Here is a 230686-nt window from a genome sequence, read left to right on the forward strand (position 1 = left end):
GTTGTGTCCGAGGACCTTGCCTCAGGACTGGACGGCGTCAGGGCTTGACGAGGATACGGATCGGGTTGCCCTGATGGGACTCCAGCTCCTCAATGCCGCTCTTGACCTCCGACAGCGGAATGACCTTGGAGATCGACTCCGAGAGGTCGAGGCGGTGGTACGACAGCATCTCGGCCAGCATGGCGATGTCCTGGGACTTGTAACCAAGGTGGCCGAGAACCTGTTTGCGGTGCAGGTTGAAGTCCAGGAACGGGCCGGCGTCGATGTCCTGGGAGGAGAGACCGACGGAGACCGCCTTGCCGTCGACGTCGAGGGAGTCGACGCAAGCGCGCAGGGTGGGCTTGATGCCGACGGCGTCGAAGGCGACGTCGATCATGCGGCCGTTGGTGATGTCCTCGATCTTCTGCATGAGCTCAGGGTCGTCGCTGCGCAGGGTGTGATCGGCACCGAGTCGCTTGGCGCGCTCGAGGACTGCGTCGTTGAGGTCAATGGCGATGACGGGACGCCACCGGCCAGCTTGGCGAGCTGGACGAGGTGGGTCCCGACACCACCGACTCCCCAGACGGCGACGGCGTTGCCCATGTGCACCTTGCCAGTACGGACGACAGCGGCGTAGGGGGTGGAGACGGCATCAGCGAGAAGGGCGGCCTGGTCCATCGGGACGTTGTCCGGGATCTTCGTCATTCCGGAGGCCTGGGCGACGTGGTACTCGGCCCATGCGCCATCGTAGGCGAAGGCCATCAGGTTCAGGCTCAGGCAGTCTGTGAAGGCACCACGACGACACTTGCGGCACTTGAGGCAGGGACGACCAGCGGACGGGATGACGCGGTCACCCTCCTTCCACCCGGTGACGCCGGCGCCGAGCTCGACGATGGTGCCGGAGGCCTCATGGCCCTGGGTCACAACGGGACGACTGGCCGGGAAGGCGCCGCTGATGAGGCTCAGGTCGGAGTGGCAAATACCGCAGTATGCGACCTTGATGAGCACCTCACCGGGCCCCCGGGTGCGGGATCGGGATGTCCTCGAGGGTGATGGACCGATCCGCAGCGTGGAAACGTTCGGCAAGCATGGTTTCTGTCATCTTTGATCCCTTGTCAGCGCGTCGACCTCGGTGCCGACGCTACTTGTTATTCAGGGTAATACGAATAGGACGATCCAGCACCCAAAGATCGGGGTGAGATGTGGGTTGTCTCACACTGACAGGCGACGACGGCAGAGGGGAAGCTGTCACGTGCCCGCCGCATGCTCGGTCTTGGTGATCTGGGCGGCAAAACCCTCCAGCACCACCTCGGCATGGACGAACCCGGTACTGATCGGCAACCTCGGCCGCAGGTTCGTCCCGACGCACACCACGACGACACCGGAACACCGCCGTCAGGGCAGCTCAGCCTCCACGGCCTTGGCCAACACGGCGTGGCCCGTCTGTGACGGATGGTCACCGTCCTCGGCAAGAAGTTCGGTGTCGTCCCGCTTGTCGTCGGCGCCCTTGAACGGAGTACGCACATCGACATAGACGACCCCGATCTCGTCGGCGATGTCCTCGACCTGGGAGTTGAACACCTTGGTGATCGTGTTGGTGACATGGGAGTAGTCCTTGCCCTGCTCACGCCCGACCTTGCCGTCCATCCCGACATTCCAGTACCCGGTGACGACGACGGTGGCATCGGGCGTCGTCATCGCGGCCTTGATGCGTTCCAGGATGGTGCGCACCCGTCCGATCACCGCATCGACGTCACCTTCGACGCATGACGCATCGGCGTGGGCACACCTGGCGACGATCTTGTCGACGTCGAAATCGTTGGCCCCAATCGTCACGATGGCAAGATCAGCGGTCTTGAGCAAGGTCCTCGTGCCAGGTGACTCGAGCTGGGTGAGGACGTCAGTGGTCTTGTATCCCGACACCGACTCGTTACCCACGGAGGCTCGCACGCTCGCACGGTGGGCCATGTCTGTGCCGACCCGCTCGATGAAGGTGACGCACTGGCGGCATGCACTTCCCTGCGGAACGGAGTCGCCAAGGCCGACAGTGCCGAGGGTTCCGCCATGCCCCGTCAGTCCGGGAGCGGACCGCACCGCAACAACGGACGCCGGAGCCGAGGAGGTGGCCACGCTCGGCTTGCGATGCCGGTCGAAGGACCACCCGTTTGCGTGGTTGACAGGCCGCAATCCGAGGGTGATCCCGACCACGACGGCCGCGACGATTACTACACTGAGAATCCTGAGAATTCCCTTCACGATCTCATCATGCCTTGACGAGGACCGGTTGTCCGCCCCTCACAGCGGTATTCCGGTCTGATGTCAGCGGATTCACGGCGGCCAGAACGGACTTCCCGCGCGAGATCGCAACCACCCCAAGGGCTCTCAGCCTCGGTGCGCGGGCAATGCCAATTGGGCGTGGACGACCGTCCTACCCATGTGGACCCGACCGGTGGACTCGGCCGTGAACACCCGCGCATCCTCACTACCCTGGAACCTGGCAGCCTGCATTCCACGCACGGTGTCGGTGAGCTGATCGACCTGGTCGGACAACTGCTCGATACGACGCTCCATCTCGAGGATGCGCCTGATCCCGTTGAGGTTGATCCCCTCTTCCTGGGACAGGTGCTGAACCATCCGCAGGGCGGCGACGTCACGCATGGAGTACCGACGACCCCGTCCACGGGTTCGCTCCGGGATGACCAGCCCGAGCCGGTCGTAGGTGCGCAGGGTCTGCGGGTGCATCCCGGCCAGCTCGGCAGCCACCGAGATGGGGAAGATGGCGGCGTCCTTGTCGATCACCGCCAGATCGACAGCGTCGGACAGCTTCCTGCTGCGCCGTGCCATCTCACCTCACCTCCCACGGCCTCGGGTTGGGTTGCCGGACGACGTCACGGAACCCCTCCAAGGCATGTCGCGCGTCATCGTCAAGTTTCTCGGGGACGACGATCTCGACGGTAGCGAGCAGGTCTCCCTTGCTGCCGTCGGCGCGCGGCACGCCACGACCACGCACCCGGAAGGTCCGGCCGCTGGGCGTCCCTGCGGGGACCCGCAGACGAACGGTACTTCCGGCCAGGGTCGGCACCTCGACCTCGGCGCCGAGAGCAGCCTCCGGGAAGGTCACCGGCACGTCGACGGTGAGGTTGTTGCCGTCACGTCCGAAGACCTTGTGCGGACGCACCGTCACCTTGACGTACAGGTCGCCGGCCCTGCCGCCGTTCTCGCCCGGGGAACCCTTGCCCTTGATGCGGATGCGCTGGCCGTCCTCCACGCCGGCAGGAATCCGGATCTGCATGGACTTGGTGGACTTGGCGCGACCCGATCCGTGGCACACCTGGCAAGGATCCTCGACAACCATTCCTCGCCCTTGGCAATCCGGGCAGGGCTCAGTCATCTCGAAGACGCCACCCGCCGAGGTCGCATGCATACCCGATCCCTGACAGGTCGAGCACACCCTCGGCACGGTTCCGGCCCTGGCACCAGTTCCCCGGCACGCCTGGCAGGGAGCCTGGGAGACCATGTCCATGGTGACGGTCGTCCCGGACACGGCGTCGTCGAAGGAAATCGTCGTCTCTCCCTCGACGTCGGCACCACGACGAGCAGCCCTGGTCGTGGTGCGGCGTCCACCGGTGGCCCCGAAGAGATTTCCGAAGAGGTCTCCAAATCCGTCGCCGTTGGAGGCGGTACGAATGAAGTCCTCGACGTTGACGTTCGGTTGAGCGCCACCACGCGGGAACCCGAATCGGCTGGCCGTTCCGAAGAGGCTGCGAGCCTGGTCGTACTCCTTGCGCTTCTTGACATTGGACAGCACGTCGTTGGCCTCGGAGGCCTCCTTGAAACGAGCCTCGGCAGCCTTGTCACCGGGGTGGGAGTCGGGATGGTTGTCCCGGGCGATCTTGCGGAACGCCTTCTTGATCTCCTCGGGCTTCGCGTCCTTGGAGACACCGAGGACCTTGTAGTAGTCCTTCTCGGCCCAGTCCTTGGTACTCATCTGGTTCCTCCCTCCCTGATCATCGCGGGTTCTTCCGGTCTGCGGTCATGGCCGCCTTCTTCGATGCGTGTCGTCTCAGTCGCTGTCAGCCTCGGGGGCCTGCTCCCCCGACCCCTCAGCCTTCGACTCCCCGGGCTTGGTATTCGGGTCCGGATCGGAGACCGCCACGCGCGCCGGACGCAGGACACGATCACCGAGCTTGTAGCCAGGCTGCATCACCTGGCTGACGGAGGTGACGGTGGCCCCCTCCATCGGCATCTGCATGAGAGCCTCGTGGAGATTCGGGTCGAAGGCGTCACCCACCTCACCGAAGCTGCTCAAACCATGGGTGTTGGCCACCTTCTCGAGCTCATCGACGACGAGCTTGAAGCCGCCCTCGACCTCACCGTGCTGGCGAGCCATGGCGATCGAGTCCAGGACCGGCATGAGGTCGGTGATGACCTTGTCGACGCCGGACTGTCGCGACAGTGCACGGTCACGGTCGACGCGCCTCTTGTAGTTCACGTACTCGGCCTGCAGACGCTGCAGATCCTCGGTGCGCTCGGCCAGCAGGGCCTCCAGCTGGGCCTCCCGAGACATCTCCTCAGGGGCCTGCGAGTCGGCGGTCGGTTGGTCATCGTCGATGTCGACGCCATCGACGATGTCGGCGAAACGCTCCTCGACGTTCTCGCCAGCCTGGTTGTCGTCGGCCTGGTTGTCATCGGGATTGACGTTCTTGTCAGTCATCTGTCTTCCTCCACGTGGGTGCCGACCGCCGGGCCGTCATGATTGGCGACCCGGCGGTCGATGCGGGGTTTGGGGTCAGGCCGTGGCCCCGGTCACTTCTTGTCGTCCTCGTCGTCCACGATCTCCGCATCCACGACGGTGTCGTCGCCGGACTCAGAGGTGGCCGACTCGGCGCCCTCTCCCTGCGGGTTCTGGGCCTGGGCCTGCTGGGCAGCGGCGTAGATCGCCTGGCCCATGGCCGACGCCTTCTGGTTCAGGTCGTCCATGGCGGCCTTGACCTCGTCGTCGTTGTCGGTGCCCTTGAGGGTCTCCTTCAACTTGGCGATGGCCTCGGTCACCGGAGTCTTGGTGTCCTCAGGGATCTTGTCACCGTTCTCGTCGAGCAACTTCTCAGTGCGGAAGGCCAGGGCGTCGGCCTCGTTGCGCATCTCGACAGCCTCGCGACGCTTCTTGTCGGCGTCGGCGTTGGCCTCGGCCTCCTTGACCATCCGATCGATCTCGTCCTTGCCCAGGGCGGAGCCGCCGGTGACAGTCATGGACTGCTCCTTGCCGGTGGCCATGTCCTTGGCGTGAACGTGGACGATGCCGTTGGCGTCGATGTCGAAGGACACCTCGATCTGCGGGATGCCGCGCGGCGCGGGCATCAGACCGGTCAGCTCGAAGTTACCCAGCGGCTTGTTGTCGCGAACGAACTCGCGCTCGCCCTGGAAGACCTGGATCATCACCGACGGCTGGTTGTCCTCAGCAGTGGTGAACACCTCGGAACGCTTGGTCGGGATGGTGGTGTTGCGCTCGATGATCTTCGTCATGACACCACCCTTGGTCTCGATACCGAGGCTCAGTGGGGTGACGTCGAGAAGCAGTACGTCCTTGACCTCGCCCTTCAGCACACCAGCCTGCAGGGAAGCACCGAGAGCCACGACCTCATCAGGATTGACGCCCTTGTGCGGCTCCTTGCCGGCGAGCTCCTTGACGAGCTCGGAGACGGCGGGCATACGAGTCGAACCACCAACGAGGATGACCTCGTCAATCTGCGAGACGTTGAGGCCGGCATCCTTCATGACGGCGTTGAACGGGGTGCGGCAACGCTCGAGGAGGTCGGAGGTCAGGCGCTGGAACTCGGCTCGGGTCAGCTTCTCGTCGAGGTGGAGTGGGCCAGCGGCACCAGCGGTGATGTACGGCAGGTTGATGTGGGTCTCGGAGGCCTGCGACAGCTCGATCTTGGCGCGCTCGGCAGCCTCCTGCAGACGCTGCTTGGCCATCTTGTCGGCACCCAGGTCGATGCCGTTGGCGTTCTTGAACTGGGTGACCAGCCAGTCAACGATGCGCTGGTCCCAGTCGTCACCACCGAGATGGTTGTCACCGTTGGTGGCCTTCACCTCGAAGACACCGTCAGAGATGTCGAGCAGGGAGACGTCGAAGGTGCCGCCGCCGAGGTCGAAGACCAGGACGGTCTGCTCCTTGTCAGCCTTGTCGAGGCCGTAGGCCAGGGCAGCAGCGGTGGGCTCGTTGACGATGCGGTCAACGGTCAGACCTGCGATCTCGCCGGCCTCCTTGGTGGCCTGCCGCTGGGCGTCGGAGAAGTAGGCCGGGACGGTGATGACAGCGTTGGTGACCGGCTCACCGAGGTAGGCCTCGGCATCCCTCTTCAACTTCTGCAGGATGAAGGCGCTGATCTGCTGCGGCTTGTAGGTCTTGTCGTCGACGCCCATCGTCCAGGACTCGCCCATGTGGCGCTTGACGGATCGGACGGTGCGATCAACGTTGGTGACGGCCTGACGCTTGGCGACCTCGCCCACGAGGGTCTCACCCGAATTGGTGAAGGCGACCACCGACGGGGTGGTACGAGCACCCTCGGCGTTCGGGATGACGGCGGGCTCGCCGCCCTCGAGGACGGCGACGCACGAGTTGGTGGTTCCGAGGTCGATACCGACTGAACGAGCCATGATTGGTTTCCTCCTGATGGACGAATGTTCCGGGAAAGTATCCCCTTGAGCGACTTCGACTCAACCGTAGACCCTGAGTCGCTGTCACTCAAGTTGACGTCAGCTCATTTTTGAATGAAATTGAGTTCACCAGACTCAACCCATGAGAGAGCAGATCTATTCCCTCCCCGTGGACGATGCGCCGACCACCCCGAGGCCCCCACAACGAACCCGAGCCGCTCCCGGCGACAACGCTCCAGAGATGAAAAACACCGGACGGCGAACCGTCCGGCATCCTTCTCCGCACTCGTCAGCGCAGACCAGTGATCAGTGGAAGTACGGAATGAGCAGATAGAGGCCATACAGAACGACGAGCCCTGCGATGGCGATGGCCGTCCACCCGAGAGCAACGAGCCCAGCAGCCCCGTCACCTCCAGCCTCGGTGCGCGCATGAGCACGATCAAGCATCAGTGCGCCGCCCGAGACGACGGAGACGATGAGGACGGTGGTCGCAACCGTGACGATGGACACCAGTCCGAGTGAGGCCCAGTCAATGTTCATGCTGCAGTCCCTCCGGCGATGGCCGAGCCCTTGCGGACGCCGACCTGAGTGGAGTCGTTGACGTTGTTGTGGTCAACCTTGTGGTGGTTGGCCTGGCGGACGATGCCGGCGGCCATCACGGCCAGCAGGACGAGGTCGATGACGACACCCCAGGCGCCGGCACCGGCGATAGCCGAGGTGATGGCACCGACGAGAGCGGCAGCCGGCAGGGTGACCAACCAGGCGATGACCATCTTCCCGGCGGTGGCCCAGCGCACCTCGGTGCGGCGTCCGATTCCCGAGCCGAGAATCGAGCCGGAGCAGACGTGGGTGGTCGACAGGGCGAAGCCCAAATGCGAGGAGGCCAGGATGGCGGCCGTGGACGCCGTCTCGGCTGCGAACCCCTGCGGGGACTCGATGTCACACAGCCCCTTGCCCATGGTGCGCATGATGCGCCAGCCACCGGAGTAGGTACCAAGACCAATGGCACAGCCGGCGGCCAGGATGACCCACCATGCCGGGCCGGTACCCGAGGCCTGGTAGCCAGCGGCGATGAGGACCAAGGTGATGACGCCCATCGTCTTCTGGCCATCGGAGGTGCCATGAGCCAGGGCGACCATCGACGCCGAGACCCTCTGACCATTGAGGAACATCCGCGAGGAGTGATGGGCGGTGTGATCCGTGATGCGATACGCCAACCAGGTCGCCAGCAGAGCTGCAATTCCGGCAACGAACGGTGCCACCAGGGCCGGCAGGATGATCTTGCTCATGATCTTGCCGGCGTGGATGCCGCTCATGCCAGCCTCGACGAGGACGGCACCGATGAGGCCACCGAAGAGAGCGTGGGAGGAGCTGGACGGCAGACCGAACAGCCAGGTCGCGAGGTTCCAGATGATCGCGCCTATCAGACCGGCGAAAACCATCGGAGCAGTGACGAGTTGGTCATTGACGATGCCACCGGAGATCGTCTTGGCGACCTCGGTCGACAGGCAGGCACCAATGACGTTGAGGACGGCCGCAATGATGACGGCCACCTTGGGCTTGAGTGCTCCGGTTGCCACCGACGTCGCCATCGCGTTGGCTGAGTCGTGGAAGCCGTTGGTGAAGTCGAATGCCAGCGCCGTCACGACGACGATAACCACGATTAACAGAGTCGAACTCATGCAAGATCCTTCGTGCGGGCCGTAGCGCCCCCGGACGGCGAGCTGGGATCCCCCACTCCTCACCAGAGCGGGGCGGACGGCCGACCAGAACCCGGGAGCAGTTCCGGCCATCTGACACGTTACGCCCAGTGAGCCTACGTTCGCGCGGCAGGCTCCCCACAAGCAACGACAAGGTGAACAATTTCACCGTCACTGCACAACCACGACAAAGTGTGCTTTCCGTGTACATGCATCCCACTAGGAACCGCGAAACCGCACCAAGACGTCAACGCGCACTCATGTTAACGAAGAATTCACCCCACCCTCCATCACAAACACATGCTCGCACCTCAGGCTGCGCACATCCACCTCCGATATGACTCACAGGACCAGCACAGCTACAACACACCCGATACGAGCTTCCGTCGTGGAACCCTTAATTCATGGCAATCCCACCGCAACCTCCCAGACTTACTCGAGCTGACGGGTCTCCCATCCGTGTTCTGGCTGTCGACGACGAGCCCAGCCTCACCGAGCTGCTCTCCATGGCCATGCGTTACGAGGGATGGGACGTCACCACCGCTGATTCCGGCGTTCACGCCGTCCGCGAGGCAAAGGCCACGCGCCCCGACGTCATCGTCCTCGACATGATGCTCCCCGACTTCGACGGCCTCGAGGTCATGCGCCGTATTCGCATGGATCAGCCCAACGTCCCGGTCATCTTCCTCACCGCCAAGGACGCCGTCGGCGACCGCATCGCCGGACTCACCGCTGGCGGCGACGACTACGTCACCAAGCCCTTCTCCCTGGAAGAGGTCATCGCTCGGTTACGCGCTCTGCTGCGCCGCTCGGGTGCAACCGAGCCCAAGTCCGACTCCACCCTGACCGTCGGCGACCTCACCCTCGACGAGGACTCCCACGAGGTGCGCCGCGCCGGCGAGGAGATCCACCTAACAGCAACTGAGTTCGAGCTGCTGCGTTACCTCATGCGTAATCCCAAACGAGTGCTCTCCAAAGCCCAGATCCTCGACCGGGTGTGGAACTACGACTTCGGTGGACAGGCCAACGTCGTCGAGCTATACATCTCCTACCTGCGCAAGAAGATCGACAAGGGACGCGATCCCATGATCCACACCATGCGTGGTGCGGGTTACGTTCTCCGACCTGCTGCGTGACAATGGCCAGGTGACCTCTCCCAACTCACCCGCAGACAGCCATGCGCCGGATCCATGCTGCGACGAAACACCGGAGGTCAGGTCGACAATCCACGACACCTGGCTGGATCATCCCATGGGTCGGCACACACTAGGGCGTCAGCTCGTCGTCCGAGTGCTCGCCATCATCAGTGTGCTGGCCGTCGTGCTGGGAGGGGTGACGATCTGGGGAACGCATCAGATCCTCACGGATGGCCTTGACGAGCAGGTGATGGCGGCGGCCCACCGCCAGGAGGCGAACCCCATCGGATTGCCTGGGCCGACAGCCGGTGACGTGCTGGGAATCCAGGCGGGCACCATCTTCGCTGTCAAGGCCGATGGCGTCTGCCTCATGACGACCGTGACAGAAGGTGCCGTCCTCACCAAGTACTGCAACGCCGATGCCGGTGAACTGCTCGCCGTGCGTCAGGACAGCCGTCCCCACGACCTCAGCGGGAACAATGGCACCGAGTACCGCGCATTGGCGGAGACACGTGACAATGTCACCTACGTCGTCGCCCTGCCGCGGACACGACTTCTCAACGCCATCGAGAGGCTGTTGGCCCTCGAGGTCACCATCACTCTCCTGGCATTGGCCGTGGGATTCTTCGCGACGCGCGCCGTCGTCACCAAGTCCCTGCGTCCCCTCAACCAATTGGCCTCGACGGCGACGGTGGTCTCCGAGATGGACCTCGGCAGCGGCGAGGTCAACCTGCCGATCCGAGTCGATCCGGCACTGACTGATCCTCGCAGCGAGGTGGGGCAGGTGGGTCATGCCCTCAACCACATGCTCAACAATGTCGAGGGCGCGTTGGAGTCTCGTCAACAGTCCGAGGTCAAGGTGCGTCAATTCGTCGCAGACGCCTCGCACGAGTTGCGCAATCCGTTGGCATCCATCCGTGGCTACGCCGAACTGACGAGACGACGGCGCGGCGAACTGTGCCCCGAAAGCCAGTTCGCGATGGATCGCATCGAATCTGAGGCGACGAGGATGAGCGCCCTCGTCGAGGACATGCTGCTGCTGGCTCGTCTGGACAATGACCAGAAACTTGAGCTGGCCCCCATCGACCTGGTCGAGGTCGTTCTCAACGCGGTCTCCGATGCCCAGGCAGCCGGGTCGGACCACATCTGGACCCTCGACGTACCCAACGAGGAAATCACGGTGATGGCTGATGCTGACCGGATCATGCAGGTTGTCGTCAATGTGCTGTCGAACGCCCGAAAGCACACACCTGCAGGAGTGACGGTGCACACCACCGTCACTGTCCACGACGGGCGGGCCGTCGTCACCATCGCCGACAACGGACCGGGCATTCCGGAGTCGGTGCGTCCCCTGATCTTTGAGCGATTCTCCCGGGCAGATGCGTCCCGCACTGCGTCGAAGGAAGGATCAACGGGATTGGGCATGTCCATCGTCGCAGCCGTCATGGTTGCTCATCAGGGCACTGCCAAGGTGGATTCGACGAACAAGGGGACGACGGTCACCCTGACCCTGCCATTGGTCGCCTGAGGACGAGGCGTCCGGATAGGGTGGATGCACTTGTTCCAGAGAAGGAGTTGGCATGTCCCCTGCCCCGCTGTCTGCCACCAAGCTGGCCGGCATGATCGATCACACCCTGCTGACCCCGGAGGCCACTCACGACGACGTCGCCAAGCTGGTCGGCGAGGCCAAAGAGTACGGCACCTGGTCGGTGTGTGTGTCGCCGTCGATGCTGCCGCTGAACCTCGACATGGCTGACGTGAAGCTGGCTGCGGTGTGCGGGTTTCCGTCGGGCAAACACACCAGCGCGGTGAAGGTGGCCGAGGCCCATGACGTCATTGCCGCCGGCGCCGACGAGGTCGACATGGTCATCAACCTCGGCATGGTGAAGGAGGGACGTTGGGAGGACGTCACCGCTGACATCGCTGCCGTCAAGCAGGCTGTTCCGGATCCGAAGATCCTCAAGGTCATCATCGAGTCGGCCGTGCTGACCGATGACGAGATCGTTCGCGCGTGCAAGGCCGCCGAGGGGGCTGGAGCCGACTTCGTCAAGACCTCGACGGGATTCCACCCGAAGGGCGGTGCAAGTGTCGAGGCTGTCAGGCTCATGGCCGCCACCGTGGGTGGTCGCCTGGGGGTCAAGGCTTCGGGTGGCATCCGCGATTACGAGACGGCCTGCGCGATGGTCGAGGCCGGTGCAACCCGTCTCGGCGTCTCGTCGACCGCCAAGATCCTCGCCGGAGCCCCCAAGGAGTGACGACGCTCGCGGCGTGTTCTCGCTGATGACCGGGACGGGTCGGTGAGATCCGGCCCCTGTCATGCCCGGGACCGTGGGGACGCGGTGTGTCGGCTACGGAAACTGCCAGCTGCACTTGTTCCGCCACCTGACCACTCACGCGCTCCACCTGGGTTTCGAGGAGGGATGACGTTGGGGAGGAGCGAACGGTGGGAATAACCGCCGGCTTCCTTCTCGTCCGGACTCAGACCATCTGGGGCTCCGGGCTCACCTGCGCAGCGGCCTGTGCAGCAGCCTCGCGACGCTTCCAGTTCAGCAACCAGGACACCTCGTTGCACAACAACTGACGTCGTGACGCCGAGTAGTACGACCTCGACGAGTGACCCAGCCCGTCGTAGACGACGTTGTTGCCCATCACCCAACACATCGCTTGGAATTCCTCGCCCGTCTCGTGGAAGAGCAGCGGGGTCGCAAGCGGGTTGATGTCCAGGTCGGAGAAACGCTCGTCATAGACGACCACCTGCTCGACGCCGCGCAGAATGGGATGGTCCGCAGCCTCGGGTACAGGCTCGAAAACGGCGTAGGAACGCTCCGGGTGCCCGCTGACCCCCAGCACCCACTTGCCCCCGAGAACGGACGGCCACAGGTCCCAGTCACAGAAGGTGTTGCAGGCGGTGTGCAGACCGAGGATCGGCTTGCCAGCTTCGTGGTGCTCCAGAATCTTGTTGTGGGCACGGGACCATTCGGGAATGTAATCCCATTCCTCCTCCGGATCGCCGCCACCGGTGTTGACGATGAGCAGATCCGCGTCAGCGAGGTGGTCCAGGGCCTCTGGCTCAGAGCGCCTCACCTCCACCTGGTGACCACGCTCGGTCAAGATCTGGGAGACGGCCTCGGAGGTCGCGTCGAAGTCATGGATGTCGTCGGCGTAACGCCCAGCCCCCGACAAAACGAGAATGTGTCCCATCGGATTTCCTTCCTGATCCTGGGTAGACCCAAAGGATCACACTAGGAGACTAATCCGCCGAGGACGAACTCAGTGACGTCACAGCTTGTTTTCGAAATTGCCTCCAGACGCCAGCACGGTCACGTTCTTGACGATGAGTTCGTCGGCACCCAGGGGACGTCCGCCGGCAGAGTGAGGCGTGATGATGACGCTCCGAACCCCCAGAGGAGCACATTGGCGTCCAACAAGGTCGTCATCGAGCCGCCCCGATGGGGCCGGGACCGCCCAGGTAACGAGCACCTCAGCATCCAGCTGCTCATCCGGAATCGCTGAGCTGGCGTCGTACACCACCGCCTCGACCCCGCCAGGAAGGTGAGGATCCAAGATCATCAAATCGGGGAGAAGGGCCTTCATGGCGCCATCGCACCTTCCACGCTCAGCTCCCGCTCCGAAACCCTGCAGGATGCGCAGGATGAGCGGCATGATCGGTGCCCAGATACCAATGGTGTAGCAACTGGAGATGAGACCGATTCAGAAGGTCACAGTTTCCATCAGGAACAGCGTGACGATCATGACCCCATTACGGCCCGTCTGGTCGCCAAAACCGGGCCAAGAAGAGACTTCCAAGCGGACAGGCCGCGAAACTGACGGCGCATGACCCCGTCGCGTCTGACTGAGATTTATGACGCGATGACCCGAGTGCTTCCTCCCCTGCTCCCTGCCGGAATGACGGTGTCACGCATAGAATCCTCGGATTGACCGGGCGTACGCCTTCTTACGGTGCTGACCATGACAAAGGGCCCCCGCGGATTCCTCTCGGGGGCCCTGATGGCTGGTGGACTCGTTTGTCAGCCTTGGTAGGTCTCAATGGTGATGACGACGCCGTCACCCAGATCGACGGCATCACCGATGGCCAGGTCGATCGTCTCACCACTTTCCAATCGCAACGGGTCCTGGCCGATGCGGCGAACGACGGTGCCGTTCGTGGAATGCATGTCAGTGACCTCGATCCCCCACTGCCCCAAAGCGAACTTCACGTGGGTACGGCTGATGTCCTGGCCAGGAGACGGAACGCGCATGATCTCCTCGCCATTCTCGGCCCGCGGGGCACGCCCGACGAGAACCGCACCCTTGAGATGGGTGGCCTCTCCGGTCGTCGAAACCAGGGTGGCAGCCGCGGGATCTGACGGCGGGGACAGTCGACGGATCGCCGAGGCCGACGCGCCGCGCCAGTCCCCGTCGTACCGCGAGTCGCTCTGAGACTGCTCGGGAGGCACGGGCTGTTCCGACTGCTCTGTCTGCTGAGGCTGCTGGGGTACTGCCCCCGGAGCAAGTGCGGAGACGACGCCCTCGGGCTCGGGCTGCACTCCCACCGGCTGAGTACCGGTGTGCACCTCGTCATCGCCTCCCAGGCCGTCGTCCTGAGCGCGGACTGGCGCAATGTCCTCACGAGCGACCGCGGTCTCAACGGACTCCGGCTCGGCGGCTCGGGCCGGGACGGGGCTCACGGGTTCGTCGATGTCCGGGGCCACCTCGTCACCATCACTCACCACGTCCTCGTCAGGCACGACAGGCTCAGCCGGAATCGGAACTCCGGTCAGCGCGGACTCAGCAACCGGCTCCGGCACGACAACCGGGTCGGGAGCCTCACCTGGTGCCGGAACCTCGACGAATCCGGGCGCATCTTCGTCGTCTGGCTGCCACTCCTGATCGGTGAGCTCGCGAGCTTCCTCGGTGGCCTCCGAATCGTCGGCCCCCCGCTCCTCAGGCTCCGGAGTCCACGGTTTGAGGGCGTCGTCGGAACTCGCCAACACCCGCGGACGGTGAACCTCGCCGCCCTCCCGAACGACGAAAGGCTCAACCTTGCCGGTCGCGTCGATGATGATCTTGCTCGCCTGGGCAACCCCCAGCAGCAACGGCATGGACAGCCGCTGCTCGGCCTCTTCCATCTCGACGACGACGGTCGATGGGTCGAGCTTCTTCTCGCTCCACGTCAACAGACCGTCGCCATGGTTGACGACCTCACCGGTGGAGGCATCCTTGACAACGACCTGACCGCGGGCCATGGAGAACATCTCGCCGTCGACCCAGAAGAACAAGCCCAGGCTCGGCATCTTCGCCAGCCCGATGAGCGACAACGTCTCCACGAGCGACTGGGGATCATCGGCCTCGGCCACCTGCCGCCAGATGGACGACACCAATCCGGAATGGCGCGGCGCAGCCGGCTGCATGATGACGAGGCTGCTCGGCCCGGCCAGCACCACCCAGGAACCAGGGGTGTAGGTGGCACGCCAGGCACCGAAAGTCTGGGACATTGATCCTCCAGAGGTCGAGGCACGATTGTGGCCATTATTCCGCGGACATGGAGTTGAAGTCGACAAAACTCCCCGATCGCACACGTATTGAGGAGTATGCAATGACATATTGCGGCCCCTCCACCGCGGTGGAGGGGCCGCAATTTCACATCAGTGACGTGATGGAGCCCTCAGACTCACTTCTCCTTTTGGGAGATGACGGCCTGGGCCGCGGCGAACCGAGCGATCGGCACACGGAACGGCGAGCAGGACACGTAGTCGAGCCCGGTCTTGTTGAAGAAGTGGATCGAGTCAGGATCACCACCGTGCTCACCACAGACGCCCACGTTCAACTGCGGGTTGGTCTTGCGACCCTTCTCGACGGCCCCGGCGACGAGCTGGCCGACACCCTCCTGGTCGATCGAGGCGAACGGGTTGTCCTTGAGGACCTTGGTACGCAGGTACTCGGTGAGGAAGCCGTTCTCGGCATCGTCACGGGAGATGCCCAGGGTGGTCTGGGTCAGGTCGTTGGTGCCGAAGCTGAAGAAGTCGGCAACCTCGGCGATCTTGTCGGCGACCAGGGCGGCACGCGGCAGCTCGATCATGGTGCCGATCTTGACGTCGACCTTGGTGCCGGCGGCCTCGAACTCCTCGTCAATGGCCTGCTGGACGATGCGACGATGGGTCTCGAGCTCGATCGGGGTGAAGACCAGCGGGATCATGATGTTGATCTGGACGGTTTCCCCCTCCTTCTTGAGCACCGCCAGGACAGCGCGGATGATGGCGCGAGCCTGCATGTCGGGAATCTCCGGGTACAGCATGCCGAGGCGGCAGCCACGGGTACCGAGCATCGGGTTCTGCTCGTGCAACTTCTTGACCTGGGCGAGCAGACGACGCTCCTTGTCGAGCTCGTTCGGATCAGCGCCCTGATCCTCCAACTTCTGGACCTTGAGGGACTGCTCGACGAGGTTCGGCAGGAATTCGTGGAGCGGCGGGTCGAGAAGACGGACGGTGACGGGCAGGCCCTTCATCGCCGTGAAGATGCCCTCGAAGTCGCCCTGCTGCATCGGCAGGATCTTGTCGACGGCAGCCTGGCGCTCCTCCGGGGTGTCCGCGGTGATCATCTCGTGCATGGCAGGCAGACGATCGGCACCGAAGAACATGTGCTCAGTACGACACAGGCCGATGCCCTCAGCACCCAGCTCACGAGCCTTCGCTGCGTCGGTGGCGTTGTCGGCGTTGGCCTCGACGCCGAGATGACGGATCTCGTCGGCCCAGGAGAGGACCTCCTCGAAGTCGGCGTTGATCTGCGGCGGGATGAGCGGCAGGCCCGCAGCGAAGACCTCACCGGTCGAACCGTCGAGGGTGATCATGTCGCCCTCGTGGATGACGGTGTCACCGATCGTCAGGGTGGCGGCCTTGGCATCGATCTTGATGCCACGAGCACCAGCGACACAGGGCTTGCCCATGCCACGGGCGACCACGGCTGCGTGGGAGGTCATGCCACCGTGGGCAGTCAGGACGCCCTGGCTCACGATGACGCCGTGGATGTCATCAGGGGTGGTCTCGAAGCGGATGAGGACGACCTTCTCGCCCTTGGCGCCACGCTCAGCAGCGACGTTGGCGTCGAAGACGGCCTCACCAACGGCGGCACCCGGGGAGGCAGGGAGGCCCTCGGCGACCGGCTGCTCGGTGTGGTTCGGGTCGATGGCCTCGTGCAGCAACTGATCGAGCTGTGCGGGCTCGATCCGCATGAGGGCCTCTTCCTTGGTGATGACGCCCTCGGCGACGAGGTCACGGGCCACCTTGAGAGCAGCAGCGGCGGTGCGCTTGCCGTTACGGGTCTGCAGCAGGTACAGCTTGCCGTTCTCGACGGTGAACTCCATGTCCTGCATGTCGCGGTAGTGCGACTCCATCTTCTTCATGGTGTCGATGAGGTCGCGGTATGCCTCCGGCAGCACTTCCTCCATCTCGGCGAGGGAGCGCGGGGTGCGAATGCCGGCGACGACGTCCTCGCCCTGGGCGTTGACGAGGAACTCACCGTAGAGCTCCTTGGCGCCGGTGGCGGGGTTACGGGTGAAACAGACACCGGTGGCGGAGGTGTCACCACGGTTACCGAACACCATCTGCATAACGTTGACGGCGGTACCGAGGTCGTCCGGAATCTTGTTGGCCTTGCGGTAGACGAAGGCGCGCGGGTTGAGCCAGGAACGGAAGACGGCATCGACGGCGCGCATCAGCTGCTCGCGCGGATCCGTCGTCCAGTTGCCTCCGAGCTGTTCGTTGGACAGCTTCTTGAAGGTGTCGACCAGGCCCTTGAGATCATCAGCAGTCAGATCCGTGTCGGACTCGACGCCCTTCTCCTCCTTGAGAGCGGTCAGGGCATCCTCGTAGACGTGGGCGTCAATGCCCTCGACGACCTCGCCGTACATCTGGATGAAGCGGCGGTAGCAGTCCCAGGCGAAGCGCTCATTGCCGGCCTCCTTGGCGACGGCCTCGACGGTGTCGTCGGAAATACCGAGGTTGAGGATGGTGTCCATCATGCCGGGCATCGAAATGACGGCGCCGGAGCGAACCGAGACCAGGAGGGGCTTGTCGACGTCGCCCAGGCCACGACCGGTGCGCTCCTCCAGACGCTTGAGTCCGTCCCACACCTGAGAGTCGAGGCCCTCCGGCCACTCTCCCTTCCTCGTCATGGTGTCCACGCAGGCTTCAGTGGTGACGGTGAATCCGTCAGGCACCGGGACGCCGAGACGCGTCATCTCGGCAACTCCTGCGCCCTTGCCGCCGAGCAGCGGCTTCATCTCCGCGCTGCCCTCGGACAAGTCATACACGTAACGGTCAGTCATGACTGATCTCCTTCGATCTGTGTCAGCCAGTTCATCGATTCACGGCGTTCGGACCCGTGCGACTGCGCAATGAGCCCGAGGCCCAGCCCACCATAGGGCCGGATATCGTCATTCTCTCACGCTCGCGTCCCATTTTCACGAGTAGGAGCAACCAAGGATGACGAAGTAACTCATGTCTCGTCCGGGCTCGCCGGAGCGGGGCGCGACATATCTCCCACCTTTGTCGCAGATGCTTCCCGACTATTTTCCTCGAGCCGCGGATTCTGATACCCGGCCAGCGACACGATGCCTCCCACAACCAACAAGACCAGCATCTAAGACGGGCAAGGGACAACGACGTGACCTGGGGCAAGCCAAAACCGCTGGCCGTCCCCGATCATCCTCGGGTGATCAAGGTCTAGTGCGATAGGACCCTGCCGGCTTGCGCAACCTCGTCCCGGCCGTCTTGGCTCTCTGGTCGACGATGTCGATGACCTTCGTCGCGGACTCCTCCAGGGCCAGACCCGTGGTGTCGATGATGGGGCAACCCAGTCGTCGCTGGATCCTGCCAACCTCGTCCAGCTCGTCGTAGATCGCGGCGAGGTCGGCGTAACCGTCCTCATTGCCGAAACCTCCCAGCCCGCGGACCCGACGTCCACGGATCTCCAGCAGCCGCTGGGCGTCGATCGTCAAGCCGACGATGCGCCAACGATCGACCGCCGCCAACTCGACTGGCGGGGCGATCCCGGGTACGAGCGGGACATTGACGGTCTTGTAGCCGAGGTAACCCAGGTAGATCGACAGCGGTGTCTTGCCCGAGCGGCTCACACCCACCAGGCAGATGTCCGCCTCGGTCAGGCGATCGGGGATGGCGCCGTCATCATTACGAACCGCGAACTCCATGGCGGAGATACGGGTGAAGTAGTCGGCCTCAACGCCCACGGGACGACGTGGGACGGCGTCGGCGTCAAGGCCAGAAGCCTCCTCCATCGCGTCGAGCATGGGGCCCATGAGGTTGACCTCGCGGATACCCATTTCCTCGCAGGCATCGGTGACCATGTGGCGCATGTCGGGCAGCACGAGGGTGTGCACCACGCACACCCACTGCCCCGCGTCATGGGACTCCTTGACGGCCTCCAGGGCCGCAACCATTTCCGGAACGGTACCGATCATGGGATGGCGCACGATGTGCCAGTGGACCCCTTCGAACTGGCTGCGGGCGGCGCGGGCTAACCGAACGGCGGTCTCACCCGTCGAATCGGCGATGACGTGAATTTCCAGGGGCGACTCTGCCATGTCGCCATCCTAGAGCGGGGCCGGTATCGATTGAGTACTCGGGTTTGATACACGGAGCTGCCAAAAAATGCCCATGTCAACGTCACCATCGCCTGTTTGGACCGTTTTCTGGCAGCTCCGTGTAGTCATCGCAGGTATGACCATCCTCCGGCACACCTGTTGCGTCCATCTCTCGGCTGTGTCCGGCACCTGTGGTCTGGGAGACTGCCACCATGGACGCCGCCACCCTGGACCCCGTTGACGAACTCATCGTCGCCGAATCACCGCTGGCCAAGGCTGTGTGGGTGCTGGGTCGCCCTTCCTTGGTGCCAGTATCCGGCAAAGGCGCCACGGCGTGGTCTGACGACTGCCGCGACCTCACCGCGATCCCTGAGGGTATTCGCCTCAACCCTCTGACGACAGAGGAATGCAGCACCCCGGTGGTGTGGATGGGCCTGCCCTCCAGTCTTGACGAACTCGACGAACTGCTCGGTATTCTCTGGCGACTTCTCGGACCCGATGCCCACATCGTCGCAGGCGGACGCATCAAGCACATGGCCCGGTCCATGAACGACGTCGCTGCCCGCTGGTTCGACGACGTCCACGCCAGCCTCGGAGTACGCAAGGCCCGAGTGCTGCACTTCTCGTCTCCTCGGGAGCACCCGGCCGTCACTGGGGAATGGCCGCGCACCAACACCGTCAACGGCCTGACGGTCCGAGCCCACGGCGGCGTCTTCCACACCACAGGCCTCGACGCCGGAACGTCTCTGCTCCTCAATCACCTCGACGCCATCGCGGTCGACGTCAACACCGACGTCGTCGATCTGGGGTGCGGCAACGGCATCATCTCCGCACACCTGGCACGCAGACTCCCAGACGCTACCGTCCACGCCACCGATGTCTCCTGGCAGGCCGTCGACTCGACTCGTCTCACCGCCAGGGCGAACGGACTCGACATCGTCACCCATTGGTGTGACGGATTGTCCGTCCTGTCCGACCAGAGCGTCGACGTCGTCGTCACCAATCCGCCCTTCCATCGCGGAACCGCCCAGGACCACGCCCCGACCCTGGCCATGCTGGCCGACGCCGCTCGCGTGTTGCGACCCGGCGGCAGCCTGTGGTGTGTCTACAACAATCACCTGCCGTGGGCGTCCCATCTACGGCGCACGGTCGGGCCGACTCGCCAGGTCGCGCGGAACCGTCAGTACACCGTCACGCGGACAGTCCGCGGGTAGGCGATCATGCCGAGGAGCGGAACCCTCACCCGACGGGCCGAAACCCACCTACCGTGGTGCCATGATGAGTTCTCGCGTCATCCTCGTCAGTGACGATCGCTCCAGCCTCCGCTCCCCCGGCACCCTGCTTTGGCCCGACTCCGCCTGCATGCGCGGCATCCACACCAGTGACTGGGCCGCTCACATCTTCGAATACGCCATGTCCTTCGAGGGCAACATGACACAGGTACGCGAACTCGCCGCCCAGACCGGCGCCGGCGTCCTGCATCCCCACGGCGCCCTGGCTGTCGAGCCGCCCGGTCTCATCGTCTGTGACGTCGACTCGACGGTCACGCGCACCGAGGCCATCGACCTGCTCGCCGAGTGTGCAGGGAAGGCCGAGGAGGTCAGTGGGGTAACGGCCCGGGCGATGGCCGGAACGCTCGACTTTGCCGAGTCCCTTCACGAGCGCGTCAAGTGTCTGGAAGGTCTGCACGTCGGGGCCCTCGAGGAGGCTCGCAAGGCGACCGTCGTCACCCCGGGTGCGACGGAACTGGTGGCCGCGGCGCACGAGGTCGGCGCAGCCGTCGGGTTGGTGTCAGGAGGGTTCACGGCCCTGGTCGATCCGCTTGCTGCGGAGATCGGCGCCGATTTCTCAGCCTCCAACGAGCTCGAGATCGTCGACGACCACCTCACTGGCCGGGTTCTCGGGAACATCGTCGATCGGGCCGCCAAGGCCACCTGGCTGCGTCGTTGGGCTGAGGAGCGTGAGGTAGATCTTGAGCGAACGATCGCGGTGGGTGACGGCGCCAACGACCTCGACATGTTTGCCGCCGCCGGGCTGGCCATCGCCTTCTGCGCCAAACCTGTCGCCGTCGAGGCTGCACGAAACACCATCCGTTGTGAGCGGATCGACGCGCTTCGCGCAGTGTGGGAACGATGACCACGATCATGGGGGGCATGACCAACCTCCCCGGAATCCTTCACACCGCTCATGACGGCGCATGGCAGGTCGCAGAACACGGCTGCCAGGTGCTCGCGTGGCAGGCCGACGACAAACCCGTCATCTGGTTCGACGCCGAGCACGCCGACGAGTCCGACGCAGTCATCCGGGGAGGTGTCCCGTTGTGCACCCCATGGTTTGGCCACGGACCGAACAATGACCAGGATCCCCAGCACGGCCTGGCCCGCCGCACCGACTTCCAAGTGACGGTCGCGGAACCCCTCCACGTCGTCGGAACCGCTGAGACCGCCTCCATCGGCATTCGCCACGAGGTGGTCATGACCGACACCGCACTGCAGATGACGCTCACTCTCACCAACCACGACGAGAAGCCCCGAGTCGTCGAGGGGATGTGGCACACCTACCTGCGTGTCGGGGACGCCGACCAGGCGCGTGTCCGGGGCGTCCGCGGTGCCGACTGGCACAACTTCGCGACCGGTGACGAGGGGTCCTTCGACGCCGACGAACTCCTCATGGCCCCGGACACCGACACCGTCATCCAGGGAGTCGGGCCGGCCCCGACCCTCGTCGATCCGGTCTGGGGACGCGAAATTCACCTGACGACGACGAATTGCCCCAGCGCGGTGATCTGGAACCCACGCTCCTCGTCGGGAATCGGCGACAGCCCGACGGCTCAGGCCTGGCGCGACTTCGTGTGCGTCGAGACCGGCGTCTGCAAGGACAGTGCCGTCCCCCTCGACCCCGGCACCGACCTCGTACTGACGACGACAATCACCGTCACGAGAATGTGAGCATGGTTGCGGTCGGAGGGGCTCGATGCACGTCCACCCGAGCTGCCTCAGGCGTGTCATGCACAGTCGTGCGAGCGTGCCAGTCATCATGGACCGACAGTGCCGTTCCGAGCCCAAAAAGCAGGGGTGCCCCATCCCGCGCCAAGCACCCCCATATAAAGTGTTGTCAACGTTTCGGACCGCATTCAACGGGAACGAAAACAGTGTTTCTTCGACGGCTCACGGGTAGCGCCGTGCACCGTCACCGACAACCAGCCGCACGGCGGCAGGAGGACAGATGTCAGAGCGGATTGCGAACGCAGCCCTGCGTCAGAAGGTGATGAGCGCGGACGACGCGGCTGCGCTCATCAATGACGGTGACCAAATCGGATTCGGTGGATTCACTGGGTCGGGCTACCCCAAGGCACTTCCGGGTGCCCTGGCCAAGCGCATCAAGGAATCCCACGATCGCGGCGAGAAGTTCACCGTCAACGTCTTCACCGGAGCCTCGACCGCTCCCGAACTCGACGGCGCCCTCGCCTCCGTCGATGGCATCGGCTGGCGCATGCCATACCAGTCCGATCCCCAGATGCGAGGCAAGATCAACGACGGCACATCCTTCTACACCGACATTCACCTGTCGGAGTCGGGCATGATGGTGCGTCAGGGCTTTTTCGGAAAGGTCGACTACGCCGTCATTGAGGCCACCCGAATCACTGAGGATGGGGACGTCGTCCTCACCTCCTCGGTCGGTAACAACGTCGTGTACTGTGACGTCGCCGACAAGATCATCATCGAGGTGAACTCGTGGCAGTCCGAGGACCTCGAGGGAATGCACGACATCTACGGTGGGTTCGCGCTTCCTCCGAACCGAGTGCCCATCCCGATCACCCACCCCGGTGACCGGATCGGTGACAAGTTCCTCCACGTCCCCCAGAACAAGGTCGCGGCGATCATCGAGACCGATGGCCCCGATCGCAACACCCCGTTCAAGCCGATCGATGACGACTCCCGCAAGATCGCCGGGTTCCTCCTCGACTTCTACGACCACGAGGTCAAGCAGGGACGCATCCCCAAGAACCTGCTTCCGCTGCAGTCGGGCGTGGGCAACATCCCGAACGCTGTTCTTGACGGCCTGCTCCACTCCGACCTCGAGCATTTGACCTCCTACACCGAGGTCATCCAGGACGGCATGATCGACCTCATCGATGCCGGGAAGCTCGACGTCGCCTCGGCCACCGCTTTCTCGCTGTCCCCCGAGTACGCGCACAAGATGAACGAGAACGCGGCCTTCTACCGCGATCACATCATCTTGCGCCCCCAGGAGATCTCGAACCACCCAGAGGTCATTCGCCGCCTCGGTGTCGTCGGCGCCAACGGCATGATCGAGGCCGATATTTATGGCAACGTGAACTCGACCCACGTCATGGGCTCGCGCATGATGAACGGCATCGGCGGATCCGGCGACTTCACCCGCAACGCCTACATTTCGGCGTTCGTGTCTCCGTCGACGGCCAAGGGCGGCGCCATCTCGGCGATCGTCCCGATGGTCTCTCACGTCGACCACACTGAGCACGACGGCATGGTCATCATCACCGAGCAGGGCATCGCCGATCTGCGTGGTCTGGCACCGCGTCAGCGCGCCCCGAAGATCATCGAGAACTGCGCCCACCCGGACTACCGTCCGATGCTGATGGACTACTACGAGCGTGCACTGCGTGACTGCAAGTTCAAGCACACCCCGCACCTCCTCGGCGAGGCGTACTCGTGGCACACCCGGTTCCTCGAGACCGGCACTATGAAGGAGAGCTGAGCTCGCTGACCCTACGATCGCCCCGGGACCATCGTGGTTCTGGGGCGATCTTTGTGCGCGGTGCGTGTAGCAGGTGACGATTTTGTCACGCCGGACAAGGTGTGGGCCAGGCGCCACCACGTAGGCCGCTGTACGGCAGCAAGCGTCTCAAACTCGGTGACAAAACTCCCGCTTCACCCGGTGGGCAGGCACCGTGGTGCTGACAGCATGGGTGAAGCGGGAGTTTTGTTCACCCGGAGAGTCTGCTCACCGAGGATTGTCGTCGCGCGCAGCTTCCAGGGCGCATCCGAGCGCCAGCAGAGTGGCTTCGTCGTACATCTGACCGCCGATCATGATGCCGACCGGCAGCTCGACACCGCCGACGTGTGTGGTGTGCAGTGGCAAGCTCATCGCCGGACGACCAGTGATATTCCACAGGCTCGTCCATGGGGTGAAGCGGCATTGCGCGTCGAAATCTGCCGATGGATCGTTGTCATTGCGCAAAGCTCCGACCGGCAGGGGTGGCTGAGCAAGCGTGGGGCTGACGATGACGTCAAACCTCTGCCACTGCTGCCCGACGTGACGCGCCACCATCTGGATACCGGCCAAGGCCTCAGCCAGCTCGACTCCGGTGCGCCTTCGCCCCTGCGCACGTAACCACCTGGACATCGGGGTGCACAATTCCTCACGTTCCGGAGGCACCGGGATCGCAGCTGCGCCCACCTCCCACACACACTGGAAGGATCCCCACTCCTCGGGGCCGAAAGGGGCACCTGTCTGTTCGACGATGTGACCCATCGACTCCAGGGTGGCGGCCGTCCGGTCCAGCGCCGCCAGGATGTCCGGGGCAACCTCGGTATCAGCAATGACGGGTTCGCGCAGGATCCCGACGTGTAGCCGTCTCAGGCCCCGGTCGCAGGCCGACAGATAGGACTCAGTCGGAGCGGGGGCATGGTAGGGATCTCCGGGCCACGGTCCGGACAGTGCGTCGAGGGCAGCAGCGGTGTCACGGACCGTGCGGGTCAGTACCCCGCCGCTCACCAGCCCAGGACCGTCAATCCCGTAAGGCCCGGCCGAGACCCGGCCTCGGCTGGGCTTGAGACCAACGACCCCGCAGCAAGAAGCCGGAATACGAATCGAGCCGCCACCATCGGATCCTTGGGCGATGGGTACCTCACCAGCCCCAACCGCAGCCGCGGCGCCGCCAGAGGACCCTCCCGCCATTCGGGTGTGGTCCCATGGGGTGACGGTGGGTTCGCGTCCGTCCGGTTCGGTGTAGCAAGGAAGTCCGAACTCGGGAGCGGCGGTCGTCCCGATCGGGATGGCTCCGGCAGCCCTGAGCCGCGTGACAATGCCGTCTTCGTGGTCTGGCAGAGCCCCACCCACGGCCCGACTACCGATGGCTCGGGGCGCGCCAGCTAACGCGTTGAGGTCCTTGATCGGACAGGGGACGCCGAACAGCGGACCAGGACGGATGTGTCCAGCATCACGTTGACGCTGGAGCTCACGCGCGGCGAGTCGGGCGCCATCATCGTCGATCCAGGTCCAGGCATGGCACTCATCGGCGTGTGCCGCTTCCAGGGCAGCGTCGACGACCTCAACGATCTCGACGTCACCAGCGGCGATGCGGGTGGAGGTTTCCAGGGCGGTCAATGGGTTCATGGTCATGGTCCTACCACCTTCGGGGTCTCGCCATGCCGGTCCTGCATTCATGCGCACATGTCCCGGCGGTGGCACAACAACCTGCCCACCTAGGGCCCCTGGTCAGCAGTTACGTCTAGGCTGGAACAACACGTCGTCAGGAGGATCGTGATCGAACAGCCCGCAGCCCCGCAGCCCCGCCATGCAGAGCCGGGAGACGCGTCGGCGCGCACAGAGGAAGCTCAGCCGGTGCGTACCAGTGCCGAGACGATCGGCACCCTTCCTCCCCCGGAAGACCTGGAGACCCAGGCGAAAGCCTCGGCCACGTTGGGGCACATCGCAGCTGGTCTGTACTACGTCGCAGCCGTGGCTGCTGCGGTTGCCCTCCTGGTGGCGTGGTGGCAGTCGATCCACATGCGCACCTTCATCCAGGCGACCCACCTCATGACGTGGACCCATCCGAGACCGGGATCGTTGGCGTCAGTACTGCTGGCGACCGCGATGATGTGCATCGCCGGTGCCATGGTGGCCATGCCGGGAATCCTCGCGGTCAACACCTGGCTGGGACGTCCCTGGGTGCGCTGGGGCGCCATCGGTGGCGTCGTGGTCGGATGTGCCGCCGTGACCCTGAACTGGGTGGCGTGGATCGGAATGCCGTTCCTCGTCGCCGCCGGGGTCATCGTCTGGTTGCCGTCGGTGCGCCGGTGGATGGATTCGCAGCGTCCGAAGCCGCCCGAGACTCGCCGCCTCGATGCCCCAGTCATCTACGGCCGCGTTCCGCAGCATTACTGACTGGCCCGGCGGGGTGAGTCGCACTGATCTGACGAGGTGCGCTAAGCTGTGACGAGTCTCCCCGGGAGACATGCGGGCGTAGCTCAATGGTAGAGCGCCAGCTTCCCAAGCTGGACACGCGGGTTCGATTCCCGTCGCCCGCTCTCTTCATGCCCTTTTCCGGGTCCTCTATGATCGCTACTCGTCGGTCGAGGGTTTCCTCAACGTTGCGACGGCCGCCAGGAGGAAGAGAATTCCGGCCACGAATCCGGCCCACACGGCCACCGACGGGCGGTCTGATGGATGCGAGATGAACCGTTCGCCGGACCATGAGCTACCGGTCGGTGAGCCAATCGGGATGATCACGACGTACATCAGCCAGGATCTGTGAGTACTCCCCGCCGTACTCATCCAGACTGATTGACAGGGCGACCGGCATCGGCACGAATCCGAGGGCGTGGCCGGAGTCGTCGGCGAACGCAGACTCCGCCATGGTCACCGGCGACGTCTTTCGGTACATGACGACGTTGTCGGGGAACGTCCTCATGACGTAGTAGGTCTCGCCGTCCTTGGTAAACGACCCGCCTCCGTCACCTTCGAAGGCGCTCCACAGCAGGGCCAGGAACCCTATGACCCCGCTCACCACCACCGCCGCGATGATCGCGATGGCCCGCCCGATGCGCCACCCCTTCGTGCGTCCGGGCATGCGTGCACACTCGGCGATGACCTCGACGGCCAGAGCGACCAGACACAGATCGACGATGGCGATCGTGGTGTTGTTGACAGCCGGGATGAACCGGTTGAAGGACCTCGCGACCGCGACGGCGATGAGCAGGACCGCTGAGATCACGGCCACGGATCGGAGGTACTTCATGAGTGGAATCCTATGTTGCGGCCTCGCTCCCCGGACTGACCCGCCTTGCCGCCATGCGCGAGTGACTGTGCAACCCCGTCCAGCGCGACCTTGACGGTTCCGATCAGCACTCCACCTATGACGACCGGCGCGAGTACCGCTCCGGTCACTGCGAGGGGCTGACGACTCCCGGGACGACGAATTTCCTTGCGGGCAGCACGATTTGCCATACCGATGACGGTCAGGATGCCCAGGGCCTGGGCCGTCGCGGCGATGTCAGCTCCATCCTCCTTCCCGACCCAGCGCGGGTAGAGGGCTGCCGCCGTGGTAATTCCGGTAGTCGTCAGGGCTGCTGCCACACCGCTCATGTAGTGGTTGGGTTTGCCGCCGAGCGACCACGACGTCGCCACCCGGTCAGCCTTGACGAAACCGAGTGCCATGCCGCTGGCGACGCCGGCCCCGATCCACGGCGCTGCAACCAGGCCGCGACGCAGCGTCTCGGGAACGTATTCGTTGAGGTCGGGCAGGGAGTCGTCGGGGCGGATGAGCCCCAGGCGCACGGCGACGGCGCCCAGATTGAGATCCCATCCGATGCCCACAGCGCGAGGCACTAGCAGGTGCGGGTTCTCAGGTTCGAAACCGCGCAGCGCAATGCGGGAGCCGCTCCCCCACGGCGCACCGACGGGGATGCCGAACAGGCGACGCACGCCATCATCGTCTCGAGTCCAGAGGTTCATGATCTCTCCTTGCCAGAAGTGTTGTGGTTATCGTTGGTGGCACGGTCGACGGCGGCTGCGATGCGCGACCACTCATCGATGAGCTCTGTCAGGTAGGCTCGACCGGTGGCAGTCAGGCGATAGATCTTGCGCGGAGGCCCTGACGGCGACTCCTGCCACTCGGTCGAAACCAGATCACCGCGACGCAGTCGGTTGAGCAACGGGTACAGCGTCCCCTGAGACACGCCCAGATCCGTCTCCTTCTCGAGCCTGTCCACGAGTTCCCCTCCGTAGGACGGTTTGCTCGCCAGCAACCCGAGGACGACGAGTTCGAGCGCACCCTTGCGCAGTTGTCGTTCCGCCACGGTTTTCCTCCTCAACCAAGTAGCTTGACTAACAATGTACCTTGCATTGCATAGTAGTTCAATGAGGCATCCCCTGCTCTTACCAGAGGCTCGTCGACCGCTCGTTCCAAACGCCGCCTGATCTCAGCGCCCGGCGCCTAGCCCCTCCCGCAACGTCGAGATGAGGTGCTCAATAAACCGTTCGGCGTCGACGTCACACAGCAGGTCGACGTTGGGCTCCTTGCCCCACCGCCCCATCTCGTCACCGACGGTCTGGCCACGGGTGAGCGTCCCGGTCAGCTCGACGTCGACGGCCAGTGGCCGCGTCGTCGCAAATCTCCCGGTCACCGCGTTGGCGACGACGAGCGGGTCGTGCAAGTACGCACACCATCCCAACCCGTCAGCCTCGTGGAACTCGAAGTAGAACCTCAGCGCGTCGGCCAAGACTTTCACAACCGGATGTTCCCCTAGCTCCTTCACAGCCCGACGATCCCTCTCGTCCAGCCTGATGACCTCAGTGGCCTGCAACGCCCCAAGCACGACCCGTTTGGACGCCTTCCCCCATGCCTCGAACACCTCATGGCCGGCCTCCGGGTCCACCGCGATGTTCCACTCGCTCGTCGGGCCGGTGTTGCCACGGTGGTTGATCGCTCCACCCATGACGTGCAGCCCCCGCAACAACTGCGGCAAGTCCGGTTCTTCCCGCAGCGCCAGCGCGAGGTTCGTCAGCGGCCCGGTGACGATGCCGACCAGCTCGCCGGGGTATTTCCGGGCAAGATCCACCCACAGTTGCGCACCGCTGCGCCCATCGGGGTGACGTCCGCAGTCCCCCAGCTGGGCATGCCCCAAACCGTGGGGTCCATGGGTCTCCTCGGCGGTCATCACCGGCTCGAGGAGGGGCGCGTCCGCCCCACGCGCCACCGGGGCATCCATCCCGAGCAGCTCGGTCAGCCCCAGGGCATTGCGCAGCACGTCGTCCTGACCGACATTGCCAGCTGTCGTCACCACCCCGACGGTCTCGACATCGTCGCGGCACGCCAGGTAGGCCAGCGCGAACGCGTCGTCAATCCCAGGGTCGCAATCGAGCAGAACCGGCAAGAAACGTGTGGGCATGGCGTCAGAATAGAGGCCCTCCACCGCACCACTGATCGTTGAGTCGTCCCACCTCACCTTCTGCTGAGGCTGTTCGGGCTGGTCAGAGCGCCTTTGCTCCAGGACTCGCACATCCGCGTGTCCTGCCCCCCTCATTGTCCAACGGGTATGTGCCACACATTTCACTGTCCCCTGGTGCCGCCCTGCCCGAATCTTGGAAGGAATCATGCTCGACTGGGTGGACCTCATCATTCGTATCGGAGTCGGCGTCGGCCCCGGAACCCTCATCGAGATAGGAGCCGACGGATTCGGTGCAACTGATCCCCATACCCTCCATACGGACACGTCTCGTAGCATCCCCAGTCCGGCCTGGAGCCCCTCGGTTTGGTCGTGAGCCTTCCTGGAGGACACTTGGCCTTGTCAGAGCAGGTCGTCAGCCACGTGCGTGACGACGCTGGCGAGCGAGTGTGAGGAAGTCATGACCATCGAGGAGAAGGAACCGTCCCGCGCTGAGAGGATCCTTGCGGGCACCGTCGCGTTTACGATCTGCATGGCCGTGGTGTTCGCGATCGTGGCGATCTTCATCGGTTGGTACTGGTCGCTGAGGATGTTCGTCGGAGTCCTGCTCATCGGAATCCCCGGCGAGATCCTGCTGGAACTGGTTGGCGAGAACCGAATGTTCCCCCGCGGCGGAGGCAAACCGGGCCAGACACGAGCTGCACGTTTGCTCATCCTGACGCTCATCCTCGCCGCGTGGGCTCTCATCGTCCTCGCCCTCACCGCCCTCATCCAACCGTGGTACGGCGCCGTCGGGGAAATGGCGTGGGTCATGGTGATCGGGATCCTCGCGATCCTCATCCAGGGGATCCGGGACACCCGGAAGAAGAAGTCCTAGCCCCTCGCCATGATCACAGCGCCGAGACTCCTCCCTGGCGGCCTTTTGTACCTCTCACGCCAGGTGCTCAGGACGTCGGAGACCGTCGGCTGCTTGTCCGCGGGAACGCCGGACTGGAACTCGTCGTCGTGGATCTCCATGTCGAAGTGGGCCGACACAGCACGTACTCTCCTCTAGAGAGGCCTAGACCCCTTGGAATTGTCGAACATGTCGTCAAGGTGGGTGGGCAGGATAGTCTGGCCACACTGGCCACATAGGCTGGATCCATCGAGATTGTGGGGCAATGGCTGCCTTGCAGATACCAATCCGATCGGCGCGACCGGTCACTGGCCCACACCCGCGGCACGAATCTCACCAGGAAAGGAAGCGTTGACCATGAAGATCAACGACAACGGACCCAAACCGAACGCCTTCGACATCGAGACCGCAACGAAGGAGAACACGAACTACCGCACCACCGCCTGGACCGGCAAATACCTGCAGGTGACGCTCATGTCCATCCCGGTGGGAGAGTCCATCGGTCTGGAGGCTCACCCCGACACCGACCAGTTCCTGCGTCTGGATTCCGGCAAGGGTCGCTGCGTCATGGGACCGGCTGAGGATCAGCTCGACTTCCAGCAGGACGTCAGCGACGGCTGGTCCATCCAGGTCCCGGCCGGCACCTGGCACGACGTCATCAACACCGGTGACGAGCCGATGCAGGTCTACGCCATCTACGCCCCGGTCCACCACACCCCGGGCATCGTCCAGGAGACCGCTGCCAAGGCCGAGGAGGACGAAAAGTCCGGAGCCGACGTCCCACCAGAGTGGAGCGTCCAACCCGACAAGACCGCCGACGATCTGCACGCCTGAGAAACACCATCCGTCCAGGGCAGGCGGCGATCACCGCCTGCCCACCCGACTGTGTAGACGGCGGGCCTGTCCGCTGACGACTACTACTGAAAGACCTGAGGGCCGTGAAGAACTAGTGGCCGGGGACGAGTAGCTGCTGCGGCATTTCTCCGTAGCGGGCTGGGGTTGCGATACCTGCTGCGAGAAGCGCGTTCCTGGCAAGGATTGGCTCGACGCGGTTGGCAAGCCAGTCCTGTTGAAGGCCAGTCTTGGTAGCGACTTGGTCAAGCGCTACGAAGATCTTGTAGATCGAGTGATCGCTGAACTGGCGATGGTCTCGCTTGGCTCGCCGGCCAATGTTAGAAAGGATCCCTGGGCGGTCGAGAACAGAGTGGTTCCACAGCTTCGCGCAGTGAGCGTTGCGGTTGCGCAGGTAGACAAATGATCGGACTTGACTTGGCAGCGTCTTTGGAGAGACGTTCATCGAAGTCGCCACGTCTTGCAGCACTCCGGACTTGCTTGAAGCCTCGATGAGCCTGGACAGACTTCCAAACGAGAAGGCCTCCACAGCTACCCAGATGGGCATGCGTGCGTACGCTTCCGTGCTGTAAGCATTACCCGTCTTGATCTCGTCACGGTAGTGAGACACAAAGGTCTCCTTGCTCCGGTCCAGATTCGACAACGCATGTTCTTCTACACGTTCGCCATCACGACCAGGCGATTGCGTGAATCCCTCACCCCGAGCGAATGCTCCAATCGACCCGACTTTCTGTGCGTAGTAGTAGGCGAACCGGGTTCTCAGGAGAACCTCGATCGGGTGGAGGACTTCGTCGCAAACCGCAACTAGGTCTTGCTCCGCTTCGTAGAGACGCTGAATTACTTCGAAGGATGAACCATCGAGGAAACGATCGTCGCCCGCCGTAGGGTCCACTTGCCAGTACCGGAAATATCCCGAGAGCCGGTAGTAGTTCACGCGAGATAGGAAATCAGCTGCTGTTGCGGTATCAGTTACGGTCAAACCGCGTTCTTGAAGCAGTTCAACTTGTTCGTCGTAACTGAGCCAGCGCTTAACCATGAGCTTTCTAAACACTGAAAGGCCCCGGTCATTTGTGCATTGTCCCTCGCGGGACTAGAGGCCTGACCGGGGATCTATCACATCTCATAGTACGTCAACGTAGCCGTCTCGTCAACGCCACGACGAGACTCACGCATGGTCCCCGCATAAACAGGGCCCGTGCCTCACACACTTTTCCGCGTGAAAGCGTCAGGCAACAGCGACGACCAAGGGTATGGATGGTGAGGGGGTGTCAATGCAGGCTTGCTATGAGGTGACCAAGAATTACGCGGCCGCCTATGCGTCGACGTCGACAAAGGACAAAGGGCATCGTGGATCAGGTGGTCGAGGTGACCGGCTGGAACCGCGACCACACCCGCCAGCAACTGTGAGCCAGGATGGGCCAGCCCAAGAGCCGCGCGAGCGCCACCGTCAGGGTCATGGACACACGCCGTACCAAGGGCTGCAAGTACTCCTCCGACGCCCACACAATCCTGCCCACCGTGTGGGCGACCAGTGGCGGGTTGTGCGGCAAGTACTTGGCGGTATCGATGAACGACTTGCTCGACGCGATGGAGGCCGAAGGCTGCCCAACGCGATCACCATCGGCACAGCCGGTGCCCAGGTCGAATCCGAACCCGGGTTCTTCGAGGTCGACATGGTTACTCACTGCGGGTTCACGGTGAAAGGCGAGTTCTGTCAGACGGTGAACGTCACCGGCATCCGCCGCGCCAGTTAACCCCAGATTTCACAGGAAAACTACATGAGGCGAGGGCCCCCATTTCGCGGGGACGTGACAGTGAGGCACCGCAAATCGATCCCAGCCTTAGCCCTGATACCGGGCGATCCTCTCCTCCAACCCGGCTTCAACACCGGGCCACTCAGCGCGGATTACCGAGAAGTAATCAATATCGGCGATGGTTCCGTCAGCCGCCGGACGGAAAGATCGCAGCGTGCCTTCAAGCTGTGCCCCAAGCCGGGCAATCGCCGAACGAGAGCGGGTATTGCGATGATCACAGCGCAAGGCGACCCGGTGCATACCAAAGTCCTCAAAGGCACGCCGGAACAACATCAGCTTCGCAGACGGGTTCACCACCGTGCCCCACACGTTACGACCATAAATGGTGTACCCGATCTGGCAACGAATCCCCGGAACAATGTCATACAGACCGGTCCGGCCAACGAACCGTCCGTCAAGTTCGACGGCATACATCTCGAAATTGTCCGCCTCGATCAGTGACCGGAGATGGTCGCGCATCTGATCGTCAGACGTTGGAAACGGGGTGGAATTGCCCTGCCAACTCTCCTCGTCGACGATGGCGCGCAGCTTAGGCGCGTCGGTCAGTTTGAGAGGACGCAAAGCGACCGGACCCACAGCAAGAGCAGTCATGTCGGCAATCCTAACTCGACACATCTGAGGAGCACCCGATCTCGTCATGCGAGTCAATCAGGAAGCTGCGCATGGCTAGCCTGCGTACATGTTCCCCGGGAAGCATCTCCAGGGACAAAGGATGTTGGACTTCCCACCCACACCGCCTGATATGTGAACAGGCTAGGCCCCTTTCAGATTATTTTTCACGGCACAAGGGCGTCATTTCCTGGTGCGTTGTTCGTCTCTACCACAACGGTTCATCGCCACGGTTCCCGTGTTCGCCTTTTCGTATTTTACCCACCACATAGAATGAATTGGTCGAGATCGTGGGGCAACGACAGCCTCACCGAGGCCGATCCAGCCATCGAGACTGCTGCCAAGGACGAGAAGTCCGGGGTCGACGTCCCGCCGCAATGGAGCGTCCAGCCTGCCAAGAGAGCAAACGATCTGCATACTTGAGTAACCCAGCGTCGACCCAGACCAGGAGCCCCCCGATGACACCCCAGACTCGCCCATGACGATGAAGAAGAACTCCCTCGTCCTGGCGATCTGCATCATCGTCTTGGAACTCATCGGCGGGATGCAGACCTACCTCACCCAGCTCATCCTGCCGATCATGGCAGCCGACCTTGACGCCCAAGACATGTACGGCGTCATCACTGGGGTCGGATCCATCTCAACCATGGTCGGCTTGCCCATCGGTGCCGCCCTTCTCCAGCGCTGTCGACTTCCCCGCCTTCTCCTGACGGCCACCTTTGTCCTCATCATCGGCGCCATCATCAGCGCCACCGCCGTCAACATCTGGATCTTCCTCATTGGCCGCGCGATCAGCGGGCTCGCCGGAGCCTGCCTGGCCATGGCGTCGATCGGCGCTGTTGCCGTCGGACTGACCGGACGAGCCCGCCAGCTCACCCTGGCCTTCAACTCCGCGAGCTGGGTCGTCGCGTCCATCGTCGGCCCGAGCTATGCCGCATGGGTCACCAATCTGCTCTCCTGGCGCTGGGCGATGCTGTGCTACCTGCCCTTCCTGCTCGCCGCGCGGATCATCATCGCCGAGAACCTCGACTCCAACCAGCACCCCGACGACTCCCCTATGCCCCTCAAGGCCACCGGGCTCATCGCCATCGGCATCATCCTCATGATCGTCCCGGTGCCCTCACCGTGGAAATACGTCCTCATGGTCTCCGGATTTCTCATCCTGGGCTGGGTGGCCATCATCTCCATGCCGCCGCATACCTTCACCACGGGTGGCATCCGTCTGCACGCCCTGGCCGGCCTGTTCTTCCTCACCGGCGCCTACTACTCGGCCAATGAGTTAGTCACGCTGAGCTACCACGACCTCTTCAGCGGCAGCGCCAAAGACCTCGGCTACATCATTCTCGGAGGTGGACTCGGATGGTCCGTCACCGGAGTCCTTGCCGGCCTCAAACCTGCCAAGAATCCACGTCATTACCTCATCCGAATCGGGACAGGCGTCGGACTCATCATCACCGCCTCGACCCTCATCACCGTCGCCCTGGCCACCCGGATGGCCGGCCTCCCACCCCACCCGACGATGGTCGTGCTGTGGATCAGCGCCGGTATCGGCATGGGAATCGTCTACCTCGACGTCCTCAGCACCCTCTTCGAGGACCCCATCGTCCCCGACGGCATCCCCATCGAGACCATCGCGGGATCATCCGTCATCGTCGAGAATCTTGCCAGCGCCATGTTCATCCCACTGCTCAGCTCACTTGTCGCCGTGGCATTCCCGCAACATGGCACCTCGACGACGATCACCCCGCCGACCTGGCCTTACGTTCTGTCCTGGGGTCTGGTTGCCGTGCTCGCCGTCATCGCACTGAGCTATCTCATCCGCTCCGGGCACAGCGAAAAGGCAGCGTGGCTGGCCAAGCCTGCCGAGGCAGACCAGTCAGATCGCGCGGCCCAGGCTCAGCCCTCAGTCAGGTGAGAACTCCGAACAAACCTGCTCAGCTCCCACTCCGACGAGCTTTCCCAGGAGGACGAGGAGAGCACCAGAACCGCCCTCGCCAAGGACGGGCAGGACGTTCGGGGCCATCTTGACGCAGATACCGGGGGCCAGCACCGCGCACCCGAGAACCAGGGGTGGCCAACTGCACCAGAAGCATGGCACCATGCACGCTCGGCAAGGGTCTGGCCGATGCGACGCGCTGTACCCCCGCCAGCAGCAAAGTGTGGAGTTGCTTGAAGATGTCGCCTCCTGGCCAGGGCCATCAGTGAGCTGGAGACCCCACTGTTTGACATGCACCCCGATGGACGGTGATGAGTCACAACGCGGGATGGGGGAACAGCAGGAGGATTCCCCGTCTGGGAATGCGATCATTTCCGCGTGACCGCGCCAGGGAACAGCCCGTGCTCCATGCCGGCGATGATGAATTCAACCTTGAGATCAAGATTGCCGCGCTCCCCCAGATCCTGCATCCCGAAGATGTCGGGAAGGCCCTCGGTCATGACCCCGATTCTCTCGACGCCGGTGCGTCCGTCCTCGTCAGCCACCAGATAGGGCTGCATCGAGATGAAGGTCTCGAAGGTGGTGTCCCCGACGAAATCGAAGGCGAAAGCGGCCCCCTCGACTCCTCCGGGAATACCAAGTTCTGCCAATCCCTGCGCAATCGCCGCGCAGCGAGGCATGACTGCCCCAAAAGCCTCTGGCTGAGTCATGAGCACCAGCGGGGCCTCTGGATATCGCTCACACAACGCCCACTGACGGTCGACAATCTGACGAAGGGCGTCCTGCCAACTCGCGACGTTGGGATCGGGTTCAATGTCCACCATGATCTCCGCGATTGCAGCCACTTGCAGTTCCTGACGAGAACTGAACTCCCGGTACAAGGCGGTGGCCTTCACCCCGAGACGATCAGCGACCGCCCTCAGGGTGAAGGTCTCAATGCCCTCGGCCAGGACTGCATCAATCGCCTGACGTCGCGTGAACGCAGGCTTGCGCCCTGGCCGTTTGCTGATCATTCACGGCCCACGAGCGACCACCCCTCGGCCCGCTCCCGGGCATGCCACAGATCGGCGTAAGCACCGCCGCTGGCAATAAGGTCGTCATGGGTTCCCACTTGGCAGACTCTACCGGTGTGGTCGACGACGACGATACGATCCGCCGAACGGATGGTGTCGAGCTTGTGAGCGATGACGAGGATCGTCGAGAACTCACGCAGCTGGGCCAGGGCGGCCTCGATGTGGGCCTCGTTCTCCGGGTCGAGAGCAGAGGTGGCCTCGTCGAAGAGCAGGATCGGGGCGCGTTTCAGCAAGGCTCGTGCCACCGACACCCGTTGCCGTTCACCACCCGAGAGACGACGGCCACCTTCACCAACGCCGGCGTCCCATCCACCGGGCAGACGAGCTGCGATCTCATCGACCCCGGCCAGAGACCCCGCCTTCCGGACCTGCTCGTCAGTGGCATCCGGGTCACCGATGCGGATGTTCTCCGCCAAAGTGGAGTCGTAGAGATAAACGTCCTGGAAAACCATGGCGAGCTGACTCATGAGCTGCTCGGTGGTTTGGTCGCGCACGTCCAGTCCGCCGACACGCACCGTCCCGGAGTCGACGTCCCAGAACCTCGCCATGAGCCGGAACAGAGTCGTCTTGCCAGCCCCCGAGGGGCCGACAATGGCCGTCAAACCCCCCGCTGGAGCAGTGAACGTGACGTCATGGACGACCGGGTGCTCCTTGTCATAACCGAAGGAGACATCTTCGAAGGACACCTCACCGGGAGCTGTCATGTCGCCCGGGGCCTCGGGCTCGGGAAGCACCTCAGCCGAGAGGATCTCGTCGACCTCACTGACCGGCTTGCGCGCGGTCTCGACGGACAGAGCAGCCGAGACGACGTCCTCCAACACCTTGGCGTAGCGCAGCGAGACGCCGACGAAAGCAACCGTCGCGACCGGGGCGAGGGTGCCGTTGCTGCCCATGCGCGCGGCCAGCACGATGAGGACGACCGCGACCGCCTGGGCACCCAGACCCGAGAGGAAGTTCGCCGTCACGCCCAGCCCCAGACACTTACGAGCGGCGCGTTCATTGGCCCGGCGTGCATTCCGAAGCGGCTCGTAGCCCTCGGCTCGGCCGGCGGCCCTCAGCACTGGTTGGGTCTCACAGAACTCGACGATGCGGGCAGCCAGTTCCTGCTCGGTCGGCTGGACCACCGACTCACCGCGAAGCCACAAGGCCCGCGAGGCGATCATGATCAGACACATCGCAGGCATCGAGATGAGCAGGGACAACCCCAACTGCCACGACCAGAACCACGAGAGCACCATCATGACGACGGTGGTCGCGGCACCGCGCACGAGTGGGGCGGTGAAATGTGCCAACCCCTCGCCCAGGTGCATGAGTCCCTGAGTGAGAAGGCGGGACAGGCGGCCGGGGAAACTCGAGCGGAACCATCCCAGTGGCAGGCTCGCCACCTGGTCGCCGATGCGCACGCTGAGTTTTCCCATGACATCCATCGCGGCGAGATAGCCGATCGTCGACTGGAAGTACGTCACGACGGCCCCGGCAACGGCCACGGCGACGAGCACCCACACCCAGCCCTGCCAGGTCAGTCCCATCGAGGGTCCACCCTCGACGAATGCCGTGATCGTCGGAATGATGGCGAACAGGCCAACTCCCTCGAGGACTCCCTGGACACCTGCCAGCCACAGGGAGCGACGGAACTTGGCAGCCCCTTCCTCGGTGAGAAGGGGCCTGAAGGTGTTCAGGAGCAGGATGTCGCCCGCCCAGGAAAGGCGGGAGTTCATGGTCGTGGTCATTGAGTGACTCCTTCCATCGCTCGCCCTGCCGACAGACGCGCCCAGTAGGGCTGGTCGGCCAATTCCTCGGACGAACCGCAAGCTACGATGCAACCGCCCTCCATGACGCAGATGACGTCAGCTCCGGCCACCGACTCGGCGTGGTGACCGATGGCGAGCACAGTTCGGCCCCGGGCCAGTGCAGCCAGGGCCTGCTGGATCTCCGCCTCGCAGTCGGGATCGGTGGCGGCCGTCGCCTCGTCGAGCACGAGGATCGGGGCGTCGGCGAGCACAGCGCGGGCGATCGACAGCCGCTGCTTCTGACCACCCGAGAAATCGGTGTCCTCACCCAGGACGGTGTCGAAACCCTTCGGCAGTGCGTCGATGTCGTCAAGAATGTGGGCGGCACGAGCAGCCTCGCACACCTGGTCGTCGGTGGCGTCGGGACGGGCCAGGGTGATGACGTCACGGATGGACCGACGCTGCATGTACGGATCCTGGAGGACGAAGGACACCAACCGGTAGAGGTCGTCCTGGGCGAGGTCCTTGAGGTCGACCCCACCAATGCGTACCACCCCGGAATCAGGGTCGCGGAAGCGGGCGAGCATCGTCGCCAGGGTCGACTTGCCCGACCCAGACGGCCCGACGAGAGCCGTCACCGTCCCCGGACGCAGCGTCAGGTTGACGTGGCTGAGCGCCGGGATGACGCCGTCAGGGGTGAGGTAGGAGGCGCTGACGTCGTCAAAGGTGACCGTCATGTCGTCAGGAATCCGCGCGCTCGCGTCAGGATGACTGATCTGCTCGATGGACAGCACGTCCTGCAGTCGCAGAGCCGCATTGCCGGCCTGTTGGTAACCCCATGCCATGGTGCCCAGCACCTCGATGGTGCGCGGCAGGACCAGGGCGATGAGTGAGCAGGTGAGGACGTCGGTGACGCCCACCCAGCCGGCCTTGGCCATGAGCAGGCCGAATCCCAGGTTGATCGCCATGAGGGAGGCCACCGAGATCACCGACAGCGACAGCGCCGACGCCTTGATGAGCGGGCCACACCAGTTCCAGTAGAACTGGGCGAACTCCTCGCACGCACGGGTGAAGCGACGATGGGCCTTACCGGTCTGTCCGAAGTTCTTGACGACATGGATACCCTCCGTCAGCTCGATCGCCGAGGATGAGATGTCGGCCAGTTTGTCGTCCATCTCGGCGGTCTTGGTCGCCATGTCCCGCATCGTCACCCACTGCAACAGCGCGTAGATCGGGAAGGTGGCGATGGAGAGGAGCCCCAGCCGCCAGTCCACCACGAAGGCGTAGACGAGCAGGACGAGCGGAACTCCCACGGCTGCGGTCTGCTCGACCGGCGCATGGGCGACGAGCATGTGGATCTGGACGGTGTCGTCCTGGATGGCCTTGCGCACTCGACCGGTTGACGACGAGCTGAACCAGGCCAGCGGCGCCTTCGAGATGTGGTCGATAATGCGATCCTGCAAGATGTTGCGCACCTTGATGTCGGCGATGTGAGTGATGAGGAGGGCCACCACGTAGAGCATGGCCTGGATGCAGAAAGCCATCCACAGCACATTGGCGGTATGGGTGAGCGCCTCACGGTCGACGTGATCACCCAGCAGGATCGCGCCGAGTCTCGTCAGGGCCACATACGGGGCCAGTGCGACGATGCATGACACCACGACAAGGATCCGCGCAACGATGACGTACCCACGAATGGGCCTCATGATCATCGACAGGGCCTTGCCGCCGGCACGGTGCTTGGCCTGATAGTCCTGAGTTCCTCCCGGCGCGACAGCGTCGGGGCACACCTGCGAGGACGTGGAGATCTCGGTCACTTCGTCAGTCCTGCCCGCTGGAAGTGCCTGCGACCCACCTTGATGCCCAACCAGCCACCGGCCAGCCCCAGCAGGAAGACGATGACGGCCCATCCCGCCACCAGGCCAGGTGTGAAGAGTTCCCGCATCTTGTTGGAGTAGTCGGCACCCATCTGCTCGGTGATCATGGCGTAGTACTCGTCGGTATTCACGAGCATCGGGATGAGCGGCACGATCATCCACAGCACGAACACGGCATACCCGAGCATCGCGCGGCTCGTCGTGAGACGGGTGCTGCGGCCGGCATTGGTGATGATGATGTCGGAGAGGAATCCGAGCACTATTCCAGCCGGGATCATCCAGATGGTGTGCCCCGGGCTCATACCGAGCCCGACGAGCAGACCAGTGATCGTCATGGTGCCAATTTTCGGCACCCGTGCAACTGACAACATGAGGACGATGCCGCCCAGCAGGATGCCCAGGATCCAACCGACGAACATGAAGGCCGGACCGGCGAGACCGATCATGCCGCAGGCGTAGAAGACGACGAAGAAGATCACCGCGAAGATGGCGATACTCACCAGGTCACGCGTTGTCAGACGGGGTTTCATGATTGTCCTTTCAGAGTGGTGATGTTGATGAGGTAATCCCCACATCGGGCCATGAGCTCCGGGTCGTGGGTGATGACGATGACGACCTTCCCAGCGGTCGCGAGATCACCGACGAGGTCAGCGATCGAGGTGAGGTGACGAAAATCGACACCCGATGTGGGCTCGTCGAAGATGACGACCTCCTTGTCCTGAGCGATGGTGGCCGCCACAACGAGGCGCTGGGCCTGCCCACCGGACAGTGACAAGGGGTGACGGTCACGTTGGCCGACCAGGTCGAGACGTTCCAGGAGCGCCGGGACGTTGGCGGCATCGCGTTGGCGCGGGTCCAGACCGAGGGTGACTTCCCGCTCCACCGACTCGCTGAACAGCTGACGGCGGACGTCCTGCATGACCATCCCGCACGATTTCTGCCTCCTGCCGGTGCTCCACCACGGCTCTCCCATGCCGATACGGGCGCTGGGCGGGGACTTTTCGAGCCCGCAGATCAGTCGGGCCAAGGTCGATTTGCCCGCGCCATTGGGGCCGGTGAGGATCGTCACCGCTCCGGCCGGCAGGAAGAGGGAGTCGACGTCGAGAATCGTCGGGCCATGCCCGTAGGAGAAGGACAGGTGCTCGACCATCAGCCCAGTCGGGAGTTTTGGGCCATCGGTGTTGGAGGAGGCTGCGGCGGTCGGCGGCTCGGGTATGTCCACCGGGACGACATCGACGGCGCGGAGGCCACGTTCGGTCCGTTCCATGTCCGTCAGGCTGAAAAGATCATCGCCGGTCATGGTTTCGGCGACCCTGCCGTCAGAAATGCGATGAACGACGTCGACCATCCCACGGAAGAGATGCAGCCGATGCTCGGCAATGACCAGCGTCTTCCCGGAGGCCTTCAGCTGGGCGACGAGGTGGCGAAAATCGTCGATTCCCTCGGCAGAGAGATTCGAGGTCGGCTCGTCGAAGAGGAGCAGATCGACGTCAGTGACCAGGGCACAGGCACACGCGACGCGCTGCAACTCCCCTCCCGAGAGGGTGTCGAGCCGCCTGTCGAGCAGGTGTGCGATGCCGGTCTGGCCGACTGCCCGAGTCATAGCGTCGCGGATCTCAGACGGGTCGACCCCGTAATTCTCCAGCCCGAAAGCCAGCTCGGTTCGCACGCTGGAGGTGAAGAACTGGGTGCGAGGATTCTGGAAGATCATCGCCGAGGTGCGCCCGACGTCGTGGAGTTCGACCCCGGCCAGATCAGTGCCGTCCACCTCCGCCTTGCCACGCATGGTGCCCTCGAAAAACTTCGGGACAAGGCCATTCATCGTCCGCAGCAGGGTGGACTTCCCCGATCCTGATCCCCCAATGAGCAGGGTCAGGGTCCCGGGCCGGATCGTCATGGTGATGTCCCGGAGCTGGTCCACGACCTCTCGGTCGGGCGTGGGGCCGTCGTCGAACGGGGACCCGTCGAGGTCAGGGACCGGGTAGGAGTAGGAGACGTCGGTCAGGCTGACGCTCATGCGATCACCTCGGTCACGCGCCAGGCAATCAACGCGACCAAAACCGTCAGCACGACGACGTCACCGAGACGGAAACGACTCGGGTCCAGGGTGGACCGGGATTTTTGTGCACCCAGCCCCTTGATGATGGCTGCGGCGGAGAGCTCGTCGGCGATCCGGGCAGCCGAGGCCAGGAAGGGGATGACGACGTATTCCCCCGTACGCAGCGGGTGGCGCATGGTTGAGCGGGCGCTGGGTCTCAGGCCTCGCAGGGTCATGGCCTGGACGATCGCCCGCAGCTCGCGCACTGCCATCGGGAAGAACCTCACCACGACCATCACCGGGACCTGCACGACCTGCGGCGCACGCATCTGGGTGAGGACTGAACCAACCCGGGTGACGTCGAGAACCATGATCGCAGCCACTGCCGAGCCGAAGACTCCTGCGAAGCGGAACATCCAGAAGGCGATGAAGACCAGAAATGCGGAAACAGCCGAGTGCCATAGGGCTGGAAGCGCGAAACAGCAGAAGACCCACACCAGAACAAAGGCCAGCCACCCGATCCACGTCGTGGGGCGGGTCGTGAGCACGAGTGACACCGCGACGACACCGAGGCAGGCCAGCACCAGAGGCGTCGACCCCGCTCCCATGAGAAGGACGTTGAGGACGATGACATAGAGGAACAGGGTGCGTGGGTCCACAGCACCGTGGAACCCCCGAGTGCGGGGCCGATGGGTGGTGGTCAGCGCGCTTCCGGCCATGGCGCGGGCCATCGGGAGCGGGTGGATGTCACCTTGTCGGGCCACGGTCACCTCGTCACAATTCATAAGGCAACCCTAACTCATTAGTTATCCTCGTTAACAAATAGGGGCGTCCATGCCCTGACCAGGAGAGACGCTCACGGGTCAGACAAGTGGTCCTACTGCTGACACCGGTGGGCATGCCACGTTCGGAGGAATCGCGGCCTCACGCAGGCGCGATCACCACGGGCATTGCCCGGCACCACCTCAACGCGAACACCAGAGGATTCGTCCGGCCCCACGGCTACCCTTGAAGTGAGTTGATCGAGAGGAGACCCTCGTGGGAATCGGAAGCAACATCGGCAAAGCACTGCTGTCCCAAGCCCCTGACATGGCACCCGGCGCGGCCGTCTCGATGCTGCGCAGCATCCTGGGATTCGCCATCGACGGTGCCTCATCGCTGCCGGGAGCGCGTCAGGCCGCTGGCAAGACCCTCACCAAGCACGACGGTGACGTCGAACAGGCCATCAACTCCCTCGTCAACCAGCACATCGCCATGGCCGGTGCACAGGGATTCGTCTCCAACCTCGGTGGCGTCGTCACCTTGGCCGTGACCATCCCCGCCAACATCTCGGGCGTCGCGATCGTCCAGGCCCGCATGGTGGCTGCCATCGCCCACCTGCGCGGCTACGACCTTGACGACCAGCGCGTCCGGACCGCCATCCTCGCCACCCTCATGGGTCAGCGTGAGGTCGACAGCCTCATTCACGAGGAGAAGCTTCCGACGACCCCGATGGGCATCGCCACCGCCCCGGTGGGGGACGCCGATCTGGAGAAGGTCGTCGCCCGTAACCTCGTCAACGTCCTCATGGGCCAAGTTGCGGGCAAGAAACTGCCGGTCTTCGTCTCCAAGCGCGTGCCCGTGTTAGGTGGTGGAGTCGGAGCCACCACCGACGGGTTCACCACCTGGAGCGTCGCTCGTTACGCCCGCAAGCAGTTCCCGACCCGCCGCCCGCGCGGCTGAGGCCAGGATCTGTGTTCGGTCCGGGACGCGTCAGAAGGTTTGCCGACGATGTGCCCCGGGCCGACGTGTGCGGCTGCGACGAAGCAGCCCGACAGCCCGCGCCGCCGTCGTGCCGACGAGCAGACCCAGCGCGATCGAGCCAATGATTCCCGTGGACTCCAACGCCGTCGCGCCAGCCGCCGGGGTGCCCGCGCCCAGTTGGGTCAGGGACACCAAGCCCAGGGATCCCGGCACCAACAACCAGAAGCTCGGCAGGAAGAGCACCAGACGCGGTAGTCGCGGGCGATGCATCTCGATCACCGATGATCCGAAACTCGCCACGGTCGCTCCCAGCAGGCCGCCGCCCCAGGTGGCCCCGGCAACCGTCTGGCCGATGATCTGGAAGGTCAGGGTGGTGGCCAACATGAGAGCCACCCACGGGACGAGGTATCTGGGTATCGACTCCATGAGACTCATCCCGGCGGTCAGGAGCAGGACGCCGAGGAATGGCACCCACAACCCTCGCCAGGGAATGATCTGGTTGTTGAGCCGGTCGACGGGGACCTTTGTCAGCCACGCCGCACCGAGAACACCCGCTGTGAACATGGCCAACTGGGCGGTCCCGAACCCCAGACGCGACGCGCCCGCCATCATCGCTCCTGCCGCCAGTTCAGCCACCCCGGTAACGATGAGGGCACCGGGAAGCAGCACCGCGATCGGCGGCAGCAGGCTTCGCAGCGGCCCCTCGATGAGTCCGAGTCGCGCGGCCCAGAAGGCACACAGAGCGACGACAAACGCGGCCAAGAACGGGGTAAGGACGGCCAGGGCCTTCCTCTTGCCGGACAACCATATGAATCCGGCAGTGACCTGACCGGCCAGCACGGAGAACAGCACGCTGGGCCACAACGGCTGCAGTACCAGGGCGATGCCCGAGGCGACGCACACCATGCCACCATGCAGACCCAGGCGCGGGTAACGTGGCGGGATGGAACGCAAGTCCCGCAGTTGCTCGAGGGCCTCGACCGGGCCGATGGTGCCGTCGAGGAGCTGCTGACGGATACGAGCTGTGGTGGCGCTCTGGTCCAAACGGATGGTTCCTTCCACCGATTCGAAGGTTGCGGGGGTGCCACCTCCCAGGCTCACCACGACTCCGGTGGGCCAACCCTGTACCTGGACGTCGGGGCATCCCAGGTATCGACCGACGCTGCGGGTGTCGGCCTCCACCTCGTGCACCGGCTGACCACCGGCGATACCGGCTGCGGCAACGTAAGCCAGCAGTCGGCGGACGCCATTTTCGTCGAGCTCGTCCACTCCAGGTCCCATCGTCGATACCGTCGCCAGGATCAATCGTCGCGCACCTTGGGCCCTTCGGCACGCCAGTGGCCGAAATCAATCTACGGGTCAGGGACGTAGGGATTTCACTCCGCCCAGCCCTCGTGCATACCCGACAACCCCGAGGAGGGCACAGACGGCAGCACACACCACAGCCACAACAGACACCCCCCGCACACTTCCCTCGACGGCAGCTGTTTGTCCTAGATAGCCGCCGGGGAGACATCGCAGGAAGGTGTTTGACTGCGCGACGACCATGATCAGGTAGGCAAGAGGGCCGCACAATGGCCCACTCTTGCGCGACAGCACCCCCGTGGCAAACAATGCGACACCGGTGCACAGCAGGCAGGTGACCGAGAACCCGATGAATGGAGACCATGGCAGCTGAAACCGCGCGGGCATCTCCGGCACTAACACGGAATCACCATTGGGTATTAATTCGACGGGAAGCGACCGCAGTATCCATCCTGTAAGCAGTGGAAGGCCGGCGGCGCACAGGCATATCCACAGCCCCATTGACCCATACCCAATTGCCAGGGAGCGAATCGAAGCTCTCTCGACCCACCCCATGCCCGACGAGACGCACCACATGATGATGGCGCAGCCGACCAGACTGGTCAGCTCGAGACCTGTCACAGGGCGATCCCACACGTCCCCCGATGCCACCGACAGACGCGTCTTCCACAGGAAAAGGCCACGACAACGGCCGCAACCGGCACGGCAACAAGGGCTACGGCATGGCGCCCTTTCAAGAAAGTCACGATGCTCATCATCGGTGCAGATCGCTGGAGGTCAACGAGCACCCCTCGATCGCCTGACGATGGTGCGTGTACCACTGGCGAAATGCGGTGACATCCATGCCGTCAAGGTCATTTCGTTCCGAACTTGGCGCAACATCATACTGGAATCCAGCCAGCCGAAGAATGGTGCGTTCCACGGAATTAACGCCGTCGAAGGCCTCGATCTGCTGGGGTGTCATCTCTGTAGAGAAAGTACATGCGTCTTGACCGGAAAAAGACTGAGCCAGACCCTGAGCCGTCATATCCGATAATTGTTGCGCAGAATCATATACGGTCGCATGTCCGAGATCCATGACGAACTGCTTGCTGCGTGCGTGGTATCCAGGCTCAGCAAGTAGGACGTCGTGAGGTACCGCCGTAGGCGGCATGACGGACACGACGCGCTGAACGGGTTGCGCGTAGGACAAGGCGAGACTGCGATGTGCCGGCATGACGCACACCCGCACGTCTTCGTGTGACGAACACTCGAAGGCCAGTGGCGCATCGCGGAACAACGGCACTGGCATGACGACCCCCAGGGCAGCGATGATGAGCGGTGGGGCGACCAGGGCCACACATGGCACCACCCGACGCCACGTAAAACCGCCGGAGCGAACCGTGGACCAACGGCTGGCAGCCAGGATGCACGAGACGGTGACGATGCAAAAGAAGATGGTGCGCATGGTCACGGCCGAGGCCGTGGCGGTGTGGTTGCCACTCGGCTCTGCCATGTCCATGGACCACGCGAAGGCCACCGAGCCATACCCGGTGTTGGCAAAGAGATTCTCGTTGACAAGGACCGGTATTCCGACCACAGCGATGCACACAACCGGTGCCACGGCGCGAGACGATCACGCCCGAAAAACAACCTCGTCCGCGGTGAAAACACCGCACTGGCATCCTCGACCAGCGGCCAAGGTCGATCAGTACAGCATTGCCGAGGCCGGGTCCGAGAGAATCTCCGCAACGTCATGGAGGAAGGTCGAGCCCTCCTCGCCGTCAATGAGGCGATGGTCGAAGCCGAGGCTCATCGTCGTCACCCACCTGGGCACGACCTCCTCGTCATCACCGGTCCCGACGACCCACGGACGTCGAGCGATCGTCCCGAGAACGAGGATCGCCGATTCGGTGCGGTTGACGACCGGAGTCCCTGCGTCAAGGCCAAACACCCCAACATTGGTGATCGAGAAGGTGCCGTCGGTGTAGTCGGTGGGCTGGAGCTTGCCCTCCTTGGCGATGGCGACGATGCGGGTGATCTCCTCGGCCAGCTCGAGCATCGTCATGTCCTGGGCGTTGCGCACCACGGGCACCATGAGGCCGCGCGGGGTGGCCGCGGCGATGCCGAGGTCGATCTGGTCGCGGAAGACGATCTGGTCGGCGGCGTCGTCCCAGCGGGCGTTGACGACCGGGGTGCGTCCCATCGCCAGGCACACCGCCTTGCACCAGATGGTCAGCGGGGAGACGCGCAGTCCCTTGAACCTGCGGTCGGCACGCAGCCGGGCGACGAGGTCCATCGTCGGGGTGACGTCGCAGGTGAGGAAGGCCGTCACGAGGGCCTTGGTGTCCAGGGAATCCTTCATCGCCTTGGCAGTCACTTTGCGGACGCCGCGCACCGGGACCCTGCGAGTGTGGCCGTCAGGCTCGGTCGGGGCACCGCCGAGGAGACGACGAGACATCACCGACAGGGTCGCGAACTCAGCGTCGCCAGCAGAGGCACCGACGACAGGTGGTTCAGGCGCGGCTTGACGACCGGCCTCCGCTGCCGCCTTGACGTCGCTCCTCGTCACCGCCCCCTGCGGGCCGGTGCCCGTCACCGTCGAGAGGTCGATGCCGAGGTCGGCAGCCAGACGTCGGGCCGGGGGCTTGGCGAGGACATGCCCGGCGCGGTCCATGCGCGGCGGATCCTGGCGCCTGGGCTGTGTCGGCTGCACAGGTTCGGGAACGGGCTCGACATCAGTCTCTGGACCGGTCTTGAGGGTCGGCGTCTGGGGGGCCTTCTCGGGTGCCCTTTCAGCCGACACCGCGGCTCTCCTGCGACGACGGCGTCGACGTCCGGACTCCGCGGTCAGGTGACCGACGAGGAACTCCGGCTCCTCCTCGGGTTGGTCGTCGGAACCGTCGTCAATGGTCACCAGTGGCTCTCCCACAGCCACCGTCTCGCCGGGCTCGGCACACAGCTTCGCCACGGTCCCGGCGAAAGGGCTGGGGAGTTCGACGATCGACTTGGCCGTCTCGACCTCGCACAGCACGTCGTTGATCTTGACGGTGTCACCGGGAGACACCCGCCAGGAGACGACCTCTCCCTCGGTGAGCCCTTCGCCTGGGTCGGGCATGCAGTAGTTCTTCACGTGAATACCTCGTGATCGATGTCGGACGGTGGTCAGTAGGCCAGGGAGCGGTCGACGGCGTCGAGGATTCGGTCGACGTCGGGGATGTGCTCACCCTCGGCCTTGGCTGGCGGGTACGGGGTCGACCACCCGGTCACACGCAGAACCGGGGCCTCCATGACGTAGTAGAGCTCCTCGCCCAGGCGTGCCGCCATCTCCGCGCCAATGCCCTGGGTGCGCGGTGCCTCCTGGACGACAATCGCCCTCGTCGTGCGCCGCACCGACTCATAGACGGTCTGCATGTCAAGCGGGGAGAGGCTGCGCAGATCGACAACCTCGAGCTGGCGTCCCTCCTGGGCAGCTTCCTCGGTAGCGTCCAGGCAGGTTTCTACGAGGGGCCCGAAGCACAGCAGGGTGGCATCGGCACCGGTACGGACGATACGCGCCTCGTGAAGGCCGAGTTCAGGGGTCTCGGAGACCTCGCCGCGGGTGTAATAGCGACGCTTCGGCTCGAAGAAGATCACCGGGTCGGGGCTCTCGATGGACTGACGCAGCATCCAGTAGGCGTCGTCAGGGTTCGAGCAGCTAACCACCTTGAGGCCTGGGGTATTCGCGTAGAACCCCTCCGGGGACTCCGAATGGTGTTCCGGAGAGCCGACACCACCGCCGAACGGGATGCGGATCGTCACCGGCAGGGACCACCGTCCGCCCACGCGGGCGCGATACCTGGCCAACTGGGAGACGATCTGGTCGAAGGCAGGGGCGTTGAAGCCGTCGAACTGCAGCTCGACGCAGGGACGGTAACCACGCATGGCCATGCCGATGGCGGTTCCGACGATGCCCGACTCCGCCAGCGGGGAGTCGATGACCCGACGGCCGCCGAACTGGGTCTTGAGGTCGTCGGTGATGCGGAAGACGCCGCCCAGGGTTCCGACGTCCTCCCCCATGATCACCACGTGATCATCGGCGGCGAGGGCGTCAGCCAGGCCCGCGTTGAGGGCCTTGGCCAGGGTGGTCTCCCCCTGTGGACGTGCACCGTTGTCGCTCATCAGTTGTCCTCCTCCCACGAGGCGATCTCCTCGGCGTCGGCCAGGACGTCGGGGGTCGGCTCGGTGTAGACGTCCGACATGAGCTCGGCCATGACGGGCGTGGGGTTCTCGTGGACAGCGGCGCGAACCTCGGCCCCGAAGGCCTCCTCGCGCTCAGCCAGACCGTCAAGCCATTCCTGGTCGATGACCCCACGATCCTGCAGGTAGGTCTGCAGCCTGACGATGGGGTCGGCCTTACCCCACGTCGACTCCTCTTCCGCGGTGCGATAGCGGGTGGGGTCGTCGGTCGTGGTGTGAGCACCCATGCGGTAGGTCCACGCTTCGACGAAAACTGGCCCCTTTCCACTGCGGGCATGGTCGAGGGCCGATCGCAGCACGGCCGTCATGGCGACGACGTCGTTCCCGTCCACCTGCACCGCCGGAATGCCAAAGCCGATCGCGCGGCGGAACAGGGACGTCGGGGACTGCACCTTGGTGGGCTCTGAAATGGCCCATTGGTTGTTGACGCAGATGAACACCACAGGAGCGTTCATCGAGGCCGCGAACACGTAAGCCTCGTTGGTGTCCCCTTCGCTCATCGCCCCGTCACCGTGGAAGTCCAGCACGGCAGCCCGAGCGCCTCCGGACTCGACGTCGCGCTGAATACCCATGGCGTAGCCGACGGCATGCAGGGTGCCCGACCCGATCATCACCGGGTAGGCGCTGAAGTGGGTGGCGACGGTGTCCCAGGCGCAGTGCGCCTTGCCACTCCACGAGTCGAGGATGTCAGCGACGCTGACCCCCATCGCGTGGGCAAGACCCTGCTCGCGGTAGGTCGGGAAGACCTGGTCCCCGTCACCCAGCGCCAGCCACGCACCGGCCTGAGTGGCCTCCTGGCCCATGTGTGGAGGCCAGAGGCCGAGCTCTCCGTGACGCTGCAAAGCGGTACCCTCGGCGTCGAGACGCCGAGCCATGACCATCGTCTCAAGGGCCTTGACGAGGTCCTCGTCGCTCAACTCGACAGGGAAGCCAGGATGGGGGGTGAGGCGTCCCTGGTCGTCGAGGATCCGCACCATTGCAGGATCCGGACGACTGACGGGATGGTGTGTTGCCGGCGGGACGAATGGGTCCGCATCGCCTTCGTCGGCACTGATGTTCTCGGTCACATCTTCCTCCTGGTCGAGTGTTCCGTGCTTCATTCTGGACGCCGACTAGCCCAGTTCCAAACAGAACTTACCGTTCCGTAGGGAGCCAACAAGTCTGAGGTTACCGTTCCGTAGGTTGTGTCCACGGTTTCGACCCCGGTCGTCGACTCTCACAAGCTCTTGCGTACTCTCAACTGGTGAGCAAAACAGTGGCGATCATCGGTGCCGGGATGACAGGTCTGGCGGCCGCACACCAGCTGCGGAGCCACGGTTGCCGAGTCGTCGTCCTGGAAGCAGGGCCGAGTGTCGGCGGACAGGTCAGTTCCCGTCGACTTGGGGCCGACATGGTCGAGATGGGAGCCGAGGCCGTACCGCTACGCGCCCCAGGCGTCTCCGACCTGGTGTCCGAGCTGGGGCTGACGGACTCGATGCGTCATCCCGCCCCCGGACGCACCTTGTTGTCGAGCCGACGCGGGGTCGTGGAGATGCCGGCCGGAGTGACGCCGGTCGGGCCCACGAAACTCCTACCGACGATCACCTCGCGGATCCTCTCTCCCATCGGCCTGCTGCGAGCCGGCCTGGAGCCCTTCACCTCCCGCCCACACCCTGACGACGTCAGCGTCGGCCAGTTCATCTCGGAACGATTTGGTGACGAGGTCGGCCGAGCCGTCGTCGATCCCCTGCTGGGTGGCATTCACGCCGCCGACGTCGACAACTTCTCCCTCGCGGTCGCGGCTCCGGCCTTGGGGCAGACCGTCAGGAGGGGTGAGTCCATCGTCACGGGGACCCTCAAACGCAATGCGGTCGCAACATGGTCGCGCATTCGTCATCGTCCTCGGCCCTCCGGACCCCGCACCCCTGCCACCGCGACATGGGAACGCGGTTTGGTGACGCTGCCGGAGGCGCTGGCTGGGGACCTCACCGTGCACACGAACACCCGTGCCACGGGAACCCGGCAGGTTGGCCATGAATGGGTCGTCACCGTCACAGGACCGCGAGGAATCGGATCGGTTGCCGCCGACGACGTCATCATCGCCACGCCCGCCAGGGTCGCTGCAGCTCTGCTGTCCACCGCACACCCCGATGCCTCGGAGTTGCTGTCCCGGTGTGAGAGCACCACGGTTGCCACGCTCGTGGTGCGGACTGACCAGGTGGATCACCCGATCGCCACGGCTCAGACGTGGTTCATCGGCTCGGAATGGTCCCCGTTGGTACGCCAGGTGACGAATCTCTCGACGAAGTGGCATCTCTCCGAGCCCACTCTCCGGATCGCCATGGGGCGTCACGGTGGAACCCCCATCGACGACCTCTCCGACGACGACCTCGTCACCATGACCATGGCTGAACTGGAGCGTCTAGGATTGAGTGCTCACCCTCACGACCACGTCATCGAGCGTCACCGTGGCGCCATGCCGCAGCCAGTCCCCGGCCACCGGGAGCGCATGGCCACACTCGCCACCATCCTTGACGACACCGGACTCCACGTCGGCGGGGCCGGGATCGACGGTGCCGGAGTCGGCACCGCCATCGTCGCCGGCCGACGTCTTGCCCGTCAGATCACCTCGAAGGAGGAGGAGAAGTGACCACTACCACTGATCAACCCGAGCGGCCAGTGCAGCCCGGACATCCGGGTGCGTCCGCGGGTCATCCTGCCGGGCATCCCGGTGGCCACCCAGGTGGACATCCCGGCCACGGCCCGCTCGTCCGCGAGATCAAGCACGACCTCAACGACAAGCCCTTCATCGTCATCTGGGAGGTCACCCGCGCCTGCGCCCTGGTCTGCCAGCACTGCCGCGCCGAGGCCCAGCACCACGCCGCCCCCGGCCAGTTGACGAACGCCCAGGGCCACGAACTCATCGACCAGCTGACGAGCTACGAGCGTCCCTACCCGATGCTCATCCTCACCGGTGGTGACTGCTTCGAGCGTCCCGACCTCGTCGACCTCATCGAGTACGGCGTCAGCAAGGGCCTGCACGTGTCAATCTCACCCTCGGTGACCCCACTGTTCACGCGTGACCGGGTCAAGACCGTGCAGGATGCCGGCGTCTCGATGATGTCGATGTCCCTCGACGGCGGCTCCCCTGCCACCCACGACGCCTTCCGCGGTTTCCCGGGAACCTTCGAGCGCACCGTCGAGGCCTGCCACATGCTCAACGACCTCGACATGCGCTTCCAGCTCAACACGGTGTTCACCGCCAAGAACATCCACGAGGCACCGCAGATGCTCAAGAACGCCATCGACCTCGGTGCGTTCATGTTCTACACGTTCATGCTTGTTCCGACCGGACGCGGCGCCCAGCTCGACATGCTGTCACCGCTGGAGCGTGAGGACGTCCTGTACTGGCTGCACGACAACTCCACGCGCATCGCCATCAAGACGACCGAGGCGCCTCAGTATCGGCGCATCGCCTTCCAGCGCGAGGCTGTCCGTCAGGGCAAGGAGCGACCGGTTCGCCATGGCGAGCTCTACGAGTGGCTGACCCGCGAGACCAACGAGCTGCTCGGCGACGTCATCGAGGACCCACGCCCCCCGCGTACTCCACTGGCCATCAACTCCGGGTCCGGATTCGCGTTCATCGACCACACCGGCGACGTCTACCCGTCGGGATTCCTGCCGATCCACTGCGGGTCGATCAAGGAGAAGCCCTTCCCCGAGATCTACCGGACCTCCCCGGTGTTCCAGGGACTTCGCAACCCGAACGGGTTCTCCGGCAAGTGCGGAGCCTGCAACTTCAACCACTTCTGTGGTGGGTCTCGTTCGACGGCCTACGCCATGACCGGGGACTATCTGGCCTCCGACCCGTCCTGCGCCTACGTGCCGCCGGGCTACCACGGAGAGCTGCCGGAGAGAGTTCCCGCTGACGGACTACCGAGGGTGTGACAAGGATGTTCCATGGACCGGACGCCGTGACGACACCGTCACGGCGTCCGGTCCATTGTCGGTAATTTCCGACACCGCCAATCAGTACCTCCATTCTTGAAATCAATAACACAAGGTTCGCCTATCCTCAGTACTCCTCGCGCCGAAGTGACGGAGACATGAATTCCTCATGGCGAAGTTCCTCCGACCCCTTGCGAGCTCGGCCAGAAATGGGCGACGCTAGCTGTGTATGCCTTTTGGGCACAACATGAGTATTCGGACGAACCCCAGGGAGAACCCATGAATCACCGATGCAGGGCCCGAATTGCCGGCCTATCGGTGCTGTGCGTGGCCGGGATGGGCGGCAGCTTCATTGCCAACCCGGCCTCTGCCGCACCAGACGGAAGCGGCGCCCCGTCCGCGCCGGCCACATCATGCAACGGCGACAAGAACGTCGAGATCTTCAACGTCAACGACTTCCACGGTCGCATCGCCACGGGTGCCAACCTCTTCACCCCGGTCGTCGAGGCCCGCAACGCGAATGGAGCCGACAAGGTTCTGCTGCTGAGTGACGGCGACAACGTCGGTGGCTCGACCTTCGAGTCCGGCTCCCTCAATGACGAACCGACCATCGCCATGCTGAACGCCGCGGGCGTCGAGGCCAATGCCGTCGGCAACCACGAGTTCGACAAGGGCTGGAAGGATCTCGCCGAGCGCATCATGCCGCACACCGAGAGCCCCTACCTGGGTGCCAACGTCTACGAGAAGGGCACCAAGAAGGTTGCCGCTCCCCTCAAGGCGTCGACCGTCATCGTCAAGGATGGTGTCCGTATCGGCATCGTCGGAGCCGTCACTCATGACCTCCCCTCCTTGGTCTCCCCCGCCGGCATCTCCAACCTCACCATCGGTGACCCGGTCAAGGCCGTCAACGCCGAGGCCAAGCGTCTCAAGAGCGAGGGCCTGGCTGACGTCGTCGTCGCCGAGTACCATGAGGGCGCTGCTGACGGTTCCGCCGATCCGGCCAGCCAGGGCGGTAACTTCGCCCCGATCTACGCCGACACCTCCTCCGACGTCGACCTGGTCTTCAACGGCCACACCCACCAGGTGTACTCGTGGAAGGACAAGGCCGGCGCCCCACTGCTGCAGGCCGGTTCCTACGGCGCTCACCTGGCCAAGGTGAAGGTGGCCTGGGACTCCGAGCAGAAGAAGCTCTGCTCGACGGACGCCTCAATCACCGATCCGGCCAGCACCCCGGCCGACGACCCGACGATCGCCAAGATCACCTCGATCTACGAGGATGCCAAGGCCAAGTCGGATGAGGTCGGCGCCACCGTCATCGGGCACGAGACCGCTCCGATCACCACCCCGTCGAACGAGACCGACCAGAAATTCGCCGCCAACGTCCGTGACCGCGAGTCGACGATGACCAACATGGTCGCCGACATGTTCAAGGACACCCTCGGCAAGGACGATCCCAACTTCATTGGTCTGCAGAACCCCGGTGGAACCCGCGCCTCCCTGCTCGAGAAGGACATCACCTACAAGCAGGCCGCCCAGGTGCTCCCCTTCGCGAACACGCTGATGACCACCAGGATCACCGGCGCTCAGTTCAAGAAGACGCTGGAGCAGCAGTGGCAGCGTGATGACAAGGGCGAGGTCCCGTCACGTCCGTATCTGCAGCTCGGCGTCTCCAAGAACGTCACCTACACCTACGACGAGTCCCGCAAGGAAGGTGACCGCATCACCTCCATCCAGATCAACGGCAAGCCGATCGATCCCAGGGGCACCTACACCGTCGGTTCCGGTTCCTTCCTCATCGCCGGTGGTGACAACTTCACCGAACTCGCCAAGGGATCCAAGCCGGTCGACACCGGAAAGATCGACCTGTCCGCCTGGGTTGACTGGATCAAGGCTCAGAAGACCCTCAAACCTGACTTCGCCAAGCGTGCCGTCTCCCTGACGACCTCCCTCAAGGAGGGCATGTCCAAGGATGCCACCTTCACCATTGGCAAGCCGGCTGACAAGGCAGTTGCCCCCGACACCGTCGACTTCACCTCGAAGGACTCCGTCGTCAACAAGACGATGAAGGCCCAGATCGTTCAGGGTGATAAGACCGTCGACGTCGCCATCACCCCGGTCAAGGACGGTTCGTCCTCCGTGACCGTCAAGGTGCCGACCGCCAAGGGTCTGGTCAGCGGTGAGGCCACCATCGTCTTCACCTTCCCGGATTCCGGCACCACGGTGCGCTTCGCCGCCAACCTGTCGGTACCGTCCGGCGATCATCCTGGTGACGCTGTGATCCCCGCCCCGAAGCCGGGCCAGTCTGGCACCCCGGGCCACGACGTAAACCTGGGAACCCCCGGATCTGACAACGGCTCCAGCAACGGCAAACCCGGCCTGCCGAGAACTGGTGTCTGATCCAAGGATTGACACAACCTCATACTGAAGAAACCCTGGCCTGTGGAGGAATCCCGGGCCAGGGTTCTTGTGTGTCTGAGTTGGGGGCAGCAACGGGGTGAGGCCTGCCGACGTAGTGGAAATGCCGGTCATGATGGTGGGGGGCTGCTACTTGTCGTAGCAGCAACCACCGTCAGAATCGCGATTGCCCAACATCCCCGGTCAATTCACTTAGAGGTGAACGTGCAGGTAGTCACCCACACAGACGAAGCGCCCACCACGACCTAACCCTGATGGACGACATGGCAGCGCCACCCGACACAGGACGGGGACAGCGCTGCTGTTCGTTGTCACCATAGTCGTGGTTGGTGGCCACGCCGCACGGCGCTGGAGAGCCCTGACCTGCCATGGCTCATGCAGCACCCGTGGTGGATACGGGCAGGACCCGGGGCCTCCACGTGCAGGAAATCTCTCGTGGATGGTTCGGATCGAGGGCGTTGAGCACCATCTGGTAGGCGACGGGATCATAGGGTAGGCGACCGTGGCCATAGGCATCCAGAGGGCAGGCGTCCTGCACGGTCATGTTCTTGGCACCCTTGAGGAATGCTTGCGTGTAGGGCGTGATCGTCATGTCGAGCCGGGTGGAGATGACGGTGTAGGCGATGCCCGGGACGGTGTCGCCGTCACGGTAGACCTGTTGCATCAACGCTGATCCCCTGAGTTGCTGGCCGTAGGCCTCCATGTTGTGGTCGTAGCTCCACGTGCTGAGGGAATCCTTCACGGCCTCGGGCAGGCCGTGGACGAGCTTGTCGAGACCGCCGGCAGTGGTGCCGTGGTTGGCGGCCACCAGTCCGATCAGCTTGTCGACCTTGGACGCTCCGCCGTACATCTTGATGTAGGTGTTCGGCAGGATGCCGCCACCCTGCGAATGCCCGACGAGGTCGACCTTCTCGGAGCCCGTCGCCTTCCGGACCCGATCCACAAAGACACCCAGCGCCTGCGCGGAGGCGCGCACATCACCAGTGAAGCCCCAACCCTCGTCGAGGATCCCCACGGGGATATTGGTGGTGAAGGTGTAGACGCAATACCCCTCATGGGCCAGATGGGGCCCGTAGAAGGACCACGTGGCGAACGCGTTGCCGCCAGTACCGGGAATCAGGATGACCGGTCGGTCGCCGGGCTTGACCTTGCAGGAGAAGTCGTTCACACCCCGCGGCGCCACGCCCAGGTGCTTCTCGCTGTAGGAACGCGCCATCGACGACGCGTGGAATTCCGGCCCGACGCCGTTACCGGGAATACCGTCGGGGCTGTGGACTGCCGGGATCAGGGGATGGATATCCCCCGGCGAAGGAACGGCCTGCGCAATCGGCGCGGCAGCCATCAGGACGGCCACGCTCGCGGCCATGACGGCGAATCGTGCTTTGATCTTCATCAGTGACTCCTCAGTGGAACACGGGGAAAATTCCATGAATTAATTTATTCATTTCAAAAAGGGTGGACTATAAAAGTTTCATCGCAAGTGGCGACCTGAACGATGCATCACATTGAGAATTCTCCTCGCTCGGTCAGTGAGGTCATTCACCCTCCTAAGGTAATTTCCGAGAGTTTCCATACGACTTGGTGGCGGAGGATCAGCGGGGGCGCAGCTCTCCGCCAAGTAGACGTTCCTCGGGGTGTCCTGCAGCAGACTTTTGGCGTTCCACATCTGGCCTGCTGCAGACCTTTGGCCTTCTAGCCAGACAGGCGCCACGCCCAAGACCGACTGAAGCCATCCGCATGATCCGACCCCAGCGAGGCTCCCTGCAACAAATAACCGCCAACTGTGAACGAAAGTTACCTAATATGTCCGAAAGCTATCTTTCGTGAGCTCGCCGGTCATGATAATTTCGCGAATACTTGGCCCGCTATAGCTCCGTGTATCACGCTCGTCATCCCATTGAAGAACCCTCTTCGTATATGCTGGCACCTTGCCAGTCATCTCCAGCCCGATTCATCCTGACGGCTGTTGGTAGTTGACATTAGAAGAAGGAATTTCCATGCGCCGAAAATCAGCCCTCGGATTTGTAGCTTTATCCTTGTTTGTCACGGGGATGGGCATTGCCGCAGCAACACCGGCAACTGCCTCACCGGCGGATACGGCAGCGCCGGTTCACGTCGACGCTTCACGGTGGACCACCCAGGGGCGTTGGGTGATCGACGCCCAGCACCGCGTGGTCATCACGCAGGGGATCAACGAGGTCGCCAAGAGCGCCCCCTATGCCCCCGATGCCGTCGGTTTCGGTGAGGACGACGCCGCCTTCCTCGAGGCGCAGGGGTTCACCAGCGTCCGACTGGGGGTGCTGTGGGCCGGGGTCGAGCCTCGACCGGGCGTCTACGACGACGCTTACCTGGCCCGGGTCGAACGCACCGTGCGGATCCTCAACGCCCACGGCATCGCCAGTGTCCTCGACTTCCACCAAGACATGGTCAACGAGAAGTACCAGGGAGAGGGGTGGCCCGCCTGGGCCGCGCTCGACCACAACATGCCCAACATCGTCAAGGCGGGCTTCCCCGGCAACTACTTCCTCAACGAGGCCGTCAAATACTCCTTCGACTCCTTCTACGACAATGCCAAGGCCTCCGACGGCGTCGGCGTCGGCGACCACTACGCCAGCGCCTGGCGACATGTGGCCAAGCATTTCCGAACCGTACCCGGCGTGCAGGGCTATGACCTGATCAACGAGCCGTTCCCGGGCCACCACTACACGCGGTGCCTCACGCAACTCGGTTGCCGCACTGCCGACGCGCGACTGTCGGCCATCCAGCAGAAGGCTGTCGACGCGATCCGCTCGGTAGACAAGGCCACCACCATTTGGTACGAGCCGATGCAGTTCTTCAACATCGGTGTCGGGACCAACGTCCGGCTCACGGGATCCAACCTGGGGTTGAGCTTCCACGACTACTGCACCAGCCAGGCCACCCTCCACTCCTATGCCGGGTGCACTGCGCCCGACAACCGGGTCTTCAACAACGCAGAGAAGCATTCACGTCAGACCGGGTCGGGGCTGATGCTCACCGAGTTCGGCGCCATCACGACCCCTGCGGTGATCACGTCCCAGATGGACCTGGCAGCTCGCAACCGGGTCGGCGTCCAGTGGTGGGCCTACACTGCCGGTGATCCCACCACAGCCGGCCCTGGCACCGAGCAAGCCATCGTCGACGACCCAGCTCAGCCACCCCAGGGGACCAACGTCGAAAGCGACAAGCTGGCGCTGATCGCCGTTCCCCACCCGGACCGTGTCGCGGGCACCCCATCCGCATACCACCACGACCGGTCCCGAGGCGTGTTCACCATGACCTGGACCGCCCAGCGGCCCGACGGGTCGCGCGCGGGAGAATCGGACGAGACGACCGTGGTGGTCCCCGCCATCTCGGCCCCCCACGGGTACGACGTGCAGGCGTCCGGCGCTCACGTCACCTCGCACCCGGGCGACCGGGTGGTGCGATTGCACCTCAACCAAGGCAGTGCCACGGCGAAGGTCACGATCACCCTGCGCTAACCCTTCAAGTGTCTTCAACACCGACCTACAAGTCTCCCAGACACTTTTACGACCGGCCCTCCTCCTTGAGGTGGGCCGGTCCTTTTCGTGTCACGGGGTGCACCTGGCAACACCACCTCCGGCCCCATGGAGAACAGTTGGTGTCCACGCAGGGTATTACGGCCAAAGCATATTTGACGTTCCACGCTTGCCACTGCCGTCTTAGGGCCATGCTGCCGCCAAGCGGCTGAGACGGTGACCAATCAGGGTGACTGGTTGCCGTAGCCCATGTGAGGCCGGTGGTAGTTGTAGTGGTGTGCTCAGCCCCCGAACCCACCCCGCCATTCAGTCGCAGAGGTGTGGCAAGCGGACGTAAGCTCAGCTAATCAGTCAAAGCGTGGTGGAATCTCTCGGTCTTCCCATTGACACACACGCGATATATCCAAGCCCACTGGCGTGTGATACGCAGTATCAGCGCCACGAGGACGGTCAGCCACCCCAGCGTCACCTGCGGCGCGTGGGCACGGGGTGGGCAGGGGGGTTGAAACGCACGACCACCACAGCGAGGGAAATTGTTAGAACGAGGAATAGGCACGATGCCGCTACCCCGCCGACAGAGTCAGCACGTTTGAGGCAGTGGGCAGCTATAGCCTCATGGCAGATACACAATCAGCAGAACTCCCGCAGTCGTCAGGTTCGCGGCCGTGGGAGGTTTCGTGGACGGGGTGCCCGCGACACGGTCCGGGTGGGGAACGGTGATCAGCGCCAGCTTGACGCCTTCGACGTTGATCCCCTGCGTGATGGCCACGCGGCGCTGTGCATCGGTCACCCAACGTCACTGAGTGGTCCACCGTGAAGCGTCGACGTGAACCGGCGCTGCCGTATCCGCCGGTGAGGCAGTTGCCGGTATTGCGGCGGCAACGTCCATCCCCGTGGCGAACAACAAAATCCGAGGACGGAGTAGAACTTTCGGTCAGTTTGAATAACTTTCGTTCACAATCGTGGCGGGGAGGTCAGTAAGGGGTTCTGATGAGAGAGGAGCTTTGATAGCTTCAGGCCAGCCGCAATGACTATTCCACACCCCTCGAGGAGGATTCCCCATGAAGCGTTCGGCTCTTATCATACCGATTTTGGCCGGGGCAGTGCTTGCGCCGGTGACGCCCGCGGTCGCCGTGGCGGCGCCGGCTCCTGTGAGCCAGTCTGCTGCGCGCCAGCATGCCCAGGTCGACGCCGAGCAGGCGCTCACGCAGGTCAATGCCCGCATCGCCGAGCTGCAGAAGATGCATCAGGCGCAGGTTCCCGCGAGCGAGGCTCCGAAGGTCAACTACGGCGAGGAGATCCGCAAGCTCCTGGACACGGCCTTCGAGCTGCGCACCGCGATCGAGTCGATCATTGCCGGCAAGGTGCCGCCGGTGGACCTGTCCACCATCCCGGCTCGTGTCGACCTGCTGACCACCAGCGTGAAGACCATCCAGCAGGCCAACCATGACTTGGTCAACAAGGTGGAGGCCGCTCACGTCGAGCTGGGCTTCTCGATCACCCGTGCTCTGATCCGCACGATCAACCCAACCAGCACCGCGGCGCAGTTGGCCGAGAGCAAGGCCGACGTGCTGGCCACGTACGCGAAGGTCGCAGCCTACCCCGACCTCAAGCCCACCGACGCAGCGACCGTGTACGTCAAGGACCGCCTCAACAAGAAGATCTGGCAGACACGGATCAACCGTGACAAGTACCTCCTCGGCAAGAACGCGGAGGGGTACAAGGCGATCAACAAGGCGCTCACCCACGCGACCGGTGTGTGGTTCAATCCCGCCACCACCGTCCAGCAGGTTGACGACGAGGTGAAGGCTCTGGACCTCGCCTTCCAGGCCGCTCTGGACCGGGGGCCGGCTGACGGGAAGTTGCGCGCCAACTGATCCCAGCCCTCCCCAATCCTCCCGGGGTTTACGTGGAAGGAGACCGGACTCACTTTGCCAGTGAGTCCGGTCTTCTTCCCCTGTCGATGTGTCGTCCAGGGCCTGGTCCGCGACGGATTCGCCCCACGGGCCGTCCACTTGGTGGATCATTTGTGGCACACGAGAGTTCACAGCCGTGATCGTTCAGGAACGGTCACGGCTGTGAACGCGTCCAGTCGGTGCAGCGTCAAGAGGTGTTCGGCGTCGTTGCCCAGAAGGGTTCGGGCGGTATTGGTTGTAGCGGTGGAGCCAGAGTCCAGCACGCTGCGTCGTTCGGTTTCCGAGGTGTAGCAGCGGGCGTTGATGAAGTGGCCACTGGCAGTGGCTTGGCGGGTGACGTCGAGTGCTCCGGTGCGCCAGGGTGCCGCGGTGTCTAAGCCAAGTTGCGTGGCCCAGTCCTGGGAGGTGACCCCAACGGGCATGGCCAGCTGAACCCCTCGTTCGCGGTCGGTCGTGACTCAGGATCTCGTGGTTTGAGGATATTGCAGGTAGGAGTATTCGGTCTGGGATTCAAGTCTCCATCATCCAAAGCTGCCCAAAAATCTCGCTGTTGACGTTCGCATCGCCGAATCGGGGCATCTCCTGGCAGCTCCGTGTAGTTCGCCGCGAGTTTGAACACCGGCAAAACCCTTCCCGCACCGGGCAGACTGGACCCATCGACCACGGAAGGAACCCCTGTGAGCAACGAGAACACCCCGTCCGTCATCTTCGTGTGCTGGGGAAACATCTGTCGTTCCCCGATGGCTGAATTCGTCGCCAAGAAGATCTTTGCCGACGAAGGCCTGGATGCCCGCGTCACCAGCGCCGGAGTCAGCGACGAGGAGCACGGCGGCCCGATGGACTCGCGAGCCAAATCCGTCCTGACCTCCCACGGATACCCCTGCTCGGGCCACAACGCCCACCAGATCGACGAGTCCGAGATCATGTCCGCAGACCTTGTCATCGCCGCGGAACCGCGCCACCTCCAGATGATGAAGCAGATGGCCCCCGACGCCGACAACCTCCGCCTCATCCGCGACTACGACCCCAACTGCGACCCTGGCACCTCCCTGCCGGACCCTTGGTTCGGCTCGACCGACGGGTTCCAGGACACCCTCGACGCCATCGAGTCCGCAATGCCTGGAATCGTTGACGAGGTGCGCTCACTGGCCTGATCGGTTCCCCGCCATCGCGCTGGTCCCCCGAGACCAATCGTTGCGGCACTATAGGCTGTTCCCATGAGTTTGTTCTTGGTCGGCGGAGGGTACGACGACTCACTGGTGGAGGTCTACGACGAGTTCGTTTCCCAGGCCCGCCATCACAATGTTGACGCTCCCATTGCGGTAGTGGTGGCAGGTCCGGCCTCCGAATCCGCTGACCAGGCCGCTGAACTGACGCGCATCGTCACCTCCCGGTGGGCCGACGCGAACATCCTCACCATCCACCTCGACGGCCCGGGAACCGCCCCGACGATGGGCGACCCGGCCACCCCGCTGTGGACCGAGAACGAGTCCTTCCAGCTCCCCGACAACCTCGACTCCCTCGCCGGCATCATCGTCGGCGGCGGTGCCGTCCCCAGTTACATCAACGGCCTTGCACCGGCCGCCGAGCAGCTCTCAATGCTGGTGCGCGGCGGTGCTCCCTGGCTCGGCTTCTCGGCCGGTGCGATGGCCCCGTGCGTCACCGCTCTGGCAGGGGGCTGGAAATTGCAGGGACGCCAGGTCGGCCAGCAGACAGGTGCTGAGGGCTTCGACGAGGTCACCTTCGTCGAAGGCCTTGGCCTGGTCAGCCTAACCATCTCCACCCACAACGACACCCTTTCCGGCGACGGCCTCATCATCTCGGCCGTCGAGTCCGGCCTACTTCCCAACGCCGTTGCCGTCGACGAGGCCACCTGCCTGCGCATCGACGCCTCAACCGGCCACACCGAGGTGATGGGACGTGGCCTGGTTCGCTGGTTCACCCGCGAGGTCAACGGAGTTCTCGTCCGCTCCCAGCGCCCCGTCACCCCGGAACCGGCTCCAGCCCCGCACAAGCCCCGCTTCGACGGTCTGGCAAAGGTAGCGGCGGCGACCCGTGCCGCCCACGACAAGGAGGAACGCGAGAAGGCAGCCCGGGAGCGCGCCGAGGAGAGACGTCGCGCGCGGGAGTCCAAGTCTGCTGACGACCAGACCAAGACCACCGAGGGCTCCGCCACCCCCGAGGACGCACCTGCCGCGGCAGCCGACCCCCAGGCTGCCGCGGACCCGACCCCGACGGCAGGCCCGGTACCCGATCCCCGCTCGGATGCCGATCCCACTGCACAGCCCCCGACGGAGGACGTCAAGCCATGAGCATGCACATTCTCGTCGTTGACGACGACCGCGCGGTGCGAGAATCCCTCGCCCGATCCCTGCAGTACAGCGGCTACGAGGTCGACAGTGCTGCTGACGGCGTCGAGGCCCTCGCACACCTGTCCGGCAGCCATCCTGACGCCGTCATCATGGACGTCATGATGCCTCGCCTCGACGGTCTCGAGGCCACCCGGATGCTGCGCAGCAACGGCAACGACGTCCCGATCCTCGTCCTCACCGCCCGCGATGCCGTTGACGACCGCGTGGATGGCCTGGATGCCGGGGCCGACGACTACATGGTCAAGCCCTTCGCCCTGGACGAGCTGCTGGCCCGCCTGCGCGCCCTGACTCGTCGTTCCCGTCCCGAGCCGGAACCCGCTGAGGCCCCCGAACAGCTGTCCTTCGCCGATCTCACCCTGGACCCAGGCACCCGCGAGGTCGCCCGCGGCAGCCGTCGCATCAGCCTGACGCGCACCGAGTTCGCCCTGCTCACCGTCTTCCTCCAGAACCCGGAGAAGGTGCTCGAACGCTCGTGGCTGCTGCACGAGGTGTGGGGATTCGACTTCCCGACGACCGCCAACTCCCTCGAGGTGTACATCGGCTATCTGCGCCGCAAGACCGAGCATGATGGTGAGCCGCGTCTCATCCACACCGTCCGCGGCGTCGGGTACGTGCTGCGGGAAGCGAATTCGTGATCCGTCGGTGGTGGCGGAGGCTGCTGGATTGGCGTCCACGTCCGCTTCGCATGACGATGGGGCGCCGAGTCAGCCTCCTGGTGTCGATCTCAGTCGTCGTCGCGGTGGCATTGACCTCCCTGTCCGCCTGGCTCATGACGCGCATCTCGCTGTACGACGAGCTGGACGAACAGCTGACACGGATGGCCACCACCATCTCCCCGAGCGTAGCCGCTGACCCTCAAAACCTCGGCGGGCTGGAAGCCAGCTCTCTGGCGGCCACGAACACCACACTCATCCTGGTGCGCGCCGATGGCCAGGTTGCCACCGCTCCGGGAGCCGAGGTCACCGTCACCACCGGGGTCCAGGAGCTTGCCGTCGCCCGTACCGGAACCGGTGTCAAGGCCCGCACTGTCATGGACTCCCGTGGAGTTCCGGTACGCATCGTCGCGATCCCGTTCACCTCGGACGGGGTGCACTACGCCCTCGTCGCAGGGCAGAACCTCACCGGCACCAAGGCCACCCTGGGATCACTGTGGATCGTCCTGGTCGGCACCAGCCTGGTCGGCATCGTGCTGACGGCCATTGCCGGATACGTGGCCGGCAACTCTGCCACACGACCGCTGCGTGACCTCTCCCGGGCCGTCCACCGAGTGACGGCGACCGACGAGCTCAGCCCCATCCCGGCCCGCTCCCACGACGAACTGGGAGACCTCACCGTCTCCTTCAATGCCATGCTGTCGTCCCTGTCGAACTCACGGGAACGCCAGAAGCAGCTCATCGCCGACGCCTCCCACGAGTTGCGTACCCCGCTGACGTCCATGCGTACCAACGTCGAGCTGCTCATCGCCGACCAGAACAGCCACATGCTCCCAGACCCGGCGCGCAGCGAGATCCTCGACGACGTCGCCGCTCAACTCGGCGAGTTCTCCAGCCTCATCGGCGACCTCGTCCAGCTGTCGCGCGAGGACGCCCCTCCCCCTCGACCGCAGTATTTCGACTTGTCAGATGTTATTTCGAAGGCCGTCGAGAGAGGACGGCGACGCGGCCCGAACCTGGAGTTCGACGTTCACCTGGACTCCCATCCGGTGCTTGGTGACGAGGCAACTCTTGAGAGAGCCGTGACGAACCTGCTCGACAACGCCGTGAAGTTCTCCCCCACCGGGGGTACGGTGACGGTCACGATGGACGGTGACACCGTCGTCGTCAGCGATGAGGGGCCGGGCATCGACGAGGCGGATCTGCCACACATCTTCGACCGGTTCTACCGCTCCGACCAGGCCCGCAACACTCCCGGCACCGGCCTGGGCCTGTCAATCGTGGCGCACACCGTCACCAGTCACCAAGGCTGGATCAAGGCGTCGCGAGCTCCTGGCGGTGGCGCCATGTTCACCATGTACCTGCCGCGGCAGAAACCCCCCTCCGAGGAGTCAACGACATCCTGACGACCGGGCTCCTCTCGGCCGGCAGATCCCGCACTGCCCAGGCCAGCAGCCAGGAAGCTCAGTGACCTGGATCGCTGCTCGTCGAGGTGACGGGCAAGGACTTCTGTGACGAGGTCGGCTGCCCTGGTGCCGGCTCCGTCGTGGGTCCGGGCCGTGAAGGGCTGGTTGACGGCGCCTTCCCAGGGGTCGTCGTCGAGACAGAAGACGGTGTGGGAGCACTCGGCTTTCGGCTGGGCCTGACCGGCGTGGAGCTGGGCTTGGAAGGACTGTTCGACGTGGTCGGACGGCTCGGGGTACCCGACGGATGCGGGGTGGGCGGCACCGGATCAGGATGGTGCAACTCACCGGCAGGAACGGTCGCTCCCCTGACAGGCTTGAGTTTGTCGAGATTCACGACAGCAGGCTTGCCATTGAGCCACGGCAGCGGGTCGGTGAACTGTCCGTTGACGACGACCTCATAGTGCAGGTGGCATCCCGTTGAGTACCCGGTCGTCCCGGACAAGGCAACGGCCTGGTGGACGTCAACCCTTTGCCCCACCCTTACTCCGATCACCGACAGGTGGTTGTAGGTCGTCGAGACGTGCTTACCGGCGATCATGCCGTGATCGACCTCGACCCGATTCCCATACCCACCCGCAGGGCCCGCGAAGGCGACCTTTCCTGGTGCTGACGCACCTACCGGGGTGCCACACGAAGCTCCGAAATCGACGCCAGTGTGCAGCTTCCAGACGTGGAGGATGGGGTGGAACCTCATGCCAAATGGTGACGTGACCGGGCCGTTGAGCGGTTTCGACAGCAGAACCCCGGTCGGCATGGCAACCCTGGACACTGCCGGACTCGGGGTCGGGGTTGCAGCCTTTGCCGGGGCGAGGACTCCAGGGTCTACGGGGGCCGGGGACTGAGTGATGTTCGGGGTTGGCTGGGTCGTGTCAGACCAGGACGCCGACCATGCGGTGGACATCGGCCTGGAGACGAGCTGTTGGTGATCAGGGACGGCTCGCAATCCCGGGTCTGACGGCCATGCGGCAGTCACCGACAACCCGACTGCAGCGACTCCGACACCACCGGCGATGACGGTCTTGATGGCCTTGCCCCGCGACACCATGGACAACCCTCCTCCACGCCGTGAACATTATTGTCACCCTCGTTGGCTCCCTTTTCCACCCGGCTGGAGCCTTCGTCGCGGCATGTTCATCCACATGTCACCTGCCACGACGAGGGGTTATCCACAGGAATCCTATGGATAACCCTCATGGCTGGGGAAAACACATCGATGTCGTTCCACAGCAGGTTCCGAGACCGGTGGACAGACCCTCAACCATCCCGTGAAAGCCACCTCGACGTCTACGCTCTGTGCATGACTAGTCACGTCGTCGATCAGCTCGGCCCCACTCTCGTCATCCACGGTGGCGCAGGCAACGTTCCGCCCCGAACCGGCGAGGATGCCAAGAGGTTCCGGCTGTCCTTACGGCACGCTTTCGACGCCGGCCAGGCAGTTCTTGACGCTGGTGGGCCAGCCCTTGACGCCGTCACAGCCTCGGTCGTGGCGATGGAGGACGATCCGCTCTTCAATGCTGGACGGGGTGGGGTCCTCACCGCGAAGGGGACGGTTGAGACTGACGCCGCCGTCATGACCGGCCACGGGCGTGCTGGGGCGGTGTGCTGTTCACGTCATGCCCGCAACCCGATTCGTCTGGCCCGGGCCATCCTCGCCATGTCGCCCCATGTCCTGCTGTGCGACCCCCCTGAGCAGGTCTGCCGAGGCTGGGGTCTGGAGGTCGAGCCCCCGGAATACTTCGTGACTGACGCTCGCCGGGAACAGCTGGAACGGGTACTTGCCGGACGCCACCAGGCCCCGAGGCATGGCACAGTCGGGGCGGTCGCCCGGGACTATCACGGTCATCTTGCTGCTGCGACGTCTACGGGCGGGATCGTCGCGTCGTCAGTAGGTCGCATCGGTGATTCCCCGATCGTCGGGGCCGGTACCTTCGCCCGGGATGGGGTCGTGGCCGTCTCCTGCACCGGTGACGGCGAGGCCTTCTTGCAGGGAGTGGTGGCCCACGAGGTGGATGCTCGTATGAGACTGGCAGGTGAACCCGTCAACCACGCGGCCATGGGAGCCCTCACCGACGAGGTCTCGTCACGAGTCACCGACGGCGCACCAGCCACGGGAGGCCTCATCGCCGTCGACGCGCCCGGACGTCTCGTCGTCTGCCATGTGTCGGCGTCCATGCTGGCCGCCTGGCCTGATCACGGCGAGGTGCTGACCTCGGTGTGAGGCTCAGCGCACGACGGGCAGTTCCGGACCGAACTCGAGCATCTGCTCGACCGCCCAGGGGCTCAGCAGGGCCGGCATCGATCGCGCCAGGCCGTACATGTCCTGCCAGCCCACCCAGGTGACCTCTTCGACCTCGTCCGGGTCAGGATTCAGCTCGACGAGTTCCTCGGGAAGGGACAACCGGGCAACGACGACCGGGCACAGCTCGTCCTCGACAATGCCGCCAGCGTCGGTGGCACGATAGGAAAAACCAGGAAGGACGACGCGCATCCGACGCGGATCGAGGTCGAGACCGAGCTCCTGGTGAGTGCGACGCACCGCCGCGTCGATGATCGTTTCGCCGATCCGCGGATGCCCACAACAGGTGTTCGTCCACACCCCCGGCCAGGCCACCTTCGTCAGGGTTCGTCGGGTCAGCAGAACTCGCCCGCCGACGTCAAGGACATGGCAGGAAAAGGCCAGATGTCGTGGGGTGTGCTGGCTGTGAACGGTCGCTCGGGGAGCGGTCCCAACCTGGTTGCCGTCGTCGTCGAGCAGGATGACGAGATCGTCGTGGACAGAATCCGCGTCATGGGCAGGCGTGCCCCCGTCCTCGCCATCGTGATGACTCATGACGTCAAGCTACCAATAACCACGAATTCCGCGAAGTCGAATGCGTTCGGGTCCCCTACGTTGGCTCATCGCCACCTCAAAAGGCACCATTGAGATGCTGTATCCGTCACTTCGTCCACCCACCTCCGACGGGAGAGCCATGCCGCACATCCTCGACGTCATCCTCGTGGTGTACCTCGCCATGCGTGCCATCGCCGGGTGGATGCGCGGGGCCGTCGTCGGAGTGGCCAGCCTCATCGGGTTAGTCCTCGGGGTGTGGGCCGGTCTGTGGACCTCCGGCATCGTCGCTGACCAGTTCTTCGACGAGAATTGGACCTGGCTGGCCGCAGGTGCGGTGCGGGTATGCATCACCCTCGTCATTGCCGAGATCATTCAGGGCATCTGCGTCCACATCGCCCAACACATCCACCGCGCATTCAACTCGGTGGGGTTGGGCAACGTGGACCGTTTCGGCGGCTCAGTGCTCAACGTCATCGCAACCGCACTTGTCGTCACGGTGGCGGCGACAGCCCTCTCCCCCATCCTGCCGCCGTCATGGACCGAGGCCATCGACGAGTCATCCGTCATCACCCAGACCAATCGCGTCATCCCGGATGAGGTCAACGAGGCCGCTGCCCGACTGGTCGGCCGAGCTGCTGACACCTTCCCGAAGGTCTTCGCCGACGAAGCTCCCAGCCTGCCCGCACCGGCTCCCGACGACGAGACCGTCACTACTCCTGGAGTGCGGCGCGCAGCTCAATCCATCGTCAAGGTGCGGTCGCGGGCACCACGGTGTGATCGGGCCTCCGAGGGCACCGGATGGGTGAGTTCTCGCCACCGGGTGGCGACGAACGCCCATGTCGTCGCCGGGTCCAACCAGGTCACCGTGCAGGTGGGCGGATCTGGGGCTCGACTGCAAGCCCGCGTCGTCTCCTACGACCCGGACATGGACCTGGCGGTGTTGGCGGTTCCCGACCTTCATGCCCCAGCCTTGACAATGGCGTCGGCTGTCAAGGATGGTGATCCGACGGTCGTCGCCGGATTCCCACTTGATGGTCCGTACACCCTCGAGGCCGCCACCGTGCGTGGGTCGATCATGGCTCGGGGTGAGAACATTTACGGCACCGACACCGTCGTCCGCGAGATCCTCTCGCTGCGCGGCACGGTACGTCCGGGCAACTCGGGTGGGCCACTGCTGACGACGGACGGCAAGGTCGCCGGCACGATCTTCGCCCGGTCCACCGCCCAGCCGCAGACCGGGTACGCGCTGTCGAACAACCAGACTCGCAAGTTCATCCGTGCTGGGGCCAACGACACCACCGCGGCTGCGACCGGCTGGTGCACCGTTGGCTGAGCTGGTGTCAAAATCTTGAGCGCCCAATGTTCCCGTCGTGGGACGGTTCCGCGCACGTTTGCCACCCTGATTTCCCGAAACGTCATCTGACAAGCACCGACACTGTGGCGGCATCCCAGGGCATCCCATGCCACACGATGACGCGTCAACGTCCGACGCCTTCTCAACGCTTCAGTTCCGGTCCATGTCCCAATAGCATTGGGTCATGGCAGTTTTCATCGTCGAAACCCATTATGATCCCGCCCATTCCGAGGAGCGCATGGCCGCGCGCCCGGCCCATCTGGAGAACCTTGATGTCATGCGCGAACGTGGCCAGCTCGTCAATGCCGGCCCGTTGGCTGACGGCAGCGGAGCGGTGCTTATCTACACCGTGCCTGACCGCGATGCTCTCGATCATTTGCTGGAGGCTGACCCCTACCCCAAGACGGCTGTCCAGGTGACCTCAGTGCGCGAGTGGAAGCCGAATTACCACCACCACGTCTGACACGGCTGCCAACCTGGCTGGCGGTCGAGATTGACGGGATGAAGGTTGAAACGCGTGGTGTCATGGAGTCATGACGTCACCTCTGCTGTTCCAGCCCCTCACTCTCCGTGGCCTGACAGTTCGCAACCGCGCCTGGCTACCACCGATGTGCCAGTACGCGGTGGATTCTCACGACGGGATCCCGGGCACCTGGCATCTCATCCATTACGGGTCCTTTGCCGCTGGTGGCTTCGGCCTCATCGTCGCCGAGGCCACCGCGGTCAGCCCCGAAGGCCGCATCAGCCCTGCTGACACCGGGTTGTGGAATGACGACCAAGTGGCTGCCTGGCGCACCGTCACTGATGCCGTCCACGAGCTTGGTGGCAAGATCGCCGTGCAGCTCGGTCACGCCGGCCGGAAGGCCTCCACCGAGAAGTGGTGGCCGGGATTCCATGGCAGCGTGGTACCCCCTGAGCAGGGCGGCTGGATTCCCGTCGGTCCGACCACCGCCCCTGCTGACGGCAAGCAGTACGTCGGCCTGCCCGTCAACGCCCTTGACGAGAACGGCATCGAGAAGGTCGTCGACCACTTCCGCGCCGCCGCCGCGCGTGCTGTGGACGCTGGATTCGACGCCGTCGAACTTCACAGCGCCCACGGTTACCTGCTGCACCAGTTTTACTCGCCGCTGTCCAACACCCGCACCGACGGTTGGGGCGGTGACTTCGACGGACGTGTTCGCCTGCCGTTGGAGGTCGCGAAGGCTGTGCGTGGGGCCATTCCTGAAGACATGCCCTTGCTGGCGCGCCTGTCGGTCACTGACTGGCGGGACGACGGCTGGCAGGTGAAGGACTCCGTCGAACTGTCGCGGCGCTTCGCGAAAGCCGGGGTCGATCTGCTCGACGCCTCCTCAGGAGGCAATTCGTCGGCCCCCATCCCCGTCGCCCCGGCCTACCAGGCTGACCTGGCGGCTCGGGTGCGCGCCGAGGCGGATATTCCCACAGCCACCGTCGGCATGATCTGGACCCCACAGCTGGCCGAGGAGCTGCTGGAGAAGGGCAGCGCCGACGCCATCATGGTGGGACGGGCGGCTCTACGCGACACCAACTGGCCGTTGCGTGCCGCCCATGAGCTGGGTGTTCCCAACGAGGACGCCCCATGGCATCCGGCCAGGTTCCGTGGGGCGTGGCGCTGACACGACTGACGATCCCGTCGCCGGTCGACCGTCAGCGATTCCACTTCTTCCTGAGCCTTGCGTACTTCTTGGATCCAGGGCCGTGGATGTCAACATCGCTGAGGATGCTCGTCCCGCGCAAGGTGAGGACAGGGCCATCCAGCCCCGGCTGGGAGAGTCCGCGAACCGTGAGGTCTCCGAGCACTCGCGACATCGAGTCCTCGATGCGCACCCCGTCGGGCACCAGGAAAGTCGCGTCACACATAACGATCGTCAGGTCAATGGTGATGTGACGACTTGCCCACGGCATGGAGGTCAGGTCGAAGCACGGATCCCCCATGAACCCGGTGACGGTGGTGAGTTTGGCCATCGTCCGCCCCGAGGCCCAGACCGTGTCGCTCATGATGCAGGTCATGTGGTCAGCCTCCGGACCGGGGACGATCCGCACCACCTCGCCGTGGCCAGGACGAGCGGGGACGGCCACACTCCCGACCGTCGCGCCAAGGTCAGAGAGCAACCCGCCCAGATCGCCATAGGTACGGGCCTGCAGAGCAGCCTCCACCCTCTCCGCATGCTCGTCGCGAGTCAGCTTTCCCAACGTCCATGCCTCGTCGAGGATGTCCGATGCCCGGGCGCGCTCGGCGTCACCAATCCGCCAGTCATCGGGAATCGTCACGTCGCAAGTCTAGGACAGCCACACACACCCAAGGCTCTCCAGGCCTCGCGTTGACTCGCCTTGATCAGCGTTCATATAGTGGCGAGTGCACATGGTTCCCGTGTTCGCACGGGCCAAGAGGGAATCCGGTGAGAATCCGGAGCTGCCCCGCAGCGGTGTACGAGAACGACCGCCGTCATCATGCACTGTGCTTCGGCATGGGAAGCGACGGCCAGTAGGCAACAAGTGCTCGTGAGTCCGAAGACCTGCCAGGTGTGGTCCCGCAACCGCGGGGCCCGGTTCGCGATCTCGCGGGAAGTGTCGCAGCGTTCATGGGGACCAGTGTCCCCGCCGCATTCCGCCCGGTCGCGTGCCTACGGCATCGCACGGAGGAATTGCAATGAGCGCCGACCCCATCTCGACCATCCGCGTCCGCAAGCGCGACGGATCCCTGGCCCCCTACGACGGCAACGAAGTCGCTGCATCCATCATTGACTCAGCCCGTGGGCTCGACGACGCCGTTGCCCGGGCAACCCTGCTGCAGGCCGAGGTGGAGATCACCCTGTTCGACGGGATCACCACCGACGCCCTGGACGAGGCCGTCATCCAGGTGGCTCTGGGCAATGCCAAGGACGACCCCGCCTTCGACACCATTGCTAGCCGAATCGCCGTCAAGAAGCTGTACAAGGAGGTGTTCGGCGACACCCACGACGGTCTCGGTGACGCCGGCCCCGAGCGGGTGCGAGACCTCCATCATGCCTGCTTCCCGCGCACGATCGACAAACTCGTCGCCGACGGCCACCTCGACGAGCGACTGGGGCGGCTCTTCGACCTCGACGCCCTCGCCACGGCCCTTGATCCCATCCGTGACGACCTCATCGGCTTCACCGGCGTGCGCACCATGGTCAACCGTTACCTGTTGCGTACCCCCGACCAGCGAGCGTTGGAAGTACCGCAGTACTTCTGGATGCGCGTGGCGATGGGGCTCAGCCTCACCGAGGACGATCCCACCTCCTCTGCCCTCGCCCTCTACGACTCGATGAGTAACCTGCGTCATCTCGCGGCTGGATCCACCCTTGTCAACGCGGGCACCCCGGCTGGTCAGCTGTCCAACTGCTTCGTCATGCGCACCGAGGACGATTTGGAGCACATCGCCCGGACGATCCGTGACGTCATGTGGATCACCAAGGGCACCGGCGGCATCGGGCTGTCGATGTCCGACCTGCGCTGCGAGGGGTCACCTATTCGCTCCGACAACACTGCGTCGACCGGTCCGATCCCCTTCATGCACACCATCGACTCGACGCTGCGGGCCGTCTCCCGCGGAGGCAAAAAGCTCGGCGCACTGTGCTTCTACATGGAGAACTGGCACATGGACTTCCCGCAGTTCCTCGATCTGCGGCAGAACTCCGGTGACCCGTACCGGCGGACCCGCACCGCCGACACCGCGGTGTGGATCTCCGACGAGTTCATGAAACGCGTCGCCAAGGACGAGGACTGGTACCTCTTCGACCCCGCCGAGACCCCCGATCTCACCGAGCTCACCGGGTCGGCCTTCTCGAAGCGTTACGCCCACTACATCGCCGAGGCCGAGGCCGGCCACATCAAGCGTTTCCACCGCACCACGGCCCGCGAACAGTTCCGAGCCATCCTGGTGAGTCTGCAGACGACATCCCACCCGTGGTTGACGTGGAAGGACAGCGTCAATACCCGCGCGTTGAACAGCACCACCGGGACGATCCACTCCTCGAATCTGTGCACCGAGATCTGCCTGCCCCAGGACCGCGACCACACCTCGGTGTGCAACCTGGCTTCGGTCAACCTCGCCGGACACCTCGTCGGGCCGCGCGGGAAACGTCGCATCGACTGGAACCAACTGGCCGCCACCACTCGGCTGGCGGTGCGCCACCTCGACAACCTCGTCGACATCACCGCTTCGGCGGTGCCTCAGGCCGAGCGATCCAACGTGGAGAACCGGGCCATCGGCCTGGGCGTCATGGGGCTGACGGACATGCTCGAGCAGGTGCGGATTCCTTACGACTCCCCCGAGGCCTGCGAGATCGTCGACCGGGTCATTGAATTCATCAGCTGGCACGCCATCGACACCTCCGCTGATCTGGCCACCGAGCGTGGCTCGTACCCGATGTTCGCAGGATCCGGCTGGTCGGAGGGGATGGTCCCGGTCGACACCCTGGCTCTCCTGGAGCGCGACCGTGGCATTCCCGTTGACGTCGACCGAGTGACGAGGATGGACTGGGACGGGCTGCGTACCAAGGTGAGTCACGGGATGCGCAACGCCACTCTGATGGCCATCGCCCCGACCGCGTCGATCGGCCTGCTCGCTGGCACGACGCCGGGTCTGGACCCGCAGTTCTCCCAGATGTTCTCCCGAGCCACCTCGGCCGGGAAGTTCCTCGAGGTCAACCGCAACCTGGTGGCCGACCTCAAGGACCTCGGGCTGTGGGAGAAGGTGCGCGAGGAATTGCTGCGCCGTCAGGGGGATCCCAGCGAGATCAAGGCCATCCCGGCATCTCTGCGACGTCTGTACCGCACCTCCTTCACCCTGGATCCAATGGCCTACCTCAACGTGGCCGCCAGGGCGCAGAAGTGGGTGGACCAGGCCATCAGCCGCAACATCTACCTGGCCTCCCGGTCGGTCGGTGACATGGAGGACCTCTACACCGCAGCATGGCGGATGGGCGTCAAGACGACCTACTACCTCCACATGCTGCCCCGTCACACCGCCGAGCAGTCAACGGTGGCGGTCAACAAGGCTGCCGGACATCGCAACGGTCCTCGTCGTGGGTTCGCCACCGCAGCACGACGTGACACCAGCACCACGACCATCGAAAAGCCCCTGACCGAGGCACTCGACGCCGAACCCGTCATGGCCCTCGATCTCGTCGACGGCACCTCCTGCCCGGTGGACCCCCAGGAACGCCTGCAGTGCGAGTCCTGCCAGTGACCGACGACCGTTCCCCCCACTGAATGCGAGAACACCATGATCCTTGGATCCGGAATCCACGAAGGGCTGCTGCTCAAGCCCGTCATCTACCCGTGGGCCTACGACCTCTACAACCAGGCCGTGGCGAACACGTGGTTCCCCAACGAGATCCAGCTCGATGAGGACCTCGCCGACTTCAGCCGGATGACTCCTGATGAGCACCATGCCTTAACCCACCTCATGAGCTACTTCAACCCCAACGAGCTGCTGGTCAACAAGGCGTTGGCCTTCGGGGTCTACCCCTACGTCAATGCGGCCGAGTGCCACTTGTACCTGGCCAAGCAGATGTGGGAGGAGGCCAACCACTGCATGGCATTCGAGTATGTCCTTGAGACCTTCCCGATCGACCGTGAGGAGGCCTACCGCTCCCACGTCCACGTCCCGTCGATGGCCCGCAAGGAGTCCTTCGAGGTGGCCTTCATCAAGCGGATGACCGAGCAGACCCTCGACATCACCACCATCGAGGGAAAGCAGGACTTCGTGCGCAACCTGGTGGCTTACAACATCATCCTTGAGGGCATCTGGTTCTACTCGGGATTCATGGTCGCGCTGTCCTTCCGGCAGCGAAACCTGCTGCGCAATTTCGGCTCCCTCATCGACTGGGTGGTCCGCGACGAGTCCCTCCACCTGAAATTCGGCATGAATCTCATCCTGACGGTGTTGGAGGAGAACCCGGAGGTCGCCACCGAGGAGTTCGCGACCGAGATCCACGACATGATCGTCGAGGGGGTGTCCATGGAGGAGCAGTACAACCGCGACATGCTCCCCCGCGGCATCCTCGGAATGAATGCTGATTACGTCAATGACTACGTCAAGTACCTGGCAGATCGTCGTCTGGAGGAGCTCGGGTTCGAGCCGGAGTACCGCGTCGCCAACCCGGCGAAATGGATGGCCACGGCCAATGACACCCTCCAGCTGGTCAATTTCTTCGAGGCCACCAACACCTCCTACGAGGTCAATGCCCACGCCAACGGTGGTCGGTGAGATCGGGAGCGGACCCCGATCTTCGACGAGTCCTCGTTCGTGGGGTATTCGTCACCCCGATGGTGAGCGTGCATGAAGTCGCCATGGCATGCACGCGGACGATGTCAGCCCCAAAATATGCTTTGGGGCTGACATCATCCCTTGTTAGGGTCCTATGACGTGGACGAACTCTTCAGCCCTCCCGGAGGCGAATGGCATCCGGTCTCCCCGAAATTCGTGACCGTCAAGAGGCTCATGGTCTGTCTGACCTGGGGCATCCTGACGGTCGCCCTCGCCGTCGTGCTGGGGATCTTCGTCACCTGGTGGGCCGGTGTCATCGCGGCGGTCGTCGGCCTGGCCTTCACCGGATGGCGATTCTCGCGGATGCCAGCCGTCGTCGCAGCCATGGGCTGGTGCGAACGCGGAAGCGACCTGTGCATCCGTTCCGGGCCGTGGTTCCGTCACATGGTCATCGTTCCCTACGGCAGAATGCAGGCCGTTGAAATCAAGGCTGGCCCCGTCGACCGCCACTGGGGCGTGGCCTCGGTGGAACTGGTCACCGCTGCCATGGCGACCAACGCCTCCATTGACGGCCTGCCTGCCGAGGAGGCCAAAGCCCTGCGTGAACGGATCACGGAAATGGCTGAGGAGAAGGACGCGGCCCTGTGACCCCGGAGGAGCAGCCCCGCGAGGAGGGCCGAACCGACATCGTCATTCCCTCCGCCCCGGTGGCCGGGCAACCTGCCTCCGCGGAGGCCGTGGAGAGGCGCCCCCACTGGGCGACCCCGCTGGTGCGCGGCTGGATGGTCATTGCTGCCGCGGCCTTCATCCTGCTCAAGCAGTTGCTGGACTTGATGTCATTGTCCCTCCGCGACCTCGGAATCGGCGGCAGCATCGTCGTCATCGTGGCCATCCTGCAGATCGTTGTCGGCGCCTTCGTGTGGGCGACCACGAGATTCCATATCGACGAGGACGAGGTGCGCATCGAGCACCGCTTCATCACCCACGAATCCGACCGGCTGGCCTTGTCCAAGATTCAGGGAATCGACGTCGTCCAGCCCTTCGCCGCCCGGATTGTCGGTCTGGCAAGCCTCAACATTGACGTCGGGGCGTCCAGCTCCAAGAAGATCGAGTTTCTGAAGCGTCACGAGGCCTACGAACTGCGCGACCTGCTCATTTCTCGGGCCCATCATGACGCTGCCCAGTCCCATGCTGGCAGAGCGGGCGACGGCGTCGGCTCTCAGTGGTGGGATCGACGCCGCGATGAGCACGAGATCGTCAGTGTCACGGCCAAGCGAGCCCTCGTCGCCGGGTTCCTGTCGATGACCTTCCTCATCCAGCTGCTGGCCCTGATCGTGTCGATCGTCATCAGCGTCGCCAACGACCAGCCGCTTGGTGTTGCCGCCATCCTCGCCCTCTTGCTGACGATGATCGGTGTGGTGTGGAAACAGCTCGACGCCGCGTGGAAATTCTCCCTGCTGAGGTCAGGAGGTGCCCTCAAGGCGGTTCACGGTCTCACCAGCCTGACGACGCGCACCGTCCCCGTCCGTAGGGTGCAGGCGGTGGAGGTGTCTACTCCGCTGCTGTGGCGTCCACTCGGAGTCTCTCGTATCACAATGACGGTGCTCGGCGGTGCCGGGCTGTCGGATGTCGAACAGTCAACAGTTCTGCTGCCCATTGGTGACGACGAGCAGGTCCGCGCCGCCCTCGACGCGTTATGGCCCGGATTCCGACTGGACTCGGTGCATCTCAACGGAATCCCGAAACGTGCCCGGTGGTTCCGCTGGTTCGACCAGACGGTCATCGCATGGGGGTTTGACGACGAGGTCGTCGTGACCCGAAAGGGGCTGTTCAACCGCACCCTGAGCATCGTCCCGCATGCCCGATCGCAGTCAGTACGGCTGGCACAGGGGCCGCTGCAGCGTCGACTGGGCCTCGCTGACGTCTACGTGCACACCTCGTCGGGTCCGGTGACGGTGTCGTGTTCCCACCTCGACGCCTCTGATGCCCGGACCTTCGTCATGGGGCAGATGGACCGCACCCGTGCCGCACGCGCTCGAGAGCTGTCCCCGACGGAGCACCCGGCGACCGCACCCGCTGTCTCCTCCGACGAACCCATCGGTGCAAGGTCGCCCGACATCCCGGCTCGACCCCACGGCGTCAGAACGGACTCCACCGCCAATACCGCTCACGGTCAATAGCCATCTGCCCTCTGCGCCACCACTCCTCCCACTGGCAACCACTACGCTTGTCAACCATGAGCAACGTGCTGGGAATTGACGTCGGCGGCTCCGGGATCAAGGGAGCCCCGGTTGACCTCGACATCGGAGACTTTGCCGAACCGCGACTTCGCATCCCCACCCCTGGGAAGTCGTCCCCGAAGAACGTCGTCGCCGTGCTGCGCGAGATCGTCGACAACTTCGCCCCCACCATTGGCGACGGACCGGTTGGCATCTCCTTCCCCGCCCCGGCACGCCACGGCGTCATCCCCTTCATCGCCAACCTCGACCAGGGGTGGGCCGGCCTGCATGCCGAGGACTACATCAGTGATGCCCTCGGCCGCCCCGTGACCGTCCTCAACGACGCAGACGCCGCTGGCCTGGGTGAGGTCCACTACGGTGCAGCCAAGGGTGTCCCGGGCGTCGTCATCCTCACCACCCTGGGCACTGGCATCGGGTCTGCTGTCATCAACAATGGCATCCTGCTGCCGAACACCGAGCTCGGCCATCTTGAGATCGACGGCCATGACGCCGAGAAGCGCGCCGCCTCCTCGGTCAAGGACCGCAAGAAGATATCCTACAAGGATTGGGCGACCAAGCGCCTGCAGCGTTACTACGAGGTCGTCGAGATGTTGTTTTCTCCCGACCTCTTCGTCGTCGGCGGCGGTGTCTCCAAGGACCACGAAAAGTTCTTCAAGTACCTCAACCTAGAGACCCCGATCGTCCCGGCCCAGCTGTTCAACCGAGCCGGTATCATCGGCGCGGCCTGGCAGGCTCAGTGGCGCTTGGAGCACCCCGACGTCACCGAAGAGGCTGTCGTCGAGGCCACCAAGAAGGCTGGAGACGACGACTGACGTCTCAGTAATCCTGAAACACAGCCACGATCGCCCCTCCGGAAAGGACGGGCGATCGTACTGTCTCCTGCTACCGTTACGGTCAAACCCGTGTACCACTCGCTTTTGGTACCACAGCACGATGCCTGATGACCCGCTCCACTGGCACGGTGGATTCCATCCCGATCATCGCCCCATGACGAGGAAGGACATCTCATGGCCAGCCAACAGCTCATCCTTGGCCTCATTGCCATCGCCATTCTCGTAATCCTCCTCATCCCCACCCTCGTCATCAAAACTCGCAAGGAGCGCAAGCTTCCGGGTGAGCCCAAGCCGACAACAAGAGGGCGGCGATTCTGCGCCCTGCTCATCGATGTCATTTGCGTGAGCGCCCTCAACGGGATCGGATGGGGCCTCTTCGTGGCCGGCACCGCGCTGTACGAGCTCAGCGATATCGCTCACAAGCCGGCCATCGAGTCGGCCACCAAACCGATCGGCACCGCACTCCTCCTGGCCATCAGTATCGGTTACGTCATCATCTCAGTGGCAGGACGCCTCGGTTCCTCCCCAGGAACCAACGCCATGCGTCTCGCGTGGGTTGACGCGGATGGGCACCCGTCTGGACGAGTTCACACCTCCGTCATCGGTGCGGCCTTCATCCTCTCGGTTCTCGGCAAGACATGGGTTGGCATGTTCGCGTCGATCGGCATCATCATCCTGTTCCTTGAGGCCGTCTCGGTGCTGTGGGACGAGCGGGGCATCATAGCCAAGGTCATGCATCTTCATCTCGTCGACACGAAGGCCACCACGACACGCGCGCAATAATGTCGTGACACAGTGATCACCCGCCTCAGATTGAGACGGGCGATCACTCATTTCCGGCCGTCGCCCGAGGCAGCTGGCACCGTTTCAGCCCTGACGAGCCTTCATCCGCGGGTTCTTCTTGTTGATGACATAAACGCGGCCACGGCGGCGCACCACCTGGGAGCCGGGCTGATTCTTGAGGGCTCGCAAGGAGTTCCTGACCTTCATAATCTTCCTGTTCGTCATACTCGAGTATTTCTGATACTGGTTCCCATTATCATATCAGCCTCGTCAACTCGGGCCCTAGGCCATAACCCATGTCGAACTCGGTTTTCGTCCCGCAGGAGGATGCGCGACGACACCTCGACCTGCAATGTTGACCATCGCTCATCATCGGAAGGCCCCATGCTCGAAAAATCACTCATCTCGGTGCTCATTGGCGTAGGCATCAGCGTCGTCGCGTTCGTCCCCGTGCTCATCCACCAGTTCAGGCGATTCGGCGCACCCTCTCTCGGACGGATGGTGCTGATCTTCACCAACTTCGTGTATGTCAGCGCGCTCATCGCCTTCGCGATCTTCCCAGTGCCGCCACTGTCCGACGAATACTGCGCATCCCATCCGCGTCACTTCATCCTCGATCCCACCGAGTACTTCCGTGACATGGCCCACCACTTCGCCGGTGCACCCGTCATGGAGGTGCTCACCAGCTCCTCGATGATGCAAATGGTGCTCAACGTCGCCCTCTTCCTTCCACTGGGCTTCTACGCAGTCCGACTGCTCCGGATGCGCCCCTGGAGCGCGGTGCTGTTCGGCTTCGGAACCTCCCTAGCCATCGAGCTCACCCAGTACACCGGAAACTGGTTCCTATCCAACTGCCAATACCGCGTCGCTGACATCAACGACCTCATCACCAACACCCTTGGCGGCATCTTCGGCGTCCTCACCACGACTTTTGCCCCACACTTCTCGCAAACCCCCGAGAAGATGGAGAAGCAAGCCGACAAGTCGCGCGCAGTCACCAAAGGACGGCGGTTCCTCGCCCTCCTCATTGACGTCTGGTGGGTCGTCCTCATCGACATCGCAGCGATGGGCATCACAGCCGCGATCGGCATGGTCCTGCTCTACAACAACCCCGAGAACAAGACTGCCGCCGAAGACGCCATGGAAACCTACGGGACACCGCTTCTCGTGGCTCTCAACCTCGTCTACGTCATCATTGCCATGGCTGGACGCCTCGGCGTCTCTCCCGGGATGGGGACGGCCCACCTGGCCTGGACCACACCCCGTGGACTACCCGCAGGCCGACGTCACAGCCTCGTCATCGGTGTGGCCTTCATGTGCTCCCAGCTCGCCAACACCAGATTCAGCATCCTGGCGACTATCGGAACAACCGTCCTGGTCGTCGAGGCCATCTCGGTGTTGTTTACTGCGCGTGGCCTGATCGGAAAGATCATGAGACTCAACCTCGTCGACGCCCGAACCATCGAGGAACGTCCATAATTGTCACGAGTGCCGCAGACATCCACGTCTGCGGCACTCGTGCGTGAACTGATCAGTGAAGCTCGACGTCTCCGGGTGAGTCAGAGACGATCGCCGTCCCACAGGTGCCGTCAACAAGCCCGCGAATGTCCTCAAGGGAGCCAATGACGGCACGCTTTCCGGTAGCCAGGGCGAAATTGCAGGCTGCCCGTACCTTCGGCCCCATCGACCCCGCCGCAAACCTCGCATTCAGGGCTTCCTCAGCGCGCATCTCCTTGATGAACGCCTGATCGGGGGTGCCCCAGTTCTCGTAGACGCCGTCAACGTCGGTGGCAATGACGAGCAGATCAGCCTCAGCTCGTACCGCCAACTCAGCCGAAGCCAAGTCTTTGTCGATGACAGCCTCAACGCCGTGAAGGTTGCCCTGTTCATCGAACACGCAGGGAATGCCACCGCCACCAGCACACACGACAAGGACACCGGAGTCGACCAGTTGACGGATGGCTTTCTGCTCGACGATGTTGCGCGGCTGCGGGGATGCCACCACTCGGCGGTAGTACTCACCGTCGGCAGCGATGGACCACCCCTTCTCGGCTGCCAACTTTTCGGCAGTCTCCTTGTCGTAGACCGGACCGATCGGTTTGGTGGGGTTGTCGAAGGCTGGATCATCGGCGTCGACGACCGTCATCGTGATCATGGTGACGATCTGTTGCTCCTTGGGCATGACATTGCCGAGCTCCTGCTCGATCATGTAACCGATCATGGCCTGGGACTCTGCGCCCAGCACGTCCAACGGATAGATGCCGACTTCCTGGTAGGCCGTCGACTGCAAGGCCAGCAGCCCCACCTGGGGGCCGTTGCCGTGAGCCACGACGACCTCATGGTCGACGGCGACCTCCTTGATCCGCTCAGCCGCAATCCTCACATTGGCGCGCTGATTCTCTGCCGTCATGGGTTGACCACGTCGCAGCAGAGCATTGCCGCCCAATGCAACCAAGATTCTCATGGGTTCTTCCTCCCGTCCCACCGTCAAGCCAGGGAGGCGACCATGACCGCTTTGATGGTGTGCATGCGGTTCTCCGCCTGGTCAAAGGCGATGCACGCCGGGGACTCGAAGACCGACTCGGTGACCTCGATGCCATTGGCCAGCTGCGGGTAGGTCTCAGCGATCTCGGCACCCACCGTCGTCTCACTGTTGTGGAATGCCGGCAGACAGTGCATGACCTTGACGCGTGGGTTGTTGGCAGCCGCGACGAGGTCATCGTTGATCTGGAACGGCATGAGGGTGTCAACCCTCTCCCCCCAACTCTCCACCGGCTCGCCCATCGACACCCACACATCGGTGTGAATAAAGTCCACGTCACGGACGGCTTCCTCAGCAGATGCCGTGACGAGCACCTTGCCACCGGACTCCTCAGCCCACTCCTGGCACTGCTCGACGAGTTCCGAGTCAGGCTGCAGACCCTCCGGGGCTCCGATCCTGACGTCCATGCCGAGCTTGGCGCCCAGCAACAAAAGGGAACGGCCCATGTTGTTGCGGCCGTCACCGACGTAGGCGAACTTGATCTGATGGAAGGGCTTGTGAGCGTGCTCCAGCATGGTCAGGGCGTCGGCGAGCATCTGAGTGGGGTGGAACTCGTCGGTCAGGCCGTTGAAGACGGGGACGCCAGCGTACTCGGCCAACTCCTCCACGACGGATTGGTGGAATCCGCGGTACTCGATGCCGTCATACATGCGTCCCAGCACTCGGGCAGTGTCCTTCATGGACTCCTTGTGACCGATGTGGGATCCGCTCGGGCCGAGGTACGTCACATGCGCACCCTGATCATGGGCCGCCACCTCGAACGCACACCGAGTCCGCGTCGACGCCTTCTCGAAGATCAAAGCGATGTTCTTCCCCTCGAGCATGGGCTGCTCGGTCCCGGAGTATTTGGCCTCTTTGAGCTGCGCAGCGAGTCGGACAAGGAATTCGATCTCTTCGGTGCTGTGATGTGCTAGCGACAACAAATGACGACTCTTCAAATTGAATGCCACGACAATCCATCCTTTCCCAAACTTGTCTGAGCGGTAATTCGTCCAGACGCTGACATTGTGTTGATGCTCAGTCTAAGCCTCAATCCGATCGCGCCACGGGCAGGAGTACAAAACTCCCCAACAGTCATTATTGAGTCCGTTCCTGGGTGGGATCGAACGGCGGGACGAATGAACCACCTCCACACGCATTGGACTGCCCCGGGTTTTGATCAACTCGGTCCCGGCCAGCCAACCCACAACCGGTCCGGCGCCACCGAGACACACGGGCGGCCAATCTCTGTCATAGTTCGGGCAGGTCTCGTAATATAATCCGCACCGCCCGGGCCCTCAGCTCAGCGGGATAGCGCTCGTTCGTATTGCCTGCCATGACTCCAACCTTCCGAAAGCTCAGAATCTCCGGACATCCCGGGGCGATTCATAGACCGTTAGTCATTGTCGGGACGAGCGAAGAACACTCCCTCCGCTGTGGTACGTATGACCCGCGCCGCCCGCACAAAATCCGGATACGAATCATATGCGCCCCGCCGCGCATAGTTCACCGCCGATAAAAGAGAGCCGTCGTCAAGCATCGGCCCCAATTCCGCCCTCCCGCAGTTGACATACTCAGGCGAAAAAATACGACAGGCCATCTCCGCCATCGCCATGGCCACACCCTCATCATCCTCATCCACATTGGCCGGTGATCTCCTCCCCCCTGCCGCGAAGCGAAACAAATTCTCCTGCTTGTCATAATCACTCGCGCTGACGTCTACGCTGAGAGGACCCTGCGGGGCCCAGATAGAGGCCAAGCCCCCGTCGACCACGAGATTTCGGACCAACTCGTGATCGGTCACCACTGGGGTGGCCAACGCCGCCCGTTTCGAGTCTGCGGTAAATCGCCATTCACTCAACTCAGGATAAAGACCACCCACCTGGCTACACCAGGCAACCACACGCGCAGCAACCTCCTCCATCTCCCACGAAGACGGCCGCCAACCACACCTCAATGACCACATCACACATCATCTCCTGTTCACAACAACGAAACTACCGAAGAAAAGGCACATGACTGATCTTAATCTTCGCAGAAATGATCTCACGCGCCGCCCGAGCAGCCCTTTCCACGGTAAATATCCACCCGGGATAACGACTTCTCACGGTCGAATCATGAGGAACTATTCACAGCCGAGCAGCGAGCAGGGACGGTCACCGCGCCGAAATGATGATTGTCGCAATGGCCTCTGTGGGCTCAAGACAGGTCGAGGCCCTCGACCTGTGAGCGCCGGCTAGTCGTGGTCGGGGCGAGCGAAGAACACTCCCTCCGCTGTGGTACGTATGACCCGCGCCGCCCGCACAAAATCCGGATACGAATCATATGCGCCCCGCCGCGCATAGTTCACCGCCGATAAAAGAGAGCCGTCGTCAAGCATCGGCCCCAATTCCGCCCTCCCGCAGTTGACATACTCAGGCGAAAAAATACGACAGGCCATCTCCGCCATCGCCATGGCCACACCCTCATCATCCTCGTCCATGGCACCCGGTAAGCTCCCCATTGCCACAAAGCGAAACAAGTTCTCCTGCTTGTCATAATCATCCGCGTCGAGGCTCACGCGGAGATCACCCTGCGGGGCCCAGATAGAGGCGATACCCGCCTTAGCCACGACACGTCGGACCAACTCATGCTCGGTCACCACTGGGGTGGCCAACGCCGCCCGCTTCGAACCTGCGGTAAATCGCCATTCACTCAACTCAGGATAAAGACCACCCACCTGGCTACACCAGGCAACCACACGCGCAGCAACATCCTCCATCTCCCACGAAGACGGCCGCCAACCACACCTCAATGACCACATCACACATCATCTCCTGCTCACAACAACGAAACTACCGAATACAAGGCACATGACTGATCTTAATCTCCTCAGGACCCAGCCGACGCACCTCTGAAACAGCCCTGTCTTCGGTAAATATCCACCCGGGATAACGACTTCTCACGGTCGAATCATGAGGAACTTCTCGCAGCCGAGCAGCGAGCAGGGACGGTCACCGCGCCGAAACGATGATTGTCGCAGTGGCCTCTGTGGGCTCAAGACAGGTCGAGGCCCTCGCTCCGCGAGTACTTGTTAGTCGTGGTCGGGGCGAGCGAAGAACACTCCCTCTTCTGTCGTGCGTATGACCCGCGCCGCCCGCACAAAATCCGGATACGAATCATAGGCGTCCCGCCGCGCATAGTTCACCGCTTTCACAAGAGATCCGTCGTCAAGCATCGGCCCCAATCCCACCTGTTTCCCGCAGTTGACATACTCAGGCGAAAAAATACGACAGGCCATCTCCGCCATCGCCATGGCCACATCCTCATCATCCTCATCCACGTTCGCCGGTGATCTCCTCCCCCCTGCCGCGAAGCGAAACAAATTCTCCTGCTTGTCATAATCACTCGCGCTGACGTTCACGCGAAGAGGACCCTGCGGGGCCCAGATAGAGGCGATACCCCCCTTAGCCACGAGATTTCGGACCAACTCGTGCTCGGTCACCACTGGTGTGGCCAACGCCGCCCGCTTCGAACCTGCAGTAAATCGCCATTCGCTCAACTCGGGATAAAGACCACCCACCTGGCTACACCAGGCAACCACACGCGCAGCAACATCCTCCATCTCCCACGAAGACGGCCGCCAACCACACCTCAATGACCACATCACACATCATCTCCTGTTCACAACAACGAAACTACCGAAGAAAAGGCACATGACTGATCTTAATCTTCGCAGGAATGATCTCACGCGCCTCCCGAGCAGCCCCTTCTTCAGCAAATATCCAATGAATGGGCGTTGACCCCGCCGCCTCTAGCTGGCGGTCAGCAGCATCCCTGAGCGGGCCACGAGCCGTACTCCACTCCGCGGTTAGTAATTTCTCACATCCGAGCCCCTTGGCATCAAGGAGTTCTCCATTCTGGAAACCGTCAAACTCGACACCATTGACATAGTAGCCTTCAGGCCGACCCGTGATCTGCAACTCATAAGCTCGAGAATGGGCCTCAACATGGGTCTTGATATTGCCATCACGCCCCGTTCACACTCGCTCACGGACAGCTCCACACCGGGAGGCTTCACAGTTCTCCTGCAGGAATCAGGCCTACAGATTCTCCTGCGTCTCTTCATCGAGGTAGACCGCCATCGCGGCCAGCCACGACGGGATGTCGTCGAAGGTGTCTACCAGCGAGCCTGCGTACCAGAACACGCGGCCTGGCCGCCCACGATCCGTCTCGAGGAAGAACTGATCCACGTCAGAGCGACTAGCTGCAGCCAGAAAACAGTCAGCCAGCGACGGGGTATCCGTCACGAGCTGATCGGCCGCCTCGGCAATCATGCTTGGGCGAGAACTTAATTCAGGCCGCCCGAAAAGTACGCAGTCTTGATAAAAGGAAGGCCATCCATCAGCAAGCCGAAGAACCTCTAAATAGGCATCCGGCACCTCTGGGTGATGACGACGGACATCCCAACACTCCGACTCACTCAAAGCCAGGCCGAGGACCTTCATGGGCTCTTCAGGATCCAGGGTGTAGTCGGGGTCTGAATCCTCCGGTCTCCAGGAGGGATCTGGTGATGTAGTGGGTGAGGTTCCGGAAGCCCAGGGCGATGCCGCGGAGGTGTTCGAGTCTGCCGTTGATGGCCTCACTAGGGCCGTTCGAGGTCCCCGGGTGGTCGAAGTAGGTCAGGATGTCGGCGGCCCGTTTCTTCAAGGTGTGGCCCAGGGTGGCCACTTCGGGCAGTGCGGCGGGGACTTTGGTGGCGATCGCGTCGATCAGATGAGCCATGATCGCCCGACCCTCGGCACGGTTTTCGGCGCGGTAGGCGGCCACGACCTCCTGGTAGACGGCCCAGGTCACCTGGACCGGGGCGTGGGCGTCATCGGCGAGCACAGCGTCGAGGCGGGCGGCCTGCCGGTCGGTGAGCAGGTCCCGGCCCGTGTGCAGGGTCAGCCTGACCCCGAACAGGGGGTCGCCCCTGCGGCCCCGATGGCCCGTGGTGTCCTGCTGGACGCGTTGGCGGGTGACATCGAGCTGGTCGCCGGCGAGCTGGACGACGTGGAAGGGGTCCATCACCTCGACCGCGGCTGGCAGTTCCTCGGCGGCTGCGGTCTTGAAGCCGGTGAACCCGTCCATGGCCACCACCTCGATGCGGTCGCGCCAGGCCTGGTCGCGGCCGGCCAGCCAGGTTTTGAAGACCTTCTTGGAGCGGCCCGCCACCATGTCGAGCAGCCGGGAGGCCCCGGTGCCGTCGCGTAGCGGTGTCAGGTCGATGATCACGGTGACGTACTTGTCGCCGTCTCTGGTGTGGCGCCACACGTGCTCGTCGACCCCGATGACCTCCACGCCGTCGAAGCGGTGCGGGTCGTCGATGAGCCGACGGGTGCCCTCGGCCAGCACCGCATCATTGGCGGTGGTCCAGTCCACGCCCAGGGATGCGGCGATCCTCGAGACCGGCAGATGATCGAGTACCAGGCCCTCCAGTGCCCAGGCCAGCCCACCCCGCGACAGTTTCGCCCTCGCCTGGGCGGCAGCACTGGTGTCCTGGCGCCATACCCGCCCGCAGCCGGTGCACCGGTACCGGCGCACCCGCACAGCCAGGATCGTGGGCCGGTGCCCGAAAGGAGTATGGGCCAGGCGCCTGACCACCGTGTCACGAGGGATCCCCTGGCATCCGCACCGGTGGCACCACTCGTCGGTCTCGACGACCCGGCAGGCCAGGACCGCCTCCTCGGCACTGATCAGCTGACCGGTGACCTCCAGACCGAGTTCATCGAGACGGGCAAATGTGGTCAGGTCAGGAGCGCCGAAGGTAGCGTGGTTCATGGAGGACCTTGCGATTCACGAGGACAGATCTAGACACTCCGATCCTCGCGCAGGGTCCTCCCTCCACGCACCCCAGCCCCACAGGGCAACTACAGCAGACTCTCACACAGTCCAGCCACAACTACACCCTCAATCCTGAAGAGCCCCTTCATGCTCCCACATGGGCCGAAGATCAGACGCCGTCCACCGCTCGTTGGCGGCACACAACTGCGCCCATGCCTCACTGAGGTCCATCGAGACTACTCCCATCAAACTCAAATCCAGTCGGCTTGAATCCGGAGCTAAGCGGATTCTATTCCATACAATGAAGGACGGATACCCAAAGGATGCAGGTGCCTACCCAACCTACGCGCAGCCTGGGTGCTAGGAGGTAGTTGTGAGGATGTTGTTCAATCCATCCCAGGCGGATCCGCCAAGTCAGGTGGAGGTGCAGGTTCCGGGCGGTGTGGTCCCTCAGGGGGACATGGATCGGGTGATGGCTTTTAGCGAGGGCTTGGTCGAGGGGTGGTCGCTGGGTGGCCGCAAGATTGCCGACTGGTATCCGGGCTTTCCTCGTGGCGAGCGAGTGCGCTATGTCGGTTGCCATTTTGACGGGCTGGCCGTTGAAAGCTGGATGTGTCAGGACGTTGAGTTTGTCGATTGTGAGTTCACAAATCTGCGGGTGAAGAAGTGGGTTTTTGAGCGGGCCGCGATGCGGGGCTGCCGGGTCCAGGGAACGGCGAAGGATGTGCTGTGGTGGGGCGAGAGTTCTGCTGTCGGCGGTGGTGCGGGGGTGATCGACGGTAATGATCTCACCGAGTTGAAGTTCTCGGGGCCGTGCTCGCAGCGGGCTGGGCTGGCTGTGGTCGGTAATCGCTTCGCCCATTCGGCCTTTGTGACCGATGATCGGGCCGCTATCGTGAAGGCTGCCGAGAAGCTACTTGCTGTCGCTGATGGGTTGGCTGAGGGCGACGCTGCGCGGTGTGAGCAGGCGTTGCGGTTTGCGCGTGAGGATCTTGCGACTGGTCAGTCGGAGTGGTTCTTCCCTGAACAGTCCGGGCGTCAGGCTGGGTGGTCCCGGCAGATGGTCGAACTCTTGCGGCGCGCCGCCGAGAGTCGGCAGTCCCCGGCTTCGCGGGCGGCCGCACGTCGCTAGTCTGCGCCATGAGCGGCAAATGGTGTTCTTCGATCCTGGTTCCGAGGGTGTCAGGAAGTTTGTGTGTGAGGCTCTGATCTAGAAGGAGTTTCACCGATAATGACTACGGTGTCACCGAAGAAAAACCATGACCCGGCGAGGGTCAACGAGATCAGCGAGAAGCTGATGGATAATCCTGAGCTCGCCAGCTTGATCAGCGAGCTGTCGACCTCCGCTGATGATGCCAGCGAGCTGGTCAAAGGGCCTTGACCCTTGGTTGTGGACACGTGGAATCCAGCATGGGCTGGAGGAAGCGAGATGATCATCACCATGGCCAGGAAGAACTACTCGATGGAGTTTCGTCAGCAGGCCGTTGACTTGTACGAGACCACGCCCGGTGCGACGTTGAAGCAGATCGCTGGGGAGTTGGGGGTCTCCCGTGGGACCCTGTCGTTGTGGGTCAAGGACTTGGGCAACGGTGTCCGCACCAGCGACGGACCGACCCCAGCCACGCCCCCTTCCGGTGAGTCACCAGTAGCGAGGATCGCCCGGCTGGAGGCCGAGAATGCCCGGTTGCGGGCGGACAAGGCCAGGGTGGAGACCGAACGGGACATCCTGCGCAAGGCGGCCAAGTATTTCGCCGGGGAGACGAGCTGGTGAACCGCTTCCAGTTCGTCGCCGACCACCAGACCACCTACCAGGTGAAGCGGTTGTGCCAGGTGTTGGAGCTGTCCCGCTCCTCGTTCTATGCCTGGCAGAAAGCCGGCCCGGCCCGTCAGCAGCGCGCTGAGGACGACGCTGTCCTGGCTGCACGGATCCGACGGGTCCAGGACCCGAAAGCTGGTGGGGACCCGGCCTACGGGGCACCGCGGGTGACCGTCGAACTGAACGACGGCGCCGCCCGCGAGGATCGTGTCAACCACAAGCGCGTCGCCAGGGTGATGCGTGCCCACCAGCTGGCGGGGACCCGGCTGCGTCGCAGGGTTCGCACCACGGTCCCGGAACCGGCTGATGAGAAGTTCGGTGACCTGCTGCAGCGGGACTTCACCTCCGAGAAGCCGAACCAGCGTTACGTCGGTGACATCACCTACCTTCCGCTGGCCGGTGGCGGGAACCTCTATCTGGCCACCGTGATCGACTGCTACTCCCGCAAACTGGCCGGCTGGGCGGTCGCGGACCACATGCGCACCGAACTGGTCGAAGACGCGCTGAAAGCCGCCTGCGCGCAGCGCGGCAGTCTCCGGGGTGCGATCTTCCACAGTGACCATGGGTCGGTCTACACCTCGAAGGCCTACGCCAAACTCTGCAAGGGTCTCGGGGTGACCCAGTCGATGGGGGCCGTGGGGACCAGCGCCGACAACAGTCTGGCCGAGTCGTTCAACGCCACCCTCAAACGCGAACTCCTTGCCGGGCAGGCCACGTTCGCTGGGCCTGAATTGTGTCGCCGTCAGGTCTTTCGCTGGGTCACCCGCTACAACACTCGCCGTCGCCATTCCTGGTGCGGCTACCTGTCCCCGAACACCTATGAGGCCCGCCGGGCCGCTACGCTGCCAACCGCAGCGTAATCAACCACCACCGTGTCCACGATCCGGGGCGAAGGCCCACAACCGCAAAATCCGAGACCGCGCACCCATCCCTCAAACCTCTCTTCCATCTATTTCCGCCCTCTAGGTGGCTTATTGATAGCAATTACCGTCGCATTGCCGCCGGGTCCCGGAAGATCGTTGGCCGGTCGATGACCGGCTCCAACTCAGCGCTCCACAGCAAACACCCAGTCACACTCGGGCTACGCCGTCAGCCCTGCCCCCAGCCTCCTGGCAACTCGGCACCACGGCATCCGCTCAAGAAGACCTCCACCGCAGCCTTCATCTCAATAGCCGTGACACACTGCTCAGGAGCAACCTCCGAGAAAGACCCGAACTACTCACACCCCAGCTCCGCCGAGCGACGCGAAGATGGACAGGCAGCTCCCCGACTGGACCGGCTACCACCCTCGTCGCCCACTTCAACCAGAACGTAGCCGTCCCCCGGAATCTCTGCGACCGTCAGCGACCACCCCATCCGGGTCATGGCTCTCGCGACGAAGCCCTACGCAGACCAGTGACAGTACAGACCCTGGCAAGCCTCTCGCGCCTCGCGAGCCAGACCCGACAAGCGGTCTAGGAGGTCACGCCCCTCGGAGATCGCATCAGCTGGGACCATCGCTTCCTCGGCCCACTGCTCGAGAGCCGCTGCACGATCCTCGTCACTCAGCCGGACCAACGCATCAACCACACACGCCTTCACAGGAACGATCACGGCTTCCTCAAAACCGGCCACCGGCAGATCAAAAGGCTCACCCATCGCGCCGCCATCAGCCGCGTCATCAGACGCGTTCAGCAACGCCAAGACCTCTTCGCCAGCCACCACCCCGTGCTCGACGGCACCGGCCCACGAGCCAGACACCACCCCGGGCTCCAACACCTCAGCTGCGGCCGCATCATCCGCCGCCACGAAAAAAGTCAGATCCATACCCATCTTTCACCCGTCCCTTCGACCGCCTGCCAACCCCCGACCGGGGATTAGACAAGACCCCACATCCGACGCCAACGCTTAAGCCCCAAATCGAGCCACGTCGCCGCCGAGTCAAACAACTGCTGCTGTCCGACAAGGTTCTTGTCGATGATGTCAAGAATCATCATCGCATCGTCGTCTCGGTCAGCCCGCGCACGCTCCCGCGCTTGCTTGATCGCCTGCGCGCCGTTCTCGGCATAGAAGTACCCCGGGCCCTTGCGGGAGCTTCTGACGCGACAAATCGATCCCATATCGAAAGTCGCAGTCGATCATCTCTGCTTGCGAGAAATCATTGCCGAAAAATTGAAAACGCGCTGCTGAATCAAGTTCACGCGGGCAAGAAAAAGGCAGCGGTGCCAACGTCCAGTAAACGTACCAATCAATCAGTTCACCAGACATTAGCGACCAATCCTTCAAGCGGGCGCCCGTGAAATCGCATTTCTCAAAACGAGCCACACCTCCCGGCGAAAACGTCAACCAAGCGTCCCGAAAAGAGCAACGCCGGTAAATCGTTGGCTCTGAACCACTCCCTGCGCCGAAATTCTTGCAGCGGGCACCCTCAAAGGAGCAGTCCTCTACATCAGCCGCGAGCGCCTACCACGTTCGGTTCGTCAACTCGAAAACCTCACCACGAACCAACTCCCGGCTACCAGCCGACCCAACCAGCACCCGATCAATCATGGACTCATGCAACCCCCATACCGGTAATGACTTCTACTAACAAGACTCTATTCCCCCGAAGACCTGCACGTCGGTGGGATGCCAATGTGTCATCCATGCGAGAACACCGCGGTGATCAATCCCCTGCCGCCAGCGCATTCTTAGTACGTCCACTCACATACTCGACATAACCCGATGGCTTCTTCAACGAGACCTGTCGGAACATCCGCAATGGCCCCCGACCCTCATACGCCGTCTTACCCGCATACACCCAACCGTCCTGACCCAAAGTCACAGCATTACGCGAAACAGTCCCCTGCAGTAGCGGGGACCCCTGACTGGTGACCTCCACCACATCCTCATGTCTCGGCTCACCATCGACAATCCGATCAAAAAACCACCAACGCCACCAACAACTTGCTGTGCGCCACAATCTGAGCGATCATGTACCCGCCATTGGGAACATCACGCCAATACACATCCCCATCAATGTCATCGCCCTTGTCCTTTCGACCACGACCCATCGGAGACAGCTTCGACGACGAAGCCTTCGGCGACACAGCAGGGACAGTCTCAGCCTTCACCACCGCAGGCTTACCACCCTCCTCCAACAACTCCTCAACATCACCACGCACATCAGACTCAAAAACACCCACGCCAAAAGCACCCACAAGAACCCCTCCACCACAGTGAAGCCCCTAGTGTGTCCAGAGGCTTGATTCATGCTTTCAGTCGGTGGGCTGAAGGCGATGGTAGTGCAGCTGTTCGGCCTGCGTGAGGGGGAGGTCGTCCAGTCTCCAGGAATAGCAGCCGGTTACAGAAGTCGACCCAGCGGAGGGTCACGACCTCGACCTCGCAGACATCGCGCCAGAGCCTAGACGCACACCCAGCAATAAACTCGCTCATCCACGTCATGAGCGGCCCGAGCCAGCCCAGCAAGACCCTCAACAAGTCGTACCCGATCAGCAAGCTGCAGGCCCAGATCCTGCCGCGACACCTCAGCCCATGCCGTTGCCACCTCCCCAGCCTGCGCCAGGTCTAGTCCAGCCAACGCGGAGACCAAGCCCGGGTGAACCCCCAAGACCATGCGCTCGCCATCATCAACCATCGCCACCAGGGAACCAGCGGCAGGATCCACCAGGAGCGCCGACAACTCCTCACCCGTCAACGCCGATTGCAGACATGACGCCTCCACCGCTGGATCGACACCCTTGGTCTCCACCAGACCACGCAGTTGCCCGCTGTTCATGGAGATGGGCCCCCCAGGCTCGTCCAGCACCACAGCCGGGTCAACGCCTTCAGCTACCACGAAGTAATCACACAAGACACCCATCAGTGTTCTCCGCCCATCTCGGCCTCGACCGTTCGTACTAATCCCAACACTTCAGCCCAGACCTCCGGTGATGTCGAACGCAATGGCCACCCGAACCAGTCCTTCTGCCCTGAGCCAAGATGCATAGCCCACAACGACACCGACAGGTACTGTTCCGCTGCTGCGCGCAACTCCTCGGGGACCTCACCCAACCTGTCCAATGCAGCCTGAGCAACCTGAGGACCACACCCCAAGACCAACAGTGGCGCACAACTACCGGACCCCGGAAGGACGTTGGTGGCAAGGTCCACACCCGAACGAAAGTCGACCGAACAAGGATCGACGCCCGATAGGTCGTTCCGCTCGAAACGGTTGCGGCGATACTCAATCCCGGATTTCGCTGCCGTGTCTCCCCAGATCACGGCGTCAGCGATAGCCCCCTCGAACCGACAATCCACTACGTCGCCCTCGTCCAGCCGCCACTTCTTAATCTTGACGCTCTCAAACTCGCAGTCGACGAAGTCCATGAATGTGTGGTGCCACTCATCAATCCGGCAGTTCACAAAGCGACACCCGGAAAACACTGAACGTTCGCACCCCTGAAAGATAAATTCTTTCAGATGGAGACCAGAAAAAATACAACCATCCAGCCTGGCTCCGCGCACCGCCAATCGCCCATGAGGTGCTACATCGAAGGTCTCGTCGTTCACCGTCTGGCTCCAGACTCGGATACCAGAGTCCGTCAAAAACCCAGTAGTCATATCACCCTCCTAAAACGGATCGTAGCCGGCGAACGCACACGTCAAATAATCTCCACCCTTGTCAGTGTGCGCCTTAATGGTGTGCGGATTTGTAGTAGTTAACTCCACTAATGCGTCATTCATTTGTTTGTCTTTGTAATCGGGCCCCACACTTCGATATTCGAATCGTCCTGGATATAGCAGATTCAGCTCACCGCGGATTTCATAGTGAACTTGACTACCGAGGAAAGCCTTCCTTAGCCATGGCTTTCTCTTAGCCGCGCGCGCCATCTCCTTGGAGAATTTCTTTTCTAAATCGTCGGCACCCTGCGATCGAATTCCCCGCGCTACCGCCCCAACAATTGTTTGCAAATCGGCATCATCAGGTATATCCACCTCAACACCGTATTGGAGCCTACGAGTCGCATTGTGTGCTAGGACCCAGCTGCTGTCGTCGGCCACGAAGTAGTTGTACAGGCCCTCCACTGTGAAGTTGTAGACCGTGGCGATCTCGCCGGTGGCCTGGATCGACACGACGGCCACGAGACTACCCGACTCGTCGTAAAGCTGGTCGCCAGCAACCCCTGACCCCAGACGCAACACACAACAGCAGCGCTGCCCCGCCCTATGAGCATTGGCCCGCCAGCCCGCCCGGTACCAGCCCGATCAGCTTCAAAACAAAGAAGTCCCCCAATCGGTATCCGGGCTACTTCTTGGTACGGCCCTTCTCCTCGGCAACGCGATAGCGCGCAATGGCCTCACCAAGCGCAATCTCGCCAGCCAACGACCTCTGGGCAGCATCAGCACCCACCCGCACCGACGGCACCGGCGTCCCATCAAAATACGTCACCCTGAACGGCGTCACCGCCCGCAAAGCCTTCGCCACCTCATCAAAAAACCGAGTCATCGACTCAAGTTCCGGATCCCACACCGCCGATACCTGATCAGGCTGCACCGCGCCATCAGGCCATCGAGCCAACTTGACCCATGCAATGGTCCCACCTTCTGGCTCATCCGGGTCCTTCGGGCTTGTCCGCGTAGCCAACCCCGGATCCACCTCCGGAGACCACAACGACAGCAATGGCCCCGAGACCTGTGATGGCGAATCAGCGATCGCATCCGCAGACAGCGGCAAAAAATCAAATCATCATCCAGCAACTTCGTTCCCGGCACACGCGAACGCACCTCATCCCACGCCCGCTCCCGATCCACATCAGTAAGAAACAACCGCGACCGCCGCGTCCGCGTACCCATCCCTGGAACCTTTCCGCTCTCAGCCACGCCTTCTTAGCGCCAACCCGCTCGAAAGATTACGCGGATCGGCCATAGCAGCCGCAGCCTACTGAAGAGACGGGGAATCAGTGGCGGGATCTGTCACATCGATCCCGGCTTCCAGCGCCGCACGGAGCGCCTCCCGAGCTGATACGGGATGCGCAACTAGCTCCACCATCCCCTCAGCCACAGCGCGCAAGTCAGGTCCAGGCCCAGTCGCCACGAGGTGAGTAGCATCGACATGGAATTCCAGATGCCCCCTACGGGTCGGCTCAAGCCATGAGACCATCGAGGCCCACCACGCCGCATCTGGCACGATCCCCATACCTTCGAGGGCGGGACCCAGCACAGCCGCCGCTCGGTTCAGGTCCAGTTTCAACTCGCCTCGATGAATGGTCACGATGCGAGAAGCCCCCGCAGCGCCCCCACTGCCAGGATCGACGAGCAGCCAACCCTGGGCATCGGCAACCTGCAAAGCCAGACCCCACGAACTCAGCATCTCGTAACGCGGAAGCGGCTCCACTGGCGAGTCAAGGAGATGACCATGCTCATCCACAACCCGGTTCTCCATGCGGAAGTGATGGACCGCTAGACGTTCACCGGGCTCAAAATCCAAACTCGCCACCCTGCGGAACCACTTCCGGCGAAACTCCTTCTTGTTCACCAAGACATAGGAGCCAAGCCTCCTTGACGCCTGCAAGCACGACCGATCATCCCCAAGATCCACCTGGCTGGCATCAGCATCGAACTGATACATCAGAACCACCGGGGCCTTCACCATCTCCAGATCAGGATCAATGACTCGACCCAAGAACTCCTGCTCCCCGACACAGATCGCGGTCACATCCCCAGCATGGGGAACAAAGCCCTTTTCATAATTCATCTGCTCAACCAAGAAAATTCTCCAAACCGTTCTTCTCGAGAATATCTATACCATGCGCAACAGCCTCAGCATGAATTAGACTCATACTCTATATATAGAGTGAATTGTATTTAGCCAGCCGCCATCTTTCTCAAGTCTCCGCGCAAAAATGATCTTCTCCGCGGCAGACCATCCGTCCGCATTCCCCACGCCCCTCCATAAGTCGCCCAGCCCGGCTAGGCCAAAAGGCCAATCTGGTCCACCCGAGCACCCGCATCCCGGAACCAGGATCGAAGAACACCATATGATAGCGCTCTGCCATCTCCTGCAACACGGGTACCGACTCCTGCATGAGGCTGTTCCCCAAAGCCACATGCAGCAACTCTCCCGAAGCCTCCGCCAGCAACGGCATCGCCGTCCACACACAACTCTCGTCATCGCGCTCCGGCAACTCCGCCGTCACCTCTGCCGGGAACGCACCAACCACAGGCCCAGCAGGACCACGCTGAGTGCCCTTCAACCGTTCGTAGCAAGCCGCCCAATCGGCGTCCGGCCCGTTGTCGCACAGACCCTCTGGCCAAAAGGCCACTACATAACTCACCGAGCCCCCATCCAGAAATCTCGCAACTGCGGGGGGATCACGCTGTCCTGCGGCACAGCAGCGACCATCTTGCCACCGCACATACGATCAGCTAATTCGAACTCACTGCGCTCGATCCTCTTCCTACGCTTCCGCGCCAGCGTGCGCGGCACACCTTCCATGACAAAGACTGGCGCAAAACCCTCAGCCAGCCAGTGAGGCACCTGTACCCCCACTGCCAACACATCCAACTGCAACCATGACGACACAACACACATCGCAGCCTGTTCCCCAAGTGAACACGTCTGCACCCATTCCGCTGCCTGGTCCTCACCCAGCGCACGCGCAGCATCAACAAAGACCCGCAACTCGGTATCTGAGCCAAACGTCGGAATCGCCTTTCTTTGATTTTTCGTGAATGGTGCCTTGAGGCCATTCTTCACCTCTACGAAAATGAAGTTGCCCTCAGCATCCCTTAGCAGTAAGTCCGGGCGGATCCAACCCGTCAAGGACGCATTATGCGCCAGCACCCATCCGCCGTCGCCGGCAACGTAGTAGTCGTGCAGGACCTCGACTGCGATGTTGTAGACCGTGGCGACCTCACCAGTGGCTTGGACCGGCAGACCAGCACCAGGGCATCCGCTCAAGAAAGCCTCGACCGCAGTTTTCATCTCAATAGCCGTGTCCACACTGCTCAGGAGTGCCCTCCGAGAACGAGCCGAAACACGTCATCTGGGTGGCGTGACCCAGGACAGGCTGTGACCCGAACCGTGTCTGGTAACGCCTCAACCGGTGCCCACGACTCCACATGCCGCGATAACGACTCCTCACTGTCAAACTATGAGGAACTTCTCGCAGCCGAGCAGCGAGCAGGGACGGTCACCGCACCGAAACGAGATTCTCGCAATGGCCTCTGTCGGCTCAAGACAGGTCGAGGCCCTCGACCCGCGGGCACCTGTTAGTCGTGGTCGGGGCGAGCGAAGAACACTCCCTCCGCTGTCGTGCGTATGACCCGCGCCGCCCGCACAAAATCCGGATACGAATCATATGCGCCCCGCGGCGCATAGTTCACCGCCGATAAAATAGAACCGTCTAGAAGCCTCGGCCCCAAGTCCGCCCTCCCGCAGTTGACATACTCAGGCGAAAAAATGCGACAGGCCATCTCTGTCATCATCATGGCCACATCCTCATCGTCCTCGTCCACGACGCCCGGTAAGCTTCCCATTGCCACAAGGCGAAACAGGTCCTCCCGCTCCGCATAAGTATCCAAGTCGAGGTGAACGTTGAGATCACCCCGCGGGGCCCAGATAGAGGCGAAGCCTCCTTCGGCCACGAGACGTCGGACCAACTCTTGCTCAATAGCCACCGGTGTGGCCAACACTGCCCGCTCCGAGTCTGCAGTGAATCGCCATTCGCTCAACTCAGGATAAAGACCACCCACCTGGCTACACCAGGCAACCACACGTGCAGCGATCTCCTCCATTCTCGGAGAAGATAGCTGCCACGCACACCTCAATGACCACATCACACATCATCTCCTGTTCACGACAACGAAACTACCGAATACAAGGGACATGGCTGATCTTAATCTCCTCAGAAACTAACCGCCACTCCTCCCGAGCAGCTCTTTCTTCGGTAAATATCCACCCGGGATAACGACTTCTCACGGTCGAACTATGAGGAACTATTCACAGCCGAGCAGCGAGCAGCGACGGTCACCGCGCCGAAACGATGATTGTCGCAATGGTCTCTGTGGGCTCAAGACAGGTCGAGGCCCTCGCTCCGCGAGTACTTGTTAGTCGTGGTCGGGGCGAGCGAAGAACACTCCCTCCGCTGTGGTACGTATGACCCGCGCCGCCCGCACAAAATCCGGATACGAATCATATCTGCCGCGCCGCGCATAGTTCACCGCTGACACAAGAGCACGGCCGTCAAGCATCAACTCCAATTCCTCTTTCCCGCAGTTGACATACTCAGGCGAAAAAATACGACAGGCCATCTCCGCCATCGCCATGGCCACATCCTCATCATCCTCGTCCACGGCACCCGGTAAGCTCCCCATTGCCACAAAGCGAAATAAATTCTTCCGCTTGTCATAATCACTCGCGCTGATGTGCGCGCTGAGATCACCCTGCGGGGCCCAGATAGAGGCCAAGCCCCCGTCGGCCACGAGATTTCGGACCAACTCGTGCTCGGTCACCACTGGTGTGGCCAACGCCGCCCGCTTCGAACCTGCGGCAAATCGCCATTCACTCAACTCAGGATAAAGACCACCCACCTGGCTACACCAGGCAACCACACGCGCAGCAACATCCTCCATCTCCCACGAAGACGGCCGCCAACCACACCTCAATGACCACATCACACATCATCTCCTATTCACAACAACGAAACTACCGAAGAAAAGGCACATGACTGATCTTAATCTTCGCAGAAATGATCTCACGCGCCTCCCGAGCAGCCCCTTCCACGGTAAATATCCACCCGGGATAACGACTTCTCACGGTCGAATCATGAGGAACTATTCGCAGCCGAGCAGCGAGCAGGGACGGTCACCGCGCCGAAACGATGATTGTCGCAATGGTCTCTGTGGGCTTAAGACAGGTCGAGGCCCTCGCTCCGCGGGCACCTGTTAGTCATTGTCGGGACGAGCGAAGAACACTCCCTCCGCTGTGGTACGTATGACCCGCGCCGCCCGCACAAAATCCGGATACGAATCATATGCGCCCCGCCGCGCATAGTTCACCGCCGATAAAAGAGATCCGTCGTCAAGCATCGGCTCCAATTCCGCCGTCCCGCAGTTGACATACTCAGGCGAAAAAATACGACAGGCCATCTCCGCCATCGCCATGGCCACATCCTCATCATCCTCATCCACGTTCGCCGGTGATCTCCTCCCCCCTGCCGCGAAGCGAAACAAATTCTCCTGCTTGTCATAATCACTCGCGCTGATGTGCGCGCTGAGATCACCCTGCGGGGCCCAGATAGAGGCCAAGCCCCCGTCGGCCACGAGATTTCGGACCAACTCGTGCTCGGTCACCACTGGTGTGGCCAACGCCGCCCGCTTCGAACCTGCGGCAAATCGCCATTCACTCAACTCAGGATAAAGACCACCCACCTGGCTACACCAGGCAACCACACGCGCAGCAACATCCTCCATCTCCCACGAAGACGGCCGCCAACCACACCTCAATGACCACATCACACATCATCTCCTATTCACAACAACGAAACTACCGAAGAAAAGGCACATGACTGATCTTAATCTTCGCAGAAATGATCTCACGCGCCTCCCGAGCAGCCCCTTCCACGGTAAATATCCACCCGGGATAACGACTTCTCACGGTCGAATCATGAGGAACTATTCGCAGCCGAGCAGCGAGCAGGGACGGTCACCGCGCCGAAACGATGATTGTCGCAATGGCCTCTGTGGGCTTAAGACAGGTCGAGGCCCTCGCTCCGCGGGCACCTGTTAGTCATTGTCGGGACGAGCGAAGAACACTCCCTCCGCTGTGGTACGTATGACCCGCGCCGCCCGCACAAAATCCGGATACGAATCATATGCGCCCCGCCGCGCATAGTTCACCGCCGATAAAAGAGATCCGTCGTCAAGCATCGGCTCCAATTCCGCCGTCCCGCAGTTGACATACTCAGGCGAAAAAATACGACAGGCCATCTCCGCCATCGCCATGGCCACATCCTCATCATCCTCATCCACGTTCGCCGGTGATCTCCTCCCCCCTGCCGCGAAGCGAAACAAATTCTCCTGCTTGTCATAATCACTCGCGCTGACGTCCACGCGAAGAGGACCCTGCAGGGCCCAGATAGAGGCCAAGCCCCCGTCGGCCACGAGATTTCGGACCAACTCGTGCTCGGTCACCACTGGTGTGGCCAACGCCGCCCGTTTTGAATCTGCGGTAAATCGCCATTCGCTCAACTCAGGATAAAGACCACCCACCTGGCTACACCACTCAACCACACGTGCAGCAACATCCTCCATCTCCCACGAAGACGGCCGCCAACCACACCTCAATGACCACATCACACATCATCTCCTGTTCACAACAACGAAACTACCGAAGAAAAGGCACATGACTGATCTTAATCTTCGCAGGAATGAACTTACTCGCCTCCCGAGCAGCCCCTTCTTCGGCAAATATCCAATGGATGGGCGTTGACCCCGCCGCCTCTAGCTGGTGGAGGGCCGTCTTCTGGAGCTTTCTAGCAGCCTTACTCCACTTCGCGGGTAGTAGTTTCGCATATCCGAGCCCCTTGGCATCAATGAGTTCTCCATTCTGGTAACCGTCAAACTCGACACCATTGACATAGTAGCCTTCAGGCCGACCCGTGATCTGCAACTCATAGGCTCGAGCATTCGCACTGCCGTGATTCTTCGATGGCCCCCACTCCCCAGGCCCACCGAGACCACAACCGGTAGCGGTTCCGTTGTGTGCTAGGACCCAGCTGCTGTCGTCGGCTACGTAGTAGTTGTGCAGGTCTTTGACTGTGACGTTGTAGACCGTGGCGATCTGGCCGGTGGCCTGGATCGACACGACGGTGACGAGACTACCAGTCTCGTCGTAGAGCTGGTCGCCGGCTCGTAGATCCTGGGCCTCGACCCAGCCCTTACCATCGACGTAGAACGGGTGCACGGCGGTGGTGGTCACCGTGCCCGACTCAGTCGTCACCTGCCAGGTCGCGACCTGGTCATGAATGTAGGTGTCAGTGACCTCACCGGGCTCAGCCTGGCCCGTTTCCGGGTTGTACGCGGCGACCATGTCACCGGCAACAACATCTTCGATGTTCTTCGAGGTGCCATCAGCCATCAACACCTGGGTACCGGCCACGAAACAGCCGTGCCGGGACACATCGGTCACCGTGGACAGGGCACCCGCGCCACCACCCACCAGGCCCCCACCAGCAGCACCGACCGCCACAGCCTTGAGGCCGCCACGCAGGGTATGGGGGCCAGGGCCGGCCCAGTAGGCCCCAGCCTGGCCGATACCACCGTCGATAGCACCTTCCGTCAGACCAGAAACCACGTTCTTACCCAGACACGTCGCCGCCTTACCTGCGGCCCACTTGCCAGCTGCAGCCCCCAACCCGCCACCGACCAGGCCGGCAGCACCCGAGACCGCAACCTCGCCCCACGTGACAGACCCCGTGGTAGCTTTCTGCGCGATCGTGTCGATACCAGCACCCAGCAAGACACCGCCCAGCGGCCCGCCCACACCCGTGGCCATGAGCACACCACCGGCAGCAACCATCGCGCCACCAGCAACGTATTCCCAGTTGTTCTTCAACCAGCCACCAGCAGCATCCGCAGCCTTGGCCAACGGAGACCGGGCCGCATCGCGATAACCCTTAAGATCTTCATCAGTGAGCGGGCGAAGCCCTAACGGGTCAGAAAAATTAACCGGATCATTACCGGCAAACGCATACGGATTACCCGACCAGCCAGCACCAGCCACACCCGGCAACGGATCAGTCGACAAAAACCCACGCGTGGCCGGATCATAGACACGCGCCTGCATCCACTCCATGCCCTGGACCAGCAACGACCCCTGAGCAGACACCCCCACGTTCGTCGCGACCGCCCACGGATCCATCGGGTTGCCGCCGTGGTCACGCGCCGACCACTGCGGCGGAAGCCACGAGGCGTCAGGGCCATCGACCATGCCAGTGATACCAGCCTCGGTAACCACCGAGCGCGCCCCGTACTGGACCAGCGTCGGCATGAACGACGACGAGTCCCACCACACGCTGTCCTGATCGACGCGAGCAAGCTCACCCAGCGCGTCGACCCACAGCCGCTGTGTCTGCGCGGCGACCTTGTCGCCGTCATGGTTGATCTGCGTGATCGAATCCAAGAAACCACGCGGATCCCACGTGAAACGACGCTCACCTGCCGGCCCCTGCTCACGCACACGACGACCGGCATCGTCATAAGCGTAGGTGGTCGTGCCGTCAGAATTGGTCACCGACACCAGCTGCGAGGCGGCATCATAGGTGAACCGCGACACCGTCCCAGCCGCATCCTCGACAACCATCCGGCCGTTAGCGTCATACTCCCACGTGGTGACCAAGCCCTCGCTGGTCTGGGCCCGAACCAGCTGACCGGTCTGGTCGTAGGAGTAGAAAGTCGTGATGCCGTCAGTCTTGTCTGCCACGACCCGACCGTTCTCGTCACGGGTGATCACCGACTCGCTGATGAAGCCGTTGCGCTCTACACGCTGGCGCACCACGGCACCGTCGGCATACTCCCATGAGGCATACAGCCCATCAGCGAAGACGCTGACGATGCGTCCCAGCGAATCACGGTCGATGACCACCCGACCCAGCCCCTCCTGGATGAAGGCGCTGACCCGATTGCTCGCATCATACTCGTACGACGTGGACTGCCCATTCGGGCGGATCATGCAGGTACGACGACTATTCTGGTCATACTCCCAGCGCACCCCCTGGTCGCCGCGACCACGCCACAGCAGGTTACCGCGGACATCGAAGCGCAACTCGTGGCGGGCATCACCCTCCACGATCGTCGTCGTACGACCGACGAAATCACGGGTGGTGGCAGCCAGCAGCGTGTCATTGACCCACTCCTCGACCCGGCGACCAGCCGAATCGTAGACCCACGACATCGACGCCCCCGCACCATCAACACGCCGAGTGACGCGGCCAGCCGCATCGTAGGAGTACCGCGTGACCCGCCCCAGCGGATCGGTGCTGGTCAGCAGACGACCCATCGGATCGTAGGTGTGCCGGGTCACCCCGCCCATCGGATCGGTGACCTCGCCGATGCGGCCCAGCTCATCGTAGGCGAAGTGGGTCACACCACCGGCGGCGTTAACAACCTCACTCATCTGGCCCGCCGCGTCGTAGCGGAAGCGACGCGTGCCGTACCAGGAATCCTGCGACCACACGACCCGGCCCAGCTTGTCGTACTTCAACCGCGTCAAGCCGCGCCCTGGCTCCCGACGCGCCACCGCACGACCACACTCGTCGAAGGTTGTCGTGACGCGCTCACCAGTCGGCCAGACCTCACCCTCGATACGACCGTCGGCGTCGTAGATCATCTCGTAGCGGTCACCGCCAGTCGAGATCGTCGCAGCCCAGCGACCACACTCGTCGTACTCGTAACGGAAAGTCTGGCCCATCGGCTGGGTGACGGCTACAGGACGACCGGCAAGGTCACGCTCAATCGAGGTGACACCGCCCGCCTCGTCAATGATCTCGACAGGTAGACCCGCCAGGTCGTAGCGGGTCTTAGTGGACGTGGCATCGGCGTTGATATGGCAGACCATGCGCCCGAGACGATCATAGACCGCCTCTTCGCGCTTGCCGTCATCAAGGTAGGCGGTCGGCAGGGCCATCTGGTTAGTTTCATAGCGCCGCACACCGCCAGTGGCATCGGTGGTGGCCTTCAACGTGCCCTCAGCGTCGTAGGAGAACTGCCACACCCCACCAGAAGCATCCTGCATGGACTGCATCCGCGACATCGCGTCGTAGGAGAACTGCCAGGCCGAACCATCCGGCAACTCGACCCTGGTCAAGTTACCCAGATCGTCAACCCGACGCTCCACTCGCCGTCCCAGCTCGTCGATCGTGGCCGACTCCTCGCCAGCCTCGTCACGCTCAACCTCCACACGCCCACCCAGCGGATCGACCGTCGCCAACAGCCGGCCACCAGCGGAATATTCGAAACGCCACACCGCGCCGTCGGGGTCGATGCGCTCGACGCACATGCCGCGCTCGTCGTAGCGGTAACGGGTGGTATGCCCCAGCGGCGTGATCGCCGCCACGACCCGGCCCTGTTCGTCGCGCTCCAACCGTGCGGTGTGACCCGCAGCATTCGTAGTAGAGACCAGGTCACCGTGGGCGTCGTAGCCCATCGTCAAGGTCACACCGGTGGGATCAACAACCTTGGTCAGCAGCGAACCGTCCCATTCCAGCACCGTGACCCCGCCGACCGGGTCAACGATACGCGCCGGGTTCCGGTTATCGCCCTGATAGACCATCTCGGTCACCGAAACCTGATCGTCGTTGATGACGCGGACCTCGATGAGGCGGTCCTGCTCGTCAAAGTCCTGTTCGATGCGGGCACCCGACACGGTCTGCTCAGCGATGACATGTCCCCGAGTGTCAAAACTACGCACCACGGTACGACCCTCACGGTCAGTGACCATGACCTGATTACCAAAGCGATCCCACGACGCCGACTGGCGGTGATCCTCAGCGTCAACGACGCCGACCAGGCGACCCTTACCATCGTGGACATAGGTGTTAGCGCGCGCACCGTCCTCGTCACAGACCACAGTCACCCGGCCCCCCAAATAGGAGTAGCGCGAGAGGCGACCATGTGGGGAACGCTGAGTGACAACACGGCCCTGCCCGTCATAGGTGTTGTCCACCTCGACCACACCATCAGCATCAACGACACGGCACATCAAGCCTTGTTCGTTCCACTCGTACCGATGCGTAGCGGTATCACCAGTGGACTCAACCAGCCGTTCCTGCTCATCGTAGACATAGCCGACCCGGCGACCATCACTGGCCAATGCCTCGACAACGCGGCGACCATCCTGGCTCCACACCAGTTCGACTGCCCGACCGAACTCATGCTCCAGGCGAACGAGGCGATCCTCGGAATAAGTGAAGGCAACACGCGAGCCAGGACCCCGATCCTGGAAGACCGGCCGACCCGCCTGACTGAACGCGAAACTCCCGCCATCATTGTCACGGATAAGGAAAGCCACGCCACCCATGCCAGTCGGCTGCTCAAGCCACAAATTCTCACACTGGGCGCGCCCCCAGCCCTCACCCATGCGACCAAACACGATATGACGCCCGTCAGCCTGGACCCAACGCGCCGACTCGTCCGTAACCACCAAGCGAGACTCAGCCAGGCTCGACCAGCCAGGACCAAAAGCCCCACACACCTGCGACATAGAGTTATACACACGGCCCCACTCAAGGGTCGCCGACCCACCAGTGAAACCCAAATCCACCTGCGGCTCAACAAAATTCCCCGTCGCCGCATTAACCGGATCATCAGCAAACCCCGACGTCGGCTGGCCACCCATAGCGGTGGGAGGATCGACGACGATGTCGTCGCGAGACGACGAGATGCCGCTAGCCTGCAGAGCCGCATCCAGCGCACTATTGGGCACCGCCATGCCCGTGCCGCCAGCATTCACAAAAAGCTCGCGCACCCTGTCGGCCCACGTGATCTCGTCAACGTTCGCCTTGTTCCACGCGGTAAGAGCGGCGGCGACACTAGAAGCATCAAAAGTCACCCACGAGCAGGATCGTGCAAAGGCGGCCAGCGCCGCATCTACCTTCCCCGGGTGGGGAAGCATCGAGTCATTCAGGCTGGCAGTCTGCCTGCTAAAGGACTGCAAATTGCCGGTGTTACCCGCAGATGTCCCATATGCACTACGTTGACCCTCAAGCGCCTTTCGCGGCGGCGGCGGCGTAGCCGGCGCCCAGGCCGTTGGACCGTCCAGCTTCTCAGAGAAGTTAGGCTCAGGCATGTCGTCAGTGTGGAGAACATCAGTGAAGAACTGGGCAAAGTCGCCTCGGTCCTTGCGACGCTGCGCCCAAGCGGCGGCGTCGGCACGGCGCTTGTTTTCGTCGCGGGCCGCCTGATCTAAGGTATCGATTTTAGTAGCCGCATCGTCGAGGTTGCTAGCGATCTCGTCGAGGTCATTCAACTGCTGGGTCCCGTTGGCCTCGAAAAGTTCTGCGTAATACCCTTCGAAGCCCTCAGAACCCTTGTTACGCGCAGCTGCCCGTGCCCCCCGCTGGCCGCGGAGCGCCGATGCGGCAGCACGCAGCACCGAGCGAGTCTCAGACGCGACGCCAAAGTCATAGGCGACGGGCGACATGCCGGACAACTTGTCGAGATTGTAGTCGTCGGAATTGGCCATGGTTCAGCCTCTCGGGTGGGACACTAGAGTGTTGACGAAATACCAGGAAGCAATCTAACGCCTCAGAAGCTCACGCCAGCAGGCTTTCCCTGAGGTTATCGATGTCAGAAGGTGCTGCCGGTAGGCGACATCGCCTGGATAAGTGCCCCCTGGCCGCCCATGCATGCGTAGCCTCGGCCAGAACTGATCCGCACCGGGGCCGAGCGTGGGACCGTGATGCCCAAGAGTTCACCATCGTAGTCACGATTGGGGACCAGCAAGACCCCGCAACGAGACTTACGCACGACCTTCGTCCAATGCGAGTACAGACTACGCAAGTCGTCTGAACGTCCCGCGGCGATCACATGGACGTGCGGCAGATTTGATCCCACCAGGTCCGTGATGGATTGATCTGCATCGTCGAAGCGCTCGGCGTCATCGATGAGCAGGACTAAGGGCGCTGTCCGCATACGCGCGGCCGCCACCAGCGCCGGAATCTCGTCGGGGCCAACCGCCACGTTGTCAAGATCGGAAGAAGCGATGGGGGAACGCTTGGAGCCGATACCCCACACAGCCAGGTCGGTCCCTTCTGCCACCGCGCTCGTACGCAGCGACTCGGCAAGGCCCATCAGCAATGTCGACTTGCCCGATCGAGCGGGGCCGGCGATGAGCATGTGCTCACCTTCGTAGAGCTCGAGATACTGCGGGGCCATGTCTGCTTCCCGGAGACCGATAGGGATCCGCCAGGGCTCATCGCCCAAGTGCGCTACCGCGTCTAGTTCAGTCACGCTGACGTGGTCGGGCAGTTCCCGAACCACCTGCTCCTTATTGGGTGCGCCCCAGCGGTTCGCAATGACTGCCACCGCGTCAGACAGCGGAACAGAAGGGGTTGCGACGTGCGTCTGCAGCTTGGTCACACTAGGCACGCAGCGGCCGGGAACCGGCGACGGGGCCTCAGCGGGTTTCAGGCCACCTGTGCTGTAGTCATAGGGGTCAGCTAGGCGGAACATCCACTTCTGAGTGGTGACCTCGTCGATGGCGGAAGGGATAGCGCGTGCCCGGCTGGTCGTGATGACAAAGTGCATGTTGAGATCTGGGCCGTCAGCGTAGGCGCGGTACATCCCCTCCAGCAGAGCCATGCCTTCGAAATCTTGGTACTCGTCACGCAGGGCGGCCAACCCGTCGATGATGACAACCATGCGCCGGTACGGCCCCGAGGTGGCCCGACGGGTCTCAAGCTCCTGCCGGAGGAAGCGCAGGAGGCGCATCTGCTTCTCACGTCCGCCTGCTCCGGAGCCGACATAGGCCGACGTATGGGGCAACTTCTCAAGGGGCTCGAGGTCGCGGGCACCCATGTCGAGCACGATCAGGTCAAGATCCTTCGGGGCGTAATGCTGCGCCAAGGTCAGCGCGACTGTCGCGCAGGCCGTCGTAGTGCCAAACCCCGGGATCCCGACCAGCATGAGGTTTCCACCGGCCATATCCCAACCACCAGGGATCTGGCGCTGGCGGTCCGGGTCGTCGGAGACCGCGAAGTTGACCTGCTCTCCAACGACCTCGCCCGCCGTTGGGAGGGGCGGGCGTCCCTCAATTGGCCCTGTCTCAAAGCCTGCTAGATCGACTCGTTCACCCAGCGCCTCGGGCCACACGGGCCGCGGTGGGGCGTAGCCAGCTTTCTCGTTCGCCTCGACAATCGCGTCGATCAGCAAGTCCAGATCGGACTTAGCGTCCTTGCGCGTGGGCTTGGGAGGGTTGGGGATCGGCACACCGTCGCGTAGCTCTTGGATCTCGATCGCGTTGTCCTGGTCTTTCTGCGCCGCACCTGTAACCAAGGCGGTCTGGACCGGAGTGATGTCGTCCTGGCCGAGCTTTACGTATGCGCGCCCCTTCTGCGCATTGGCGATAGCGGCAGCGTCGGGAACACCGATAACGTTGTTAGAGTCCTCGCGGCTTTGCACACGCAGTGCTACGCGAAGGTTGGTGTTAGCGAGGATGTCGTCGTTGACAACCCCGGCAGGGCGCTGAGTGGCAAGGATCATGTGGACGCCCAGAGTTCGCCCGACCGTGGCGACGCGCACCAGTGAACTCAGTACTTCCGGAAAATCCTTGGCCAGCATGGCGAACTCGTCGACGACGAGCAGAAGGCGCGGAAGCGGCTCTGAAGGCTTAGCCCGGATGTAAGCGTCGAGGTTGTCGACTCCCTCGCCAGCCGCAGCGAACAGTCGCTGGCGATATTCCATTTCAGCTTCAAGGGCCCGTAAGGCACGGTTGGCCAACTGCTCGTCGAGGTTGGAGATCGTTCCGATGGTGTGCGGCAGGCGCTCACAGGCAGCGAAGGCCGCACCGCCCTTGAAGTCGATTAAGATGAAGGTGAGTTTCGTCGGCGCGTTGCAGGCTGCCAGGCCAGCTACCATTGATCGAAGGAACTCCGACTTGCCGGAACCCGTCGTTCCGCCAACCAGACCATGCGGGCCGTCCTTGACGATATCGAGGCTGTAGACGCCGTTCTCGCCAACCCCCACCGGGGTGGATACTCCCCGGGAAGTCTCCCAGGCGTGGAGGATCTTGCCGGCCGTCGGGGCCTCCAGGTCGATGAGGGGCGGTAGTCGCACCAGGCTGGGTAGGGCGGCACCCGGAGTCTTGAGTTCAGGGTCTTCAAAACGCGCAAGGTCGAGGGCGCAGCGCTGGGCGCGTTCCAAGGTCACACCTGCGAGGACCACGTCGTCGACCTTCTTGAGATCATCCGGGCGGGTCACTGTCGCGGCTGCGTCATCAGCCACAGTCACGACGACCGTACAGGCCGCAGGAAGTTGATCTTCCGCCGCTGCGATAACAATCCCCGAAACCTCCCGGGACATCTCACGTGCGGAAGAAGCCTGCTTATTCATATGACGCCCAAACCCCAGCAGCGATCGGGCGGGAGACTCGCGGCCCTCCGTGAGGACATCGGAGTCGAGGACAAGCAATACCGACATCGTCGGATGGGATTGGATCTCGTCACGCAAGCCACGCAGCATTTCGTTGGAACGCTGGCGAGCGTGCGAAAACCAGCGATCAGCCGAGGCGTTGCCGAGGCGCCGCGTGTGCGGCAGCCATGTTGTCCACTCCCAATCGGTTTCACGGCCCTGGTCGCAGAAGACGCCGATCGTGACATCAGCCGGGCCAGAATGAACCGCGGCTTGGCACACGAGGCTGCGTGCAAGAGCGAGAGCTCCGTCACGGTCGCCGACGATGCCGACGACTCCGGCGTCGCTGAGGTTGACCTCGACAGGCGAGCACGGAATCATGCTGGCCGCAATGACCTTGCGAACTCGCTCATCAGGCCTGCCTGCCCCAGAGCGTTCAACGGGCGGATCCCATGGCACAGCGCCCATCCCTGCGTGGAGACTAAGGAAGTCGTGGGCACCAAAGCGGCGCTGCCACAACTGGGTGGTGGGGATCGCCGCAACACGAAGTGTCGTCGCTGGGTCTGGGCACTCGACGCGCCGCCGCGCGGCTTCTTCGGATGCAGCCTTGGCCAGGTCCCGACGCAGCGTCTCGAGGGCGAGCGCAAAGCGCTTGTCCTCAGACTTGCGTTCCTGCTTACGGCGCGACTTCTGCTCATACCACGAGCCGACGGCCATCACCGGGCTCAGAACCGCAAACATGGCGTACATGGGGTTTTTCATCACCACGACCATGGCGACCGCCATGACCAGCGGCACGACCACCGCAATGATGTTGAACTTTGCGCCGTCAGGGATTTCCTTGGGCTCGGGGCAGACAATCGGATCCGGCCGTGGAGGCTGGCCAGGGCGCGGAGGCCGGTTAAACGGCGCCGTACCTGCTGGGGTGACATTGTGCAGCGATCCAGCGCGCGGCGCGGGATTCTCCTGAAGGCTCTCGCGCAACAGCAGGGTCGAGCCGCCCACGGCCAACGTGGTATCGACGGCGACAGACTGCCCTGCGGATGAGTCCACCTTAAGTCCGTCGGCCTCCGAGGAATACGCAAAGGTGCCGTTCGTAGAACCCTGATCGATGACTCGAAGACCAACATCGTCACGCTGGATGTGGACGTGATCCCATGAAACGCTGGCGGAAGCGATCGAGAGGTCGGCATGAGGAGAACGGCCGATGGCCAACGGTCGGTCAACGGGAAGCTGCAAGACACTGCCAGCCTCCATGCCTCCAGCCTGGGTGATACTCCACCCCTTCAGAGGAAGCGCCGGACGCAAGGGTTCGCGAGAGATACGCATGCCATCGAGCAACTCCAGCCGAGCAAGCAAACTGTCGGCGCGGACCTCTCGGTCGTCAAGCCACAGAGTACTATCCGCAGCCGGACGTGTGCCGGTCACATTCTCGACCAAGTCAGCCAGGGTAGCCTTCGCGGAGAAGCGAGCCACATCTAGGTCGCGCTGGACTGAGTCGAGATTGAACTGAAGGCGCACGCCTACTCCTTCTACATGGTTGTCAGGGATGGTGGAGCTCGACCCCGAGGGACGCTTACGAACGCTATGGCCGAGCAGGGAACCACACAAGCGGAGCCACCCCCGACGCCGGAGCTGGCCGTAGCCCAAGTGTGTCTTGTCCGGAACTGAGGGGAACTACGCGGTCCTTCGGGAACGCCGCCGGGCGCGTGAAGTCCAGCGGGCTCCCAGTAATTCCCTGGTCATATCCAACGGTCATGTTGGCAAGACTGGCCGACACTGCCCCAGAGTCCTTCACCTGTGCCTTCTCCACTGCGCGAACCAACGCCACGACGGCGTCGTGGCTACGGCTATCGGCTACTGCGGCGACAGTGCTGAAGGAGTCATCCCCTACCGGGTTCTTGGCACCGGGGTCGGCGGCCAGCAAGCGCAGTCCGGCGAGATAAGCTGACATGGATCGGGCCGCTTCGTCGGTGCCCAGGCTCTGTGCGTCACCGCTCGCCGCTCCGACGGAGAAGAGCTCGGTGGAAGCAGTGCCATTGGCCTTCACAAGCCCCTGGTAGAAGCCGGGGCTGAGCGCCTCAGGCGTCAGCACGACGGGAACGTGGGAGCCGACGCCCTGGATTAGTGCGACGGTCTGGCCCAGCGTGAGAGCCGGGCCCGCAGCGACGATCCCCTGCGGCTTACTCCGGCCGAGAGTCTTTGATAGGACCTTGGCAGAAACGCTGCGGTCGATCTTCGGGTCGAGCGGCAGCATTCGGGCACCCTCGATCCCCTGCGGGATCTTCCCGCCGGCATTGATAGTCAGCAGAGGATCCAACTTTTGCTGCGTGATCAAGTTGGCCATCACCGCAGCGATGTCCTCGTCACTCGGCCCGGTGCTCCACGCGCCGGTCGGCAACGACGTTACATCGGAGTAGTACGGTAAGAGCACTGGGGTGCCGCTGTGAGCCGCAGCCTTCACACCCGCAAGGAGGTGATCGCCGGTTGATGCATATACGATACCGCTGACGCGGGCCTTGCGAGCCTTCGCGACAGCCTCCGCCGAGCCTGACGCGGTCCCGTGATCGTCGAAAACCGTCAGACTGATCTTTGTCCCCGACATCGCGAACCGATGGATGGCAACTTCGGCGCCAGCGGCAGCATCGCGCCACTCGCTGCCTTGCCCGGGATCAGAGGACAGCGTCAAGATCAGCGCAATGCTCGTGTCCTTCGGCACGTCGGCATGCAACTGAACAGGTACTGAAGCGGCCGGTGGTTGCGGCTTTTCCCGGTGCTGCATGCTCCACACCCCCCAACCGGTTACGGCGACAACAAGAACTGCTGCTGCGATGAGAAGGGCGTAAAGACGCTTACTCACTTGGTGGGTCCGATCGTGAAGTTGTAAACCGTTTGGGCGTCGGCACCAGCAGGAACCTTGGCACGGAATGCGGGAAGCTCGCCCTGAGACTCCGTAGCCGCCTTCAACTGGGCCTGACGCAACAGAAGTGTATCGATGTCGCGGCCTCGCACCGAGGCATACTCCGTCGCCGCCCCCGAGGCCATGGCTAACTGGTAGTCGGCAGAGCCGACCTTGGCTGAACTAGTAGCCATGGCACCGAGCAGACCGCGACCCTTGACCTTGCGATCGCCGAGGTCCAGCAACACCTTGTTCAGGTCAGCCTGAAGTAGAGCACCAGCGCCAGACAAGTCACGCGAAGAACGCGAGAAACTTGACGCGATGTCAGCCAGATTGGTTTCGACCATCTCGTCAATGGCTTCTCCCAACTTGGCACTGGATCCAGCCAGTTGGGCGTCCTCCTCCCTAATACTCTTTGTTCCGTTGCGGGAGATAGTCACGCTGGCGGAGTTGAGGCCCTTAACCGACGCAACGAACATGCTGCTGACGCCTGATGCATCAACCAAGGTGTCCTCGACCACGCGTCGCTGAGTCTGGGTCATGGACTTGGCAAGGTCCGTGCGTGCGTTTGCCGTGGCGCGACTGAAGCCTTCCGTAATTGCGGCGCTCAGACCTTCCTGTTGCGCCTGGAGCGCCGTCAGACGGGGGCCCATGTGATCCCGGCCTTCAGCCAGGCTGGCAACCGCCGCCTTCAGTTCCTGACTATACGAATCGCTGAAGGTATGGCCTTCTTTCAACGCAGCGATGCCATCGTCGATCCACTTGATGCCGAGGTTAAAGGCGTGATAAGTGGTGGGATCGTCATCCGGAGCATCTACCACAGTCCAGTTGATGACCTCTTGCCATGCTGCAGACTGCTTCTCGAGCAGGCTAATGGCCGCATCAATCCCTGCCAGCTGATCGGTCAAGCGCGTCCGCATGTCATCGGTGGCCTTCCACTTGGCCGGGCGCTGGGACGCGCGGGTCCTCCGGCCAGTGCACGTCGTCCCTGTCGACATCGCGCGCAACTGGTCGCGCGTGTAGGGGGCAGAGGGGGCTGCCGGAGCCGGGGTTGGGGTTGTCGGAGTCGGGATTGGGGTTGTCGGAGCTGGGGTCGGATCAGGGCTAGCCGAGGGGTCCGGGGTGGCCGACGCCGAGGCGCTGGGGCTGCTCGTTAGGCTGGCAGTGGGCCCCAACTCACAGACGCCGTCGGCAATGGCCTCCATTTGAGCCAGCATGCCGGTGGCGGGGTCGGCGATCTCAGTCCTCTGGGCCCGCAGCCTTGCCAATGCCGCATCCACGTCGGACTTTTCGCTCTCGGCGTGGCGGTGGAGGGTAGTCATTCCATCCTCAATGCGGCCTTTCGCGGTTCGAAGGTCGTGCAACGCTTCAGCGTAGTGACCATCCATTACTCCACCAGGACCAGCGAGGGTCTCCAAGCCCTTCACACCACTGTTAAGTTCTTGAAAGCCGGTTATCGCATCATTTACGGCCGTCGGATCCAGGCTCGCGACGAGTTTCTGCCCCTCCTCGTTGATCCTGAGTAGCGAGTTGTCCATCGTCATTTGGGTCGTGCGCAGGCCACACGTGACCGAGCCCGACGCACGAGGGTCCATGCACTGCTCCGCAGTCGGGGTAGGCGGGCCGACGGTCAACAACAGTTGTCTCACCACCTGCGCCCGGCATTTATCGGTTGCGGTCGCATAGCCGTTCAACTGGCTAGAGACTTGCATGAGGTTGCCGTAGACGCTCGTGGCAGCGTGAGGAGTTGCCACAGTCGACGCGCAGCCCTTCGAGTCGACACTCGGGGTGGGCGGCGTAGCTGTCGTATCGCCGAGCATGGCGTCCATCATGGCCACCGTCGACTGCATCTTGGAGAGCAGCATAGAGCGGCTGCTATTGAGAGTCGTAGACAACTGCTGATTGAGGCTCTTGAGTTGCTGGTCAAGGTACTTGACCGATGCCGCGACGGACGTCGTTGAGCTGTTCAACTCGGCAATGGACTTGTCGCCCAGTGTCTTGGACGAGGCATCAAGATTAGAGCGAGCATCGCCGATGGTCTTAGACGAGCGCGCCAGAACTTCATTGACCTGGCCGATGAGTTCGATGGTCTTGCGTTGCAACTCAATCTCGGAACCGGTGTCCTGATTAAACGACGAGTCGAGCAGAGAGGCGACAGAAGGATCAGTGATTAGGCCAGGCTGGACCGAAACGTTGAAGGTGGGGGTCTCAAAGTCCTTGACGTCGGCGACCATGCGCAAAGTGGCGTTGGCATTCAACTGTGGCGGCGCCAGGATGGTCGCCCACTGCACGGTGGCCATTCCCCGCGAGTTGCGGCTAAGAAGCCCGTTTGTAACTTTGGCGTCGGTGAGGTCACCTGTGACAACGCCACCCGCAGGAGTGTTGTTCAAGACAGTGGAAGCGACAACTGTCATTGGAGCGCCAATGAGTGCAGTACGGGTTTTACGGACGCCTGCGACGTCGTAGGCGACCTCGCGGGGTTTGACAGTGAGGTTCTCTACGGCCAGATCAATCTCGACTCGGCCACTGTAGCCCTTGAGTTCGTCAAGGTTGGTGCCCGACCTATCCTTCGTTCGATAGGCGGTCTGAACGCGTATTGGCAGGTCACCTACGACCTCGCGTGGAGGGAAGGACGTTTTTACCGTGGTGGCCTTGGCAGGATCATCGGCAACCGACACGGTGGTGCTGCCGATGGTCTGGATCGACGCATCAGCCCGCATTCCCACCTCAACTGACTGCAGGACTTTGTGGACCGGTCCTTGACTCACGTCCTTGGCATTGCACCCAGTACCTGTGGCCATCAAAGCGATTGCTACAGCACCTGCGACAAGTCTGCTGCGTAGCGATGATCGTCCAGAGTCCTGTGAAGTCATACCGGTCCCTTCCAGATGCCAAAATCCCCGCTAAAGCATAGGCCCTGGAGGTTCACCGCCACACGATAGTCTGAGGCGCGACAGGATTTCGGGCCGGCATCGGCATCGTGAGGATGAAGAACATGGAGTTCACTGCCCCTTTGGGGGCCAACTACCGCCTCGGGGACACACTGGGCCGTGGTGCGGCTGGTGAGGTACGGCTAGCCCAAGACGCCCGCACTGGCGAGGTGTTGGCGGCGAAACTCTTACACCGCGAACATGCGCAGGACCCTAAGTTGGTTGAGCGCTTTGTCCGAGAACGCTCGCTGCTCATGAACCTTCATCACCCGAACGTCGTCGCGATCCACGACCTTGTCGTCGAGGGCGAGCAGTTGGCCATCGTGATGGATTACATGGACGGCGGCTCCCTGCGCGATGTTCTACAGCATCGTCGAACCCTTCCCCCGGCACTCGCTCTGGTTGTCATGTCGCAGGTCTTTGACGCCATGGCAGCAGCTCACGCTCAAGGCATAATTCATCGCGACATCAAGCCGGACAACGTGCTGTTGGAGAAGGGCTGGGAAGATCTCCCCGGCGACGCAATCAAGGTCAGCGACTTTGGTATTGCTAGCATCCTGACTGCTCGTGTTCGCACTACCACAGGCCTCCTCGGGACGCCGGAGTACATGGCACCTGAGATGATAACGACGGGCGAAGGTGGCGCAGCAGCAGACGTCTACGCGGCTGGCGTCATGCTCTACGAGTTACTGGGGGGTCGCACCCCATTCGCCGGGCCCGGAACAGACTTTGCCGTCGCATACCGGCATGTGAGTGCCCTCGTGCCGCCCTTGCCGGTTTCTGAGGAGGTGGCGTCTCTTCTTACCGGGCTCCTTGACAAGGCGCCCGCCAACCGTCCCACCGCCAGTCAGGCTGCGGCGGCGCTGCGGAACGCTTCGGCCCACTGCCAGAACCAACCTGCGCTAACGCCGATAAGTGGCCCCGAAGACTTCGTGATGGAAGAACGGCCAGCAACCGCAGTTCGTGGCATCGTCACGGAGCGGCCCGCTGAGTCGCATGCGCCCATCACAATGGGAGAGGCACCCGATGTCGGACGCGCCGAGGGTGCAACGATGCTTCGGTCTATGACCCCAACCCGAGCGCCGGAGCCCATCGCTGACCAGCCAGAACCCGCCCTGGTACTCGAGGACAACGAAGCCCCTTGGTACAAGAAGCCACAGCAACTCATCAGCGTGATTCTCGGGACTGTGCTGGTGGTAGGTGGTCTTGCGTGGCTGTCAATGACCATGAACAATCATGGCGACAAGCCGACCAACACGGTCAGCGCGAAGGCGGCTTCCGTCGATACCACGCTACCCAGCGGCCTGACCGTGCAGCGGTCCGCTGAGTCCAATGAATCTGGTGGGGCCGTCCTCACTTTTACCTTCTCCGCCCAGAAGGCTGAACTGCACGGACCGATTCTCCAAGTCATCGGACCTTTAGAACAGGGCAAGCCCTGCCCGACCCTGTCATGGCAGGGAGATGTCAAGGCGACCCCCCACAAGGCGTCAACTACTGGCATCCAGGCCACGTGCGGCTGGAGTATCGATGATCTCACCATCCATAAAGGGGCCAGCGTCACCGTGAAGGCGGTGATCCTACCGGAGAATGGCTCAGCTCAGGACCTCCAAAAGTGGCTCGATGATCAGGCTACGGCTACGCAGAAAGCGATCACTGACGCGGAAACCAAGTCGGTGGCCTACCCTGTCCAGCGCCTCACTGATATCCAATTGATCGTCCCGAAACGCGCGGTTGGAGGCGAGACGATCCGCATCAGTCTAGTGCCTGTGTGGCCGAGCGGACCTGACCGGTTGAACGTGCTCTATCGCAGTCCCGCAATGGGGGAGGCCTCGACGATGCTCCAGACGGTGGGCGGCGAGAACACTGTTCGATTTGTGGATGGATGTGGCGGGGCTGTCAACGTCTCCGCCGATGGCCTCGTCGTCACAGCGGTCAACCCGAATCCCAAGTGTACGGTGCGAGCCAGCGTGGGTAACTTCACTGACCTCACGTCGCCTGAGTTTGCGATCGTCCCTCGAGGCGGCTAACGGGTAGTTATTGGGGAAGGCGAACCGGTTGAACCATCTCCCTGATAACGTCCTGCTTGTCTCACGCAGTTGGCTTTCCTACCGGGTAGGCCCTCCGCTAGACGTACATCATTAGCCCCGGCCCCACGGCCATCTAACCCAGGAGCAAAGAATGTCCCGAGTTCTTTCTACGGAAGAGGCCAAGTCGGCCATCAGCCAGATCCAGAGAATCATCCAGGGTGGTCTCAACGACCAGATCCAGGCGCTCGACGTCCAGGGCCAGATCCTGAGCCAGCCGAATGTCTGGGACGGCCCCCTGGCCCAGCAGTTCCGCTCAGAGACGTGGCCGCAGACCAAGTCCGCCCTTGACAAGGCCCAGCAGGAACTCGAGGAGTTGCGTGCCCAGTTGGAGAAGATCTCTCGCGACATCTTCACTGCTGGCGGCGGCGCCTGAGCGACGCACCTCACGCTACTCGGCGTCGGCGGCCCGCTGGACCGTCGACGCCTTTTGTTATTGCCCATCATCGGCCCTTGGACCGCCTGTACGTCTGGCGCCAATCACGGATGGACACGTGCTCTGCCGTACAAGGAGTTCCAAGCCCGACGATGAGATGGACCTTGCGTAGCTGAGCCCTCACACTACCCCCTGGGAACAGTGTGAGGGCTCAACTCCTATGCGCGACTTGATCGAGTATGCCCACCCAATACTGCGGGCGTTATCCACCATTGCACTCGCAATATCGACCCGCGGATTCTCGCGCCTATGAGCTGCAGATCGCAGGCCGGGCTGACGGCTGCTGAGGCGGCGCGTCGGTTGGTTCCTATGAAGATTAAGATCAGTCGTATCCTTGTATTCGATAATCACGTTTCCGTGAAAAGGAGATGATCTTTGATGTGGTCACTAGAGTGTGCTTGGCGGCCATCTTCTCCGGGGATGGAGGATGTTGCTGCGCGCGTGGTTGAGTGGTGTAGCCAGGTGGGTGGTCTTTATCCTGAGTTGAGCGAATGGCGATTCACCGCAGACTCGAAACGGGCGGCGTTAGCCACACAATCGGCTACCGAGCATGAGCTGGTCCGAAGTCTCGTGGCCGACGGGGGTATCGCCTCTATCTGGGCCCCGCAGGGTCATCTCCGCGTGGACGTCAGCGCGGATGAGTACGCCAAGCAGAAGAATTTGTTTCGCCTTGTGGCAATGGGGAGATCACCGGCCAATGTGGACGAGAATGATGAGGATGTGGCCATGATGATGACAGAGATGGCCTGTCGCATTTTTTCGCCTGAGTATGTCAACTGCGGGAACGCGAAAGCGGAGCCGATGATTGACGACGATGCTCTTGTGTCAGCGGTGAACTATGCGCGTCGAGACATATATGATTCGTATCCAGATTTTGTGCGGGCGGCGCGGGTCATACGTACCACAGCGGAGGGAGTGTTCTTCGCTCGCCCCGAGGAGGACTAGCAGGTACTCGCGGATTGAAGGCCTCGACACCCTCATCTGTGAAAAGCCCATATACCGCGCAATACATACCTTTTCCCACCGCACCGCAAACGTGAATGCCGCGGCCACAATGGGCCGCGGCATTCACATCGTCAGAACGTACAATGATCACATTCGGTCGGGAGCGTCAATACCCAACAAGTCCAGACCGCGCCCCAAGACTCGACGGGTGGCGGCGCACAGAGCCAGGCGGGACCCGCGCACCTCACCGGTACTACGAAGCACCGGACACTGCTCGTAGAAGACTGAATAGGCGCCAGCCAGCTCGTAGAGGTAGGTGCACAACTTGTGCGGGGTCAGGTCGTTGGCGACGACCTCGACAACCTCACCGAAGCGCGACAACAGCAGGGCCAGCTGCTGCTCGGCCGGCTCGTCGAGAACGCTGATGCGACCCCACACCATGGACTCCAGGTCGGCCTCGGGGTCGACGTTCGGGTTCGCCTCGGCAGCCGCCTTGCGCAGGATCTGGGAGACGCGGGCGTGGGCGTACTGCAAGTACGGGCCGGTATCACCAGTGGTCTGCACCATACGCTCGGCGTCGAACACGTAGTCCTTCTGCAACCCGGTCGACAAGTCGGCGTACTTGATGGCGGCCAAGGCGATATTCGGCGCAGCGTGGGTCTCAGCCTCGTCGAGCAGACTGGCCAGGCTGACCGTTCCCCCGTCGCGAGTCTTGAACGGACGACCGTCGGGGCCAAGAACCATCCCGTAGCCAACGTGCTGGGCCTCGACATCGTCGGGCAGGAACTCAGCCATCCGAGCGACCTTGAACAGCACCTCGAAGTGGTGGCTCTGACGGACGTCGGTGACGTAGATGATGCGATCGGCCTTGAGCTTGCCGACCCGGCGACGGATGGCCGCAAGGTCGGTGGCGTCGTAACCAAAACCGCCGTCGTTCTTTCGGACGATCATCGGGGCGTCCTGGCCCTCGACGAAAACGCACAGGGCACCGTTGTCCTCGACAGCCAGGCCGTCGGCCTCAAGCTCGTCGACAACCCTCGGCAGGTCGTCGTTGTAGGTGGATTCACCGGCGAGGTCCTCGTCAGTTAGCAACACCGACAGGCGGGCGTAGTTGACGTTGAACCCTTCTAGAGAAACGTCAATGAGGGTGCGCCAGATGCGCAGGGTCTCCTCGTCGCCACCCTGCAGCTTGACGACGCGACGACGGGCACGATCAGCAAACTCGGGATCGGCGTCGAACGTCTTCTTGGAATCCTTGTAGAGCTGCTCGACCTCGGGCAACTCGAACTCGGAGACGTCCATCCGATTCTCGACGATGTACTCGACGAGCATGCCGAACTGGGTGCCCCAGTCGCCCAGATGGTTCTGTGGAATGACGGTGTGGCCCTGAGAGCTGAGCACCCGATTGAAGCAGTCACCAATGATGGTCGAACGAAGATGGCCAACGTGCATCTGCTTGGCGACGTTGGGGGCCGAATAGTCGATGACGACCCGCTGCGGCTGCTCAACCTGGACGATGCCGACGTGGGGGTCGGTGATGAGGTCGGATGCGACGCGGGCCAGCACGTCGGAACGCAGACGCAGGTTGATGAACCCCGGGCCGGCAATGTCAGGGGTCTCGCACAGGTCCTCGACATCGAGCTTGGCGACGATATCGGCAGCGACGTCGCGAGGCGGGCGTCCTTCCTCCTTGGCCAGCCGCAGTGCGACGTTGGACTGGAAATGCCCGAACTGTGGCTTCGTAGCGGGGCGCAACTGAGGATCAGTGCCGGTGACGGCCTGGATCCGGGCAGCGAGCTGAGTAGGAAGAGACGACATAGCGCTATTCTCCCACGGCGTCGATCAGCTTCTCCACCCGGCGCGAGGCGGCTTGGAGAGGGGTCAGCATGGGCGGTGGCGCCGGGGAACAGATGAGACGGTTCCTACGTTGTCCCTGGTGACCAAGCACGCGAGCACCAAATCGCAAGGAGGATCATGAGCGTTCCCACCATCACCCTCAACGACGGAATTACCATCCCCCAGCTCGGCTTCGGCACCTGGCAGGTTCCCGCCGACGAGGCTGAAAAGGCTGTCAGCACCGCCCTGGAGGCCGGTTTCCGTCACATCGACACTGCCGCCATCTACGGCAACGAGGAGGGGGTTGGTCGTGCTCTCGCCGCCTCTGGCCTGGATCGCAAGGACCTCTTCGTCACTACCAAGCTGTGGAATGACGCCCACCACGCCGACGACGCCCGCAAGGCCATCGAGACCAGCCTGTCCAAGCTCGGCCTCGATCACGTCGATCTGTACCTCATCCACTGGCCGGCCAACGTCAAGTACGGTGACGCCTACGTGGAGGCCTGGAATGCCCTGCAGGAGTTCAAGTCCGAGGGACTGACCCGTTCCATCGGCGTCTCCAACTTCAACACCGAGCACCTGGACGCCATCGAGGGAGCCACCCCGAGCGTCGACCAGATCGAGATGCACCCGTCCTTCAACCAGGCGAGCTTCCGCAAGGTGCTAGCTGACCGCGGCATCAACCCAGAGGCGTGGAGCCCGCTCGGCCAGTCGAAGGACCTCGACACCCCGGTGCTCGCCGACATCTCCAGGGCGACCGGTAAGTCCCCGGCTCAGGTCGTCATCCGATGGCACCTGCAGATCGGCAACATCGTGTTCCCGAAGTCGGTGACCCCGTCGCGCATCGTCGAGAACTTCGACGTCTTCGACTTCGAGCTGTCTGACGATCAGATCGCCGCGATCGACGGTCTGGATCGTGGCAACCGCATTGGCGGGGACCCGGCTACCGCCGATTTCTGATCCGCCACGACACGGAACATGACGACGCGGGAACGATTCATCCCCGCGTCGTTGTCGTTGGTAGACCTATCAGCGCGGCGGTTCCGCATGTGACGGTTCCGCGTCAGGCTGCCTTGAGGGCTTTCTCCACACCGTCCTCGGGCTTGCCCAGGACCGGGTCGCGGTGGGAGACGACGTCGATGATCATCTTTCCGCGCGCCCCGAACTCGCGGGCCCATCCCTTCCACCACACCTTGTCGTGAATCTGGGAGCGGTCAGGGGTGCCAGTGGCATCCAGACCGGTCATCCGGCACGTCGCGACGGTACGGATCTCGTGGTAGTCCTGCGTCACCATGATGGCCCGGTCGACCCCGAAGATCCGTCGAGCCCGAACACAGGTGTCGTAGGTGTCGAGACCAGCGAAGTCCTCGACGATCCTGGCCGCCGGAACTCCCTTGCTGACGAGGTACGTCTTCATCACCTTGGGCTCGTTGTAGTGAGTCTCTCGATTGTCCCCGGACACCAGAATGACCTTAGCCTTGCCGCTGCGGTAAAGATTCGCGGCGACATCAAGGCGTCCTCGCAAATAGGCCGACGGGGTACCCGAAGGCAGCACCTGAGCACCGAGGACGATGGCGACGTCGCGCGGTTCGGTGTCAGCGACGTCATGAACCTTGCCGTATGACAGTGCCCCAGCCAGCGCCCAAGGCCCCAGCAGTGCAACAAGGGCAGCAATGCATGTCGACACGATCACAGTGCGAATCGGGTGTCGGCGGCACGAACTCACACTCCCACTGTATAACCCGTGTTTCACTCGCGGTGTCCAGCGACTGCAATGGTGCGGGGAAGCACAAAGAAGTCACCACAAGCACCACGTCGCCTATCCAAAACTCTGTCGCTATCCCTACCGCTTATCGCCTTTGCGGAGGATGGCCACTAGAAGGCCAATAATGATCACAAGAATAACGACGGCGACGATCAATATCGAGATAACCCAAGACTCACTCGACATCGATAATACATCCACGCGCTAGACCTTCTCTTCAGCTAGCAACCCAGCAGTAATTTTCATAAACATACGACGATCTAGTTCACCCTATGCTGTATAGCATAGCTGTTGCGTTAAAGTCCTTTACAGAGAGATCCAGAAATCGAACGAAACGTTCACGACCTATACGAAGGTACAGCGTTTCTTAGGGTGGTGTTTGACGGTATCCCTGCCGCCAAACACCACCCCGCAGTGATCACCGCCGATGATCCCGGTACCAGGTCACCAGGGAGGCCGTGGAGGAATCCTGGGACTCCAGGGCCTTCTCGTCACCGGAAACGGCCGGGGCGATCTGGAGGGCGAGCTTCTTGCCGAGCTCGACACCCCACTGGTCGAAGGAATCGATACCCCACACGACACCCTGCACGAAGGTGATGTGCTCGTACAAAGCGATGAGCTCTCCGAGGACCTTCGGGGACAGCTCGGAGGCCATGATCGACGTCGTCGGACGGTCTCCAGGGAAGACCCGCGCTGGCACAATGGCCTCGTCGGTGCCCTCGGCGCGCACCTCATCAGCAGTCTTACCGAACGCCAACGCAGCGGTCTGGGCGAAGAAGTTGCTCAGGAACAGCTCGTGGACATCGGTCTCGCCATCCCTGGCCGGGTGAGCCGGGTTGGCCACCGCGATGAAGTCGGCGGGGATGAGGCGGGTGCCCTGGTGGATGAGCTGATAGAAGGCGTGCTGGCCGTTGGTTCCCGGCTCACCCCAGAAGATCTCGCCAGTATCTGTGGTCACCGCCGAGCCGTCCCAACGCACCGACTTGCCGTTGGACTCCATGGTCAGCTGCTGCAAGTACGCCGGGAAACGGTGCAGGTACTGGGCGTACGGCAGCACGGCGTGCGAGTCGGCCTTCCAGAAGTTGACGTACCAGATGTTCAACATGCCCATGAGCAGCGGGACGTTTCGCTCCGGTGCGGCAGCGGCGAAGTGCTCGTCGACGGCGTGGAAGCCAGCCAGGAACTCCTCGAATCCCTTCGGGCCGATGGCCACGGCCAGCGAGGTGCCGACGGCCGAGTCGACCGAGTAGCGGCCGCCGACCCAGCTCCAGAACCCGAACGCGTTGACGGGGTCGATGCCGAACTCCTCGACCTTGTCCAGAGCGGTCGAGACAGCAACGAAATGCTTGGCGACAGCTACGCGACGGGCCTCCTCGGTGTCCTCGATGGCACCGGCGGCGACCAGACCGTCAAGCAGCCAGGCACGCACGCACCGGGCGTTGGTCAGGGTCTCGAGGGTGGTGAAGGTCTTGGAGGCGATGATGACCAGGGTGGTCTCGGGGTCGAGATCAGCGGTCTTGACGGCGGCATCCGTCGGATCGATGTTGGAGATGAAGCGGCACTCCAGACCCTCCTGGACGTAGGGTTTGAGGGCCTCGTAGGCCATCACGGGGCCGAGATCGGAACCACCGATGCCAACGTTGATGACAGTGCGGATCGGCTTGCCCGTGACTCCCTTCCACTCCCCGGAACGGACCTTGTCGGCGAAGTCGTAGACCTTCTTGAGGACCTCGTGGACGTCGACGACGGCGTCCCCACCGTCAACGGTGAGGGAGTCGGACTCCGGGCGACGCAGGGCGGTGTGGAGGACGGCGCGGTCCTCGGTGACGTTGATGTGCTCTCCGGAGTACATGGCCTCGCGACGCTCGGTGACCTTGGTCTGGTCGGCCAGGTCGAGAAGGGCGTCACGAATCTCGTCCGTGAGGAGATTCTTGGACAGGTCGACGTGCAGGTCGGCGACGTCGAGGGTGTAGCGCTCGGCACGCCTCGGATCAGCGTCGAACAAACGGCGCAGCTTGTGCGGCCCGTCGGCGAAGGTGGACCTCAGATCAGTGAGCTTTCCCCAAGCGGGAGTCCTCGTGGCATCAATGGGAGTCTGCATGTTCCCAGCCTAGGAGATGGGGTGGAACCCGTGTCATCGGCGCCTGTCACCAGGAGGTCTCGCCAATCATGTTCGCGATCGACCGAAGGAGGACGCGTGACCGCGAAGCATTGTCGGGCTCTGGCCCTGACGTCGGTTCTCGTCGCCTCCATGATGTCGATGCTGACCCCATCGGCATGTCCGATACAAACACCCTGGTCGACGTCAACAGCCTACGCCGTTCCTCCGGGAGCCACCCCACCCGGCGACCTGTCGATGAGCGCGACCCTCGACCGCTCAGACACCGTGAAGACCAAGGGAACCCTGCGTACCCAGACCGGACAACTGGTTTCAGGTGCTCTCATCAATCTTGCGGTGGATGGGAAGCTGCTCGCCGTCGCGGTGACGGACAACAACGGCACCTGGTCCAGTACCTTGCGGCTTCCGTCCTCGGTCCAAGGCGGGGACCATGAGCTGTCCGCGACGTTCGATGGTACTGGAGGGGTCGGGGCAGCATCGGCGCGCGGCACCTTTTCGATCACCCCGCAGGCCACCGTCCTGACAGCGGCTGTGAAACCGACGGTGGCGGCTCCCGGAGCGTTGCTCAACGTCAACGGGACGGTGACCCTTTCACATCGTCATCCCGTCACCGACAGCCAGGTGGCGATCTGGCTCGGCAATGACGGCGATGCCGCTCTCACCACTCCCACCGATCCGCACGGCAACTTCCAGGCCACAATCCAGGTGCCGTTGGATGTGTCGAATGGGCCTTTCACGATCACAGTCAAGCTCGTCGATTCCCGTTATGGGACCTCTCAGAAGACCTTGACGGTTCAGGTGAAGGCATCGACGCCCACTCCAACCCCCAGCCCCACTCCAACTCCGACACCGTCATCTGCCTCCCCAACCCCGTCTCCCACACCGGCTCTCACTCCCGACGAGAGCGGGGAGTCGCAGGACGGCCGGATTCCGCAGATGTCCACCAGTCCAGTCCCCGTCGCGCAGCGCAACCTTCTGGATTCCTTCGGCGGGCGCAAGCCACTACTGATCTTCGCAGCGGTTCTCGGCGTCCTGGTACTCGGGGTTCTCGTCGGATCAATCACTCGCCATCACGGCAGACGGGACAAGGGCCGTCCTGAAACCGATGACGATGCCGATTCCCTCTTCGAGAACTGGGATCGGTCAGACCGACGCCGAGGATGAGTGCCGTCTCGGGGTTCTCAAGGCGTCAGACGAATCAGGCGTCCGCGTCGGCGACAACCTGCAGAACCGAACGGCAGCGCTCTCGCAGCGCCGAGACGACTCCGTCCTCGCAGGCATCCCCGACGAGGACGTCGTCCAGGCAAACCGCCAGGGCACCAGCTGCCAGCCAGCGACGCATCGCATAGGACCCGATTCCGCCACGCGGGATGAGGGCAGCCCCGGGTGCCATCCGGGTGAGGATGTCGCCGTAACTGGCAGAACCCATGTCAGCCGGGGCGACCTGGACGGCATCGGCTCCGGCACCCCATGCGGCCCGGACCTCAGTGGGCGTCAGGGCGTCAGGGGCGGCTGGGATGCCAGCTTGACGCAGGGCGTCGAGCAGGTCGGGAGTGGCGGCCACCGGGAGGGCGAAGGCAACCCTGTCATTAACCAGGCCCTGGACGTCGTCGACGGCCATGACGCCATGAACACCAATGACGGCACGACGACGGTAGATCTTGAGCACGGCGCGACGGCGGTCTGCGTCGGCGACGGGGAGGGTGAAGACGCGAACCTTCTCCTGAATCATGGCCTCGATCGGGGCCATAAGATCCGATGCCGGAACGTCGGGCAGAACAGCGATGACCTTGGACGACAGCACCTCGTTCGGGAACACCAGCCGACCATCGCTGGGGGCATCGATGGGACCAGACTCGTCAGTCTCTGCGCTCATGGGTCACATCATGCCGCATGTCGGCGTCGGCCCGGCGCCCACCGCCCGACAGGACACCTGGAGTCCAGGTGTACCGACAGGTTTTCGTCCACTGTGGAATAACTGAAGTTCGGTGACTGTTCCCCACATGTACGCCGGTGGCCGTCACTCGGTCACCATGAACGAAGGAGATTTCGCATGGCTGACACCGTGAACGTTCCAGCCCCTGCCGGGCAGACCACCACCAAGCTCGAGAACGCCGAGGCCGGCTTCAAGGCCTCCAAGACCCTCTCCGCGAACCTCCAGAAGGTTCTCGTCGACTTCATCGCGCTGGAGTTGGTCGGCAAACATGCCCACTGGAACATCGTCGGCCCGAACTTCCGTGACCTCCACCTGAACCTTGACGAAGTCGTCGGGATCGCCCGCGAGGGTGCCGACGAGGTGGCCGAGCGCATGCGTGCGCTCCACGCTTCCCCGGACGGCCGTCCCGCCGTGGTCGCTGCCAGCACCACCCTTCCTGAGTCCCCCCAGGGAGAGGTCCTGACCCATGACGCAATCAAGGTCATCACCGCTTCGATCGAGGCCGTGACCGGCACCATGCGCGAGGTCCACGACCAGATTGACGAGGAGGATCCCACCTCTGCCGACATCCTGCACGGCTTCATCCAACAGCTCGAGCAGCAGGCCTGGTTCATCAGCGCCGAGACCCGCACCCCGTCCGCGCGCTGATTCGTCGGTTCTCTTCCAGACAATCCATCGTTCAACACACCGCGGGCCCCGAAATGATCTCGGGGCCCGCGGTGATGTGTGTCATGTGGGGGTGTGAATCAGCGGTCCTGGCCATCCATGCGGGTGAGACACAGCTGGCGCAGCTGGGACGACAGCAATAGCCAATCAACCACGGGCGAACACGACCAACACCGGTCACGTCCGAGCCCACCACTACATTGGAAACCGTTCTGGCCGCCCCGATACGAGGAGACACCGTGCACCTGGCCGAAGCCCTTGACGACATGGTCGACGGTCGTGCCCCGGTCACCACCGACCGCGGGGAGCGCCAACCGGGCTGGGACTCCCCCGGTGCCCGTCCTCTCGACGCCGACATGGCCTTGGACCACATCGAGCGAGCCGTCGCCCGGGACGGCATCTCCATGTACGAGCACCAGGAGGAGGCGATCCTCGAGATCCTGTCGGGCAACCACGTCATCGTCACTACCCCGACCGGGTCCGGGAAATCCCTCATCGCCACCGCAGCCCACTTCGCCTGCGTGGCTGCGGGAGGACGCTCCTACTACACCGCCCCCATCAAAGCCCTCGTCAGCGAGAAGTTCTTCAGCCTCTGCGAGATCTTCGGAGCCACCAATGTCGGCATGGTCACCGGCGACGCCTCCGTCAACTCCGATGCCCCCATCATCTGCTGCACCGCCGAGATCCTTGCCAACATCGCCCTGCGCGAGGGTCGCCATGCCAACGTCGACCAGGTTGTCATGGACGAGTTCCACTTCATCGGCGACCCCGACCGGGGCTGGGCCTGGCAGGTGCCGCTGTCCGAACTCCCGCAGGCCCAGCAGATCGTCATGAGCGCAACCCTCGGTGACGTCACCGACCTGTCCGAGGGCCTCACCACCATCACCGGACGCCCCACCAGCGTCATCACCGGAGTCGTCCGCCCCGTCCCGCTGCAGTACTCCTGGTCAATGAAACCCGACCACGAGGCCATCGAGGAGCTCGTCGAGGAGCAGAAGGCCCCGGTCTACATCGTCCATCCGTCCCAGAAGCAGGCTCTGGAACGCGCCCAGTCCATGACGTCGATGAAGTTGGTGAGCACCGAGGAGCGTCACGGCATCGCCGCCGAGATCGCCGACTTCCGCTTCTCCAAGGGATTCGGCTCGACGGTGCGCAAGTTCATCACCTCGGGCATCGGGGTCCACCACGCCGGGATGCTTCCGAAGTACCGACGCCTCGTCGAAACCCTCGCCCAACAGGGCAAGCTCAAGGTCATTTGTGGCACCGACACCCTCGGGGTCGGCATCAACGTGCCGATCCGCACCGTCATGTTCACCTCCCTGACGAAGTTCGACGGTCGACGCACCCGAGTCCTGAAGTCCCGTGAGTTCCACCAGATCGCCGGTCGCGCGGGTCGGGCCGGATTCGACACCGTCGGCTACGTCGTCGCCCAAGCACCCGAGCACGTCATCGCCAACGAGAAGGCTCTTGCCAAGGCCGGAGACGACCCCAAGAAGCGTCGCAAGGTGCAGCGTCACAAGCCACCGGAGGGGTTCGTCAACTACTCCGAGGAAACCTTCACCAAACTCATCGAGTCCACCCCGGAGACCCTCCACGCCCGGATGAGGATCACCGAGGCGATGCTGCTCAACCTGCTGCAGCGTGACGAGGACACCGCTCGGGCGGTCCAGCACCTCGTCGACTCCTCCACCCCGGCCGTCGCCGAGCGGCGTCGCCTCTACCGTCGCGCCGTGCAGATCGGGCTGTCCCTGCTGCGCTCCGAGGTCGTCCACCGTCTCGACGAGCCCACCCCCGGTGGCCGCAAATTCGCGATGAACGAGGCCCTGCAGGATGACTTCGCCCTCAACCAGCCGCTGTCGGCTTTCGCCAGCGAGGCCGTCGCGACCCTCGACCCGGAGTCCCCTACTCACGCCCTCGACGTCGTCAGCGTCATCGAGGCCACCCTCGACAATCCGATGAGCGTCCTCATAGCCCAGCAGCATGCCGCGCGTGGCGAGGCCATCGCACGCATGAAGGAGGACGGCTACGACTACGAGGATCGGATGGCCGCCGTCGAGGAGATCGAGTGGCCACGCCCGCTCGAGGAGACCCTCGACGCCTTGTTCGAGATCTTCGCCCCAAGCCACCCGTGGATTCCCTCCGACGCCCTGCAGCCCAAGTCGGTCGTGCGCGACATGTACGAACGCGCCATGACCTTCGGCGAGTTCTGCGCCCATTACAAGGTGCAACGCAGCGAGGGTCTGGTGCTGCGCTATCTGACCGACGCCTACCGTGCGCTGCGTCAGACAGTCCCCGAGTCCGAGCGGACCGAGGAACTTGCCGACGTCATCTCCTGGCTGGGCGAGGTCGTCCGCTCCACCGACTCCTCCCTCATCGACGAGTGGGAGGAACTCACCCATCCCGTCGATGAGGAATCCGAAGAGGTCCGTCCGGTACGGACCTTCACCTCCAACCAGCGGGCCTTCACCGTCATGGTGCGCAATGCCTTGTTCCGCAAGGTGATCCTGGCCGCAGACGACGACTTCGAGGCCCTGGGAGCCCTCGAGCCCGACAGTTCTGCCATGACGACCAATGCCTGGGAGGACACCCTGGGCGACTACTGGGGCGAGCACGACGAGATCAACGACGGCCCGGACGCCCGCGCCCCCGGTCTGTTCATGATCGAGAAGGAGTCGGGACGCCGCGACGCCCGGATCTGGTTGGTTCGTCAGATCATCGACGACCCTGCCGGCAACCACGACTGGTCGATCACCGCGACCGTCGACCTCGACGAGTGTGACGAGGCCGAGGACCTGGTACTTCGGACAAGGGCCTTCAGCCGGCTGGACTGACGGATTCCCACTCCACCACTCGCCCCTCGCGCAGGGTCGCAGGGACGTCGATGATCCGCTGGTTTCCGCTTCCCCGCCATGGCAGGGTGAGGGTGCGTCGTGCCAGCTGGAAAGGTCCGTCGACCAGGACGTCCACCTGGTCCAGCATCTCGGCCAGCTCTGGGTTGTGACGGGCCTGACGCAGCAGGGCATCCATGGTGAATCCGGACCATGCCCAGACGTCCCACCCCATTTCGTGGGCAGCACGGGACAACGTCGCGCAATCTCCAGGTTGACGACTCGCCTCACCGCCCGAGAGCGTCAATCCGGACGCCAACACCGACGACCTCATCTCGGTGATGATCTCCTCGACGTCGATCTCCTGGCCACCGCAGGGATCCCAGGTACCAGGGTTCTGGCATCCGGGACACTTCAGCGGGCATCCCTGCGCGAAGACCGTAAAGCGGATGCCGGGACCATCGACGATCGACTCCGGCTCGATCCCGGCAACCCTCATCCTCGCTCCGGTCTCATCCGTGCTTGACGCGGTCGCGGACCTCGGCCCGCTTGGCGTCGTTGAATCTGTCCAGCCCACCGACGAGGTAGCCGGTGATGCGGCGAATCCGGTCGAAGGACCCGGAATCCTCGTGACGGCCGCACTTGGGACACTCGTCGTCGATGATCCCGGTGTAGCCGCACTGAGGATCCCGGTCGACCGGATGGTTGATGGACCCGTACCCGATGCCGCTGGCAGCCATGTACCGCACGAGGGCCTCGAAGGCGTCGACGTTGCGTGCCGGATCGCCCGACAGTTCGACGTACGAGATGTGACCGCCGTTGGTGAAGGCGTGATAAGGAGCCTCAATGCGGATCTTGTCCGCAGCACCGATGTGGTACCAGACCGGCACGTGGAAGCTGTTGGTGTAGTACTCCCGGTCGGTGACTCCCGGGATCGACCCGTAACGCTGACGGTCCATCCGCACGAATCGTCCCGACAGTCCCTCGGCTGGGGTGGCCAGGGCCGAGAAGTTCAACCCGGTGCGCTCGGCGGCCTCGTCCATCCTCTCTCGCAGGTGACCGACGATCCGCAAGCCGAGCTGCTGGGCCTCCTCCGACTCACCGTGGTGGACACCGACCAAGGCCGTCAAAGTCTCGGCCAGCCCGATGAACCCCACCGACAGGGTCCCGTGCTCGAGCACCTCGGCGACGGCATCGTCAGGCCCCAAGTTCTCCGAGCCGATCCAGACCCCCTGCCCCATGAGGAAGGGGAAGTTTCGCACCAGCTTGTGGGACTGGATCTTGAGCCGGTCGAGCAACTGGTCGATGACGAGGTCGATCATCCGGTCGAAGGAGGTGAAGAAAACATCGACGTCGTGGTTGGCCTCGATCGCCAGCCTCGGCAGGTTGATCGAGGTGAAGGACAGGTTCCCGCGTCCCCAGGTCTGGGCCTGCGAGGGGTCATGGACGTTCGACATCACCCGGGTGCGGCAGCCCATGTAGGCGATCTCGGTCTCGGGATGGCCGGGCACGTAGTACTCGGCGTTGAACGGGGCATCCTGGAAGGAGAAGTTCGGGAAGAGGCGCTTGGCACTCACACGACAGGCCAGCCGGAACAGGTCGTGGTTGGGGTCGTCGTCGTCGAGATTGACACCCTTCTGCACCCGGAAGATCTGGATCGGGAAGATCGCGGTCTCCCCGCCGCCCAGACCGGCTTCGGTGGCCTCCAGCAGGCAATGCATCACCATCCGCGCCTCCGGGCTGGTGTCGGTGCCGTAATTGATCGACGAGAACGGGGTCTGCGCCCCGGCTCGCGAATTCATGGTGTTGAGGTTGGCGATGAGGGCCTCCATCGCCTGGTAGGTCTGACGACGCGTCTCCTCGACAGCCTGGCGACGGACTCTGTCGGCGACCCGGTCGGTGTCGTCAATGAGCCCGGCGAACAGTTCCGCCAGCTGCTCCTTCTCACGGGCCAGCGCGGCGGCATCCGGCTCCAGCACCCACCCGGAGGCCGCCTCGCGCACCTCGTCGAGATGCTCCTCGTCACCACCGAGAACCTCGAAAGTCCTCGTCAGACCGATTTGGGCGGCCTTGACGAAGGTCTTGGCGACCCCCGGCGCCATGTCTCGGTCAAAGTTCGGCACCGCCTGGCCACCGTGTTGGTCATTCTGGTTGGACTGGATCGCGATGCAGGCCAGGGCCGCGTACGACCCGATCGATTGCGGGGTTCGCAGCACGCCGTGGCCGGTGGAGAAGCCGTGCTCGAAGAGATCGGTGAGGTTGATCTGGCAACAGGTGGTCGTCAGGGTGAAGAAGTCGAGGTCGTGGATGTGGATGTCCCCGTCACGATGGGCGGCGGCATGGGTGGGGTCGAGCACCTCGAGCAGGTTGAACTGCTTGGCCGACTCGGTTCCGTAGCGCAGCATCGACCCCATTGCGGAGTTGCCGTCGACGTTGGCGTTCTCCCGCTTAGCGTCAGCCTCCTCGGCGGAGGCGAAGGTGATCTCGCGCAGGGTGCGCATGAGGGCGGACTGCTGGTCGCGGGCGACGGTACGACGCTGACGGTAGAGGATGTAGGCCTTGGCGACGTCGTCATGTCCCTGATCCATGAGGGCCTTCTCGACGAGGTCCTGGATGGCCTCGACGTCAGGGGTGTCCTCACCCATCTCGCTCAGTCGGGAGAGCACCTCGAGGGCGACCTCGGAGGCCAGGAGTTCGGGGGCGTCGATGCCACAGGCGACGAAGGCCTTGCGGACGGCCTCGACGATCTTCGTCGAGTCGAATCCGATGACCCGTCCGTCCCTCTTGCGGATGGATGCTGGTACTGCTCGCTGCTGGCTGATGGACACCGAATGAAGGGTGGTCGACATGCTCTCTCCTCGAAGCAGCGCACGGGTGGAGCAGGTTCGCCCCGGGTCGTCCCGCGCGCCCGTAGTCGTACCGGGTCGCCGACCCGGGCGCTGGCAGGTCTTCGGACTTCAGGGCGTTTCGCCGTCAGACGAGTTCCTACCGAGCGACGCTTCCCAACCGGATGGCCAGTGCGTATGTCGCCGTCGTTCCCTGTCACCGCTGCGGGGCAGTTCCGGTTTCCCACCGGATTCCCTCTTTCCTCCCATCGCCACCAGATGTGGATACAACCCCTACATCTGGTGTCTGGCGATGAGAACCAGCACAAGATGAAGGGTATACGCATCTCATCACATCTGCACACTCACCCCTTCACCTCGTCATCAGGGGTGGGCTTCCCCGCGTTCGGAACCGGTCGTGACACCCCTTCGGATCGCGCATCAGGCTGGCATCATGGACACACGCCAAGGGAAAGGACACAACCCATGGAGATCACCAGCACGTCCATCAAGGAAGGCCAGCCGATCGCCCTGGCCTACGCCCACGCCGATGCGGGCGGCAAGAACGTCAGCCCGCAGTTGAGCTGGACACCCGGCCCGGAGGGCACCAAGTCCTACGCGATCACCATCTACGATCCCGACGCCCCCACTGGTTCCGGCTTCTGGCACTGGATCCTCGCCGACATCGCGGCCGACGTCACCTCCCTCGACGAAGGCGGCCCGCTGCCCTCCGGCGTGCGCGAGTGGACCAACGACTACCAGGAGGACGGCTACTCCGGCGCCTGCCCGCCGCCCGGACCGGCCCACCGCTACATCCACACCGTCCATGCCATGCCGAGCGAGCATCTCGACATTCCTGACGACGCCGCCAACGTCCAGGTCCGCTTCGCCATCCACACCAGCGAGCTGGACTCCGCGTCGATCACCGGAACCTTCCAGCAGTCCTGACGATGACCAGGGCTGCCAACCGACCTCGTGGCAGCAAACACGAACAGGCGCCGTCGACCACGTGTCGGCGGTGCCTGCTTGACTGGCGTCGTGAAGCTTCGGCAGACATTGCTCACTCTCCTCGTCGCCGTCGGTCTGGTATCGATGCCGCTTTCCGCCAGTGCCGAGTCAGCAACCCCCACCCCGACGACCACCAGCACCAGCTACGCCAGCGGATCCGCGGACTCTCCCAAACCTGCCGCACCCATCACCCCCGGAGCAGGAATGGGCTGGGGCTCAGACCCGGTGTCCTCAGAACACGCATCCCAGATGGAGTGTGCCTCCGTGATGTTCGTCGGCGTTCGCGGCTCCGGGGAAACCCCTCCCTATGGCGAGACCATCACGTCGATCCGTGACGCTGTGGCCCAGAAGTGGAAGGGCAAGGGAACTGTCCGTCAGGTCTACCTGGACTACCCTGCGGCTGACCCTCACACCCTGCAACAGGCATCGATGAGCAGTCTCCTCTTCGACGCAACCATGCCGTCGACGGAGTACTTCGACTCTGCGGCTCTGGGAGCCAAGAAACTCACCGCCCTCCTCAACGCCGAGAAGAAGCAGTGCCCCAAGGAGTGGGTCATCCTCGCCGGTTTTTCCCAAGGCTCCCAGGCCATCACCCAGGCCCTCGCCCAGACCGACACCCCTCAGCGCCTGGCAGGTGCCATCCTGGCCGGGAACCCAGACCACTACCCAGGGCAGAACGTCCAGGAACTCAGTGGAGATGCCGACCGGTCAGCCATGGGAATGGCTGCCATCCTCTACTACTTGCGAGAGCGCGCACATGCGACCCCCGGGGCCAACCGTGACGCCCAGATGCGGGCCATCATCAAGGCCACCCTCAGTCTGAGTCAGGAATCCCTTGATCAGAAATCTCTGGACGCTGACATGGTCAAGGCCGGGGCGGCGATCCCTCCCGAGGCCTACCCGGAAACCTATTCAGTGTGCTTGAAGGGTGATCCGGTCTGCGACACCGCGCCAGCCCTGACGCGCATCCTCACCCTGCAGTCAACCTGGCAGGACGAGCTCAACCAAGGCCGTCCCGTCCACATGGGGTACACCCGAAGCGTCCTGGAGGCTTCCCTGAATCGCATTGCCCAGCGCGCGAATGCCGTGGGAGCCGCCGAGGCCAAGGGTGTTCCCATCCCCCATGGACAGACGGTGACGGTCGCGACTCGCGAATGGGGCCCGTTGCAGATCGCAGTTGCGGTCGGTGCCGGAGTGCTCGGTCTGGCACTGGGCTGGTTCCTGGGACGAGCCGGACGACGTCGTCAGCGTCATCACCGCTGGCACTGAGACCTCACAGCTCGAAGAACCACTGCCCAGTAGTCAGCACGCCGATGACGTCGGCCAGCAGAAGGCCTCCAAACGCAGCGAGCATCGCTGAGATACCGCGATGAAGCGCGACGGCGTGGTCCTCACGGATGCTCGTCACCACTCGGGTGACGCGGTCAGGCCCACCGATGAGGTAGGCGATGACGAGGACGATGAGCAGGCTGTGACTGCAGACAACCCAGATGAGGGACTCGGCGACGGCCCAGCTGACATGCGGAAGGTGCGCGGCATGGACGAGCATCGCCCAAAATGCCGGGTCGATGAGCGAGGACAAGCCCACCAGGAGTCCGCTGACGGCCAGAGCCCCGGGCGCCGTCGAACGCGGTGCAGCTGAGGTGTCCTCGTCCAGTTCCTTCGTCGCCGCCCCGGGACGCAGTCGCCATGCCGCCCAACCCAGGAAGGCCACGCCAAGGATCGCCACCAACCACACCCAGACCAGGTGCGGAACATGTAGTCCATGAATTCCCAGCCGGGCGAGCAAGGCTCCCAGACCGAGCACTCCAGCAACCCCGAAGATGGCGGAGGTTCCCACCGAGGTGAGCAACACCATGACGACGCCGCGACGTCTGACGCCCAGACCGAGGGCTGCCAACAGCACGAAGGACCCCAGGGGGTCGAAACCGGCGATGCCCAAGGCGAAGGCCGCGGCGAGGAAGGACAGCACGGGGCAAGGCTACTCGGTACGCAGGCGACGCCCCGGCGGCCCCGTCATGACGCAGCGGGACAGTCTCGATTTCACTTCGATTCCCAATCCGTGCTACCGTCTCCGAGTTGGGTCCGCCAGACGGACCCGATGCGCGAGTGGCGGAATGGCAGACGCGCTGGCTTCAGGTGCCAGTGTCCCTTGGGACGTGGAGGTTCAACTCCTCTCTCGCGCACAGCGATCAAATGGTCGGTGACTAGGTGAAGCTCCTAGTCACCGACCATTTGGCGTCTCAGGGCCAAATCAGCAAAACGGGGTGGAAACGGGCAGATCCACGGTTTCTTATCGCACGTAGATCGCACGACAGCACGAAACCCGGACCGGGGCCCCTCGGACACGTGGGAAGGAACCATGGCCAGAAGATCCGGCAGGCGGAGGAGCTTCGGCTATCTGCGTCGGTTGCCCGGCGGGAACATGCAGGCCAGCTACGTCGGCCCCGACGGTCAGCGGCACACGGCCTCCTCGACGTTTGTCGACGGGGGCTACGCCCAGGGTTGGCTCGCCGACGAACGCCGGCTCATCAGTGACGGCCGGTGGACCCCTCCGGCCGTGCGTCAGGCCGAGCAGATCGCCCAGGCCGCCCGCGAGGACGCCATGGTCACCGTCGAGCAGTGGATCGACGTCGTCATCGAGCGACGGCGCAGCAGACCCCACCGTCCGGTGTCTCCCACCACCGTCGACCTCTACCGCAAGGACGCCAGGCTGAGGATCACTGGCACCGATCTCGGCCGCAGGAAACTCGACCACGTGAGTCGGGCCGACGTCGTGCGGTGGTGGGACCAGCTGCCCAGCACGCCGACAACCAACGCCAGGGCTTACCAGCTGCTGAGCTCGGTGATGAAGGAGGCCCTCGACGACGAGCTCATTGAGGTCTCTCCGTGCCATCTCAAGGGAGCGAGCAAGCCCAGGCCCCGGCACTCAGCCGCCACGATGGAGGCTCTCAGCGCCGACCAGACCCTGGCATACATGCTGGCGGTTCCCCAGCACTACCGGGTGGCGCTCATGGTGGCCGCCTGGTGCGGACTGCGTTCCGGAGAAGTCCGGGGCCTACGCCGTCGCGACGTGGACCTCAGGGCCAAGGTCTTTCACGTCGAGCAGGCCGTCAACAGGGTCAGGGTCGCCGATCACCACTTGGACTGGCAGTACGGCGACGCCAAGACCGATGCCGGCTTCCGGATCGTGGCCATGCCTTCTCAGCTCATCGACCCGATGCGAGTCTGGTTGGCAGCCCTTCCCGTGCGTGGCAGGGACGCCCTGGTGTTCCCCGCCCGCGACGGGTCCCACCCGATGGCCTCGTCGGTGCTGTGGCAGGCCCGCCACAAGGGGTGCCTGGCCATCGGCCGACCGGAACTCACCGTTCATGATCTGCGGCGCACGGCCGCGACCCTGGCCGCTCAGGGCGGGGCCACCACCGCCGAGCTCATGCGGATGCTCGGCCACACCACGGCCGCCATGGCCATGCACTATCAGATGACCTCGGTCCATCGGAACAAGGAACGTGCAGACAGGCTGACCCGCACCCTCCGGCAGGCCGAGATCCGTCAGCAGCAAGGAACAGAACCGACCGCACAGAAGTAGACGGTTCTCCCATCATTGTTGACGGGATCAGGATCGAGGACTCGTCGCCAACAGCATCTCTCTCAAATCCACTGACGCTTCCATGGCCGGGCATCTGGAGAAGATGAGCAGCGTGATCTTGACCGACTGGATGTTGACCAGTGTTCGTAGCTGAGGGCAGTCGGGCTAGGTCTGCCTTTTGGCGGGGTTGCCCTGCTGGACCATCGTCCTGGCGAGGTCCACGACGTACTGCTCGATGAACGGGGAGCTCGGCGGACGGTCAAGGTCGACGTGGTCGGGGTAGACCTCCACGCATCGGGTAAGGGTGTGGTGGTCAGGAGCCATGCGACCGGGTAGCGCATCTGAAACTCCGCGACGAGGTCGCAGAGCACCGCGGCAGCTCGGGCCACCGGCCGATGTTCGCGGCTTCGTCCAGCACGAACAGCACCGGTCGCGGCACTTGGCCACCGCGCAGGCACAGCATCGGCGCGCTCACCCTCGACGCCGCGGCTTGTTGTGGATAGGCCAACCATCGGAGGAACTCTGTCTTCTCCTCAGCGGAGAACCGGCGAGGACTGGCCCGTTGCATTCGTCAGACCCGGCCCGCGTAGCCACGTGGAGGCCGCACGGGATGCATTCGCAACTTCCAACCCAATCTTCGGTTTCGATGCCATGAGTTGGTAGATGAACTCAGCCTCGGTGGCGGCCGCGAGAAGAACAAGAACCCCGAGCCGATCAAGGCCTTCGCACGGACGAGTTGCGCGGCACCACCCGGTCCGACACCGCTACCTCGCCCGTCTCATGGGCGTGCTCGAACGCGCGTTGCGCCTCGACCGGATTCCTGCTGAAGGCTTCTGTCGGACACCGCAGTTGCGCTCGAAGGCTGGCTGTCCCCGGGAGAGCAAGAGACCGCAAGGGCGGTTCGAAGGTCGGGGAAGTCTCGGCGTCTCGGCGTCGTTCACGCATCCATCAACAGCTGCTGTATGCCGTTCTTGTTGCTCCGGATACCAGCGCGCGTGAGCACCGACCGGGAGACCCCGCGCTGCCGAGCCATAGCAGGTACCGGCACCCCTGCCCCCACCAGCTCACGCGCCTTGTCGAGCTTTGCCGGGTCGGTCGGCGTGCGGCCCTTGTACGTCTTACGCTGCCTCGCCTAGCCGATGCCCTCGCGCTGGCGCCGTAGCAGAATGTCGCGCTCGAAACTCGCCACAGCACCCAGGAGCACGAGCCTCAAACCGGCCCACCAGTCGTCGCCACCGGTAAACGTCAACGGCGGGCTCAGGAACCGGATCGTGCAGCCCTTCCCGGTGATCTGCTCCACCAAGGCCAACAGGTCCGGTAACGACCGCGCCAGCTGGTCGAAGCTGGGCACCACCAGTTCGTCACCGGCCCGCACGTAGCGCACTATCTCCGGGAGCTGCGGCCGGTCGGTGTCCTTCCCGCTCGCCACGTCGACGAACGAGCGCGAGACGCCGGCCTCACGCAATGCAGCATCCTGTCACGCGAGGTTCTGGCTGTCCGACGACACCCGCGCATAGCCCACGCACTCCCCCGCCCCGGCACTCCCTCCAACTGCTGCATCAGCACGACACGGACCGCGGTGCGTTCGTTCCCGGGCATCCCTGCATCGTGACCTCCACCGCCGGTGACCTGTACACCTGCCTGTACATCGATCGCGGCGGGCTGCTCACCACCGGCCAACCCGACCACCTGCAGGACTTGGTGGTCCTCCAGCCAGGGCAGTTCCTGCGCCGCGCCATCAACCTCGTGGACTCCAACTGGCAAGGATTCGCCACCTCGCCCGACGCGGGTGGCCTGCCCGATTACTAAGGCGATCGTTAGTAAGTAGACTCCTGGGAATCCATGGGCCGGCATTCCTTGTGGGTTCAGGCGGACACTTTGATGTAGGCCAGGTTCAGGGGCTCTTCCCAGATGAGGGTGTAGCGCATGTCGCGCGGCGGGCCGGCGCGTCGGTGGCCGGATAGAGGTCGAGGTCCCTGAGGATGAGAGCTCTTACACACTCAGCCCGAAAGACCTCGACGTGCATGACGCTACCGTCGGCGGGCGCGCTGATGCGTTGGCCAGCCCCGACCTGACTGTCTTCTGCCGCCTCGACGAACTCGGCCTCGTTGTCACCGGGCAGCGACTCGAGCCGGATCGTGCCGTATTGGCCTGCCAGGTGGTCCAGCCCGACTAGTGGTGCCGGCGCTGCGGCTGCGAAGAAAGACCACGTGACACCGTGGTCCGACGGCTTGCCCACGAACCACTGGGCTGGCAGCCCACGACGCTGGAGGTCGTCGTGCGCCGTTACCGCTGCAGCGGCTGCGGGTATGTGTGGCGCCAGGACACCACCGCCGCGGCCGAGCCGCGGGCCACGTTGTCTCGGCGCGCTCTGCGGTGGGCGCTGGAAAAGATCGTGGTCCAGCACTTGAGCGTGGCTCGGGTCGCCGAGGGGCTCGCGGTGGCCTGGGACACCGCCAACGATGCCGTTCTGGCCGAGGGCAAGCGGGTACTGATCGACCAGGAGCACCGCTTCGAGGGGGTGAAGGTCGTCGGGGTCGATGAGCACGTGTGGCGCCACACCCGTCGCGGCGACAGGTACGTCACCATGATCATCGACCTCACCCCAGCACGAGATGACACCGGCCCCGCCCGGCTGCTGGACATGGTCGAAAAACGCTCCAAGCAGGCGTTCAAGACCTGGCTGGCCGACCGCCCGCAGCAGTGGCGCGACGGCGTGGAAGTGGTCGCGATGGACGGCTTCACCGGGTTCAAGACCGCCGCCGTCGAGGAACTGCCCGACGTGGTGAGCGTGCTAGATCCCTTCCACGTCACGCGCCTGGCTGGCGAGGCGCTCGATGAGTGCCGACGGCGAGTTCAGCAGGCCATCTGTGGGCACCGCGGCCGCAAGGGCGACCCGCTCTATGCCGCCCGCCGGACCCTGTCGACCGGCGCCGACCTGCTCAACGACACGCACAAGGACCGACTGGACACCCTGTTCGCCGACGACGCCCACGTCGAGGTCGAGGTCACGGAGCGTCTACCAGCCCATGATCGCCGCCTACCGCCACGAGAACCGGCGCCACGGCCCGAGCTGATGGCCCGGCTCATCGACTCGATCAGCACCGGCGTCCCCAAGGCCCTGGCCGAGATCACCAAGCTCGGCAGAACCCTGAAGAAGCGCGCCGCCGACGTCCTGGCCTACTTCGACCGGCCCAGCACCTCCAACGGGCCCACCGAGGCGATCAACGGCAGGCTCGAGCACCTGCCCGGCTCGGCACCGGGGTTCGGCAACCTGACCAACTACATCGCCAGATCCCTGCTCGAGACCGGCGGGTTCAGACCCCGACTACACCCTAGATTCGGATGAGCCACTATTTCTCAGGGCGAAAGCGTGAAGGACCTGCGGCAGGACGGTGGAATTCAGATCTTCGCACTGTTCGACAGCCGGTGTAAAGAGAAGTTTCGCGTTATCTACAACGGCGGTCCGCTGCATGGGACGGGCGTTAGACCCCAGGGAGTTATTACGGCTTACGCGGTTTCTGGGAACGTTGCGACGATGTCTACTCCAAGCCTTATGAAAGCTTCATATCGCACTAATTGACCCGTGAACCAGAACATCTAACTTATGGATCTATCGGTAGTTTTAACGGATCTCAACACTTTGCTTGAAGCGCTGACCAGTTTCGATGGGCTTGTGATTGTGCGGACGCTGGAGTGGCCCAACTCCGAGACGCTCAAGATTCAGTATGAGACGCTGCGGAGTAAACGTTTAGAGACACTCTGTCTAAGTCTCCCTGAAGCTCGCGGAAGTGTGGACGCGATGCGCAGCTGATCTGCCGACAATTGCGGCAAGTGTGATCGAATATCGCGACTTGGGTAATTCGGCATTCCACGGTCAACTGCTGTACTTGGTGAAAGGAGGGTGACGCACGTCGAAGTGAACGCACGATTTCGAAAGTGAATTCGTGACTAATTAACAGTGTACTTATCCCCCGGTAACCCGAAACCTGCATACAGTTTCAACTAACAGGTAGAGCGATCGATCGGCGGGCGACATGGCGGCATTCGTTGAAAACTCCATTATCGTTGAGGCATCTCTTCCGTTCGTGTGGAGGGTGGCGAACGACGTCGAACGCTGGCCGCAACTGTTCACCGAGTACGAATCAGTCGAGGTACTTGAGCGGGATGCCGTCGGGGTTACCTTTCGACTGACGACCGTCCCGAACGAGTCTGGCGAGCGCTACTCATGGGTGTCGCGGCGAGAGTCCGACATAGCCTCGAACTCGGTCAGAGCCCGCCGAATCAGCGAGGATGGCCCCTTTGATCAGATGGTGTTGCTGTGGCGCTATGAATCCTTGGATTTTGACCGCACGATCATGACGTGGCGCCAAGACTTTGTTGTGAGTCCCGAGGCTCCGTTCAGCGAACTGGATGCAGTGGCCTTCCTGAATCAGGGGACTCGTGAGCAGATGCGAAGCGTGGCGCAAGGTATCGAACAGCTGCGTCGCGAGCCCATCAACTGGGACCAAGGACACAAGTCGCCTGTCTTTGGCGACTGCCTGACCATGCTCATTACCCCACCCAGCCGGGGCAGTTCCACCTCCGCGAGTGGTCTGCTGAGGCTGGATCCGGGACAGGGCATCCCGCGGCACAAGCACGACTTCTCCGAAGAGCACCTGCTGGTGACGTCGGGAACAGCGACCATCACGTTGGGTGAGGAGAGTTTCGAGGTGGGGGAAGGCGCGGGCGTGCTCGTGCCCAGGGGAGTTGCGCACGCAGTGATGGCGACTGATGAGACGTGCCACTTGGCCTTGTTCATGGCGCCGTTGGCGCCTCGCCCAGATCTCGGTCACGAGGTTCTTTGAGATGGTCAGGCTACTGGGTGTCGAGGTGGCCGTGATTGACCTCAGTCAGTCGGTGCCAGCTGCTGAGAACGACCCGGGGTTCCGCGGACGAGAGAACTGGCTCCCGGAGAAGGGGCCCGAGCAACTAGAGAAGAACTACTTCAACAGTCCGCTGGTTCCGGAAGAGGTGAGGCTCCGGGGACGCGAGTCCCCTTGGAGCATCTCGCGAGATGCCTTTCCCGATGGGCGTTTCCTGACTAATGAGTGGTTCACCATCAGCACCCACTTTGGGACCCACGTGGACGCTCCCTTTCACTACGGCTCGGCGAACGGCACTCAAGTCGCCGACCTTCCGCTGGAAGGCCTGATGGGACCAGCGGTTGTGTTGCGGCCCCGCGCGGACGATGATCGCATCACGGCGGGGGCTATGGCGGCTGCCGTGTGTTCTCATGGCGACGGCCTGCCACGGATCGCGCTCATCGAGACCGATCCGCGACATGCGCCAGATGAAGGCCCCGGGTACTTCACCGAGCATGCTGGCCTCACCCGAGGCGCGCTCCAGGTCCTACTCGACGCAGGTGTCGAAGTCATCGGGACAGATGGTGCCAGCCTCGACCGGCCCAGCGCCGTGATGATTCGTGAGTTTCTTGCCACCGGAGATCGCTCCGTCATGTGGCCCTGCCACTTGGCCGGACGTGAACATCCCTTCCAACAGGTTGAGCGCTTGGCCAATCTCGACCAGCTGCCCTCGGGGCAGCCCTTCACTTTTCTGGCGCTTCCGATCAAGTTGAACGCGTCGGGCGCCGCCTGGTGCAGGGCAGTCGCGCTCGTCTCTCAAGGCGTTTTGGGGACGGCGACACCATGACCACCGGCTTGCTGATCTCCCTGAACCGGGCGCGGCGGCCGAGTCCCGTTGTGCCAGTTGGCGTCGGTTACCTGCAGCAGGCATTGGAAGAAAACGGCCATCCCACTCAGCTGTTGGACTTGTGCTTCGTTGAAGACGGTTTGATCACGGATCGCGTCCTGGAAGCTGCCCGCTCGCGCCAGCCGCAGCTGATTGGAATATCGATACGAAACGTCGACAATGAGACCCTGCTTCGATATAACTCGATGCTTGACCTCGCTCGGCACGTGGCCGACACACTGCGGTGCGAGTGCCCCAACGCGGTAATCGTCCTAGGAGGCGCAGCCTTCTCCCTCCTTCCGCAAGAGTTCATGAACTCTGTAAGCAGCGCCGATCTTGGCATCACAGGCGAAGGAGAGCAGAGCATCGTCGACATAGCCGAGATGCTAGAGGCCGGGAAGACACGAGAACAGGTCATCGCCGGCACGATCGTGAGCCAGGGGCGAAGGCACTTCGAGGGGCGCGCCGCGGCAGCACACGTGCCAACCTGTTTCTCTCCTGACCCGCAGTATTTCGCTCGCCGCGAGATTCACCCAGGCTACGGCGTTCAAACCAAGCGCGGTTGCCCCCTGCACTGTGTGTACTGCGGCGTGCCTGATGTCGAGGGGAATCGCTTTCGGCTGCGGGATCCGCGAGCAGTGGTGGACGAGATCGCACTCATCCACGATCGCCTTGGCGTGGACAGGATCTTCTTTACCGACAGCGTGTTCAACATTCCCCGGACTCACGCGATGAGCATCTGTCGAGAGCTCATCGCTCGGGAAATGGCAATCGACTGGATGGCATATGGGTACCCCGTAGGTCTCGGTGATGTTGAGGCCAACCTGATGCGGAAGTCGGGTTGCAGCATCCTCAACTTCGGATCGGATGCTGGCACTGACGGAATGCTGAGAAATATGGGAAAGATCTTTTCGCCAGATCAGATTGTTAGCAGTTCTCTTGCGGTTCGCAGAGCTGGGATCCATGTCATTCAATCACTGCTTTTGGGCGGGCCTGGAGAAACGGTGAATTCTGTACGTGAGACTCTCGATGTAATGGCGAGAGCTGAGCCAAATGTGTTAACTATCGCGTTTGGGATCCGGCTCTACCCGAAGACACCTCTGTGGCGGAATCTGATTCTTGATTACCCAGAATTGAAGCCGAATGACGATGAGGTTCTGCGTCCGATATTTTCGCTATCGAAGGCCTTGGGCCGTCAAGAGTGCGCTGACATCGCCGATCTAATTGAGAAATTTATAAGACAGTATCCGGAGATTCAAGTAAAGCCGACGTTCGCTCTGGATAGCCTGCGTAATTCGGGTGCGTCAGTGCCTGACAATGCCGTCTTGGTGAGGAATTAATAATGATTGACCTGGTCCATCTTCCCTACCCCTCGCGCGACAAGCGCCCCGTCATCTGCTATCCAATGCCGACCGACAAGCTGGTCGATCAGGAGCAGAGTCTGACTGACATGGGGCTGGATTCCAGCGCCACGAACCTGAGGCCTCGCGCAATGTACATCCACATCCCCTTCTGTGAGCACCTGTGTGGCTTCTGCCCGTTTGTGAAGTACTCGGCAGACGAGGGCCGTATCGAGTCCTACGTCCAGGACCTTGTACGTGAGATCAAGTTCTACGGGGACACCGAGATGCTGCGCTCCGGCGGGGAAGTTGGGTCCATCTACTTCGGCGGCGGTACGGGAAGCATCCTCACTCCTCGCCAAGTAGACCTTGCGTTGGACGCCGTGCGCACTCACCATCGCACAGCCTCGGACATCGAGATCACGCTCGAGTCGAGCCCGATTACGGTGGACTCGGACAAGCTGAAAGCGGTGGCTCAATCCGGTGTCAATCGGATCAGTTTCGGCGTTCAGACGCTTGACGCCGACTTGAGCCGGGACATTGACGTGGCGCAGGACGCGACCAAGTCCATCGCTGCCATTCAAGATGCGCAGCGCGCTGGCATTGACAACGTCAGCATCGATCTGATGTACAACCTGCCTGGTCAGAGCGACGAAGTCCTGCGCGAGGACGTTCGCCGGAGTTCGGAACTCGGCGTCGGGCAGGTGACCTTATTCCCGTTGGCCGTTGTCCCGGGTACCAAGCTCTCTCGCGATATCAACGCGGGGTTGCTATCCACTGTGGGGTCCACACGGCGTGAAGTCGAGCTCGCACTAGTTGCCAAAGAAGCTCTTGAGAACGCCGGCTACTACCAGCGCTCGGTCCCAGACTTCGCCCGACCCGGCAATCGTTACCGGCATTCCGAGATCCATTTCCAAGAGCTCGGCGATCTAATCGGGCTGGGAGCGGGCGCTGTTGGCTCCATCAACGGGTACGTGTACGTAAATGTGGCTGAGCTGAAGCGTTACGCGTCGCTGGCTGGCCAAGGACCTGCTTGCAACACCGGAGTCCGTGCCAGCCAAGACGAGCGACTACGTGGCGCGTTGGTGATGGGACTGCGGCTGCTTCGTACGAAGAACGATCTGTTCCGGGCCGAGGACGAAGCCGGCCGCAACCCCCGCGAGGTGTTTCCCGAGATCCTGGAGGATCTGGAGGAGCGTGGACTCATCGAATCGGACGACGACGAAGTCAGACTCACTGAGACAGGAGCCATGTTCGGGTATGACGTCGCCAAGGAGTTCTATTCGGAAGAGATCCGAGAGCAAGGTCAGCGTCTCGCTGAGCGCCTGTCCCGCTTGAAGGACGTCGAATCTCCCCTGCGCCCCGAGCACCCCTGACGGGGCTTAAATCATCCCAGGAGACAACCATGACCATCACACCTCCCTTTGGCCACCGTGAACGCGTCTGCGTGTCGCACTACCCACTTCCCGAAACCCCGCCCGAGCCTGGGGAAGCCCCTGAGCTGATGCGGCTGAACGAGCGCAGCTCCGGTCTGGCGGCGATGTACATGCACATCCCTTTCTGTGACGTGATCTGCAACTTTTGCCCATTCAACAAACGGATCACGGACGACGCCAAGCTCACCGCCTACTTGGACACGCTCAAGAGGGAGATTGACCTGTACGCCGCCACTCCGCGAATCCAATCGCTGACATTCGGATCGCTCGCGGTCGGTGGCGGGACGCCCAGTGCTCTGAGCGCTGAGCAATTGGCCGACATCCTGCGCTATACGCAAGGCAAGTTGAACTTCACGGACAGTGCGGAGATCTCCATCGAAGGTAACCCGTCGAACTTCACCGAGGACAAGCTGCTAGCGGCGGTCGAGGCCGGTTGCAACCGCGTCAGTTTCGGAGTGCAGTCTTTCGACGACGGCTACACCGAGATGCTTGATGTGCCCCACACGGCCGCCGACTCGCTGCGCGCCTATGACGATGCCCGAGCCGCCGGTCTCGATAACGTCGGTCTCGACCTGATCTACAACCTGCCCGGTCAGAGCCTCAATCAATGGCTCGAAGACCTCGATACGGCCATCAAAGTTGGATACGACCACATCACGCTGTTCAGCTTGGTCATCCCTCCGTTCACTCGGCTACATTCCCTGATCACTGCTGAAAAGGTCGCAATGCCGGGCGATCATGCACTTGAGCTGCAGATGTATCTCGCTGCGACTGAGCGTCTGGTGAGCGCCGGTTACGAGCAGTACTCCGTTTACGACTTCTGCCTGCCGGGAAAGATCAACGATCACGCCGAGCTCTACTTTCACCGGCAAACCGAAATGCTTGGTGTGGGTGCCGCCGCCTTCGGCTACCTGGGCGGATACATGTACGTGAATCAGGGCAATCTCACTGACTACGACGCCAGCCTGGGGCGAGGCGACCAGCCTGTCCTCATCGGCTCCTCAGCGGACACCTACGAGGAGATGTGCGGCGTGATGGCCAAGGGTCTACGACTGTTCAGCGTCGACAGAGCTTACTTCCGCCAGAGGTTTGACCAGGACCCGGTAGATGTGTTCGGCGAGACAATTCGTGACCTCGTAGGCTGCGGTCTCATGGAGGTGTCTGACACCGAGATTTGCCTCACACGAGAGGGCCAGTTCTGGGGCAACAACATCTGCCGTGAGTTCTTCTCGCCGCACTTCAAGGAAATCGAGGAAATCCCCCGCGAGGTGCTTGCCCGAGGGCGACTGTCCAAGTCCGGCAAGGCCTTCGTCAGCCTTGAGAAAGGACGTCACGTATGACCGAGCGCACCAAACGGGTACTCGGGATCAGCGGGTCGCCGAAGACATCTGGAATCAGCGCTTCAGGATTCCTCTGCCAAGAGGCGCTCGATGGCGCTGCCGAGTTGGGTTGCGAAACCAAGATGGTTCGGCTTGTCGACTTCAACATCTTTGAATGCGACGGCTGCGGGGATTGCATGAACAGGACTCCGTGCCACCTGTTTCGCGAGCCCGACGACCAGTACATTCAGATCTTCAAGTGGGTCAAGTGGGCCGACGCGTTTGTCTTTGCCAGCCCTGTCTACGCGTTCGGGCTGCCCTCCACGTGGAAGCGCTGGCTGGACCGTTGTGAGCCGGTCAACTCCTCTAAGATGGATTACGAGCACTACAACGCCGAGGTTGCTGCCGACGTCAAGGGCCGAGAGTTCATGGGAAAGGTGGCCGCCCAGATCGTTACGTCAGGCGGCATTGGCCAGGAATACGCCTTGGCCCAGCTCATGCCGCTGTGGACTGATGTGAAGCTGTCTGTCGTCGCTAGCGTGGGCCTCAGCCTCATCGAGTTCGACGAGCAACCCGGGATCAAGGAGTCGCCCTGGGGCCGAGGCGTGGAGGAGGCAGAGTTCGCTCGAACCATTGCTCGCTCCGTCGGCCGTCGTCTCGCGAGCACTATTGGCTTCTCGACCTTCAACCTGCGTGGCGTGTCACCAAAGATCGACCGAGATGACCGCGAGCGAATCGCGCAACAGCTCGCCTTCTTAGAAGCGACACCGCAGCTCGCTGCCCAAGGCTGGGATCCAGCTTCCTCCCAGGTACTGGTCTACTCCGGGTCCAACAACCGGGACCGGGCCATTGCCAGAGTGCGGGACCTTCAGCGGCTAGGCAGCTCGCTGCCGGTAGTTCTCTGCGCGGGGGTGGAGAGGCTTCCTCCCTTCGTGGATCGGGACAACGTGGCCAACAACATCGCCGCTGCCGCACCCGAAGGGAGGGCAGTTATCGATTGGAATGAAGCCCTTGGTGAGGCTCTGGGTCTGTCAGCAAATATCGAGCCCGTTTGTCTGCTGCTTGACGTCGATGGAGTTCTGGCCGTGAGCTACCCCGGAACCCAAACGGTGGCAGAGATAAGCAGAGACCTCATAGAACGAGCTAACGAGATGGGAGTACCAGTCTCATGAACGATCGCGTCGCCATTACGCCCCTGCCAGACGGAGGCAGGCTGTTCAGCCGAGTGTCGGGCCCCGAAAATCGGGAGCCTGTCCTGTTTCTGCATGGCAATCGGGACAATCACAGTCACTGGTGCGAGGTGGTGGATGCTCTGCCTGGCACACAGGCGTGGTGTGTTGATTTTCGTGCACATGGGTTGTCATCCAAGGAGGACGTGCCATTCACCACGGAGTCCTGTGTGCAGGACATTGAGAGCCTGGTCGAGGATCAGGGCTGGAGTCGATACTCCATCGTTGGACACTCGCTCGGATCCGTGGTGGCCATGGTCCTCGCCTTGAGGAACCCGGCGAACGTGAGTCGACTGGCGCTGATGGGGTCGTCGGCCAAGTTCCGCATGAAGTGGAAGCGTCCAGAGGTGGCCCGTGAAAACTACCGATCGGTCATTGAGGAGTCGAACAGGCGCGCCGGCGAGGCATTCTTGGCTGGGCTCAGCGACGATGTCAAAGAACGAGTGCTCCTCAGCTGGTCGTGGATCCCATTCGAGAATCACCTCCGCCTTATCCAGATCCAGCACCCAGATCTCAGATCCCGGCTGGAAGGAATCAGCTGCCCTACTTTGGTCATCGGGGGTGGCCTGGACCGCAGCACACCTCCCGAAGATGGCGAGGAGATTGCCAGGAAACTCCTGCTAGGCGAGTTCCGGTTGATGCCAGAGGTCGGCCACTTCCCGCATCTCGAGGCGCCCGCCGAGGTCGCTGACATCTTGCGTGGGTGGCTGGCATGAGATCGACGGGGAAGGCCAAGAGCGAAGCTTGTGTCGGCGGAACCCTGCCGATCCTGTTCGCGGCGGTGTTTGTCATGTGGGCGACCATGATGTCAGTCTTCCCAGCGCTGCCGATGATTGCCCGAGACTACGCCATGTCGGCGTCGCAATTGGGGTCACTGTTCGGGGTGTCGTCGCTACTGATGACGTTGATGGCTCCGGGCATCGGGGTCTTGGCCGACCGCGTCGGCCGCAAATGGCTGATCACGCTGGGCCTGCTGTTCGCCGCGATGAGCGTCGCGGTGGGGGCACTGTCGGCTGCCGCGCTGTTGGGTGGATGGATCGCGTTCGGCGTGGCGCGTGGCATGTTCTTGTCACCAACCTTCACCGTCCCGGCGGACATTTGCCCTCCCTCGGAACGGGGTAAGGCGATCGGCACGCTTTCCGCCGCGATCGGCTTGGGATCGGTGACGGGCTATGTGCTGGGTGGCTTTGGTGCCTCCGCATTCGGATGGCGGGCAGTTCTGGTGACTGATGCCGCGCTCCTGGTAATCGCTGGGTTGCTGTGCGCTGTCAGGCTACGCGAGACCCGGCCCGAGCAGGCTGCGTCAAGCTTGCACGAGGTCATGTCTGACACCAAGAGGTGGCTGTCGGGACGCACCCTGCTCGTCAGCGGGCTCGTGGCAATGCTGGCGTTCACGGTGGGAATCGCGAGCAGCTTCGCAGTGCCATTCGAACTGACCACGTTGGGAGCAAGCGCCCAGCTCGTCGCCATCGCGTTCATCCCGTATGAGGTCGTCTCCGCTGTATCCAGCATACTGCTTGGGAGGCTGGGAGACTTGCGAGGTCGTCGTCGTGCCCTGTTGCTGGCTGTCGCGCTGGTATTGGCGGCGCTCATCGCCCTTGCACTGCTGCCGGCCTCGCTTTGGAGCGTCCTCACGCTGTACTCGCTGGTGGGTATCGCTGAAGGGCCGATCATCGGTCTGTGCAGTGCCATGGTCACAGACGAAGTCATGAGGATCGACTTCCGTCGCATTGGCGCCGCGCTTGGAGCGCAGCGCCTGCTCAGCGGTCTCGGAGCATTCTTGGGGCCAGTGCTCGGTGGCATTCTGATCGCACGCACTACTTCCTCGCAGGCCCGGTTCGGGTGGCTCGCCGCGGGGACGGGCGCTGCCATGCTGCTGGCGCTGCTTCTCAAGGAGACCAACGTGGAAGCGGGAAGCTCGAAATGATCGATGCTGTCTCTGATCTTCGCGGCATCACAAGCCGCTCTGAGTCATTCCCACAGATGCGCCGCGAAGTAACAAGGTGGCGCGCCTCGAGATCCGCCGAAGATCTTATCGTCGTGTCACAGTTAGTTCTTGACACCTCGGTCGGCGGCGCTGAGAACGAGCGATTCACGATGGCCGGTGCGCTCCTGCTGTCCACGGCCCTGGGACATGATGATGCCCGCCAACTTCTCATTGATGGCTACGCCAAGATCGATAACTGGCGGGTGCAGGAGTGTGTGGCCAAGGCCATGGACGAGTACGCCTCATTCGAGGGGTGGGACAGTTCTCTCGCCTGGATTCAAGATTGCGTGAACCACCCAACGCCGAACGTGCGTCGGGCAGCGGTGGAGGGGCCACGAGTTTGGACATCGCGGCCACCGTTCAAAGGGCCTGGGGGTGCCGGCGCGGCGCTCGCCGTATTCGAAGATCGCCGCAATGACGACAGCACCTACGTTCGCAAGTCGGTCGGCAACGCGATGCGAGACATCGGGAAGAAGAGTCCAGCCGAGCTTGTTGATCGGTTTTCTGTCTGGTCTCGAGCCGGAGATGTGCATCCGGAGGTGACAAGGCTAGCGCTGCGCCAGCTGAAGGAGTCAGGAAACGAGACCGCGATCGAAATTCTCAACTCACTCAAGAACTCAACTCTCTCACGAAAGAGAAAGAACGATGAAGACGGATCTTTTTGAGCTGGCGACGGGGGATGGCCGGGCAGGGGGAGCGGCTCTGGACCTGTTCGAGCGGGCGCGGCGGATCGCCGTCCTGGCAGACCAGAGCGCGTTTCAATGCATGTGGCTGGCAGAGCACCACTTCCAGCCGCACGGCGGCGTGCAGTCCCGCCCCCAGCTGCTGATCGCTGACTTGGCGGCCAGAACCGAGAGGCTACAGTTCGGTGTCGGAATCTTCCAGGTGCCGTTCCATCCGGCCATCTCCACGGCGGAGGACATCTCCACGCTGTCGAATCTGGCGCCTGGGCGGTTCCGCCGAGGCTACGGCCGGGCGTTCTTCCGAAACGAGCACAGTGCCTTCGGGGCTCGCATGGACACCAGCATGGTCTGCTTCCGAGATCGGGTACTGCTGATCGAGCAGCTGCTTGAGGATGAGTCGGTCACCCACGACAGCGAGTGGGACCGATTCGATGACGTGACCCTTTTGCCCCGACCCGACAGCTTCGCCGCGCCAGCGCCGTGGATCGCTGCCGTGACAAGTCCGGAGTCGTTCCAATGGGCCGGAGAGCAGGGGTTCAACCTCATGGTGAATCCGCTGCTGTCGGCTGATCTCGACTCCCTCAAGGAGATGGTCGATATCTACCGGGCTGCGCGCGGCCCGGAGGGGGAGATCATGGTCAACACGCACGTGCATGTCGCCGACAGTCGGCAGGCTTCGCTGAATCAAGCGGGTCCCGCGCTTGAGGAATATGTGCGTGAGACGCGGACACAGGGTGCCAAAGCGAATGCCGAGCACTTGAAGGGAACACCGCCCAAGGACTTCGCGGGCTACCCCGCCTTGGCGTCTCGTTGGGACGACTTCACGGTCGAAGGGGCATTGGATCGGGGCGTCATCGCGTTCGGGTCGCCCGACGAGGTGACGAACAAACTTACAGCGCTGGGTGAGGCTCTGGGGGCGTCGTCGGTTGCCGCTATGTTCGATTTCGGTCAGGAGTTCAGCGCCGTCGAGCGATCGGTGACGCTCTACGCGCAGCACTGCCTGGCTGCGGTTGAAGCTCATGCCGCGTAGCTTTCCCCTGCCGTTCCGCGCAGCCCTGCGAGTGCTGACCGCATTGCGCGTTCTGGGGTTGCGTTCGGACGAACCGCTCGTCCCTCGGCTGGGCATGTTCAAAATCCCAGCCGGGGAGGCGATGTGGATCCTCGGCAGGATCCGAAGTCCCGAACAGTGGGTGCACGTTTGGGAGCAGGAGAGCCGGAAGCTGCTGGGTGAGGTGCGGGCCGCTACAGTGCCGGATGAGTTGCGCGCGTCCGGACTCCGTCAGGCTGCGAGCATGTTGCGCGTGGCAGAGTATATGGCCGCAGACGACGATCAGAGGCGTGATCTGTGGCAGCAGATCCTGGAGATCAACGCTGCCGCCCGTCGCATTGACCGCTTCCAGTGGGCGCGGCTCGAGGTGCCTGTGGGACAAGCGTCGTGCCCGATCGACGTGTGTCTTCCAAAGCCAAGCAGTGAGCCGGCGCCACTTGTTCTGACTCTGGGTGGGGTCGATGCGGCGAAAGAGGAGTTCATCGAACTGGCGCGGCTGTATGCATCGCTTGGTTGGGCATCAGCTGCTGTGGATCTTCCCGGACAAGGCGAGGCCCGACGTTGTAGGGGACTGACATGGCAGACAGATCCTGTCGCGGTGCTCCCTCGCGTGATTGATGCGTTAGAGACACTGCCGTCGGTCCGGAGCGGCAGCGTCGCCGTGGTTGGAGGAAGCTTGGGAGGATTCTTCGCCGCCGGATTGGCGATGTCCGATCCGCGGGTCACAGCATTGGCCACACTCTGCTCGCCAGCGAAACCACTGGCGGTCTTTACCAGCGCACCCCGACCGATTCCCGAAACCATGATGTACAACCTCGGTGTGCCAACTCGGCGTGCTGCGATCCAGGAACTGCGCGGCTGGAACTTGCCGCTGCGCTTAACTTTCACCGGGCCGCATTTCGCTCTCACATCAGGAGACGACTCGACTTCTCCGCTCCGGGCGCAGCAAGCGCTGGTCGATGCGGTGAAGTCACCCTTGCTCACTCGGGCGCATTACCCCCGCGGAGACCACATGTGTTTCCGCTTTCAGACGAGCTGGGAGCTGCGTTTGCGCAGATGGCTCAGCGATGTCACCTCAACAGCCCACATCACCTCTCAGCAAGGAGAGACACCATGACAGTCGATGCACACACCAATGCAATGAAGCTCTTCGGATTCGCGCAGGGCTTTCAGAAGACCCAAGCGCTGTACACTTTCACTCGACTTGGGCTGGCCGAGGCGCTCGATCAGCCCCGTTCACTCGAAGAAGTGGCTGACCACTGTCAGCTGGAGCCCAGCGCAACCCGCCGGCTGCTGTATCTCGCCGAGGCGATGGGCTTGGTCGCCAAGAACTCTGACCAGTTCACCACGACCTCCCTGGGCGCCATGCTACGCATGAACCACCCCCAATCCTTCGCCCGCAGGGCGCTGTTCTTCGGGGAACCCTTTACATGGGGGGCTTGGGGCAAGCTGTCCGACTGCCTGCGCACTGGGGCGACTGGCTACGAGCTTGCATTCGGGGCAAATGCCTGGGAAATCCGCGCCGAGCATCCTGACACGGCCGAAGTCTTCAATGCTGTGATGCAGGAGATCACGCAACAAGTCGCCCCCCTGATCGCGATGAACTTTCCCTTCCCCGCCGGCAGCGACGTTCTCGACATCGGCGGCGGCACGGGCGAACTGATCCGCGCGATCCTCCATCAACACAGCGACATGACGGGCACCCTCATGGACCTCCCCGAGGTGATCGAGGAAGCCAAGACCCGCAAAAGCAGTGCCGACATCGAACAGCGACTCACCTACTTCGCAGGAGATATCTTCGAATCCATCCCGGCTGGGCATGGCCTACTCTTGCTGGCACGCGTGCTGCACGACTGGACGGATCAGCAGTGCATCACCCTGCTCCACAAGGTTGTCCAGGCCATGAGTCCCGACAGCCGCTTGCTCGTCTTGGAGCGCGTAATCCAACCTGACCGGCCAGCCGACCCCATCATTGCGATGTCGGACATGACCATGCTTGTAGGAACCGGCGGGCACGAACGCACGCTCCAAGAGTTTCAAGCGCTGGGCCATGCTGCAGGGCTCCACTTGCATCAAGTCTGGGACTTGCCATCAGCCCAAGCGATCATGGAGTACACGCTGCCCAATGAAGGACCGGACAAGCCGTGAGCTTCACAATGGACCCCACCGTGGACGTGGCGGTTACTGGCATCGGTATCACCGCCCCGGGCGGCGGTGACCGGGAGTCCTTCTGGACGGCGGTTCGTAACGGGGTGGTTTCGACCGGCCCACTCACCGCGTTCGATTGTTCACAGTTTGGCTCGCAGGTAGCTGCGCAGATCGCCGATGAGCACATTGACGCCGACATCGACCCCAGCCTCGACCGCATGATCCGCCTTGCGCTCACCGCCACGCGAGAAGCTCAGACCGATGCCAGCCGCGGAGGTGACAGCACCCCATCGGAAATGGTCGCGGTTTGTGTCGGGACGGCGGTGGGCAACTCAGAGTCCCTCGAGTCGGACTACGTTCGCCTCAGCCGCTCTGGACATACATGGGACATTTCCCCGCTCGGAGCTCCCACCCGGCTGCAGCGCATGCTGTTTCCCTCGGCGGTCGCCGCCGAGGTCGCGCGCGAAGTTTCTGCTCGTGGACCAGCACTCACGATCTCTACTGGTTGCACATCCGGAATCGACGCTCTCATCAATGCCGCGGGACTCATCCGCTCGGGTCGCGCCAGGGTCGTCGTCGCGGGCGCCGCCGACGCTCCCGTTACCCCAATCTCCGCAGCCTGTTTCGACACTATTCGCGCAACGACGCGGCGTAATGACAGCCCCGAGACGGCTTCACGCCCCTTCGACAAGACCCGCGACGGGTTCGTCCTAGCTGAGGGGGCTGCGATGCTCGTTCTGGAAGACGGGCGTCACGCGCGCGACAGAGGTGCTCGAATCTACGGATACCTCAACGGCAGCGGACGCAAGGCCAACGCTTATCACATGACCGGTCTCAAACCTGACGGAATTGAAATGGCCGCCGCCTTCCGGCGCGCCATGGCCCAAGCTGGTGTTGGTCCGGCTGACATCGATTATGTCAATGCCCACGGATCCGGCACGGCGCAGAATGATCGCCACGAGACAGCCGCGATCAAGTTGGCTCTGGGCCCGCACGCCCAGCACGTGCCCGTGAGCTCCATTAAATCCATGATCGGCCATTCGTTGGGAGCAATCGGCTCGATCGAGGCGGCGACTTGTTTACTCGCCATTCGTGACTCGTTCGTGCCGCCCACAGCGAACTTGCTCAACCCCGACCCGCAGCTCGATCTTGACTACGTGCCAGTTCGCGGCCGAAGTCAGCGACTGCGCAACATCGTCACGCTGGCGAGCGGGTTCGGCGGCTTCCAAAGCGCATTGGTGATTGGCAATGGCCCGAAGGAGACGGCATGAACATCGCAGTGACAGGGAGAGGGCTGCTGACGTCGCTGGGGATCGGTCTGGCGGCAAGCATGGACTCCCTTCGATCGGGTCGATGTGGCATTGAGCTTGACGAGAACGCTCCAGCAGGGGCGATCGCTTGTACAGGCCGCATCCACGGATTCGACCCTGCGGAGTACGTGCCGCCCCGGATCCGTGTCCAAACCGACCGATGGACGCACCTGGGGCTGGCAGTCGCCGCCGAAGCCCTCCATGAGGCTCGCTTGGACCAACCCGATCCGATTGCCGCCGAACGTATTGGCGTCATGACGGCGGTGGGTTCCGGGGGCAATGAGTTCGGCCAACATGAGCTGCAGAAGTTGCATTCGCGAGGCCCTGCGAATGTTGGGCCATACCAATCCATCGCATGGTTTTCCGCGGCACTCACCGGCCAGATGTCCATTCAGTTCGGACTCAAGGGGCCCTGTGGTGTGGTCGCGGCGCAGGAGGCGGGCGGCATCGAAGCCATCGCCGCCGCCGCAGGAACCATCGCGTCGGGAGAAGCTGATCAGATTGTCATCTCAAGCGCTGAGGCGCAGCTCAACCCGTACGCTCTGGCATGTCTTCAATCTCAGCAAGGCTTCTCTGCGGAAAGAGACCCGAGCACCGCATTCCAACCCTTTACCACACGCGCTGCCGGATTGGTGCCCGCCGAGGGTGCGTCGGCGCTCGTGCTGGAGGATGAAGATAGCGCGCGTCGACGTGGAGTTCCCGTATTGGCCTTCGTTGCTGGCTTCGGCTCCTCTTTCAGCCTTCCGTCTGACCCGCGGCAGGATGCGATCCTTGCGAGTATTCACAGCGCGCTGAACGTGGCTGGCCTCAGTATTGACGATATCGACTTGGTTATTCCCAACGCCGTCGCGGACCCGGCACTGGACTTAGCTGAAGTTGCTGCTTTGCGCACCCTTTTCGGGGACCGGCAACCGCCGGTTCTGTTGGCCAAGACAGCTTGGGGCGGTCTTTGCTCAGCATCTGCCGTGGCCGACGCGAACGTGGCCATCCATGTCCAAGAATGCGGTTGCGACTTATGCGTCCCAATGGCGGCCGACAAGTGTCTGTCTGGCCTCGACATCATCACGAGCGCCAGGCCCTTACTGAAGCCGCGCCAGACACTCATCCTGGCCGCGGGATTCGATGGCGCCCGCGCCGCCCTCATCCTCCAGGCCACCCACAACAACGGAAGGTAACAACTATGAACATCATCACTCCCGGAGAGAAGGAAGACCTCTGCAACAGCATCGAGAGGTTCTCCGGAGTCAACCCAGCCGAGTTCGGCGATGACTGGATCAACACACGATTCAGCGAGATGGATGTCGACTCGCTCGCCGTCATGGGAGTAGCCAGCGAGCTGCTGACAGCCCGCGGGGCTGCCGAGCGGGAAGTGTTCCCCCAAGATATGCCCACCCCGCGCGCGCTGCTTGACTTGGTTCGGAATGCCCCTCAGCAGTGAAGCAGGTTCGTCGCAGCTTGTTCTCGTTGCTAGTCGGCTGCTTCTGACGCGCCGAGGTCGCGCTGCCCGGCTAGCCGAAAGCGCCTTGGGCCGGCGGCTCGCGACTGTGGCACTGAGCCGGCTCGGGTCGAGCGAACCGGTATCAGGCGATCGGGGAGAGCGGCCGACGTGGCCCTGCAGGACCCGCGGAAGCATCAGCCACAACCAAGCGGGGCTCTGCGTGGCTGTTGTTTCCGGTTCCAACGGGCCCGAATTGGTCGGTGTGGATGTGGAAGAGACGAGCCGGCTGGAGCACGTTGCCACTGAGATGTTTACGGACAGCATCGAAAGAGAGCAGCTGCGCTGTTTGGCGCGAGAAACAGGCGACGATCCGGTGCGATGGAAGGCGAGAATGTTTACGGCTAAAGAGGCGACGTGGAAAGCGTTGACTAGCGCTCAAAGCACGGAACATGTTGCGGTCACGCTCAACCAAGGTGGTGGCTTCACCGGCCAAAGTGGAGGCCAGCATGTCGAGGGCGTTACCGTTGACCTCGACGGGGAGACCTTGGCCCTCGCGAGTGGCGGTGACCACGTTGAGCCAGCGACATCGCGGCGGTGGCAACGTGTACTGGCGTTGTGGCGATACGTTGTCCCCTACCCGTTTGTGGACGAGATCACTCTGCCGTACGACGGTCTGCCCCAAGCGACAGGTGATCACCACTCACATTGCTCACCTGATTCATAATTCGTTGCGGCCGGCCCCGCCGACGGTGCGCTTGCGGTGCACGCTGTCCTTGTGGTCCGCGGTCAAGGCCATGGTTCACTCGGTGTACGACCAGCCCGACGCTGTCTCGGTTCCCGCGCTGACCTACGTAGCTGAAAAACTCCCCGCTGCCGCAGACCACCTGGACGCCGCCCGCGCCGACCTGCTGGCCTTCACCGCCTTCCCCAAGGACGTGTGGGTCCAGAGATCTGGTCCAACAACCCCAACGAGCGTCTCAACAAGGAAATCCGCCGACGCACCGACTCTGTAGGAGTCTTCCCCAACCGCGACGCAATCCCCCCGTCTCGTGAGAGCCGTCCTAGCCGAACATACCGACGAGTGGGCCGAAGGACTCCGCTACCTCAGCCTCGACGAAGACCACGGCCCCAGAACGACTCCACGCGCCCCTGGCTCTTGGGTCCTCAGCTGGCTTTGAGGGTTTGTTGGCTCTTCCCAATCATCGGTGGAAGGCGGGTCTGAAACCGCCGGTGTCGAGTATCGCCCTTCGGATGTAGTTGGTCAGGTTACGGAACCCGAGAGCGGTCCCGCGGAGGTGCTCGAGCCGTCCGTTGATCGCTTCGGTAGGGCCGTTGCTGGTGCCGGGATGATCGAAGAACGCCAGGACGTCGCTGCGGCGCTTGTTGAGCGTCCTGCCAAGTCTTGCCAACTCGGGCAGAGCCTTGGGGACCCCGTGGGCCAGCGACTCGATGATGCGGGCGAGCGAGGCCTTCCCGGCTGTGGCGTCCTTGCTCCGGTAAGCCGAGACCAGCTGCTGATAGACGCTCCATGTCACCTCGACGCCGACGTGATCATCGCAGGCGAACAGGTCCTCGAGTCGCTCGATCTGTCGTGGTCGGAGCAGATCCAAGCCGGTATGGAGTAGCCGCCGGGCCTGATAGAGCGCATCATGGTTGCGGCCGCGATGCCCATGGACTTCCTGCTGGACCCGCTGTCGGGTCGCGTCCAAAGCGTCTGCGGCGAGCTTGACGACATGGAAAGGGTCCATGACCGTGACCGCATCAGGGATCGCCTCAGCGGCCGCGGTCTTGAACCCAGTAAAGCCGTCCATCGCCACGATCTCGACTCCTTGACGGAAGTCTTGGGACTGCTGATCGAGCCAAGTCCTGAACACTGCCTTGGAGCGCCCGGGAATCATCGCGAGCAGCCGGGACGAACCGCTGCCATCGCGGACCGGTGTGAGGTCGATGATGACCGTGACGTACTTGTCGCCCAGCCGAGTGTGGCGCCAGACATGCTCATCAACACCCAGGACTTCGATCCCGTTCAGACGGCCAGGATGCTCAATGAGCAACTGCTGCCCGGCGTCGAGGATCGCGGTGTTCGCGGTGTCCCAAGCGACCCCGAGCGCCGCCGCTATCCGCGAGATAGAGAGCCGATCCACCACCAGTGCTTCCAGCCCCCAGCAGACCGCGGCACGAGTCATCTTGGCTCGCGGCCCAGCAGCCAACTCCAGGTCGTGACGCCAACAGCAACCACACCCGCGACAGCGATACCTGGGCAGGCGAACCAGCAGCATCGTGGGGCGCCAACCCAACGGAATATGCGCCAACCAACGGTCCACGACCCCATGCCGAACACCCCGACATCCGCAGCGATGGCACCAACTGTCGTCGCTAATCGGGACACACTCAATCACAGCACGACCAGCCTCGAGACGGAGCCCGATCGCCTCCAAGCCGAGGTCGGCCAAGCCGAGGAAGGTAGTCAGATCCGGACGACAGAAGGTAGCGTTGAACACATCGAGGCTCTCGGTATGGACGGGGTAGGAACCTCCATCATCGAGGGCCTCGACCCCTGCCTACAACCTCACCACCCACCGTTCACTGGGATGAGCCGGTTTGTTGGGTGATTTCACGGGTGAGGGCTTGACCGAGGAGGCTGCTCGAGCAAGCGTACGATCCCAGCCTAAAAAGGGCTCTTCCCAGATGAGGGTGTAGCGCACGTCGCGCGGCGGGCCGGCGCGTCGGTGGCCGGATAGAGGTCGAGGTCCCTGAGGATGAGAGCTCTTACACACTCAGCCCGAAAGACCTCGACGTGCACGACGCTACCGTCGGCGGACGCGCTGATGCGTTGGCCAGCCCCGACCTGACTGTCTTCTGCCGCCTCGACGAACTCGGCCTCGTTGTCACCGGGCAGCGACTCGAGCCGGATCGTGCCGTATTGGCCTGCCAGGTGGTCCAGCCCGACTAGTGGTGCCGGCGCTGCGGCTGCGAAGAAAGACCACGTGACACCGTGGTCCGACGGCTTGCCCACGAACCACTGGGCTGGCAGCCCACGACGCTGGAGGTCGTCGTGCGCCGTTACCGCTGCAGCGGCTGCGGGTATGTGTGGCGCCAGGACACCACCGCCGCGGCCGAGTCCCGGGCCACGTTGTCTCGGCGCGCTCTGCGGTGGGCGCTGGAAAAGATCGTGGTCCAGCACCTGAGCGTGGCTCGGGTCGCCGAGGGGCTCGCGGTGGCCTGGGACACCGCCAACGACGCCGTTCTGGCCGAGAGCAAGCGGGTACTGATCGACCAGGAGCACCGCTTCGAGAAGGTGAAGGTCGTCAGGGTCGATGAGCACGTGTGGCACCACACCCGTCGCGGCGACAGGTACATCACCATGATCATCGACCTCACCCCAGCACGAGATGACACCGGCCCCGCCCGGCTGCTGGACATGGTCGAAAAACGCTCCAAGCAGGCGTTCAAGACCTGGCTGGCCGACCGCCCGCAGCAGTGGCGCGACGGCGTGGAAGTGGTCGCGATGGACGGCTTCACCGGGTTCAAGACCGCCGCCGTCGAGGAACTGCCCGACGTGGTGACCGTGCTAGATGTAATCGCCGGACAGGTTAGGTACGCGGTCGGCGGGTGATGTGCCTTTGAGCGCGGTGTGCCCGCGGTGGTGATTGTAGTGGTGCAGCCAGCCGGGGAGTTCGGCCAGGCGGTCGGTCTCGCTGGCGTAGGGCCGTGCGTAGGCCCACTCGGCGACCAGGGTCCTGTTGAACCGCTCGACCCTGCCGTTGGTCTTGGGCGTGTAGGGCCGGGTGTACTTGTGCGTGATGTGGGTGTCTTTGAGTGCCTTGTTGAAGACTTTGGACCGGCAGCAGGAGCCGTTGTCGGTCAGGACCCGCTTGACGGTGATGGCCTGGCTGGCGAACCAGGCCTGGGCCCTGGTCCACAACCCGGCGGCGGTGTCCTTGCGCTCATCGCTGAGGACCTCGACGTAGGCCAGGCAGGAGTGGTCGTCGACGGCGTTGTAGATGTAGTGATACCCACCCCCGCTGGCGGATCAGCCACGGTTGCGTACTCCTTGGGCGCGTCCGACCATGCGGTGGCCGCCGCCGTCGGGGATCCGGCCCAGCTTCTTGATGTCGACGTGGACCAGCCAACCGGGGGTGTCGTGTTCGTAGCGGACGGGTGTGGGCTGGGCGCGTAGCCGGGCGCCGGTGGCCTTGTCGATCCAGGTCAGGGGTGGGCATCCGTAGCGTTGCAGGATCTTGCCGACAGTCGAGACGCTGAGGTGCTGGTGGCGTAGGTGGTAGGCGATGCGTGCTGGGCCCCACTGGTGGGTGATGGGCAATCCCACCACCCATCGTTGCGTGCGACGGCAGACCCGTCGGGGCTGGTGGTGGGGTCGGCTGGAGTGATCACGCATTCCGGCCGGCCCGTGGGCGCGGTAGCGCTGTGCCCAGCGTTGGGCCGTGGTGACGCTAACGTTGAAGCGTTCGGCGGCCCGACGCAGGGAACCGCCATCCTCGACAATGCAGCAGGCCAGGCGCAAACGTCCGGTTTCGGACAACGGGGCATTACGGTGGGTCATGAGGGCCTCTTGGGAGTCGTGCTTTGTGTGGTAGCAACACACTCCACCCACAGGCCCTCGCCCGTGTCCAGCCACAGCTGTCTCTGACCAGCCCGATGTACCTAACCTGTATGGTGGTTACACCTAGCCGGGAGCCGAATCAGGGAAGATCAGCCAGAAAGGCACGAAAGGCGTGCAACCCCTCTGGCCGCACCGTGAAATGAGCCCAGCGTCCCCGCATTTCCTTGTCGACGAGACCTGCTTCCACGAGTTTCTTGAGGTGGTGGGACAGCGTCGGTTGACTCACTCCGAACAGGCCGTCGAGATGGCAGGCGCACACACTGGTGCCACTGTTCGCCGCGATGTGATGGAAGATGCGCAACCGCACCGGATCCGACAACGCCTTTGCAACGACGGAGAGTTCCTCGGCACGCGCCACTGGCAGAGGTGACGAGTCGGGCTCGCACTCATCGTCCGGCAGCACAACTGGAAGCGTCGTCTTCATGCCGGTGATTCTACCGTCGCCATATTGACGCTCATCAATACGGCCTCCTACTATCAACGTATAGACGCTCATCAATGTGATCGCAGGAGGTCCAGATGTCCACCATCCGTGTCTACGAGCCCGCACTGTGTTGCAACACCGGGGTATGCGGCGCCGATGTCGACCAGGAACTCGTGACCTTCACCGCCGATGTCAACGCCCTCCAGGCGCAGGGAATCGACGTGCAGCGAGCCAACCTCGCCACCGACCCAACTCGGTTCACTGAAAACCCAGTCGTCGTCACTTTCCTCCAGACCGCAGGTTCCGAGGCCCTTCCCCTCACCCTCGTCGACGACGTCACTGTCCTCACCGGTCGTCACCCCAGCCGCGACGAGATGCTGCGCTGGGCCGGCCACACTGACAACTCGCCACATGTCGAGCTTCCCGTCATTGAGGACTGCTGCTCCGATCACAGCGCATCCACGTCCTGCTGCGGGGATTCCCAGCGGTCTTCCGGTTGCTGCTGACCGCGCCAGAACGTCAGGAGGTCACGATGGTCCAGTTCCTCGACGATGCCCCTCGTCACATCTTCTTCACCGGGAAGGGCGGGGTGGGAAAGACGAGCGTCGCGTGTGCCACCGCGGTCGAACTAACACGCCGCGGCAAACGAGTCCTCCTCGTCAGCACCGACCCTGCCAGCAATGTCGGTCACGTCTTTGGCCAGACGATCGGCAACCGCATCACCCCGATCGACACCGTCGCCCAACTGGACGCCCTTGAGATTGATCCGGAGCAGGCGGCCGAGGCCTACCGCAATCGGATCATTGACCCGGTGCGCGCCATTCTTCCCGCCAGCGAGATCGCCACGATCACCGAACAGCTCTCCGGGTCATGCACTGTCGAGATCGCGTCGTTTAACGAGTTCACCAACCTGCTGGCTGATCCGTCTCGTACCGCCGGCTACGACCACGTCATCTTCGACACCGCACCCACCGGCCACACCATCCGCCTCCTCCAGCTACCCGGCGACTGGACCGCCTACCTCGATGCCGGCAAGGGCGATGCCTCCTGCCTGGGCCCGATGTCTGGTCTGGACAAGAGCAAAAACACCTACCGAGCTGCAGTCGAGGCCCTCACGGACCCCGATGTCACCCGACTCGTTCTCGTGGCACGGGCCCAGCCGTCGAGCCTGCACGAAATGAACCGCACTCTCACAGAGCTCACCGAGACCGGCATCCACGCTTCTCACCTCGTCATCAACGGTCTTCTCCCCCATGCCGACGACGCCGATCCCCTCCACCGCGCCATTGAGGAACGCGAACACGCGGCCCTGGAGGCCATGCCAGCCGACCTCGCTGCCCTTCGACGCGACGACATACCCCTCAAGGCGACGACCATGATCGGCGTCGATGCCCTGTCCCACATGTTTGCCGGGGACGAGGCAGATCACCGTGACGATGACGTCATCGTCGACCTGCCCGAACAGCCAAGTCTCAACCAACTTATCGACGATCTCGCCGACCAGGATCACGGCCTCGTCATGACGATGGGCAAGGGCGGTGTCGGAAAGACGACAATCGCTGCCGCCATCGCGACGGAACTGGCTCGCCGCGGGAAGAAGGTGCTTCTCACGACGAGTGATCCGGCAACTCACCTTGCCGCGACACTGGATGGAGAGGGGGCTGGCTTGACGGTTGACTCCATTGACCCCGAAAGGGCCACGCAGGCCTATCGCGAGCGCGTCATGACGGCCCGAGGAAGCGGTCTTGACGAGGCGGGCCGGGCCGCGCTTGCCGAGGACCTACGCAGCCCCTGTACCGAGGAAATAGCGGTGTTCCAGGAGTTCAGCCACGCCGTCAACACGGCTCGTCATCAGTTCGTCATCATGGACACCGCCCCAACCGGCCACACCCTTCTCCTCATGGACGCCACCGGCTCGTACCACCGGGATGTCCTGCGTCACATGGATGCCACGCAACGTCTCCATGCGACGACCCCACTCATGTGCCTGCAGGATCCCGAGCACACCAAGATCATCATCGTCACCCTGCCCGACACCACGCCGGTCCTCGAGGCGACGGCACTCGTGACGGACCTTGCCCGCGCCGACATCCACCCTTGGGCGTGGGTCGTCAACAACTCGCTGGCAGCCTCCCACCCCACAAGCGCCCTCCTGGGACGTCGAGCCCGAGACGAAGTGGCCCAGATTGAGAACGTGACCGCACAGGCCGCCCGCTGGGCTGTCGTACCAGCCCTCGCCAGCGAACCCATTGGCCAGGCACACCTTGCGGCTCTCGTTTCAGGGTCGGAGGATCCTTCCTGACGGCCACTTGTCCAGGCTCTCCACCCATCTCGATGCCCATTCGTTTCCCCTCCTCAGACGAAAGTGCAACAACCTCGCCGCGCAGTGGACCGACTGGGGCGTGACTTCTTACCCTTTTTGGTGTCAGCCGGACTCAGCCGGCACGTGCACCCCACCAGGTGCCGACCAACGCAAGGAGGACACCCATGATCAAGAATCGCCTCGTCGCCGCTAGCGCAGCTGCCGCCCTCGCCACCGGAACCGCTCTCATGGCCGTCCCGGCCCACGCGGCCGACGCCACCCCCGCCCCGACCCCTGCTCCGTCCGCCCCCGCCATCGACACCTCGAAGCTGCCGATCCAGATCGACTTCGACTGCCTCAAGAACAACGCCCACGAGCGCCACCAGACCGAGATCAAGATCGCCAAGATCCTCATCGAGAATGGCACCGCCAAGACCAAGGCCGTGGCCGTCGACTCCGCCAAGGAGATCGTCAGCACCGTTCTGAAGAACCCGGCCCTGCTGACCGACAAGACCGCCCTTGTCAAGAAGGTCGTCAAGATCGTTGCTGACAATGCGCGCAAGGCCTTCGGCGACACCTCCGACCTTGGTGATCTGAAGCCGCTGGCTCAGGAGATCGTCGCCAACCTCAAGAAGGCCAAGGTCTGCTTCACCATCAACCTGCCCGGCAAGACCAAGCACGTCGGCCACCTCGGTGACATCCAGACCGCTGCCTGGGTTCCCGCCAACCAGGTGCGCTGAATCCAAACTGTGAATAACTTGAGCCAGGCAACCGTGTGACTCATGTCGCCTGGCGTAGATGGGGTTGCAGGATGATCCTGCAGCCCCATCTGGTCACATCATCACCCGTTGCCATCAACAATTTCGTCACCACGATCCACCATCCCCGCCCACCAAGAGCTCAACCGTCCAGCGTCCGCACGGTTGTGCATGAGCCACGTTCACCTCGCGGCTATCTGACCAACTCCAGAGGTGCACACGTTCACAAGCCTGACGAATCAGCCTGCACTCCCCTAGTCTCAAGCCATTAGCAGCGCCGCTAGCACTTCACAGCAAAGGAGCTTGGCCATGACCTTCACAAAGAAAATGAGCGCAATGGCCATCGCCGGCACGATGGCCATCACCGGAATCTCCATGGCGGCCTCTCCCGCTTTTGCTTCCGGTAACGCCCCGGCACCGGCCGCCGCAGTCTCCGCCCAGCCCAAGGTGATCACCGGATACGTCACCAGCACCGACCACTGGGGCACCAAGCTCTTCTTCCGAAAGAACATCGTCCCGAACGCCAAGGGAGCCGTCGTCATCGTCCATGGCGCCGCTGAGCACTCTGGCCGTTACGACTACCTGGCCAAGCGCCTCAATGACGCCGGCTACTCGACCTACCGCTTCGACCACCGCGGACACGGACGCAGCGCTCGTCCCTACGTGGACAACACCATCCCGCGCGGCAACATCGACGACTGGCACAACCTCGTCAATGACGTCCACCAGTTCGTCAACACTGCCCACCAGGAGAACCAGGGCAAGAAGGTCTTCCTCTTCGGCCACTCGATGGGTGGTTTCGCCGTGCAGTCCTACGGTGCCAAGTACCCGGGAACCGTTGACGGCATCGTGAGCAACGGTGGCGGCATCGCCGTCAACCCGTGGGGTGAGGACACCGAGAAGCCCGAGATCATCACAGCTCACGACCTCACCGAGGCCGAGAAGAACGCCGACCCGACCATCAGTCAGAAGCTGCCCATGGAGAAACTCACCAGCTTCAACGGCGTCCTGCTGACCCAGGCCGTGCGCAATCCGAAGGCGATCCACCTGCCCTCCACGACCGCTGAAGCCTTCATCCAGTTCAAGAACCCGCTGTCGGGCGGTGTCTGCACCGATCCTGCCGTCGTCGAGGACTACAAGAAGGATCCGTACAACAACAAGTACATGAGCCTCGGCATGGTCAAGCAGATGGGCGTGGCCCAGACCTACAACGCCTTCAACGCTCCGTCCTTCACCGAGCCGACCCTCATCATGCACGGCGCAAACGACGGCATCGTCCCAGCCTACTTCGACACCAACTGGTACAACGCCATTGGATCCACCGACAAGAAGGTCATCCAGTGGAAGGGCCTGATGCACGAGACCATCAACGAGCCGGTCAAGGATCAGGTCATCGACACGGCCATCAACTGGATTGCCGCCCACAACAGGTGACCTTCATCCTGTGATTTCCTGACAGCGGTTGGGGCCGGAACAAGACCGACCCAACCGCTGTCTCCGTGCAGCCCGTATGTTAGTGACGGATCACCCTCACAGTGGCGTCACAGCGCAGTCTGACCCTTTTCCCCACGACACGGCAAGCCCATTTTCGGGGACCCGAACATACGCTGTAAGGTCTCCCTCATGTTGCTGAAGCCTTCCCTTACTCAGAGAGTCGCTGCCGTCGCACTCACGGCATGCCTGACCCTGAGTGCCTGCTCCTCGAACGATGGGCCCAAGGACTCTGCCCAGTCAGGAGGATCCCCGAGCTCCGGCTCGGTCGACGCCACCTTGACGAAGATCCCCGCAGCGCGTGCCGGCGCAACTGACATCACCTTCAAGGCCGCCCCGGAGAAGGTCAGGGCCACCTACCCCCGCTTCGCTAAGGCACGGAACCTCAGCATGGCGGTCGAGGTCATCAAGGGCCGTATGCTGCGCGATTCCTGGCAGCAGGACGCCTCCGACGTCAACGTCACCTCCCAGATCATCGCCTCCAGCGACGCCGTTCTCGGGGTTCTGGTGACCAACACGACCACCGTCAAGGGGAAGAAGCAGACGATCCCGGCGACCGTCTGGTACTCCACGGCGGCGAAGCAGTCGTACTCCTCCCCAGCCCTCGTCAAGGCGGACCAGTGGGCCAACCTGACGACGGCCCTGCAGAATGCTGGCAAGGACAAGTCCCTCGACGGCGGCAAGATCGCCGCGGCCGCCAAGGCCAAGTCCGCCCCGTACGGCAACGGCCCCGCCCTCGGCTTCGACCATGACGGTGACCTCCTGGCCACCTTCGCCTCGGGCGTCCTCAGCGACCATCCCATCACCCTCGCCGTACCGTCTGACAAGGCCAGAGGAATGCTCAGCAGCTTCGGTACCCAGGCCCAAAAGGCATCGACGAATCCCGGCAAGTTCGCTGGGACGACGTCGCAGCCAGTCGACGAGTCCCTCAAGTCCACCGACACCTCGACTCGCCCCTCTACGGCCGTCGGCCCAGATTGTCGGGTACTGCACTGCGTCGCCGTCACCTACGACGACGGCCCCAGCGCGATGACCCCGGAGCTCCTCGACACCATCAAGAAGTTCAAGCTCTCGATCACCTTCTTCCAGATGGGCAACAGCATCAAGGCCTTCCCGGAAACTGCACAAAAGGTGGCCGCCGCTGGCATGGAGATCGGCAACCACACAGTGACCCACCCGAACCTTCCGGTGAAGACCCCGGACCGTATTCGTCGCGAGTTAGAGCACAACTCCCGGCTCATCAAGGAGTTCACGGGTGCCACCCCACTGCTCTTCCGTCCGCCTTACGGCGCCCACAACGACACCGTTGACGAGGTCGCCAAGGAGAACGGCATGGCGATCATGCAGTGGCAGATCGACAGCGAGGACTGGAAGAACCGTAACCCTGGCATGACGTACAAGAATGTCATGACGGCTCTGCCCTACACCGCACCCATCGTCCTCGAGCACGACATCCAGAAGGCATCGATTGACGCCGCCCCGCGGATCTACAAGGATCTGGAGGCCAAGGGCAAGACGATCGTCAGCGTCAGCGAGATCTCCCTCAACACCGGCGGCTACCAGGCTGGCCATGCCTACTGCAACGGCACGGTCAAGGAACAGAGCGGCTACAACTGCAAGGGATGAGAATCCGACCGGGAGCGCGCACGGCTGGGGAGGGCCTCGCCCTGCTAGCCTGTGCCGCGCTCGGATTCCAGTTGCTCATCAGTGGCCGGGTGCACCTCTTCGTGGGCACCATCATCACCACGTTGCTGTGGATCGCATGCCCCGTCCTGACGATCATGGGTTTGTGGACCCTCGCCCGGGCAGTGCGCCACCCGAACACTGCCGGGCACCACAGAAATCGGATCGGCATACTCATCGTCGCCCCCGTCGCGCTGGGGATGTTCGTCCCGCTGCAGCCGCTGTCCTTGCTGGGGGCCGCCAGTTACCGTCCGGCAGTCCGCAGTGCCAGCCCGTCCCCGGACCAAGACTTCTCGGACTCGTGGAACGACGGACCACCCAAGGCACCCAAATCGGTGTCCCCGATGGCCATCGATCCCAAGACCGGAAAAACCGTCGGCGGATACGACAACGGCGGCGACAACATCGGCTCGGACCGTAACGGTCCGATGGGCCCACCGCCACAGCACTGGCCTGCCCTCAAGGGCAATCCGGCCGAGCTCACAATCTATGACTACGTGCAACGGGCTGACGATTCTCGCGGCATCGCCACTCTCAAGGGCCGCAAGCTGACGATGATCGGCTTCGTCAGCGCCGCACCTGAGGACCCCGACCACGCCTGGGTCCTCGCCCGGCTCAAGATGTGGTGCTGCGTCGCCGACGCCCTGCCCTTCATGACGACGATGGTCGATGCCCCATCGCGTCCTACCGACGGCTCGTGGATCCGCGTCACCGGCACCTATCTGCCCAGTTCCGCCAACGGTGACACCCGCTTCAAGGTGGACCGCGTCGAGAAAATCCCCGTCCCGGAGAACCCCTACACATGAGCGAGCTGCCAGCCCAGGTCAACGCCTGGCTCGTCATTTTCATCGGTATCTGGCTGCAGGCGCTGCCCTTCCTGCTGCTGGGGACGATCATCTCGTCAGCCCTGACGGCCTTCCTCAAACCACACACCCTGGCTCGTTTCCTGCCACGCCGCACCGCCATGGCCGTTCCGGTCGCTGGTCTCGCCGGGATCGCTCTTCCTGCCTGTGAGTGCGCCTCCGTACCCACAACCAGATCCCTGGTGAGGGCAGGGGTCCCGACCGCCGCCGCGCTGACCTTCATGGTGGCCTCCCCCGCCATCAACCCAGTCGTCATCACCGCAACCGCGATTGCCTACACCGTCAACCCCAAGATGGCCCTGGCTCGATTCATGGCCGGGCTGCTGGCTGCCGTCCTCATCGGCCTGGGATGGATCTGGTTGGGACGACCGCTTCGCGGAGTCGACGACGGGTCAGCAGGATCAGCTGTGGAGGAAGCCTCCTGCGGAATCCATGGCCATGCCCCGGAACGTCGCACACTGTCGACGATGACCGAGACCTTCCGCAGCGAGTTGGCCCATGACTTCATCCAGTCGTGCGGATTCCTCGTTATCGGCGCCGCCATCGCCGCCACCGTCAAGGTCTTCGTCCCGACTGTCTGGATGCAGGCCCTGACGAGCAATGTCCTGCTCGAGGCTGCTGTGCTGAGCCTGTTGGCCGTCATCGTCGCACTGTGTTCGGAGGCCGACGCCTTCATGGCCGTCTCCCTGACGGGCTTCTCCCCCACCGCTCAGCTGGCCTTCCTGGCCATCGGGCCGGTCGTTGACGTCAAACTCATGGCGATGGAGGGTGGAGCCTTCGGAGCCGGGTTCCTGAGACGGTTCGTCCCCCTCGCAACATGCTGCTGCTTCCTCTCGGCACTCCTCGTCGGCACCTTGCTGTTCCCCGCCTGAGCGTCCTGCACTGATGCCCACCGCGGCCTTTTTCTATCGGGACACTGTGCACCAGGTGGCGCTATCAGCTGAGAATCCGAAGAACTCGCCCAGAATGTCAGGCGCGCCCGGCGTTGTGTTTCTGTCCCGCCTGAAGTCCGCCCTAATCTAGGAGCGTGAGTGCCTCCCCCCGTCGCTCGATTCGAGCCCTGGCCATCGCCTTGGTGGCCCTGTTCCCTCTTGGAGCCTGCTCTCACCATGACGGGACACCCGAGTCCTCGCCCTCGGACATCCGTTCCAGCCTGAAGTCCACCTCGGTCGCCACCGGAAACGTGTCCGGGGCGTCCACGACGGCGACGTCCTTGGAGAAACCGTCCGAGATCTCCGTCAAGGTGCCAACCATCACCAAGGCACGCAATCTCAGCCAGGCCATCGAGGTCGTCCGTGAGCGCACCCTGCGCGGAGCCGCGTGGCAGTCGGCGTCCAAGGTGACCATGACGGGCCACTTCACCTCGTCGACGACTGATCTGCTCGGAGTGGAACTCCAAGCTGAGATCACCAAGGACAACAAGACCTCCAAGGCAACGACGACCCTGTGGTACGACGCCACGATGAAGCAAACCCTGTCGGCCAGTGCTCTCATTTCCTGGCCCGATTGGCCAAAGTTCAGCCAGCAGGTCGTCAAGGTAGCCAAGGCTGACGGGCTCGACGCGAAGAAGGCAGAGGCCGCCCTTCAGGAGCCGCAGGCTCCCTACGGGACTGGGCCTGCCCTGTCCTTCGACAGCAGGGGAGACATGCTCGTCCGCTTCCCCGCCGGAGCCCTTGACGCAGTGCAGCGCACCGTCATGATCAACTCCAAGACGATCTCCCCGATGCTCAGCGGGCTCGGCCAGAAGGCGTTGGGAGCATCCCTGCACCCGACCCCCTTCACCGGCACGGCGTCCGCGGACGTGACCTGGTTCGCCAAGCTCAAGACCAGCCCGAAGCCGGCGGATTCCCCCAACACCAAACCCCTTCCGGGCGGCCCGGGCACCAAGTCGACCGGTAAGCCCACGCATCCTTCGACGGCGATCGGCGTCGACTGCATCGTCGAGAAGTGCGTCGCACTGACCTACGACGACGGCCCCGCCGACACCACGGACAAGGTCGCGAACAGCTTGTCGTCAGCGAAGGCGACAGCCACCTTCTTCCAACTGGGAACCAACGTCGACGCGCACCCGGACACCACCAAGCTCCTTGCCGGTTCAGGTTTTGAGGTCGGCAGCCACTCGACGAGCAACCAGACCCTGACGAAGCTCGGTCCCAAGGGAAGAGCCTCCGAGATCACTGACGCGGCAACCGTCCTCAGCAAGCTCACCGGTCGTCCGACGATGCTCTTCCGTCCTCCCTACGGCGCGCACAACGAGAACGTCGACGCAACCATGGCCAAGCACAATCTGGCAATGATCAACTGGACTGCAGACTCCAACGACTGGAAGGACCGCGACGCGGCCAGGATCATCAAGACCGTGACCGAATATGCGACCACGTACACCCAGCCGATCATCGTGCTTCACGACACGTATTCCTCGACGGCTGACGCCACCAGCGGCCTCATCGATGCCCTGCGCAAGAAGGGCATGACCCTCGTCACCGTCTCCGAGCTGACGGTCAACACCGGTGGCCTGGAGGCCGGAAAGACCTACTGCCGCGGCACTGCCGTCAACCAGAGCGGAATCGGCTGCGAAGCTTCCTGATCAAGGAAACCACGAACCCGGTCGATGCTCCCAGCCCGGTGCCCGTCGGGTCAGTCAGCCGCGCCGCGCCACCTTTCGGACCATGGGGCGCACCAGACCCATGACCTCGTCGATGCACAGCAGCTTCGCCATGACCAGGAAGATCGCGACGAAGAGCACCCCACCGACGAAGGTTCCACCGGCGTGCCCCATCCAGGCCCCGTTCCCGGCGGCGTCAATGGCGTGACCGGCGAAGAAGGTCGGCACGGCGGCGACCAGCGAGGCCACGATCAGCTTGATCCACAGCCGGTTGACCTTCCCCATGCCGAGGCCACCGAGCTGTCGTGATGCGACGAACAACCACGCCGTGGCTCCAACGGTGCTGGCGATGGTCTGGGCAGCAGCGACGACGAGGAGGGCGAACTCTGGGGGGAGGACGAACATCGTAACCAGCACCCCAAGCTGGGTGCCGGTGGTGATCGACTGCATGATGAGGTTGAGCTTGCCGTCCTCACGCGCGAAGCAGTAGCGCTGCTGGAGGGTTGCCACCCCAAATGGCAACAGGCCAAGGCCCATGATGGCAACGGCCCAGGCAAGGGCGTCGACCTGACCGTTCTTCAGGGAGAAGATCGTCTGAACGCCCGGACGAGCCAACGCCACCATGGCCAGGGAACACGGGATGATGGCCAGGGCTGGGGTCTCCAGGCCCTGACGCAGCAACTTCCTCATAGCGCTGTCATCGCCGTCGGCGTTGGCCCGGCTCATCCGCGGGAACAGAGCGGTGAGAATCGACGTCGTGATGAAGCTCTGCGGCAGCATGAAGATGAGGAAGGCGTTGTCGTAGGCACTGATCGACGACGACACCTCGGGGTGCACCAAGCGCACATGGGACAGCATCTTCTTCATGATGATGCCGGCGAGCTGGGCGATCACCAGTGCTGTAAAGGTCCACACTGTGATACGAGCGGCCGCTCCCAGCCCGTAGCCACGAACACCCCAGCGAGGCCGCCAGCGGAAACCACCGCGGTGCAACGGGATGATGAGGAACAACCCTTGAATGACGATGCCCAGGGTCGTCGTACCAGCCAGCACCCAGACCATCTCCGACGTCCAGGTGGCCGGATCCGGGTGAGCACCAAACTGCACCAAGAACCACACCAGACCAGCGATCTGCACCACATTCGCCAGCACCGGGCTCCACATGAACGCGGCGAACTGGTTACGCGCGTTGAGGACCTGCCCGAGGATCGCGTAAAGGCCGTAGAAGAAGATCTGCGGCATACAGATGAAGCCGAAGAAGACCGTCAGGTGACGAGTCGCCCCGCTGGAGGAGAAGTAGAGATCCAGCAGCCACGGCGAGGCCACAGTTGCCAACACCGTGACGACGAGGACCGACGCGAATGACACCGTCAGCAATCGGTCGACGAACTCCTGGCCACCGTCGGGCTGCTTCATCGCCTTGGTGATCTGCGGAATGAGGATGGCGTTGAGAACTCCTGCGCTGAGCAGGATGAACACCACATTCGGCAGTGTGTTGGCGGCCTGGAAGGCGTCAAGAGCCAGTGAGGTACCAGCGGCGATGACGGTGAGCAGGTAAGTACGCACGAATCCGAGGACTCGTGAGACCATCGTTCCGGCCGCCATCACCATGCTGGCGCGACGCAGCGACCCCTCGGCGGGGGCATTGCCGGTGGCAGGTCGAACCTGGGCGTCGATCCGAGGAATGGCCCGAGTGCGATCGACGTCCTCATCGGCGTCCAGATGGGTCAGCGCGCGGGTCGAGACATCGGCACCGAAGGTGACGGCGTCGATGTCGAGACTGTCGTAGACGTCGACCGGCGGGGCTGCCTCCGGAAGGTGGAGGAGGTCGTAAACGTCGTCGTGGGGTTTGGGCATCGTCGCCTCAGCGGCCGGTCCCGGCATAGACGACGGCTTCACCCTCAGCGTCCAGTCCGAAAGCAGTGTGGGCGACACGAACGGCCTCGTCGACCTGATCGGCATCGACGACCACCGAGATCCGAATTTCGGAGGTCGAGATCATCTGCAGGTTGATACCGGAGTCGGCCAAGGCACGGAAGAAGGTCGAGGTGACGCCGGGGTGGGACCTCATACCCACGCCGACCACGGACACCTTGCCGATCTGATCGTTGTAAAGAATCTGCTCGTACCCGATCTCATCCTTGGCAGCCGTCAGCGCATGGACGGCGGTCGGGCCATCGCTCATCGGCAGGGTGAAGGATAGGTCGGTGCGACCGTTCATCACTCGCGAGGCGTTCTGGACGATCATGTCGATGTTGATGTCGGCGCGCGCGACGATGTCAAAGATCTGGGCAGCCCGCCCCACCGCGTCGGGGATCCCGGCGACGGTGATCTTGGCCTCCGAGCGGTCGTGGGCCACACCCGAGATGATGGCCTCTTCCATGTCAGATCCCTTCGTGATGTCGGCAAGGTCCTTGACCCAGGTGCCGGGTTTGTCGGAGAACGAGGAGCGCACGTGAACCGGCACGTCCTCACGGCGGGCGTACTCGACGCAACGCAGGTGAAGAATCTTCGCGCCACAGGCGGCCATCTCGAGCATCTCCTCGTAGGAGATCTCGGGGATGCGACGAGCCCCCGTGATGATGCGCGGGTCGGCGGTGAACACTCCGTCGACGTCGGAGTAGATCTCGCAGAAATCGGCACCCAGCGAGCTCGCGAGCGCGACCGCGGTGGTGTCGGAAGCTCCACGCCCGAGAGTGGTGACGTCCTTCGTCGTCTGCGAAACACCCTGGAATCCCGCGACGATGACGACGTCACCGGCTTCCAAGGACTTCTCGATGCGTCCAGGAGTGATGTCGATGATGCGGGCATTGCCATGGGCAGCAGTCGTGATAACACCAGCCTGGGAGCCGGTGTACGAGCGGGCCGGGATGCCCAGGTCGGACAGGGCCATGGCCAGCAACGCAGCGGACTGACGCTCACCGGTCGTCAGGAGCATGTCGAGCTCTCGCGGAGCCGGCTGGGGGGAAACCTCAAGGGCCAGATCCATGAGATCGTCAGTGGTGTCACCCATGGCGGAGATGACGACGACGACGTCATTACCAGCCTGTTTGGTTGCGGCAACCCGACGCGCCACGCGCTTGATCGATGCGGCGTCGGCCACCGAGGACCCACCGAATTTCTGGACGACTCGCGTCATCAACCCTCCTACCAGGCTCGGCAGACCAAAGTCTAACCGGCCTCAGATAGCGACCCCTCCGTGGTCAGGACGGGAGCGCCCCGGCCTGCTGCTGGACCACCGTGACGCGACCGGGACCGTCAGGCGCGACTGCCACGATAGTAGGAGCACAGGGGTAAACCAGCGAAGGACCGGCCTGTGGAGCGGCATCGAGGCGGCATCGCATCCCAAGCCCCCCTCCAATGCAGTCCGCAACGTCACAATTCACAGCCTCACCACATCGTCAACACCACCGCCACGGCCTGTGCCGCTCGGGTATGTCCGGACCCTCACGTATCCTTGGGACCATGCGCTCAGACAGGCACGGCAAGCTCTATCCCTTGGCCATGTTCGGAATCGTCAGCATCCTGGCCGGATTGCTGGTAGCCGGATTCGTCGTGCCCGTCGCTGCTCTGACCGGTGGCACCGCGACGATGGTGGCTGACAGCATGGACGACCTGCCTGCGGAATTGATGAGTACCCCGCAGGCCCAGAAGTCCCACATCCTCATGGCAGATGGGTCGGTACTGGCCACCTTCTACGACGAGAACCGCGAGTACGTCCCGTTGTCGAAGATCTCCAAGGAGATGCAGACCGCCCAGGTGGCCATTGAGGACAACCGCTTCTTCTCCCATGGCGCGATCGATCTCAAGGGCACCGCGCGAGCCCTGGTGGGCAATGTCGCCGGATCAGCTCGTCAGGGCGGTTCGACCCTGACCCAGCAGTACGTCAAGCAGATCCGCATCGAGGCCGCCGTCGCAGCTGGCAACGGGGCGGGCGCGCAAGCTGCCCAGGAGCCGACGATCACCCGAAAGGTACAGGAACTGCGCTACGCGGTGGCGATGGAGAAGAAGCTCTCCAAGAAGCAAATCCTGGAGCGGTACCTCAACATCGCCTATTACGGTGACGGCGCATACGGCGTCGAGTCCGCGGCCCGTCACTACTTCGGGACGACGGCCGCCAACCTCGACCTCGCACAGTCGGCGATGCTCGCCGGCCTGGTGCAGAACCCAGTCGCCTATGACCCGGTGAACCATCCTGAGGCCGCCATGAACCGCCGGAACATCGTGCTTGGCCGCATGGCTCAACTCAACCTCATCACCACTGACCAGGCCCGTAAGGCGGAGGCGGTCATCTTCGACAAGTCGAAGGTCGTCTACCCGAAGAACGGCTGCATCTCCTCAAAGTATCCGTTCATCTGCGACTACGCCTACCGGAGCCTGCTGCAGATGCCGAGCCTGGGCAAGAACCCCTCCGAGCGAGCCAAGATGGTCAAGCGTGGCGGACTGACGATCCAGACGAATATCGACCCGAAGGTCCAAGACGCTGCCCAGAAGGCTGTTTCCGACGTCGTCGGCCCGAAGGATCCAGTTCTCGCCGGAACCGCGATCATCCAGCCTGGCACCGGCTTGCTCCTGGCGATGGCCCAGTCGCGTCCTGTCATGGGCGCGAAATCCGGCCAAACCTATTACAACTACATGGCTCCCGCCTCGATGGGTGGTGCCACCGGGTTCCAGGCAGGCTCAACGTTCAAGGCCTTCACGGCGGCAGCGGCCCTGGCCTCCGGTGTGCCGATCAACAAGCACTACGTCGCCTCCTCCCCGATGGATTTCACCGGTGAGAGGTTCACCAACTGCAAGGGTGCCTTCAAATCAGGACCCTTCCGCGTCAAGAACGCTGACGGCCATTCCTGGGACATCGGTATGCGCGAGGCCGCCCAGTGGTCGGTCAACACCTACTTCGTCCAGTTGGAACAGGACGTCGGCCTGTGTGACGTCACCAAGATGACCCAGAACGCAGGAGTCAAGCTCTCCAGCGGCAAGGACATCGTGACCGCCTTCCAGAACGTCCCCTCGTTCACCCTGGGTACCGCCTATGTCTCGCCGCTGTCGATGGCCACGGCCTACGCAACCTTCGCGTCTCGAGGTGTCCGGTGCGATCCGATCATCCTCAAATCGATCAAGAACCGTAACGGCTCTGCCATCAAGGTGCCGACCGGCAACTGCAAGCGGGTCATGCCGCAGAAGGTCGCCGACGGCGTCAACTCGGTGCTGAAGGAGGTCATGAACGGCACTGGTATCCCCGCAACCATCCCCGGCGGATATCCGCAGGCTGGCAAGACCGGTACCACCGACGCCCACGAGGCCGCGTGGTTCGACGGCTACACCCCGCAGGCCGCTGGCGTGGCGATGATCGCTGCTGACGGCGGAAACGCCTACTTCCGCGGGGACAGGTCGCGTTCCATCAGAGGAATCCGAACCTCCACCGGGGTGTACCTCAATGGTTCCGGTGGTAGCGACGCCGGCAAGATCTATCGCGCCGCTATGGCAGGCGCACTCAAGGACAAGCCCAGGACAGATTTCGTGTCGCCCACCGACGAGACCCGCTTCGGCAAACTCATCAAGATTCCGAAGACTGACGGCATGACCTACTCGCAGGCGAGGGCCGTCATTCGCAAGGCCGGATTCCGGACAAAGGTGTGGCACGTCTGGGACGACTCCGAGCCCGGCACCTATCTCGGCACCGACCCGGAAGGGTCGGCTCGCTCCGGAGCAGCAGTCGTGCTCAAGATCTCGAAGGGTCCCGAACCCGAGCCCGAGCCGACCTATGCTCCGTTGCCACCGCAACAACATCAGCCGAACGACCCGGGCGACGACCAGCCTGGGAATCAGCAGAACGCGCCGAGCGCTCAGAATCAGCCCGAAAGCAACACCGGTGGCAACGCTGGCCGAGGACATGGTGGCGGCCAGCAAAACCCACCTGGCACGACGAGGCCTCGCTGACATGAAGGCGTTCATGAAGGCGGCCGCCGGGTTGGTTGGAGTCGGCGTCGCCGGCCTGGCCTATGGGGTCGTGGAGGCCCATCGGTTCGTGGTGCGCCGTGTCGAGGTGCCGGTGCTGGAGCCCGGCAGTTCACCGCTTCGGGTGCTGCACATCTCGGACTTCCACATGCTGGCTCGCCAGAAGGCCAAGCGAGAGTTCATCCGTGGGTTGGTCGACCTCGAGCCGGACCTCGTCATCGACACCGGGGACAACTTTTGCTCGGCTGACTCCCTGCAGCCCCTCCTTGACGACATGGCAGGACTCTTGAAGCGTCCGGGAGTCTTCGTTTTCGGGTCGAACGACTACCTGGTGCCGGCTTTCAAGAACCCGTTCTCCTATCTGACGTTGGGACGTTCGCACGCCCCGAAGGCACCCGCACCGGAGTTGCCTCACGATGAGTTGAGGACGGCGCTCATCTCGGCTGGGTGGCTGGACCTCAACGACAAGTCGGGAACGTTGGAGGTGGCTGGTCATCGGCTGGCCTTCCGCGGTACTGACGACGCCCACCACGACCATGACCATTACGAGAAGGTCGCTGGACCTGCAGACGGCGATGCAGACCTCAACATCGGCGTCACCCATGCGCCCTACCTCAAGATCCTCGACGCCATGGTCGGGGACGGGATGGACATCATCTTCGCAGGCCACACCCATGGCGGACAGGTGTGTCTTCCTGTCAAGGGCGCCATCATCACCAACTGTGATCTCGACACGGACCGTGTCCAGGGATTGTCACAGCACAGCAGCGGTGGACGCACCGGATGGCTACATGTCTCAGCCGGAGTGGGGTCCTCTCCTTTCGCCCCGTACCGGACATTCTGCCGACCGGAAGTGACGCTCCTGACGCTCGTCCCACGGGCATGACGAGGGTCGGCTTGGTGCTTTCGGTCAAGCTGCGTTAGAGTATTCGTCGGTCCTCTCGTTGAGGAGGACGACCGTGGTCGCGGGGTGTGGCGCAGCTTGGTAGCGCGCTTCGTTCGGGACGAAGAGGTCGCAGGTTCAAATCCTGTCACCCCGACCATCCGGTTCTCTTTTCTGACAGTGATCGTCAGGACGTATCGCCTCCCATATGCTGATCGCGGGATGCTCGTCGCCGTGACTTGATGGGATCATCCGCGAACCGTATTTCACACGAGACCATCTGTGAACGCGCACGTCACCTCATGGCCCTGGGTATCGCACAACGCCCCAGGCCCCACCGCCTATGGGCCGGTCACGAGTGTGGTTGACTCCCCCACCACACGCGCCGCACACCAAGAGCACACGTCTGTTGTCGAGCCCCCGGAATACTACGCCCTCCCAGACTGTTGTCCTCAGTGAACGCGACTGAAGGAGGACGCACAATGACTGCACGCGCACTTATCGCCGTCACCGACTTCGGCGTCGAAGAGGCCGAGATCGTCGAGCCCATCAACGCCCTCAAGAAGGCTGGCATCGAGGTGACCGTCGCCTCCAACAGCGGTGACGCCATCCAGACCGTCACCGGCGACAAGGATTGGGCGTCCAAGGTTGACGCCGACTCCAAGCTGGCTGACGTCAAGGCGGCCGACTACGACCTGCTCGTCATCCCTGGTGGCACCGTCAATGCGGACACCCTGCGTGTCGACGAGGACGGACGTCGTCTGGTCAAGGAGTTCTCGTCGGCCGGCAAGCCGGTCGGAGCGATCTGCCACGGCCCGTGGGTGCTCATTGACGCCGACGTGACCAAGGGCAAGAAGATGACTTCGTACATCTCGATCCGTCCGGATCTTCAGAACGCCGGGGCCAACTGGGTGGACGAGGAGCTCGTCCGCTGCCCGGGCAACGACTGGGTGCTCATCACCTCGCGTAACCCCAATGACCTCCCGGTCTTCACCAAGGCGCTGGTCGACGAGGTCGCCTGATCCTCACACCAGCTTCGTAGTAAGGGCCCTCACCCTCGGGTGGGGGCCCTTACTACGTCTCCCACGTCCATTCTGGCGGCACGGCGAGGGAGGAGACCGCGTCAGACAGCGGTCCATAGGCCCCACTCTCGCCGCATCGAGAGACTCGCGTCCACTTATGAGGACGACTCTGCCAATGTTTCAATTTGGTCACGATGTCGTCTCACCGTCATGAGACGAGCGCTGAATGGGTCTCACGGGTGGCATGGTGTCCCGAACAACCTGGGATCGTCGGGAAACCGCCGACGAGACGTGAGAAGGAGGCACCATGCGTCGAATGAGCCCACTCATTGCGCTGTCCCTCGCAGGCTTGATGGCATTGTCAGCTTGTGGCGAGGACGTTGCGGCCAAGGATGACTCGGCCGCTGGTTCGTCGGCGACGGGAGGCAGCAACAACAGCGCCCCCGCCAAGGATGGGGGTTCGATCACCGTTCGCGGCTGCACCCCGCAGAATCCGCTCATACCGTCCAACACCAACGAGACCTGCGGCGGAAACATCCTCGACGCCGTCACCGCTCGTCTCATCCACTACAACTCCGACACCGCCAAGCCGGAGATGGACATCGCCGAGTCCATCGAGACCAAGGACAACCAGAACTTCACCGTCAAGATCAAGCCTGGATACAAGTTCTCCGACGGCACCGAGGTCAAGGCCAAGAACTTCGTCGACGGCTGGAACTGGGCTGCCTACGGCCCGAACGCCCAGCAGTCCGGCTACTTCTTCGAGCCGATCGAGGGCTACGCCGACGAGCAGTGTGACGATGAAGCCTGCAAGACCAAGCCGAAGTCCACGACGATGAGCGGCCTCAAGGTCGTCGACGACCACACCTTCACCATCAAGACCACCGGGAAGGTCTCGAACCTCGAGGTGCGTCTGGGCTACACCGCCTTCGCCCCGCTGCCGGATGCCTTCCTCAAAGATCCGACCGCCAAGAAGTGGGAGAAGATGCCGATCAGCGCCGGACCGTACAAGGTCACTGAGAACACGGCCACGGCCATCACCGTCTCGAAGAACGACCACTACGCCGGCAAGTACAAGGGCCACGTCGACAAGGTCACCTTCAAGATCTACAACGACGCCAGCCCGGCCTACAACGACACCGTCGCCAACAACCTCGACATCAACGACCTCATCCCGACCGACCAGCTCACCAACGACCAGTGGAAGAACGACCTGGCCAACCGTTGGGGCATCCGTCAGTCCGGTGTCACCCAGACCCTGACCTACTCCAGCAAGGACAAGCAGCTGGCCGACAACAAGGACCTCGTCAAGGCCCTTGCCATGGACATCGACCGCGAGACGGTCACCAAGCAGATTTTCGCCAGCTCCCGCACCCCCGCCGACGGCTGGGTCTCCCCCGTGGTCGATGGGTACAAGAAGGACCAGTGCGGCGAGATGTGCAAGTACGACAAAGACAAGGCTCTCGAACTCTACAAGAAGTCCGGCGGGTACAAGGGCGTGCTGACCATTGCGGTCAACGGTGACGGCGACCACAAGGCCTGGTCGCAAGCCATCTGCAACGGATGGAAGAACGACCTCGGTCTGAAGTGCCAGCTCAAGGTCACCCCGGATTTCAAGACCCTGCGCGACATGGTCAACAAGCGGTCCGTCGACGGCTTCTTCCGTACCGGATGGCAGATGGACTACCCGTCCATCGAGAACTTCCTGACGCCGATGTACGCCACCGGCGCCTCCAGCAACGACAACGACTACTCGAACAAGGCCTTCGACGCCAAGCTCAAGGAAGCCGCTGCCGCTACGGACTCCCAGCAGGCCAACAAGCTCTACCAGGAGGCCGAGAAGATGCTGGCGGACACCCCGCCGACCGTCCCGCTGTGGACGACCTCGATCCCGTTCGCGTGGTCGGACAAAGTCGCCAACGTCAAGCTCACTCCGTTCGGCTCGATTGACCTTCAGTCGGTCAGCGTGAAGTGATCCATCCCTGATGACGCATCCGTCGGTCCGCTGAAGTTGCCCAGCGGACCGACGGTGTCGTGAGGAACACCATGTTCAGATATATCGTCAGACGCACACTTCAGATGATCCCGGTGCTCATCGGGACGACGTTCATCATCTTCTGTCTGGTCTTCGCCTTGCCGGGCGACCCGACGGCCGGTCGATGTGGTGAACGTCCTTGTCCGCCCGCCTATGTCGCGGCCTTCCGAGCCGAGTACAACCTCGACAAGCCACTCCTCGTCCAGTACGGCCTGTACTTGTCGAAGCTGTTGCACGGCGATCTCGGCGTTGACTACTACGGCAACACCGTCGTCTCCGAGCTCGGTGCTCGCTACCCCGTGACGATCAAGCTGGCTCTCATCGCCGTGCTCATCGAGATCATCGTCGGCATCCTGGCCGGTGTATGGGCCGGTGTGCGACGCGGCAAGTTCGTCGACTACTTCGTCCTCGTGTCCTCCCTGATCGTCATCTCCATCCCGATCTTCGTCATCGGTTCGCTGGCCCAGCTCATCTTCGGCCTGCGACTCGGGTGGTTCCCGGTGACGGCCGGCGACGGATCGTGGGGTGAGCTCATCTTGCCGGGCCTGGTGCTGGGAGCGTTGTCGGTGGCCTATGTGGCGCGTCTGACGAGGTCGAACCTGCTGGAGAATCAGCGAGCCGACTACGTGCGCACCGCCAAGGCCAAGGGCATGTCGCCGGGCCGCATCGTCAACGTGCACACCTTGCGCAACTCACTCATCCCCGTCATCACGTTCATCGGATACGACTTCGGCGCCCTCATGGGTGGTGCGATCGTCACCGAGCGGATCTTCAACATCAATGGAATCGGCAACTATGTGTATCGATCGATCAACCAGCGCGACGGCGTCTCGGTGGTCGGGTCGGTGACCTGCCTGGTGTTGGTGTATTTGTTAGCAAACCTCCTCGTCGACCTGCTGTACGGGGTGCTCGACCCGAGGATCAGCCATGACTGAACCACGCACGAACCTTCCCGATTCCCCGCTGGGGGCCGGCGGCCCAGAGGCCCTGGCCGAGCCGATTGCCGCCCCCCGCGAGAACGACGTCCTCGGCAACTCCAAGCCACGCTCGGTGTGGAATGACGCCTGGGACTCCCTCAAGAGCAATCCGCTGTTCTGGATCTCGGTGACCCTCATCGTCATCTTCTTGTTGATGGCGGCCGTGCCGGCAATCTTCACCTCGAAGAATCCCACCGACTGCAACTTGTCAGCCGCTCGTCACATCCCCTCCGGTGTGCACTGGTTCGGCACTGACATCCAGGGGTGTGACGTCTACGCCCGGACCGTCTACGGAGCCAGATCGTCGATCCTCGTCGGCGTGCTCGCCACCTTGGGGACGACCCTCCTTGGCGCCTTCATCGGCTTGATCGCCGGGTTCCGGGGCGGCTGGCTCGACACTCTGCTGAGCCGGACTGGTGACGTCTTCTACGCCATCCCACTGTTGCTCGGCGGCATCATCATTCTGTACACCTTCCCCAATGAGCCGGGCACTCCGTATCTCGTCATGGTGCTCAAAGTGGTGGGAGCCATCGTGATCCTGGGTTGGCCGTCGTTGGCTCGACTCATGAGGTCGTCGGTCTTGCAGGTTCTGCCCCACGATTACATCCAGGCCGCTCGGGCGTTGGGTGCCTCGTCGTGGCGGATCATCCGTCAGCACATCCTGCCCAATGCCATTGCCCCGGTCATCGTGGTGGCCACCATCAACCTGGGCGCCTACATCGCCATCGAGGCGACGCTGAGCTATCTGGGCATCGGTCTGCAGGAACCGGCCATCTCGTGGGGTGTGTCGATTTCCGACGCCTCGGGTCTGGGCTACGTCCGATCGGCACCCTTCATGCTGCTGTTCCCGTCGCTGTTCCTGTCTCTGGCGGTGCTGGCATTCATCTTCCTCGGCGAGGCGGCACAGGACGCCTTCGACCCCAAACAGCACTGAGGTTTCGACATGGCACGAAAGACACTCACCGTCGACCGTCTTCACCTGGAGCCGGTCGACGGGCTGCTTCTCAACGTCGACGACTTACACGTGGAGTTCCGCACCCGAGACGGTGTCGCCAAGGCCATCAACGGCACGAGCTTCACCCTGTCCGAACGGGAAACCCTCGCGATTCTCGGCGAGTCCGGGTCGGGTAAGTCCGTGACGGCCCAGGCGATCATGGGAATCCTCGACTCCCCTCCGGCCAAGATCACCGGCGGAAAGATCGAGTACTGCGGGGTTGACCTGCTGACGATGCCCGAAAAGAAGCGTCGTCAGATCCGCGGCGAGCACATCTCGATGATCTTCCAGGACGCCTTGTCGTCACTGAATCCGGTTTTCCCGGTCGGGTGGCAGATCGCCGAGATGTTCCGTATTCACCGCGGTATGAACCGCTCCGACTCGATGTCCGAGGCCATCCGCCTCATGGAGAGGGTGCACATTCCGGCGGCCAAGGAGCGCGCCGGCAACTACCCGCACCAATTCTCCGGCGGTATGCGTCAGCGCATCATGATCGCGATGGCCATCGCGCTCAACCCGTGGGTGCTCATCGCCGATGAACCGACGACTGCCCTCGACGTCACCGTCCAGGCACAGATCATGACCCTGCTCAAGGAGCTCCAGGACGAGTCCGGCATGGGTCTGATCCTCATCACTCACGACCTCGGCGTCGTGGCGGACGTGGCTGACGACATCGCGGTGATGTACTGCGGCCGGTTCGTCGAGCATGCTGACGTCCACCGTCTCTATGACAACCCGGCTCACCCGTACACCGTGGGTTTGCTGGACTCGATTCCGCGTCTGGACCAGAGGGGCAGCGAGTTGTATGCCATCGGCGGCCTGCCGCCATCCCTGACGAGTCTGCCGTCGGGGTGTTCCTTCCACCCACGTTGCCGCTGGGCCACCGACGAATGCCGCGCTGGCGGTGCACCGAAGTTCGTCGAGGTCGAGCCCGGACGTTGGGCTGCCTGCCACCACACCGAGGAGGTGCTCCACCGTGACCGCTGAGATGACGACCTCGACCAGCGCAACCGCTGCGACGAGGCCAGAACCCATCCTGTCAGTTCGCGACCTCACCAAGCATTACCCGCTGAAGTCCGGGGTGGTGCGTCACACCGTCGGCCATGTCAAGGCCGTCGACGGTGTGAGCTTCGATCTCTACCCCGGCGAGACCCTCGGTGTCGTCGGGGAGTCCGGCTGCGGAAAGTCCACCCTGGGACGGCTGTTGGTGGCCCTCGAGCCACCGACCTCCGGGACGATCACCTTCGAGGGGCGTGACGCCACCCACCTCAGGGGATCGGAGATGCGCAAGCTGCGCCGTGACATCCAGATCGTCTTCCAAGATCCGTACACCTCGTTGGATCCGCGTATGACGGTCGGAGACATCGTCAGCGAGCCCTTCCGCATCCACCCTGACGCCGTTCCGCGCGGCAAGAGGACCGAGAGGGTCAAGGAACTGCTGGACGTCGTCGGCCTCAACCCCGAGCACATCAACCGCTATCCGCACGAGTTCTCCGGGGGCCAGCGTCAACGCATCGGTATTGCCCGCGGCATCGCGCTGCAGCCCAAGGTACTGGTGTGTGACGAGCCAGTGTCGGCTCTGGACGTCTCGGTGCAGGCCCAGGTCGTCAACCTGTTGCAGAAGCTGCAGAGGGAGTTGGGAATGGCCTATATCTTCATCGCCCACGACCTATCGGTGGTGCGTCACATCTCCGACCGGGTGGCCGTGATGTACCTCGGGCGGATCATGGAGATGGGTGACGAGGAGCAGATCTACGAGCGCTCCACCCATCCGTATACCCAGGCCTTGCTGTCGGCAGTTCCGGTACCCGACCCGTCCTTGCGCGGGCAGCGGCATCAGATCCTGTTGCACGGAGATGTGCCCTCCCCCGCCAATCCGCCGACCGGCTGCCGCTTCCACACGCGGTGCTGGCGGGCTCAGCCGCTGTGTTCGGAGAAAGAGACCTCCTTGAACATGCACGCCGATGGACAAGAGGAGCATGCCTGCCGATGCCATTTCGCGGAGATCTTCGAGAAGGCCTCGGACGACGTCAAACCCGGTGACCTGACCGCCTAGTTGTCCGTTGACTGGGTCAGCCACCCGGGCTACGACACGCAGTTGCCAAGAACTGCCTGGACGTGGCGATGTCCTCGTCGCCATGGGCTTTTCCTGGCGGCCGGAGGACGCCTGCCGCAGAGACGGGGACGGGTAGCGCGCCGCTATCTGCCAGCTGCGCCTGTTCGGTACAGCTGCGCCGGTTTTATGCAGTTGCGCCACCTCTGCCCAGCTGCGCCCGCACATGCCGCCTGCGCCTCAGCCCGCCGTGGCATCCATGCCGCCAGCCTTCTGCGAGTTGCCCTCCGTCCCCCGCGCCACCCCTACGTCGTCTACCTGCGCCATAAGTGTGCAGTTGCGCCGCGCATACACGGCGCAACTGCACAAAACAGGCGCAACTGGCCTTCAGAGGCCGGGGGAACGACGATGACGGCGCCATTTTCTGGCGCAACTGCACGTACATGGCGCAGCTGGACGGCGGCTTTGGGGCGCAGGTGCTCAGGGATGGCGCAGCTGGGCAGAGGTGGCGCAACTAGCAGCGCCGGCTCACCCCACGACGCCCCGCGACACCCCGAGACGCCTCGGAACGCCGAGAATCCCCCGTTACCTTGCTGGTGACCCCGTAAGGAGGGGTCACGGTCGCCGGGCCCGGCATGACTTGCTGCCCCTGTCTCATGAATGATCCGGGGGGTGTTGTCACCGGGCTTGGTGGCGCCAGCCGACCGCTGATAGGGACACGGCCTGCTTCAAAGGTCTCTTCGTAACGTGGGTGCCGGCAGCTGACGCATCACCACCCGGGCGACCGTTCATCTCGGGATGGAAGGATGGCGGTTGTCATGAATCAGGACAGCGGCTTCGACATCTGGTGCGGGCTGGACGTTGGCAAGACCGGCCACCACGCCTGCGCATTGGATGCTGCTGGCCGGAAGGTCTTCGACAAGCCCCTGCCCCAGGACCAGAAGCGCCTCGAGGAACTCTTCGACAAGCTCCAGACCCATGGCCGGGTCCTGGTGATCGTTGACCAGCCGAACACAATCGGAGCACTACCCATCGCGGTCGCCCGGTCCATGGGAATCCAGGTCGCCTACCTGCCCGGGCTGGCCATGCGCCGCGCAGCAGACCTCTACCCGGGCAACGCCAAGACCGACGCCCGCGACGCGTTCGTCATCGCCGACACCGCGAGGACCATGCCCCACACCCTGCGCCGGGCCGACGCCGGCGAGGAAACCCTCGCGGAGCTGAAGGTGTTGGTCGGGTTCGACGAGGACCTCGCCGCCGAAGCGACCCGGCTGTCGAACCGCATCCGAGGATTGCTCACCCAGATCCACCCGGCCCTGGAACGCGTTGTCGGACCCCGGTTGACCACCAAGCAAGGCCTCGCGGTGATCGAGCAGCTCGGCGGGCCCCAGGCCATGGCCGCTGCGTCGAAGTCCAAGCTGCTGCGGGTCATCAGCAAGGCCTACCCGCGCGGCGCCCAAGAGTTCGCCGATGCCATCACCACCGCCCTGGCCGAGCAGACCGTCATCGTTGCCGGAACCGCCGCAGCCGAGCAGGTCCTGCCCCAACTCGCTGCATCGCTGCGCCAGACGCTGGACCAGCGACACGCACTCGCGGCGCAGATCGAACAGGTTGTTGATGCTCACCCTCTTGCCGAGGTCCTGACCTCGATGCCAGGCGTCGGGGTCAGGACCGCAGCACGGATCCTGCTCGACGTCGGCGACGCCTCCCAATTCCCCACCGCCGGACACCTCGCCGCCTACGCCGGACTCGCCCCAGTCACCCGACGATCCGGAACCAGCATCCGCGGCGAGTTTCCCGCCCGCTCTGGCAACAAACACCTCAAACGAGCCCTGTTCCTGTCCGCCTTCGCCGCACTGCGCTCAGACCCCACCTCCAAGGCCTACTACGACCGCAAACGAGCCCAGGGCAAGAAGCACAACGCCGCCCTCATCTGCTTGTCACGCCGACGCTGTGATGTCCTGTTCGCCATGCTCAAGAACCGGGAGCCCTACCGGGCCCCCACCCCAACGCGAGAGCCATCACCCCTGCCCCTCGCCGCTTGACGGGGAACATAGGGACACCCCCCCAAAAAAATCCACCGAGATCTGCCACGCCCTGGCCCCCGAAACCCAACGGCACCGCCGACGCCAATTCCTTGACAGAGTTCGTCGACGCCTCCGGATATCGCCGCCCGGCTAGGCTGTCCGGGTGCTGACCCTCATCTCCCCCGCCAAGTCGCTGGACCTCGAGAGCCCCACCCCAAGGAACCAGCCCACCGAGCCTCGCCTGCTCGACGAGACCGCCAAGCTCGCCGAGATCATGTCCGGCAAATCGGTTGCTGACCTGCGCAAACTCATGGGGGTCTCCGAAGAAATCGCCACCCTCAACGTCGAGCGCTACCGCGACTTCCAGCCGGGCACCCCCGAGACCGCGCGTCCCGCCGGCGTCACCTTCGACGGGGCCGTCTACCGAGGCATGGACCCGCAGTCCTTCGACACCCGCGACTGGACCGAGGCCCAGAAGTCACTACGCATCCTGTCCGGTCTCTATGGCGTCCTCCGTCCCCTCGACCGCATCCAGCCCTACCGCCTCGAGATGGGCACCGCCCTGCGTACCCACCGCGGCAACACCTTGGTGAGTTGGTGGGGAGACCAGCTCCGTGATCTCGTCTCCGCCGACCTCCAGGAGTCCCCCGGCCCGAAGGTCATCGTCAATCTGGCCTCGGCCGAGTATTTCCAGGCCGTCGCGGGGATCGACGCGAAGATCATCTCCCCGCGCTTCGAGTCCCGGGACCGTCAAGGACGTTGGAAGGTTATCTCCTTCACCGCCAAGACGGCCCGCGGCCTCATGGCCGGATGGATGATCCGTAACCGTGTGCGCACGGTCAAGGCACTCACTGACTTCCATGAAGGCTGGGAGTACTGCGACGAGGTGTCCTCCTCAGACATCCCCGTCTTCCGCAAGTTCGACTGATCCTGGATCCTGGCAGCCTGATCCACCAACCTGCTGACAACGCGCGGCACCCGCCACCCCGAAGATCACCAGGGTGACGGGTGCCGCGTTCAGGGACCGGACGGATGCCAGGGATCAGTCGGCACATCGATCAGCAACGGCACACTCTTCACTGCCGATCGGGTCCAGGTCGACCTGCGTCATCAGCGAGTCAATGAATCACCCCCAGTTCCAACTCGTTGTTCGTCGTTCATTCCGGGATACGCATTGTGCGCGACCCCGCGGTCTCACTTCTTGCCGTAGCGGCGATTGAACTTCTCGACGCGCCCAGCGGTGTCGACGATCTTGGCCTTGCCTGTGTAGAAGGGATGACTGGCCGACGTGATGTCGACGTCGATGACCGGGTAGGTGTTCCCGTCCTCCCACTCAATCTCCTTGGAACTGGTGGCGGTGGACCTCGTCAAAAAGGTCATGTTCGCCGAGATGTCCCTGAAGACCACGGGGTGGTAGTCGGGGTGGATGCCTTGTTTCATCGGTTTCCTTCCGGCCTTGGCGCGTGCCTGTCCAAACGACGAGTTCACATCTCGTCAGGATCAGTATATGATAATGATTCTCACGTGCAAACCATCACAGGAGATACCCATGTCACGACGCTGCCAGGTCCGCGGCACCAAGCCAGGATTCGGTAACAACGTCTCGCACTCCCAACGCCACACGAAGCGCCGCTGGAATCCCAACATCCAGAAGAAGCGCTACTGGGTGCCGTCGTTGGGCAGAAAAGTCACCCTGACCCTGACCCCGAAGGCGATGAAAGAGATTGATCGCCGTGGCGTCGACGTCGTCATCGCCGAAATGCTCGCTCGAGGAGAGAAGATCTGATGGCCAAGAAGTCCACACAACTACGCCCCATCATCAAGCTGCGGTCGACAGCCGGAACCGGCTACACCTACGTCACCCGCAAGAACCGACGCAACACCCCGGACCGTCTCGTCCTCAAGAAGTTCGACCCCATCGTGCGTCGCCACGTCGAGTTCAAGGAGACCCGCTGATGGCCAAGAAATCCAAGATCGTCGCCCAGAAGAAGCGCGAGAAGTTGGTCGCCCAGTACGCGGAACGACGCGCCGAACTCAAGGCCATCATCAAGTCTCCGACCGCCTCATTGGACGAACGCATGGAAGCATCGCGTAAACTGTCTACCCTGCCGCGCGATTCATCCCCCGTGCGGCTGCGTAACCGTGACCAAGTCGACGGACGCCCCCGTGGCTATGTCGGCAAGGCCGGTGTGTCCCGTATCCGTTTCCGTGAGATGGCCCACCGCGGCGAACTCCCCGGAATCACGAAGTCAAGCTGGTGAGACCATGGCAGTACCGAAGCGTAAGAAGTCCCGTTCGACCACGCGTCATAGGCGAGCCCAGTGGAAGACCACGCCAACACAGTTGGTTGAGATCCGCGTTGAGGGCAAGGTCCTGCGGGTCCCCCGAAATCTGGTCAAGGCCTACCACTCTGGGCTGATTGACGCCGAGGACTGAATCCTCGCACCCTGAGCGGTCCAATGTGGCCGCTCAGGTCAGTTGATCACCCGAGAAGCCTTGATCCCGTAGGGTTGTCGTCATGAGCAAGCCCGAAGTGACCCTGCCCGATTCCGCCCCCGAAGACCTCGTCATTGAGGACATCACGGTCGGCGACGGCCCCGAGGCCTCCGCCGGAAACCTCGTCGAGGTGCATTACGTCGGAGTGGCCCTGAGCAATGGTCGCGAGTTCGATTCCTCGTGGAACCGCGGAGAACCGCTGACCTTCCAGCTGGGACTCGGCCAGGTGATCCCCGGATGGGATGAAGGCGTTCAGGGCATGAAGGTTGGTGGACGACGCAAGCTCGTCATCCCCCACCACCTCGCCTACGGTCCGCAGGGTATTCCCGGCGTGATCGCTGGCGGTGAGACGCTGGTCTTCGTCTGCGACCTCGTCAACATCATCTGAGGGCGTCATTCGACGGCGCCATCTGACGTGACCCCGGATCAAGCAATCGCGCGCGCCCGGGCCCTCGCAGGGTCCGGGCGTCGTTGCATGCTCGGACTCTGTGGCGAACCAGGAGCTGGCAAGACGACCCTGTCCCACCTTCTGAGCGAGGAATTGGGCGAGACATGCGCCGTCGTCCCCATGGACGGGTTCCACCTCGCTCAGGCCGAGATCGAACGGCTCGGCCGTGCCGACCACAAGGGAGCTCCCGACACCTTCGACGGGTGGGGATTCCTGTCCTTGGTGGGTCGCCTGGCCGCTGCCGACGAGCCGGTGGTCTATGCCCCGATGTACCAACACGGCTTCGGCGAACCCATCGCGGGCGCCATCCCGGTACCACGCGAGGTGCCGCTCGTCATCGTCGAGGGAAATTATCTCCTCCTCGACGAGGAGCCGTGGTCCCTGCTGGCACCGCTGTTCACCGAGACCTGGTACGTCGACGTCGATCCTCAACTACGGATGGAACGACTCGTCCGACGACACGTCGCCGCAGGAAAACCCCCGGAATATGCCCTGACGTGGGCCAATGGCCCCGACGAACGCAATGCTGCGCTCATCCGCACGACGAGGAACCGTGCCGATGATGTCGTCCTGATCAACTGACGACGCCTCACCCTGCGCACCACCCATGGTGATACTGTCGATACGTCTCACTGGCGAGACGACCCACGGCGATCAAACCGACGTGCGATTCGCCCCAGCCCTGGCAATCGCGCGTGGCCCCTCCCGGTGCCGTTTCGTCACGACGACACCACACCCACATGAATATGCGTCTGGGGGCACCACCGATGTACGACAACAACAGCACTGCCGCAGCCATGACGATCAAGCTCGACGCCGAGTTCCCACCCGACCCGGTCTTCCGGCCCGGCATACGACGAGCACCCTCACGTGGATTCCACCTCACCCCTGATCAGACCAAGATCGCGCTGCGCAATGCCCTGCGTTACCTTCCCCCGGAACTGCACGAGAAGGCCGCACCAGAGTTCCTCGAGGAACTTCGCACCTTCGGCCGCATCTACGCCTACCGCTGGCGTCCGGCTGGTCATCTCAAGGGCCGTCCGATCGACGAGTATGAGGGCCGCTGCACCGAGGGCAAGGCCTTCCAGGTGCAGATCGACAACAACCTCGACTTCGACGTCGCCCTCTACCCCTACGAGCTCGTCACCTATGGCGAAACCGGCAGCGTCTGCCAGAACTGGCTGCAGTACCGACTCATCAAGAAATACCTCGCCCAGCTCACCGAGGACACCACCTTGGTCGTCATGAGCGGCCACCCGCTGGGGCTGTTTCCCTCCCGCCCGGAGTCCCCCCGCGTCATCATCACCAATTCCCTCATGGTCGGACACTTCGACAACCAGAGGGACTGGGAGATCTGCGAGGAGATGGGAGTCGCCAACTACGGCCAGATGACTGCCGGCGGCTGGATGTACATCGGCCCGCAAGGCATCGTCCACGGCACCTTCAACACCATCCTCAACGCCGGGCGCATCCGTCTCGGGATCCCCGCTGACGGTGACCTCTCAGGAGTGCTCTTCGTGTCGTCGGGACTGGGCGGAATGTCCGGGGCCCAACCCAAGGCTGCCGAGATCGCCCACGCCGTCGGAATCATCGCCGAGGTCGACATGTCGCGCATCCAGACCCGTCTCGACCAGGGCTGGGTGGGTCACGTCTCCGAGGATCTTGACGAGGTGTTCGCCCAGGCCAAAAAGCACATCGACGAGCGCACCCCGATCTCGATCGCCTACCACGGCAACATCGTCGATCTGCTGCAGTACGCCGTTGACAACGACATCGACATCCCGCTGCTGTCCGACCAGACCTCCTGCCATGCAGCCTATGACGGCGGCTACTGCCCGCAGGGCCTGACCTTCGAGGAGCGCACCGAGCTGCTGGCCCGTGACCGTGACGAGTACGCCCGCCGCGTCGACAAGACCCTGCGCAAGCATTTCGAACTCATCCGCACCCTCACCGAGCGTGGCACCTACTTCTTCGACTACGGCAATGCCTTCATGGCGACCGTCTTCGAGTCCGGGGTGACCGAGATCGCCAAGGACGGGGACTCCCGAAATGGGTTCATCTGGCCCTCCTACGTCGAGGACATCATGGGACCCGAGCTCTTCGACTACGGTTACGGCCCCTTCCGCTGGGTCTGTCTTTCGGGCAAGCACGAGGACCTCATCGCCACCGACCATGCCGCCATGGACTGCATCGACCCGAATCGCCGCGGCCAGGATCGCGACAACTACATCTGGATTCGGGACGCCGAGGCCAACGACCTCGTCGTCGGCACCCAGGCGCGCATCCTCTACCAGGACGCCAAGGGCCGTAGGGACATCGCGTTGCGGTTCAACGAGATGGTGCGCAACGGCGAGATCGGACCGGTCATGCTCGGGCGGGATCACCATGACGTCTCGGGCACCGACTCCCCCTTCCGCGAGACCGCGAACGTCAAGGACGGGTCCAACGTCATGGCGGACATGGCCACCCAGTGCTTCGCTGGCAATGCAGCTCGCGGCATGAGCCTGGTGACCTTGCACAACGGCGGAGGAACCGGCATCGGCAATGCCATCAACGGCGGGTTCGGGCTGGTCCTGGATGGTTCCGAGCGGGTCGACGCCGTCATCCGCAGCTCCTTGCTGTGGGACGTCATGTGCGGTGTGGCCCGACGCGGCTGGGCCCGCAACGACCACTCCATCGAGACGGCAACCGAGTTCAACCAGGAACACGACGACGCCCAGATCACCCTGCCCTACCTGGTCGATGACGCCCTCATCGACGGATTGGTGAAGTGATGACGACCTGGACAGCGGCAGCCCTGCTCGACGAGATCGCCGGGATCGGACGCAACGAGGACGGCTCCTACTCGCGGTTCTGCTTCCGCCCTGACGAGGTGGCCTTGCGGGAATGGTTCGTCACGAAGGCCACCGAGTTGGCTCTGACGATCGTCACGGACATGAATGCCAACATCTGGGCGTGGTGGGGAATGCCGGGCCCGGAGGCCGTCCTGACGGGGTCCCACCTGGACTCAGTCCCTGGCGGCGGTGCCCATGACGGGCCGCTCGGCGTCGTCTCCTCCCTCGTGGCCGTGGCGAAGATGAAAGAAGCCGGGGTCGAGCCGTCGAAACCCTTTGCCGTCGTCGCCATGGCTGATGAGGAGGGCGCACGATTCGGCATGCCCTGTCTGGGGTCACGCTTGGCCTCGGGCAAGCTCAGCAAGGACGACGCCCGCAAGCTCGTCGCCCGGGACGGACAGAGTCTGCCGGACGCCTGGCGGGAGGCCGGCCTGGACCCTGATCTCATCGAGCCTGACGATGTCCTGCTCGATGCCTCCTACTTCATCGAGTTGCACGTCGAGCAAGGGCGCGGGCTGGCCGACCTCGACCACCCGGTCGCGATTGCCACAGCGGTGCGGCCGCACGGCCGCTGGCGTGCCGAGTTCACCGGACAGGGGAACCATGCCGGGACCACCCTCATCCCCGATCGCCACGACCCCGTCATCCCAGTGGCCGAAACCATCCTGGCGTCCCGCGAGGCCGCTGAGCGGGAGGGCTGCGTCACGACGGTTGGGCGGATCAACGTCGAGCCAGGCGGGACGAATGTCATCGCCTCGGCCACGACGATGTGGCTGGATTGCCGAGCCGAGGACCCCGACACCGTCACCAAGGTCGTCGAGGAGATCCAGAAGACCTCAGCAGCGGCTGCTGACAAGCAGGGGTGCCAGGTCGTCTGGACCCGTGAGTCATGGACCGACCGCACCGCCTTCGACGAGGACCTGCGTCATCGGATGCTGCAGGTCCTCGGTGAGGAGACCCCGCAGCTGTCGACGGGAGCGGGTCACGACGCTGCCACCTTGGCCGCGACGCTGCCCACCGGGATGCTCTTCGTCCGCAATCCCACCGGAGCGTCCCACTGCCCGGCCGAATCAGCCAGCGACGAGGACTGCGAGGCGGGAGCGGAGGCTCTGCGGGCCGTGTTGGAGGAGCTGGTCAAGTGAGTGAGTGGTTCTTCCCGAAGGCCCTCGTCGAGGGACGGGTTGCGCACAATGTGCGCGTTTCGAGTGATGCTGGCGTCATCACCGAAGTCACGGTTGACGCCCAGCACGATCGCCACAGCTTCAGCGGCGTCGCTGTTCCCGGATTCGCCAACACGCACTCCCACGTCTTCCACCGCGGACTGCGAGGAGCCGGGGAGGGTGAGGACTTCTGGTCCTGGCGGACCGAAATGTACCGGCTGGCCAACCGCCTCGACCCGGACTCCTACCACCGCCTGGCACGAGCGGCCTTCGCCGAGATGGTGGCTGCCGGGTACACCAGCGTGGGCGAGTTCCACTATGTCCACCACCGGCCCGACGGCACCCCCTACCCGCACCACGACATGGAGTTGGCCGTTGTCAACGCTGCCGTCGACGCGGGTATCCGGATAACCCTGCTCGACACCTGCTACCTGCACGCCGGACCGGGAGCTCCACTCGGCGAGGACCAGACGAGGTTTGGTGACGGCAGTGTCAAGGGATGGTTGGAGCGCTGGCACGCTCTCACTGATGCCCTGCCGGATTCCCCCTTGGTGACGCCGGGAGCGGCCCTGCACTCGGTGCGAGCCGTCAGTCCTGACGAGATGGCCACAGCTGTCTCGGGCTTGCCGGACCGCACCCCGATCCATGTCCATGTCTCCGAGCAGCCCCGTGAGAACGAGGAGTGTCTGGCCGCCCACGGACTGACGCCCACCGCCGTCCTGGAACGTGCTGGAGTGCTCTCCGATCGCACCACCGTCGTCCATGCCACGCACCTGAGCGACGACGACATCGCCATGATTGCTCGCACGGACACCATCGTCTCGCTGTGCCCGACCACCGAGGCCGATCTGGGGGATGGCATCGCGCGGGTCAAGGACCTGCTCGACGCCGAGGCGCGCCTGACGATCGGCACCGACGAGGACGTCGTCACCGACCCCTTCGCCGAGTTGCGCATGCTCGAGTCCACCACTCGGCTGGCCACCGGGACCCGAGGAGTCATCGGCTGCAACTCCCTGTGGAAGATCGGTTCCCGAAACGGGGTGGCGAGCCTGCGCCCGGCAGCGGGACCACGCCCGCACCAAGTTTCCACACCCGCTTCCGACCTCGCCGGGCTGAGCGTGGGTGATCCTGCTGACGTCGTCGTCGTCGATCCGTCGTCGGCTCGCTTGGCCGGGGTGGACCCGACACGCTGGCCGCTGGCGGCAACCGCCGAGGACGTCACCGCCACCATCATCGCGGGCGAGTGGATCCGACGCGACGACGCCACCGCCGAGGATCTGCGCCATGTACTGAACGAGCTGAGAGGTCGTGACTCGTGAGCGTCGTCATCAACAACATCGGTCTGCTGGTCACCAACGATCCATCCGTCGGCGGTGATGGCCTCGGACAGATCCGTGACGCAGCCGTCGTCATCGACGGAGATCGAATCGTCTGGGTGGGGCGCTGTGCCGAGGCTCCCGCAGCCGATTACCAGGCCGACATGACGGGAGCCTGCATCATCCCCGGCTTCGTCGATTCCCACAGCCATCCGGTCTTCGCAGGGGATCGTAGTGACGAGTTCGACGCACGGATGAACGGTCAGAAGTACGAGGCCGGCGGAATCCTGCGCACCGTTCGACGCACCCGGGAGGCGTCCGTCGGGCTGCTCGATGCCGTCATGACCGGGATCCTCGACGAAATGGCGCTCGGTGGAACGACGACTGTTGAGGCCAAGACGGGGTACGGGCTCGACATTGAGACGGAGGTCAAGCTGGCGCGAGTGGCCAGTTCTCACACCGACGAGGTGACCTTCCTGGGCGCCCACGTCGTCGGGCCCGAGTACGAGCCGGACGAGTACGTCCGTCTGGTGTGCGGGGAGATGCTGCAAGCCGTACGTCCCTATGTGCGCTGGATAGACGCCTTCTGCGAGACCGGCGCCTTCGACCCCGACCAAACCATGGAGATCCTGCGCGCAGGCAAGGATGCCGGGTTGGGGCTTCGTCTCCATGCCGCTCAGTTGGGGCCCTCCGAGGTCATTCCGCAGGCCTGCGAGCTGGGTCTGGCTTCAGTAGACCACTGCACGTTTTTGAGCGATGAGGACATCGACGCCATGAAGGCCACCGACACTGTGGCTACTCTGCTTCCGGCCGCCGAGTTCAGCACCAAACAGCCCTACCCCGACGCCAGACGACTCCTCGACGCCGGGGTGACGGTGGCGCTGGCCACCGACTGCAATCCGGGCACCGCCTTCACCTCGTCCATGCCGTTCTGCCTTGCCATCGCGGTGCGGGAGATGGGCATGACGCCGGAGCAGGCCCTCTGGTCGGCGACGGCGGGAGGCGCAGCCGCCCTTCACCGTGACGACGTCGGCGTCATCAAGCCGGGAGCCCGTGCGGATCTGGTGGGTTTGGCGGCCCCGTCGTGGCTGCACCTCATGTACCGCCCAGGAGTCCCTCTCATCGACAAGGTTTGCCGGAGCGGACGACTGCTCACGTTGACCCAACCACGGCTGAGACTCGACGGTTGACCGGCACGACCACCGTCGCCCCTGACCCCATTCGTGCTCAACACGAGGTCAGCCATGGCGACTGCCCAGAAGACATACCCGAATACACGCGATCGCCACGACACCGTGGCACTCACGACAAGGAAGGACGACCATGAATCCAGCCACCATTGACGTCGGTGCCCCGCTCACTCCCCACGACATCATCGCCGTCGCCCGATCAGGAGCCCAGGTGACGGTCGGAGACGACGCGATGGAGCGGGTGAAGCGAGCCTCCGACCTCGTTGAGAGTCTGGCCGACGACCCTGCCCCTCATTACGGGATCTCCACGGGCTTCGGCGCGCTAGCCTCTACCCGAGTGCCCCGTGACCATCGCGTGGCCCTGCAGCACTCCCTCATCCGTTCCCACGCCGCCTCGACCGGGCCACGGGTGGAGACCGAAGTCATCCGCGCCATGATGACTCTGCGTCTCAAGACCATGGCATCTGGCCACACCGGCGTGCGCCCGGAGGTCGTCACTGCCTACGCTGACCTGCTCAACTCTGGGCTGGTGCCGATCGTCGGGGAATACGGGTCCCTTGGGTGTTCGGGCGACCTCGCCCCGCTGGCCCACTGTGCCCTCGTCCTCACCGGGGAAGGGACTGTCCTGACCCCCGACGGTGGTGAGGTCGACGCCGCCACTGGTCTTGCCCAGGTCGGGCTGAAGCCCATTTCCTTGCGCGAAAAGGAGGGGCTGGCCCTCATCAACGGGACCGACGGTATGCTCGGCCAGCTGATCATGGCCCTCGCCGACCTCGACGTCCTCGTCCCGACGGCTGACCTGGCCACCGCCATGACCGTCCAGGCTCTCTGCGGCATCGACCGAGTTTTCGCCCCCGATCTGCAGGCCTTGCGTCCCCACCCCGGACAGGGGGTTTCAGCTGCCAACATCCTCGCCCTGTTGGAGGGGTCCGACCTCATCCAGGCCGGTCGGGAGGGCGCCGTCAAGCGCGTCCAGGATGCCTACTCGCTGCGGTGCGCCCCGCAGGTTCACGGAGCCGTGCGCGACACCATGGCCCACGCCCTTCAGGTAGCGAAAGTCGAGTTGGCTTCGGCCGTCGACAACCCGGTCATCACCGACGACATGCGCGTGGAGTCCAATGGCAACTTCCACGGTGCACCGGTGGCATATGTGCTCGATTTCCTGGCGATTGCCGCAGCCGACCTCGCGTCGATGAGCGAGCGCCGCACTGACCGCATGCTCGATCCGGCACGCAACCGCGACCTTCATCCCTTCCTCGCCGACGACCCCGGCGTCGACTCCGGTCACATGATTGCTCAATACACCCAGGCCGGCATCGTCTCGGAGATGAAGCGACTGGCCGTCCCGGCGTCGGTGGACTCCATCCCGACATCGGCCATGCAGGAAGACCACGTCTCGATGGGATGGTCGGCCGCCCGCAAGCTGCGCCGCGGGATTGACGGTCTGGGAGCCGTCATTGGCATCGAGATCCTGACCGCCGCCAAGGCTATTCAGATGCGGGGTGTGGAGCCGTCGAAGCCGGTAGCCGACGTCATTGCTCGGATGCGTCAGACGATCCCTGGCCCCGGACCGGACCGCTTCCTCTCCCCCGAAATCGACGAGGCCCATCGCTTGGTGGCTTCTGGTGAGCTCCTCGAGGTCGTGCGACAGAAGGTGGAGATGGGCTGACTTTTCCCGCGTTTGTGGCCCCGGTAGCGTGAGATGTGCTCTGCCCATGCAGAGGTGAGCCATTGTTCGGTTACGTGACGTCCCTACCGGGGGCATCTTCCCCGCCGCTGCGGGGGTTGACATCGACATGGTTGAAGTGACTGAAATCTAATTCCTAACTTGTTAGGTTAGTTTCATTTTTTCTGATACTATGCATGCCAACACCAAACGCGAGGAAGCGACAATGCTCAACACGTGGTCTCCCCCAGCACGGTCCTGCTGGGGGAAGACGAACGAGGAAGCCGACTGGCTCCCCGTCGTCCAACATCTGGAGGACGCCGCCGGCGTCATGCCCGAGGTGTGGAGACTCCAACCGAGATCCATCAGATCACTGCTGTCGGACAGTCTTGGCGGCGCGGAAGCCGCCCAGGCGTTCGAATGCTTCCTGGCGGGCGTACACGACGTCGGCAAGATCAGCGCCGACTTCGCACACATGGCACGATTTCCCCGCCGCAACGGGACGTCGACGAGCTACCTGTGCGACCGGATGGAACATCAGGGATTCGTCATACCGACGCCCGAGCGCCCGATTCCTCACGGCACGGTGGGCCAGATCCACATCGAGTCCTGGTTGCTCGACCGCTACCGCCACCAGTCACCACGGGCACGTCGGTGCGCCCGCAACATTGCATCCATCATCGGGGGCCATCACGGGACGAACCCGACGGAGGGCGACATCGAGGAGTTGAGAAGTGGATTGGCCAGGGAGGACGACCTCTGGAGGACCACCCGCGACGAGGTCATCGACACCATGGCCGCACACACGGGAGCCGATCAGTTTCTTGGCGACTGGATGAGCTCTCCCATCCCGATCGAGGTGCAGGTTCTCTCCGAGGGCCTCGTCATCATGGCCGACTGGATCGCCAGCTCGGAATCCCTCTTCCCCTACGACCTCACCGATCCGACGCCGGACCGCGTCCGCAGAGCCATCGCTCGACTCCGTCTGCCTCGGCCCTGGCGGCCAGATACCGGCCCGGACACTGCCGACGACCTCTTCGCGAGGAGCTTTCCCGCACTGGCCCATGGCTCCCCCAATGCCATGCAGCGCGCGGCCGTGGAGGCAGCGGCGAGCATGACCAGCCCCGGGTTGCTCGTCATCGAGGCCCCCATGGGTCAGGGCAAGACCGAGGCCGCGCTCATGTGCGCCCAGGTGCTGGCCCGCAGGTTCGGGCAGGGCGGCATCTTCTTCGGACTACCCACGATGGCGACGTCCAACCCCATGTTCGGACGCGTGCGCGAGTGGCTCGACGCCGTCCCGGCCACCAACCCATCGAGCATCACACTGGCCCACTCGAAGGCCGGGCTCAACGAGGACTACCAGCAGCTCATGCCCTGGAATGCGTCGATGGCTGTCTATGACGAGGGCACCTCACAGCGCGAAGCCTCGGCGATCGTCCACGAGTGGTTCCTCGGCCGAAAACGCGCGATCCTGGCCGATCACGTCATCGGCACCATCGACCAGGCGTTGTTCACCGGACTCAAGGCCAAGCACGTCGTCCTGCGCCACCTCGGTCTGGCGAGCAAGGTCGTCATCATCGACGAGGTCCACGCCGCTGACGTCTACATGCGCGAGTACCTCAAAGTCGTCCTCGAGTGGCTCGGCGCCTACCGCACGCCCGTCATCCTCATGTCCGCGACCCTACCGCCCGCCCAGCGCGAGGAACTTGCTCTGGCCTACGCCAGAGGACGCCATGGAAAGCGTGCCACCATGGCGCTGCCCACCTCGGACGAGTACCCGCTCATGACCTGCGTCACCGACGACGTCATCCAACGCGGCACATCGGTCACGGCCCCGGCGCGCGGCATCACCATCGAGACGATGACCGACTCCCTTGACGATCTCGCGGCTCGGCTCAAGGAGCAGATGTCCGAGGGCGGTTGTGTCGGGGTCATCCGCGACACCGTCGCACGGGCCCAGGAGACCTTCGACGTACTCCGGCAGCGTCTCGACTGCGAGGTCGTCCTCGTCCATTCCAGGTTCGTCGCGCCACAGCGTGCCCGTCGGGAGTCCGACCTCGTCAGGCGTCTTGGATGCTCTGGCCAGGCCCGTCCTCATCGCATCGTCGTCGTCGGCACCCAGGTGCTCGAGCAGTCCCTCGACGTCGACTTCGATCTGCTCGTCAGCGACATCGCGCCCATGGACCTCCTCCTCCAGCGCATCGGCCGGTTGCATCGACACGACCGCGAGCGTCCGCCCCGACTTCGTGACGCCGTCTGTCTGGTCACCGGAGTCGACAGCTGGGACGACGACGGTCCGAGGTTCGGCCGTGGGATCGACCTTGTCTACGAACCGGACGCCCTCATGCGCACCGCGGCCATCCTCGAGGATCTGCCGTCCGGTGAGATCTCGATCCCGCGGGACATCCCTCGACTCGTCCGACAGGCCTATCAGGAGCCCTTCCCCTGGCCCCACGCCTGGACGGACAGGGGAGAAAAAGCCGCACTCGGTGCCAGGTCGAATCGTCAGTTGGCAGCGACTCGCGCCATGGCCTTCCGTCTGACCGATCCATTCGGCGCATCGAGCCTCATGAAAGGGCTCACCGACATGGCTTCCTCCGATCCCGAGAACACCCGCGGCCACGCGTCGGTGCGCGACTCCGAGGATTCCATCGAGGTCATTGTCGTCCAACAATCCGACTCCGGACATCGGCTGCTCGACGACATCGGGGAATACTCCGGAACAGAGCTGCCGCTGTTCGGTGCCCCTGACGGCGATCTGGCCCGGGCCGTCGCATCGTGCACCGTCACCCTTCCCCGATCGCTGTCGAACCCTTGGGACATCGACAGGACCATCGCCGAGCTGGAGGCCGCGCCGATCGACCTCAGCTCATGGCAGACATCCCCGTGGCTTCGGGGACAACTCGTCCTCGTCCTCGATGCCCATGGCAATTCCACATTGTTGGGACATCCACTCCACTACGATCACGATCAGGGGCTCATCGTCGAGCCCCTTCCCCAGAACGGAGCACCGGTATGACGAGCGCCTTCAACCTCATCGACGAGCCATGGATCGCGGTGCGACGTCCGGACAACGTCGTCATCGAGGTGTCGATCCACGACGCCTTCCATCAAGCGAGCAGTCTTCGCGGCTTGGCCGGGGAGATCCCCACCCAGGAGGCCGCCGTCCTGCGCCTCCTCCTCGCCATCGCCATCCGGGCCACCGCCGAGTACCGCAGTGACGACGAAAAGGTGGACGACTGGGCGCAGTGGTGGGAGTCCGGACTACCGCTGCAGCAGATTGACGACTACCTGGGCCGCTGTCACGATCGATTCAACCTCTTTGACGACAAAGCTCCGTTCATGCAAGTCGCCGGTCTGCACACCAGCAAAGGAGGGTATTCAGGCCTGATCAAGATCATCAGCGAAGTCCCCCCGAACGACAAGTTCTTCACGACAAGGGACGGGCCTGGTATTGCGTCATTGAGTTACGCGGAGGCCGCCCGGTGGCTCGTCCACGCCCAGGCCTTCGACATCTCGGGCATCAAATCCGGGGCCGTCGGCGATCCGCGTGTCAACGGTGGCAAGGGGTACCCCATCGGGACGGGCATCAGTGGTCCCATGGGTATCGTCGTCATCGAAGGCACCAGTCTGGCCGAGACGATCCTGCTCAATCTCTTCCTCGAGGACGATCCGCAGACCGATGTCCCGGTCTGGGAGCGTCCACCGCAGACGGCAGCCCCCGACGCCGAGCACCCGGTGCCCACCGGCTGCGCCGATCTCTTCACCTGGCAGAGCCGCCGGGTGCGTCTCATCGCCGAGGCGGACCACGTCGTCGACGTCCTGCTGTGCAACGGCGACAAGGTCGAATGGAAGTACTTGCTGCACAAGGACCCGTCGACCGCGTGGCGCTTCAGCGCACCCCAGACGAAGGCGGCCGGGGAGATCGTCTACATGCCCCGCAGCCACGACTCCTCCAGGGCCATGTGGCGAGGACTGGAGCCTTTACTGGCCCGCGAACCATCACCCGAAGACAGGCGCAGGAAGAAGGCCGGAGAGCCCGACAGGGCGTGGCTACGGCCAGAGATTTTCGAGCAACTCGCAATCCTCACCAGCGATGGCGCCCTGCCTGACGATCATCTCATTCGCATGCGGACCATCGGCATGGAATATGGATCGCAAAGCGCAGTGGTGTCGACGACGATCGACGACTCCCTGCCGACGTCCTTGGCAGTCATCGCCAACGAGCAACTGGGACGGCTCGCCGTCGATTGCGCGCACACCGCCGAGTCCCTGGTGTTCGCCTTGCAGAACCTCGCTTCCGATCTGGCTGCCGCGACCGGCGATGAGTCGGAGGGGGTCCGCCCCCGAGCCGCCGAAGCCGGTTTCTCCGCCCTCGATCCCGCCTACCGAGAGTGGTTCAGTCGCCTCACGAGTACCACCGACGTCGATGCCGCAACTCTGGCATGGCGCCGCACGGCTCGGCGGATCATGTGCGAGGTCGGCCTCCAGCTCTGCCGCGACGCCGGGTCGGCAGCCCTCACCGGACGCATGGTCCCGGTGCCCAACACCGAGCGACACGACCTCATGGACCTCGCCCGCGCCTGGCAGCGATTCCTCTCCCGGATGCGCGCCAGCGCCCCCCTACCTGACGATCCTCAACGCGACACCAAGTCATCCTCGAAGGAGCAGTGATGCCAGAACCATGGAATGACGTCAGCGCGGCGACGCTTGGCGCCGTCAACCACCTGCAGCGGGGCTATCTCGCCACACCGCGCGATCCGTGGGCGGTACGGACTCTGGCAGCCCTGCGCCATGCCGATGCGACCCGCCCGGGAACCGACCCGAATCTCTGGGAGGTGACCCTGGGCCACCTTCCGGACGATCTGGTGGGCCACGGGGCATCGCCGGCGACGTACGCCGAACGAGCCGTCCACGCCGCCGTCGTCCTCTACGCCATCCATCAGCAGTCCCGGCCCGGGCCGATGCACGCCACCGGCATCGGATTGGGCCAGGCGGCTCGGATGCTCTCGGCGCGACGCTCGACGAGCACCGAGTGGGACCCCGGCACGGTCTCCCGGTTCCAGCACCTGTGCCGCGCCCAGCAGTGGGCCATCCGCCTCGAAAACCTCCGAGAGCTCGTCACTCTCATGCGATCCGAGGACGTCCCGCTCGACTACGGCCGACTCGCCGCCGACCTGTGGCGATTGCAGACCTCGGCATCCGACCGCGTCCTCCTGTCCTGGGGACGCCAGCTCCACCACCTCCCATCCGACGCCCCAACCACCACCACCGAGAGCACAGACCAAGGAGAATCCCGATGAGTTCGTACTACGTCGACATCCACGTCCTTCAGAGCGTCCCGCCGTCCAACGTCAACCGCGACGACACCGGGTCGCCGAAATCAGCTCTGTACGGCGGGGTCCGTCGGGCGCGGGTCAGCTCACAGGCATGGAAGAAGGCCGTGCGAACGTCCTTCAAGGACTTCCTGCCCGCTTCCCAGACCGGCGCGCGGACACTGCGCGCCGTCGAACTGCTCATGAACCGCCTCACCGCCGATCCCTACCGACTGGCGCAGGAGGATGCTCGACAGAAGGCCCTCGCGGTCGTCAAGGCGCTCGGTCTCAAGGCCGACAAACCTCGAGTGAAGGAAGGCTCGGGCCCCGAGGGCGTCGAGCGCACCCAGTACCTCGTCTTCTACTCCAACCAGCAGCTCGATCGCCTGGCGCAGCTCGCGGCGACCTCGGAGGGCAAGATCTCCAGTTCCGACGCCAAGAAGGCCGCCGATTCCGATCATGGGGTCGAGGTCGCGTTGTTCGGTCGCATGGTCGCCGATTCCAAGTGCCTCAACGTCGACTCGGCCGTGCAGGTCGCCCACGCGCTGAGCACCCATGCCGTCGAGATCGAGTCCGATTACTTCACCGCCGTCGACGACTACAAGCTCGATGAGGACGACGCCGGAGCCGGCATGATCGGAACCGTCGAGTTCACCTCCGAAACCCTCTACCGGTTCGCCACGGTGGCTGTTTCGACCCTCGAGGACAACCTGGGAGACGTTGATCTCACCGCCGACGCCGCCGCCGCGTTCGTCCGTGGGTTCGTCGTGTCGATGCCCACCGGCAAGCAGAACACCTTCGCCAACAACACCCTGCCCGACGCCGTCGTCGTCCAGATCCGCAAGGGCAGGTCGGCCAGCTTCGTCGGCGCGTTCGAGGACGCCATCACCTCGACCACAGGTGGTTTCGTCGAGGCATCGTGCAAGGCGCTGGCCAGCTATGCGCACGACTGCGAGGAGGCCTTCCTCGGGGCACCAGTGGCCTCCTTCGTCACCCGGGTCGGCACGCGTACCGAGGCCGTCAGCGACATGGGCACTGCCATGCCCATCGACGAGCTCGTCTCATCGGTGCGAGACCAGGTCGCTACCGTCCTGCGAGCGCAATCGTGACCGTCCTGCTGTTGCGGCTCGCCGGGCCCTTGCAGTCCTGGGGAGACTCGAGCCGATTCACGACTCGTGCGACGCGCCGCGAACCGACGAAATCCGGTGTCATCGGGCTGCTGGCGGCGGCGCAGGGGCGACGTCGTACCGATAGCATCGAGGACCTTCTCACGCTTCGGTTCGGCGTACGCACCGACCAGTCCGGCTCGGTCGTCCGTGACTTCCAGACGGCCATGGACTGGGCGCACCCCAAGAAGGACGGCAGCATCCACGCGATGCCTCTGTCGAACCGCTACTACCTGGCCGACGCCGTCTTCGTCGCCGCAGTCGAAGGAGATCGGTCGTTGCTCGAGGCACTCGACGAGGCCATTGGAGAACCGGCGTTCCCCCTGTACCTAGGCCGCCGCGCATGTCCCACGGAGGGACAGGTGTCCTTGGGCATCCATGACGACGAGATGCTGGCTGCCTTGGAGACCGAACCGTGGCATGCCAAGCCCTGGCATCGACGTCGCCTGGGCCGCTCGGTGTACCTGCCCATCACCTACGACGCCGCCCCCGGCCAGCTCGGCGACACCGTCCGAGACCTTCCGCTGAGCTTCAACCCGGAGCGGCGCGAGTACGGGTGGCGCGACGTCGCCTCGACGGCTGTTGTCGTCGACAACCCCGACGGCAACGACGAGCCCGACTGGTTCGCGGGCCTGGAAGGAGCGTGATGTTTCTCACCCAGTTCGACGTCAACGTCGCCCGCCGCGACGCCGTGCGTCTGTTGGCATCTCCGGAGCGACTCCACGCCGCGGTGCTGAGCTCGTTTCCCCCTGGTCAGTCCGCTTCCGATGACGGCCGAACCCTGTGGCGACTGGATCGCGGGCCGACTCCCCATGAGGCGAAACTCATGATCGTCAGCCCGCTGAGACCTGACCTCACCGTGCTCAACGAGCAGGCTGGATGGTCGACGGGGGTCTCGGGTCGGTCGGCTGACTACGACCCCTTCCTGCAGGGCCTCCGATCCGGCTCAACCTGGCGATTCAGGTGCGCTGTCAACCCGACGACCGCAGTGCGCAGGACGGCCGGGTCACGCGGCCAGCGAGTTGCAGAGGTGACGGCCGAGCAGCAACTGGCCTGGTTCCTCGGCCGTGCCGAAGGCCACGGACTGTCCGTGCCCGTCACACCCGACGGGACGCCGTCCGCGCGCGTGACCCGTCGGGAGGTCCTGAGATTCCGTCGTCGGGGGTCCATGGTGACACTGGCGGTGACACAGGTGGACGGCGTCATCCATGTGGCTGACGCCGATGCCGCCCGTGTGGCACTGACCTGCGGGATTGGTCCGGCCAAGGGATACGGCTGTGGCCTCATGACTCTGGCACCGGTCGTGAGTTGAGCGATGGGCAAATCGATCCCGGGCGCGAGACCTGCCGAGGTCCAGGAGTTGGCGCGCGCCCAGGATCGGCTCAGCTTCATCTACATGGAGCATTGCATCGTCAACCGCGACTCGAATGCCATCACGGCGTCGAATCAGCAGGGCACCGTGCATGTTCCGGCGTCCATGATCGGAGCGCTGTTGTTGGGCCCGGGAACGAACGTCACCCACCAGGCGATGGTGCTGCTGGCCGAGTCCGGCGCGACGACGCTATGGGTGGGCGAACACGGTGTGCGGTATTACGCCCATGGCCGACCACTGGCCCGGACGACCCGACTGCTCGACCTGCAGGCCGAAGCCGTCACCGACCACACGAAGCGGCTGGCGGTCGCTCGGCGCATGTACGAGATGCGGTTTCCCGACGACGTCGCGACGGGCCTGACCCTGCAACAACTGCGCGGACATGAAGGGGCCCGAGTTCGGCAGGCGTATCGGGACACGGCCGTCAGGTTCGGCGTCGCCTGGGACAAGCGCAGCTACAAAGTCGAGGACTTCGAGTCGTCCGACCCGACGAACCAGGCGCTCACTGCCGCGACGACCTGCCTCTACGGAGTCGTGCACTCCGTCATCGCGGCACTCGGACTGTCGGCCGGATTGGGATTCGTGCACACGGGCAAGGACCGATCCTTCGTCTACGACGTCGCAGATCTGTACAAGACGTCGCTGGCGGTACCAGTCGCGTTCGAATGTGCAGCGAACGGGGACGTTGACGACATCCCTGGCGCGACACGACGAGCCATGCGCGACGCCATTCATGAGTCGACATTGCTGAGCACGTGTGTGAAGGACATCCACACACTTCTCGACGCCCCCGGAGATCCCGATGACGGATACGGGTGGGATGTTGTCGACCTGTGGGACGACCGCACTGGCACGGTCGCCGGCGGAAGATCGTGGGCATAGCCATGGTCGTGCTCGTCCTCACCGCCTGTCCCGCGGGACTGCGTGGCCACCTCACGAGGTGGTTGCTCGAGATCAGCCCTGGGGTGTTCGTCGGGCATCTGCCTGCACGGATCAGGGATGCCCTGTGGAGCCGAGTCGTTGAAATGTGCCACGACGGGCGGGCGATCCTCGTGTACTCGATGCGCGGCGAGCAGCATTTCGAGTTCCGCGTGCATCGACATGACTGGGACGTCGTCGACTTCGACGGGCTGAAACTCATGCAGAGGCCAAACAATAGGGCACACAACTCGACACTGCGGCCGGGATGGAGCTCGGCTGCGCGGCGACGTAGGACGGCCAAGCGCTAGATCGAGTACACTTGTATCTGGGCAAAGCTCCTGCATCAACCGTAGTCGGCTGGTGTCTTCCCCGCCTACGCGGGGGTGAGCCTAAAGCCATGACCACCGAAGTAAAAGGACAGCCGTCTTCCCCGCCTACGCGGGGGTGAGCCGGCCCTACCGGGCCGCTAGAGCCGTCCACGCCAGTCTTCCCCGCCTACGCGGGGGTGAGCCTACTAATCGGGAAATTCCGCTGGAAACCCCAATGTCTTCCCCGCCTACGCGGGGGTGAGCCGTACATCAACGGCTACAAACTCGCCAAAACAATGTCTTCCCCGCCTACGCGGGGGTGAGCCCGGGGATGCCGTGTATGAGCCTCGTAGGGGCGAGTCTTCCCCGCCTACGCGGGGGTGAGCCGTGTCCTTGGACGGCTGCGATCATGTGTGCGGCGTCTTCCCCGCCTACGCGGGGGTGAGCCGTAGAATAGAGAGAAGTTCAGGAAAGGGGGTCAGTCTTCCCCGCCTACGCGGGGGTGAGCCGGTCACCGATGGCGGTCCATCCATGCGGGGTTGGTCTTCCCCGCCTACGCGGGGGTGAGCCGATCAACGGCGAGCTCATCCCGCTGTGGCAGAAGTCTTCCCCGCCTACGCGGGGGTGAGCCGTCGATCACCCCGGGGTCGACGGTGCAGGCCACGTCTTCCCCGCCTACGCGGGGGTGAGCCGGCGTCTTGGACTTTGAGCAGCGGGGTGAGGTCGTCTTCCCCGCCTACGCGGGGGTGAGCCTCTACCAGAAATATCAAGAAGTTTCCGGAATTTGTCTTCCCCGCCTACGCGGGGGTGAGCCTCTATGATGGATGAGTTGAACGACGACACGGAGGTCTTCCCCGCCTACGCGGGGGTGAGCCTTTCACCGAGAAAATGGCCCGGCTATCATTGAGGTCTTCCCCGCCTACGCGGGGGTGAGCCTAACAGCCGGACCATCCTCTCGATGAGGATTGCCGTCTTCCCCGCCTACGCGGGGGTGAGCCGGCCACCAAGGAGGCAGGCCAGGCAGTCCGCAAGTCTTCCCCGCCTACGCGGGGGTGAGCCTTTGTTCAAGACTGACATTGCCGAGGCGTTCGCGTCTTCCCCGCCTACGCGGGGGTGAGCCGCCACCGCCGCCATCCGCACCATCAAGGCCCGAGTCTTCCCCGCCTACGCGGGGGTGAGCCGGCGTCTTGGACTTTGAGCAGCGGGGTGAGGTCGTCTTCCCCGCCTACGCGGGGGTGAGCCCATGTCTTGAATGGTCTTGACCCACCCTCGAATGTCTTCCCCGCCTACGCGGGGGTGAGCCGACACCCTTGACACGCAGCCGACCATCCTTGCCGTCTTCCCCGCCTACGCGGGGGTGAGCCTTGCGAGAGGTATGGGGTCGCCGTGTGGCGAGGGTCTTCCCCGCCTACGCGGGGGTGAGCCGACTTAAACTCGGCTAGGGGGTTCTCCCACATAGTCTTCCCCGCCTACGCGGGGGTGAGCCGGAGAAGCAGCAGCATCTCCAGGTGATGATGCCGTCTTCCCCGCCTACGCGGGGGTGAGCCGGACTGATGACATGGCATCCCCAACAATTCACGGTCTTCCCCGCCTACGCGGGGGTGAGCCGCCGCCCGCGCACGAGGCAGACGGCCCGGACGAGTCTTCCCCGCCTACGCGGGGGTGAGCCGTTGGCCCCACGCAGGTTGGCCTCGTACAGGTTGTCTTCCCCGCCTACGCGGGGGTGAGCCAACCCTTCCCCTGGCCCGCGCAGACAGGTATCCGTCTTCCCCGCCTACGCGGGGGTGAGCCAGCACGGGTTCACTCGTGAGGACGCAATCCATGCGTCTTCCCCGCCTACGCGGGGGTGAGCCGGTTGGCCTCGTACAGGTCGGCACCACGCAGGTCGTCTTCCCCGCCTACGCGGGGGTGAGCCGCAGGCGGCCGGAATGCCGATAGAGGTGTTTCCGTCTTCCCCGCCTACGCGGGGGTGAGCCGTCGGTGGACAGTCCGTCGGCGGCATTGTTCTCGTCTTCCCCGCCTACGCGGGGGTGAGCCTCCGCCGCTACTTGGACCCCCACGACCCTCGTAGTCTTCCCCGCCTACGCGGGGGTGAGCCGTGTGGGGCTGATCGACCTCGATGAGGGTGAATGTCTTCCCCGCCTACGCGGGGGTGAGCCTATCCGTTGCCGCGCATCCATGCGAAGAGGCGCGTCTTCCCCGCCTACGCGGGGGTGAGCCGAGGACGAGAATGACTCCACACACCAGCACATGGTCTTCCCCGCCTACGCGGGGGTGAGCCGATTCTGCAGTGCACGCAAAATACCGCCCGCGAGTCTTCCCCGCCTACGCGGGGGTGAGCCGGCTGAGCCGCACACGTCGCTGTTCAAGGCGTCGTCTTCCCCGCCTACGCGGGGGTGAGCCTTCGTTTCCGGCGTCGGTAGAGAATGACCAGGCGTCTTCCCCGCCTACGCGGGGGTGAGCCGGCATCACCGCCTCACAGACCCCCAGCGCGGCCGATGGACCGCAGCCGGAAGCGTCATCATCGACTGGCAAAACCGATCACTGGTCCCCATCGACGGAAACCTTGATGCCGTCATCGACCACTGGGCATGGACTCACGACCCCCAAGCCCACACATCCACCATGATCGACCTTGGCACCGGAACCACCACCACCAGCCCCGTCACCGCAACCCCGGCACGCCCCCTCGGCCTCGCCCAAAACCACCTGATCGTCATCAGCGACGACGACCAAGGGCACCTGAACCTCTACGGGCTCAAATCTGCATAAGCACTGCGGCGGCGCGCTAACAAAGCCCGCCGCCACAGCACTTCACAGATCATCTCTGCGCATGACTTCTTTCAGCTTGCGCGCTTGCCTCTCCAAAGCCTCTTCTTCGGCCCGGTTCTCCAGCTCACCGTCAATACCAGCTGCAATGAACCACAGCAGCAAGCCACCGCCGACCAGCACACCGGCCAAGACCCACTCTCGTGTAGCAATCTCGGACAGGTGCGCGTGACGGCCAATCACCCAGACCCCATAGCCGATGCAGACCAACCCCCCGTAGCGGCAGAACCACATTCCCAGGTGCATCGCCCCCTCACGCGGCGACACGACCAAGAGGAAGAGGGCATGGAAGAACCCAGCGATAAAGTTCCATACCTGCTGTAGAACAAAGCCAATAAAGTTGAAAAGAGTGAGTATTAGCGCCGACATCGCCATCCCCTTCCGATCCTACCAGCCAGGATAATCAACCTGACACATTCTGTGGAGGCAACCCCGCCAGCCGGTCTTCCCCGCCTACGCGGGGGTAAGCCGGGGTTTCTCACTCAGATGAGGAGGGCGAGATGAGTGAGTTTGTTGCCGACAATGGTGTCCGAGTGACCGACGAGATGGTTCGCCAGTGGGCGAGTGAGGCTGAGTCGGGTTTTGAGGGGTTGCAGGTCGAGCCGTTCGAGGGTCGAGCTTGGGAGGAAGCGGAGACTGAGCCCCTGGAGCCTCGCACGATCCGGGTGAGTGCCAGCCCAGCGTGTGGAGGCCGATCGAACGAGACGCGGCCCGGCAAGGCATGACCGTATCCGCGTGGACCCGTCAAGCGCTCACCCGCGAGGTCGCCCAGACCCTCAAAGCCAGCTAAGGATTCACGAGGCGGGACCAGGGGGCGAGGAAGTCGCTCACGCTGGGCCACTCGACGGGCGGCTCTCAGCCGTATCTGTTCGTCTCTTCAACGTAAAGCCGGGGGACTTTTCGGGCTAGATATTGCGGTGGGCCTTGGTTGCTTCCGGCTTGGGCTCGACAAGTTCGACCTTGAGCGGACGACCAGCCGGGTTGATGATCTGCCGCCTGGTGCCACCAGACGGCTCACCGGTGAGCCATTCTACGACCTCAAGCGGACTGTAGAACAGCGTCACAAAAAGAGTCCCCCAGAGCCGCCACAGAGCCTCCCCCAAGGCCTCCCTGATCAAGGAATCCCCGAAGGAGAACTCCTCCTTCCAGGAGGCCGTAATCAAGTCCGTCATAGAGACGACGAATCCGACAGCGAGGAGCAAGATCAGCCACAACCAGCTCATACCAGCCGTAACCATGAGACCCGCACCACACCAAAAGGTCGGCCCGGAACGACCCCGACACACATCATGAGTCGCCACGCCCAACACACCAACGACCGCGACGACAACACCAACCCGACCCCACGGAGTACCGCCAGCAAGAACAGCATCCACCCGACCCAACCAACCAACAGGGACCACGAGAGCCCCCAACCAACCCCGCAGAATGTCAAGTGGCCGAACGTGGTCGACGATGGCGAACACAGAGAGCACCCCGACGAAAGAGCCCAAAAGCGAGTAGAGACGATCAAAGACTCCGTCACGAAGCCAAGGAAGAACTTTGTCCAGCATGAGATGGTCTCCTAATGACGCTCGCACGGGGGCAGATAAGCTGCGAGAATGGGCGCGGCCGCGTCATGGTAGTCGGCGTTGATGTCGATGCCCAGATATGGGAATTGACCGCCACACAACCACCGGTGTAACGAGTCGCGTAATGCATGAAGATACCCGCACCCGAACCCGCGCCATGACGAGTCGGAGAAGCATAGTTGTACGACAGCACCGCAGCCTGTCGATACAACGAACCAGCATAATCAGCCAGACGCTCATTGTCAGACGTCGACAAGTGCGAACAATCCTCACGCCACCGGTTGTAATCACGCTGGCTAGGATCCTCAATCCACCACGAACACGAGCCAATCGTGCGGTAGCTCAACTTGGTACCCGGATTACCCACACCAAAAGCCGAAACCACCCCGAAAGTACCGGCCGGGGTGGTTCGAGTACCCTGCCGACGCCGCGCCGCCCCCGATGCCACCGGACAACGCAGGGAAGGAAGGCGGTGGTTATGCCTGGTTCCATTGATGGTTCGTCCTTCCACTCGAGCATGACCGACGTGAGGAACTGCTTCGAGGGCCACGATCGGCGGTCCACAGGCTCGCGCTGCGTCAACGACCAGATGATCCCCGTAATACCGCAAGGAGGCTCATCAGGTTCAAGCCTCATCGTGGCGTGACACAAATCGGGGGGGCTTTCCATGAGGATCGACACAAAATCTCCCTCATGGAAAGACCCCGACAACTTGATCGTCCCATCAATCACCTATGCCTTGACACGTCACATGAAGCCGACTCGAGTGGCCTACATGGAATTCCAGGCTCACTGAGGACAGGTGCTCCAACGCATGGGGCTGATCGAGACGTACTGTCTACCCATGCCATGTTTGGATGCGTTGCCACCCGGTTGGGTATCCCCGTAGAAGACGGTGATCTGCGTCACCGCTTCAGTTGCGGACGTCTCGAACCGTATCGTTCCACGGTGGTTGCCTCCATTATCCGTAAACTGTGCGACGCGGCTATCTGACACCGCTGTCACCCTGTTGGTTCCCTCACCATCAACCTGCAGAGAATTCTTGAGTGCTCCGTACTTGTAGTCATGACGGGTCTTGAACACAGGATGCGACGTTCCGTCGCCAGTGGCCGTCACGGTCACCTTATCGATATACCATGCAGGAGCATCATGAGATGAATCTATCTGACCGATGTAAAAGGCAAGCCCGTACACCGGTCTTGAAAAAGTAATGGTCAGAGTTTGCCCCAAGCCATCCTTGTCATCGGCCCTGACCGCCTGAGCAAGGTTGAGCCATGTGGACTTGAGCGTATCCTTATCGGTTGGGGTGAGGTCATAGTCGTCCGGCATCTTGTGCCAGTAATCCGCTATGACGTTGTTATCCTTCCAGGTGTCAACATCTCGAGTCTTCTCGAGGTTGTAGGTAGCGCCTTCCGAGAGCGCCGAGGACGGCCTCCAGACGCCGACAGTGGTTACACACTCACTGGTCGCATACGCTGATAGCGCGCTGCTCGCCACGATCGCCGGCACAGACCAAGCCGATGCTGCGACAACAGAGCGCCGAGAGGGCTGCCCCCGCTGGAAGAGGTCACCATTCATCTCCGTGTGCCCTTTCAGGTTCAACTACATATGCCCGAAATAGTTCTACTCGGCCACTCCTATATACCATTCGATTGTCATGTTTACAAACTGTCGATCACCTGTCGACTACCGCGCGACGGCTGGGCGTCGACCTCAACGAGGACACCACCCGGATCATCGATACGGTCACCCATACAGGCAGGAGAGCGTCATGATCTCTTCTGCACTCATCTCTGTCAGGAAGGTTCCTATGCACCATCGTGGTATCGCTGCCCTCACCGCCGTAGCAGCCCTCACCGGCTGCCACTCAGCAGGATCAACGTCGGCACCCACGCCGACACCGAGTACCCCCACCACAACATCGGCATCATCGGTAAGCGCCTCCTCCTCGTCAACACCCTCAGCAACCCCAACGCCATCGGCGGGGGCCGTCAGTGCCGCCGAAGCCGAAAAGGTCTACCGCACCATCCACAGAAATAACTTCGAGTTGGAGAAGATGGGAGGTTTGGCCCCTGGCGAACCGGCCCCGCTCATGCTCACCAACTACGCCAGCGGGTCAGCCCTCAAGGACTACATGACCTTCAACCACAAGATCTCAGGGCTGGGCATCAAGATCACATCAGGGAACTCCTCCGTTACCGCGGTGCGGGAGAAGAAGGGTGACACCACCCATCCTGAGGCTGCCATCGCCCTGGAATCGTGCGAAGACTACAGCTCCATCCGGACTGTGGACCGCCACGGAAAGCATGACCATGGACGCATCATCCATCTCGATAGCTGGTATGCCCGCGACAAGGCGGGCACCGTCAAGATGATCGCACGCAACGGAGTGGAGGTCCCCTCATGCGACGTCAAGTAATCACCACGACCCTCCTGGGCCTGACGCTGGAAACCACTGCGCTCCCCGCTCTTGCCGAGAGTAACAGCGTTGATGGGAGCGTGAACACGGATATGCGTGGGCTCATCGTGACACACGTATACACTGTGACCTGACGTCACTCCACGTCATTCATCCAGTCACAGGAGACCGTCATGGCGCCGACCGCCGCTGCCGCCGATGAACTCGTCAAGACTTACGGAACCGGAAATGCCGTCGTCAAGGCCCTCGACGGGGTGAGCGTCACCGTCGAGGCCGGTGCCCTCACCGCGGTCATGGGTCCGTCGGGATCGGGTAAATCGACGCTCATGCACTGCATGGCCGGGCTCGACCGCCCCACTTCGGGTCGCGCCTTCATCGGCCAGACCGATGTCGCCACCCTCACCGACAGGAAGCTGACGCTGCTGCGACGTGAACGGGTCGGATTCATCTTCCAGCAGTTCAACCTCGTGCCAACCCTCACGGCCCGCGAGAACATCCTTCTGCCCCTGGCCATCGCCGGACGCAAGCCCGACCCGCAGTGGTGGGACACCGTCATCGACGTCGTCGGCCTGGCCGACCGGCTCGACCACAAGCCCTCCGAGCTGTCAGGTGGGCAGCAGCAGCGCGTCGCCTGTGCGCGCGCCCTCGTGGGCCGGCCCGAGATCATCTTCGCCGACGAGCCCACCGGCAATCTGGACTCCATGAGTGCCACCGAGGTGCTCGGCTTCCTGCGCCGGTCGGTCGACGAGTTCGGCCAGACCATCGTCATGGTCACCCACGACCCCGTCTCGGCCTCGTATGCCGACCGGGCGCTGTTCCTTGCCGACGGGCGCATCGTCGACGACATCTGCCACCCCACCCATGACGCCGTGCTCACGACGATGAGCCGCCTGGACCCGCGCCGGGCGAAGACAACCGATGGCGAGCACGTGCCGGCCGCCCGCCGTGTCGAAAGGCCCTGAACCACCATGTGGAAGGCCACCTTCACCTCCCTGTGGAGCCGCAAGCTGCGGCTGTTCATGTCCACCTTGGCCATCGTCCTGGGCGTCGCCTTCGTCTCGGGATCGTTCGTCTTCGGCGACATGCTCCGGTCCACCTTCAACTCCATCGTCTCGGGGTCCGTCTCGGACGTCGAGGTGTCCAAGAACACCGAGGACGCGGTGCAGGGCGACGTGACGACACCGTACCCGTTGACACCGGCCGTCGTCGACAGGATTCGCACGGTCGACGGTGTCAAGGACGCCCAGGGCACCGTCACCGAGACGGGAACCGTCCTCATCGACCGCGACGGCAAGGCCATCACCAGTTTCGGGCCGCCCCAGTTGGGCTTCAGCTGGCAGACGACCCCGGCCCTCGGCGGCCAGCAGGGCGTCCACGTCGTGTCGGGCCACGAACCGCGTACCGACGACGAGGTGGTCGTCGATCCGCAAACCCTCGACAAATCCGGCCATCATGTCGGCGACAGGGTCAAAGTCATCACGAGCCGAGCTGGCACCGTTCAGGCAAAGCTCGTGGGCACCGCCACCGTCGGTCAGAGTGGGTCCGCCGGGGCCAGCTATGTGTTCTTCACGACGCACCGCGCCCAGCAGCTCTTCCTCAAGGGCCACGACGCGTTCACCGGTGTGGCCACGGTCGTCGAACCGGGCGCCGACCGGGCGACCGTCGCCAAGGCCGTCCAGAAGGTCCTGCCGAAGGGATACCAGGCCAAGGACGGCAAGGTCGTCGCCGATGAGCAGATGAGCGCCATCGGCAAGGCCCTCGGCTTCGTCGACATCTTCCTGCTCGTCTTCGCGGGCATCTCCCTGCTCGTCGCGAGCTTCCTCATCGTCAACACCTTCACCATCCTCGTCGCCCAACGATCCTCCGAGCTGGCGCTGTACAGGGCCATGGGAGCCAGCCGCGGTCAGATCAGGGCGACCGTCCTGGTCGAGGCCCTCGTCGTGGGCGCCGTCGGGTCAGTCTTGGGGCTGTTCGGCGGCCTCGGTCTGGCCGTGGCCATCAAGGCGATCATGGCCGCAACCGGATGGGACATCGGCCAGACAACCCTCACCCTGGGCGTCAAGGCCATCGTGGCCTCACTTATCACCGGCATCCTCGTCACGCTCGTCGCCGCCCTGCTGCCGGCAGCCCGGGCCACCCGCATCTCTCCGGTCCAGGCCATGACCTCGGCCCGAACCGAGTCCGAGGTCGGGTTGGGCAAGCGGGCCGTCATCGGCTCCGTCATGGCCGCCGTGGGCGTCGTGGGGATCGTTCTGGGGGTGCTCGACGTCGTGGGCAAGCCAGTGGCCTGGGCCGGGGCCGGCATGGCCCTGACGATGATCGGCGTCGCCCTGGCCTCGCCCCTGCTCGGCCGTCCGGTCATCTGGATCGTCGGCAAGGTGTACCGAGCGATCTTCAGCGAGGTCGGCAAATTGGCCGAACTCAACTCGATCCGTCAGCCCCGACGCACCGCCGCGACCGCATCGGCCCTCATGATCGGGCTCACCCTGGTCTCCCTCATGGCCGTCTTCGGGGCCTCCTCGACGCGCTCGGTGACCAGCCAAGTCACCGACACGCTCCGTGGCGACTTCATGGTCGGCCGACAGGGATTCGAGGGGTTTCCCGACCAGGTCCGCACCAAGGTGGCCGCCGTCCCGCAGGTCAAGGACGTCCACGCCATGAAGATGGCGCAGATGCTCGAGATCCCCGCCGGTCAGGCGACCCCGCCCAAGGAGTACTTCACCGACGCCATGGGACGTCACATGCGCGCCATCGCAGGCATGGAGGCGACCTCGCTGGACAAGATGTTCCCCCAGAAGGTGACGAAGGGACGCATGTTCCACACCAACGGCGAGATGATCGTCGACGAGAAGACGGCAGAGAAATACCACCTGAAGGTGGGGTCGTCCTACCGGTTGTGGTCGGTGGATGCCCAGCGTCCCATGACGCTCACCGTCGTCGGCATCTACACGACCGGCAAGGGACAGCCCATCGCCACCATGTGGGTCTCGACGAGCACCCTCACCTCGGCCGGTCTGGGCGACAAGGACGCCTTCCTGTCGATCTACCTCAAGGCGGGCACCGACCACGAGCAGGCCCACAGGGCCCTCGACGCGGCATTGGCCGACATGCCGTTGGTGAGCGTCATGGACGTTGGCCAGTACACCGACCAGGTCCTCGTCAACGTCAACCGGACCATGGCGCTGCTCTACGCACTGCTGGGACTCAGCATCGTCATCGCCGTGCTCGGCATCGTCAACACCCTGGGTCTGAGCATCATCGAGCGCACCCGGGAACTGGGCCTGTTGCGTGCCATCGCCCTCACCCGCCCGCAGGTGCGCCGGATGATCACCCTGGAGTCGGTCGTCATCGCCCTGCTTGGTGCGGTGGTCGGGGTCGGTCTGGGAACCGTCTTCGGCATGGTGCTGCAACGTCTACTCGCCGACCAGGGCATCGACAAGCTCTCGATCCCGTGGCTGCAACTCGTGGCCTTCCTCGTGGCCGCGGCGCTCGTCGGGGTCCTCGCCGCGCTGTGGCCGGCGCGCCGAGCCGCCCGCACGAACATCCTCAAGGCCATCGCCACCGAGTGAGGTCTGCCGGCGGGTCCTCCACACACCTGGCGGCGGTCGCCAGCGGCCCTGTCATCGGCGAGCTTGGCTCAGCAGGGTGCGGACGCGGTCGGGATCGTCGGCCATATCAAGGGTGGCGAAGACGTTGGAGACATCCACCTCGGGACGCTGCCAGCCGATGGTCGCGGCGTGGGCGGCCAGGGCGACGCAAATTTCCTGACAACCGTCGATGATCCACTCGGGGTCGACGTCCGGGTTGACGTGACGGGAGAACTCGGCGGCGTCGTGCTGCTGTGCCGCCAGGATCGCCGACAAACCACTGCGCAGCTGCTCAACGGCCTCCTCCCCCATGGTGGAGACGACGACGGGGTCGGCCATGTCACGACGAACCCGCTCAACTAGCAGGCCGGGGACCTCGTCGGAGGTGAGCCCCTCGTGGTCGAAGAGCCAGTCGGGCAGGTACACCTCGACGGTGTCATCGTCGACCTGTTCGACCCGCTTGACCACGGCGTCGAGCAGGCTGACGCCGAGCATGATCGCGCCCTCGAGCTGACAGAGCGGGGTGAGGGCGATGGCGATCGCGGCTCGTCCGGACTCGAGTGGGTCGATCTGTTCACCCCGCTCCTGGGCTCGCAGCTCCTCTTCGCTGGCCCGGCGCAACACCTCGAAGGACTCGGCCGGCGGAATCTGCACGGATTGCGGATCGGCCTCGACGTCGTCGGTCTCCGGGAGCTCGGCACCGACGGAGTCAGGATCGCACCAGTTGACCGGGAGATCCGGGATGTCGTTCATGGTCATTCGCCTTTCCTGTCATAGACCGATCCGATGACGCGCGCCGGATTGCCGACGGCGATGGATCCGGCCGGGATGTCCTTGGTGACGACCGCTCCGGCTCCGATGACGCTGTCCTCACCGATGGTGACACCGGGGCAGACGATCGCGCCTCCGCCGAGCCAGACATTATTGCCGATCGTGATGGGTTTGGCAGCCTCCAGGCGTTCCCGACGCAGGTCCGGGTCGATGGGGTGGGTGGGAGTCAGCAACTGGACGTTCGGGCCGATCTGACAGTCGGTGCCGATGCGAATCTCGGCGACGTCGAGAGCCGTCAGGTTGTAGTTGGCGAAGCTGCGCGCGCCGAAGTGGATGTTCTCACCGTAGTCGACGTATAGCGGCGGCTTGATGACGGCATCCTCTCCGAGTTCTCCGAGGAGTTCGGCCAGCAGAGGGCTGGCGCTGTCCGGATCGTTGAGGAAGGCCCGGTGGTAGGCGTCAGCCAGCCTGGCCCCGCGCTCGGCAATCCGGGAGCTCTCCGGGTCGTCGGCGATGTAGAGGTCCCCGGCGAGCATCCGTTCCCGGTTCGTGCGGGGGTCCCCTGCGAAGTGGTCAGTCATGGGGTCAACGGTATCGGGAGGGCATGAAGGCATCCCCTGGACCTCGAATACCGGCTAGTACTACACGGAGCTGCCAGAAAACCTGGATGGTGACGTTGCCATCGGGTTTTCGGAGCGTTTTTTGGCAGCTCCGTGTAGTGGAAGGCCGTGCAGCGAGGCTGTGAGAGGAATGCGCCCCTGGGATCACCCAGTTGGGCCACCTGAGCCAATCCCCGCCCTGCCACGTCCACCTGTACCAGTTGTGTCCCCTGCGCCAGCAGATCTTGACGGGGGGACACAGCTGGCGCAGCTGAAAATGAAGGTCACGGGAAAAGGGGGCGCCCGGTACCCCGGACGCCCCGCAACCTCACCTGACGAGCTCTCCCTTGACGAGCTTGATGAGACGGTCGAGAACCGCACCGCCTGAGGCATTCGACCCATTGTGCTCATATTCAGTCGTCACCCAGGCATGCATCTGCGGCAGTAAGGCTGCCGTTTCGACGGAAAACTGGCGCGGCACATAGGCGTCGTCGTGGTACACCGCCGCAGCACAGGGCACCCCGGCAGCCCGGAGGGCGTCAGCGTCATACAGCTTCGGCCACGGATGGTTCGCAATGAGATTGGCAACCTCCTTCCACGGCCGCAGCTCCTGGTCGGTGTCGAACCACTCCGGCATGACGTGCTCACCGGTCAACAGGGTCGGATCCTGCTGGAAGTCCTCGGGCAGCATCCGCGCGGCCGACCAGTCGGTGACCACACCGTCGGCATAGGATGACTCGTGGATGACGGCGTACAGCGGGTTGCGTCCGCCAAAAGGCAGCAGCCCGGCAAGATCATGGCGGAACGACCGTGAGGTGTGCGGATACTCCAGCAGGTAGTGCAGCTTCTCAGCCCCACCCGAGGCGCCCAGCAGGTGTCCCAACGACCGCAGCCGCGACGGCGTCACGATGTCACCGTTCGGAATGGTGATCTCGCCCTTCTCAGCCAGCGCCATGAGCTCTGCGAACCGCACCCGATCCTCCGGGAATCGCTTGTAGTATTCCAGCGATTTTGCGCGCAGCTGGTCGTAACAGGCGGTGTAGACCTCGTCAGCAGAACGCCCGACTGCCGACAGACCACCCGTGAAGTAACCAGCCGACAGCGACTCCGGGTAGGTGGACAGGTACCTCAGCAGGGTGAATCCGCCGAAGGACTGGCCCAACACCGCCCATTTCTGAACACCAAGGTGACGACGGATGTCCTCACAGTCTTCGACGATCTCGTCGGCACGCAGGTGGGTGAGGTACTCCGCCTGGCTGGCCGGGTCCCCCACTGGCTCACTCACCGGCGAGGACAGTCCAGTGCCGCGCTGGTCCAGCAGCACGAGCTGGTAGTCCTGCAAAGCCCGGGCCAGCCAGCCCGGGAATCCGGGATCCCGCAGCGTCGGACGCGGAGACTCGCACCCCGGGCCACCCTGCAGAAAGACGAGGTACGGCTTGTCGGTGCCGTCAGGAGCAGCGACCAGACGCGCATAAATCTCGACGGTACGCAGGTCCTCGGGGTTGTTGTGGTCCAACGGGACCCTGAGGCGAATGTCGTCGGTCAGCAGGCCAGGAATGTTGCGGTTCCACGTCATGGCATCAGCCTACGAGGTCCGGAGGCAGACCGAGTCGACTCCGTCGCTCCTCGCCCGGCGGCGCGAGGCTTGCCATATCCAGAACCCTCAGTATTTTCTCAGCTTTCACACGATGTTGTCCCATCCTCCGCAACTACCGTCGCGGCTTGTCCGGAGGATTCGGAGGTCCATCAGCAGCACATCCCCGAGGTGACACCCACTCATCTATACTGAACCGATTTTGAGAATCTCTCAGGAACACGTACAGTTCAACGAGCCCCTGAACCTGCGGCAACGCTCGGAAGGAACATCACATGACCAACACCTCGACCAACGCCGGGACGGCTCTCAAGCGCACCGTCGCTCTGACCGCTGCGGCCGGACTCGCCGTCATGGGCACCATCGCCGAGGAGGCCCACGCCGCCCCCACCGGTACCCCTGGGGCCCATGCGGAGAAGGCTCCCACCCAGCAGACTAAGAAGGCGCCGACCAAGCAGGCCAAGCGCGCCACCCCGTACACCACCCAGTTCGCGCAGTCCCGCGTCCACCTCAACGTTCGTTCCGGACGCGGCACCGAGTACAAGCGGCACGGTCTCGTCCACCCCGGTGACCGTCTCCTCATCGTTGGCAAGGACGTCCAGGGCTGGACCCCCGTCAATTACCGCGGCAAGACCTCCTGGGTCGCCACCCGTTACATCACCAAGGTCACCCGCCCGGTCGGCATCTTCGCCCAGCGAGGCGACCACAATGCCCGTACCAAGGCTGTTCAGCGCGACCTTTCGACCCTCAGCTACTTCCCGGGCAAGTGGGTCGGACTGCCTTACGGTCCATCCACCACCAACGCCGTCAAGGTGTTCCAGAAGGCCAATGCTCTCAAGCAGACCGGCGTCACCGACGCCGTCACCATGAGCCTGCTGCGCTCGAAGGCCAGCTACAAGCGCGCCGCCGAGGCCGAGAAGGCTGCTCCTCAGAAGAAGGCCGCCGCTCCAGAGCCGACGCAGCGTCACTCCGAGGAGTCCGCGCGCACCTCCCGTTCCTCCGAGCGCTCGAGCCGTAGCGCCGTCGACGTCTCCACCAGTGGCGTCGCCGGAAGCTGCGGGGCCTCCTTCTACACCGATTCGCAGACCGCCTCCGGTGAGTCCTTCAGCTCCTCGGCCATGACAGCCGCCTCCAAGACCTACTCCTTCGGCACCCGCCTCAAGGTGACCAACAAGACGAACGGACGCTCCGTCGTCGTGCGCATCAATGACCGTGGACCCTACGTCTCCGGTCGCTGCCTCGACCTGACTCCGGCTGCCTTCAACCAGATCTCGTCGCCCAGCGCTGGCGTTGCCGACGTCACCTACGAGAAGGTCTCCTGAGTTCACCAGACGTCGAGGATGTGGCGTCCTCGTACAGCGTCAGCCCCCGATCCATTGCGGATCGGGGGCTGACGTCATGTTCACGACTTCTCAGGCCAGGCCAAAGGTCTCTGGCCCAGGGATCAACCGGCAGGAGCCTCCGGGCCGTCGTTGAACCACCAGGTGGCCTGTCCGGGAACTCCGGCATTCTTGGCCTCCTCCGGTGCCTCGACCTTGTCGAGCTCGTGGACATTGCCCTCGGCGTCCTCCCAGCACACCACCTCGCGGCGCACCGGGATCTGCACGGTCACCAGATCAGTGACGACGTAGCGGCGCAGCTTGGCACCAGCCGGCAGACCCATGGCAGGCACGGGCTCGGCGACCGGAAGAACCTCATCATCAGAGTGTTCCTCGGAGTGATCATCGCTGAGCACCTCAGGACGGTTCTCGTCGTCCTCCTCGCCATCCTCAGCAACCGGGGAGCCCACGTTGTCCTCGTCACGGGGAGCCGCCGGAACGATGACCGGAGTGACGGTGGTGTCCTGGCCGACCTCGTCATCGTCGACGAGCCGGGTCTCGACGGCCTCCTCATGGGAGTCGTCGTCAACCTCTTCGGCGTCGACAACGTCAGGATTGCTGACGGCGCCGCGTCCTGGCTGGGCGATGACGATGTCGTCATCATCGATCTCCAGCCCGGAACGACGAGCGGGCTCCATACCGTAGTGGCTGTAGACCTCGGCCTCACGGTCACGCGAGAGGTCGTCCTCCTCGGACGCCTCAGGGGCGGTCTCGATGATGTCGCGGTTGAACGGCACACTGACGTGGCTTGTGGAGTAATCGGCGCCGCGTACCGGGATGAAGTGCTCGTGGCCCTCCGAAAGCACGGTCACGAAGGTCACGGCACCGGTGACCTCGTCGGCAAAGATCTGCTGGATCGTCCCGACCTTCTCACCATCCGGTCCGACGACCTCGGCGTCGAACAGTCCGGGAATGTCCTTGGGATCCATGGCGCTGATGTCCATGTATCGACCTCTCGCTAGGGGGCTGGAACGTACGCGCATACACGCACTCTTCCCCTCAGCTTTTCACAGTGCAGGCGCCAACTGGCGCAATGCATCCGGGCGCGTCTCGAAGTGAGCACCTGCCCGGATCGGGTTAACATGCCTTGGCCGGAGGATCAGAGCTCGTCAAACCAACGGTCTGACGATCAGCAGTCCGAGAGTCAACGGTCGTTGATCGCGCTGATCATCCGGTCGACGGCTTCCTCGAGCAGATAGCGTGGGGTGGCGAAATTGATACGTGCGTGCCCCTCACCCCCGGGCCCGAAGGTGGGACCGTCATTGAGACGGATACGGGCGTGACGCAGCAGCCACTCCCCTGGCGAGGCCGGAAGCTCGTAGGCGGAGAAGTCGAGCCAGCCCAGGTAGGTGCCTTCAGGAATCCGGTAGGACACTCCCGGCAGTTGATCGGCCAAGGTTTCCGACAGCCACACCGCGTTGTCATGGATGTAGCAGTTGGCGGCGTCCAACCATTCCTGACCGGAGTCGAAGGCGGCCTTGTTGGCAGCCATGCCGATCGTGGTGGCCCCTTCGGCGTCGAGCGGATGGACCTTCTGATCCCACAGCTTGACCTGCTCATCGGTGAAGAGGGAGATGAAGGCCGTCATGAGGCCGGGGATGTTGAACGACTTCGACGCCGAGGACACCAGCACCGAGTGAGCGGCCGCCTGCTCGCTGACGCTGGCATAGGGCACCGAGGCCTTGCGCTTCTCGCAGGCCGGGACGAGAGGTCCATGGATCTCGTCGGAGATAACGAACCCGTGGTGACGCTCGACGACCCCGGCCAGTCCGCGCAGCTCGTCCGCGGTGAAGACGCGACCCAGCGGGTTGTAGGGCTGGCAGAGGATGATCGACCCGGCACCCTTGGTGAAGGCCGCGTCAATGCCGTCAAGGTCGAGGGTCCAGCCCAGGTCGGAGTCGACCATCGGCACCGAGATGATCTCGCGTCCTTCCAGTCCCGGCACCTTCCAGAACGGCATGTATGCCGGGGAAGGGACGATCACGGGGCTTCCGGGAGCGCTGTAGGTGCGAATGGCCAGCTGGACTCCGGACAGGACATTGCGCAGATAACGCACCTTGAGCGGATCGACCGTCAGGCCCTGGACCTTCTTCGTCCATGCCGCCCAGGAGTGCCGCAATCCGTTGTCGCGCGGATATCCGTAGGCGTGCTTCGCAACCATGTCCTCGATGGCCTGCTGGATGGGCGGGGCAACCCGGAAGTCCATCTCGGCCACCCACAGCGGGATGACCCCCTCGGCGACGTCTTCCCACCTGGCCGTTCCGCGTGAACGCAACCACTCGACAGTAGGGCTGTCGAAGTCGAAACCAGTCATTGCCGTCCTTCCATAGTCCTCGACCGGGGCGTTGCCCCGGTGCAACGCCCGTTCACCGGGCATGTGGCTGCAGGTCGGTGACATGAAACCACATGCCCTTTCGTCTCAGCTTGTCACACACCACCGGGCACGTCTGCCGGGATTGCCGTCGAGAAGCTTGTAGGATCGTCGTGTGATCTTCAAACGTGTCGGTGACTCCCGCCCATACCCTGACCACGGGTACACGCAGAAGCAGTGGTCCCAGCTGGCGCCCGTGCAGGTGCGCTTGGACCAGCTCGTCACGACGAAGAGCAACCTTGACCTGGCCAACCTTCTCGAAGACGACTCCACCTTCTACGGGGACCTCTTCGCCCACGTCGTGGCCTGGCACGGCGACCTCTACCTTGAGGACGGCCTGCACCGCGCGCTTCGTGCTGCCCTTCAGCAGCGTCAAACCCTCCATGCCCGTGTCCTCGAACTGGACTGATGCCCCGTCATGACTCCTGATGAACGTCGCCACTATCTGAGGATGGCAGGCACCCCGATCACCCTGCTGGCCCTCGTCATCCTCATCGCGGTGGCCATCCGCGCCGGGTGGAAGGCCGTCAGTGCCCCCGTTCCCCCGCCACCGATCACCCCTTGCGTCAATCAGGACGTCAAGGGCACATTGACGACGAAGGATGTCACGGTCTCGGTGTACAATTCCGGCCACACCCGCGGGCTGGCGAGCAGCGTGTCGAAGCAGCTTGCCAACGTTGGGTTCGTCATTGATTCGGTGGCCAACCGTGAGCCCATGGTCAAGGGGGTGACGGTCATCGGCCACAACGCCAAGGATCCTGAGGTGAAGCTGGTTGCCGGCTACTTCCCGGCAGCAGTGCTGAAGTCGGATCCCAAACGCGTCGACCATGAGGTTGAAGTGGTGCTCGGCGATCGTGACCCGAACTTCAAGACGAATGCACCGAAGTTCGTGAAGGTTGGTGGGCCCGTGTGCCTGCCGTCACCGTCACCGACCCCATCGATGCTGGCGACGCCGGGGGAAAAGTAGTCCTGACCATCAACCCTGTCAAGGCCATGGATCCATGTGCATCCGTGGCCTTCTCAGTGGGTTCTGGTCAGCTTGTCCAGCGACGCCGTCCGCGTGGTTATTCGGCCTGAATGCGTAGCCCGTGCCAGCGCGCCAACCGGCCTCCCCGGCCTATCTCGGTCAGCCTCTCGACAACGTACCGCCGTTGCCCCTGGGGGACGACGATGAGCAGCTCGTCACCTTGCTGCAGCTTGGTCTCCGCGCGCGGAGCAAAGGAACGGTCGCCACGGATGATGAGCGAGACGACGCAGTTACGCGGCAGCCGCAGCTCGCGGACCGTCACCCCGGACAGTCTCGATCCCTCGGGAACGTCAGCCTGCAGGAGGTCGGCAGCGATCTCGTCAAGGGGCGCAACCTCGATCGTCACGTCCTTGGCCATCTGCGGATCGACGACGCCGAGGAGCTTCGCCGCGCCCGGCAAGGTCGGGCCCTGGATACAGGTGAAGACGACGACGAGCACCAGGATGACGTCGAAGAACTTGTCGGCGCGCTCCATGTGGGACGCCATCGGGATCGTCGCCAAAATGATCGGCACAGCCCCGCGCAGACCGGCCCAGGACAGGAAGAACCGCTCGTTGCGGCGGAACCCGAACCATGTCGTACAGGCGAGGACTGCCAAGGGGCGCGCGACAAAGGTCAACAGCAGGCCGGCAGCAACACCGGAGCCAACGGAGACCCAGGTGAGACGGTCGGGGTTGGCCAGCAGACCGAGCATGACGAACAGGCCGATCTGACAGATCCAGCCGATGCCCTCAGAGAAGGATCGGGTGGTGTGCTGATAGGGCAGGTCGCCATTGCCAATCATGACGGAGGCGACGTAAACCGCGGCGAATCCGGACACGCCGATCCACACACCGACACCGTAGGCGGTCACGGCCCACGCCATCGCAGCGATGGCGTAGAGGTTTCCGGATGGCAGGTTGATGCGTCGCCCGATCCTGACGGCCACCCACCCAACGCCCAGACCGACGCAGATACCACCGATGAGTTCAAGGGCAATGGACCCAAGAAGAGGGAGTACGCCGATCGTCGACTCCCCAGTTGCGACCCCGGTCAGTGCGATGACGACGAGGACAGTCGGGGCGTCGTTGAGGCCCGACTCAGCCTCGAGCACGGATCTGAGCCGATTGGGCAGGGAGACCCCCCGAAGCACGGAGAACACGGCAGCAGAGTCAGTCGGGGCGGTGGCCGCGCCGAGAAGGGCTGCAACGCTCCAGTGCAGGCCGAGCGCGTAGTGACCCAGCAGAGCCATGACGCCGAAGGAGACGCCAACCCCGGCGGTCGCCAACAAGGCAGCTGGACCCAGGGCCGGTCGGATGTCTTTCCAGTTGGTCGATAATCCACCATCGGCAAGGATGAGCACGAGGGCAGCGAAACCAATGGCGTGTGCGGCACCCAGGTCGTTGAAGTCAATGCCGAAACCGATGGGGCCAAGCAGCATACCGACCAAGAGGAACAGCAACAGCGCCGGCAGTCCCAGACGGGTGCCGATCCGGGCCGCGAAGGCGGCCAGCAACACGACGACGGCGCCGATGAACAGGGCGAGGTCAGAGGGTTGCACGAGGTCATTATTCCAGCAGGACGACGTCCGTCATGGATCTGGACACCATGGGGAACGCCGTCTCGCGAGAAGCGGACATCCGGAGGGGCCGTTGACGGTCGTGAACTCCGGAGGGTACTGCTCGGTGTTGGATTGCTCCCGAAGCCGACCGGGGCGGTCTCTCTTTCGGACTATGCCCCAACCCGCTAAACACAAGGTCCCGGGAGCCTCCCAGCTCCCGGGACCTTCTCGGCGGTGACGGAGGGATTTGAACCCTCGGTAGCTCTCGCTACACCCGCTTTCGAGGCGGGCACTTTCGGCCGCTCAGACACGTCACCGTGGACAAGGGTAGCGAATCCATCACCTCTGGCCAAAATTCGAGTGTCGGGGACACGACGATCAGGTGTCAGAGCGTGTCAGGGGCGGCTGTCCTCGTCCTCACTGCTGACCTCAGCCTCCTCGGCTGCCTCGACCGCCGGGTCCACCTTCGTGTTCTTGTTGTCGAATCTCTTGGCGACCACGAGTGCCAGCCCGATGTAGAACACCAACAACCCAGCCATGATAAAGGACATTTGGTAGATCGTCCCGACCATCGAGAGGTCGCTGAGGTTCAGGTAGGTCAGTGGCACGACCGCGTAGATGATCGCGAAGACCAAGGCGATCCCGTTGTTGCGGGTCACGATGAACATATTCGAGATCGGCGATGTGACGAAGTTGACGTACAGCCACGGCACCAGAGCCACCGCAATGTCAGCCGACTGCTGAAACTTCGCGCCCAACAGCCACGGCAGCACCGGCGGGATGAGCACATACAGCAACCCGAAAGGCACGATGCCGACGAGGAACGACCTCACCACCGACTTCTTGACGGTCTGGTAGAACTTCCCGGCGTCGGAGACCGACAGCTTCTGGAAGAACACCTGGGACAGTGCTTGGTTGATGACGGACGCCGGCATCTGCATCAACGTCCAGGCGATGTTGAATCGACCGTAGCCAGCCGTCGAGAACTTCACCATGATGATCATGTTGACGCCCTGCTGCCGGATGGCGTCAACGATGGCGTTCGGAGCCGTCAGCAGAGGGAGCTGCCGATACTTGCGCATCACCGCACGCATCGGCATGTCGGATTCCTCGATGGCGCGCAGGTCAGGACCCAAACGGCGTCGAAAGTTGTTGAGCGCCAAGCACTTGCCTAGGAAGGTCGCGATGACCTGACCGAAGGCGGCGGCATTGATGGCACACGAGGTGATACGTCCGACCGCCGTCGTCGACTGGCACCACAGCGCGTTGGTGCCGATGATGCCGAACTGCTTGCGTCGGTTCGCCCAGTAATTAACGACGTTGACCTGCGTGTAGGCGAAGACGATCGGGCCGACCGCCAACAACCACCACCGGGCCTGCGGCTTGCCGAGCAGCCCACTGAGGAATCCGCCCAGGGGAATCATCGACAGCATCGCCAACGTCGAGACGACTGCATTGATCCGCGTCGCCAACCGGAGCACCCGTTTGGCCTCGGAGTTGTCCCGCGGCAGCACGATGGCCATTTCGTAGCGCAGGGCTGCAGCAGGGATGACGAACTGGGAGACGGCCATGATGGCGCCATAAATTCCCCAGTCAGACGGGTCAATGTGATGGGTGACGTAGAGGGTAGCCAGGGCAGCAATCAACTGGGCCAGGCCGGTCCCGCTCATGACCTTCGTCACCGAGGCGAGAAACTCATGACTCTGGATGTAGGCGTGAGCGCGTGGGAAGCGCACTCGTTTCTCCTCGGCCGCCGCGGCATTTCCGGAAGGCGTCTGCTCCCCGGATTCCGACGGCGTCGATTCCGTTGGGGTGTTGGTCACCCGTCCACGGTACAGGCCCGATGACCGCCGAAGAATTCGCGCAGCAGGGCGGACGACTCGTCGGCCATGACGCCGGAGACCACTTCGGGACGGTGCGGAAGCCTCGGATCGCGCATGACGTCGAAGAGGGAACTGACAGCTCCGGCCTTGGGATCGAAGGCTCCGAACACCACCCTCGGGATCCGCGCGGCGATGATCGTCCCGGCGCACATGGTGCACGGTTCCAGGGTGACGACGAGGGTGCAGTCATCCAGACGCCACCCGTCCCTGGCCTCCGCAGCTCGACGGATGACGAGCACCTCGGCGTGAGCGGTCGGGTCACCGGTGAGCTCACGCTCGTTGCCCGCCTCGGAGAGGACCTCGCCGTCAGGGCCGAGAATCACCGCACCAATGGGGACGTCACCCCACTGCGCCGCACGACGCGCCACGGCGAGGGCCTGGGCCATGGCCTGACGCCAACCCGGCATCGGGCCAGCCACGGGTCAGCGCACCGAGGTGTTGGAGGCCCGCTCGAACTGCGGCCCGAAGTGAACCCGGGCGGCGATGTCGGCCAGGATCTCGTCGGAGTCCTCGTCGGCCTCGGCGAAGGCCTCCATGTCGAACTCACCCACTCCGGCGTCGGCAAGCATGTCGCCGTCGCC

Annotated in this window: 195 protein-coding genes, 4 tRNA genes, 14 pseudogenes, 1 CRISPR repeat array and 2 riboswitches (1 of these 216 only partly in view); of the genes and pseudogenes, 118 read left to right on the top strand and 95 right to left on the bottom strand. The window is 63.3% G+C overall.

Translation table 11 applies throughout. From position 1 onward, the window contains the following. Positions 1 to 37: 37 nt before the first annotated feature. From ACP8LP_RS10320 to ACP8LP_RS10355, 8 genes and pseudogenes are all read right to left on the bottom strand, one after another. Positions 38 to 1081, bottom strand: a pseudogene (locus tag ACP8LP_RS10320) (zinc-binding dehydrogenase). Between the two features lie 293 nt (positions 1082 to 1374). Then, positions 1375 to 2235 (bottom strand): SGNH/GDSL hydrolase family protein, encoded by an 861-nt coding sequence (locus ACP8LP_RS10325; RefSeq protein WP_016666223.1) that lies wholly within the window; start codon positions 2233 to 2235, stop codon positions 1375 to 1377. A 126-nt stretch (positions 2236 to 2361) separates the two neighbouring features. Beyond that, positions 2362 to 2823, bottom strand: a complete 462-nt coding sequence (locus ACP8LP_RS10330) for a heat shock protein transcriptional repressor HspR (protein ID WP_016666224.1) — start codon at positions 2821 to 2823, stop codon at positions 2362 to 2364. 1 nt (position 2824) lies between these two features. Next, positions 2825 to 3967, bottom strand: coding sequence for a molecular chaperone DnaJ (dnaJ, locus tag ACP8LP_RS10335; RefSeq protein WP_016666225.1), 1143 nt, complete (start codon positions 3965 to 3967; stop codon positions 2825 to 2827). Between the two features lie 75 nt (positions 3968 to 4042). Continuing rightward, a complete protein-coding gene (locus tag ACP8LP_RS10340) occupies positions 4043 to 4693 on the bottom strand; it encodes a nucleotide exchange factor GrpE (protein WP_484483144.1) in 651 nt (216 codons plus the stop codon). A gap of 92 nt (positions 4694 to 4785) precedes the next feature. Then, complete coding sequence (gene dnaK, locus ACP8LP_RS10345) at positions 4786 to 6639, bottom strand: molecular chaperone DnaK (protein WP_016666227.1); 1854 nt, start codon at positions 6637 to 6639, stop codon at positions 4786 to 4788. A 306-nt stretch (positions 6640 to 6945) separates the two neighbouring features. Next, complete coding sequence (locus ACP8LP_RS10350; protein ID WP_016666228.1) at positions 6946 to 7179, bottom strand: hypothetical protein; 234 nt, start codon at positions 7177 to 7179, stop codon at positions 6946 to 6948. After that, on the bottom strand, positions 7176 to 8321 hold the full coding sequence (locus tag ACP8LP_RS10355; protein WP_279186964.1) for an inorganic phosphate transporter: 1146 nt from the start codon (positions 8319 to 8321) through the stop codon (positions 7176 to 7178). The genes ACP8LP_RS10350 and ACP8LP_RS10355 overlap by 4 nt, the downstream gene beginning before the upstream one ends. Positions 8322 to 8743: 422 nt before the next feature. Between ACP8LP_RS10355 and ACP8LP_RS10360 the strand changes: the two genes are divergently transcribed. From ACP8LP_RS10360 to deoC, 3 genes are all read left to right on the top strand, one after another. Then, entirely contained in the window at positions 8744 to 9475 is a 732-nt protein-coding gene (locus ACP8LP_RS10360) for a response regulator transcription factor (protein WP_036975505.1), read from the top strand. A gap of 115 nt (positions 9476 to 9590) precedes the next feature. Further along, positions 9591 to 11003: a sensor histidine kinase gene (locus ACP8LP_RS10365; RefSeq protein ID WP_279186963.1), complete on the top strand. Its 1413-nt coding sequence runs from the start codon at positions 9591 to 9593 to the stop codon at positions 11001 to 11003. A gap of 52 nt (positions 11004 to 11055) precedes the next feature. Next, positions 11056 to 11730 (top strand): deoxyribose-phosphate aldolase, encoded by a 675-nt coding sequence (deoC, locus tag ACP8LP_RS10370; protein ID WP_279186962.1) that lies wholly within the window; start codon positions 11056 to 11058, stop codon positions 11728 to 11730. 223 nt (positions 11731 to 11953) lie between these two features. Here the strand turns inward: deoC and ACP8LP_RS10375 are convergent, their stop codons facing one another. From ACP8LP_RS10375 to ACP8LP_RS10395, 5 genes are all read right to left on the bottom strand, one after another. Continuing rightward, positions 11954 to 12676, bottom strand: a complete 723-nt coding sequence (locus tag ACP8LP_RS10375; RefSeq protein WP_016666233.1) for a ThuA domain-containing protein — start codon at positions 12674 to 12676, stop codon at positions 11954 to 11956. Between the two features lie 78 nt (positions 12677 to 12754). Beyond that, positions 12755 to 13138: a phosphoglycerate dehydrogenase gene (locus tag ACP8LP_RS10380; protein ID WP_334354801.1), complete on the bottom strand. Its 384-nt coding sequence runs from the start codon at positions 13136 to 13138 to the stop codon at positions 12755 to 12757. A gap of 365 nt (positions 13139 to 13503) precedes the next feature. Further along, entirely contained in the window at positions 13504 to 14970 is a 1467-nt protein-coding gene (locus ACP8LP_RS10385; protein WP_334353468.1) for an FHA domain-containing protein, read from the bottom strand. 176 nt (positions 14971 to 15146) lie between these two features. Continuing rightward, complete coding sequence (ppdK, locus tag ACP8LP_RS10390) at positions 15147 to 17798, bottom strand: pyruvate, phosphate dikinase (protein ID WP_484483145.1); 2652 nt, start codon at positions 17796 to 17798, stop codon at positions 15147 to 15149. A 390-nt stretch (positions 17799 to 18188) separates the two neighbouring features. Further along, the gene (locus tag ACP8LP_RS10395) at positions 18189 to 19073 is read right to left on the bottom strand and encodes a pyruvate, water dikinase regulatory protein (RefSeq protein ID WP_016666237.1); all 885 of its coding nucleotides are present in this window, start codon (positions 19071 to 19073) and stop codon (positions 18189 to 18191) included. A gap of 212 nt (positions 19074 to 19285) precedes the next feature. Between ACP8LP_RS10395 and ACP8LP_RS10400 the strand changes: the two genes are divergently transcribed. The 4 genes from ACP8LP_RS10400 (at position 19286) to scpC (ending at position 23813) form a co-directional block, all read left to right on the top strand. Continuing rightward, positions 19286 to 20287, top strand: a complete 1002-nt coding sequence (locus tag ACP8LP_RS10400; protein WP_334354798.1) for a class I SAM-dependent methyltransferase — start codon at positions 19286 to 19288, stop codon at positions 20285 to 20287. A 64-nt stretch (positions 20288 to 20351) separates the two neighbouring features. After that, positions 20352 to 21209 carry a phosphoserine phosphatase SerB gene (gene serB / locus ACP8LP_RS10405; RefSeq protein ID WP_036976287.1) on the top strand — a complete coding sequence of 286 codons (858 nt, stop codon included), beginning with the start codon at positions 20352 to 20354 and terminating at the stop codon, positions 21207 to 21209. Positions 21210 to 21226: 17 nt separating this feature from the next. After that, entirely contained in the window at positions 21227 to 22021 is a 795-nt protein-coding gene (locus ACP8LP_RS10410; RefSeq protein ID WP_036976289.1) for an aldose epimerase family protein, read from the top strand. Positions 22022 to 22298: 277 nt separating this feature from the next. Next, positions 22299 to 23813, top strand: a complete 1515-nt coding sequence (scpC, locus tag ACP8LP_RS10415) for a succinyl-CoA:acetate CoA-transferase ScpC (protein ID WP_016666242.1) — start codon at positions 22299 to 22301, stop codon at positions 23811 to 23813. A 246-nt stretch (positions 23814 to 24059) separates the two neighbouring features. On the opposite strand, the gene ACP8LP_RS10420 is transcribed toward scpC, so the two are convergent. Further along, positions 24060 to 25460: an amidase gene (locus ACP8LP_RS10420; protein ID WP_484483146.1), complete on the bottom strand. Its 1401-nt coding sequence runs from the start codon at positions 25458 to 25460 to the stop codon at positions 24060 to 24062. A 141-nt stretch (positions 25461 to 25601) separates the two neighbouring features. Between ACP8LP_RS10420 and ACP8LP_RS10425 the strand changes: the two genes are divergently transcribed. Both ACP8LP_RS10425 and ACP8LP_RS10430 read left to right on the top strand, forming a co-directional pair. Then, complete coding sequence (locus ACP8LP_RS10425) at positions 25602 to 26225, top strand: hypothetical protein (protein WP_016666244.1); 624 nt, start codon at positions 25602 to 25604, stop codon at positions 26223 to 26225. 72 nt (positions 26226 to 26297) lie between these two features. Continuing rightward, a tRNA-Gly gene (locus ACP8LP_RS10430) sits at positions 26298 to 26368 on the top strand. Between the two features lie 170 nt (positions 26369 to 26538). Here the strand turns inward: ACP8LP_RS10430 and ACP8LP_RS10435 are convergent. From ACP8LP_RS10435 to ACP8LP_RS10450, 4 genes are all read right to left on the bottom strand, one after another. Then, positions 26539 to 27078 (bottom strand): hypothetical protein, encoded by a 540-nt coding sequence (locus ACP8LP_RS10435; protein ID WP_016666245.1) that lies wholly within the window; start codon positions 27076 to 27078, stop codon positions 26539 to 26541. Then, positions 27075 to 27794 carry a DUF5808 domain-containing protein gene (locus tag ACP8LP_RS10440; RefSeq protein ID WP_484483147.1) on the bottom strand — a complete coding sequence of 240 codons (720 nt, stop codon included), beginning with the start codon at positions 27792 to 27794 and terminating at the stop codon, positions 27075 to 27077. Before ACP8LP_RS10440 ends, ACP8LP_RS10435 begins: the two co-directional genes overlap by 4 nt. After that, on the bottom strand, positions 27791 to 28138 hold the full coding sequence (locus ACP8LP_RS10445) for a PadR family transcriptional regulator (RefSeq protein ID WP_484483148.1): 348 nt from the start codon (positions 28136 to 28138) through the stop codon (positions 27791 to 27793). Before ACP8LP_RS10445 ends, ACP8LP_RS10440 begins: the two co-directional genes overlap by 4 nt. Before the next feature lie 123 nt (positions 28139 to 28261). Further along, positions 28262 to 29341: a nucleoside hydrolase gene (locus ACP8LP_RS10450; protein ID WP_462575034.1), complete on the bottom strand. Its 1080-nt coding sequence runs from the start codon at positions 29339 to 29341 to the stop codon at positions 28262 to 28264. A gap of 94 nt (positions 29342 to 29435) precedes the next feature. On the opposite strand from ACP8LP_RS10450, the gene ACP8LP_RS10455 reads away from it, so the two are divergent. Both ACP8LP_RS10455 and ACP8LP_RS10460 read left to right on the top strand, forming a co-directional pair. Beyond that, complete coding sequence (locus ACP8LP_RS10455; protein ID WP_002550443.1) at positions 29436 to 29603, top strand: hypothetical protein; 168 nt, start codon at positions 29436 to 29438, stop codon at positions 29601 to 29603. Between the two features lie 51 nt (positions 29604 to 29654). Further along, positions 29655 to 30104, top strand: a complete 450-nt coding sequence (locus ACP8LP_RS10460; RefSeq protein ID WP_484483149.1) for a hypothetical protein — start codon at positions 29655 to 29657, stop codon at positions 30102 to 30104. On the opposite strand, the gene ACP8LP_RS10465 is transcribed toward ACP8LP_RS10460, so the two are convergent. Further along, positions 30101 to 30244, bottom strand: coding sequence for a hypothetical protein (locus ACP8LP_RS10465; RefSeq protein WP_002519491.1), 144 nt, complete (start codon positions 30242 to 30244; stop codon positions 30101 to 30103). The two genes, ACP8LP_RS10460 and ACP8LP_RS10465, sit on opposite strands and share 4 nt — an antisense overlap. A 235-nt stretch (positions 30245 to 30479) precedes the next feature. On the opposite strand from ACP8LP_RS10465, the gene ACP8LP_RS10470 reads away from it, so the two are divergent. Continuing rightward, entirely contained in the window at positions 30480 to 30956 is a 477-nt protein-coding gene (locus tag ACP8LP_RS10470; protein ID WP_202711837.1) for a cupin domain-containing protein, read from the top strand. A 112-nt stretch (positions 30957 to 31068) separates the two neighbouring features. On the opposite strand, the gene ACP8LP_RS10475 is transcribed toward ACP8LP_RS10470, so the two are convergent. The 3 genes from ACP8LP_RS10475 to ACP8LP_RS10485 all read right to left on the bottom strand — a co-directional run bounded on the left by ACP8LP_RS10475 (position 31069) and on the right by ACP8LP_RS10485 (position 33379). Further along, entirely contained in the window at positions 31069 to 32010 is a 942-nt protein-coding gene (locus tag ACP8LP_RS10475) for an Abi family protein (RefSeq protein WP_484483150.1), read from the bottom strand. Positions 32011 to 32326: 316 nt separating this feature from the next. Then, complete coding sequence (locus ACP8LP_RS10480; RefSeq protein ID WP_016666251.1) at positions 32327 to 32659, bottom strand: hypothetical protein; 333 nt, start codon at positions 32657 to 32659, stop codon at positions 32327 to 32329. A gap of 156 nt (positions 32660 to 32815) precedes the next feature. Beyond that, positions 32816 to 33379: a GNAT family N-acetyltransferase gene (locus tag ACP8LP_RS10485; RefSeq protein WP_016666252.1), complete on the bottom strand. Its 564-nt coding sequence runs from the start codon at positions 33377 to 33379 to the stop codon at positions 32816 to 32818. A 348-nt stretch (positions 33380 to 33727) separates the two neighbouring features. Between ACP8LP_RS10485 and ACP8LP_RS10490 the strand changes: the two are divergent. Together ACP8LP_RS10490 and ACP8LP_RS10495 are read left to right on the top strand one after the other, a co-directional pair. Next, positions 33728 to 33820 (top strand): annotated as a pseudogene (locus ACP8LP_RS10490) (cupin domain-containing protein); the annotation flags it as partial. A 55-nt stretch (positions 33821 to 33875) separates the two neighbouring features. Then, complete coding sequence (locus tag ACP8LP_RS10495) at positions 33876 to 35312, top strand: MFS transporter (RefSeq protein WP_016666253.1); 1437 nt, start codon at positions 33876 to 33878, stop codon at positions 35310 to 35312. Here ACP8LP_RS10495 and ACP8LP_RS10500 read toward each other — a convergent pair. The 7 genes from ACP8LP_RS10500 to ACP8LP_RS10530 form a co-directional block, all read right to left on the bottom strand. Continuing rightward, positions 35301 to 35498, bottom strand: a complete 198-nt coding sequence (locus ACP8LP_RS10500) for a hypothetical protein (protein WP_016666254.1) — start codon at positions 35496 to 35498, stop codon at positions 35301 to 35303. The genes ACP8LP_RS10495 and ACP8LP_RS10500 overlap by 12 nt on opposite strands. Positions 35499 to 35701: 203 nt before the next feature. Further along, positions 35702 to 36346, bottom strand: coding sequence for a TetR/AcrR family transcriptional regulator (locus ACP8LP_RS10505; RefSeq protein ID WP_016666255.1), 645 nt, complete (start codon positions 36344 to 36346; stop codon positions 35702 to 35704). Then, positions 36343 to 38136, bottom strand: coding sequence for an ABC transporter ATP-binding protein (locus ACP8LP_RS10510; RefSeq protein WP_334353464.1), 1794 nt, complete (start codon positions 38134 to 38136; stop codon positions 36343 to 36345). The genes ACP8LP_RS10505 and ACP8LP_RS10510 overlap by 4 nt, the downstream gene beginning before the upstream one ends. After that, the gene (locus ACP8LP_RS10515; protein ID WP_279186958.1) at positions 38133 to 39953 is read right to left on the bottom strand and encodes an ABC transporter ATP-binding protein; all 1821 of its coding nucleotides are present in this window, start codon (positions 39951 to 39953) and stop codon (positions 38133 to 38135) included. The genes ACP8LP_RS10510 and ACP8LP_RS10515 overlap by 4 nt, the downstream gene beginning before the upstream one ends. Beyond that, entirely contained in the window at positions 39950 to 40588 is a 639-nt protein-coding gene (locus ACP8LP_RS10520; RefSeq protein WP_435375448.1) for an MptD family putative ECF transporter S component, read from the bottom strand. The genes ACP8LP_RS10515 and ACP8LP_RS10520 overlap by 4 nt, the downstream gene beginning before the upstream one ends. After that, positions 40540 to 42030: an ABC transporter ATP-binding protein gene (locus ACP8LP_RS10525; RefSeq protein ID WP_016666259.1), complete on the bottom strand. Its 1491-nt coding sequence runs from the start codon at positions 42028 to 42030 to the stop codon at positions 40540 to 40542. Before ACP8LP_RS10525 ends, ACP8LP_RS10520 begins: the two co-directional genes overlap by 49 nt. After that, entirely contained in the window at positions 42027 to 42782 is a 756-nt protein-coding gene (locus ACP8LP_RS10530) for an energy-coupling factor transporter transmembrane component T (RefSeq protein WP_261795794.1), read from the bottom strand. The genes ACP8LP_RS10525 and ACP8LP_RS10530 overlap by 4 nt, the downstream gene beginning before the upstream one ends. A gap of 307 nt (positions 42783 to 43089) precedes the next feature. Here ACP8LP_RS10530 and ACP8LP_RS10535 point away from each other — a divergent pair, with 307 nt between their 5' ends. Then, on the top strand, positions 43090 to 43773 hold the full coding sequence (locus ACP8LP_RS10535; RefSeq protein ID WP_252908538.1) for an EcsC family protein: 684 nt from the start codon (positions 43090 to 43092) through the stop codon (positions 43771 to 43773). A 30-nt stretch (positions 43774 to 43803) separates the two neighbouring features. Here ACP8LP_RS10535 and ACP8LP_RS10540 read toward each other — a convergent pair whose 3' ends face one another. From ACP8LP_RS10540 to ACP8LP_RS10565, 6 genes and pseudogenes are all read right to left on the bottom strand, one after another. Then, a complete protein-coding gene (locus ACP8LP_RS10540; RefSeq protein ID WP_063279826.1) occupies positions 43804 to 45075 on the bottom strand; it encodes a threonine/serine exporter family protein in 1272 nt (423 codons plus the stop codon). A 78-nt stretch (positions 45076 to 45153) separates the two neighbouring features. Then, a pseudogene (locus ACP8LP_RS10545) lies at positions 45154 to 45857 on the bottom strand (hypothetical protein). Next, positions 45854 to 46702, bottom strand: a pseudogene (locus ACP8LP_RS10550) (ABC transporter permease); the annotation flags it as partial. The pseudogenes ACP8LP_RS10545 and ACP8LP_RS10550, both read right to left, overlap by 4 nt. Before the next feature lie 84 nt (positions 46703 to 46786). Further along, positions 46787 to 48196 (bottom strand): dihydrolipoamide acetyltransferase family protein, encoded by a 1410-nt coding sequence (locus ACP8LP_RS10555; RefSeq protein WP_252908539.1) that lies wholly within the window; start codon positions 48194 to 48196, stop codon positions 46787 to 46789. 47 nt (positions 48197 to 48243) lie between these two features. Then, positions 48244 to 49239 carry an alpha-ketoacid dehydrogenase subunit beta gene (locus ACP8LP_RS10560; RefSeq protein ID WP_016666267.1) on the bottom strand — a complete coding sequence of 332 codons (996 nt, stop codon included), beginning with the start codon at positions 49237 to 49239 and terminating at the stop codon, positions 48244 to 48246. Next, the gene (locus ACP8LP_RS10565) at positions 49239 to 50294 is read right to left on the bottom strand and encodes a thiamine pyrophosphate-dependent dehydrogenase E1 component subunit alpha (RefSeq protein ID WP_187117047.1); all 1056 of its coding nucleotides are present in this window, start codon (positions 50292 to 50294) and stop codon (positions 49239 to 49241) included. The genes ACP8LP_RS10560 and ACP8LP_RS10565 overlap by 1 nt, the downstream gene beginning before the upstream one ends. Positions 50295 to 50593: 299 nt before the next feature. Between ACP8LP_RS10565 and hemG the strand changes: the two genes are divergently transcribed. The 3 genes from hemG (at position 50594) to ACP8LP_RS10580 (ending at position 55641) form a co-directional block, all read left to right on the top strand. Next, complete coding sequence (gene hemG / locus ACP8LP_RS10570) at positions 50594 to 51946, top strand: protoporphyrinogen oxidase (RefSeq protein ID WP_036976299.1); 1353 nt, start codon at positions 50594 to 50596, stop codon at positions 51944 to 51946. Further along, entirely contained in the window at positions 51943 to 53244 is a 1302-nt protein-coding gene (locus tag ACP8LP_RS10575; protein WP_252908540.1) for a TIGR04053 family radical SAM/SPASM domain-containing protein, read from the top strand. The genes hemG and ACP8LP_RS10575 overlap by 4 nt, the downstream gene beginning before the upstream one ends. A 279-nt stretch (positions 53245 to 53523) precedes the next feature. Next, positions 53524 to 55641 (top strand): bifunctional metallophosphatase/5'-nucleotidase, encoded by a 2118-nt coding sequence (locus tag ACP8LP_RS10580; RefSeq protein WP_484483151.1) that lies wholly within the window; start codon positions 53524 to 53526, stop codon positions 55639 to 55641. A 391-nt stretch (positions 55642 to 56032) separates the two neighbouring features. On the opposite strand, the gene ACP8LP_RS10585 is transcribed toward ACP8LP_RS10580, so the two are convergent. Next, a complete protein-coding gene (locus ACP8LP_RS10585) occupies positions 56033 to 57052 on the bottom strand; it encodes an esterase/lipase family protein (protein ID WP_063279823.1) in 1020 nt (339 codons plus the stop codon). 604 nt (positions 57053 to 57656) lie between these two features. Here ACP8LP_RS10585 and ACP8LP_RS10590 point away from each other — a divergent pair. Next, a complete protein-coding gene (locus ACP8LP_RS10590) occupies positions 57657 to 59159 on the top strand; it encodes a cellulase family glycosylhydrolase (protein ID WP_016666274.1) in 1503 nt (500 codons plus the stop codon). Between the two features lie 361 nt (positions 59160 to 59520). Here ACP8LP_RS10590 and ACP8LP_RS10595 read toward each other — a convergent pair. Next, positions 59521 to 59967, bottom strand: a pseudogene (locus tag ACP8LP_RS10595) (hypothetical protein). Between the two features lie 271 nt (positions 59968 to 60238). Between ACP8LP_RS10595 and ACP8LP_RS10600 the strand changes: the two are divergent. Continuing rightward, positions 60239 to 61054, top strand: coding sequence for a CAMP factor family pore-forming toxin (locus ACP8LP_RS10600; RefSeq protein WP_016666275.1), 816 nt, complete (start codon positions 60239 to 60241; stop codon positions 61052 to 61054). A gap of 167 nt (positions 61055 to 61221) precedes the next feature. Here the strand turns inward: ACP8LP_RS10600 and ACP8LP_RS10605 are convergent, their stop codons facing one another. Both ACP8LP_RS10605 and ACP8LP_RS10610 read right to left on the bottom strand, forming a co-directional pair. Continuing rightward, the gene (locus ACP8LP_RS10605) at positions 61222 to 61515 is read right to left on the bottom strand and encodes a hypothetical protein (RefSeq protein ID WP_063279821.1); all 294 of its coding nucleotides are present in this window, start codon (positions 61513 to 61515) and stop codon (positions 61222 to 61224) included. Positions 61516 to 61551: 36 nt separating this feature from the next. Further along, positions 61552 to 61757: pseudogene (locus tag ACP8LP_RS10610) on the bottom strand (hypothetical protein). Between the two features lie 13 nt (positions 61758 to 61770). Here ACP8LP_RS10610 and ACP8LP_RS10615 point away from each other — a divergent pair. The 4 genes from ACP8LP_RS10615 to ACP8LP_RS10630 all read left to right on the top strand — a co-directional run bounded on the left by ACP8LP_RS10615 (position 61771) and on the right by ACP8LP_RS10630 (position 65524). Continuing rightward, positions 61771 to 62247, top strand: coding sequence for a low molecular weight protein-tyrosine-phosphatase (locus tag ACP8LP_RS10615; protein ID WP_016666276.1), 477 nt, complete (start codon positions 61771 to 61773; stop codon positions 62245 to 62247). Positions 62248 to 62310: 63 nt separating this feature from the next. Then, positions 62311 to 63405, top strand: coding sequence for a cyanophycinase (locus ACP8LP_RS10620; RefSeq protein ID WP_016666277.1), 1095 nt, complete (start codon positions 62311 to 62313; stop codon positions 63403 to 63405). A gap of 2 nt (positions 63406 to 63407) precedes the next feature. Continuing rightward, complete coding sequence (locus tag ACP8LP_RS10625) at positions 63408 to 64100, top strand: response regulator transcription factor (protein WP_269199449.1); 693 nt, start codon at positions 63408 to 63410, stop codon at positions 64098 to 64100. Positions 64101 to 64150: 50 nt separating this feature from the next. After that, entirely contained in the window at positions 64151 to 65524 is a 1374-nt protein-coding gene (locus ACP8LP_RS10630) for a sensor histidine kinase (RefSeq protein WP_484483374.1), read from the top strand. 58 nt (positions 65525 to 65582) lie between these two features. Here the strand turns inward: ACP8LP_RS10630 and ACP8LP_RS10635 are convergent, their stop codons facing one another. Then, positions 65583 to 66629 carry a M23 family metallopeptidase gene (locus ACP8LP_RS10635; RefSeq protein WP_252908541.1) on the bottom strand — a complete coding sequence of 349 codons (1047 nt, stop codon included), beginning with the start codon at positions 66627 to 66629 and terminating at the stop codon, positions 65583 to 65585. Between the two features lie 252 nt (positions 66630 to 66881). Between ACP8LP_RS10635 and ACP8LP_RS10640 the strand changes: the two genes are divergently transcribed. Further along, the gene (locus ACP8LP_RS10640; protein ID WP_187117006.1) at positions 66882 to 67802 is read left to right on the top strand and encodes an isoaspartyl peptidase/L-asparaginase family protein; all 921 of its coding nucleotides are present in this window, start codon (positions 66882 to 66884) and stop codon (positions 67800 to 67802) included. Between the two features lie 3 nt (positions 67803 to 67805). Here the strand turns inward: ACP8LP_RS10640 and idi are convergent, their stop codons facing one another. Continuing rightward, positions 67806 to 68414 (bottom strand): isopentenyl-diphosphate Delta-isomerase, encoded by a 609-nt coding sequence (gene idi, locus ACP8LP_RS10645; RefSeq protein ID WP_016666281.1) that lies wholly within the window; start codon positions 68412 to 68414, stop codon positions 67806 to 67808. A 139-nt stretch (positions 68415 to 68553) separates the two neighbouring features. On the opposite strand from idi, the gene ACP8LP_RS10650 reads away from it, so the two are divergent. The 3 genes from ACP8LP_RS10650 to ACP8LP_RS10660 all read left to right on the top strand — a co-directional run bounded on the left by ACP8LP_RS10650 (position 68554) and on the right by ACP8LP_RS10660 (position 71402). Further along, positions 68554 to 69747: a MarP family serine protease gene (locus tag ACP8LP_RS10650; protein WP_021107968.1), complete on the top strand. Its 1194-nt coding sequence runs from the start codon at positions 68554 to 68556 to the stop codon at positions 69745 to 69747. Positions 69748 to 69952: 205 nt separating this feature from the next. Continuing rightward, positions 69953 to 70231: a YciI family protein gene (locus tag ACP8LP_RS10655; RefSeq protein WP_021107969.1), complete on the top strand. Its 279-nt coding sequence runs from the start codon at positions 69953 to 69955 to the stop codon at positions 70229 to 70231. 70 nt (positions 70232 to 70301) lie between these two features. Then, positions 70302 to 71402 (top strand): NADH:flavin oxidoreductase/NADH oxidase, encoded by a 1101-nt coding sequence (locus ACP8LP_RS10660; RefSeq protein WP_252906094.1) that lies wholly within the window; start codon positions 70302 to 70304, stop codon positions 71400 to 71402. A gap of 31 nt (positions 71403 to 71433) precedes the next feature. Here the strand turns inward: ACP8LP_RS10660 and ACP8LP_RS10665 are convergent, their stop codons facing one another. Further along, entirely contained in the window at positions 71434 to 72057 is a 624-nt protein-coding gene (locus ACP8LP_RS10665; protein ID WP_016666285.1) for a DUF1707 SHOCT-like domain-containing protein, read from the bottom strand. Positions 72058 to 72132: 75 nt separating this feature from the next. Next, a riboswitch (cobalamin riboswitch) is annotated at positions 72133 to 72324 on the top strand. 112 nt (positions 72325 to 72436) lie between these two features. On the opposite strand from ACP8LP_RS10665, the gene ACP8LP_RS10670 reads away from it, so the two are divergent. The 8 genes and pseudogenes from ACP8LP_RS10670 (at position 72437) to ACP8LP_RS10705 (ending at position 79880) form a co-directional block, all read left to right on the top strand. Then, positions 72437 to 75001: a ribonucleoside-diphosphate reductase subunit alpha gene (locus ACP8LP_RS10670; protein ID WP_252906095.1), complete on the top strand. Its 2565-nt coding sequence runs from the start codon at positions 72437 to 72439 to the stop codon at positions 74999 to 75001. 36 nt (positions 75002 to 75037) lie between these two features. Continuing rightward, positions 75038 to 76024 carry a ribonucleotide-diphosphate reductase subunit beta gene (locus ACP8LP_RS10675; protein WP_252908542.1) on the top strand — a complete coding sequence of 329 codons (987 nt, stop codon included), beginning with the start codon at positions 75038 to 75040 and terminating at the stop codon, positions 76022 to 76024. Between the two features lie 279 nt (positions 76025 to 76303). Then, complete coding sequence (locus ACP8LP_RS10680) at positions 76304 to 76672, top strand: PH domain-containing protein (protein WP_487284147.1); 369 nt, start codon at positions 76304 to 76306, stop codon at positions 76670 to 76672. Between the two features lie 185 nt (positions 76673 to 76857). Beyond that, positions 76858 to 77457 (top strand): annotated as a pseudogene (locus ACP8LP_RS10685) (PH domain-containing protein); the annotation flags it as partial. Between the two features lie 162 nt (positions 77458 to 77619). After that, positions 77620 to 77796 (top strand): annotated as a pseudogene (locus tag ACP8LP_RS10690) (PH domain-containing protein); the annotation flags it as partial. Positions 77797 to 77835: 39 nt separating this feature from the next. After that, positions 77836 to 78204: pseudogene (locus ACP8LP_RS10695) on the top strand (PH domain-containing protein); the annotation flags it as partial. Continuing rightward, positions 78201 to 79076, top strand: a complete 876-nt coding sequence (gene ppgK, locus ACP8LP_RS10700) for a polyphosphate--glucose phosphotransferase (protein ID WP_373430372.1) — start codon at positions 78201 to 78203, stop codon at positions 79074 to 79076. The pseudogene ACP8LP_RS10695 and the gene ppgK, both read left to right, overlap by 4 nt. 195 nt (positions 79077 to 79271) lie before the next feature. Continuing rightward, positions 79272 to 79880: an RDD family protein gene (locus ACP8LP_RS10705; protein WP_016666291.1), complete on the top strand. Its 609-nt coding sequence runs from the start codon at positions 79272 to 79274 to the stop codon at positions 79878 to 79880. An 84-nt stretch (positions 79881 to 79964) separates the two neighbouring features. On the opposite strand, the gene ykgO is transcribed toward ACP8LP_RS10705, so the two are convergent. Next, positions 79965 to 80087 (bottom strand): type B 50S ribosomal protein L36, encoded by a 123-nt coding sequence (gene ykgO / locus ACP8LP_RS10710; protein WP_063279813.1) that lies wholly within the window; start codon positions 80085 to 80087, stop codon positions 79965 to 79967. A gap of 177 nt (positions 80088 to 80264) precedes the next feature. Here ykgO and ACP8LP_RS10715 point away from each other — a divergent pair, with 177 nt between their 5' ends. Continuing rightward, on the top strand, positions 80265 to 81359 hold the full coding sequence (locus ACP8LP_RS10715; protein WP_221267659.1) for a VanZ family protein: 1095 nt from the start codon (positions 80265 to 80267) through the stop codon (positions 81357 to 81359). 52 nt (positions 81360 to 81411) lie between these two features. Here the strand turns inward: ACP8LP_RS10715 and arcC are convergent, their stop codons facing one another. The 7 genes from arcC to ACP8LP_RS10750 all read right to left on the bottom strand — a co-directional run bounded on the left by arcC (position 81412) and on the right by ACP8LP_RS10750 (position 88203). Then, complete coding sequence (arcC, locus tag ACP8LP_RS10720; RefSeq protein WP_221267660.1) at positions 81412 to 82344, bottom strand: carbamate kinase; 933 nt, start codon at positions 82342 to 82344, stop codon at positions 81412 to 81414. Between the two features lie 23 nt (positions 82345 to 82367). Next, on the bottom strand, positions 82368 to 83372 hold the full coding sequence (locus tag ACP8LP_RS10725; RefSeq protein ID WP_117189735.1) for an ornithine carbamoyltransferase: 1005 nt from the start codon (positions 83370 to 83372) through the stop codon (positions 82368 to 82370). 425 nt (positions 83373 to 83797) lie between these two features. After that, positions 83798 to 84043 carry a hypothetical protein gene (locus tag ACP8LP_RS10730; RefSeq protein ID WP_484484203.1) on the bottom strand — a complete coding sequence of 82 codons (246 nt, stop codon included), beginning with the start codon at positions 84041 to 84043 and terminating at the stop codon, positions 83798 to 83800. A 594-nt stretch (positions 84044 to 84637) separates the two neighbouring features. Then, entirely contained in the window at positions 84638 to 85162 is a 525-nt protein-coding gene (locus ACP8LP_RS10735; RefSeq protein WP_484483153.1) for a hypothetical protein, read from the bottom strand. Between the two features lie 312 nt (positions 85163 to 85474). After that, positions 85475 to 86005, bottom strand: coding sequence for a hypothetical protein (locus ACP8LP_RS10740; RefSeq protein WP_260320451.1), 531 nt, complete (start codon positions 86003 to 86005; stop codon positions 85475 to 85477). Positions 86006 to 86483: 478 nt separating this feature from the next. After that, positions 86484 to 86888 carry a hypothetical protein gene (locus ACP8LP_RS10745; RefSeq protein WP_260320452.1) on the bottom strand — a complete coding sequence of 135 codons (405 nt, stop codon included), beginning with the start codon at positions 86886 to 86888 and terminating at the stop codon, positions 86484 to 86486. Between the two features lie 7 nt (positions 86889 to 86895). Beyond that, positions 86896 to 88203 carry an ISL3 family transposase gene (locus tag ACP8LP_RS10750; protein ID WP_004812041.1) on the bottom strand — a complete coding sequence of 436 codons (1308 nt, stop codon included), beginning with the start codon at positions 88201 to 88203 and terminating at the stop codon, positions 86896 to 86898. A 382-nt stretch (positions 88204 to 88585) separates the two neighbouring features. On the opposite strand from ACP8LP_RS10750, the gene ACP8LP_RS10755 reads away from it, so the two are divergent. The 3 genes from ACP8LP_RS10755 (at position 88586) to ACP8LP_RS10765 (ending at position 90882) form a co-directional block, all read left to right on the top strand. Next, positions 88586 to 89338 carry a hypothetical protein gene (locus ACP8LP_RS10755; RefSeq protein ID WP_004809496.1) on the top strand — a complete coding sequence of 251 codons (753 nt, stop codon included), beginning with the start codon at positions 88586 to 88588 and terminating at the stop codon, positions 89336 to 89338. A gap of 108 nt (positions 89339 to 89446) precedes the next feature. Continuing rightward, positions 89447 to 89587 (top strand): hypothetical protein, encoded by a 141-nt coding sequence (locus tag ACP8LP_RS10760; RefSeq protein ID WP_260320453.1) that lies wholly within the window; start codon positions 89447 to 89449, stop codon positions 89585 to 89587. A gap of 60 nt (positions 89588 to 89647) precedes the next feature. Beyond that, a protein-coding gene (locus ACP8LP_RS10765) for an IS3 family transposase (protein WP_147612108.1) occupies positions 89648 to 90882 on the top strand; the annotation gives its coding sequence in 2 pieces (ribosomal slippage) (positions 89648 to 89957 and positions 89957 to 90882; 1236 coding nt in all). Between the two features lie 523 nt (positions 90883 to 91405). On the opposite strand, the gene ACP8LP_RS10770 is transcribed toward ACP8LP_RS10765, so the two are convergent. The 16 genes from ACP8LP_RS10770 to ACP8LP_RS10845 form a co-directional block, all read right to left on the bottom strand. Then, positions 91406 to 91828 carry a hypothetical protein gene (locus tag ACP8LP_RS10770; protein WP_238993139.1) on the bottom strand — a complete coding sequence of 141 codons (423 nt, stop codon included), beginning with the start codon at positions 91826 to 91828 and terminating at the stop codon, positions 91406 to 91408. A 1091-nt stretch (positions 91829 to 92919) separates the two neighbouring features. Then, complete coding sequence (locus ACP8LP_RS10775; protein WP_004809510.1) at positions 92920 to 93201, bottom strand: hypothetical protein; 282 nt, start codon at positions 93199 to 93201, stop codon at positions 92920 to 92922. Positions 93202 to 93404: 203 nt separating this feature from the next. Beyond that, complete coding sequence (locus tag ACP8LP_RS10780) at positions 93405 to 93863, bottom strand: hypothetical protein (RefSeq protein WP_004809512.1); 459 nt, start codon at positions 93861 to 93863, stop codon at positions 93405 to 93407. Then, the gene (locus ACP8LP_RS10785; protein WP_238993140.1) at positions 93863 to 94552 is read right to left on the bottom strand and encodes a pentapeptide repeat-containing protein; all 690 of its coding nucleotides are present in this window, start codon (positions 94550 to 94552) and stop codon (positions 93863 to 93865) included. Before ACP8LP_RS10785 ends, ACP8LP_RS10780 begins: the two co-directional genes overlap by 1 nt. A 60-nt stretch (positions 94553 to 94612) precedes the next feature. Beyond that, complete coding sequence (locus ACP8LP_RS10790; RefSeq protein WP_334355052.1) at positions 94613 to 95125, bottom strand: hypothetical protein; 513 nt, start codon at positions 95123 to 95125, stop codon at positions 94613 to 94615. 163 nt (positions 95126 to 95288) lie between these two features. After that, positions 95289 to 95489, bottom strand: a complete 201-nt coding sequence (locus ACP8LP_RS10795) for a hypothetical protein (RefSeq protein ID WP_484483154.1) — start codon at positions 95487 to 95489, stop codon at positions 95289 to 95291. Positions 95490 to 95921: 432 nt separating this feature from the next. After that, positions 95922 to 96737, bottom strand: a complete 816-nt coding sequence (locus tag ACP8LP_RS10800) for a hypothetical protein (protein WP_484483155.1) — start codon at positions 96735 to 96737, stop codon at positions 95922 to 95924. A 576-nt stretch (positions 96738 to 97313) separates the two neighbouring features. Beyond that, positions 97314 to 97967 (bottom strand): hypothetical protein, encoded by a 654-nt coding sequence (locus tag ACP8LP_RS10805; protein WP_484483156.1) that lies wholly within the window; start codon positions 97965 to 97967, stop codon positions 97314 to 97316. A 287-nt stretch (positions 97968 to 98254) separates the two neighbouring features. Beyond that, positions 98255 to 98779: a hypothetical protein gene (locus tag ACP8LP_RS10810; RefSeq protein WP_484483157.1), complete on the bottom strand. Its 525-nt coding sequence runs from the start codon at positions 98777 to 98779 to the stop codon at positions 98255 to 98257. A gap of 312 nt (positions 98780 to 99091) precedes the next feature. Continuing rightward, on the bottom strand, positions 99092 to 99616 hold the full coding sequence (locus ACP8LP_RS10815) for a hypothetical protein (RefSeq protein WP_484483158.1): 525 nt from the start codon (positions 99614 to 99616) through the stop codon (positions 99092 to 99094). Between the two features lie 312 nt (positions 99617 to 99928). After that, positions 99929 to 100456, bottom strand: a complete 528-nt coding sequence (locus ACP8LP_RS10820; RefSeq protein WP_484483159.1) for a hypothetical protein — start codon at positions 100454 to 100456, stop codon at positions 99929 to 99931. Between the two features lie 312 nt (positions 100457 to 100768). After that, positions 100769 to 101296, bottom strand: a complete 528-nt coding sequence (locus ACP8LP_RS10825) for a hypothetical protein (protein ID WP_484483160.1) — start codon at positions 101294 to 101296, stop codon at positions 100769 to 100771. Positions 101297 to 101369: 73 nt separating this feature from the next. Continuing rightward, positions 101370 to 107225, bottom strand: coding sequence for a polymorphic toxin-type HINT domain-containing protein (locus ACP8LP_RS10830; RefSeq protein WP_484483161.1), 5856 nt, complete (start codon positions 107223 to 107225; stop codon positions 101370 to 101372). Positions 107226 to 107329: 104 nt separating this feature from the next. Beyond that, a complete protein-coding gene (locus tag ACP8LP_RS10835) occupies positions 107330 to 111631 on the bottom strand; it encodes a type VII secretion EssC family protein (RefSeq protein WP_221267664.1) in 4302 nt (1433 codons plus the stop codon). 64 nt (positions 111632 to 111695) lie between these two features. Further along, entirely contained in the window at positions 111696 to 112970 is a 1275-nt protein-coding gene (locus ACP8LP_RS10840) for a hypothetical protein (protein WP_484483162.1), read from the bottom strand. Then, entirely contained in the window at positions 112967 to 115810 is a 2844-nt protein-coding gene (locus ACP8LP_RS10845; RefSeq protein WP_484483163.1) for a hypothetical protein, read from the bottom strand. Before ACP8LP_RS10845 ends, ACP8LP_RS10840 begins: the two co-directional genes overlap by 4 nt. Positions 115811 to 116004: 194 nt before the next feature. Here ACP8LP_RS10845 and ACP8LP_RS10850 point away from each other — a divergent pair, with 194 nt between their 5' ends. From ACP8LP_RS10850 to ACP8LP_RS10860, 3 genes are all read left to right on the top strand, one after another. Then, positions 116005 to 117966, top strand: coding sequence for a serine/threonine-protein kinase (locus ACP8LP_RS10850; protein WP_484483164.1), 1962 nt, complete (start codon positions 116005 to 116007; stop codon positions 117964 to 117966). A 151-nt stretch (positions 117967 to 118117) separates the two neighbouring features. Beyond that, positions 118118 to 118399, top strand: a complete 282-nt coding sequence (locus ACP8LP_RS10855; protein ID WP_004809539.1) for a hypothetical protein — start codon at positions 118118 to 118120, stop codon at positions 118397 to 118399. A 480-nt stretch (positions 118400 to 118879) separates the two neighbouring features. Continuing rightward, complete coding sequence (locus ACP8LP_RS10860; protein WP_138237606.1) at positions 118880 to 119404, top strand: hypothetical protein; 525 nt, start codon at positions 118880 to 118882, stop codon at positions 119402 to 119404. A 147-nt stretch (positions 119405 to 119551) separates the two neighbouring features. Here the strand turns inward: ACP8LP_RS10860 and argS are convergent, their stop codons facing one another. Further along, entirely contained in the window at positions 119552 to 121222 is a 1671-nt protein-coding gene (argS, locus tag ACP8LP_RS10865) for an arginine--tRNA ligase (RefSeq protein WP_016666318.1), read from the bottom strand. A gap of 156 nt (positions 121223 to 121378) precedes the next feature. Between argS and ACP8LP_RS10870 the strand changes: the two genes are divergently transcribed. Next, the gene (locus tag ACP8LP_RS10870; RefSeq protein WP_016666319.1) at positions 121379 to 122200 is read left to right on the top strand and encodes an aldo/keto reductase; all 822 of its coding nucleotides are present in this window, start codon (positions 121379 to 121381) and stop codon (positions 122198 to 122200) included. 103 nt (positions 122201 to 122303) lie between these two features. On the opposite strand, the gene ACP8LP_RS10875 is transcribed toward ACP8LP_RS10870, so the two are convergent. Next, positions 122304 to 122933: a SanA/YdcF family protein gene (locus ACP8LP_RS10875; RefSeq protein ID WP_117189738.1), complete on the bottom strand. Its 630-nt coding sequence runs from the start codon at positions 122931 to 122933 to the stop codon at positions 122304 to 122306. A gap of 490 nt (positions 122934 to 123423) precedes the next feature. Next, entirely contained in the window at positions 123424 to 125106 is a 1683-nt protein-coding gene (gene pgi / locus ACP8LP_RS10880) for a glucose-6-phosphate isomerase (RefSeq protein ID WP_252923531.1), read from the bottom strand. A gap of 96 nt (positions 125107 to 125202) precedes the next feature. Between pgi and ACP8LP_RS10885 the strand changes: the two genes are divergently transcribed. Beyond that, the gene (locus ACP8LP_RS10885) at positions 125203 to 126288 is read left to right on the top strand and encodes a hypothetical protein (protein ID WP_279186623.1); all 1086 of its coding nucleotides are present in this window, start codon (positions 125203 to 125205) and stop codon (positions 126286 to 126288) included. A 34-nt stretch (positions 126289 to 126322) separates the two neighbouring features. Here the strand turns inward: ACP8LP_RS10885 and ACP8LP_RS10890 are convergent, their stop codons facing one another. Beyond that, positions 126323 to 127000: a bifunctional 4-hydroxy-2-oxoglutarate aldolase/2-dehydro-3-deoxy-phosphogluconate aldolase gene (locus ACP8LP_RS10890; RefSeq protein ID WP_117189741.1), complete on the bottom strand. Its 678-nt coding sequence runs from the start codon at positions 126998 to 127000 to the stop codon at positions 126323 to 126325. 177 nt (positions 127001 to 127177) lie between these two features. On the opposite strand from ACP8LP_RS10890, the gene ACP8LP_RS10895 reads away from it, so the two are divergent. Both ACP8LP_RS10895 and ACP8LP_RS10900 read left to right on the top strand, forming a co-directional pair. Further along, complete coding sequence (locus ACP8LP_RS10895) at positions 127178 to 127708, top strand: Dps family protein (protein ID WP_021108007.1); 531 nt, start codon at positions 127178 to 127180, stop codon at positions 127706 to 127708. 257 nt (positions 127709 to 127965) lie between these two features. Further along, the gene (locus ACP8LP_RS10900; RefSeq protein ID WP_484483165.1) at positions 127966 to 130557 is read left to right on the top strand and encodes a DEAD/DEAH box helicase; all 2592 of its coding nucleotides are present in this window, start codon (positions 127966 to 127968) and stop codon (positions 130555 to 130557) included. On the opposite strand, the gene nrdG is transcribed toward ACP8LP_RS10900, so the two are convergent. Beyond that, on the bottom strand, positions 130541 to 131053 hold the full coding sequence (nrdG, locus tag ACP8LP_RS10905; RefSeq protein WP_221268418.1) for an anaerobic ribonucleoside-triphosphate reductase activating protein: 513 nt from the start codon (positions 131051 to 131053) through the stop codon (positions 130541 to 130543). The genes ACP8LP_RS10900 and nrdG overlap by 17 nt on opposite strands. Positions 131054 to 131066: 13 nt before the next feature. Further along, the gene (locus tag ACP8LP_RS10910; protein ID WP_484483166.1) at positions 131067 to 133403 is read right to left on the bottom strand and encodes an anaerobic ribonucleoside triphosphate reductase; all 2337 of its coding nucleotides are present in this window, start codon (positions 133401 to 133403) and stop codon (positions 131067 to 131069) included. A 75-nt stretch (positions 133404 to 133478) separates the two neighbouring features. Further along, positions 133479 to 133671, bottom strand: a riboswitch (cobalamin riboswitch). A gap of 194 nt (positions 133672 to 133865) precedes the next feature. Here ACP8LP_RS10910 and ACP8LP_RS10915 point away from each other — a divergent pair. Both ACP8LP_RS10915 and ACP8LP_RS10920 read left to right on the top strand, forming a co-directional pair. Further along, complete coding sequence (locus tag ACP8LP_RS10915; RefSeq protein ID WP_016666326.1) at positions 133866 to 134327, top strand: YbhB/YbcL family Raf kinase inhibitor-like protein; 462 nt, start codon at positions 133866 to 133868, stop codon at positions 134325 to 134327. 264 nt (positions 134328 to 134591) lie between these two features. After that, a complete protein-coding gene (locus ACP8LP_RS10920; RefSeq protein ID WP_171048671.1) occupies positions 134592 to 135656 on the top strand; it encodes a cutinase family protein in 1065 nt (354 codons plus the stop codon). A gap of 4 nt (positions 135657 to 135660) precedes the next feature. Here ACP8LP_RS10920 and ACP8LP_RS10925 read toward each other — a convergent pair whose 3' ends face one another. Continuing rightward, complete coding sequence (locus tag ACP8LP_RS10925) at positions 135661 to 136359, bottom strand: hypothetical protein (RefSeq protein WP_016666328.1); 699 nt, start codon at positions 136357 to 136359, stop codon at positions 135661 to 135663. A gap of 131 nt (positions 136360 to 136490) precedes the next feature. Here ACP8LP_RS10925 and ACP8LP_RS10930 point away from each other — a divergent pair. Beyond that, positions 136491 to 136573 (top strand) — tRNA-Leu (locus tag ACP8LP_RS10930). A 176-nt stretch (positions 136574 to 136749) separates the two neighbouring features. Beyond that, positions 136750 to 137976, top strand: a complete 1227-nt coding sequence (locus ACP8LP_RS10935; protein WP_484483167.1) for a tyrosine-type recombinase/integrase — start codon at positions 136750 to 136752, stop codon at positions 137974 to 137976. Positions 137977 to 138141: 165 nt separating this feature from the next. On the opposite strand, the gene ACP8LP_RS10940 is transcribed toward ACP8LP_RS10935, so the two are convergent. From ACP8LP_RS10940 to ACP8LP_RS10950, 3 genes are all read right to left on the bottom strand, one after another. Beyond that, complete coding sequence (locus ACP8LP_RS10940) at positions 138142 to 138267, bottom strand: hypothetical protein (protein ID WP_484483168.1); 126 nt, start codon at positions 138265 to 138267, stop codon at positions 138142 to 138144. Between the two features lie 22 nt (positions 138268 to 138289). Next, positions 138290 to 138544 (bottom strand): type IV secretory system conjugative DNA transfer family protein, encoded by a 255-nt coding sequence (locus tag ACP8LP_RS10945; protein WP_484483169.1) that lies wholly within the window; start codon positions 138542 to 138544, stop codon positions 138290 to 138292. Positions 138545 to 139108: 564 nt separating this feature from the next. Continuing rightward, positions 139109 to 139441, bottom strand: a complete 333-nt coding sequence (locus tag ACP8LP_RS10950) for a recombinase family protein (protein WP_252909483.1) — start codon at positions 139439 to 139441, stop codon at positions 139109 to 139111. Positions 139442 to 139584: 143 nt separating this feature from the next. On the opposite strand from ACP8LP_RS10950, the gene ACP8LP_RS10955 reads away from it, so the two are divergent. From ACP8LP_RS10955 to ACP8LP_RS11050, 20 genes and pseudogenes are all read left to right on the top strand, one after another. Further along, on the top strand, positions 139585 to 139785 hold the full coding sequence (locus ACP8LP_RS10955; protein WP_252909484.1) for a hypothetical protein: 201 nt from the start codon (positions 139585 to 139587) through the stop codon (positions 139783 to 139785). A gap of 211 nt (positions 139786 to 139996) precedes the next feature. Continuing rightward, complete coding sequence (locus ACP8LP_RS10960; protein ID WP_462581637.1) at positions 139997 to 140152, top strand: hypothetical protein; 156 nt, start codon at positions 139997 to 139999, stop codon at positions 140150 to 140152. A gap of 12 nt (positions 140153 to 140164) precedes the next feature. Beyond that, positions 140165 to 141325, top strand: a pseudogene (locus ACP8LP_RS10965) (ISL3 family transposase); the annotation flags it as partial. Between the two features lie 688 nt (positions 141326 to 142013). Next, positions 142014 to 142823, top strand: a complete 810-nt coding sequence (locus tag ACP8LP_RS10970; protein ID WP_316087846.1) for an SRPBCC family protein — start codon at positions 142014 to 142016, stop codon at positions 142821 to 142823. A 31-nt stretch (positions 142824 to 142854) separates the two neighbouring features. Next, positions 142855 to 143667 (top strand): cyclase family protein, encoded by an 813-nt coding sequence (locus tag ACP8LP_RS10975; protein WP_334355106.1) that lies wholly within the window; start codon positions 142855 to 142857, stop codon positions 143665 to 143667. Beyond that, on the top strand, positions 143664 to 145046 hold the full coding sequence (locus ACP8LP_RS10980; protein ID WP_316087844.1) for a B12-binding domain-containing radical SAM protein: 1383 nt from the start codon (positions 143664 to 143666) through the stop codon (positions 145044 to 145046). Before ACP8LP_RS10975 ends, ACP8LP_RS10980 begins: the two co-directional genes overlap by 4 nt. Positions 145047 to 145048: 2 nt before the next feature. Continuing rightward, complete coding sequence (gene hemW / locus ACP8LP_RS10985; RefSeq protein ID WP_316087843.1) at positions 145049 to 146422, top strand: radical SAM family heme chaperone HemW; 1374 nt, start codon at positions 145049 to 145051, stop codon at positions 146420 to 146422. 29 nt (positions 146423 to 146451) lie between these two features. Beyond that, a complete protein-coding gene (gene hemW / locus ACP8LP_RS10990; protein WP_316087842.1) occupies positions 146452 to 147822 on the top strand; it encodes a radical SAM family heme chaperone HemW in 1371 nt (456 codons plus the stop codon). Then, positions 147819 to 148973 carry a flavodoxin family protein gene (locus tag ACP8LP_RS10995; RefSeq protein ID WP_316087841.1) on the top strand — a complete coding sequence of 385 codons (1155 nt, stop codon included), beginning with the start codon at positions 147819 to 147821 and terminating at the stop codon, positions 148971 to 148973. Before hemW (ACP8LP_RS10990) ends, ACP8LP_RS10995 begins: the two co-directional genes overlap by 4 nt. Then, positions 148970 to 149746: an alpha/beta fold hydrolase gene (locus tag ACP8LP_RS11000; protein ID WP_316087840.1), complete on the top strand. Its 777-nt coding sequence runs from the start codon at positions 148970 to 148972 to the stop codon at positions 149744 to 149746. Before ACP8LP_RS10995 ends, ACP8LP_RS11000 begins: the two co-directional genes overlap by 4 nt. Further along, a complete protein-coding gene (locus ACP8LP_RS11005; RefSeq protein WP_316087839.1) occupies positions 149743 to 150957 on the top strand; it encodes an MFS transporter in 1215 nt (404 codons plus the stop codon). Before ACP8LP_RS11000 ends, ACP8LP_RS11005 begins: the two co-directional genes overlap by 4 nt. Then, positions 150954 to 151682, top strand: coding sequence for a hypothetical protein (locus ACP8LP_RS11010; protein WP_316087837.1), 729 nt, complete (start codon positions 150954 to 150956; stop codon positions 151680 to 151682). Before ACP8LP_RS11005 ends, ACP8LP_RS11010 begins: the two co-directional genes overlap by 4 nt. Next, positions 151663 to 152730 carry an LLM class flavin-dependent oxidoreductase gene (locus ACP8LP_RS11015; protein ID WP_316087836.1) on the top strand — a complete coding sequence of 356 codons (1068 nt, stop codon included), beginning with the start codon at positions 151663 to 151665 and terminating at the stop codon, positions 152728 to 152730. The genes ACP8LP_RS11010 and ACP8LP_RS11015 overlap by 20 nt, the downstream gene beginning before the upstream one ends. After that, positions 152720 to 153865, top strand: coding sequence for an alpha/beta hydrolase family protein (locus ACP8LP_RS11020; RefSeq protein WP_316087834.1), 1146 nt, complete (start codon positions 152720 to 152722; stop codon positions 153863 to 153865). The genes ACP8LP_RS11015 and ACP8LP_RS11020 overlap by 11 nt, the downstream gene beginning before the upstream one ends. Then, complete coding sequence (locus ACP8LP_RS11025) at positions 153862 to 154896, top strand: methyltransferase (RefSeq protein ID WP_316087833.1); 1035 nt, start codon at positions 153862 to 153864, stop codon at positions 154894 to 154896. The genes ACP8LP_RS11020 and ACP8LP_RS11025 overlap by 4 nt, the downstream gene beginning before the upstream one ends. 8 nt (positions 154897 to 154904) lie before the next feature. Beyond that, on the top strand, positions 154905 to 156167 hold the full coding sequence (locus tag ACP8LP_RS11030) for a beta-ketoacyl-[acyl-carrier-protein] synthase family protein (RefSeq protein ID WP_484483375.1): 1263 nt from the start codon (positions 154905 to 154907) through the stop codon (positions 156165 to 156167). Beyond that, positions 156164 to 157381, top strand: a complete 1218-nt coding sequence (locus ACP8LP_RS11035; RefSeq protein ID WP_334355108.1) for a beta-ketoacyl synthase N-terminal-like domain-containing protein — start codon at positions 156164 to 156166, stop codon at positions 157379 to 157381. Before ACP8LP_RS11030 ends, ACP8LP_RS11035 begins: the two co-directional genes overlap by 4 nt. Before the next feature lie 5 nt (positions 157382 to 157386). After that, the gene (locus ACP8LP_RS11040) at positions 157387 to 157644 is read left to right on the top strand and encodes a phosphopantetheine-binding protein (RefSeq protein WP_316087829.1); all 258 of its coding nucleotides are present in this window, start codon (positions 157387 to 157389) and stop codon (positions 157642 to 157644) included. After that, entirely contained in the window at positions 157628 to 158368 is a 741-nt protein-coding gene (locus ACP8LP_RS11045) for a 4'-phosphopantetheinyl transferase superfamily protein (protein WP_396334706.1), read from the top strand. Before ACP8LP_RS11040 ends, ACP8LP_RS11045 begins: the two co-directional genes overlap by 17 nt. A 46-nt stretch (positions 158369 to 158414) precedes the next feature. After that, a pseudogene (locus ACP8LP_RS11050) lies at positions 158415 to 158822 on the top strand (transposase); the annotation flags it as partial. Positions 158823 to 158843: 21 nt separating this feature from the next. On the opposite strand, the gene ACP8LP_RS11055 reads toward ACP8LP_RS11050, so the two are convergent. Further along, on the bottom strand, positions 158844 to 160145 hold the full coding sequence (locus tag ACP8LP_RS11055) for an ISL3 family transposase (RefSeq protein ID WP_221268287.1): 1302 nt from the start codon (positions 160143 to 160145) through the stop codon (positions 158844 to 158846). A gap of 296 nt (positions 160146 to 160441) precedes the next feature. Here ACP8LP_RS11055 and ACP8LP_RS11060 point away from each other — a divergent pair. Then, positions 160442 to 161221: pseudogene (locus tag ACP8LP_RS11060) on the top strand (ISL3 family transposase); the annotation flags it as partial. On the opposite strand, the pseudogene ACP8LP_RS11065 reads toward ACP8LP_RS11060, so the two are convergent. Both ACP8LP_RS11065 and ACP8LP_RS11070 read right to left on the bottom strand, forming a co-directional pair. Beyond that, positions 161216 to 162208, bottom strand: a pseudogene (locus ACP8LP_RS11065) (IS481 family transposase). The pseudogenes ACP8LP_RS11060 and ACP8LP_RS11065 sit on opposite strands and share 6 nt — an antisense overlap. A 139-nt stretch (positions 162209 to 162347) precedes the next feature. Next, complete coding sequence (locus tag ACP8LP_RS11070) at positions 162348 to 162692, bottom strand: ArsR/SmtB family transcription factor (protein WP_063279923.1); 345 nt, start codon at positions 162690 to 162692, stop codon at positions 162348 to 162350. A gap of 95 nt (positions 162693 to 162787) precedes the next feature. Here ACP8LP_RS11070 and arsD point away from each other — a divergent pair, with 95 nt between their 5' ends. The 8 genes from arsD (at position 162788) to ACP8LP_RS11110 (ending at position 172376) form a co-directional block, all read left to right on the top strand. Next, positions 162788 to 163198, top strand: a complete 411-nt coding sequence (gene arsD / locus ACP8LP_RS11075) for an arsenite efflux transporter metallochaperone ArsD (RefSeq protein ID WP_334355112.1) — start codon at positions 162788 to 162790, stop codon at positions 163196 to 163198. 26 nt (positions 163199 to 163224) lie between these two features. Next, complete coding sequence (gene arsA / locus ACP8LP_RS11080) at positions 163225 to 164994, top strand: arsenical pump-driving ATPase (RefSeq protein ID WP_334355113.1); 1770 nt, start codon at positions 163225 to 163227, stop codon at positions 164992 to 164994. Positions 164995 to 165179: 185 nt separating this feature from the next. Beyond that, positions 165180 to 165734, top strand: a complete 555-nt coding sequence (locus ACP8LP_RS11085; protein WP_202711827.1) for a hypothetical protein — start codon at positions 165180 to 165182, stop codon at positions 165732 to 165734. 327 nt (positions 165735 to 166061) lie between these two features. After that, positions 166062 to 167186, top strand: a complete 1125-nt coding sequence (locus ACP8LP_RS11090; protein ID WP_334355028.1) for an alpha/beta hydrolase — start codon at positions 166062 to 166064, stop codon at positions 167184 to 167186. Between the two features lie 189 nt (positions 167187 to 167375). Next, entirely contained in the window at positions 167376 to 168869 is a 1494-nt protein-coding gene (locus ACP8LP_RS11095; protein ID WP_063279621.1) for a polysaccharide deacetylase family protein, read from the top strand. After that, positions 168866 to 169732: a TIGR03943 family putative permease subunit gene (locus tag ACP8LP_RS11100; protein WP_063279622.1), complete on the top strand. Its 867-nt coding sequence runs from the start codon at positions 168866 to 168868 to the stop codon at positions 169730 to 169732. Before ACP8LP_RS11095 ends, ACP8LP_RS11100 begins: the two co-directional genes overlap by 4 nt. Then, positions 169729 to 170661 (top strand): permease, encoded by a 933-nt coding sequence (locus tag ACP8LP_RS11105; RefSeq protein WP_334355027.1) that lies wholly within the window; start codon positions 169729 to 169731, stop codon positions 170659 to 170661. The genes ACP8LP_RS11100 and ACP8LP_RS11105 overlap by 4 nt, the downstream gene beginning before the upstream one ends. Before the next feature lie 155 nt (positions 170662 to 170816). Continuing rightward, positions 170817 to 172376 (top strand): polysaccharide deacetylase family protein, encoded by a 1560-nt coding sequence (locus ACP8LP_RS11110; protein ID WP_016666368.1) that lies wholly within the window; start codon positions 170817 to 170819, stop codon positions 172374 to 172376. 54 nt (positions 172377 to 172430) lie between these two features. Here the strand turns inward: ACP8LP_RS11110 and murJ are convergent, their stop codons facing one another. Together murJ and ACP8LP_RS11120 are read right to left on the bottom strand one after the other, a co-directional pair. Then, positions 172431 to 174251: a murein biosynthesis integral membrane protein MurJ gene (murJ, locus tag ACP8LP_RS11115; RefSeq protein ID WP_016666369.1), complete on the bottom strand. Its 1821-nt coding sequence runs from the start codon at positions 174249 to 174251 to the stop codon at positions 172431 to 172433. Positions 174252 to 174258: 7 nt separating this feature from the next. Beyond that, a complete protein-coding gene (locus ACP8LP_RS11120) occupies positions 174259 to 175533 on the bottom strand; it encodes an aspartate kinase (RefSeq protein WP_016666370.1) in 1275 nt (424 codons plus the stop codon). A 296-nt stretch (positions 175534 to 175829) separates the two neighbouring features. On the opposite strand from ACP8LP_RS11120, the gene ACP8LP_RS11125 reads away from it, so the two are divergent. From ACP8LP_RS11125 to ACP8LP_RS11175, 11 genes are all read left to right on the top strand, one after another. After that, complete coding sequence (locus ACP8LP_RS11125) at positions 175830 to 178334, top strand: transglycosylase domain-containing protein (protein WP_484483170.1); 2505 nt, start codon at positions 175830 to 175832, stop codon at positions 178332 to 178334. A gap of 1 nt (position 178335) precedes the next feature. Next, positions 178336 to 179238 (top strand): metallophosphoesterase, encoded by a 903-nt coding sequence (locus tag ACP8LP_RS11130; protein ID WP_334353260.1) that lies wholly within the window; start codon positions 178336 to 178338, stop codon positions 179236 to 179238. Between the two features lie 80 nt (positions 179239 to 179318). Then, positions 179319 to 179395, top strand: a tRNA-Pro gene (locus ACP8LP_RS11135). Positions 179396 to 179717: 322 nt separating this feature from the next. Beyond that, positions 179718 to 180257 (top strand): type 1 glutamine amidotransferase domain-containing protein, encoded by a 540-nt coding sequence (locus ACP8LP_RS11140; RefSeq protein ID WP_016666373.1) that lies wholly within the window; start codon positions 179718 to 179720, stop codon positions 180255 to 180257. 307 nt (positions 180258 to 180564) lie between these two features. Next, positions 180565 to 182232, top strand: coding sequence for a peptide ABC transporter substrate-binding protein (locus ACP8LP_RS11145; protein ID WP_334353241.1), 1668 nt, complete (start codon positions 180565 to 180567; stop codon positions 182230 to 182232). A 71-nt stretch (positions 182233 to 182303) separates the two neighbouring features. Then, the gene (locus ACP8LP_RS11150; RefSeq protein WP_334353242.1) at positions 182304 to 183227 is read left to right on the top strand and encodes an ABC transporter permease; all 924 of its coding nucleotides are present in this window, start codon (positions 182304 to 182306) and stop codon (positions 183225 to 183227) included. Then, the gene (locus ACP8LP_RS11155) at positions 183220 to 184203 is read left to right on the top strand and encodes an ABC transporter permease (RefSeq protein ID WP_375792546.1); all 984 of its coding nucleotides are present in this window, start codon (positions 183220 to 183222) and stop codon (positions 184201 to 184203) included. Before ACP8LP_RS11150 ends, ACP8LP_RS11155 begins: the two co-directional genes overlap by 8 nt. A gap of 45 nt (positions 184204 to 184248) precedes the next feature. Next, entirely contained in the window at positions 184249 to 185250 is a 1002-nt protein-coding gene (locus ACP8LP_RS11160; protein ID WP_202726506.1) for an ABC transporter ATP-binding protein, read from the top strand. 1 nt (position 185251) lies between these two features. Continuing rightward, the gene (locus tag ACP8LP_RS11165) at positions 185252 to 186319 is read left to right on the top strand and encodes an ABC transporter ATP-binding protein (protein WP_484483376.1); all 1068 of its coding nucleotides are present in this window, start codon (positions 185252 to 185254) and stop codon (positions 186317 to 186319) included. 815 nt (positions 186320 to 187134) lie between these two features. After that, a complete protein-coding gene (locus ACP8LP_RS11170) occupies positions 187135 to 188361 on the top strand; it encodes an IS110 family RNA-guided transposase (protein ID WP_484483171.1) in 1227 nt (408 codons plus the stop codon). Between the two features lie 145 nt (positions 188362 to 188506). Then, positions 188507 to 189271 (top strand): YaaA family protein, encoded by a 765-nt coding sequence (locus tag ACP8LP_RS11175; RefSeq protein WP_016666378.1) that lies wholly within the window; start codon positions 188507 to 188509, stop codon positions 189269 to 189271. 266 nt (positions 189272 to 189537) lie between these two features. Here ACP8LP_RS11175 and ACP8LP_RS11180 read toward each other — a convergent pair whose 3' ends face one another. Next, positions 189538 to 189783 (bottom strand): type B 50S ribosomal protein L31, encoded by a 246-nt coding sequence (locus tag ACP8LP_RS11180; RefSeq protein ID WP_004809653.1) that lies wholly within the window; start codon positions 189781 to 189783, stop codon positions 189538 to 189540. Between the two features lie 109 nt (positions 189784 to 189892). On the opposite strand from ACP8LP_RS11180, the gene rpmB reads away from it, so the two are divergent. From rpmB to ACP8LP_RS11280, 20 genes are all read left to right on the top strand, one after another. Then, on the top strand, positions 189893 to 190129 hold the full coding sequence (gene rpmB / locus ACP8LP_RS11185; RefSeq protein WP_016666379.1) for a 50S ribosomal protein L28: 237 nt from the start codon (positions 189893 to 189895) through the stop codon (positions 190127 to 190129). Next, the gene (rpmG, locus tag ACP8LP_RS11190; RefSeq protein ID WP_002528180.1) at positions 190129 to 190299 is read left to right on the top strand and encodes a 50S ribosomal protein L33; all 171 of its coding nucleotides are present in this window, start codon (positions 190129 to 190131) and stop codon (positions 190297 to 190299) included. Before rpmB ends, rpmG begins: the two co-directional genes overlap by 1 nt. Further along, the gene (rpsN, locus tag ACP8LP_RS11195; RefSeq protein WP_063279625.1) at positions 190299 to 190604 is read left to right on the top strand and encodes a 30S ribosomal protein S14; all 306 of its coding nucleotides are present in this window, start codon (positions 190299 to 190301) and stop codon (positions 190602 to 190604) included. The genes rpmG and rpsN overlap by 1 nt, the downstream gene beginning before the upstream one ends. Positions 190605 to 190608: 4 nt before the next feature. Then, a complete protein-coding gene (rpmF, locus tag ACP8LP_RS11200) occupies positions 190609 to 190779 on the top strand; it encodes a 50S ribosomal protein L32 (protein ID WP_004809656.1) in 171 nt (56 codons plus the stop codon). Positions 190780 to 190861: 82 nt separating this feature from the next. After that, positions 190862 to 191227 carry an FKBP-type peptidyl-prolyl cis-trans isomerase gene (locus ACP8LP_RS11205; protein ID WP_063279626.1) on the top strand — a complete coding sequence of 122 codons (366 nt, stop codon included), beginning with the start codon at positions 190862 to 190864 and terminating at the stop codon, positions 191225 to 191227. A 27-nt stretch (positions 191228 to 191254) separates the two neighbouring features. Next, positions 191255 to 191869 (top strand): nucleoside/nucleotide kinase family protein, encoded by a 615-nt coding sequence (locus tag ACP8LP_RS11210; RefSeq protein WP_202711816.1) that lies wholly within the window; start codon positions 191255 to 191257, stop codon positions 191867 to 191869. A gap of 185 nt (positions 191870 to 192054) precedes the next feature. Then, positions 192055 to 194061, top strand: a complete 2007-nt coding sequence (gene hutU / locus ACP8LP_RS11215) for a urocanate hydratase (RefSeq protein ID WP_484483377.1) — start codon at positions 192055 to 192057, stop codon at positions 194059 to 194061. Beyond that, a complete protein-coding gene (locus ACP8LP_RS11220) occupies positions 194061 to 195263 on the top strand; it encodes an allantoate amidohydrolase (RefSeq protein ID WP_368276104.1) in 1203 nt (400 codons plus the stop codon). The genes hutU and ACP8LP_RS11220 overlap by 1 nt, the downstream gene beginning before the upstream one ends. Then, positions 195260 to 196600: a formimidoylglutamate deiminase gene (locus tag ACP8LP_RS11225; RefSeq protein WP_484483172.1), complete on the top strand. Its 1341-nt coding sequence runs from the start codon at positions 195260 to 195262 to the stop codon at positions 196598 to 196600. The genes ACP8LP_RS11220 and ACP8LP_RS11225 overlap by 4 nt, the downstream gene beginning before the upstream one ends. Further along, complete coding sequence (hutI, locus tag ACP8LP_RS11230) at positions 196597 to 197787, top strand: imidazolonepropionase (RefSeq protein ID WP_016666387.1); 1191 nt, start codon at positions 196597 to 196599, stop codon at positions 197785 to 197787. Before ACP8LP_RS11225 ends, hutI begins: the two co-directional genes overlap by 4 nt. 133 nt (positions 197788 to 197920) lie before the next feature. After that, positions 197921 to 199456, top strand: a complete 1536-nt coding sequence (gene hutH / locus ACP8LP_RS11235; RefSeq protein WP_484483173.1) for a histidine ammonia-lyase — start codon at positions 197921 to 197923, stop codon at positions 199454 to 199456. A 223-nt stretch (positions 199457 to 199679) separates the two neighbouring features. Next, positions 199680 to 202472, top strand: coding sequence for a CRISPR-associated helicase/endonuclease Cas3 (locus ACP8LP_RS11240; protein ID WP_023032043.1), 2793 nt, complete (start codon positions 199680 to 199682; stop codon positions 202470 to 202472). Then, positions 202469 to 204127 carry a type I-E CRISPR-associated protein Cse1/CasA gene (gene casA / locus ACP8LP_RS11245; RefSeq protein WP_484483174.1) on the top strand — a complete coding sequence of 553 codons (1659 nt, stop codon included), beginning with the start codon at positions 202469 to 202471 and terminating at the stop codon, positions 204125 to 204127. Before ACP8LP_RS11240 ends, casA begins: the two co-directional genes overlap by 4 nt. Continuing rightward, complete coding sequence (gene casB, locus ACP8LP_RS11250; protein ID WP_004809666.1) at positions 204127 to 204756, top strand: type I-E CRISPR-associated protein Cse2/CasB; 630 nt, start codon at positions 204127 to 204129, stop codon at positions 204754 to 204756. Before casA ends, casB begins: the two co-directional genes overlap by 1 nt. Then, complete coding sequence (cas7e, locus tag ACP8LP_RS11255; protein WP_004809667.1) at positions 204753 to 205877, top strand: type I-E CRISPR-associated protein Cas7/Cse4/CasC; 1125 nt, start codon at positions 204753 to 204755, stop codon at positions 205875 to 205877. Before casB ends, cas7e begins: the two co-directional genes overlap by 4 nt. Continuing rightward, positions 205874 to 206581, top strand: a complete 708-nt coding sequence (gene cas5e, locus ACP8LP_RS11260) for a type I-E CRISPR-associated protein Cas5/CasD (protein WP_004809668.1) — start codon at positions 205874 to 205876, stop codon at positions 206579 to 206581. Before cas7e ends, cas5e begins: the two co-directional genes overlap by 4 nt. Next, the gene (gene cas6e, locus ACP8LP_RS11265; RefSeq protein ID WP_004809669.1) at positions 206581 to 207246 is read left to right on the top strand and encodes a type I-E CRISPR-associated protein Cas6/Cse3/CasE; all 666 of its coding nucleotides are present in this window, start codon (positions 206581 to 206583) and stop codon (positions 207244 to 207246) included. Before cas5e ends, cas6e begins: the two co-directional genes overlap by 1 nt. Before the next feature lie 84 nt (positions 207247 to 207330). Next, entirely contained in the window at positions 207331 to 208188 is an 858-nt protein-coding gene (cas1e, locus tag ACP8LP_RS11270; protein WP_231097139.1) for a type I-E CRISPR-associated endonuclease Cas1e, read from the top strand. A gap of 2 nt (positions 208189 to 208190) precedes the next feature. Beyond that, positions 208191 to 208535: a type I-E CRISPR-associated endoribonuclease Cas2e gene (gene cas2e / locus ACP8LP_RS11275; protein ID WP_036902094.1), complete on the top strand. Its 345-nt coding sequence runs from the start codon at positions 208191 to 208193 to the stop codon at positions 208533 to 208535. Between the two features lie 54 nt (positions 208536 to 208589). After that, a CRISPR array of direct repeats spans positions 208590 to 210999; the repeat unit is 28 nt; unit sequence GTCTTCCCCGCCTACGCGGGGGTGAGCC. A gap of 161 nt (positions 211000 to 211160) precedes the next feature. Continuing rightward, positions 211161 to 211307 (top strand): hypothetical protein, encoded by a 147-nt coding sequence (locus ACP8LP_RS11280; protein ID WP_221267670.1) that lies wholly within the window; start codon positions 211161 to 211163, stop codon positions 211305 to 211307. 42 nt (positions 211308 to 211349) lie between these two features. On the opposite strand, the gene ACP8LP_RS11285 is transcribed toward ACP8LP_RS11280, so the two are convergent. Then, on the bottom strand, positions 211350 to 211739 hold the full coding sequence (locus tag ACP8LP_RS11285) for a hypothetical protein (protein WP_334353248.1): 390 nt from the start codon (positions 211737 to 211739) through the stop codon (positions 211350 to 211352). Positions 211740 to 211909: 170 nt separating this feature from the next. On the opposite strand from ACP8LP_RS11285, the pseudogene ACP8LP_RS11290 reads away from it, so the two are divergent. After that, positions 211910 to 212154, top strand: a pseudogene (locus ACP8LP_RS11290) (hypothetical protein). Positions 212155 to 212269: 115 nt separating this feature from the next. Here the strand turns inward: ACP8LP_RS11290 and ACP8LP_RS11295 are convergent. Next, positions 212270 to 212917, bottom strand: a complete 648-nt coding sequence (locus tag ACP8LP_RS11295; protein WP_004809675.1) for a hypothetical protein — start codon at positions 212915 to 212917, stop codon at positions 212270 to 212272. 807 nt (positions 212918 to 213724) lie between these two features. Continuing rightward, on the bottom strand, positions 213725 to 214513 hold the full coding sequence (locus ACP8LP_RS11300) for a hypothetical protein (protein WP_004809677.1): 789 nt from the start codon (positions 214511 to 214513) through the stop codon (positions 213725 to 213727). Between the two features lie 232 nt (positions 214514 to 214745). Between ACP8LP_RS11300 and ACP8LP_RS11305 the strand changes: the two genes are divergently transcribed. The 3 genes from ACP8LP_RS11305 to ACP8LP_RS11315 all read left to right on the top strand — a co-directional run bounded on the left by ACP8LP_RS11305 (position 214746) and on the right by ACP8LP_RS11315 (position 218923). Continuing rightward, the gene (locus ACP8LP_RS11305) at positions 214746 to 215354 is read left to right on the top strand and encodes a hypothetical protein (RefSeq protein WP_484483378.1); all 609 of its coding nucleotides are present in this window, start codon (positions 214746 to 214748) and stop codon (positions 215352 to 215354) included. A 173-nt stretch (positions 215355 to 215527) separates the two neighbouring features. Then, on the top strand, positions 215528 to 216316 hold the full coding sequence (locus ACP8LP_RS11310; protein WP_004809679.1) for an ABC transporter ATP-binding protein: 789 nt from the start codon (positions 215528 to 215530) through the stop codon (positions 216314 to 216316). A 6-nt stretch (positions 216317 to 216322) separates the two neighbouring features. Further along, a complete protein-coding gene (locus tag ACP8LP_RS11315; protein ID WP_484483175.1) occupies positions 216323 to 218923 on the top strand; it encodes an ABC transporter permease in 2601 nt (866 codons plus the stop codon). Between the two features lie 51 nt (positions 218924 to 218974). Here the strand turns inward: ACP8LP_RS11315 and ACP8LP_RS11320 are convergent, their stop codons facing one another. The 3 genes from ACP8LP_RS11320 to ACP8LP_RS11330 all read right to left on the bottom strand — a co-directional run bounded on the left by ACP8LP_RS11320 (position 218975) and on the right by ACP8LP_RS11330 (position 221887). Further along, a complete protein-coding gene (locus ACP8LP_RS11320) occupies positions 218975 to 219700 on the bottom strand; it encodes a hypothetical protein (protein WP_063279587.1) in 726 nt (241 codons plus the stop codon). Then, positions 219697 to 220293 (bottom strand): sugar O-acetyltransferase, encoded by a 597-nt coding sequence (locus ACP8LP_RS11325; RefSeq protein WP_021108038.1) that lies wholly within the window; start codon positions 220291 to 220293, stop codon positions 219697 to 219699. The genes ACP8LP_RS11320 and ACP8LP_RS11325 overlap by 4 nt, the downstream gene beginning before the upstream one ends. A 346-nt stretch (positions 220294 to 220639) precedes the next feature. Further along, positions 220640 to 221887 (bottom strand): alpha/beta fold hydrolase, encoded by a 1248-nt coding sequence (locus ACP8LP_RS11330; protein ID WP_016666401.1) that lies wholly within the window; start codon positions 221885 to 221887, stop codon positions 220640 to 220642. A gap of 293 nt (positions 221888 to 222180) precedes the next feature. Between ACP8LP_RS11330 and ACP8LP_RS11335 the strand changes: the two genes are divergently transcribed. Continuing rightward, positions 222181 to 223227, top strand: a complete 1047-nt coding sequence (locus tag ACP8LP_RS11335; protein ID WP_060801027.1) for a septal ring lytic transglycosylase RlpA family protein — start codon at positions 222181 to 222183, stop codon at positions 223225 to 223227. A 122-nt stretch (positions 223228 to 223349) separates the two neighbouring features. On the opposite strand, the gene ACP8LP_RS11340 is transcribed toward ACP8LP_RS11335, so the two are convergent. Then, complete coding sequence (locus ACP8LP_RS11340; RefSeq protein WP_016666403.1) at positions 223350 to 224228, bottom strand: PRC-barrel domain-containing protein; 879 nt, start codon at positions 224226 to 224228, stop codon at positions 223350 to 223352. 200 nt (positions 224229 to 224428) lie between these two features. Next, entirely contained in the window at positions 224429 to 225682 is a 1254-nt protein-coding gene (locus tag ACP8LP_RS11345; RefSeq protein WP_231097106.1) for a MalY/PatB family protein, read from the bottom strand. 88 nt (positions 225683 to 225770) lie between these two features. Here ACP8LP_RS11345 and ACP8LP_RS11350 point away from each other — a divergent pair, with 88 nt between their 5' ends. Next, positions 225771 to 226064, top strand: a complete 294-nt coding sequence (locus ACP8LP_RS11350; protein ID WP_004809687.1) for a type II toxin-antitoxin system VapB family antitoxin — start codon at positions 225771 to 225773, stop codon at positions 226062 to 226064. A 9-nt stretch (positions 226065 to 226073) separates the two neighbouring features. Next, a complete protein-coding gene (locus ACP8LP_RS11355; RefSeq protein ID WP_004809688.1) occupies positions 226074 to 226622 on the top strand; it encodes a LytR C-terminal domain-containing protein in 549 nt (182 codons plus the stop codon). 97 nt (positions 226623 to 226719) lie between these two features. Here the strand turns inward: ACP8LP_RS11355 and ACP8LP_RS11360 are convergent, their stop codons facing one another. From ACP8LP_RS11360 to ACP8LP_RS11380, 5 genes are all read right to left on the bottom strand, one after another. After that, the gene (locus ACP8LP_RS11360) at positions 226720 to 228222 is read right to left on the bottom strand and encodes a potassium/proton antiporter (protein WP_004809689.1); all 1503 of its coding nucleotides are present in this window, start codon (positions 228220 to 228222) and stop codon (positions 226720 to 226722) included. Between the two features lie 232 nt (positions 228223 to 228454). After that, positions 228455 to 228539: transfer RNA gene (locus ACP8LP_RS11365), tRNA-Ser, on the bottom strand. Positions 228540 to 228617: 78 nt separating this feature from the next. Next, positions 228618 to 230045 carry a lipopolysaccharide biosynthesis protein gene (locus ACP8LP_RS11370; protein WP_004809690.1) on the bottom strand — a complete coding sequence of 476 codons (1428 nt, stop codon included), beginning with the start codon at positions 230043 to 230045 and terminating at the stop codon, positions 228618 to 228620. Then, on the bottom strand, positions 230042 to 230491 hold the full coding sequence (locus tag ACP8LP_RS11375) for a nucleoside deaminase (RefSeq protein ID WP_171048652.1): 450 nt from the start codon (positions 230489 to 230491) through the stop codon (positions 230042 to 230044). Before ACP8LP_RS11375 ends, ACP8LP_RS11370 begins: the two co-directional genes overlap by 4 nt. Positions 230492 to 230527: 36 nt before the next feature. Next, positions 230528 to 230686: the end of a tRNA adenosine deaminase-associated protein gene (locus tag ACP8LP_RS11380; RefSeq protein ID WP_004809692.1), read on the bottom strand. 465 nt of this gene lie beyond the right edge of the window; the window shows 159 of its 624 coding nt (coding positions 466-624); its start codon lies beyond the right edge, outside the window; the stop codon is at positions 230528 to 230530.

This window comes from Cutibacterium sp. LaCa_89 (genome assembly GCF_058177555.1).

What these genes read in the sequence shown, in the direction of transcription:
- hutH (WP_484483173.1), top strand. Translation starts at nt 197,921, where the DNA reads ATGAATCCAGCCACCATTGACGTCGGTGCCCCGCTCACTCCCCACGAC.
- ACP8LP_RS10465 (WP_002519491.1), bottom strand. Translation starts at nt 30,244, where the DNA reads ATGGAGATCCACGACGACGAGTTCCAGTCCGGCGTTCCCGCGGACAAG.
- ACP8LP_RS11300 (WP_004809677.1), bottom strand. Translation starts at nt 214,513, where the DNA reads ATGAATGGTGACCTCTTCCAGCGGGGGCAGCCCTCTCGGCGCTCTGTT.
- ACP8LP_RS10400 (WP_334354798.1), top strand. Translation starts at nt 19,286, where the DNA reads ATGGACGCCGCCACCCTGGACCCCGTTGACGAACTCATCGTCGCCGAA.
- ppdK (WP_484483145.1), bottom strand. Translation starts at nt 17,798, where the DNA reads ATGACTGACCGTTACGTGTATGACTTGTCCGAGGGCAGCGCGGAGATG.
- ACP8LP_RS10755 (WP_004809496.1), top strand. Translation starts at nt 88,586, where the DNA reads ATGTTGTTCAATCCATCCCAGGCGGATCCGCCAAGTCAGGTGGAGGTG.
- rpmG (WP_002528180.1), top strand. Translation starts at nt 190,129, where the DNA reads ATGGCCAAGAAGTCCACACAACTACGCCCCATCATCAAGCTGCGGTCG.
- ACP8LP_RS11375 (WP_171048652.1), bottom strand. Translation starts at nt 230,491, where the DNA reads ATGGCCCAGGCCCTCGCCGTGGCGCGTCGTGCGGCGCAGTGGGGTGAC.
- ACP8LP_RS10580 (WP_484483151.1), top strand. Translation starts at nt 53,524, where the DNA reads ATGAATCACCGATGCAGGGCCCGAATTGCCGGCCTATCGGTGCTGTGC.
- ACP8LP_RS10620 (WP_016666277.1), top strand. Translation starts at nt 62,311, where the DNA reads ATGAGTTTGTTCTTGGTCGGCGGAGGGTACGACGACTCACTGGTGGAG.
- ACP8LP_RS10435 (WP_016666245.1), bottom strand. Translation starts at nt 27,078, where the DNA reads ATGAAGTACCTCCGATCCGTGGCCGTGATCTCAGCGGTCCTGCTCATC.
- ACP8LP_RS11285 (WP_334353248.1), bottom strand. Translation starts at nt 211,739, where the DNA reads ATGGCGATGTCGGCGCTAATACTCACTCTTTTCAACTTTATTGGCTTT.
- pgi (WP_252923531.1), bottom strand. Translation starts at nt 125,106, where the DNA reads ATGCAGACTCCCATTGATGCCACGAGGACTCCCGCTTGGGGAAAGCTC.
- argS (WP_016666318.1), bottom strand. Translation starts at nt 121,222, where the DNA reads ATGTCGTCTCTTCCTACTCAGCTCGCTGCCCGGATCCAGGCCGTCACC.
- ACP8LP_RS11320 (WP_063279587.1), bottom strand. Translation starts at nt 219,700, where the DNA reads ATGACCATGAACGACATCCCGGATCTCCCGGTCAACTGGTGCGATCCT.
- ACP8LP_RS10475 (WP_484483150.1), bottom strand. Translation starts at nt 32,010, where the DNA reads ATGGTTAAGCGCTGGCTCAGTTACGACGAACAAGTTGAACTGCTTCAA.
- casA (WP_484483174.1), top strand. Translation starts at nt 202,469, where the DNA reads ATGACGAGCGCCTTCAACCTCATCGACGAGCCATGGATCGCGGTGCGA.
- cas6e (WP_004809669.1), top strand. Translation starts at nt 206,581, where the DNA reads ATGTTTCTCACCCAGTTCGACGTCAACGTCGCCCGCCGCGACGCCGTG.
- ACP8LP_RS10670 (WP_252906095.1), top strand. Translation starts at nt 72,437, where the DNA reads ATGAGCGCCGACCCCATCTCGACCATCCGCGTCCGCAAGCGCGACGGA.
- ACP8LP_RS10360 (WP_036975505.1), top strand. Translation starts at nt 8,744, where the DNA reads ATGGCAATCCCACCGCAACCTCCCAGACTTACTCGAGCTGACGGGTCT.
- ACP8LP_RS11005 (WP_316087839.1), top strand. Translation starts at nt 149,743, where the DNA reads ATGAGATCGACGGGGAAGGCCAAGAGCGAAGCTTGTGTCGGCGGAACC.
- ACP8LP_RS10735 (WP_484483153.1), bottom strand. Translation starts at nt 85,162, where the DNA reads ATGGAGGATGTTGCTGCGCGTGTGGTTGCCTGGTGTAGCCAGGTGGGT.
- ACP8LP_RS10635 (WP_252908541.1), bottom strand. Translation starts at nt 66,629, where the DNA reads ATGGTGTCGCGGGGCAAGGCCATCAAGACCGTCATCGCCGGTGGTGTC.
- ACP8LP_RS10795 (WP_484483154.1), bottom strand. Translation starts at nt 95,489, where the DNA reads ATGACTCGGTTTTTTGATGAGGTGGCGAAGGCTTTGCGGGCGGTGACG.
- ACP8LP_RS11355 (WP_004809688.1), top strand. Translation starts at nt 226,074, where the DNA reads ATGACTCCTGATGAACGTCGCCACTATCTGAGGATGGCAGGCACCCCG.
- rpsN (WP_063279625.1), top strand. Translation starts at nt 190,299, where the DNA reads ATGGCCAAGAAATCCAAGATCGTCGCCCAGAAGAAGCGCGAGAAGTTG.
- ACP8LP_RS10820 (WP_484483159.1), bottom strand. Translation starts at nt 100,456, where the DNA reads ATGGAGGATGTTGCTGCGCGTGTGGTTGCCTGGTGTAGCCAGGTGGGT.
- ACP8LP_RS11330 (WP_016666401.1), bottom strand. Translation starts at nt 221,887, where the DNA reads ATGACGTGGAACCGCAACATTCCTGGCCTGCTGACCGACGACATTCGC.
- ACP8LP_RS11180 (WP_004809653.1), bottom strand. Translation starts at nt 189,783, where the DNA reads ATGAAACAAGGCATCCACCCCGACTACCACCCCGTGGTCTTCAGGGAC.
- murJ (WP_016666369.1), bottom strand. Translation starts at nt 174,251, where the DNA reads ATGCCCAAACCCCACGACGACGTTTACGACCTCCTCCACCTTCCGGAG.
- ACP8LP_RS11040 (WP_316087829.1), top strand. Translation starts at nt 157,387, where the DNA reads ATGAACATCATCACTCCCGGAGAGAAGGAAGACCTCTGCAACAGCATC.
- ACP8LP_RS10920 (WP_171048671.1), top strand. Translation starts at nt 134,592, where the DNA reads ATGGGCTGGGGCTCAGACCCGGTGTCCTCAGAACACGCATCCCAGATG.
- arsA (WP_334355113.1), top strand. Translation starts at nt 163,225, where the DNA reads ATGGTCCAGTTCCTCGACGATGCCCCTCGTCACATCTTCTTCACCGGG.
- ACP8LP_RS10590 (WP_016666274.1), top strand. Translation starts at nt 57,657, where the DNA reads ATGCGCCGAAAATCAGCCCTCGGATTTGTAGCTTTATCCTTGTTTGTC.
- ACP8LP_RS10565 (WP_187117047.1), bottom strand. Translation starts at nt 50,294, where the DNA reads ATGGTGCGGATCCTCGACGACCAGGGACGCCTCACCCCCCATCCTGGC.
- ACP8LP_RS10750 (WP_004812041.1), bottom strand. Translation starts at nt 88,203, where the DNA reads ATGAACCACGCTACCTTCGGCGCTCCTGACCTGACCACATTTGCCCGT.
- ACP8LP_RS10915 (WP_016666326.1), top strand. Translation starts at nt 133,866, where the DNA reads ATGGAGATCACCAGCACGTCCATCAAGGAAGGCCAGCCGATCGCCCTG.
- ACP8LP_RS10380 (WP_334354801.1), bottom strand. Translation starts at nt 13,138, where the DNA reads ATGCCGCTCATCCTGCGCATCCTGCAGGGTTTCGGAGCGGGAGCTGAG.
- ACP8LP_RS10350 (WP_016666228.1), bottom strand. Translation starts at nt 7,179, where the DNA reads ATGAACATTGACTGGGCCTCACTCGGACTGGTGTCCATCGTCACGGTT.
- ACP8LP_RS10660 (WP_252906094.1), top strand. Translation starts at nt 70,302, where the DNA reads ATGACGTCACCTCTGCTGTTCCAGCCCCTCACTCTCCGTGGCCTGACA.
- ACP8LP_RS10935 (WP_484483167.1), top strand. Translation starts at nt 136,750, where the DNA reads ATGGCCAGAAGATCCGGCAGGCGGAGGAGCTTCGGCTATCTGCGTCGG.
- ACP8LP_RS10655 (WP_021107969.1), top strand. Translation starts at nt 69,953, where the DNA reads ATGGCAGTTTTCATCGTCGAAACCCATTATGATCCCGCCCATTCCGAG.
- ACP8LP_RS11315 (WP_484483175.1), top strand. Translation starts at nt 216,323, where the DNA reads ATGTGGAAGGCCACCTTCACCTCCCTGTGGAGCCGCAAGCTGCGGCTG.
- ACP8LP_RS11205 (WP_063279626.1), top strand. Translation starts at nt 190,862, where the DNA reads ATGAGCAAGCCCGAAGTGACCCTGCCCGATTCCGCCCCCGAAGACCTC.
- ACP8LP_RS10910 (WP_484483166.1), bottom strand. Translation starts at nt 133,403, where the DNA reads ATGTCGACCACCCTTCATTCGGTGTCCATCAGCCAGCAGCGAGCAGTA.
- ACP8LP_RS10505 (WP_016666255.1), bottom strand. Translation starts at nt 36,346, where the DNA reads ATGATCAGCAAACGGCCAGGGCGCAAGCCTGCGTTCACGCGACGTCAG.
- ACP8LP_RS10520 (WP_435375448.1), bottom strand. Translation starts at nt 40,588, where the DNA reads ATGTGGGGATTACCTCATCAACATCACCACTCTGAAAGGACAATCATG.
- ACP8LP_RS10365 (WP_279186963.1), top strand. Translation starts at nt 9,591, where the DNA reads ATGGGTCGGCACACACTAGGGCGTCAGCTCGTCGTCCGAGTGCTCGCC.
- ACP8LP_RS11310 (WP_004809679.1), top strand. Translation starts at nt 215,528, where the DNA reads ATGGCGCCGACCGCCGCTGCCGCCGATGAACTCGTCAAGACTTACGGA.
- cas7e (WP_004809667.1), top strand. Translation starts at nt 204,753, where the DNA reads ATGAGTTCGTACTACGTCGACATCCACGTCCTTCAGAGCGTCCCGCCG.
- ACP8LP_RS10495 (WP_016666253.1), top strand. Translation starts at nt 33,876, where the DNA reads ATGACGATGAAGAAGAACTCCCTCGTCCTGGCGATCTGCATCATCGTC.
- ACP8LP_RS10440 (WP_484483147.1), bottom strand. Translation starts at nt 27,794, where the DNA reads ATGAACCTCTGGACTCGAGACGATGATGGCGTGCGTCGCCTGTTCGGC.
- ACP8LP_RS11295 (WP_004809675.1), bottom strand. Translation starts at nt 212,917, where the DNA reads ATGCTGGACAAAGTTCTTCCTTGGCTTCGTGACGGAGTCTTTGATCGT.
- ACP8LP_RS10530 (WP_261795794.1), bottom strand. Translation starts at nt 42,782, where the DNA reads ATGGCCCGCGCCATGGCCGGAAGCGCGCTGACCACCACCCATCGGCCC.
- hemG (WP_036976299.1), top strand. Translation starts at nt 50,594, where the DNA reads ATGACAGGTCTGGCGGCCGCACACCAGCTGCGGAGCCACGGTTGCCGA.
- rpmF (WP_004809656.1), top strand. Translation starts at nt 190,609, where the DNA reads ATGGCAGTACCGAAGCGTAAGAAGTCCCGTTCGACCACGCGTCATAGG.
- ACP8LP_RS11105 (WP_334355027.1), top strand. Translation starts at nt 169,729, where the DNA reads ATGAGCGAGCTGCCAGCCCAGGTCAACGCCTGGCTCGTCATTTTCATC.
- ACP8LP_RS10340 (WP_484483144.1), bottom strand. Translation starts at nt 4,693, where the DNA reads ATGACTGACAAGAACGTCAATCCCGATGACAACCAGGCCGACGACAAC.
- ACP8LP_RS10825 (WP_484483160.1), bottom strand. Translation starts at nt 101,296, where the DNA reads ATGGAGGATGTTGCTGCACGTGTGGTTGAGTGGTGTAGCCAGGTGGGT.
- dnaK (WP_016666227.1), bottom strand. Translation starts at nt 6,639, where the DNA reads ATGGCTCGTTCAGTCGGTATCGACCTCGGAACCACCAACTCGTGCGTC.
- ACP8LP_RS11305 (WP_484483378.1), top strand. Translation starts at nt 214,746, where the DNA reads ATGCACCATCGTGGTATCGCTGCCCTCACCGCCGTAGCAGCCCTCACC.
- nrdG (WP_221268418.1), bottom strand. Translation starts at nt 131,053, where the DNA reads ATGAGGGTTGCCGGGATCGAGCCGGAGTCGATCGTCGATGGTCCCGGC.
- ACP8LP_RS11145 (WP_334353241.1), top strand. Translation starts at nt 180,565, where the DNA reads ATGCGTCGAATGAGCCCACTCATTGCGCTGTCCCTCGCAGGCTTGATG.
- casB (WP_004809666.1), top strand. Translation starts at nt 204,127, where the DNA reads ATGCCAGAACCATGGAATGACGTCAGCGCGGCGACGCTTGGCGCCGTC.
- ACP8LP_RS10395 (WP_016666237.1), bottom strand. Translation starts at nt 19,073, where the DNA reads ATGGCAGAGTCGCCCCTGGAAATTCACGTCATCGCCGATTCGACGGGT.
- ACP8LP_RS10420 (WP_484483146.1), bottom strand. Translation starts at nt 25,460, where the DNA reads ATGACCATGAACCCATTGACCGCCCTGGAAACCTCCACCCGCATCGCC.
- ACP8LP_RS10945 (WP_484483169.1), bottom strand. Translation starts at nt 138,544, where the DNA reads ATGCAACGGGCCAGTCCTCGCCGGTTCTCCGCTGAGGAGAAGACAGAG.
- scpC (WP_016666242.1), top strand. Translation starts at nt 22,299, where the DNA reads ATGTCAGAGCGGATTGCGAACGCAGCCCTGCGTCAGAAGGTGATGAGC.
- ACP8LP_RS11130 (WP_334353260.1), top strand. Translation starts at nt 178,336, where the DNA reads ATGAAGGCGTTCATGAAGGCGGCCGCCGGGTTGGTTGGAGTCGGCGTC.
- ACP8LP_RS11025 (WP_316087833.1), top strand. Translation starts at nt 153,862, where the DNA reads ATGACAGTCGATGCACACACCAATGCAATGAAGCTCTTCGGATTCGCG.
- dnaJ (WP_016666225.1), bottom strand. Translation starts at nt 3,967, where the DNA reads ATGAGTACCAAGGACTGGGCCGAGAAGGACTACTACAAGGTCCTCGGT.
- ACP8LP_RS10625 (WP_269199449.1), top strand. Translation starts at nt 63,408, where the DNA reads ATGCACATTCTCGTCGTTGACGACGACCGCGCGGTGCGAGAATCCCTC.
- ykgO (WP_063279813.1), bottom strand. Translation starts at nt 80,087, where the DNA reads ATGAAGGTCAGGAACTCCTTGCGAGCCCTCAAGAATCAGCCCGGCTCC.
- ACP8LP_RS10845 (WP_484483163.1), bottom strand. Translation starts at nt 115,810, where the DNA reads ATGGCCACAGGTACTGGGTGCAATGCCAAGGACGTGAGTCAAGGACCG.
- ACP8LP_RS11125 (WP_484483170.1), top strand. Translation starts at nt 175,830, where the DNA reads ATGTCCGGACCCTCACGTATCCTTGGGACCATGCGCTCAGACAGGCAC.
- idi (WP_016666281.1), bottom strand. Translation starts at nt 68,414, where the DNA reads ATGAGTCATCACGATGGCGAGGACGGGGGCACGCCTGCCCATGACGCG.
- ACP8LP_RS11090 (WP_334355028.1), top strand. Translation starts at nt 166,062, where the DNA reads ATGACCTTCACAAAGAAAATGAGCGCAATGGCCATCGCCGGCACGATG.
- cas2e (WP_036902094.1), top strand. Translation starts at nt 208,191, where the DNA reads ATGGTCGTGCTCGTCCTCACCGCCTGTCCCGCGGGACTGCGTGGCCAC.
- ACP8LP_RS11155 (WP_375792546.1), top strand. Translation starts at nt 183,220, where the DNA reads ATGACTGAACCACGCACGAACCTTCCCGATTCCCCGCTGGGGGCCGGC.
- ACP8LP_RS10560 (WP_016666267.1), bottom strand. Translation starts at nt 49,239, where the DNA reads ATGAGCGACAACGGTGCACGTCCACAGGGGGAGACCACCCTGGCCAAG.
- ACP8LP_RS11140 (WP_016666373.1), top strand. Translation starts at nt 179,718, where the DNA reads ATGACTGCACGCGCACTTATCGCCGTCACCGACTTCGGCGTCGAAGAG.
- ACP8LP_RS10605 (WP_063279821.1), bottom strand. Translation starts at nt 61,515, where the DNA reads ATGCCCGTTGGGGTCACCTCCCAGGACTGGGCCACGCAACTTGGCTTA.
- ACP8LP_RS11045 (WP_396334706.1), top strand. Translation starts at nt 157,628, where the DNA reads ATGCCCCTCAGCAGTGAAGCAGGTTCGTCGCAGCTTGTTCTCGTTGCT.
- ACP8LP_RS11035 (WP_334355108.1), top strand. Translation starts at nt 156,164, where the DNA reads ATGAACATCGCAGTGACAGGGAGAGGGCTGCTGACGTCGCTGGGGATC.
- ACP8LP_RS11120 (WP_016666370.1), bottom strand. Translation starts at nt 175,533, where the DNA reads ATGACGCGAGTCGTCCAGAAATTCGGTGGGTCCTCGGTGGCCGACGCC.
- ACP8LP_RS10640 (WP_187117006.1), top strand. Translation starts at nt 66,882, where the DNA reads ATGACTAGTCACGTCGTCGATCAGCTCGGCCCCACTCTCGTCATCCAC.
- ACP8LP_RS11095 (WP_063279621.1), top strand. Translation starts at nt 167,376, where the DNA reads ATGTTGCTGAAGCCTTCCCTTACTCAGAGAGTCGCTGCCGTCGCACTC.
- ACP8LP_RS10510 (WP_334353464.1), bottom strand. Translation starts at nt 38,136, where the DNA reads ATGACCACGACCATGAACTCCCGCCTTTCCTGGGCGGGCGACATCCTG.
- ACP8LP_RS10410 (WP_036976289.1), top strand. Translation starts at nt 21,227, where the DNA reads ATGACCAACCTCCCCGGAATCCTTCACACCGCTCATGACGGCGCATGG.
- ACP8LP_RS11170 (WP_484483171.1), top strand. Translation starts at nt 187,135, where the DNA reads ATGAATCAGGACAGCGGCTTCGACATCTGGTGCGGGCTGGACGTTGGC.
- ACP8LP_RS10850 (WP_484483164.1), top strand. Translation starts at nt 116,005, where the DNA reads ATGGAGTTCACTGCCCCTTTGGGGGCCAACTACCGCCTCGGGGACACA.
- ACP8LP_RS11020 (WP_316087834.1), top strand. Translation starts at nt 152,720, where the DNA reads ATGCCGCGTAGCTTTCCCCTGCCGTTCCGCGCAGCCCTGCGAGTGCTG.
- ACP8LP_RS11070 (WP_063279923.1), bottom strand. Translation starts at nt 162,692, where the DNA reads ATGAAGACGACGCTTCCAGTTGTGCTGCCGGACGATGAGTGCGAGCCC.
- ACP8LP_RS10500 (WP_016666254.1), bottom strand. Translation starts at nt 35,498, where the DNA reads ATGGTGCCATGCTTCTGGTGCAGTTGGCCACCCCTGGTTCTCGGGTGC.
- ACP8LP_RS10890 (WP_117189741.1), bottom strand. Translation starts at nt 127,000, where the DNA reads ATGAGCGCAGAGACTGACGAGTCTGGTCCCATCGATGCCCCCAGCGAT.
- ACP8LP_RS11150 (WP_334353242.1), top strand. Translation starts at nt 182,304, where the DNA reads ATGTTCAGATATATCGTCAGACGCACACTTCAGATGATCCCGGTGCTC.
- ACP8LP_RS10355 (WP_279186964.1), bottom strand. Translation starts at nt 8,321, where the DNA reads ATGAGTTCGACTCTGTTAATCGTGGTTATCGTCGTCGTGACGGCGCTG.
- ACP8LP_RS10525 (WP_016666259.1), bottom strand. Translation starts at nt 42,030, where the DNA reads ATGAGCGTCAGCCTGACCGACGTCTCCTACTCCTACCCGGTCCCTGAC.
- ACP8LP_RS10650 (WP_021107968.1), top strand. Translation starts at nt 68,554, where the DNA reads ATGCCGCACATCCTCGACGTCATCCTCGTGGTGTACCTCGCCATGCGT.
- ACP8LP_RS11345 (WP_231097106.1), bottom strand. Translation starts at nt 225,682, where the DNA reads ATGTCACCGACCTGCAGCCACATGCCCGGTGAACGGGCGTTGCACCGG.
- arsD (WP_334355112.1), top strand. Translation starts at nt 162,788, where the DNA reads ATGTCCACCATCCGTGTCTACGAGCCCGCACTGTGTTGCAACACCGGG.
- ACP8LP_RS11220 (WP_368276104.1), top strand. Translation starts at nt 194,061, where the DNA reads ATGACGACCTGGACAGCGGCAGCCCTGCTCGACGAGATCGCCGGGATC.
- ACP8LP_RS11030 (WP_484483375.1), top strand. Translation starts at nt 154,905, where the DNA reads ATGGACCCCACCGTGGACGTGGCGGTTACTGGCATCGGTATCACCGCC.
- ACP8LP_RS10470 (WP_202711837.1), top strand. Translation starts at nt 30,480, where the DNA reads ATGAAGATCAACGACAACGGACCCAAACCGAACGCCTTCGACATCGAG.
- ACP8LP_RS10375 (WP_016666233.1), bottom strand. Translation starts at nt 12,676, where the DNA reads ATGGGACACATTCTCGTTTTGTCGGGGGCTGGGCGTTACGCCGACGAC.
- hemW (WP_316087842.1), top strand. Translation starts at nt 146,452, where the DNA reads ATGACCATCACACCTCCCTTTGGCCACCGTGAACGCGTCTGCGTGTCG.
- ACP8LP_RS10830 (WP_484483161.1), bottom strand. Translation starts at nt 107,225, where the DNA reads ATGGCCAATTCCGACGACTACAATCTCGACAAGTTGTCCGGCATGTCG.
- ACP8LP_RS11280 (WP_221267670.1), top strand. Translation starts at nt 211,161, where the DNA reads ATGATCGACCTTGGCACCGGAACCACCACCACCAGCCCCGTCACCGCA.
- cas1e (WP_231097139.1), top strand. Translation starts at nt 207,331, where the DNA reads ATGGAGCATTGCATCGTCAACCGCGACTCGAATGCCATCACGGCGTCG.
- ACP8LP_RS11100 (WP_063279622.1), top strand. Translation starts at nt 168,866, where the DNA reads ATGAGAATCCGACCGGGAGCGCGCACGGCTGGGGAGGGCCTCGCCCTG.
- hemW (WP_316087843.1), top strand. Translation starts at nt 145,049, where the DNA reads ATGATTGACCTGGTCCATCTTCCCTACCCCTCGCGCGACAAGCGCCCC.
- ACP8LP_RS10745 (WP_260320452.1), bottom strand. Translation starts at nt 86,888, where the DNA reads ATGAAGGTCCTCGGCCTGGCTTTGAGTGAGTCGGAGTGTTGGGATGTC.
- ACP8LP_RS10540 (WP_063279826.1), bottom strand. Translation starts at nt 45,075, where the DNA reads ATGGGACCTGGAGTGGACGAGCTCGACGAAAATGGCGTCCGCCGACTG.
- ACP8LP_RS11010 (WP_316087837.1), top strand. Translation starts at nt 150,954, where the DNA reads ATGATCGATGCTGTCTCTGATCTTCGCGGCATCACAAGCCGCTCTGAG.
- ACP8LP_RS10810 (WP_484483157.1), bottom strand. Translation starts at nt 98,779, where the DNA reads ATGGAGGAGATCGCTGCACGTGTGGTTGCCTGGTGTAGCCAGGTGGGT.
- ACP8LP_RS10995 (WP_316087841.1), top strand. Translation starts at nt 147,819, where the DNA reads ATGACCGAGCGCACCAAACGGGTACTCGGGATCAGCGGGTCGCCGAAG.
- ACP8LP_RS11325 (WP_021108038.1), bottom strand. Translation starts at nt 220,293, where the DNA reads ATGACTGACCACTTCGCAGGGGACCCCCGCACGAACCGGGAACGGATG.
- ACP8LP_RS10715 (WP_221267659.1), top strand. Translation starts at nt 80,265, where the DNA reads ATGCTCGAAAAATCACTCATCTCGGTGCTCATTGGCGTAGGCATCAGC.
- ACP8LP_RS10630 (WP_484483374.1), top strand. Translation starts at nt 64,151, where the DNA reads ATGACGATGGGGCGCCGAGTCAGCCTCCTGGTGTCGATCTCAGTCGTC.
- ACP8LP_RS11335 (WP_060801027.1), top strand. Translation starts at nt 222,181, where the DNA reads ATGACCAACACCTCGACCAACGCCGGGACGGCTCTCAAGCGCACCGTC.
- ACP8LP_RS10485 (WP_016666252.1), bottom strand. Translation starts at nt 33,379, where the DNA reads ATGACTGCTCTTGCTGTGGGTCCGGTCGCTTTGCGTCCTCTCAAACTG.
- hutU (WP_484483377.1), top strand. Translation starts at nt 192,055, where the DNA reads ATGTACGACAACAACAGCACTGCCGCAGCCATGACGATCAAGCTCGAC.
- ACP8LP_RS11165 (WP_484483376.1), top strand. Translation starts at nt 185,252, where the DNA reads ATGACGACCTCGACCAGCGCAACCGCTGCGACGAGGCCAGAACCCATC.
- ACP8LP_RS10600 (WP_016666275.1), top strand. Translation starts at nt 60,239, where the DNA reads ATGAAGCGTTCGGCTCTTATCATACCGATTTTGGCCGGGGCAGTGCTT.
- ACP8LP_RS10815 (WP_484483158.1), bottom strand. Translation starts at nt 99,616, where the DNA reads ATGGAGGATGTTGCTGCGCGTGTGGTTGCCTGGTGTAGCCAGGTGGGT.
- ACP8LP_RS10585 (WP_063279823.1), bottom strand. Translation starts at nt 57,052, where the DNA reads ATGAAGATCAAAGCACGATTCGCCGTCATGGCCGCGAGCGTGGCCGTC.
- ACP8LP_RS10800 (WP_484483155.1), bottom strand. Translation starts at nt 96,737, where the DNA reads ATGAATTATGAAAAGGGCTTTGTTCCCCATGCTGGGGATGTGACCGCG.
- ACP8LP_RS10970 (WP_316087846.1), top strand. Translation starts at nt 142,014, where the DNA reads ATGGCGGCATTCGTTGAAAACTCCATTATCGTTGAGGCATCTCTTCCG.
- ACP8LP_RS10385 (WP_334353468.1), bottom strand. Translation starts at nt 14,970, where the DNA reads ATGTCCCAGACTTTCGGTGCCTGGCGTGCCACCTACACCCCTGGTTCC.
- ACP8LP_RS10870 (WP_016666319.1), top strand. Translation starts at nt 121,379, where the DNA reads ATGAGCGTTCCCACCATCACCCTCAACGACGGAATTACCATCCCCCAG.
- ACP8LP_RS10770 (WP_238993139.1), bottom strand. Translation starts at nt 91,828, where the DNA reads ATGGATCTGACTTTTTTCGTGGCGGCGGATGATGCGGCCGCAGCTGAG.
- ACP8LP_RS11340 (WP_016666403.1), bottom strand. Translation starts at nt 224,228, where the DNA reads ATGGACATCAGCGCCATGGATCCCAAGGACATTCCCGGACTGTTCGAC.
- arcC (WP_221267660.1), bottom strand. Translation starts at nt 82,344, where the DNA reads ATGAGAATCTTGGTTGCATTGGGCGGCAATGCTCTGCTGCGACGTGGT.
- ACP8LP_RS11085 (WP_202711827.1), top strand. Translation starts at nt 165,180, where the DNA reads ATGATCAAGAATCGCCTCGTCGCCGCTAGCGCAGCTGCCGCCCTCGCC.
- ACP8LP_RS10855 (WP_004809539.1), top strand. Translation starts at nt 118,118, where the DNA reads ATGTCCCGAGTTCTTTCTACGGAAGAGGCCAAGTCGGCCATCAGCCAG.
- serB (WP_036976287.1), top strand. Translation starts at nt 20,352, where the DNA reads ATGAGTTCTCGCGTCATCCTCGTCAGTGACGATCGCTCCAGCCTCCGC.
- ACP8LP_RS10805 (WP_484483156.1), bottom strand. Translation starts at nt 97,967, where the DNA reads ATGAAAACTGCGGTCGAGGCTTTCTTGAGCGGATGCCCTGGTGCTGGT.
- ACP8LP_RS10980 (WP_316087844.1), top strand. Translation starts at nt 143,664, where the DNA reads ATGACCACCGGCTTGCTGATCTCCCTGAACCGGGCGCGGCGGCCGAGT.
- ACP8LP_RS10555 (WP_252908539.1), bottom strand. Translation starts at nt 48,196, where the DNA reads ATGCCCGACCCAGGCGAAGGGCTCACCGAGGGAGAGGTCGTCTCCTGG.
- ACP8LP_RS10895 (WP_021108007.1), top strand. Translation starts at nt 127,178, where the DNA reads ATGGCTGACACCGTGAACGTTCCAGCCCCTGCCGGGCAGACCACCACC.
- ACP8LP_RS11240 (WP_023032043.1), top strand. Translation starts at nt 199,680, where the DNA reads ATGCTCAACACGTGGTCTCCCCCAGCACGGTCCTGCTGGGGGAAGACG.
- ACP8LP_RS10860 (WP_138237606.1), top strand. Translation starts at nt 118,880, where the DNA reads ATGGAGGATGTTGCTGCGCGCGTGGTTGAGTGGTGTAGCCAGGTGGGT.
- deoC (WP_279186962.1), top strand. Translation starts at nt 11,056, where the DNA reads ATGTCCCCTGCCCCGCTGTCTGCCACCAAGCTGGCCGGCATGATCGAT.
- ACP8LP_RS10780 (WP_004809512.1), bottom strand. Translation starts at nt 93,863, where the DNA reads ATGGGTGTCTTGTGTGATTACTTCGTGGTAGCTGAAGGCGTTGACCCG.
- ACP8LP_RS10675 (WP_252908542.1), top strand. Translation starts at nt 75,038, where the DNA reads ATGATCCTTGGATCCGGAATCCACGAAGGGCTGCTGCTCAAGCCCGTC.
- ACP8LP_RS10740 (WP_260320451.1), bottom strand. Translation starts at nt 86,005, where the DNA reads ATGGAGGATGTTGCTGCGCGTGTGGTTGCCTGGTGTAGCCAGGTGGGT.
- ACP8LP_RS10705 (WP_016666291.1), top strand. Translation starts at nt 79,272, where the DNA reads ATGGCCAGCCAACAGCTCATCCTTGGCCTCATTGCCATCGCCATTCTC.
- ACP8LP_RS10330 (WP_016666224.1), bottom strand. Translation starts at nt 2,823, where the DNA reads ATGGCACGGCGCAGCAGGAAGCTGTCCGACGCTGTCGATCTGGCGGTG.
- rpmB (WP_016666379.1), top strand. Translation starts at nt 189,893, where the DNA reads ATGTCACGACGCTGCCAGGTCCGCGGCACCAAGCCAGGATTCGGTAAC.
- ACP8LP_RS11000 (WP_316087840.1), top strand. Translation starts at nt 148,970, where the DNA reads ATGAACGATCGCGTCGCCATTACGCCCCTGCCAGACGGAGGCAGGCTG.
- ACP8LP_RS11015 (WP_316087836.1), top strand. Translation starts at nt 151,663, where the DNA reads ATGAAGACGGATCTTTTTGAGCTGGCGACGGGGGATGGCCGGGCAGGG.
- ACP8LP_RS10455 (WP_002550443.1), top strand. Translation starts at nt 29,436, where the DNA reads ATGCTCGACTGGGTGGACCTCATCATTCGTATCGGAGTCGGCGTCGGC.